Source organism: Hymenobacter wooponensis (assembly GCF_004745865.1).
In the GTDB taxonomy this organism is placed as follows: Bacteria; Bacteroidota; Bacteroidia; order Cytophagales; family Hymenobacteraceae; genus Hymenobacter; species Hymenobacter wooponensis.
In genome coordinates this window covers 227607-458292 of record NZ_SRKZ01000003.1, presented here as the reverse complement: position 1 = coordinate 458292, position 230686 = coordinate 227607, and the positions used below count along the sequence as shown (strand labels likewise).

Genomic DNA, 230686 nt, shown 5'->3' with positions numbered 1-230686 from the left:
ATTCACGAGTCGGTCAACTACTAGGCCAGTGCCCGGGCGGTAGCCATTGTTAGAGTCAATAAAGTCGCGGGCGTAGAACAGATACCACTGCCCATCAGTGTCGCGGTAGGGGTGGGCATCAATCGTGAACTTGCTGTCTGGCACGTCCAGGGGGCCTATCTGTTTGTAGGGGCCCTCGGGGGTTTTGCTAGTGGCCACGTGCAGGCGGTGGCCTACGCTGGCTCCAATGGCACCGCCCCCCTTGGAGTAATACATGTAGAAGGTGCCGTTGTGGTAAATAACTTCTGGGGCCCAGAAGTCGGCGCCTTCTGCTCCTTCGGGTGGGGTTAGAGCGCCACCTGCGGTTTTCCAGTCTACTAGATTAGTGGAAGTGAGCAGAGTGAAGATGCGTCCATCGGAGGTGCGGCCCTGGCCAGTGGTGCCAAAGGCGTAGTAGCGGCCCTGATGACGCAACACAAAGGGGTCGGGGAACTGACCAGCGTATACGGGGTTGGTGTAGGTGCGGGCTGCGGCGCGGGCAGCAGCCTGGTGCATCAGGGCAAGGGAGGCTAAGCCAGCGGCGGCCTGCTGCAAGAAATGACGGCGGGAGGGCATATACGAACAGGTAGTGAGAGAGGAGGAAGTGCTAAGGTTACTTGACTTCCAGATCATCTTTAGAAGGCAAGGATGGGAAGGGTGCGTGCGGCTCCGTTTGGTACCAATAGGCCACTGAGGCTACATCGTCCTGCAACGGGAGGTAGCGGCCATTATAGCGCCACCCCAGCGCTTGAATGGTAATGCGCAAGTCTTGAGTGAACCGGATAGGATCTGGGATATGCCAGCGGTACATACCGAAACGCTGCTGGGCGTGGTACAGCCCATCGGGCCGAATAATCTGGTGCAGCCCGGCGTATGGAGTGGAGTACTCCTGGTACTGATGCGTTTTCTTGTTTTCGAAGTTGTAGGAGCCCAGGAAGTAGTCTTCGGTGCCAGTGCCATTAATGGTAGGGAACTGCCCGTCACCATCTAAAAAGAACTTGATTTCACCCTCGCCCCACCAGTCGTTGCTATGCACACCCCAAGCGAGGTAAGTGCCCACGTATTGGCCCCGGCCCTTCACCCCATCCAAAATGGTGTAAGGTACTTTATAAGCTGTGGGATTCTGGCGCCGAAACTGGGCATGAAAATAGGCCGCATCGTTAGGAACTTCAGTGAGAGTGTAATCCACCTGATAGTACAGGTACATCTCTTTTTCATCAAGGTTCTCAAGCGTTATGCGGCACTTCTTCCGGAAGGGCATCTGCCAGTAGCAGTTAAAAGCACTGCCGGGGTTCACCGTAACTGGAATAGAGTTTAGCAAGGCGGTTTCACCCCAGCCCTGCCCGAAAAAGTCGCCAACGGGTACTTCTACTGAAGGCGTTTTCTCCTCATCCCAATACATCCGCAGAATAGCGAAGCGCCATAGGCCAGTAGGAGTAAGCCAAATGTGCTGTATTGCGCCTGGTCCATCTATTTCAGCCACTACGGCCGTCTGCCCAGGCTTTATCAGAATGCTGGGACTTACTTTCCAGCCGAGGCCTAGGTCGCGGGAGGCATTTTGACCGGTGCCGGTAGTGGCCCGCCCTCCTTGCCCTTTAGCTCCCGTGAAGTTCTCGGGGCTGATAGAGCGAGTTTTGGCATCAGAAAGGCGGTAGAGGTTGCTTAAGTCTGACCCGAGACCATTAAAAGATGCTTTTTGCGCCCAAGAAGGTAACGCAAGCAAGACTATAAAGCCAATGACTAAGTATGCTAGGCATTGCCGCATGACCTAATTTGATAAGTAGGGTGGGGGAGGATTGCGAGGCCAATATGAATAGAAAAATGCAAACGTTTGCATAAATTGTAACATAAACTTAGCTTGCACCGTCTACTTCTCGGTGTACCGTTGTGGTTGCTTACCCACGTTGGTCTTACTTGTTACTAGGCCTCTCTTACGCTTTCTGAGTAGTAGCCATGGAATAAAGCCTTATGTTGCGAGGCAAATGGTGCTTATTGGCCTAGCGCCTTTGTACTACTTATACTCACCCCTCTCTGGATTAAAGGGTAAGGTATACTCGCTTGACTAGTGTACACTCTAATACAAACGTTTGCGCTCATAGGAGATGGGTCCGAGCTCTTCTATGTGAATTAGCTAGCGTTTTGGCAGTACCGACTTTCGTTTCCCTCTGATCTGATAGTTCTTTTCCACTCTCTCAATTCCCGCACAAATGAAGAAAGCACTGCTCTGCTTATTAGTTTTAGTAGCCTCGCACGGCACCTACGCGCAAAAAACTAAGGTAAAGGTTAAGGGAGGGGCAGCTAGTGCAGTAGTAGATAGTCGGCGGTGGTCAGTGGAGAAAGCACAGGCCTGGTACAAGACACATCCCTGGATTTCGGGAGCCAATTTTACGCCCAGTACGGCCATCAACCAGCTAGAAATGTGGCAGGCCGCCACGTTCGACCCCGCCACCATTGATAAGGAACTCGGGTATGCCGAAGGAATTGGGTTCAACACCATGCGAGTGTTCCTGCATAGCCTGGCTTGGAAGCAAGACCCTAAGGGTTTTAAAGACCGAATGAACACCTATTTAAGCATCGCCGACAAGCACCACATTCAGACGATGTTTGTGTTCTTCGACGACTGCTGGAATAAGGAGCCCAAGGCTGGGGTGCAGCCGGAGCCCAAGCCTGGCATTCACAATTCAGGCTGGATGCAGGACCCCGGCGAGCCTGTATCGCGTGACTCACTGGCCTTTATTGCCTTAAAGCCCTATGTGCAGGACGTACTCAGGAGCTTCAGTACCGACAAGCGGATCCTGCTTTGGGACTTATACAATGAGCCTGGTAACAGCAACAAACTCAACACATCGCTGCCATTGGTACGCAACGTGTTTGCCTGGGCTCGCGAGGTAAACCCCGAGCAGCCCTTAAGTATTGGCTTATGGAACTGGGATTTTGGCGCCTTGAATACCTACCAGGCCACCCATTCGGATGTGGTTACTTACCACTGCTACGATGAAGCTGTATTGCACCAGCGCGTAATTGACCTGCTGCAGACCCACGACCGCCCATTGATTTGCACTGAGTATATGGCACGCACGCGCAATAGCCGCTTTGCCACCATTATGCCCATGCTCAAAAAGCGGAATGTAGGGGCTATCAACTGGGGCTTAGTGGATGGCAAAACCAACACAAAATACCAGTGGGAAACCCCATTGCCCGACGGGAGTGAGCCAGTTGAATGGTTTCATGAAGTTTTCCGGAAGGATGGTACTCCTTACCGTCAAGATGAGACGACGCTAATCCGCAACCTGAATAGCAAGTAAGTGGCCTAGGCCTACCTAACACTTAACTGTTGCCCAAAGCCAGCTACGCATGAAGCCAACTGGCTTCTTCCGCTGGTCCTCGCCCTTTTGATTTCTCTGATGCGTGTATCATTTAAGTCCTTATTGCTGGGGGCGGCTTTGCTGATCAGCTCTCTAGGCCACTCTCAGCAAAAAAAGCCTGCCCCTGCCACTACGTTCACAAACCCGTTGCTGCCCTCCGGCGCCGACCCCTGGAGTATCTACCACGATGGCTATTACTACTACACCCACACAACTGGTGTAAATATCACTCTCTGGAAAACGAATTCGCTAAGTCAACTGGATAAAGCAGAGCACCGTGTGGTATGGACGCCTCCCGCTACGGGACCAAATTCGCGCGATATCTGGGCTCCGGAACTGCATCGTATCCACGGGAAATGGTATCTGTACTACGCGGCTGATGGAGGTAAAAACGACGACCACCGGCTGTGGGTGCTGGAAAATAGCTCGGCTAATCCCTTGGAAGGAACCTGGGTTGATAAAGGGCAATTGCGTGATGTGACGAACAAGTGGGCAATTGATGGCTCTGTGTTTGAAAATGAAGGCAAACTGTACTTTGTATGGTCGGGCTGGGAGGGAGACGGCAATGGCCGACAGGATATTTACTTGGCCCGCCTCAAAAATCCCTGGACGATAGATGGGCCTCGGTTGAAAGTGTCCACACCCGTCTATGCCTGGGAGCGGAACGGCGATTTGCACGACGCCATCAACCCACCCCATGTAGATGTGAACGAAGGGCCCCAGGTATTGCGCCACGGCAAAAAGCTAGTGCTTGTTTACTCTGCCAGCGGCTGCTGGACCGATTACTACGCCCTAGGAATGCTCACTGCATCAATGGATAGTGACTTACTACAGCCCGGCTCCTGGACCAAGTCTCCTAGGCCAGTATTTCAACAGGACCCCGCCGCTGGAGTGTATGCACCAGGACATAACTCCTTTTTTAAGTCGCCAGATGGTACTCAGGACTGGTTGCTCTATCATGCCAATAATGCGCCCGATCAGGGTTGCGGGCGGTTGCGCTCACCTCGTGCACAGCCCTTCACTTGGAATGCCGACGACACTCCCAATTTCGGCCGCCCCATTCCTCCTGGTGTACCTATAGCACGGCCATCAGGCGAGAAATAAAGCAGAGCCGTTAGGTTTGATCTTAGAATCATGATTGCGTATTAAGCTCAGTCAGTGCTCCATTTAACTGTTATGACTACTGGAGTGAACATTCTTTTTGCAAAAGAATATGCAAACGTTTGCAACATTTTATTAGAAATATAGTAGTAGCAGTGTTTTGGTTATATCGCGTTTAGCAAAACGCGCTTTAGCAAGTGCCATTGGAATGCCCCAAACATTGATTCACTAAAATCGATTATCAACATTTTTATATGCATTCTTGACATTGCATAACTCTATGGTTAACATTACGTCAAATTTGGCCCCTATTTAGGCGAAATAGGATTCTGTCACCCTAGCCAGCTTTCTTTCATCAGTGCACGTAACCTCGTTACCCAAGCGAGGGTTCTTTTGCAGTGAATGCGCAAACGTTTGCATCGAGCTCAAATGTGCAAACGTTTGCAAGTTTTGTCCCACCATTTTGTTTCCCACACATCCTCTATGAAAAACACCCTACCCAAAATAGGGAGGCTAGCACTGCCAGCGGCGCTGGTTGGCCTACCTGTTGCATTCGTCGGAACACCCGCTGCTGCCACTGCAGAAGCGCTGAGTAAGCCATCTGAAACTTCCGCCCTCGTAGCAACTACCATTTCCGGTAGAGTGCTAGATGAGAAAGGGCAGGGTATGCCAGGTGTAACTGTGCTTGAAAAAGGAACCTCAAACGGTGCAACAACCGATGCTGATGGCCGCTACTCCCTTACCGTAGGCGATAACGCTACGCTCTCGTTCTCCTTTGTGGGCTACACCACGCAGGAAGTGCCAGTAAACGGCCGCACGAGCATCGATATAAACCTCGCGCCCGATAGCAAGGCCCTGAATGAGGTGGTTGTTGTTGGTTACTTAACTCAGAAACGGGAAGATGTAACAGGTTCCGTAGCTAGCGTAAGCGGCCGGGAAGCGCAGCGCGCACCAGTAGCTACTATTAGTGAGGGTGTTCAGGGACGTTTGCCCGGTGTGCAGGTAATCAATTCAGGAGTCCCAGGTCAGGCGCCTATTATCAACATTCGAGGCTTGGGCTCCGTGAACGGCGGTAGCGGACCTCTTTATATCATTGATGGGCTATGGGTCGATAATATTCGCGACTTTAACCCTCAGGATGCCGAATCAATTCAGGTGTTGAAAGATGGTGCTTCCCTGGCTCCTTACGGCTCGCGTGGTGCCAATGGTGTGATTATTATCACCACGAAGAAAGGCAAATCTGGTCCACCTGCAATCAGCTTCAATGCCTACGCAGGGGTTCAGAAAATCAATAAAACCTACGACCTGATGAACGCCCAGCAATGGTCCGTTATCAACAGGCAGGCCTACGAAAACGCAGGTCGGACGCCTCAGCCGTTTGTAGTAAATCCGCCCGGGGTGGATACCGACTGGCAGAAAGAGTTGATTAGAACGGGCTCGGTGCAGGATTACAACCTGGGCTTTTCGGGTGGCGGACCAAATTCCAACTTCCTGCTTTCCGGCGAATACTTCACTCAAAAAGGCACTGTGCAGGGGCCTAAGTTTGAGCGCTACAGTGTGCGTCTGAACTCGGGCTTCAACCGGGGGCGCCTGCGCGTAGGTGAGAGTCTGCAGCTAGCCCGCACTAACCAGACAATTCTTAATGGTCTGCCCTTCTTGGATGTGCTGCGCATGCTGCCGATCATTCCGGTGAACGATCCGGCTAACCCGGGCGGGTTTGGCTTCGGCAACAACAACGCCAGCACATTTGGTACTAACCCCATTGCGCTCCAAAAGCTGCTCAATAATACCAGCGTGAACAACCGCTTGCAGGGCAATGTGTATGGGGAGTTGACCATTTTTGACTTTCTGCGCTACCGCCTTAACCTAGGTGCCGAATACCTGGGCTATCATGACCGGGAAAAGCGCCAGTATGGCCAATGGCGCCAGAATGACCCATTGAACCCGTCTTACTACGCCGAGAACCAGGGCAACAACCTCTTCACGCTGGTAGAAAACACCCTGACGTTTGATAAGAGCTTTGGGCAGAACAACGTGACGGCAGTAGCCGGTTACACTGAGCAGCATCAGCACAACGAGTTTACGCGGGGTCGTAACAATGGCTATGGCACTGGTCCCACCTACTACTGGGCGCTTGATGCGGGTAGCAGCGCTCCTCAGGTGCAAGGTTCCTCCTTCACGTATAACAAACGTTCCTACCTAGGCCAGCTTACTTACGACTACGATCAGCGCTACCTTATAACCGGTGCTATTCGCCGGGATGGTTCTTCTCGCTTTAGCCCTAACAACCGCTACGGTACTTTCTGGGCAGCTTCAGCGGGCTGGCGCATCTCAAAGGAACAGTTCTTTGAGGGGATGAGCGATAAAGTGAGCAACTTGAAGCTGCGCGCCAGCTATGGCGTGCTTGGCAACGAACTACTAGGTGGTGAATACGGCGGAGCTTACCGTTGGCAGGGTGTCGTCAACCCTAATGTGAATTATCCCTTTGGGGGCGACAATATTCAGAACGGCAGTATCCAGACTCAATTGCCCAGCAATGATATTGCCTGGGAAGAGCGCCGCACGGCTAACTATGGTTTTGATCTAGGCCTATTAGAAGATCGATTAACGCTTTCGGCTGATTATTATAAGTCGGAAACGCGCAATGCCCTAGTTGACCCAGCCATACCGCTAGTTTTAGGTAATGCTGGAAGCAACCCATACCGTCGCGTAGGCCGCATCCAAAACCAAGGCTTTGAGCTAGTAGCAGGCTACAATGAAAACCGAAGCGCTTTCAAATACGGCATCACCGGTAACCTGACCACCATCAAAAATAAGGTAACGAGGTTGAGCAATGATGCCACTTCGCCGTTCTTCGTGTCAGGCCCTGGCGAATCAACGCGAACAGAAGTTGGTTACGAGCTAGGCTCTTTCTACCTCTATCAGTTTGACGGTATCTTCCAAACCGGCGACAACATCGCAACCAGTGCGCAACCGAATGCTCAGCCTGGTGATGTACGCTACAAGGATGTGAATGGCGACGGACAGATTTCGGCCGCCGACCGGACGCACGTAGGCCGGGTATTTCCCAAAATTCAATATGGCCTGAACTTAACGGCTGGCTTTGCTGGCTTCGATGTGGCTGCTTTCTTCCAGGGCGTGCAAGGCAACGACCTGCTGAATACGGGCCGATACTGGCTCGACCGCACCGACGACAACGGCAACTACCGCCGCGACTTCAGCCCCTGGACGCCCAGCAACCCTTCCACTACAACACCCCGTGCTATTATTGCCGGTGGCGGTGGGCAAGCTGGGGAAGCCGCTATCAACAACTCCCGCTTAAACTCAACGCGGTGGCTGGAGGATGGCTCGTACCTGCGTTTGAAAAACGTGCAGATTGGCTACACTATTCCTAAAACTCTGACGGATAAGGTGAAAGGGGTTGGTAGCCTGCGTTTCTACGTAACGGGCCAGAACCTGTTCACGATTACAGACTACTCTGGCTACGACCCAGAAATAGTAGGCCTAGGCCTGCTCACCCGCGGCGTGGATGAGGGCAGCTACCCCAACCTCCGGACGGTTTCAATTGGCGCGCAACTCGGTTTCTAGGCCTGTTGGCGCTTGTGTTCACCCTTTCCATCCGAATTCCCATGAAACAACATACTCTCCGTTTAGCCGCTTTGGCGAGCAGCTTACTGCTGACTACGGCCTGCGAAAAAGACTTCCTGAATCAGATTAACCCCAACCAACCTACTACCGAGTCATTTTGGAAAACAGAAGCAGATGCGGTGAAGGGAGTAAATGCCGCGTATAGCGGTCTGCAGCAACTGGGTACGTATCGGCGCTGGCTCAACTTTGCGTTTGATTTGCGCTCTGATGAGGGCTTCAGCCAAAGCCCCTGGGGCGAGCTAGCCGACTTCACCCGTTTCACGCAGGCCAACTACGACTTTGAGGTATCGCAGAACCTATGGCGCGACCATTATCGGGCCATTTCGCGGACCAATCAGGTACTGGCTAATGTGCCCGGCATGCAAATGAGCGAGCCGCTGAAAAAGCGGATTGTAGCGGAAGCTCGTTTTCTACGTGCGCTCTACTACTATAACCTGGTAACGCTCTACGGCAACGTGCCGTTGGCTCTCTCTCCCGCCGATCCTACCAACCTGCCGCCGCAAGGCACAGAGGCACAGGTATATGAGCAGATTATCGCGGACCTGCAAGCCGCCAAGCCCGACCTGGATGTGGCCTACACCGGCGGCAACGATACAGGTCGGGCTACCCGAGGTGCCGCTACTACACTGCTGGGTAAGGTGTACATGCAAAATCGGCAGTGGGCCCAGGCCTCATCCCAGTTTCAGGAAGTTATTGCGTCCAACCGCTACCAACTGACGGCCAACTACACGGACAACTTCCGGCACACCACCGAAAATAACTCAGAATCAATCTTTGAGGTACAATTCTCAGATGCTAAGCTTGGCGGCAATGATGGCGACGACGCTACCTCCTCGGAAGGTGGCCAACGCTCTCAGTTCTGGGGCGTGCCGGGCGCTGGTTTTGTAGATGGTGAAATACGCCCATGGGTAGTAAACGAGTTCTTGAAGGAAGGTACCACTAGCGGGGCCCGCGACCCGCGCCTAGCGGCCACCGCCTTTTATAACCGCCGCCAGTTCACCACCACACTGCCCGTGGACGCGGATACGCTCGTGTATGGTACCGGTTTCCTGCAACGGTTTAAGGGCAATGCCCGCGACTTGAGCCGCGTGTACTGGCGCAAGTACCAGACCGACTATTACCGCACCTTCGAGAACTTTGACTCGCCCATCAACCACCGGGTGATGCGCTACGCCGATGTGCTATTGCTACAGGCCGAAGCATTGAATGAGCAAAACCAAACGAGCAATGCCATTCCGCTCATCAACCAAGTGCGTACTCGCGCTGGCTTAGCGCCACTCACCGCCGGCGCCTTCACGCAGGCCACCCTGCGGACCCAGATTATGCATGAGCGCGTAACTGAGCTGGCGGGTGAAGGCCAACGCTGGTTTGACCTCAAGCGGTGGGGCTTGCTCGAGAACCAGGCAGGCCTAGACCAACTGAAAGCTCGTGACGCCGACTTCAACAGCTTCCGTCTCGACCGCTCCCGCCTGCTACCCATCCCACAGTCGGAGGTAGACTTGGCCCGCTATCAGCAGAACACTAATTGGTAGCCAGGGTGCCTACTGCATAAGTAGAGCCGTTCCGACCGTGGGCCGGGGCGGCTCTACTTTTTTGAACCTAGATTAGCAGATGCCGCTTGGCTATTAGTGTTGAGGTATCTGTCTTGTTTTTCGTTTTCCCCATTGCTATGACTTCCTTATTTCGATTACTCCCGGGTAGCTTGCTGGTTCTCACGCTGGCATGCCAGAGTTCTTCGGCTCCGCCTGCGCCTTCTCCAGCACCACCTACTCCCCCAACTACCTCCACGTTCACCAATCCGTTGCTGACCGTTGGACCCGACCCGTGGGTGTACCGCCGCGGCGACGTGTACTATTACATGAGCACCACGGGTAACAACCTGACGATTCGTAAAACGGCAAAGATGTCGGAGTTGGGCTCTGCGGTGAGTACCGTAGTCTGGACGCCTCAACAAGCTGGCGTGAACCAGCGAGAAATATGGGCGCCAGAGCTATACAACTTTGATGGCAAGTGGTACATCTACTACTCAGCAAACCCAATGTGCTGCGATGGGCACCGCATTAATGTGCTGGAAAACAGTTCCGCTGACCCTACCACCGGCACTTGGGTTGATAAAGGCCGCATTGCTGTGCTAGGCCAAGATCTATGGGCCATTGATGGTACCGTGCTGGAACAAAACGGCAAGCGGTACTTGCTGTGGTCGGGCCACGAGGTAGCCAACAGCCCAACACAGCGCCTCTACATTGCCGAAATGAGTAACCCCTGGACACTCATTGGTGCGCGGGTGGAAATTTCGCGCCCCGAGTTTAGCTGGGAACAGCAGGGTACGCCCGCCGTGAATGAAGGACCCGAAATTCTGAAGCACGGCGACAAAACCTTTGTGGTATACTCGGCCAGCCACTGCAGCACCGACGACTACGCGCTAGGCCTGCTCACGACCTCGGCCACGGCTGATCCGCTTAAGACTAGCTCCTGGACAAAAGCCAGAACGCCCGTTTTTGTGAAGAACCCCGCCGAGCAGGCCTATGGGCCGGGTCACAACGCGTTCTTCCAGTCGAAAGATGGCACGGAAGACTGGATCATCTACCACGCCAACCCCCAAAGCGGTCAAGGCTGCGGCGACAACCGGAGCCCCCGGATGCAGAAGTTTACCTGGAATGCCGATGGCTCACCTAACTTCGGCACGCCCGTCGCTTTGGGCACGGCGCTGCCTAAGCCAGCTGGCGAATAACCCCGCTTTCTTTCCATTTCCCGAGTGTAGCTTTCTTACTTCATGGCATTGAATCCCAAGACCACTCTGGCGCTAGGCCTCTCCCTGGGCCTGCTAGGCGCTTGCCAAACGGCCACTACCAGCGTCAGCACGCCTACTGCCAACACCGCCGAAACCAAGGCCGAGGCCGATGCGCCAGCCATTTCTATTGTGAACCCGGTGCTGCCCGGCGACTTTCCCGATCCGTCCATCACCAAAGTAGGCGACACGTATTGGGCCACGGCCACTTCCTCCAACTGGGGGCCGGTGTTTCCGCTCCTCAAATCCACTAACCTTACAGACTGGGATCTGGTAGGCCACGTATTCCCGAATGAGCTGCCCGCCTGGGCCGACTACTACTTCTGGGCACCCGAAATCAGCCAGGAAGGCGACAAAACCTATATCTACTACACGGCCCATAAGAAGGGTGGTAACCTGGCCGTGGGCATAGCGGTGGCCGATAACCCAGCCGGCCCGTACCGGGACCTGGGGCCGCTGGTAGGCCAGAAGGATGGCTCTATTGATGGCTTTCCTATGCGCGATGAGAAAAACGAGCTTTACCTGATCTGGAAGGAAGATGGCAACAGCGTAAACCAGCCCACACCCATTTGGGCACAGCGCCTCAATGAAGAGCACACGGCGCTGTTAGGGGAGAAGAAGGAGCTGTTCCGCAATACTGTGCCCTGGGAAGGCAACCTGGTAGAAGGCGTGAGTATGATCAAGCGCAACGAATACTTCTACGCCTTCTATGCTGGCAACGGCTGCTGCGGCCACAACTGCACGTACGGCATTGGGGTGGCCCGGGCTAAGAGTCTGCTAGGCCCCTGGGAGAAGTATGAGAAAAACCCAGTGCTTACTAAAAATGAGAAGTGGGCCTGCCCAGGTCACGGTACCGTGTTTAACCGCGGCAACCGGTGGTATATGATGCACCACGCCTACGACACCCGCAGCTTTGAGTTTGTGGGTCGGCAAGGAGTAATTAGTGAGTTTAAATGGACGGCTGACGGCTGGCCTGATTTCCGTAACGACGGAACCGTGCCCACCAAAGCGGCGCCCATTGTGCCCCGCAACCTCAACGATGAGTTTACCACTGCCACCTTGTTGCCCTCTTGGCAGTGGCCAGTAGAGGAGAGGCCTACCGTAGCCGTGCGCGATGGTAAGCTGTACGTAACGGCCCGGCCCCAACACAGCGGCGCCGTGCTAGGCCAGCATACCACCACCGCCGACTACACCGCTACTACCACGCTGCTGAACCCTGCCAAGCTTCCTGCTGGCACAGTAGCCGGTATTGCGGCGCACGGCGACCCTGAAAATACCCTGGCTCTCACGGTGGGTACTGGCAAGCTGCAACTATGGCAGCTGGAGAAGGGCAAGCAGAAAAATCTCAGCGAAGTGAAGCTGCCCGCTGCTGCCGCTGCTGCTATTACCCTGCGCCTGCAGGCCCAGCAAGGCAACCTGTTCCGGTTTAGTTGGAGTGCCGACGGCGGCAAAACCTGGCAAAGCATGCCTGGAGCTACCAGCCCAATCAACGGCACATATCTGCCGCCTTGGGACCGGGGTGTGCGCGCTGGTATTTTGGCAAAAGGCCCAACTACAGCCACTGTGGCTTTCGAAAACTTTAGCATCGAGAATGAGCTGGTAACTGCGCAGGCCGACGGCAAATAGCCCACGCAAAGTGCAGCGCTTCCTCCCTGCAAAAGCATAGATCTTCAGCCTTTCTCTTCTATCTCTCCCTCATTATGATCGAATTCTCCCGGAACGGAGCAGTAGCGGGCTTGCTCTTGCTAGCCGCTTGCAACCAGGCTACCACCGAGCAAACAGCTGGCTCGGCTAGCCCTGCTGCTGCTGACTCCACGCAAACCAGCACCTCTATGCCTACGTCCACTTCCTTCGGTAAAACCTCCGACGGGTCGGAGGCGCAGCTTTATACCCTCACCAACGCCCATGGCCTGAAGGCTACTATCACAAACTACGGCGGCACTTTGACCAGCCTGCTAGTGCCCGATAAAAATGGCAAACTCGGCGACGTAGTGCTGGGCTTCGATGATGTAAATGGTTACACCAACGCCCAGTATCTAAAGGAAGGGCCTTACTTTGGTGCTCTGATCGGGCGGTTTGGGAACCGCATTGCCAAGGGTAAGTTTACCGTTGAGGGGCAGCAATACACTCTGGCCAAAAACAACGGCGAAAACACGCTGCACGGCGGCATCAAAGGCTTCGACAAAGTACTGTGGCAGGCAGAGCCCGGCACCTCTGCCGATGGCCAAACCCTCACTCTGACTTACCGAAGCAAGGATGGGGAGGAGGGTTTCCCTGGCAACCTGACGGTGAAAGTAGTCTACACGCTTACCAGCAACGACGCCCTGCGCCTGGACTACACTGCCACCACCGACAAGGCCACGCCCATCAACCTGACCAATCACAGCTACTTCAACCTCAACCACGGCCAAGCGAAAGATGCGCTAGGCCACGTGCTGACGTTGAATGCCGACCGGTTCACGGTGGTAGATGCTAATCTAATACCGACTGGGGAGCTGCGGCCGGTGCAGGGCACGCCCATGGATTTCCGCCAGCCGCACTCCATTGGAGAGCGAATCCGGGCGGTGCCCGGCGATGCGCCCGGAGGCTACGACCACAACTGGGTGCTGGCGGATAAAATGCGAACCAGCCCCCAATTGGCAGCTACGGTGTACGAGCCGGCTTCGGGCCGTACCATGGACCTATACACCGATCAACCGGGTGTGCAATTTTATTCCGGTAATTTTCTAAAAGGAAATTTGAGCGGCAAAGGAAATACGAAGTACATTCAGAATTATGGGTTCTGCCTTGAAACACAGCACTTTCCCGACTCGCCAAACCAGCCAAAGTTCCCCTCCACGATCTTAAATCCGGGCGAAACCTTTCACTCTACTACAGAATACCGCTTTGGTGTGCGCAAATAGTCTTAAATAGTACGTCGATTTGAGTGGTGACTTCTGATGCCGCCCTTGTCCATCCACCGTATGCCCCCACTTCCCTTTCAATAAGCACACTTTTTCATTCCTTGTAGTAGCATCATGCATCAGCTTGCCACTCTAGATTACATCGTTTTCTTTATCTACTTCCTAATAGTTGCCGGGTACGGCATCTGGATCTATCGACGAAAGACGGGTCATGACGGAACGATAGAAGGGGACTCGAAGGACTACTTCCTGGCGGAAGGCTCCCTGACCTGGTGGGCCATTGGCTCGTCCCTCATCGCCTCCAACATCTCCGCCGAGCAAATGGTGGGTATGTCGGCTTCCGGCTTCAAGATAGGCTTGGCCATTGCCACCTATGAATGGATGGCTGCCCTCACGCTCATTATTGTGGCCGTGTTCTTCATTCCGGTGTATCTGAAGAACAAAATTGCCACCATGCCGCAGTTCCTGCATCAGCGCTACAATGGCACCGTGGCCATGATCATGGCCATTTTCTGGCTCATGCTGTACATCGTAGTAAACCTGACCTCGATTCTGTACCTCGGCGCCATTGCCGTAAGCAGCGTTTCGGGTCTGGGCCTAAACTTCTGCATGTACGCGCTGGCAGCGTTTGCTATCATTATCACGCTGGGTGGTATGAAAGTAATCGGCTTTACCGACGTAATTCAGGTGTTCTTCCTGATTTTGGGTGGCCTAGCAACTACGTATCTGGCGCTAAACCTGGTAGCTGAGCATTATGGCCAGTCGGGCGTGCTAAACGGCTTCAGCCTCATGACTGAGCAGGCTAACGAGCACTTCCACATGATTCTGGACCGCAAGAATGAGAACTACCTCGACTTGCCGGGCCTCACGGTACTGCTAGGCGGTATGTGGATTGTGAACCTGAACTACTGGGGCTGTAACCAATACATCACCCAGCGCGCCCTGGGCGCCGACCTGCCAACGGCTCGTAACGGTCTGCTCTTCGCGGCCTTCCTGAAGCTGTTTATGCCCGTGATTGTGGTGCTGCCTGGTATTGCCGCGTTCATCCTGTACAAGGAAAATATCTTTGGTGCTGAAATGATGCAGGACGGTGAGTTGAACCCCGACCGCGCCTACCCAGTATTGCTAAATATTCTGCCCGTTGGCCTGAAAGGCTTGTCCTTCGCCGCCCTCACGGCTGCCGTAGTAGCCTCGCTGGCTGGTAAGGCCAACTCCATTGCTACCATCTTCACCCTCGACATCTACAAGAAAGTACTGAACACCGAGGCTAGCGAAAAGCGCCTGGTGAGCGTGGGTAAGATTGCCGTAGTAGTGGCGGTGTTGCTAGGGGTGCTGATTGCTCCCTTCCTGGGTATCGACAAGAAAGGTGGCTTCCAGTTTATTCAGGAGTACACGGGCTTTGTGTCGCCGGGCATCTTCGCCATGTTTATTCTGGGCTTCTTCTGGAAGCGTGCTACGTCGGCCGCGGCGTTGTTTGCCACTATTGGCGGGTTCCTGCTGTCGATCTTCTTCAAGTTCCTGCCCAACTTCGCTGATCTTTCGGGCTTGGCTCCGTTCGGTTTTTCGGTACCGAATGCTGCCGGGGTATACGAAATTCCGTTCCTCGACCGGATGGGCTTTGTGTTCGTCATCTGCATCATCGCTATGATCCTCATCAGCGTGCTGCAAACTAGCCGCGGTGTGAAAACCAATGGCCTGGAGGTAGATGCCAGCATGTTCAAGCCAAATCGTGGTTTCGCCATCGGCTCGATGATCATCATTGTTATTCTGACTGCTCTCTACACCATTTACTGGTAAGCAGCAGTGGCCTAGCGGTAAGCACACCGCTAGGCCAGTATGTAGCAAAGAAAGAGGCCCGTTTCCATTGCTGGAAACGGGCCTCTTTCTTTGCTAGCAACGACGCTGTAAGCGGGTGCCTGAGGTTAATAAAAGTCGAAGCTGAGGATGGAGCGTAGGGGAAGAGCAATGCCCGACTTCAGGGTCAGGTATTCCTCATGCGTAGCCCATACAGTGGTGTGGACACGCTTAATAACGCCATCATCAGTGCGGAAATAAATATCCAGCTTACCATGATAGGCATTGCCCAACGTAGCCGCGCGCTCCGCATCGTGGCGGCGACGCTGAATAGCAGCCTTATCAGTCAACACATCCTCCTGCGAAAAACGCAGGTGGGGAATGGTTTCCTTCTCGATAGTTTCAACAGCTGGATCGGTGGTTTTCAGTTCAGGTAACATGACGCAAATAGGGTAAGTCGAGGTTGGAAAGCCTAGGCAACTAAGATGTCATTTGCCAAGTGAAGAACGCATGAGGCACTGCACTGGTATGAGACTGCCCGGCTATTGTCTCTTACTGTTTACGCCAGTTCTGCTAAAAAGGCCATCGTATCCACGCCATCGGCATAGTCAGCAATGCCGGGCTCCTGTGCCCGCCCGAAGGGAAAGCTGCCCGGATATAGCCCCCCGGAGGAAACCAAACATTGGGTTTGGGCGGCTACATCGGTGAGCTTATCAACTAAATCTATCTCGCTGGAATAGGTGCTATAGTGAAGTACCGAAATAGGGGAGACCAGCTGGGCGTTTTCCGTCACTAGCAGGAAGCCGGAGTCGAAGTGGGGCACGCGGTTTACCAGCAGAATGCTCTTGTTGTAGTCGTAGTTGTTCTGGTAGCGGTTGTGGTCCAGAATGTGGTGCCAGGGTGTCAGCGAGTCGAGCAGCTCCTGGAAATTGTAGCCCTCGGGCACGTACAGCTTGCTCACGTTACGGCAGCCCAGGCCGTAGTAGCGGAAAATATCGGCACCCAACAGGCCTAGATCGTGCCCCGACTCACGGCCCGTAATGATGGCCAGGCTGGTACGGTTGCGCCGGATGATGTTAGGCTTCTTGCCGAAGTAAAACTCGAAGTAGCGGGAAGTATTATCGGAGCCGGTGGCAATGAAGGCGTCGGCGGCGTTTAGGCGCTCCACAAATTGCAGGCGCTCGGTAAAGCGCGGTTCCAGGCGCAGCAGCTCACTGGAAATCCAGCGCATCAAAAACGTATCGTCTTTGCTGAGCTTGGCCAGCAGCGTGTGGCCCGAGAGCAGCACGCACAGCAAGTCATGGAAGCCCACCAGCGGAATATTGCCGGCCATGACCACGCCAATTTGCCGGGGTGTGCTAGGCTCGGGGCGGTAGCGGGCGGCCCACTGCCGAAGCGGTTCTTCCTGCAGCAGGTGCGCAATGCCTTGTATAGCGGCCGCCACGTTGGGGCGGTCGAACCAGGGGTTTTGATTACGGGTGCGGTACGCCAACTCCGTAATTTCTTCGTCGGGAAGTTGGGTGAGATGGTGGCCTAGAGCTACAAAAGCAGCTAACCGTTCGGAGTGATTCATTAGGGAGAAACAAAATCAATGCATCAAAAGTAGTCAAGAGTGTACGGCTAATTTCTAATTTTGCCCGTTCGCGCACCTTCCATCGTGCGTATATGTTTTAATTGACTCACTTTTACTCACTCCCAAACGAGATATAGGCTATGGCCATCATGATAACCGACGAGTGCATCAACTGTGGTGCCTGCGAACCGGAATGCCCCAACACCGCGATTTACGAGGGCGGTGCCCAGTGGCGCTGGGCCGATGGCACCAGCTTGAAAGAAGTGGAAATTGACGGGGGCTCGGTAGTATCGGGTGTGGCTCCGCAAACGCCCATTTCCGACGAGTACTACTACATCGTGTCGGATAAGTGCACCGAGTGCGTGGGTTTCCACGAGGAGCCCCAGTGCGCGGCCGTCTGCCCCGTAGACTGCTGCGTGGACGACCCAGATTACCGCGAAGCTCAACAGGATCTGCTCAAGAAGAAGCAGTGGTTGCACCAGGAGGCCTAGGCCACTGGCTGAACCCACGCTGCAACAGAAAGAGCCGCTCCAGGAGCGGCTCTTTTTGTTTTTCAAATACTGGGTAGCACAACGCGCCCTCGGGCATACCCGGCATGAGCTTTCCTACTGGCCTAGGCCAGTTCTACTGCATGATACCACGGCATTTCCCGCCCACCTTCGAAATGCCTACTTTTGCCACTATTCTGAACTGATTCCCTCCGACGATGTCTATCGCCAAAACCTATACCCCCGCCGACGTTGAAGCCAAATGGTATCAGCGCTGGCAGGAGCAGGGCTTCTTCAAAGCCAAAGCCAACCCCCGCAAGCAGCCGTACTCGGTGGTAATTCCGCCGCCCAACGTAACGGGCGTGCTCCACATGGGCCACATGCTGAACAATACCATTCAGGATGTGCTGGTGCGCCTGGCCCGCATGCAGGGCAAGGAAGCGTGCTGGGTACCCGGCACCGACCACGCTTCCATTGCCACGGAAGCCAAGGTAGTGGCCTTACTCAAGGAGCAGGGAATTGAGAAGAAGGATCTGACTCGTGAGCAGTTCCTTGAGCACGCGTTTGCTTGGAAGGAAAAGTACGGCGGCATCATTCTGGAGCAGCTGAAACAGCTGGGCGCATCCTGCGACTGGGACCGGACGCGCTTCACGATGGAGCCCGAACTGACCGAGGCCGTACTGCGCGTATTCGTAGATCTGCACCAGAAGGGCCTGATCTACCGCGGTATTCGGATGGTAAACTGGGACCCGCAGAGCCAAACCGCCATCAGCGACGAGGAAGTAATTCCGAAGGATGTGATGGCCAAGATGTACCATCTGCGGTATGCGGTGGTAGGCCAGGAGGGGCAGTTCCTGACCGTGGCTACCTCGCGCCCCGAAACCATCATGGCTGACGTGGCGGTGGCTGTGAACCCCAACGACCCCCGCTATACTCACCTGCACGGTGCGAAAGTGCGCATTCCGCTGCTCGACCGCGAGATTCCCGTAATTCTGGATGAGTACGTAAGTATTGACTTTGGTACGGGTGCCCTGAAAGTGACGCCCGCCCACGACCTGAACGACTACGAGCTGGGCGTAAAGCACAGCCTGCCGGTTATTGATATCCTCAACAACGATGGCTCGCTGAATGAAAAGGCGGTGCTCTACGTAGGCCAGGACCGCTTTGCCGCGCGCCGCAACATTGTGAAGGATCTGGAAGAAGCCGGCCACTTGGTGAAGGTGGAGGAGTATGCCAGCATTGTGCAGACCTCAGAGCGCACCAAGGCCGTTATCGAACCCCGCCTGAGCATGCAGTGGTTCCTGAAAATGGAACACCTGGCGAAGCCGGCCCTAGAAGTGGTGGAGAGCGACCAGGTAAAGCTGCACCCGGCCAAGTTCAAGAACACCTACCGGGTATGGATGGAGAATGTACACGACTGGTGCATCTCACGTCAGCTGTGGTGGGGCCAACAGATTCCGGCCTATTACCTGCCCGATGGCACCTATGTGGTAGCTCTCACGCCCGAAGAGGCCCTCGAACTTGCCCGCACCCAGAGCGGCAACGCTGACCTGCAACTCTCAGACCTACGGCAGGATGAGGACGTGCTGGATACGTGGTTCTCCTCGTGGCTGTGGCCCATTTCCGTGTTCGACGGGTTCAAAGACCCCGACAATGCGGATATCAACTATTTCTACCCCACCAATGATCTGGTAACGGGGCCGGATATCCTGTTTTTCTGGGTAGCCCGCATGATTATGGCTGGCCTTGAATACCGCAAGGATATTCCGTTCCGGAACGTTTACCTCACGGGTATTGTGCGCGATGCCCAGGGGCGTAAGATGAGCAAGCAGCTCGGCAACTCCCCCGATCCGCTGGACCTTATTAAGCAGTTCGGCGCCGACGGCGTACGGACGGGTATGTTGTTCTCGGCCCCGGCCGGCAACGATTTGCTGTACGATGAGAAGCTGGTGGAGCAGGGGCGCAACTTCTGCAATAAGCTCTGGAATGCGTTCCGCCTGACCCAGGGCTGGGAGGTAGATGCCGCATTGCCGTTTGCTAATAGTAAGGCGGTGGAGTGGTTTACCGCAAAGCTGCAAACCACCTTGGTGGAGCTCGATGACCACTTTGAGAAGTTCCGCATCAGCGATGCACTCATGACGGTGTACAAGCTGGTATGGGACGATTTCTGCTCGGTGTATCTGGAGATGATTAAACCGGCTTACCAAGCTCCTATTGACCCTGAGACTCTGCGCCACACTACCAGCTTCCTGGAAACGCTACTGAAGCTGCTACACCCCTTCATGCCCTTCATCACCGAGGAAATCTGGCATGAGCTGGCTGAGCGGGGACCAAAAGACTACGTATGCGTAGCTACCTGGCCCAAGCAGCAGCCCATTGCCGGTGCTCCTGAGCTGTTGGCCCGCATGGAGAAGGCTCTGGACATTGTGGCCGGTGTGCGCAACATCCGGAACCAGAAAGGCCTGGGCCCCAACAAGCACCTGACTCTGGCCGTCAAAACAGATGACGCCGACCTGCTACAGGCCTACGACGGCATTATCCGCAAGTTGGCCTCGCTCACGGAAATCAGCACTGTGGAGGCTGCCCCGGCCGCTTCCGTTGGGTTTGTATCGGGTGGCGCAGAGTTCTTCGTGCCGCTGGAAGGGCAAATTGATTTAGGAGCTGAAAAGGAACGACTCACCAAGGAACTCGAGTACGCCCAAGGATTCCGCGACTCAGTGTTGAAAAAGCTTAGCAATGAGAAGTTCGTACAAAATGCTAAAGCTGACCTAGTAGAGCGTGAGCGCCAAAAACTAGCCGACGCGGAAGCAAAAATTACAGCCCTGGAACAAAGCCTAGCTGGCCTATAGCCCTAGTTTAAGTGCAAAAAAGAGCTGAGCCAATACGGCTCAGCTCTTTTTTTATGCCTAAAAGCAAACGATACATCTTCGAGGGGCGAAAAATGCCATGTTATTAGATTTCTTTAATAAATAATTAACATTTATTGTTGAATTTATAATATAATGCATGTAGTTTGTGGCTACCTATCAGCGAATCCGCTTAGGGCAGGCTGTGGTACTCATAAAGACATAAGATGAAAGTAAGCCAGAATAAGGTGTTAGGTGCAATCCTACTCATTGTATTGCTGAGTGCAATCAATGGTGTGTTTAAGCCTTTAATGGTGAGCTCTCTTTATGTAATGCAGGCGCTAATTGTACTGTATTGCCTTCATATATTTATACCTCTGGTAATTTTTATTCTGTTTTATACTAACATTCGGGATATGTTTTATAAGCCAGCAGCACCGGCCGGACCAAATACAACAGAGTTTCTTCTGCTAATACCGGCCCATAATGAGGAAAGGCTTCTGCCTACCTTACTGTCTAGTATTCACGCACAAAATTATCCGGCTTCCTTGGTAACGCCGGTGGTAATTGCTGATAATTGCCAGGATACAACAGCCACTATTGCCCGGCAGGCAGGGGTCACATGTCTAGAGCGTTTCACGAAACCGCCTTCCGACAAAATGCAGGCATTGATGTATGCTTCGGAAAAAATGGCAATTACGTCTCAGGCAAGGGGGCGGGTGGTTTGTGTAATAGATGCTGACTGCAGACTAGAGCGCAACTTCCTGATGGAGCTAGATAACATGTTCTCTCGGCCTGAAGCCGCCGCTGCTGTTCAAACCTATCGTTACGTCAATAACACCTTTGCTTCCGATGTGACCGTGTTAGATGCTGCTGCGGAAGCCCTTCGCCAGTGGCTGCTTTCGGGCACGCGTAAGCTCTTCGGGATGGACACCTTCGTTTATGGGTTAGGATTTGCCGTACGCGACAACATATTTGGCGAGCTGATGCGTTTGCCGGAGTACTCACTGGCGGAGGATAAAGACTGGAAAGCCTACTTGGTGGAACGAGAAATCAAGGTTGATTTCTGCCCAGCCGCCCGCTTGAGCTATGAAGTAGTAGACAACAGCCAAGCGTTTCAGAAGCAGCGCAGCCGCTGGCTAGCCGGCCACTTTGAGACCCTCAAGAAACATGGCTTCCGGTTGCTAGGGCAGGGGCTGCTGCACGGAAAATTCGCTCAGATAGATTTTGCCTGCGAGCTATTACAGCCACCTCGGTCCATCTTGCTATTTAGCATCTTGTTCTTCGCTATAGCTTCGTTTTTCTTCCCCCAATATTCTCTGCTAGCGGGCTGGACATGGTGGGTGCTTGCCGTTGTGTTTGTGCTGTATGGTTTTATTGGCTTACGGCTGATACGGGCCAAAAGGCACCATTACTTACTTCTACTTTCTGGGCTGAACCTGATGCTGAATATTCTAAAATCAGTAGTAGCCATCACATTCGGTAAAAGCAGCCAAACATGGGCGGCAACGCGTACGGCGGCCAAACAAGCCTGAGCTACAGCGCAAGCATGAATTCTTCCGGAGTGCCCGTTCTCATGTATCATGCGTTAGTTGACACGTATGAGCCATATATGGCGGCCGTACATGTTGAGACGGCTGCGTTTGAATTGCAAATGGGTTGGCTGGCGGCCCATGGCTACCGTAGCATTTCGCCAATGCAGCTGCTGCAGGCCTTGGAAGAAAATCAGCCACTTCCGAACTCGGTGGTCATCACCTTTGACGATGGGTATGCCTCGCTGCTCCAAAAGGCGCTACCCATTCTGGCGCGCTATGGCTTCTCGGCCACGCTATTCCTGACGACGGAAAGTGTGGGGTGGCCTACGTACAAGAACCTGCCTGAATTTGGGGACAGTGTACCCCTCGAAGACCGTCCGCTAACCTGGGACGAGGTAAGGGTACTGCAGGCTGCCGGCTGGAGCATTGAGGCCCATAGCCGCACGCATCAAAATCACCGCAACTTAACTTCAGCTGAGCTACAACAGGAAATGGGCGGCAGCAAGGCGCAAATTGAAGCTTGCTTACACTCGGCAGTACAATTCTATGCCTTCCCCTACGGGAAATACACGGCTGGCTCCCTAGAGTTACTGGATGCGTTAAATTACAGAGCTGGCTTTTCGGTACATCCTGGGCAGGCCAACTCCAAGGATGACGTGCGTCGTTTGCCGCGGCTGGAAATTACGGCTCAATGTGGCCTAGAAGAGTTTGCTAGAAAAGTCACTACGGGGTACGATTCCTCGTCCGAAAAATACCGTTCTACAGTGCGAAATATACTTTTCCGCTCGCCTAGGCTAAAGGACTTCCTGCAAAAGGGATTGGGCCGGTACAGTAATTAGGAGGCTTGAACTATGCACGCAGCCGTACAGGCATCAACGTAGTTTCTTCCATTCCGCTGATTGCTTGAGCATCCCGTGGCCTGCCGGAAATACAGCTGTCATCTTAGCTTTTCGGCCTTGACTAGCGCGTTAGCTTCGTGTATTGGAGTTGTCAGTAGTGGTTGTGCACAAATAGGCCTAGCGGCTGAAATAGCACCTTTAGAGGAAATTTGTGTTTCTTTAGGTGTGAACAGCTTCGGTTTCATTTGTTAGTTATTCAGTTGCTGTTATTACTACAACTGTCCACTGGTTTACCGGCTCTGTTTCGCTCGTTCCGCGCAGTGGGTAGAATCAATCACAAAGTCACCTCATGCCCAAGCCACCTGTGGCGGCCACCAAGCCCCACTTACTCACTTCACCCTTCGGCACCCGCACCGATAACTATTACTGGCTAAACGAGCCAGAAAACCAAGAAGTCATCAACTACCTCAACGCTGAAAACGCCTATTTTGAGGAGCAGATGGCGCCGACTAAGGCTCTGCAGGAAAAGCTGTTTCAAGAGATTAAAGGCCGTATTAAAGAGCAGGACGAGTCGGTGCCCTACCGCCACAACGGCTACTACTATTACACGCGCTACGAAGAAGGTGGCGAATACCCCATCTACTGCCGGAAAGCTGGGAGCCTGAGCGCGCCAGAAGAAGTGCTGCTCAACGCCAACGAAATGGGGCAGGGGGAGTCGTACTTCGATATTGGCGACTTTGAAGTCAGTGACAATAACGCGTTACTGGCCTACAGCACCGATACCGTAAGCCGACGCCTCTACACGCTGCGCTTCCGCAACCTGCAAACCGGCGAGCTGTACCCCGAAGAAATTCCGAACATCAGCGGCGAGGCCGTGTGGGCCGCTGACAACCAAACGGTGTTCTACACCAAAAAAGATGTAGATACGCTGCTGCCGTTTCAGGTGTACCGCCACACCCTTGGCACCGACCCCGCCCAGGACGTGCTGGTGTACGAGGAGCTGGACAACACCTTCTACACGGGCGTTGGGCGCTCAAAGTCACGGGAGTACATCTTCCTGCACATGAGCAGCACTATGTCGTCGGAGACGCGCTACTTGCCCGCCGACAGGCCTACGGAGGAGCCGCACCTATTTCTGGCCCGCGAACAAGACCACTTATATGAGGTGGCCCACTTCGAGGATCATTTTTACATTCTCTCCAACGCCGGTGCACCAAACTTTCAGCTACTTAAAACGCCCGTAACCAACACGGCCAAGGCGGAGTGGCAAGAAGTGATTCCGCACCGGGCCGATGTGTTTCTGGAGAACATGGAGCTGTTCCGCGAGTACCTGGTGCTAGGTGAGCGGAAGGAAGGCCTGCTGCAACTGCGTATTATTCGGTGGCAGGATCAGCAGGAGCACTACCTCAATTTCGGCGAGCCAACCTATACCGCCGGCATCAGCATCAACCCCGAGTTTGATACTACGGTGCTGCGCTACGGCTATACCTCGCTTACTACGCCGCACTCAACGTTTGACTACGACATGACTTCCCGCACTAAAACGCTCCTAAAAGAGCAAGCGGTGCTGGGTGGCTTCAGTAAGGAAGACTACGTAAGTGAGCGGCTGTACGCGCCAGCCCTCGACGGTACTCGTATCCCTATTTCCATTGTATACAAGAAAGGCTTTCAGAAGGATGGGCGGGCACCGCTGCTGCAGTACGCCTACGGTTCCTATGGCCTCTCCATGGATGCCACCTTTAGTGTGGCCCGCCTGAGCTTGCTCAATCGAGGCTTTGCCTACGCTATTTGCCACATTAGGGGGGGGCAGGAGCTGGGCCGGCAGTGGTACGAAGACGGCAAGAAGCTGAAGAAGATGAACACGTTCACCGACTTCACTGACTGCTCCCGCTTCTTGATTGACCAGCACTATACTTCCCCCGAAACGCTGTTTGCCATGGGTGGCTCGGCGGGTGGCCTACTGATGGGCGCCGTAGTAAACTTGCACCCTGAGTACTATAAGGGCATAGTAGCCGCCGTGCCCTTTGTGGATGTGGTAACCACGATGCTCGACGAGAGCATTCCGCTGACCACTGGCGAATACGACGAGTGGGGCAACCCCAACCAGCAGGAGTTTTACGACTACATGCTCTCGTACTCGCCCTACGACCAAGTGAAAGCCCAGGCATACCCCAACATGCTCGTGACTACTGGCCTACACGACTCGCAAGTGCAGTATTTCGAGCCAGCCAAATGGGTAGCCAAGCTGCGGACCCTCAAAACCGACAATAATCTGTTACTCTTGCACACCGATATGGAAGCGGGGCACGGCGGCGCTTCCGGCCGCTTCAAGTCCATTCATGATACAGCTCGGCAGTACGCCTTTATGTTTCTATTGCTAGGCATAGAGGCCTAGGCCAATAGAAGAAATGCAAAAGGCCGCTCCCCATCCGGGAGCGGCCTTTTGCATAGGGGCTCAACAGTATTTCTAGAAATATTATGTCCCTCATGCCACCCCTAAGGTAAAGTTGCGTCTGTGGCTGCGGTTGCTTGGCATACTCACGAACATTCTCCGGCATCCGCAGCATAAATCGGTCAGTTGGTCGGGTTCATTCGTGGTGCGGAAATAGGGGGAGTAGTTTTGCGAGTAATCTATCAGTCAGCAGTTGACTTCGGTTTGCCGGGTGATGTTTATTCCCCTCATGTACATGAAAAAGATTCTTCTCCTTATTGTTCTGACTAGCGGTGGTCATGCCGTGTTAGCCCAGATGCCCACCGGCGAACGGCCCGCAGGTGCTGGTCGGCCCGCGGGCGGACCACCCGCGGGGCAGGCGCCGGCGCCACAGGCAGGTAATGGCCGCGTAACGGGTACTATCGTTGATGCTGCTACCAAGCAGCCTGTGCCTTACGCTACCATTGCCCTGCTCAACCCCGCCACCGGTAAGCCCGTGGATGGCACCGCCGCCGATGATAATGGCAAGTTCAGCATCCCGCGCGTGTCAGCTGGTACCTACACCATTCAGGTGAATTTTATTGGCTATAAGCTGGTTGAGAAAACGGGGGTAGTAATTACGGAGGCTGGCAATACCGTAGCCCTGGGCAATGTGGCCCTGGAGTCGTCGGCGCAGGCTCTGGGTGAGGTGAAGGTAGAAGGCCAGCGCAGCTTGGTAGAGGAGAAGGTTGACCGCACCGTGTACAACGCCGAAAAGGACGAAACCACCCGCGGCGGCGACGCCACCGACGTGCTCAAGCGCGTGCCTATGCTCTCCGTTGACCTCGATGGCAATGTGAGCTTGCGCGGCAGCCAGAACATTCGGGTGCTTATTAACAATAGGCCTAGCACCATTTCGGCCAACAGCATAGCCGACGCCCTAAAGCAAATTCCGGCTGACCAGATCAAGACGGTGGAGGTAATTACCTCGCCCTCGGCCAAGTATGACGCAGAAGGCTCCGGCGGTATTATTAACATCGTTACTAAGCAGAATAACCTGCAGGGTTTCACGCTGGATTTGCGCACTAGTGCTGGCCTGAGAGGATCTGATCTGGGCTTGAATGCTTCGTATCGGGTGGGCAAGATGGGCTTCTCGCTGGGCGGTGGCGGCCGGGCGCAATACAATACGCCGGGCAGCTTCCGTAACGACCAATCGACCTACTCAATTCCGGGCAACGACTTAGCGAACCGCCAGCGGATTAGTAATACCGTGCAGTCGGCTGATACGCGCCAGCAGAACGTATTTGGGCGCTACTCTTTCGGGTGGGATTACGATATCAATAAGTACAACTTCCTGTCAGCTTCGGTACAACTGGGGCTGCGCAACGGCACCAACTACCAGGACGACCTCGCCTCGACCACCGTTTTCTTCCGGCCCACGCTGGGCGATACGGCTACTAACCGCCTCAGCAACGTGAAGGTGCTCGATAACTCGAACACTCTGGATGCTACCCTGAATTATACGCGTACTTTTGAGACACCCCAGCGCGAGTTTAGCGTGCTTGCCCAGTACAGCCGCAACACCCGCACCAACAACTTTACCAACACCACTATTGAGGGTGACCAAGCTGGTACCTACCGTCGCAACCTCAACGACAGCTACAACCAGGAGGTCACGCTGCAGGTCGATTATCAGACGCCCCTTAGCAAAACGCAGCTGTTAGAGTTTGGGGCTAAGGATATTATGCGCCGCGTGAATAGCGACTATTCTACATTCATAAACGGGCAGCAGCAAACAGGCGTAACGCTTTCCAACGTATTCGATTACAACCAGAACATTGCAGCGGCGTACGGTTCGTACACCCTGAGCTTCCTGAAAAGCTACACGCTGAAGGCTGGGGCCCGCTACGAGTACACCACCATCAATGCCGACTTCCGGACGGAGAATGCGCCCTCTATTCCTTCCTACGGAGTACTTGTACCAAGCGTGAACCTCTCGCGGAAGTTGGCTAACGGCAACGTACTGAAGGCGGCCTACAACTACCGCATTCAGCGCCCTTCGCTTCAGTTCCTGAACCCAAACCGGCAAACCGGCAACCTGCTGCAATACACGGAGGGTAACCCCAACCTGGACCCCGAGTACACCAATAACATTGAGCTGGGCTACAGCACGTACATCAAGCAAACCTCGCTGAACTTCTCCGTTTTCTCGCGCAATACCACGGGCTCAATCCAGCCAATTCGCCAGCAGGATGGCGCAGTTATTCGCACTACCTATGGCAACATCGGTACCGAAAACGCTTATGGGGGCAGCGTCAATGCTAACGTAAACATCAACAATAAGCTCACGCTGGGCGGCGGTGCCGATGTGTATTACGCTACCCTTGACAACAACACCTCCGACGTGGTGTACGCAGCCAGCAACCAAGGGTGGGTGGCTAGTGGCCGCCTCATGGGGGGCTACAACTTCACGAAGGGGTGGGGTATTCAGGCGTTCAGCTTCTACCGGGGCCGGCAGGTACAGCTTCAGGGCTACCAGGGCGGTTTTGGGGTATACAGCCTGGGCCTGAAAAAGGACTTTGCTGAGAAGAAGGGCAGTATTGGCTTTGGCGCGGATAACTTCTTCACGCCCACCAACAAAATTCGCAATTCCATCTCTTCACCAGTGGTTGACCAGTACAGCGTGAACGTGTTGCGCCGCTCCGGCTTCCGGGTCAACCTCAGCTACCGGATTGGTAAAATGAGCATGGCGCCCACTCGCCGCAAACGCTCAGTGAACAACGACGACCTCAAAGACGGCGGCTCTGACGGCGGCAACGGCGCGGGTGCTACGCCCGCTCAGGGCGCCAGCGGCGGCCGCCCCTAGTAGAACACATGTGGCCTAGGCTAACGAAAACGCCTGCCGTTACACTACGGCAGGCGTTTTCGTTAGCCTAGGCCAGTAAACCCGGCTCAGTTCCTCGTCAAAACAACCCGACCCCTCAGGGGCTTGTATTTCATATGGAAAACCAAACAGATAGCGCAGCCCTTATGGAAGCAGCGCAAGTTTCTGCTCTGATTCGAGCGCGGCGCAGCATACAGCCAGTGCAGTTTGAGCCCGGCCGCGAAATTCCCAACCACATTGTGCGTGAAGTACTAACCGATGCTACTTGGGCTCCTACCCACAAGCGCACCGAGCCTTGGCACTTTGTAGTGTTTAGTGGCGCGGGTCGGCAGCGGCTGGCAACGTTCCAGTCGGAACTGTACCGTGAGAAAGCGGGGGAGAAGTTTCAGCAGAACAAGTTCGAAAAGATGCAAAGTAGCCCTTTGCTTAGCTCCCACGTTATTGCTATCGGGCTCAAGCGTACCCAAGAGGTGCCCGAGGTAGAAGAAGTGGCGGCCGTAGCCTGCGCCGTGCAAAACCTGCACCTTTCAGCCGTGGCCCACGGTTTGGCGGGCTTCTGGAGCAGTGGCGGCGTTACGTATTTGGAAGAAGCCAAGCCCTTCTTCGGCCTGGGTCCCTATGACCGCCTCCTGGGCTTCTTTATGCTGGGCTACCCCAAGCCGGGGGCTACTGCCCGCAGCATTCGGCGCCCTCTGGAAGAAAAAGTGACTTGGGTGTTGGAATAGCCTATTCTCTCGAAAGCCGCGGCGGAGTGGCCTAGCATTAACTTGTGTTGTGCTAGGCCACTCCGCCGCGGCTTTAGTGGTAGCCCGTTAATCCTGCACCTTCAGGCTGTCGGGTACGGGGCCGCGGGTAGCGGCTACCAATTGATTTTGCAGCTGGAAGTTTACCTGTTCGCAGTCGTGGAACCGCTTCTCCGACATTTCCAGGGCGGTTTCTGTCGTGCGGAGCCGTTGATAGAGGAACAGGATAAGACCCAGCGCAATGAGCAGGGCCACTAGGGGCAAGGTTTTGTTCATGAAGTATAAAAGCTAAAAAGAAGAGGGCTGATTGCTAGGCCAGTATCCGGCATAACAACCAACCCTCAGCAATTTTAGTCCACCATTAGATGGTAGTATTCGGGTCGAATTGCTCCAGATAGTCAGCTACCCGGCGCACGAACATTCCGCCCAACGAGCCATCTACCACGCGGTGGTCGTAGCTGTGGGAGAGGAACATGAAGTGGCGCACACCAATCAGGTCGCCCTGGAGAGTCTCAATAACGGCGGGCTTCTTCTTGATGGCACCCACGGCCATAATAGCCACCTGGGGCTGCATGATGATGGGCGTGCCCATGATGTTACCGAACGAGCCCACATTGGAAACCGTGTAGGTGCCGCCTTCCAGATCCTCGGGCTTCAACTTGTTTTGGCGGGCGCGGTTAGCCAGATCGTTCACGCGCTTGCTCAGGCCGTTTAGGTTGAGCTGATCAGCGTTGTGAATTACGGGCACAATCAGGTTGCCAGAGGGTAGCGCTACGGCTACACCCACGTTAATATCCCGCTTCTTAATGATGTAGTCGCCCTCAACGGAAACGTTGATGTTAGGGAAGTCCTGAATGGCACGCGCAATGGCCTGAATGAAGATAGGCGTGAAGGTGAGGTTTTCGCCTTCGCGCTTCTTGTACGCATCCTTGTGCTTGTTGCGCCAGTTCACGATGTCGGTAACGTCGGCCTCTACAAACGAGGTAACGTGGGGCGAAATCTTCTTCGAGTCAACCATGCGCTGGGCAATCATCTTGCGCATGCGGTCCATCTCAATCAGCTCTTGGTTGCCACTGATTGAAGGCACGGCCTTAGTTACGGGGGCAGCCGGAGCGGCCGGAGCTGCTTGCGGTGCAGGCGTTGGCTGGGCAGCTACGGGAGCAGGAGCTTGCGGAGCCGGGGCAGCGGAAGCGGCCTGAGGCTGTTCAGCGTGGGCTGCCGGAGCGGCTGGCTGGGCTAAAGGCTTTTTGCCGGCGGCAACGTAATCCAGAATGTCTTTCTTGGTAACGCGCCCTTCGCTGCCAGTGCCGGGCAAGTACTCCAGGTCGGCCATGGAAATTCCTTCCTCGCGGGCAATGCTCAGCACCAGGGGAGAATAGAAACGGCCGGGTTGGGGCTGGGCTGCCGAGGCTGCTACTGCAGCGGGAGCAGCTTCTGGCACATACGGAATATCAGCAGCGTGCTTCTCGGCTCCATTCACCGAAGGAGCGGGAGCTTGGGCAGCCGCAGCAGGAGCCGCAGTGCCTGTGCTGGCAGCATCGGTTTCAATAATGGCAATGGGGGCGCCAACGGCCACAACTTGGCCTTCTTGCACCAAAATCTCCTGCAATACGCCGGCGTGGAGGGCAGGCACTTCAGTATCAACCTTATCGGTAGCTACTTCCAGTACAGATTCGTCCTGTTCAATGGTGTCGCCTATTTGTTTGAGCCATTTCAGAACGGTGCCTTCCATGATGGATTCGCCCATCTTGGGCATCGTCATTTCCACTCGTGCCATGCGGTTGGTAGGGGGTGTTAGGGGGATGGTGGGTAGTTGAAGGTCTGGTATCTACTAATCGGGGCCGCGAAGGTGGGTGGATGTACGGCCCGAAAAGCAAGTCAAAGGTAGCTGTTGTGTCCGGAATCCTAGATATTCCGAATATTTCCGTTGGGCTCACCACCTGCTCTGACGTTAGCAAACGGAAGTAGCAAGCCGGTGCTTATTGGCTAGGCCACAGGCAAGCTCAGGCGCAGCAGATTCAGCACGGCAGTGGAAGTGTACTCTACGTTGAGTTGCCGGCCGCGGTCAAAGCTGAACTGCCGGCTCACGGTCTGATGCTTATCGGCGTAGGCGATGCAGATGGTGCCTACTGGTTTGGTCGGCGTCCCGCCATCGGGCCCGGCAATGCCGCTTGTAGCAATGGCCACATCCACCCCCAAGCGCTGGCGCAGCCCCTCCGCCATTTCGCGTACGGTAGCTTCGCTCACGGCACCGTGCTGGTCAAGGGTAGTCTGTTGTACGCCCAGTTCTTTAACCTTTACATCGTTGCTGTAGGCCACTACGCTGCCCTGAAAGTAACGGGAGCTGCCCGGTACGCTGCTGAGGCGGTAAGCTACGTAGCCCCCCGTGCAGCTTTCAGCCGTACCCACGGTGAGACCCCGCTCCAGTAATAACTGGCCTACTGCCTGCTCTAACGGTACTTCTCCCACGGCAAAAATCACCTCGCCTATTCGTTCACGCAAAGCGGGCAGCAGACCCTCCATGCGGCCGCGCAAATCGGGCTGGCCATCAGCGTAGCCGGAGAGGCGCAGTCTTACGCCGCCCAACGAGGGCAGGTACGCTAGTTTGATATTGCTAGGCAGCGCGCTTTCCCAGTCGGCAATTTTTTCGGCCAGGTACGACTCACCCAAGCCTACCGTTTGCACCACCACGTGCTCAATGGGCGGGGTCTGGAAGTGTTGTTGCAGGCGGGGCAGCACCTCGTCTTTCATCAGGCCCTTCATCTCAAATGGCACGCCTGGCATGGAGACGAAGATAGTGCCGCGGTCTTCAAACCACATACCCGGGGCGGTACCTAGGGCATTGTGCAATACAGTACAGTTGCTGGGAACCATGGCCTGCTGACGGTTTACTTCCAACATGGGCCGGTTGTAGCGGGCAAAGATGCCCTCTACGTGGCGTAGTGTGGGCTCATGCATCACCAGTTCAGCCCCAAAATACCGGGCCAGCACATGCTTCGTAAGATCGTCTTTGGTGGGGCCCAGGCCACCGGTCATTAGCACCACGTTGGCACGTTCCCGCGCTAGGTCTAGCGCCGCTACAATTTCGTCGGCAAAGTCGGATACGCTCGTTATCTGGCGGACGCGTAGGCCAAGCTTGCCTAGCTCCTGGCCCATGAAGGCGGAGTTAGTGTCGATTACCTGCCCGTAGAGCAGTTCGTCGCCAATGGTCATGATTTCAACGACGGGAGGAGTCGGCATGGGGAAAGGAGTTAGGATGGGTGCAGGATTTGGCGCAATATTGGCCTCTGGATGAATAAGACCGCCACGTAGGCCGTCAGGTTTTTCGTCTTTACTCAAATGACCACGTTTCGCACGTTTGCTTTAGGCCTGGGTCTTGCCCTCGCCACTACGCAACTGAGCCTCGCTCAGACCAAAACCACCGCTAAAAAAACTACAACCACCACTAAAAAGACCACTACGGCGAAACCGGCGGCCACTAAAACCGCCACAAAAGCCACTACTACCAAGTCAACTACTACCAAAGCTACCACGCCAGCCCCCGTGGCCGCTCCAGTAGTTGCGCCCCTCACTGCTGAGGAGGCGACGAGTGGCCTACGCGAAGCTCTGACCCAAGGCGTAGCCCGCGCCATTGATATTGCCGGCGCCGAGAATGGCTTCAACGACAACGCCGACATTCGCATACCTATGCCGCCCGATGCTCAGTTGGTAGCTACCACCTTGCGCGGGCTGCGCATGGGGGCTCTGGTGGATAACTTCGAGGTAGCCCTCAACCACAGCGCCGAGAAGGCCGCGGCCCAAGCCAAACCGATCTTTCTGAGCGCGGTGCAAAACCTCAGCTTTCAGGATGCTCTGACACTGGCCTCATCTCGCCAAAACGACATTGCCACGCAATTGCTGCGCTCTAACACCGAGGAGCAACTGAAGTCGTCGTTTCAGCCTATTATCAAGCAGTCGCTGGATCAAACCGGAGCTACCCGCCTTTACACCGAAATGGTGAACCGCTACAACAAGATTCCGCTGATGACACCCATCAGTGCCGAGCTTGTGCCCTACGCTACCCAACAAACCGTGAACGGGTTATTTACCCTCATTGCTGAGGAGGAAGGACGCATTCGTTCACGGCCTTCATCACGAAGCACAGAGCTGTTGAAAAAGGTGTTCGGCCACTAGGCCAGCACTAGTTTTCAGTTCCCTCATGTAATAAAGCCCTTGCGCTATCATTCTGAGCCGTGCAAAAATTGGTAGGAGGCCATCAGGTCATAGCTCCAGTTTATTGCTCAGCTCAGAATGATATTTTTTTGCTCGCCCGCTACTTTTACAATCGGCTTTCGTGCTGGGCTATTTACTGCGTAGTTTGGTCCGGTTTCTGCAAAAGCAGGAGAGGCCTACGGGCTGGTTCCTGCTTTGCTTTTTTGCACTCCCTATGAAAAACATACGTTTGGCAGTACTGCTAATGGCCTCCCTGGGGCTGAGCACCGCTGCTTCGGCTCAGCTAATCAAGCTCCCAAAAATTGGTGGCATTACGCTGCCCCAGCCTTCTACCAGAACCACTACTAGCACGGGAGGGGTAACCAATACTGAAGCCGCTAATGGTCTGAAGGAAGCCCTCGTGCAAGGCATTAGCAAAGGCGCCGATCAAGCCTCTAAGCAGGATGGCTTCAACCTGAACCGGCTGATTCGGATTCCTTTCCCACCCGATGCCCAACGCGTAGCCACTACGTTGCGCTCAATTGGGCTAGGCAGCCAAGTAGATAAGTTTGAGTTGACGCTGAACCGTGGAGCCGAGGATGCAGCCAAGAGCGCTAAGCCCATCTTTATCGCCGCCATCAAGAGCCTAACTTTCTCGGATGTATGGGGAATTCTGACGGGGGAGAAGGACGCCGCTACTAACTATCTCAAGCGCACTACCACTCAGCAGCTCACGGTGGCCTTCCAGCCCATTATTCAGCAGAGCCTCGATAAAGTGGGTGCTACCCGCTATTATACCGACCTGACCACGCGCTACAACAAAATCCCGCTTGTGAGGCCTGTGCAAACCGATTTGAATCAGTACGCTACTGGTAAAGCCATTGATGGCCTGTTCACGCTTATTGCCCAGGAGGAGGCTAACATCCGTGAGAACCCAGTGGCCCGCACTACCGATTTGCTTAAGCGCGTATTCGGTCGCAAATAGGTAAGGTTTAGCTCCTCAATAGTAAAGAAGCATTTATAGGCATAAAGCAAACAAAACGCCCTTCTCCAGACCGGAGAAGGGCGTTTTGTTTGCTGCGTTATTTAGGCAATGCCAGCAGTAAATTAAAAATCGTCGTCATCGAAGCTTGAGCGACGGCCACTACGGGAGCTGCCGTAGCTGTCATCGTCGTCGTCATCGTCCGAGAAGTCGTCATCGTCGTCGATGCTGCTGAAGCCACGGCCACCATCCGGGTCTTCGGCGGCCTCAGCGGCCGTAAATTCTTCTTCGGTCATGCTGGCAAGGTCCAGGGCTTCGTCGTGCGAAGAGCCGGTATCACGCCACATCAGGTAATCGGCGTACTTGGCGGAAAGCTGATCTTCTGAATTACCGCGGGTTTTGCTACCGCCGGTCTTAGCGAAGGTATCTAGCTCGTCGTCATCGTCGAGGAAATCGTCGTCGAGGTCGTCGTATTGTCTCATGGCCTTGTCAGGGCGTAAGGGTGAAAGTATTCAGTTGAAAAAGGCGTTGCTCCGGCTGCGAAGATACGTGCGCAGCTGTTTAAATGGTTACGGTTGCGCTGCGCAGAAAATCTAAAATAGTGCTTATACGACAGAATCAGGCACTTCCAATGCGTTAATATATTTCACGTTGTAACCCCAACGGCTAAATTATTACTCCCCATAACTACGCTTTACTTCTCCCGTGTTGTGACATGAATACACCCTCTGTTCGCCTCTGTGAAGCCGATAGGCCTACGCGGCACAATTAATCCATAGAGCAGGACAGAGGTAGGTAGGCAAGGCCGTATTATCGCGCGGCCTTGGCGCCAAAATCTGTAATTAACAGCTGTTGCTCACAGAAATCGTACTCCTCCGGCACGTTGCTAGAAACGAGCACCGTGCGGCCCGTTAGCGTGGCGTTTACGTGCTCAAGATACCACTCCACGCCGGTGCGGTCAAGGTTAGTGGTGGGCTCATCGAGAAGCAGGAGCGGGGCCTCGGCGTACAGAGCCAGAGACAACTTGAGGCGCTGTTTCATACCGGAAGAAAAATCCCGCACTAGCTTGTGCCGAGACTTCTCCAGATACATTAAGCTGATGAGCTTTTCTGGGGTGAAGCCCGCCCGCAACGGCTTGAACCGGATGTGGAATTGCAGTAGCTCGGCAAGCGTTAATTCCTCAATCAGCTCCAGGTACGGCGCCGCGTAGGCCAGGTAAGCTGGAATTTCCTCTACTGGTATCAGCTTGCCCTGGTGCTCATAGGCCAGAGTGCCTGTTGAAGGGAGCAACTGCCCCGACAACGTGTTGAGCAGTGTGCTTTTACCCGCACCGTTTGGACCCAGAATAGCCGTAGCAGTACCCGGCTGAAACGTGTGCGTGAGGTCTCGGAAAATCCATTCCCGGGCGAAGCGCTTACTTAGCCCGGTAGCCGTTAGCTGCATGCTGTCTGAGCGTAGAATTGCAGAACCCAGAACGAAGAGGCCTAGCCAGATAGCTATGTCCTACTGCTCCGCTCTGGGTTCTCAAGTAATAATTACTCGGCGCCGTTGTTGCCATTGCGGGAGTAGCCTTTGATAACCCCCCGCCCCGAGTTGCGAATGAAATTAACCACTTCATCACGCTCCGGTGAAGGAGAAAGTTCTAGCTCAATCTGATCCAACGCCGCGGCATTGTTCAGGCCACTCAGGAACAACAAACGGTAGAGCTGCTGAATCTCAGCAATCTTCTGGTCAGAGAAGCCCCGGCGGCGTAGGCCTATGCTGTTGATACCGGAGTAGGTCAGAGGCTCTCGGCCCGCCTTTACGAAGGGCGGTACGTCCTTCCGAATCAGAGAACCACCCGAAATCATAGCGTGGGGGCCGATGCGCACGAACTGGTGCACCGCCGATGACCCGCCCACGATGGCGTAGTCGCCTATTTCAACGTGGCCGGCTACCTGCACCGTGTTGGCCAGAATGCAGTTGTCACCAATGATACAGTCGTGGGCAATGTGCACGTAGGCCATCAGCAGGCAGTTGGCGCCCACTACGGTCTTCAAGCGGTCAACGGTACCACGGTTCACCGTCACGCACTCCCGAATCACGGTGTTGTCGCCGATATGAACAGTGGTTTTCTCGCCGGCAAACTTCAGGTCCTGGGGAGTAGCAGCAATAACGGCGCCCGGAAAAATTTTGCAGTTCCGGCCAATGCGGGCGCCGGACATGATCGTCACGTTAGGGCCAATCCAGGTGCCTTCCCCGATTTCAACGTCCTTGTCAATGGTCGTGAAGGGCTCTACTACTACGTTTTGCGCAATTTTAGCCTCGGGGTGAATGTAGGCGAGTGGCTGATTCATTCTTTTCAATTAACAATGAATAATGAGCAACGAATGATGGAGATTGTATGAGCACGCTTCACGAAAATGGAAATACCCGCTCATGCTCCTGATTCATTGTTCATTGACATTTAAGCGTCTTTCCGGATGATGCTGGCCGACATTTCGGCTTCCATCACAACTTTGCCGTTCACGTAGGCTTTACCGCTCATTTTGGCGATGCCCCGCTTCACGGGAGCCGTGAGGGTACACTTGAAAATGATGGTGTCGCCGGGGATAACCTTGCGGCGGAAGCGGCAATTTTCGATTCCCAGGAAGTAGGTCCAGTAGTTCTCGGGGTCGGGCACGGTGTTCAGTACCAAAATCCCGCCAGTTTGGGCCATAGCCTCAATTTGAATCACACCGGGCATCACCGGGTTGCCGGGGAAGTGGCCTACGAAGAAGGGCTCGTTCATCGTCACATTCTTCACACCGGTCACCGTATGGGCATCTAGGTGAATGATTTTGTCGATGAGCAGGAACGGATAGCGGTGGGGCAAGGTGGCCGCTATCTGGTTGATGTCCATCACCGGCTGCCGGGATGGGTCGTAGCTGGGGATGGGGCTGCTATCAGCCTCCATCATCTTTTTCTTAATGCGCTTTGCGAAGGCTACGTTAGCAGCATGGCCGGGCCGGGCTGCCAAGATTTGGCCTTTCAGCGGACGACCCACGAGGGCCAAGTCACCAACCAGGTCGAGGAGCTTGTGGCGGGCAGGCTCATTTTTGTGGCGCAGGTCCACGTTGTTTAGGATGCCTTCCTTCTTAACGGCTACCTTGGGCTTACCCAGCATGGTAGCAAGGTCGCTCAGTTCGCTTTCGCTCACTACGCGGTCAACCACCACAATAGCGTTGCTCAGGTCGCCGCCTTTGATGAGGTTTTGCTTGTAGAGAGCTTCTAGCTCATGCAGGAAGCAGAAAGTGCGCGAAGAGGCAATTTCACTCTCAAACTGCGAGATATCCGTCAGGGAGGCGTGCTGGGAGCCTAGTACCGGTGAGTTATAGTCTACCATCACCGTGAGGCGATAGTTGTTGAGGGGCAGGCCCGCAATTTCCACGGCCCGAGCGTTGTCCACATAGCGGATTTCGTCGGGAATCTCGAAGTAGTTACGCAGAGCGTTCTGCTCTTCTAGGCCTACTTCACTTAGGGGCTTGATGAACTCGTAGCTGGAGCCATCCATGATGGGAGGCTCAGGGCCATCCAACTGAATCAGCACGTTATCGATTTGCAAACCAACCAGCGCGGCCAGCGTGTGCTCTACCGTGTTTACGCGAGCACCATTTTGCTCAATGGTGGTACCGCGGGAGAGGTCAACCACGTTGTCAACATCGGCGTCCACGATGGGCTGGCCGGGTAAATCAACGCGCTGAAACTTATATCCGTGGCCTACGGGAGCGGGGCAGAACGTCATGGTGGCCTGCACGCCGGTGTGAAGGCCAATGCCACTCACGGTGACGGGGGCCTTTATCGTATGTTGCTTGTCGTTCATCTAATGAAGCTAGAAGCCAGAAGCTCGGAGCTAGAAGGTGCTGAAGAGAAGAGGAAAAAGAAAAGCTGGAAGCTAGAAGCCATGTGGTTGCCTTCTAGCTTCCAGCTTCTGTCTTCTAACTTCTCGTGCAAAGCTAGGACTTTTCCGGTTGAGCCTGCTTACGTGCCAATTCATCTACCCGGCGTTCCAACTCGGGCAGGCGGCGGAAGATGGCATTAGCGCGCAGACTATCACGAAGATTGAAGGCGGGAGAGCCCTGCAGCAGCACGCCTTCCTCCTTAATAGACTTGCCCACCCCTGATTGAGCCGTGACGGTAGTTCGGTTGGCCAAGGTGAGGTGACCCGCTAGGCCAGTCTGCCCTGCCAGCACGCAGAAGTCGCCGATTTTGGTGGAGCCCGAAATGCCTGATTGCGAGGCAACCACAGTGTGGCGGCCAATTTCTACGTTGTGCGCAATCTGCACCAGGTTGTCAATCTTGGCACCTTCCCGGATGATGGTTGAGCCCATGGTAGCGCAGTCGATGGTGGCGTTAGCTCCAATACTCACGTTATCTTCCAGCACCACGTTGCCAATCTGCGGGATGGTGCGGTAGGAGCCATCGGGCTGGGGCGCGAAGCCGAAGCCGTCGGAGCCAATTACGGCACCGGCGTGCACCGTGCAGCGGGCACCAATTATGGTTTCGGCGTAGATTTTAGCGCCCGCATAAATGATGGTGCCATCACCAATCTTGCACCGGTCGCCAATAAAGGCGTGGGGAAAAATCACTACATCTTGCCCAATCTCGCAGTTCTCCCCAATGTAGGAGAAGGCCCCACGGTAATGATTTTCGCCGATGCGGCTGCCGGCGCCCATATAAGCGGGCTCTTCCACGCCACGCTTGCCAGTGCGGGTAGCCTGCTGATAAAACTCTAGCAGCGTAGTAAAGCTGGTGTAGGGGTCATCCACGCGAATGAGGGCGGCCTGGGTGGGCTGCTTCAGCTCCAGCGTACGACTGACTATTACGGCGGTGGCGCCGGTAGTATAGAGGTAGTGCTCGTACTTCAGGTTCGACAGAAAGGAGAGGGAGCCGGCTTGGGCTTCTTCAATCTTTGCCAGCCGATCTACGTGCTGGGTGCTGTCACCTTCGACTGCTCCGTGCAGTACTTCTGCTATCTGGCCTACGGTAAATTCCATCGGGCAAAAGTAGGAGTTTCTTGTTTCTGGATGTTGATTTCCGATAGATGGAAGGAGCGCTTACCCTAAACTAAGCAGTATGCTTAGCCAGTTATCGTCTAGGCCTACATCTCCAACTTTCAGTAAATCAGCTGGACAGTAAAGCCGAGTTAGGTAGCATGCCCTTATGAACACTGGGAGAAACTCTCATTGCTACTCTAAAGGAGTAGCAACGAGAGTTCCTGCTTGAGCTCAGATGGAACGTAGTGGCAAGCCAGGTGCCGCCGCTAGGCCTATAACGCGCTCAGCGTTAAAGAATTTCCTTAGGGTAACAGATATAATGCTTCTCCACTCGCTGGCCTAGCGCCTTAATATTGGGCAAGTCAGAAGCCTCCGCTACGTTCACCACTTTGCCGCGCTTTGTGAGCACATCAATGGTGTCTTGTCCATCGGCGTCGTAGGCGTTGTTACTGATGCGGCCTGCAATCATCAACTGGGCCGCTTCGTCGTGGGGCAAGCGGAAATGCTCAGCAATCAGCTCAATAATTCCCAGCTTAAATTCTTCCTCAAAGGGCTCCGACTGCAGACTGATCTTGAACAAGTGGCGGTCGAGCAGGCTTTGAGCCAGGTAGTTTAGTACGGTGTCGGGGTGGTCGGCCCAGAGCTTCACGGCGCTCCACACGTCGGTGTCATCGAGACGGGTGAAGCGGCGCAAAATTTGGTCGTCCTGCTCAAACTCCTTCTGCGAAACATTCCTTGACAAAAAGAAGTGGAGCGCGGGCGAAGCTGGTACGTGATGCCCGGCGCGCACCAGGTCGCGAGCCCGCTGCATAATCCGGATAACCATCTGCTCCGCCGACGTTACCGTTTTGTGCAGGTACACCTGCCAGTACATCAGGCGGCGGCTCACCAAGAAGTTCTCAATGCTATACACCGCTTTTTCTTCTAGCACCAGTCGCTCGTTTACCACCGTGAGCATTTTGATGAGGCGGTCGGCGCCGGGGCGGCCTTCTTGTACCCCAGTGTAAAAGGAGTCGCGGTTGAGGTAATCTAGGCGGTCCATATCCAGCTGGCTGCTCACCAACTGGTGGAAGAAGGGGCGGGTATAGGTGCCCTCAAAGATCTGTATGGCCAGATCGAGCGCCCCGTGGTGTTCCGCGTTGAGCTTGCGCATGAGGTGGAGGCTCAGCTCTTCGTGGTGCACTTCATGGAAGATGCTGCGTTCCAGGGCATGGGAGAGGGGGCCGTGGCCGATATCGTGCAGCAGAATGGCCGCCATTGCGGCCTCACCTTCCTTGGCTGAAATCTTGATACCTTTGTCTTTCAGTGTCCGCAGGGCCAGCGTCATCAGGTGCATAGCCCCCAATGCGTGGTGAAAGCGCGTGTGCAGAGCCCCTGGGTAGACAAACATGGTCAGGCCCAACTGCTGAATGCGGCGTAGGCGCTGGAAGTAGGAATGCTCGATCAGGTCGAACAGCAACTCGGTAGGAATCGTGACGAAGCCGTAGACCGGGTCGTTGAAGATTTTCTTTTTATTCATCAGGGCAGGAGCGCGAAGCGTAAGCTTCGGGCCTCGAAGAACGATGGGGTTTGGTAGAAGGACTAGGCCAGTCGGGAGAGTAAAACGCGGAGTTGGTGTATAACTCAATTGCCTTTAGAAGCTGAAATCAACAATTTTCAGCTTCTTTACAGCGGAGTTAACGCCGAAATATTGGATTAGGGTAATTTTTGAAAACCAAAAACTAGGGATTGGCAGTAAAGCTACTTACGAAACCTCATTTGCAACGGGTCCAGGCATTCTGTGCTCTTTAGCCCGAACGCCCTTGGCCAGCAGTTGAGCCGTGTTTTTCCATTCCCAACCCGCCGGTAGGCCACTCTAGGCCACTACGAAGGGTTGTTTTCAAAGCGTAAACCTTTCCACTCTATATGCAACGTTACAGCATCCTCTGGGCCGACGACGAAATCGACCTCCTGAAACCCCATATTCTCTTTCTGCAGGAAAAAGGCTACGACGTAACCGGCGTAAACTCCGGGGCCGACGCCATTGAGCAGATTCAGGAGCAGACCTACGACATCGTGTTCCTGGATGAAAACATGCCGGGCCTGACGGGCCTGGAAACCCTCACTGAAATCAAAGCCACTCGGCCTACCGTGCCCGTGGTAATGATTACCAAGAGTGAGGAAGAGCACATTATGGAATCGGCCATCGGGGCCAAAATTGCCGATTATCTCATCAAGCCCGTAAACCCGAGCCAGATTCTGCTTTCGGTGAAGAAGGTGCTCGATAACAAGCGCCTGGTAAGTGAGGCCACCAACAGCGGTTACCAGCGCGATTTCCGTCAGCTGGGCATGCAGCTCTCCGACCGGCTCAGCCCCTCAGAGTGGGCCGATGTGTACAAAAAGCTGGTGTACTGGGAGCTGGAAATTGCCGAAACCGAAGGCAAGAGCATGGCCGACGTGTTCAATATGCAGAAGGACGAAGCCAACACCTACTTCGGCCGCTTCATCACGGAGAACTACGAGGACTGGATCAATGGCGACGAAGAAGCGCCGCTGATGTCGCACCAGCTGTTTAAGGAGCGCGTGTTCCCGATGCTCAAGGAAACCGGCGATACCCCCGTGTATTTCCTGCTCATCGACAACCTGCGCTACGACCAGTGGAAGGTGCTGGAGCCCATCATCGCCGAGATGTTTACAGTAGACTCTGAGGAAACCTACTACAGCATTCTGCCCACCACCACGGCCTACGCCCGCAACGCCATCTTCTCGGGCATGATGCCCGGCGAGATTCAGAAGAAGTACCCCAACCTGTGGGTGTGGGATGACGACGACGAAGGCAAGAACATGCACGAGGCGGAGTTCATGGAAATTATGTTCCAGAAAGCCGGCCAGAAACATAAGTTCAGCTACAACAAGGTGACCAACCTGCAAGCTGGCAAAGATTTGCTGGGCAAGATGGCCAACCTGCACAACAACTATAAGCTGAACGCCATCGTCTACAACTTCGTGGACATGCTCTCCCACGCCCGCACCGACATGGCCATGATTCGGGAGCTAGCCGCCGAGGAATCTGCGTACCGCAGCATTACCAAGTCGTGGTTCCTGCACTCGCCGTTGTATGAAATGCTGCAGGTAATTGCCGAGAAGAAGGGCAAGCTCATCATCACCACCGACCACGGCACCATCCGCGTGAAGCGCCCTTATAAAATTGTGGGCGACCGAAACACCAACACCAACTTACGCTACAAGCACGGCAAAAACCTCGGCTTCGACGACTCGCGCGACGTGTACACGGTGCGCAAACCGGAGCACATCTTCCTGCCCCGCGAGAACGTGAGCACGGCTTACGTATTTACTGTTGGCGACTACTTCTTCGCCTACCCCAACAATTACAACTACTACGTGAACTACTACAAGGACACGTTCCAGCACGGCGGCATTTCTTTGGAGGAATGCATCATCCCGTACGTGGTGCTCAGCCCTAAAGGGTAAAAGTCTAGGCCAGTAGTAAGCGAAAAGCACGGAGTGGGTTGCAATGCAGCTCGCTCCGTGCTTTTTGCTTACTACTGGCCTAGCAGGTCACTTCTTCAGCCTAAAACGCCTTTTCATAGTGATGATAAGAACGCCGTTTGCAGCGCGTGAACCATAGATGGCTGTGGCTTGTGCACCCTTTAAAACGTCAATCTTCTTTATTCCATTAGGATTTAACGCCGCAAACTGCTCTCGCGAAACTGGTATCCCATCTACTATATGCAGTGGTTCATTACCAACTGGCAGAGAGGATGCACAGATTATACGAATAACCTTTTGGGTCGAGTCGGGACGTGGGTCCCTTATTGCTTGGGAAGAAGTTGGCAGTTGGGCGCAGGTGGTTTGTGCAAATAGTAGCAACAGGCCTACAATAAACGGAAGTCGGAAAAGCATACAGATGAGAGCTAGAATACTGAGCAGATGTTGAGCGACAAAGACGTTAGGGCTATGTCTTTCTGGTAGATGCCGCAACTGGCTCCATTCCATACACGAGCGATTTAAGAACACAATTTCTTAATGCTATTTACTCTCGGAGACCCTGCTGAGACCTTGCTTTCGGCGCTAGCAATCAGTAACTTGTTCTATATACTCTTCAAAATGTTCTGTGCTATGAACCCAACCACTACTGCTATAATTCTTATTGAGTTTCAGAACGATTTTACTACCCAAGGCGGCTCTTTGCATGAGGCCGTGCGCACGGTGATGAAGCAAACCAATATGCTCCAGCACACCCAGGATTTGGTGCGCCAAGCACGCCTAGCTGGGGCTCTAATACTGCATGTGCCCATTAGCTTTACTGAAAACTATCGGGAACTGCGCCATCGGCCGTATGGCATCCTGAAGGGAGTTGTAGATAGCAACTCCTTCCGCCAAGGCTCTTGGGGTGCCGAAATTGTAGATGAGTTGAAGCCTCAACCCGAAGACATTGTGATTGAGGGCAAACGTGGCCTAGATGGCTTCCTGAGTACCAATCTGGATTTTGTGCTGCGTCAGAGCGGTATAACGAACGTAGCATTGGCCGGTTTCTTGACTAATTGCTGCGTGGAGTCAACAATGCGTACGGCGTATGAGTACGGATACTGCGTGTATACTCTCACCGACTGCACCGCTACTGTGAGTGAGGAAGAGCAGCGCTTAGCCTGCGAGAAGAACTTCCCAATGTTTTCGCAGCCAGTCACGCACACGGAATTTTTGGAGCAGTTGCTGGCAGGGCAGGAGGGTGAAGCAGAAGTGGCAGGCAACAACTACTATCACTAGCGCACTGGCCTACAAGACTTTTGACCCGGTTTCCTGTAGGTGACTTGCCCTAAAGAGGTGCAATAAATTAGAAGATTAAGTATAATAAAGCGGCGTTTTTGTGTGGTTGTGTACCTTTCAGGCATGAAACAACTACAAAAGCTCAGCTACCTGCTGTTTGTGCTAGCAGCGGTTACTAGTTGCGACTCTAGTAATTCATCAGATCCTACTCCCACTTCCAGCAGCGTTCATCTCACGCTAGGCAACCCAAGTGGCGCCGTAGCAGATGTGAAGCAGCCGACTAACTACCTGTTGGTTAAGCCGCAGTACGTGCTTAGCTACCACCGCGATAGAGGAATTCCGAACTGGGTCAGCTGGCACCTCGATAAGAGTTGGCGTGGTTCAGCAGCTCGGCAGGATGATTTCCGGGCCGACGAGGCATTGCCGGCGGGGTGGTACCGGGTGCAGGCCAGCAGCTACACTGGCTCCGGCTTCGACCGCGGGCATAATTGCCCGTCCGCCGACCGGACAAAAACAGCAGCTGATAACTCGGCTACGTTCCTGATGACGAATATGATGCCTCAGGCGCCGCGTAGCAATCAGCAAACGTGGGCCCGACTAGAGGAATACTGCCGCTCCCTGGTGAATGATGATAAGGAGCTCTACATCTTATGTGGAAGCTATGGGAGAGGAGGAACTGGTGCTAACGGGGGCGTAACGCAGACTATTGATGATGGGCACGTAACCGTGCCTCGCCGCTGCTGGAAGGTAATAGTGGTGCTGCCCACGGGTGATAACGATGTTGCACGTGTGAGCACCAGTACGCGGGTTATTGCCATCGACACCCCCAACGATAATAGCATCAGCAGCAATTGGGAGCAGTACCGGGTGAGTGTTGATGCTATTGAAGCAGCTACTGGCCTAGACTTATTATCGGCGGTTTCTACGTCTGTGCAGTCGAAGCTGGAGAGCACCGTTGATACCGGCCCCACCGAATAGCCCCTTAGCCTACGGCCATAGAGTGAGCAGCAGAAAACCGTCAGCAAGACAAAGAGTTGTATAAACTGCCGAGGTAGGCTTACGTAATAAAAACAGAGTCCCGCTGGTTGGCGGGCTCTGTCACTTAACTCTATACGCGTATGGCAACTACTGCATCTTCTGCCTCGGATATCTACTCCGAGTTTAAGCAGGACGTGAACATGACCGCCGGTGAGCTGGAAAAATGGCTCAAGACTGAAGAATCTAAGTCTGTAGGCCAGGATAGTGGCGACGGCACCAGCATAGGGCATAAATCGGGAGAGCATATCATCCAGATCCTGCATAAGAAGAAGGCTGACCTCACCGCCGATGATGAGGCGCACATGCACAAAGTGCACAGCTACGTGAGCCGCCACCTTGGCCAGGGCCCACATCATGAGGAAGATATAGAAACGTCGCGGTGGCGTTACTCTCTGATGAATTGGGGGCACGATCCTTTAAAGGATAAGAAGTAGCCTAGGCCTTGAGCCCGACACCCCAACGGCCGTGCAGCAAGCAGAAACAACTGGTGACAATTGTTTCCGCTTGCTGCACGGCCGTTGGGGTGTAAAGCACTATAAGCTCCTAGGCCACTACGCTTAACCGGCCCGGCGTTTTTCGTCCTCCGCGCCGCCCGTACGGCGGCGGTTAGGGCTTACCTTATCATTGCCAAAGCGGTAGGCGAAGGAGAGAGTCACTACGCGGGAGTCTTGGCGCTGATAGAAGTACTCCACGTAGTTGGCGTAGGCTGAGGTAGCTCGAACAGGGCTAGTAAAGAAGATATCAGTCATATTCAGCTTCAGCGTGCCTTTACGCTCCCACACTGATTTTTGTACGCCCACTGCTACTTGGCCTTGGGGGCGCACATCGAGGAAGCCATAAACTTCCCGCGACTGATACGAGCCGCTCAAGTCCGCTGCCCACCCCTTGCCAAATGCGAACGAGCTATTGCTAGTCAGGTTGAAGGCAGCCCGGCCCCGGTTGAGGTTTGTACCGGCTAGGTTGCCCGTAAAACGGGAGTAGTATACCACCGCGTTGTTGTAGATACTCCAGCCTTTTCTCGGTTCCAAGGGCACCGTCAGATTTAGGGCGTAGTACTCCTGAGCCTGCAGGTTTACGCTGGTAGATACTACCTGCTGCCGTCCTTCGGAGGAAGGAGCGGGCTGCACCACCTGAATGATGGGCAGGTGGGTGTTGGTATAGTTGAGGCCAGTAGTAAACTTCTGCTTGAAGGTGTGGTTCAGCTCCACGTTGTAGCTCGTTTGGGGGCGCAGGTTGGGGTTGCCAGAGCCATAGGTGGTAGCATCAATGTACACCCGGAAGGGGTTGAGCTGGTTGTAGCTAGGCCTATCGATCCGGCGGCTTAGTGAGAGCGATACCTCATGGTCTTTGCTTAGCTGGCGCTTAAGGGCCGCGCTGGGAAACAGTTGGAAGTAGTTCCGGTCGAAGCCCTCGTTGCCTACCGCCTGGCGACCAGTGGCATTCGTTTGCTCGCCGCGCAGACCGGCCGTGAGCGTAAGGCCCGGCTGTGGCGTGAAAGTCAGCGTGCCGTACGCCCCATTAATATTCTCATTATAGCGGAACCGGTTGGTTTTGCCCACATCCACTGAGTCTAGGCCACTCCGGCTGAGATTGTTGAGGAAGAGCACATCATTATCAGAATATACCTGGCTGATTTTGGCTCCGGCCTCCAAACGCAGCTGCTTGCTGAGGGTTTGCACGTAATCAGCCTTTACCGATTTTATGGAAAGCTCGCCTTCCTGGTCGCCGCGGAGCACAAAGGGCGGACGGCTGCCTTCGTACTGGGTAGTTAGGTTTTGGGTCCGGACGGTGGAGTAGCGGGCAATATCAGCATCGGCAGTTAATTCACGAGTACCACCTGAGTCGGCCGGAAAGGTATGTTTGAAGTTTAGGTTAGCGGCACCATTGGGAGAGTGGGAGGTACGCACATTGCTAGACCGATACGTTTCGAGTAGGCCACCATCGGCGTCAAAAAATTGCGTGAGATTAGTACCTCTTTGGGGTACTTGGTTGGTAAAGCCATTTACCGCTACCCCCAAAGTGGTACGCTCCGAAAGCGTATAGTCGAGGCCGGCCTTGGCGGCGTGGTTGCGGCCGTGCACCTGAATCCGGTTTTCCTGCTCACTACTGCCCGTAAACGTGCGGCTGACTTGGTTGTCACCTAAGTCCCGCACCGCAAAGAAATCGCGGCTGATGGTTAGCAGGGGCTGGTTTTGGCGGTCAGCGTATGTGTAGCTGCCGAAGATGTTCAACCCTTTACGGCGGTGATTCATCGAGAGGGTAGACGTAAACTTACCCCCAAAGAAGCTGCGCCCGTAGCTGGTGTTCACGCTGCCGTTGGTGCCCAGGCGCTGATCCTTTTTTAAGTTGATGGCAATGATGCCGGCTCCACCCTGGGCATCATACTTGGCCGGTGGGTTGGTAATCAGCTCAATGTTTTTAAGCTGCTCGGCTGGCAGAGCGCGTAAGTAATCCGCCAGTTCCGAGCCAGTCATGGGCTGCCGCTTGCCATCAATGAGCACCAGTAGGCCCTGTTTGCCGCGTAACGCCAGGTTATCATTCCCATCAACGGTTACCCCAGGCGCCCGGCGAAGTACATCAAGGGTAGTATTGCCGGCGGCGAGGGTGCTATTCTCTACATTGACGATTGTGCGGTCAGCTTCCCGTTCATAAAGCGGCTTCTGCCCAACCACTGTCACTTCCTTTAAATTGGTAGCGCCGCTGGCCTGTAGGGTGAGTGTGAGGGGAGAACTGCTGGCCGCGGGCAACTCAAAGGGTTTACTCCAGGCGCGCAAAAACCCTACCTGCGAAGCCGATAGTACATAGCGTCCCGCCACTGCCGTCTCGAATCGGAAGCTACCCTTGTCGTCGCTAAACTCTGATTTCACCACGGTTGAGTCGCTGGCCCGGTGTAGCACTACGGTGGCATACTCTATTGGAAGGCCAGCGGTGCTTTTTACGCTCCCCGTTAATCCGCCGGTAGTTTGGGCGTGAGCGTAGCTGCTGTACATAACACTTAAGAGCGTAAGAAACAGAGGCCTAGGGAGCAGCTCAAATGACAAAGTGTTCATGACAAAGGATGGGTTCGGTTAAGTGAAACCTTTAAGGTTACTGATAATAATATGTTGTATCATAAAGATGTATGCTATGTCATAATGGTTGCCTGGCTACTAAACTTTTCTTGATGTAAACTCATCTGGATAGGAACAGGCCTAGCAAAACCGGTCTGGTGACGAGAAAAACAGCAGTACCTATCAGGCAACAAAAAAGCCGCTCTGCTAGGCAGGGCGGCTTCAGGGGCGATGCTTTACGGTTACTACTGCACGTTTCCGGCGCGGCGCTTTTCATCCTCGGCACTAGTTGCACGCTTACGAGAAGGAGCCACCTTATCATTACCAAAGCGGTAGTTGAAAGCCAGAGTGGCCACGCGCGAATCTTGGCGGTTGCGGAAGGTTTCCTGCAGAGGAACGTAAGTAGCAGTGGATCGCAGGGGAGCGGTATAGAATATATCGGTCACGTTAAATCGAAGGGAGGTATGACTGCCCAGACCCTTTTGCACCCCCGCCGCAAGCTGCCCGAAAGATTTAACCCGCTCAAAAGCATACCGCTCGGGCGTGTGGTAGTTGCCATTGAGGTCGAGGGTCCAGCCTTTACCCAGCGTTACACTGGCATTGCTGCTGAAAATAGCGGCCGGACGAGCAGCAGCAGGCCTAGAACCATCGGTTAATTGCCCGTCGAAATAAATGTAGAATACCTCAGCGTTGGCGTAGAGGTTCAGCCATTTGGTGGGTTTGAGCGGAGCCGTAAACGTAAAAGCGTAGTAGTGCTGAGCGCTCAGGTTCTCAAAGGTAGCTACCACCAAACCGTCAGCATCCAATCGGCTTACCCCCACAATAGGGCGGGAGGTTCGCGTATAGCTCATACCCGTAACGAGCTTCTGTTTGAAGGTATGCGTGAGCTCGGCCACGAGGCTGGTTTGGGGCCAGAGGTTGGGGTTGCCACTCCGGTAAGAAACAGCATCGATATAGGAGCGGAACGGATTTAGCTGGGCGTTGTACGTGGGGCGGTCTATACGGCGGCTAAATGTCAAGGACAGCGTATGGGCAGGGCTGAGGGTGCGCTCAAGGCTCAGGTTAGGAAACAGCTGAAAGTAGTTTCGGGTGAAACTGGCGTTGCCTACAGTTTGCCGGCCCTCTACTGCCGTTTGTTCGCCACGTAGGCCAGCCGTAAGCGTCAGCCCTGGCCGGGTGTGCGATAAGGTGGCATACCCCGCCCGAATGTCTTCATCGTAATGAAACTGATTGGTACTCCGCGGGTCTACAACCAAGGTGCCGTCCTTGTCTTGGAGGAATAAAACATCATTATCGGAATTAACCCGACTGATCTTTACCCCGGCCTCTAAGCGCAGATGGTGGCGCAGGGGCCGGATGTAGTCGGCTTTGCCCGACCAGATGGACAGCTGGCCATTCTGGTCCCCGATGAGGCGAGTCTTCAGCACAGACGGTAGGTCATAGGACGTGAAGAGGTCAAGGTCGCGGTAGGTGCCGTAGTGGCCGTAGTCAAAATCGGCCGAAAGTTCTGGGGTACCCAGAGAATCAGGAGTGAAGCGGTGGCGTACCGAAAGGTTAGCCGTTTGGTTAGGCGTGCGTAGGTTGCGGTAGTTATCAGAAGTGAAGTGCGTCGTGGGCACCCACGCCGGGTCCAGAAATTGGCCCGTGTTAGCCCCTTGGGAAGGAACACGGCTGCTTAGGCCACTTACAGCCACTCCCAGTTGGGTATTCTTAGAAAGGGTATAGTCGAAGCCCGTGCGCCAGGTATGCGACTGTAAATGCCCCCGCGTATCATTGTACAGCAAGCTTCGGCTGCGAACTTGGCCGCCATCCTGAAAATATGTTCGGGAGAAGTTGAGCCGCTGAAAGCTCTGCCGATCGGCGTAAGAATACGTGGCAAACAGATTGATATTCTTTTGCCGATGATTAAGAGAGAAGCCCGAGGTGAACTTGCCATATTGCCCGCGCCCGTAGCTGGTGTTCACGCTGCCATTGGTGCCCAGGCGTTGATCCTTTTTTAAGTTGATGGCGATAATACCGGCTCCCCCTTGGGCATCATACTTGGCCGGCGGGTTGGTAATCAGCTCAACACTCCGGACCTGCTCGGCAGGTAATGCCCGGAGGTAGTCGGCAAGTTCAGTCCCGATAAGGGGCACCCGCTTGCCATCAACCAGGATCAGGAGCCCACTCTTTCCCCGCAATGCCAGGTTATCATTACCCCCCACCGTTACGCCTGGCGCACGGCCCAGCACATCCAACATGGTGTTACCGGCACTTAGGGGAGTGCCTTCTACATTGACCACGGTACGGTCGGGGAGGCGCTCAAATTGTTCCTTTTGAGCCGTAACGGTAACGCCTTTCAAGCTAGTGGCCGCCGTAGCTGCCAGTTCCAGAGCAGGCAGCGAAAGACCCTCAGCAGGTAGTTCAAAAGCCTGCGTCCAGGTGCGGCCATAGCCCACCAGCGCCCCAGATACTACATAACGACCGGGAGGTGCAAGTAGCAGATAGGCCCCTTGGCTATCACTGAATTCGGTTTTCACGGCCACTGAGTCGGTAGCCCGGTGCAGGGTAAGCGAAACGTATTCGAGGGGGCCGCCAGAAGCCGCGCGAACCAAGCCGCGCACCGGAGCCGACTGGCCCTGAGCAAACAAAGAAACGGGAAGCAGCACTACACTAGCTAACAGCCCCAAACGGCCCAGAGAACTGGGCAAAGCAAATGGCATAGACACGATGAGTTGGTTGTGAAGCAACATCGTGCAATAGGTTTGGAAAGGAGGGATGGCACCTAGAAGAAGTCGCTACTCCGCTACCAGAATGCAGGTCAGTTGATCGGAAAGATAGGCATATTACCCATTTTAGGAAAACTTTGACCGCCGTGTATGCCAGCCTGCTCATTTAAAATTCATATATAAGCGCAACGCCCTGCTCACATCCAGGTAGGGTGAGCAGGGCGTTGCTATAAACTGCTAGAGATGAAGCAGTAATTTACACTAGGGCGTCAAGGGCAGAGCGTAGGCGGGGCAGAGCAGCTTCAATAGATTCGAGAGAGGCACCACCTACCGACATGCGGAACCACGGCGCCGTATGCTCATTACCAAAGGCGCTGAAGGGCACCAAAGCCAGCCGAGCCTCGCTAATGAGGTAGGAGGTTAGCTCTTTGGTAGTGGCGAGCACCTGGCCGGAAGGTGTAGTCTTGCCGAGCACATCTAGCTTAGCCGTAAGGTAAATAGCGCCCATCGGTACCATCGAGTCGACGGGGTACCCCTCGTTTTTTAGCGCCTGCAAGCCCTGGTGGAGAGTTTCCAGACTGCGCTGTACCTTTTCTTTAAACGCACCTAGGAAGCCATCAACTTGGTCCGTTTGGGGCAGGTACTTAGCCGTAGCTACCTGCTCAGCCTTCGGTGCCCAGGCACCTACGTGGCCTAGGATGGCCTTCATTTTATCAATTACTACTGCTGGGCCAAATGCGTATCCAACCCGCACACCGGTGGCGGCTAAGCACTTCGAGATGCCATCAATATAGATAGTATAGTCGCGTAGCTCCGGCCGCAGGTTCACGGGGTCGTAGTGTTCCGTGTTACCGAAGGTTAGGAGCCAGTAAATTTGGTCGTAGAGCAAGTAAAGCGGCTTTTCGCCCGGCTGGCGACGCTTATTTTCTGCCACCACAAGGTCACAGATAGCCTCCAGACCTTCGCGGGTGAACACAGTGCCGGTGGGGTTGAGTGGGGAGCACAGAGCCAGCAGCGTCGCGCCTTCCAAGTGCGGGGCCAGTTCCTCGGCCGTAGGCATGAAGTTATTTTCAGCGCGGGTTTCCACCATTACGCCTTGGGCAGAGGAGAGGTGGCAATAGTGGTTGTTGTTCCAGCTTGGCACCGGGAAAACCACTTTGTCGCCGGGGTCCACAACGGCCAGGTAAGTAGCGTAAATGAGGGGGCGGGAGCCGCCCGCTACCAGAAAATCATTAGGAGAGTACTCCAGGCCCAGGCGAGTTTTAGTGAACGTAGCCGCGGCTTCGCGCAGGCCAGCCATGCCATTAGCAGGCGGATAGTTGGTATGCCCGGCTTGGTAGGCCAGGGTAATTTCCTGCTGGAGCTCTTCTGGAATTGGGAAAATAGACGGGTCAAAGTCGCCGATGGTGAGGTTGCAGATTTGCTCCCCCTTGCGAATCATGTCATTGACTTCATTGCCGATTTTGATGATTTCGGAGCCTATCAGGCTGCCGGCCATTCTCGAAACTTGCATGAGCTGTGTGTTTTGGGTCGGCCAAAGGTAACAGAGTACATGGTTTTGAAGGATTTTCTATTTCCCTTTTCAGAACAATTAGCCCGCTTAGTTATTAGTGCAGGAGTGGCCTAGGCCTCGTAAACTTGCAGCTTATTTGCCTGCTTATGTCTCTGCTAACTCTTGAAATTCCTGGTCTAGCTGCGCTGCCCGAAGCCGCTGCCCAAGTCCGTGAGGCCCTGCGGGGGCATTCTATTATCTGCTTTGAAGGGGAGATGGGGGCGGGTAAAACCACGTTCATCAAGGCCCTCTGCCAAGCCCTCGGCGTGCAGGACGAAGTGAGCAGCCCCACGTTCTCGCTGGTGAATGAGTACCGCGACGCTCAAAACCAGCCGATTTATCACTTCGATTTCTACCGGCTCGACAATCCGCGCGAAGCCGAAGGCATTGGGGCGTTGGAGTACTTCGATTCTGGCTATCTTTGCCTAATAGAGTGGCCTAGCCGTATTGAGGACCTGTTACCTCCGGATCGACTGCTTATAACGCTCACCGTCACTGGCCTAGAAACCAGGGAATTAAAAATTGAAAGTTAAAAATTAAGAGTTGAGCCATTGGGCGTCCTAAAACGTTTAATGAGCTGCTAATCAAGATTTTTGATTTTTAATTCTTGATTTTTAATCAAATAAAATGCCCGAAGCAGTACCCCCCGGATTTGAGTCGCTGGCTACGAGCCGCGCTTACTTCACCCAGGAATCCATGCTGGCCGTGGAAACACGGAAGCGCAAGCTGTTTATCGGGCTGCCCCGCGAGACTTCACTGCAAGAAAACCGCATTTGCCTCACCCCCGAGGCGGTGAAGCACTTAGTAGAAGCAGGGCACGAGGTGCTGTTGGAAAGCGGAGCCGGTGAGCCCAGCAAACACTCCGACCACGATTACTCTGAGGCGGGCGCCACCATTGCCTACTCCCAAAAGGAGGTGTTTGAGGCCGATATCATTCTGAAGGTGGCCCCGCCCACCTACGATGAAATCGAGTTCATGCGAGGCGGCCAAACCCTGATTTCGGCTCTGCAGTTTGGCTCGCTCACCAGCGAATATATCACGGCCCTCACCCGTAAGAAAATTAACGCCATCAGCTTCGAGCTGATTAAAGACCCATCTGGCGCGCGCCCCGTGGTGCGGGCCATGAGCGAAATTGCCGGTTCTACTGTGATGCTAATTGCGGCCGAGTACCTGGCCCGCTCCAACGAAGGCAAGGGCATCATTCTGGGCGGCATTACGGGCGTACCCCCATCCCAGGTGGTCATCCTCGGGGCTGGTACGGTGGCCGAATACGCCGCTCGCGCCGCCACTGGCCTAGGCGCCGAGGTGAAGGTGTTTGACAACCACCTCTACAAGTTGCGCCGGCTAAAGATGAACCTGTGCACGCCCCAGCTCTACACCAGCACCCTCGATACCTACGCCCTAAACCAGCAAATTCGCCGCGCCGACGTGGTGATTGGGGCCTTGAACGCCGAGGAAGGCCGCATTCCGTTCATGGTGTCGGAAGATGTGGTCTCGCAGATGGCACCGGGCTCCGTGATAATCGACGTAAGCATCGACCAGGGCGGCTGCTTTGAGACCAGCGAGATGACCAGCCACAGCAAGCCCGTCTTCCGCAAGTATGATGTGATTCACTACTGCGTGCCCAACATTGCCTCGCGCGTGCCCCGCACGGCTACCAATGCCCTGAGCAACATCTTCACGCCCATACTGCAGGAAATCAGTCAGCACGGCGGCATTAATGAAGTGCTGTTCACGAATGAGCATTTCCGCTCGGGCGTGTACATCTACAAAGGCTCTCTCACCAATGCCAGCATCGCTAAGAAATTTAACATGCGCTATAAGGAGCTGGCCTTGATGATTGCCGTACGGAATTAGACGCTAGTGGTACCTGGGGGTGAGTAGTTTATTATTTGCGATGTCTTGGAAAAAGACGAGCCCTGGCTAACAAATTTGAGGCAAGTAGCTTAACGAAAGTCAACGTAAAGATTCTGCGGCCAACAATAGCACCTTCCATGCTTCCAGCAGCTGTCCTTCCTCCAGAATCTTTTTGCCTAGCAACATCAGCTCCCGCTGTTGCGCTACAGTGTCACTCTTATATGTATTGAGTGTGTAGGCCACTAGCGGCTCTTGGCGGTAAGCTTCTACCTCCTCAGACATGGGCATAGACTGAGCTTCAATATTGGCGAGGCGGCCCAGGTTGTTGCCCGTCAGGATGTCGGAGGTGCGGATGTGCTCGGGCAACTGGTCCATTCCGATGCCCAGGTGGCGGTTGGGCTTAGGCACTTCGAAGAGGCTGCTGCCCGAGGCGCGGGTGTACCAGTCGCCGCCGAGGCGGGCAATGGCGTCGAGCTTAAATGGGTCAATGCCGATACCGGAGGGCAGGATAATGTCTTCGCGAAAATGAGCCAGCACTACCCGGCAGATGACCAGGTTGCCGGCGCCGTTGTTGGTGCCCAGCTCAATGATTTGCTCTACTACGCACTCAAAAGCCGCCGGCGCCTGGCCTACGCGGGGCGGCCGGATTTGCTGGCTGGCTACTTCTGTAAAGCCAGCCTTCACAAACTCGTTTATGCCCTTGGCATACTCCGTGCTGGCCAACGACATCTGCTCCACCATGGCGTAGTCGCAGATGTTGATGACCACTTCGGGTACCTCACGCAGGTTTTCCAGAGTGTGCTTCTGGGAGTTGTCGCGGACGCGGTTGGCGGGCGAAAAGGCTAGGATGGGCGGGTTGGAGCCGAAGCAGTTGAAAAAGCTGTAGGGGCTCAGGTTTACGTTGCCTTCGGCATCAATAGTGCTGGCAAATGCCACTGGCCGCGGGGCCACGGCGCCTACCATAAAGGGGTGCCACTCGCTGGGCTTGAGGTCAGAGGGAACAATAGAGCGGAACGGGGTGGGAACAGACATGTAGGGTGGGGTAGGCAAGTTGACGGGCCGAAGTTCGGGGTTGTTGCGCAAACTTAGGTCTAGGCCAGTCGAGTAAGCAGTCGAGAGCCTTTTTGTACTATGTCAGGCAACGGAACGGCTCTAGCTGCTATCTACTTAGTATACGCACCTTTCTTTTGTCATTCCAAGGTCAGTGGGAGTCTGGGCTGCGCGCTATACTGCCCACTCAAATTCCTCACTACGCTCGGATTGACAGTGTTATCAACTCTACTTAATGCTATTACCTCGCCTTATCTGTTTTCTGCTGGCTTCGCTTACCATCACAGCTGCGCTAGGCCAGTCGGCTGCGGCTGACACGGCCCGGTTGCGCCACCACCTGGTAGCGCTTACGACAACGCCTGAGGCTCGAAACTACCTACATGAAGCCAGCCTCAACCAGGCAGCCGACTACATTGGTACGGAGCTTTCCGCCGCCGGGGCCCGCCGCACCGAGCAGGCCTACACGGTGCAGGGGAGTACCTATCGGAACGTTGTAGGCAGCTTTGGGCCTGAGCAAGGGCCACGGCTCATTATCGGGGCGCACTACGACGTATGCGGGAAGCAGCCCGGTGCCGATGACAATGGCACTGGTGTGGCGGCGCTGCTGGAACTGGCGCGCTTGCTGGGCCAACAGCCTAACCTGCCCTACCACATTGAGCTAGTGGCCTACACCCTGGAGGAACCACCATTCTTCCGCACCAAATACATGGGCAGCTACGTGCACGCCCAGCAGCTGCACCAAGATAAGGTACCGGTGAAAGGGATGATAGCGCTGGAGATGCTGGGGTATTTCGATGACCGCAAAGGCAGCCAGGACTATCCCATAAGCCCACTGCAGTTTGTGTATGGCAGCCGCGGAAACTACGTAACGGTGGCCCAGAAATTCGGGAATGGGCGCTTTGGTCGGCAATTTGCGCGTTTGTATAAGCAGCGAGCCAGCTTGCCGGTGAAACGGTTCAAAGCCCCGGCATGGCTGCCCGGAATTGATTTCTCCGACCATCTCAACTACTGGCAATTTGGGTACTCGGCAGTGCTGCTCACCGATACAGCCTTCTACCGCAACAAGCACTACCACGAGCCCACTGACACCATCAACCGCCTGGATATGCGCCGGCTGGGCCTGAGTGTAGACGCCTTGCTGGCAGTGGTGCTGACTATGTGAAGTACTAGGCCACCCAGAAGCCCCCAGTACAAGCTTAGGTTGTAAGTACAAACAAGCTAACTGCTTCAACCTCTAAGGGTGCTGCTTAATGTGGGAGCCCGCAGAGGAAAGAGTAATTGCGTGCTATTCATACTTTTTAGTTTGAATGGTGTTTTTTGCTGCTGTCGGTAGGAGAGAGCTTTGTAGAGTCGATTTCATCTGGCCCAGGCGAGCTATCAGGTTCGTTTTTAGGCGCCTTATAGAGCCTGGGGCTGTGGTACTTAGTCCGATGAAAACAGACACGACTCTACTACTTAACCTACTTACACCAGTATGGCAACCCCAGAAGCACACGTAGAAAGGTATTCGGTTTCCGAACAGCCCCACGAAGTAAAATCTGAATCAGTAACACCAATCACCACAACCCCGCCGACCACTACCATGAAGGCGGTTCGACAGTACGAGTTTGGGGGACCGGAGGTACTGCGATATGAAGATGCCCCGGTTCCTAGGTTGAAACCGGGAGAGGTGCTCGTGCGGGTGCACGCGGTGGGTATCAACCCGCCCGACTGGTACCTGCGCGACGGCTATAAAATGTTGCCACCGGAGTGGCAGCCGACGGTTTCGTTTCCTCTCGTGCTTGGAACGGATGTGTCGGGGGTAGTAGTGGCCGTGGCGGACGATGTGCAAAGCTTGGCCGTTGGGGAAGAAGTATTTGGTATGGTGCGCTTTCCGAGCGTAGGAGAGAGCCAGGGATATGCTGAGTATGTGGCTGCCCCGGCGACGGATCTGGCCCGTAAACCTGCTGGCCTCGACCATGTGCAGGCCGCCGGAGCTCCCATGGCGGGGCTCACCGCGTGGCAGTATCTGATTGAGCTGGGGCATCAGGCGCCAAATCCGTTTCAGCCGGACCCGCATCGCCCGGTGCCACTCCGCGGCAAGCGGATACTCGTGAACGGGGCCGCGGGCGGCGTAGGCCACATGGCGGTGCAGCTGGCCAAATGGCAAGGAGCGTACGTTATAGTGGTGGCGTCGGGTAAACACGAGACATTCCTGCGCGAGCTGAGCGCCGATGAATTCATCGATTACACCATAACCGCTGCTGAGGATGTGGCGCAGGATGTGGACCTGGTACTGGATACGCTCGGCGGGCCTACTACGGGGCGCTTTCTGCAAGTCCTAAAGCAAGGCGGGGCGTTATTTCCAGTATTCTTGGGCTTCGATGCTGCTGAGGAGGCGGCACGACTTGGCATCACAGTCTCCATGACTCAAGTGCGCTCTAACGGTTCGCAGCTGGCGGAGCTCGGGCGCTTGCTGACCGATGGCACTATTCAAGTAGCTATTGACAGCACGTTCCCGTTGGCTGAGGCCAGTAAGGCACACGAACGAGCGGCTCACGGTCATATTCAAGGCAAAATCGTGCTTACGGTTGCCCAAAACTGCTTGCCTGAGTAATGGTCTGCCGCAGGCGGGGCGCTGAGCCCGCGCCGGGTAAAATATGCTCTGGCCAAGTAAACGCTGTGCTTATGTCCGCATCTAATAAAGCCGCCGAACGGCACCTGCTCGTTACCATCCGAAGCCAGTTCGCCCACCGCTCGCGCGTGCAGGAAATCCTGCTTGAACTCGTAGATCTGGTGCGCGCCGAACCTGGCTGCCTGTACTACCACCTCTTTCAGCAAGCCGAAGAATCAGAAGCCTTTGTGCTGGCTGCCGCCTGGGCCAATGAGGAGGCCGTGGCGGCCCACCCAACACCGGCTCAGGCTCGCCTGGTTGAGCAAATGCTGCCGCTGCTGGCCGCTCCCATGCAGGTGCTTCCTATCCGGCGGTTGAGCGAAAACCAGGCCTAGCGTTACTACCATGCCAGCCGGACTGCTGGCGCCGCGAGGCTACACCAGCCATGGCTTTACATGCGTTGCGTTTTGCTTGATTTTCGTACTTCTGGCTTTGCTTAGTGTAACAGACTGGCCTACATCAACTAGGTATTTACTAGTGGTGGCGTAGGAAGCGGCGCTCCGGTGGTCAGTTAAAGGAAGTCCGGAATTCCAGGGGCGACAGCTTCGTTTTAGTTTTAAATAGCTTGCTGAACGACTGCAAATGCTCGAAGCCTAGCTCGTAGGCAATTTCACTGACGGTTAGGTTGGTGGCCGAAAGTTTCTCTTTGGCTTTGGCAATCAGCTTATCATGGATATGCTGCTGGGTGTTTTGCCCGGTCAGCACCCGCAAGAGGGAGCTGAGATATTTGGGCGAAATATGCAGGTGGTCGGCCACGTATCGAACAGTTGGTAACCCTCTCTCGGCCAAATCAGTGCTGTTGAAGTACTCATGGAGCAGGGTCTCCAGCCGTTCGAGTATCTGGTGGTTGACTTTTTCCCGGGTAAGAAACTGGCGGTTATAAAATCGGTCGGCATAGTTCAGCAAGGTTTCAATCTGAGAGATGATGATGTGCTTGCTGAACCTATCGATTGTGGAACTGCACTCTTGCTGAATAGCCAGGATAATATTAGTGATGGTAGCTTCTTCTTTAGCAGAAAGAAACAGAGCCTCATTGAGCGAATAGTCCCAAAAATCGTAATGCTTGATGGTTTTGGCCAGCGGCGTATTCCAGATAAAATCGGGATGGATGTATACCACCCATCCCGATTTTTCTATTTCCTCCTCCTTGTTGTCAACACCAATACTGAACACTTGGCTGGGCGACATAAAGGACATGATGCCTTCATTGAAGTCAAACGAATGCTGCCCGTACCGCACACTCACGTTATGCATTCTTTTTACGGAAATGGCATAAAAGTCAAAGAGCATCGGCAGTGGCTCCTCGTTATCCAGGGGCGGAACGGCGCCCACATCTACTACACTCAGCAGCGGATGGTGCGGTTTAGGCAACTGCCTGAATGCATGGAATTCGCTTATCGTTTTAAAGTGCTTCATGCCGGTTCGCCTTCTTTTCTTACTTCTAGTATCAGTTTGCCCCGCACGTGCCAGGTTTCACTTTCGCGGTGGGCATCTGCTACCTGCTCCAGCGGATACACTTTGCTAACGAAAACCTTCACCTGACCCGCGTCAATTAACTGCGCCATTTCCGCTAGCCATTCTTGCCTAGGTTGGTTGGCCACAAGTTTACCCGTGGCTTGTTTACTGGCAAGCGCAGCCAGCACTGCCTCATCAAACGAAAAATCTACATTAACGCTTACTAGTACGCCGCCGGTCTTTAGCACCGTTACCGATTTCAAGCGCTGCGCAGTATCGCGCAGGGGCGAAGCATCAAAAACTACGTCTATGTCCTGCACCAGCTCTTCAAATGGCTGGCTTTGGTAGTCTAGTACTTCATCAGCCCCTAGCTGCTTAAGATACTCCTGGTTGCTGGCCGAAGCCACGCCAAGTACATACGCGCCTTTGGCTTTGGCAAACTGCACAGCGAGGCTTCCCACGCCGCCCGATGCCCCCAGAATTAGTATGCGTTGCCCGGGCTGCAGATTGCCTTGCTCAAACAGGGCAGTCCAGGCCGTGAGTCCGGCCAGCGGCACTCCGGCCGCTTCATTAAAGCCGAGGCTGGTGGGCTTAAGGGCAAACTGACTGGCCTTGGCCACGCAGTACTCGGCGTAGCTGCCGTCGCCGGGGAAATTAGGGATGCCATACACTGCATCTCCTTTTTGGAAGGTGGTAACCTCGGTACCGGTAGCTTCCACAATGCCGGCCGCATCCCATCCCAACGTCAGGGGCAGCTTCAGCAGGGGCCGCAGAAACTCGTTGCCGCCCTCTCTGATTACCCAATCGGCGGGGTTTACGCCGCTGGCATATACCCTAATCAACAGCTCATCGGGGGCTGGAACGGGGCGTGCTACTTCTTCTATCTGCAACACCTCTAGGCCACCAAAGGCATGAATTCTTACTGCTTTCATCATGAAAATATTTTCGGGTTAGTGATAGCACAAAGGTCACCAGCCCTTAAAAAGCAGGTTTAATCAAAATGCCTTTTGTTTAAGTCAAAAGGGCGGACTGCAACTGCCGGCGGCAAATAAGCCGGAGTCAGATCTGCTGAAAAGCCCCGAGCAGTAGTTGTGCTGGCGCACGGCGAAGCCTCCTTACGCCCGGGATAGGGTGGCCTAGGCGTGCTCCGGCAGAAAACCAGAAACAGAACGTGAGGCTGGAAGTTGCATAGTAAGCTTCGGCTAGCGTCTGCCGCCCCGGATGCACGCTAGGCCAGTAGGAAGCCGCTGCTAAAACCTGCTAGTTGCTCTAGCTTAGTGAACCCACAAGCCGCTTTTACCGCAACGCTTTATGAGTTATACCACTGTTATCTCGCCCCCTAGGCAGCAATCAAGTGCCCTGAAGCTGAAAGGATTTAAGGTGTACGCGGTTGAGCAGCCCTGCACCACGAAGCCCCACTTCGGCCGGCGCGACTACTTCAAGGTTATCCTAATGACGACCAAGGCCCGGCTGCACTATGGTCATCAGAGCTGGGACCTCGACGGCACGTACCTGCTGTTCTTTAATCCGCATATTCCCTATTCCATGGAAATGCTAGCGGATTTTCGACACGGCTACATTAGTCTCTTCACGGAAGAGTTTATCGCACCGCTCGACCGCTCGGAAAGCCTGCATCAGTCGCCGCTGTTTAAAATTGGTAGCACTCCACTAGTGCGGCTGCAGGAGGGCCAGGCCGCTTTCATGACCGGTATTTTCCAGAAGATGCTGGCCGAACAGGAGGCCGATTATCCTTTCAAAGCCGAGCTGATTCGGACGTACCTGCAGCTTGCCATCCATGAGGCGCTGCACCTGCAGCCCACCGAAGCTTTCTTTCAGCACAAAAATGCTTCCTCCCGACTAGCATCTCAGTTTCTGGAATTGCTGGAACAGCAGTTTCCGGTGGAAAGCCCCCAGCAGACGTTGCCGCTGAAAACGGCTCAGGACTTTGCCGACCGGCTGGCAGTGCACATCAACCACCTCAACAAGGCCGTGAAGGAAGTTACGGGTAAGCCCACGAGCGTGCATATCACCAACCGCATCACCGACGAGGCCAAGGCCCTGCTACAGCACACCACCTGGAGCGTGGCCGAAATTGCTTATAGTCTGGGTTTTGCCTACGCCACGTACTTCAATAACTTCTTCAAGAAGCAAACCGGCCACACTCCGCTGGCCTGCCGTAAGGCAGCGGCAAGTATCAGCTGGTCTTGAGGGATAAAAGGGACTGGCAGCCAGACTGCTCCATACAGACGTGCTAGGCCACTCCGGCTGCTGGCGCCGGGGAAGTTGGCTGCTCAACCTGGCTTTCCCGATGGTCGTACGCTAGTCACGGAGCCTGCTGCCCAATGGTTTGGGAAGCCTTACACTACTGTATCATTGATGAAAAGACTAGCAGGAAAAACGGCCATCGTAACTGGGGCTGCGCGGGGTATTGGGCGCGCCATTGCCGTGGCCTACGCCCGCGAAGGCGCCGCCGTGGTAGGCATTGACAAGGCTGCCGCAGTAAGCGAAACTACCGCCTACCCAGCGGCTACCGCCGAAGACCTAGCAGAAACTGGCCGGCAAGTGGAGCAGCAGGGAGGTCGTTTCCTGCCCGTGGAGGTGGATATTCGGGATATGGCGGCCCTACGGGCTGCCGCCGAGCACGTGCAACAGGCGCTAGGCCAGGTGCACGTAGTAGTGGCCAATGCGGGCATTCAGGTATTTGCCCCGCTGCTGGAAATGACGGATGCGCAGTGGCACGACGTTATCGACGTAAACCTTACCGGCACCGCCAACACCGTGCGGGCCTTTGCCCCACTGCTGGTGCAGCAGGGCGGAGGACGCATTATCATCACCGCCTCCGGGCAGGGCAAGAAGGGCTTCCGGCACGGCGCCAGCTACGCCGCCTCCAAGTGGGGCCTGCTAGGATTTATGAAGTCGGCGGCGCTGGATCTGGGGCCACACAACATCACGGTGAATGCGCTGGTGCCGGGACTGGTAGCCACCGACATGACCATGAACGAAACTCGCTTGACGGAGGCCTACCGCGACTACCGTCCCCAGCCCAATACGCCGCCTACTCCGGAAGAAGCCGCCAAAGTCCGGGCCGAGCATACGCCCTTCAGCCTGCCCTGGCTGCAGCCCGAAGACATGGCGCCCATGGCCGTATTCCTGGCTTCCGACGAAGCCGCCCGCATCAGCGGCGCCTCCTTCGACGTGGATGCGGGGGATAGTGCCCTGTTTACGGCGTAGGCTGTTCTGTGGCTCGGGTGGGCAACTGACCCACCCACATCCAGCCGGTTTGCACGGCTAAGTATTCGCTACCATCCTCATAGGGCCAGGAGCTGTGTGGGAGTCGCAGTGCCCAGGCTGGCCAGCCATCGGGATAGTCGTAGTCATCGAGGTAGATGTGCCAGGGCTGCGTGTGCCATATTAATCTTTCTGCGCCAGCAAGCTTTTGATACACTTCCGGTAATGAAGGGCCAGTTGGATCGGGCGCATTATACTTAGTGTGATATCGTTCAAGCTGATTCTTGATGGCTATCATCACCTCGGAGCTATGTGCAAACTCAGGCGCTACAATTCTGATTGCCATGAAGTAAGGATCGGGCAATTCAACCATTTGCGATTGCCAAGCAAAGAAAGTTATTAGTAGGTGTTGTACCGCAAGCTGGCGCACTAATGTGGGTGTCTGCCGGCGATTCCAAGAGTGAAAATGCCAAGGAGCCAGCCCAAGATTTTCGTAATAGTAGTGTTGGCTGGTGAGGCTCTGTATGCTTAAAGGTGCTGGAGTAAGGCTATCCCTTTGATGCCGCTGCAAGTGGCGCTTGCCTCTTCTTACTTTTATATGTGGTCTGTATCTTCCCATTCAATCTTTTTATCAGAACTACCGTATGATAGTTGCTAAGTTGCTATATCTTTACTAATTAGGTATAGTTAGCAAGTAACCACTTACTTACCTGCGCTATGTCTAAGCCTGCCTGCCCCAAGTGTGAATCAACGGACGCTACCAAAAGCGGTATAGTAGGGGGGAGGCAACGGTTCAAATGTAAGAATTGTGGGTACCATTTTTCTGTAGCAAAAACAGGCAAGGAGATTAATCCTTACTACGTTATTAAGGCTTTGCAGCTGTATGTGGAGGGCGTAAGCTACCGGGAAATTGAGCGCCTGTTGGGCGTAAGCCATGTAAGTGTAATGAATTGGGTGAAAAAGTACGGGATGAAAGCACCCCGGCAAACAGAATATCACCCGACCTATAAGATTCTCAACCAAAGAGAATTGGCGGAATATTTCCAGGACCCCCAGCACCTGAAAGGGGCGGGGCTGGTAGTAACGGAATTGGGCGATAAGTACATGATGATTCGGTGGGAGAGGTTTAGGCAGGCCTAGAGCTATAGATTTAGCAGAACTATAGCAAGAGGGTGATTTACATCAGGGGATTGTTCTATTTGGTGGAGCTGATCTGGGTATTGCTACCTGGTTGCGGCTGGTTCCCTTTCTCACCACCCCCTCCCCCAACCACCCTCTTCTATGCGAAACACCCGTTACGCACTAACCATTAGTGCGCTGCTGTTCTCCGCTGGCGCAATTGCCCAAGTTCAACCACCACCTGCCGGTCAGCCGCCGGCTCCCGCGCCGGCCGCGCCCGCGCCCACGCCCGCGCCCCCAGCGCCTACAAAATCGGCTCCGTATGGGGCCGGCCTGAAGGTGAACCTCTCACCGGATGGCTCTAAGTACATACGCTTCCTGACCTGGCACCAGGTATATACTCGCTACACCGAAAACAACGCGGGTACGCTCCGGGCACCCAGCAAACCGCAGAAAGGCCAGCTAGATTTTGGCCTGCGCCGCTCCCGTCTGGTGATTCTTGCCCAGCTTAATCCGCGCTTCGTTATTTACACCCACCTGGGTATCAACAACCAAAACGCTGTGGGAGGGGGCATTACCCCAACCGTAGACGGTAAGAAGCCTCAGTTCTTCATTCACGAGGCTGTGACGGAGTACAAGGTAAACAAGTACCTGAGCCTGGGAGGTGGCCTACACTACCTGAACGGTATCTCGCGGCTTACCAGCGCCAGCACCGTCAATATTCTGCCCATCGACCTGCCCCTTACCAACTTCCCGACCATTGAGGCCACCGACCAGTTTGCCCGCTGGCTAGGTATTTACGCCAAAGGCCGGATCAATAAGCTGGACTACCGCTTTTCCGTCAGTGACCCCTTCCTAACGAACTTAACCAGCACTCCGCTGAGCCTGGGCTCCAGTGCTACCGCGGCGGGAGTTACCACCAACACCGGTACGGGCGTGGCCGCCTACAACCCCCAGAATACCAGTCATGTGTATCAGGGGTATGTTAGCTACAACTTTCTGGAGCCTGAGGCCAACCTGCTGCCTTACTTTGTGGGTACCTACTTGGGCACCAAGCGTGTGTTCAGTGTAGGGGCTGGTTTCCTGTACAACAAAGACGCTATGTACTCGCGGCCTACGTCGAGCGTGGTGGCCGTGACCCCGGCCGTTTCGGCAGATCCGTTTGGGCTAGTGGGCACGAATAAGCACAGCCTGAAGATGTTCGGGGTTGATGCTTTTTACGATGTGCCCCTGGATACGGCCGCGCGTACGGCCCTGACGCTGTACGGCGTGTACTACAACTACAACATGGGCCCCAACCACGTGCGCTTCATTGGGCCCGAAAACCCCGGCTACGGGGCGGCTCCTACCCGGGGCAACGCGGTGCCACAGTCAGGTACCGGAGGCTCCTTCTACGGGCAGGCTGGTTTCCTGCTGCCGGAGAAAGTCCTTGGTCCGAAAGCGCGCTTGCAGCCTTACGTAGCGTACCTACACAGCAATTATGAGGGCTTGCACTACGCCAATGGTGACACCAAGGCTGTGAATGTGTACGACGCCGGCGTGAACGTGCTGCTGGATGGCCACAACGCCAAAGTGACTCTGAACTACCGCGCCCGCCCCGATTTTGAAGGTTACGTGCCCGCCACCGGCAACTTCAACCGCCTCGACTACAAGCCGGAAATCACGCTGCAGACGCAGATTTTCCTGTAGACAACTGGCCTAGTAGTGCCAGGGCTTCCCACAATGGCCCTGGCACTACAGCCTCCTTTCTTTCATCTCACCACAACTCCCACCAATCATGAACCAAAACCTACCGCAGCGCGATGCCTACGCAGGTGCCGCGCCCCTGGGTGGTGCAACGGCCGATGATGCCGTAGCCCACGACAACAACGCCGTCTCCACCAGCAAAATCTGGCAGGTGATTACCGCCTCTTCGGTGGGCACCGTCATTGAGTGGTACGACTTCTACATCTTCGGCTCCCTGGCCGCCATTATTGGGCCGGTGTTGTTTGGGCACGCCGGTAAAATTGAGGAAACGCTTCTCGGGGCCCTGGCAGTGTTTGGGGCGGGGTTTGTGGTGCGTCCGTTTGGCGCCATGTTCTTTGGCCGCCTCGGCGACATGATTGGCCGGAAGTACACCTTCTTAGTTACGCTGCTCATTATGGGTGGGGCTACGTTCATAACGGGTCTTATCCCGAGCTACGATACCATTGGTATTGCGGCACCGGTAGTGGTAGTGATACTGCGCTTGCTGCAGGGCCTGGCACTGGGTGGCGAGTATGGGGGAGCAACAACGTATGTAGCTGAGTATGCACCGGATAAGAAACGGGGCTATTACACCAGCTTCATTCAGATTACGGCCACGGGTGGTCTGATTCTGAGCATTTCCGTGATTTTGATTACCCGCAAGCTTCTCGGCGAAGACGCCTTCAAGGAGTGGGGCTGGCGCATCCCGTTCCTTCTGTCTGGCTTCCTGGTTATTGCTTCCTACTACATCCGCCGCAAGCTGCATGAGTCGCCGCTGTTTGCCAAAGCCAAGGCTACCGGTACTACCAGCAAAAACCCCCTGCGCGATTCCTTCGTGAACCCCGTAAACCGTCGTTTGGTACTCATCGCGCTGTTTGGCGTTACCATGGGGCAGGGCGTGATTTTCTACACCAGCCAGTTTCAGGTGTTCACCTTCATGAATGCTACTCTCAAGCTGGATATCGTTGACTCTAGCGTGATTATGGTAGTGTCAATGCTGCTGGCTACGCCGCTGTTCGTGTACTTCGGCTCGCTTTCTGACCGTATTGGCCGCAAGCGCATTATCATGACGGGCATGATTTGCGGTGCTCTGTTTACGGCACCGTTGTTCTATGGCATCAAGGCCTTTGCCGGTCCGCTATCAGAAATTACGCCGGCCACCGTTGATGCCGCCGGTAAAGCCGTGCCCGCCGTTATGAAGGCCCTCACGCCCAACGTGCCTGCTATGATTGCTCTCACCTTTTGCCTGGTAGTGTTTGTAACGATGGTGTACGGACCCATTGCTGCTTACCTGGTAGAGCTGTTCCCCACAAAAGTGCGTTACACGTCGCTTTCCGTGCCGTACCACATCGGCAACGGCATCTTTGGGGGCTTCGTGCCGCTGGTGGCTACCTCTATTGGGGTGTGGGCCGCAGCTCAGCCTGAAGGCACTTTTGCCAAGGAGCACAGCAGCCTTATTGGGTTGGTTTACCCCGTGACGGTAGCCTTGGTGTGCTTTATCATTGGCATGATCTATATGCGTGACGTGCGTAACGTGCGCCTTATGGATGATTCGGCGCAACAAAGCGCATAGATAGGCCTAGGCCACTGCCAGCCGCTTGGCACAAGAGGTTCTTTGCTCTGCTTGTATGTGAAGTCCGCCGAGCCCCCAGGTTCGGCGGACTTCCTGCTAGAGAGCCGACCATGACTGAGCAAAATCATTAAAAAAGCCAGCCTGACAGTAGGAAATACTACTGCTGCTGAAGCTGCTGGCCTTCTGCTTTTCCTTAACCTACTCCGCTATGCTACCCATGTCGCCCCAGGAGCAGCAGGAGCAACGCCGCGGGCAGCGGCTGCTCTTCGTGAGCCTGCTGTTTGCCGTGCTGCTGAATTTCCCGCTGCTCGCAGTTTTTGACCATAGCGGCCGCGTGCTGGGTATTCCGGTGCTCTACCTCTATGTACTTCTGGCCTGGGCTACACTGGTGCTGCTTACTGGCCTACTGGTAAAGAGCGGTAAGATGAGTAAGTAACAGGGCCATGACTGAACGGCCAACCGCACCCGCCCAGCACCTGGCGAAGGATCGGTTGGCATCAGCCTGAACCGCTAGGTTCTAGGCCAGTAGTTTGCCCTTGCTAAGACTCCCCGGCTCAGCTTCAGGCGCGGAATGCTCAGGGCAATGAGCTCTTGCATCTCTCCAACTCTCCAACTTCACATCTCCACATTCTCACCTCGTGAACACCCTGCTCGTCATTTGCTTCTCGTTTGGCTACCTGGCTTTGCTGTTTGGGGTGGCCTACGCGGCTGAGCGGCGCTCGGCGGCGCGGCGGAGCTTGGTGAGCAACCCCTACGTGTACGCCCTGAGCATGGCCGTATACTGCACCGCCTGGACGTACTATGGCTCCGTAGGCCGGGCTGCCTATTTTGGGTTGGAGTTCATCGGTATTTACCTGGGCCCTACGCTGATGGCGCCAGTGGCCTGGCTGGTGCTGCGCAAGATTATCCGCATCTGCCACGTGCAGCGCCTCACGTCCATTGCCGACTTCATTTCGGCCCGTTATGGCAAAAGTGCCGCGCTGGGGGCCCTGGTAACGGTGGTGTGCGTGCTGGGAGTAGTGCCCTACATCTCGCTGCAGATCAAAGCTATTGCGGCTTCCTTTGATATCCTGACCGGGGGAGGGCAGGGCTCTATGCTAGCAGAAGGCACGGTAGCCAGCAGCTCTGCCCTTATTACTACTGGGGCGCTGGCATTTTTCACCATCATCTTTGGCGTTCGGTCGGTGGAGGCCACGGAGCGCCATGAGGGCATGGTGCTGGCGGTAGCTCTAGAAAGCCTGGTGAAGCTGGTGGCGTTTCTGGCCGCGGGCCTGTTCGTGACGTTTGGCTTGTTCAAAGGCTTCGGCGACGTATTCGAGAAAGCTGCGGCAGTGCCCGACCTGAGCCGCCTGTTTACGCTGGACGGGGCTGGTACCAGTGGCCCGCAGTGGTTCACGTTGCTGGTGCTGAGCATGTCGGCCATTCTGCTGCTGCCCCGGCAATTTCAGGTGTCGGTGGTGGAAAACGTGAACGAGAATCACCTGCGGAAGGCCATGTGGCTGTTTCCGCTCTACCTCATCATCATCAACCTGTTTGTGCTGCCCCTGGCGTTTGGTGGCCGCTTGCTGGCGGGGCAGTCTATTGATGCCGATACGTTTGTGCTGGCCCTGCCCCTGCAGGCGGGCCACCCCTGGCTAGCCCTGCTGATTTACCTCGGGGGCTTGTCGGCGGCCAGCAGCATGATCATTGTGGAAACCATTGCCCTGAGCGTGATGATGAGCAACCACCTGCTCATGCCGCTGCTGGTGCGTCTGCCGCCCGCCCGCGCCGAAAGCCCTAGTTGGTTTGCCTACCTGGGCCAGGTAGCCCTGCACAGTCGGCGGTTAGCGGTGGTGGTGGTGCTGCTACTGGCCTACGGCTACTACGCGGCAGTAGGCCACCTACTGCCCCTGGTAAATATTGGGCTGGTGTCGTTTGCGGCGGTGGCGCAGTTTGTGCCGGTGGTGCTGGGTGGGCTCTATTGGAAGGGCGGCACGCGGCAGGGGGCCACGGCTGGTATTTTGGCCGGCTTCGTTGTTTGGTTTTTCACGCTGGTAGTGCCTACCATGGTGGGGCCCAACCTGCTGCCCTCCTCCATTTTAGAGCAAGGCTTGGGCGGTTGGAGTGGCCTACGACCCTTCGCACTGTTTGGGCTAACCGGCCTAGATTACCTTTCGCACGGGTTGTTCTGGAGTTGGTTTTTCAACGTTGGGCTCTACGTAGGTGTGTCGCTGCTGCGGATGCCCTCGGCCCTGGAGCAGCGGCAGGCAGTAGAGTTTGTGGATGTGTTCCATTACCGCACTGGCTTTGAAGGCCCCGCTGGTTGGCAAGCCGGGGCACCGCTGCCCGATGTGCGGGCCCTACTCACGGGCTTTCTAGGCAAGAAAAGAACCTCCCAGGCCCTGCACGCCTTCGCCGAGCGGTTTCCGGAGGTGCCCGACGCCTCCGAGAACGTGGCTACGGCCCAGGCCGACCCGCGCCTGCTGGCCTACGCCGAGAAGCTGCTGGCCGGCAGCATTGGCCCGGCTTCGGCCCGGCTGTTGCTCTCATCGTCAGTGGGGGTGGAGGACATTAGCTTCGACAATGTGGTGGGCATCCTGCGCGAAAGCCAGCAGCTGCTGGAAGCCAACCGCCAGCTCCAGAAGCAGCAGCGGCAGCTCCAGCGCCTTACGGGCCAGCTGCAGGTGGCCTACAACCAACTTCAAGAGCTGGATCAGCACAAGGATGAGTTCCTCTACACCGTCACACACGAGCTGCGCACCCCGCTCACCAGCATCCGGGCATTATCCGAAATTCTGACTGACAACCCCGATATGGAGGAGGAGGAGCGCCACCGCTTCCTGCTCACCATCACCAAAGAATCGGAAAGGCTGAGCCGGCTGATTACGCTCGTGCTGGATCTGGAAAAGTACGAGTCGGGCAGAGCTACCCTGGAGAAAAGCCTGGTAGATGTGCCCGACGTACTGCATGATGCGCTGGAGTCGGTGGGTCAGCTCCTGCGCGACAAGCAGATCCAGCTGGATGTGGTGGTGCCACCCGGCCTGCCACTGTTGCCCGGCGACCGAGACCGACTTATGCAGGTGCTGGTGAACCTGCTCTCTAACGCCGTGAAATCGTGCCGTGCCGATGGCAGTGGCCGCATCAGCGTAGTGGCCGAAGCCTCCGCGGATACGCTGCGCATTACGGTGGAAGACAACGGTAAGGGCATCGATCCGGAGTTTCACCAGCTCATCTTCGACAAGTTCTTTCAGGCCCGCAATCAAACCATGCGCAAGCCCGAAGGATCTGGCCTAGGCCTGGCCATCACCAAGAAAATAGTGGAGCTGCACGCCGGCCGCATTTGGGTAGAAAGCCAGCCCGAGCAAGGTGCCCGGTTTTCCTTTGAGCTGCCGCTGCCAGTGAATGAGCGGATGAGCGAATGAGTGAATCAACCGGCCTGCTGTATTCTCTGCCAAATCCCTAGGGTTCCTCAGCGGGAACCTGCGCAATGAAATCTCCCAAAAACAACCTTTCGTCATGCCCACGACTCCTCACATTCTCATTGTCGATGACGAGCCCAACATTGTCATGTCGCTCGAATTTCTGATGCGCAAGAACGGCTACCGCGTGAGCATTGCCCGCAACGGCACTGAGGCGCTGGAAGCCATCAAGCAAAGCCCTTTCGACGTGGTGCTGCTGGATGTGATGATGCCGGATGTAGATGGCTACGAAGTGTGTCGGCAGCTGCGCCAGCTGCCCGGCCAGAGCCACACCCGCGTTATTTTTCTGTCGGCCAAAAGCAAGGAGGCCGATATCCAGAAGGGATACGACGCCGGGGCCGACCTCTACATTCCCAAGCCCTTCAGCACCCGCCAGCTCATGACGACTATCAAAGAACTCATTGGTACTAACGTCTGACCCGACTTTCTCACACGTACACACAACTCCCTAACTCCTATAGATCATGCCTGACAATCCCACCACCAAACACGCCCGCATTCGCTCCCTCGAAGAGTACCACGAGGCCTACCGCCGCAGCGTAGAAAACCCCGAGCAGTTCTGGGCCGAGGTGGCCGAGCCCTTTACCTGGCGCCGCAAGTGGAGCAAGGTGCTGGACTCCGACATGGCCGCCGGCCGCAACGAGTGGTTCCAGGGCGCCCGCCTGAACATCACGGAAAACTGCCTGGACCGGCACCTGGCCTCGCGGGCTAATAAGCTGGCCATTATTTACGAGCCCAACGACCCCAAGACTCGCCACCTGCGCCTCACGTACCGGGAGCTGCACCAGGAGGTGTGCAAGTTTGCCAACGTGCTGCACAACAACGGCGTGGAGAAGGGCGACCGGGTGTGCATCTACATGCCCATGATTCCGCAGCTGGCCATTGCGGTGCTGGCCTGCGCCCGCATTGGGGCGGTGCACTCCGTGATTTTCGCGGGCTTCTCGGCCACCGCCATTGCCGACCGCGTGAACGATGCCCAGGCCACCGTGGTGCTCACCGCCGATGGCCTGAACCGCGGCGCCAAGCAAATTCCGGTGAAGCGCGTGGTAGATGAGGCCCTGGAAACCTGCCCCGGTGTGCGCCGCGTGATTGTGGTGGAGCACCTAGGCTGGCCCGTGCACATGCACGAGGGCCGCGACGTATGGTACCACGAGGAAGCTGAGGACGTGCCCAAAACCTGCCCCGCCGAGGAAATGGACGCCGAAGATCCGCTGTTCATCCTTTATACCTCTGGCAGCACCGGCAAGCCCAAAGGCGTGGTACACAGCACCGCCGGCTACATGGTGTGGGCTGATTACACGTTCCGCAACGTGTTCCAGATTGAGGAAAACGACATTTACTGGTGCACCGCCGATATTGGCTGGGTGACGGGCCACTCGTACTTGCTCTACGGGCCGCTGCTGGCCGGTAGCACCTCGCTCATGTTTGAGGGCATCCCCACGTACCCCGATGCCGGCCGGTTCTGGGAAGTAATTGACAAGCACTCCGTCAGCATTTTCTACACCGCGCCCACGGCCATCCGCAGCCTCATGGCTGCCCCGCTGGACAACGTGCTCAGCTACTCCCTCGACTCTCTGCGGGTGCTGGGCTCGGTAGGGGAGCCCATCAACGAAGAGGCCTGGTACTGGTACTACCAGCACGTGGGCAAGGAGCGCTGCCCCGTGGTAGACACTTGGTGGCAGACTGAAACCGGTGGCATCATGATTTCGGCCATGGCGGGCATCACGCCCAGCAAGCCCACCCACGCGGGCCTGCCCATGCCCGGCGTGCAGCCCGTGCTGCTCACTCAGGAGGGCAAAGAGATTGAGGGCAACGACGAAGAAGGCTACCTTGCCATCAAGCACAGCTGGCCCGGCATCATCCGGACAACCTACGGCGACCATGAGCGGGCCGTGCAAACCTACTTCGCGCCCTACAAGGGCTATTACTTCACCGGCGACGGTGCCCGCCGCGACGAGAACGGCCTCTACCGCATTATTGGCCGCGTAGATGACGTGATTAATGTATCCGGTCACCGCTTCGGCACCGCCGAAATTGAAAACGCCATCAACCAGAATCAGAATGTGGTAGAGTCGGCGGTGGTGGCTTTCCCGCACGATGTGAAGGGGCAAGGCATCTACGCCTACGTCATCTGCCGCCCCGCTGCTGCCACAAAAGACAAGGCCCATATTGAGGCCAGTATCATTGAAACTATCGTGGCCCAAATTGGCAAAATCGCCAAGCCAGATAAAATTCAGATTGTGAGTGGCCTACCGAAAACGCGCTCGGGCAAAATCATGCGCCGCATTCTGCGCAAAGTGGCGGAGGGCGAAATCAGCAACCTCGGCGACACTACCACGCTACTTGACCCTGCGGTGGTAGATGAGATTATTGAGGGCCGCAAGTAAGCCCGCTTGCTTTTCTTCAAACGCAACAAGCCGGTCCGCAAGAGTCGGCTTGTTGGCTTTTTAGGCGCTGCTGCCGTGCGTATGAATCAGCTGGTGAATAGCGTTGAGCTGCGAAATTGGCAGAGGGGTAAATATTGAAATTAAAGGTTTGATTGATAGGGTGTAAGATGTTATTGTTGAGATTTTTATGAATCGTTTTCGTATGTGGTTTTTATACATAGTGATGCAGTATGAAATCCGAAAACACACCATCTGCAGTACCACCCCCCAAGCCCGGGATGGCACGTGTGGTGGAACGTAATATTGAGGCGCTGCTAAAACGCCAACAAGAGCAGGAGCAGCAAAAAGGGTGGCAAGACCGTCTGGCCGATGCAGTGACGGCCTTCACCGGCAGCATCACCTTTGTGCTTATTCACCTGGTACTGTTTGGCTGCTGGATTCTGTGGAACGTGGGCTGGTTGGGACTCAAGCCGTTCGATCCGTCGTTTGTGGTGCTGGCCATGTTCGCGTCGGTGGAGGCCATCTTCCTATCCACTTTTGTGCTCATCAGTCAAAACCGAACGTCGGCGCTGGCTGAGAAACGGGCGGAGCTCAACTTGCAAGTGAGCTTGCTGGGGGAGCACGAAATCACACGGTTAGTCATACTGGTCACTGAAATGGCGCGCAAAATGAATATTGAAGCGGCCGCCGACCCTGAGATTCCCGAGCTAGCCAAGGACGTGCAGCCCGAGCATGTGCTGGATACCATTGAGAAAAAGCAGGAAAAGATGGAGCAAAAAGACGCTACCTCCTGACGTGGCGCTAAATCATTCATCATAGCAAGCAAGATGCCTGCAGCCCATTGGGTTAGCACGTTTAGCAACGCCCCGTCGTCCTGGGCACAGCAAAGGAACTGCGTACGTTAGAACGTGGCTCTAGGCCACTGGCTTACTGCTAATAAGGGCCTAGTTGTTCCTAAATTATCAAGCTGGGGAAGTCAGTCTGAGAGCAGCCGATGGCTAGGCCATTTCCCGTTCCAGTTTTCGTAGGGCCAGCAGACAGAGGGCCACCGAGCCGGAAACCCTGATCTGGCCGCTAAAGATCATCTGCTCCACGTCGGCAAGCGGAACCGTCAGGACTTCGATAGTTTCTGAAGGGTCCAGGTTTTGCTCGGCTACTTGATGCACGTTGCGAAGCAGGTAGAAGTAAATTCTATTAGTGTCCTTGGTGGGGTTGTCGCTGACCTGCAACAGCAGCTCTACTTCGGAGGAGGTGTAGCCGGTCTCTTCCAGAAGCTCCCGCTGGGCCGCAGCCGCAGGGTTGGTTTCGCCCACATCAATAACGCCGCCGGGCAGCTCAATAAGCACTTCGCCGGCTGCATGCTTGTACTGCCGCACTAGCACCACCTGATTATCGGCGGTCAGGGGGAACGTCAGCACCACATCGGGGCGTACGCTCACGAAGTAGTCGTCCAGCTCCTGCCCGCTGGGTAGCTGCACATGGTCGCGCCGCAGCCGGTACCACCGGTGGTCGAAAACCAGGGTTGAGTGCAGCGTTTTCCAGGGAGTTATTTCAGGGTTCATGGGGAGCAGTCGGGCAAAGAAAGAGTACGTGCCAACTGGCCTAGGCCAGTTGGGGGCGCAAAAGATACACTAGTGGTGGCCGTTGGCGCCGGCTACCATGTAGGTGTTCTTGCCCGTTACCTTTTCCTGCACCGCCTGCTGCCACTCCAGCCCCACCGCCGAAAGGTACTCCGACTGGTTCCAGTGCTGGTTCTGGCGCAACTGCTCGTCTACCTCGCAGAGGTACATTTCGTGGCCGGGGCGTTGTGTTATGCGCAGGCCGCAGGAGCGGAGCATGGCCTCAACGGCGGCGTGGTTGGGGGCCCACCAGTTGGTGGGGTCACCGGCCATTTTGTTTTCGATGAAGGCCATTTTGGGCCAACCTGGGGCCAGCATCTGCTGCCGGTCGTGCAGCCCAAAGTCGGAGGGAGCTTCCTGGGCTTCTTCACCGGGCATGGTCAGGGTTTGGAACACCATGAGGCGCCGGGTTTTCTGGGAAAGGATATCGAGGGAGAGCAGGGGGTAACGCAAGTGGTAGAGCACGCCCATGTACCACACCAAATCAAATTGCCGGTCGAGGCGGGCCACGTCATATACCTGCATCTGTTGGAGCTCGAGGCGGTCGGAGAGGCCTAGCTGACGGGCGGCCCATTCCGCCTGGCGCAGGTAGTGCGGGTCCACGTCGATACCCAATACGTGTGCGCCGCGCTTGGCCAGCTCCAGGGAATAGAAGCCCGCATTGCAGCCTACATCCAGCACCTGCCAGCCTGTTAGGTCTGCCGGAATGTGGCCTTGCAGCTCTTGCCACTTAAAGGCGGGAAAGTCGCCGAGGGTATGGTGAGGCGCCGTTTGCACACCATCTGGTAGATGCAGGTTGTGGAACCAGGGGCCGAGCTGCTCGATTTCGTCTTGAATGCTCATGGGAGAAGGTGTTTGGAAGGAGGAGCTAGGAGTGTATGGCCAGTGGCCTTGAGTTTGCGTTTTGCCGTGACGTTCTACCTTCTAGCCCCTGACTTCCAGCTCCTGCTTTCCGGCCAGCTCACGGGCGTAGCTTTCCAGCTCTTGGGCGCGGTGAGCGGCGGTGTGGTACGTCAGGACCTTCTGGCGGGCTCGTTCCCCCATGGCCTGGCGCTCCGCCTCGCTTAGCTCCTGCAGGTAGCTGAGCGTATCGGCGGCGGTGTAGGCCACCAGAATCTCCTCATCGAAGGCAAAGAAAGAGTCCAGCCCGTCCCAGTAGTCGGAGATGATGGGCGTGCCGCAGGCGGCGGCTTCAAACAGGCGCACGCTGGGGGAGTAGCCGGCCGCTATCATATCGGCGCGGGTGATGTTCTGGGTGAAGCGCTGGGCGTTATAAAAGGTGCGGTGTTCTGCGGGCGGCAAGTGCGGAATGTAGTGGGTGTTGCTAGGCCACTGCACCGAGGTCGGATACTGCGGCCCGGCCACCACAAACCGGCCCGTAGGCCACTGGCGGGCCGCGTCGAGCATAAGCTTTTCCAGTGGTGGCTGCCGGTCCTCGGAGTAGGTGCCTAGGTAGCCTAAGTCCCACTGCAGGGTCTGGGGCTCGGGGTAGTACAAAGCAGGGTCGAAGGAGCAGTAGAAGGGCCGGGCCATGGGCGAGCCGTACTGGCGCTCCAGGCGCTGCAGGGTGGGCCCACCGGTAAACGACAGGTACAAATCGTACTGCGGAATCAGGCGCGGGTGCAGGTACTCATAGTCATGGCGCTCCAGCTTGGCCAGGGTCACGGGCGTGTCAATGTCGTAGAAAGCCTTAATGCCCTGAGCCGTTTGCACCACCCACTCGCCCACGGCCACGCCCTCGGGCACGTAGGAGCCCACTATCACCAGGTCGGCTTCGCGCACTTGCTCCCAGAAGCGGGCCTGCAGGTCGGTTAGCGAGGAGTAAAGTGCCAGCTGGCAGAAATCGGGGTTGGGCAGGTCGCGGCTATTGGCATACCAGGGCACGTCGCGCTCCAGAAACAGCACCTGGTGGCCGTTTTTGGTTAGCTCCCTGACCAGACCCCGGAAAGTGGTGGCGTGGCCGTTGCCCCAGCTGGAAGTTATCGAGAGGCCTAGAATGACGATGTTCATGGCAAGTGGTGTGATGGTGAAGATGAAAAGATGTGCGAGGTGTCCTGGTCGTTCTGACGGGCTGCTCACTCTCAAGCTTCTGTGCTACCGAGCAGAAGCTAGGCCAGTACTGGCCGTGAAACTGCCATAGCGCTTCACCTCACTACCTCATCTTTCACCACTTCACCCTTAACAAATTCACCGTTAAGCACCTGCTCCAGCTGCTCTACGCGATGCTCGTAGGTGTGCGCGGCTAGCACTTTGCGGTAAGCGGCTTGCCCAATGGTGCGGGCCTGCTCCGGGGTCAGGGTGGCTATAATGGCGGCAAGGTCGTCACCATCTTTGGCCACCAAAATCTCCTGATCCGGCTCGAAGAACATATCAATTCCCTCCCAGTAATCGGTGATGATACAGGCCCCGGCGCCGGCCGCCTCAAACACGCGCGTGGCGGGCGAGAAGCCGTAGCGGGCCATGCTCTCGCGACTGATGTTGAGCACCGCTTTGGGGGTGCAGTTGAAGGCGTTGTGGTCGTTGGTGTACACGTGGCCTACGTACTTCACATTGGCGGGCATGGGCTTATCGGCCCAGCCGCTGCCCCCAATCAGGAAGGTTTGGGAGGGCGTGGCCGCCGCCGGGCGCAGGAAGAACTCTTCCACGCGGGCTTCGCGGTCGGGCAGGCGGTTGCCGAGGAAGGCCAGGTCGCAGGCAAAGCGCTCTTCCGGGGCTACGGGGTAATGGGTGGCAGTATCGAGGGCGTTGTAGATGGGTACGCACTGCCGGGCCCCCAGCGCCTCGTAGGCCCTGATAACCGGGTCGCCGCCCCCGTAGGTTAGCACCAAATCATAAAGCGGAATCAGGCCAAGAAACTGGTCGTTGGGGTTGGCGTGTACCCGGTCGAGGGTGGCGGGAGCATCCACATCCCAGAACACCACCAGCCGGTCATCACTCCGCAGTTTCGCCACTTCACGTTCCAGCAGCTCATCAAACACCCCCACACCGCTGGCTTTCACTATCATATCGGCTTCGGCAGCGGCCTGCGCCAGGCAGCGGTGCACGGCATCTTCGGTGGCCTCATATACCACTACAGTAGCGTACTCGGGGTCCGGAATGTCGCGGTTCTGCTGCCGGTCGTAGGCGTCGGGCTCGTAGAACGTAACGTGGTGGCCGCGGGCGTGCAGGGCCCGCACAATGCCACGGTAGTAGGTGGCCGCGCCATTCCAGTACGCTGACACCAGGCTGGAGCCAAAGAAGGCAATATGGAGTTTTGAGGTCTTCATGGGAGAGAGGATGGGTGTGGGAGGTGGAGGCAGAATGTGAGGGGAGCCTGTGGCGTATAGCCAGCGGGGGCAGCTGTAAGAACTGTTCCGCTAAAGCCCTAGGCCAGTCAAGCACCCCTAACCTCACGCTGCTCGATGCGCGGAATCATCTGGGGGAGCTTGTTTTCAGCTCTCGGCTATCGCTGCCTTTTTAAGTGCTTTTACTTTGAGGCCGAGCTCCTGGCAGATGCGTTCCAGCTCATCGACGCGATGGGCACAGGTGTGGCTACGCCGAATGGTTTCCAGGCCGTGGGCTGCCAGTTGCTGAGCCCGTGCCTCATCGGTGAGAACGGTGTGCAGGCACTGTTTCATCTCGGTGCCAGTGCGGGCTACCAAGAAATCCTGGCCGGGCGTGAACAGGTGCTCGGCATCATCCCAGGGTGAAGAAATCAGGGGGATACCGCAGGCCAGGGCTTCAAATGGGCGAATGGTGGGAATGCCAGGCAGGGCCTCCACGTAGGGGCGGCGGGGTACGTGCACCGTTACGCGGTAGCGGGCAAACTCCTCGGCGGCTTTGTAGTTGGGCAGCCAGCCGCCGTACTCAATGCCCGCATCCTGCAGCGACTTCAGCGCGTGCTCGGGGTAGCGCACCCCATAAATTTTGGCCCGCAGACCCAGCTCCTTTACCGGGTTGATGAGAAACTCGTGCAGCTCGGCGGTGCGCTCCTCGTCGCCCCAGTTGCCAATCCAGATCAGGTCGCCGTCGTAGGTGGCGGGGCGGGGGTGGGGGTAGAAAACGCTGGTGTCGGCGGCCTCGTGCCAGGTCCAGGCGCGGGTGGTCCAGCCTTGCTGCAGGTATAAGTCCCGAATCACCTGGCCAAACGCCAGCACGCCGTCGTAGTGGGTGAGGTCGTAGCGGGCCATGCTCTCGCGCTCAGTCACGGCCCGGTGGTGGGTGTCGTGGAAAAGCAGCTGGTAGCGGCTGCGGCTGCGGTGCTCCCCAATGCGCTTAACTAGGGCGTGGTCGTTCCACTCGTGCACCAGCACCAGGTCGGCGTCGTGCAGTACCGCGTCCAGATTCAGCGTGTCGGCGGTGTAGAAGTTGGTGCTGATGCCGGGGTAGTAGTGCTGCAGCTCATCCAGCTTTTCCGGCCCGTAGCCTTCCAGCAGGTTTTGCAGGCTCCAGCCGTCTTGGGGCTCAAATACCTGTACCTGGTGGCCGCGCTGCTGCAGCTCCCGCACAATGCCCCGCAGAAAGTGCGCATTGCCGTGGTTCCAGTCTGATAAAATGGAGTGATAAAAGAGGACGATGTTCATGGGCAAAAGGAAGGAATGCTGAGGCGCCAGCTGGCGCCACTCGTGTGGCTATTCAAGAGCCGCTAGGCCTAGTGTGCTACCTAGGGCAGCGAAGCGGCTCCCCGCCGCCTTTGGGCGCAACTGGTGGTACAGCCGGCCATAGGCCAAGGCCATCTGCTCGGTGGTGTAGCGGCTGGCTTGCTTCCGGGCGCGGTCAGCCATTTGCTGGCGAAGTAGGGTGTTTTCAATCAGCCCTTTGATAGTAGAGGCCAGGGCCTTGCCATCCGCGGGCAGAGCATAGCAAGCCGCTTCACCCCACACTTCGCGCAGGGTTGCAATGTCGCCGGCCACCAGCGCGCAGCCGGAGAGTGCCGCTTCCAGCAGCGTCAGGCCGAAGGGCTCATACTTGGCGGGCATCACGTAAATGGCGGCGCGGCTAAGCCAATCGGCCGCCGCGTGCGCCGAGAGCTGCCCGAGAAAATGCACGTTCGGTAGCTTAAGGTGCTGGCCAGTAGCAGGGTGCTGGGCATTGCCAGCAATGTAGACGGGCCAGGGAAGCTGTTCGGCTATTTCGGCCAGCAGCAAAATGTTCTTGGCCTCATCCCATACCCGCCCCATGCTGAATATGAAGGGTTCTTTAGAAGCCATGCGAAAGTGCTTCAAATGCAAGCCGTTATACACTGTCGCCTGCTGCCGGAAAGGCCCGTACAGTTGCTCGGCCTGGCCCAGGAGCGTGGCCGTAGGAGCTACCACCACATCGGCGGCACGTAGGCCACTTTGTACCTCGGTGCGGTAGCGGTGCCAGGAAGCGGGTGCCTCCTCACCCTTCACGGTCTGCCACCACGAGAGTACACAAGAGTGCACTACCGCCAGCGTAGGCGTACGCCAGGGGAGATTGCCGTGTACCAGGCCGTTGAGGTGCACCACGTCGGGCTGCACCTGTGCTTCGAGCTGCAACAGCCACTCGCCGGCCCGCGCTACGTCCTCCCAGGGGTCGTCCATCCACTCCAGCTTATAAGTGCTTTCGTAAACGGTAAGGGTAGGAATATCGGCCACCTGATTCCACTGCGCTTGGGTGAGCGGGGCGCCCATGGTGGCCAATGCTACCCGGGTGCCGTAGGGGGCCAGGGCTTGGCTGAGCTCCAGCGCATACGTCCACACGCCCCCCACCGTGTCGGCGGTCATCAGGATGTTGGCTGGAAAAGTCGTACGCATGGGCAGTTGAGTTGTAGGGCTGCTTGGGATGGGTATAGGGGGCGTGCTTCGCTTTTCGGACTGGAGGTTGTCGTAGGCATGCATCTCCCCACTGGCTACTCAACTGGCCTAGAGAGCCCACGACTGGCCTAGGCCTCTGCTACTAAACGGCCGAGAGAAATGGTTCGAGCACTGGCTTAATGCGCCACATCCTCGGCTGGCTAGTATGAAGCCAGTCTTCTACCGGCCGTAAATCCTATCCAGTACTTCCGCCACGCGCACCAGCTCCTCGGCATCTTCGGTGAAGGTTGCGCCCTGGGCCAGGCGCTCGGCCCATACCACGGCGGCGCGGCCCGACCAGCTATCCGGCGGCGACACCTGGCGGTCGGTGTGGGTGCCGTAGTAGCGGTCGGCCACGAAATCGTAGAAAGAGCCGTTGATGTTGCGGAACGCCACACCGCCATTGGTACCGTAGAAGGTGGCGCTGATAATGGCTTCCTGCCCGGCCGGCAGGTTCCAGGAGCAGCTAAGCTGCACGTGAGTACCGGTAGCCAGCTCAATGCTGGCCGAGGCATAGTCTTCCACATGGGTGTTGGGGTCGGTGAGGGGCTGGCCTTTGGCAAACAGGCGGCTCTGCACTTGCCGCACCGCCGGGAAGCTCAAGGCCCAGAGCGCCAGATCAACCAGGTGCACTCCCAGGTCGATGACGCAGCCCCCGCCCGAGAGCTTGGGGTCGTAAAACCAGGGCTTATCGGGGCCATAAGCGTTGTGAAATACGAGCTCCACGGCGTACACCTGGCCTAGCTCCCCCGACTGCACCACTTCATACACGCGCTGCATGGCAGCCGTGTGGCGGTAGGAGAGGTCGACGCCCAAGAGCTTATCGGCCTGCCGGGCGGCCTCCACCACGGCCCGAGCCTCAGCGGCATTGCGGCCCAGGGGCTTCTGGCAGAACACGGCTTTGCCAGCCTCCAGCGCCAGAATGCTTTGCGCGGCGTGCAGGGCGCTGGGCGTAGCAATAACCACCGCATCTAGGTCCGGCTGGCTTAGCAAATCTTCCAAGGATTCTACTGCAACGGCGGTAGGGGCGCTTTTCAGGGCATCGGTGGTGTTTTGCGGGACCGGGTCGGCTACGTAGGCCACCTCGGCGGCCGTGTGCTGAGCAATGGCTTCTAGGCGGTTACGGCCAATCCAGCCCACACCCAAAAAGCCCAGTTTGGGAGTAATGGTGGCGGATGTAGCAGCAGGAGCAGCAGTTTCCTGCAGAATAGATTCGGACATGAGAAAGGAGATTAGCGAGGAAGGGCGTGAGACCTGGCCGCAACCGGAAACAATGGCGCACGTGTTGCGGCACGATTACTAGAAGGATATCAGGGCTTTCATGAAGCCATCGGGGCGGTTGCTCAGGGCTGTGAAGGCCTCCTGCATTTCCTCCAGGGGGTAGTGGTGGGTGTAGAGGGCATCGGGGCGGAGCACGCCTTGCTCCACTGCCTCCACGGCGGCTTCTATGCCTTTGATGTACTCCCGTGGGTCGCGCTCGTGGGCATTGATGACGTCGAGGCCGCGCCAGTTCCAGAGCTGCACGTTCACCTGGCGCATGCCATCCTGATGAAAGCCGGCAATAATCAGGTGGCCTCGCTCGGCGCACAGCTCCCCAGCCAGGTTCAGCGGCCACTCCTTGCCGGTACATTCCAGCACCCGCTCGCAAAACTGGCCGTTGGTCAGCTGCTTTACTTCCTCAATAATGCGCCAGTGGTCATCCAGCTTAATGACTTCATCGGCGCCGTTTGCCCGGGCCACATCCAGGGAGAAATCGCGCTGGGAGAGGGCAATAACGTGGGCACCAGCGTGCTTCGCCAGCTGCACCAGCAGCGCCCCCAGAAACCCAATGCCAATGATGGCCACCGTCTGGCCTGCCCGGATGTCGCTACGGTGGAAGATGTTCATGGCGCAGCCCAGCGGCTCGCCGGGGAAGGGGCGGCTCGCCAGCGAGGCCGGTAGCTTCACTACGTTGGTAGCCTCGGCCACATCATACTCGGCGTAGGCGTGGTAGGAGAGGGCCGCTACCCGGTCGCCGGGCGTTAGGCCAGTCACACCTTCGCCCACAGCATCAATTACTCCCCACCCTTCGTGGCCGGGGTTGCCGGCTTCTACGGGGTAAGAAAACCACTCGCGGCCTTCCCACACCGGAATGTTGGAGGCGCACAGCCCGCAGCCTTCCAGCCGCAGGCGCACCTGCCCGGCTGCGGGCTGCGGCAGGGCCAGCTCCTGGGTTTCTACCTGGCCGGGGGCCGTTAGTACGGCGGCGAGCATAGTGGTAGCCTGGGGTTCAGCAATGGCGCTTGAATCAGATAGCAGGTCGGTTTGCATTAGGCTACGGCTACTTTTTTAACGGTTTTGGATGAAGTGCGAGCGTGTTCTTCTGCCTGCGCCGCGGGCAGGAGCACGGGTACTTCCAGGCCCCTGCTTTCGCAAAGCCACTGGTAGAGTTTGGCCACGCCGGTTTGCACGTTGTGCTTCGGGTACCAGCCCGTGGCCTGCCGGAATTTGCTGATATCGGAGACGTAGTAGTGCTGGTCGCCGGTGCGCCAGTCGCCGAAGCTGAGCGGGATTTTCTCGCCTTTGTACTGGCCTAGCATCTGCAGCAGCTCCAGCAGGCTCACGGTGTTATCAACCCCGCCCCCAATGTTGAAGGCCTGCCCGGCCAGGCGCGGCATGTGCTTGTGAGCCAGCAGAAAGGCGTCCACCAGGTCTTCCACAAACAGCACGTCGCGCACCTGCTTGCCATCACCGTAAATGCTGATGGGCTGGTTTTCAATGGCCCGAATAGCGAAGTGTGCCACCCACCCCTGGTCCTCGTTGCCGTACTGGTGTGGCCCATAGATGCAGCTCATTCGGAATACCACCGTCTGGAGGCCAAAGGAGCGCGAGTAGTCGATAACGTATTGGTCGGCGGTGCCTTTGGAGCAGCCATAGGGCGAGTGGAAATCCAGGGCGCGCTGCTCACTGATGCCGTGGGCTTGCACCTGCTTGTTGGTGGGGGAGTAGCGGGTATCGTTGGCCACAAACTGCAGGTCCTCTAGGCCACCGTATACCTTGTTGGTGGAAGTAAATACCAGGGCCGGCGGCGTTGGCTGGGCCCGAATGGCTTCCAGCACGTTGATAATGCCGCGGGCATTGATGGTGAAATCGTTGATTGGGAAGTCCAGGGAAGTAGTAACGGCCACCTGGGCGGCGAAGTGGAACACGGCCTCGGCGTTGCGCATCACGCGCTTTACCGTTTCCAGGTCCCGGATGTCGCCCACGTACACCTCCAGCCGGTCGCCGTAGGTGTCGTGCAGGAACTGCAGGTTGCGCTCCACGCCTGGCCTAGAGAGGTTATCGAACACCAGCACGCGCTTGCCCATTTCCAGCAGTCGCTTGGCCAGGTTAGTGCCCACGAAGCCGGCGCCGCCGGTTATCAGCGTGTAAGACTCAGAGGTCAGGGTTTCGTCGCCGCGCTTGATGTAGGCCAGGTCTTCCAGGCCATCGAGGCCGTGGGTGGCCCACATGCGGTAGAGGAGTTTGGGAGTACCATCAGTTCGCTTCAACCCAAAGTAATACTCGCGTTCATCTACGTGGAAGCCGCCCACCGTGGAGTGGCTCAGGTCTAAGTCGCGGGCGGCGTACCAGTACACGCGGTCTGCATCGGCCCGCAGCGCTTTCTTGAACTCCTGCAACTGCTTAAACTCATCATACTGCCAGGTAGAGAAGCCGGCTTCCGTAATCCAGAGCTCGGCGGTGGAGCTGTGCTCGCGCAGGACCTGGCGTATCGCTTCAATGTTGGCATCCCACCCGTCCCAGAGCTGGTCGAACACATCCGGAAAGCCGTGAATGCCCACGGCATCGATGTACTGCATCACACCGCGCTCAAACATTACGTGCAGCCAGTTGGGGTCGATGGGGCTCATGCCGCCCAACACGGTTTTTTTGCCGCGCTGCTTGGCCCAGTAGGCCGCGCCGCCCACCATTTCGGCAAACTTGTACCAGCCGTAGTCAAGCGTGAAATCGTACTCGGTGCGGTTGTTGGGCTCATTCCAGAGCTCTACCCATTCAAAATGCTCGCCCAGATCGGAGATAAATACATCCAGAAAATCGGCGTAGGCCTTGAGGTTGCGGGGCGGCGAGGAGGTTTTGGGCCTCACACCTAAGGAGGGCGGCGTGTACAGAAAGCAGGGGAGCACCTGCACCTGCCGGGCCAGCGTGGGGAGCAGCCATTGGTACCAGGCCTTGCCCTCGGCGGTGAAATAATCGGCCCAGGAAACGCCGGTGCGCAACTCCGTAACGCCCAGCTCCTGCAATTCGGCCAGTACCTGCTCTACCCGCTCGTACTCACCCGTCCGAAACCACTCTAGTAGGCCTATTGTGGGGCGGGCGGTGGTGGCAGAATTCTCTATGCTATTCATGTTCTTCGCTTTCAGGGTAATAGATTTCTACAGAGGCCAGCCTTACACCGTCAGGCCACGGGCTGCCAGCTCGGCGCTGGCCTCATTTACCCGGTCGTAAGCAATCTGCCCTTCCAACCAGAAGGCCAGCTCCTCTAGGCCACTGTTGAACTCCACCTGCGGATAAAAACCCAGCTTCTGCTGCGCCAGGGTCATGTCGGCGTAGCAGTGGCGGATGTCGCCGACGCGGTACTTGCCGGTTATTTGGGCGCGCAGGTGGGGCTTGCCAAGCACCGTGGCCAGGCGGTCGGCTATTTCCCGGATGGTGTAGTTGTTGCCGCTGCCCACGTTGAATACCTGCCCGTCGGCCTCGTCTTTTTCCAGCGCCAGACGGCAAGCCAAGGCCACATCCCGCACGTGCACAAAGTCGCGCTGCTGTTCGCCATCTTCGAAAATCATGGGCGCGTTGTTATTGAGCAGGCGGGAGGCAAAAATGGCCAGTACGCCCGTGTAGGGGTTGGAAAGCGCCTGCCGCGTGCCGTACACGTTAAAGAAGCGCAGGGCCACCGTCGGGATATTATAGGCCCGCCCCACCATCAGGCACAGCCGCTCCTGGTCGTACTTCGCCAGCGCATACACTGACGACAAGCAGGGGATTTTATTTTCAGTGGTAGGAACTGGCTGCAGCGGGCGGCCCTGCTCATCAAGCGGCTCCCATTGCCCGGCCTTCAGCTGCTCCAGACTGCGCTCCGCTACGTTTACCACCTCACCCTGGGCATTTTTATAGATGCCTTCGCCATAGATGCTCATGCTGCTGGCCACCACCAGCTTAGCCACCGGGTGCTTGATGAGGGCCTCCAGCAGCACGGCCGTACCGAGGTTGTTTACGTCGGTGTACTCCTTAATCTCATACATGCTCTGGCCCACGCCCACCATGGCCGCCAAATGAAACACCGCATCCACGCCCTCCAGGGCCCGAGCTACGGCCTTGGGGTCGCGCACGTCGCCCACAATCAGCTCCACCTCTTCGGCCAGATAGTCGGGGCGGGCCCGCTCCGGGCCGTGCACTTGCTCAGAAAGATTATCAAGGGCGCGCACGGCATACCCTTGGCTGAGCAGCTCGTCGGCGAGGTGGGAGCCAATAAAGCCGGCCCCGCCGGTGATTAAGACTGTCTTTTTCATATGCTTGGCTTTAAAGGGGAGAATCAGAACGGTTGAGCCGTGGGGCGAATAGTGATGTGATTGAGGGAGACTTCCGGGGGTTGGCTGAGGGCGTAGAGCACCGCGTCGGCTACTTCCTCGGCGGAGAGGGCGCCGTAGCCAATGGAGGCGGGGGTATGGAAGCCGGATACCGTATGTTGAAAAAAGGCCGTGTCCGTGACGCCGGGCGCCACTACCGTTACCCGCACGTGGGGCAGCGTTTCCTGGCGCAGGGTTTCGGCTACGGTTTCCAGGGCCGCTTTTGTGGCCGCGTACACGCCTCCGTAGGCGTAGGCCTGTCCGGCCGCTACTGAGGAAATGAATACCACGTCGCCGCGGCCGGCGGCCATCATGCCCGGCACAAAGGCCCGCACCAGGCGCAGCGCCCCCAGCAGATTGATTTCTATAATCTGACGCCACTTTTCCGGGTCGCCTTCGGTAAGCTTTTCCTGAATGCCCCGTCCCGCGCTGCACACCAGAATATCTATTTGGCCTAGCTCCGCCTGCACCCGGTCAAACAGCCGGTCTACCTCCGGCCCCGATGTAACATCGCAGGGCACCGCCACAACAGTCGCTGGTAAATTGCCAGGCTGCAGGTCGGCAACGGCGAGCGGAATACTTGCAGAAAGTTTTTCTGCTATGGCCCGCCCGATGCCCGAACCACCACCACTTATCAGCGCTTTTCGGTTGTTTATTAAATGCATTAGTTGGCGTTATTGAGAAATAGCTTTAATGCTGATTTAATTGGAAAAACGCAGTGAGTAGGAGAGGGGTTGTTGATGAAGATGATGATGAAGATGATGCCAGGAAAACTTCAACTTATAAGCTCTGCTATAAAATAGATGAGCTGATTATATTTTATTCAAGTGATGTTATAAGTTTTATCTGAGGAGCTGGTTTGTAATAATTTTTTGCAGCCAAGACTAGGATAAATAGCTTAGAAAGACACTTTTAGGGCCTATATTGCTTATGATGTACATTGGAAGTATTATAGTTAACTTGAGGTGCTCAGCAGTACTAGTGTGCACTTCTCATAAGGTTAGTTTTTGTTGATAAGTAGAAGTAAGAATAATTGAAACAAACTGATAGAATATATTTTTATTATAAACTCGTCAATAATCAAGTAAAATTATTAATGCGTCGAATACTTAATAATATTTTACGTATTTCTTCGATTGAGTTTACGTAGTTAAGTGGTGACTTATTTGCTGAATAATAACTGCTGTGATTATTTATTTTAGTTTGCTGCTGAGTTTGATTTGTGCTTGCAGCCCATTATATAATGTAGGCTAATCACTCATACCGAATGCCTCATCTCCTAGCCTCTATACCGCTTGGTGCCACGACTGAAAATGTGGGGAAGGGCAGGCGTGTGCCGCTCGTGAAACTGCTGTGCTTATGGTATGCTAGCCAGTAGGCCAGTGCTGCTGTCGGGCGCGCCTAAGCTGAAGCTGTGCCGGCCACGGGTAGATGTAGCAAACTGCCCCTACCTTCACGCCAAAATCCGCCCGCATGCCCCACTTCCATCTCCGGCCGCTCAACCAGAGCTTAGCTGCCGCTATCCAGTACAAAATCGACACGAAGACTAAGCCTCTCGGAGCTTTAGGGCAACTAGAACAGTTGGCCCGGCAGGTGGCGCTCGTGCAGCAAACCCTGACGCCGAAGTTGCAGCAGCCTCATATGCTGGTGTTTGCCGCCGACCATGGCATTGCCGCAGAAGGAGTCAGCAAATACCCCCAGGAGGTCACGTACCAAATGGTGCTGAACTTCCTGAGTGGTGGCGCGGCTATTAACGTATTCTGCCGCCAGCAAGGCATGGCATTACGCATTATTGATGCCGGCGTGAAGGGCAGTTTCGCTGACTTTCCGGCCGTGACAGATCAGAAAATTGCCGAAGGCACTCGCAGCTTCCTGCGTGAGCCAGCCATGACCGCTGCACAGTGCGAGCAGGCGCTGGAGGCTGGGGCTCAATTAGCCCGTGAAGTGGCCGCTACTGGCTGCAACGTGCTTGGCTTTGGAGAAATGGGCATTGGCAATACCTCCGCTGCTACCCTGCTCATGCACCGTCTTACGGGCCTGCCCCTGGCCGATTGCCTGGGCCGAGGTACTGGCCTAGATGATGACCAACTGGCCCACAAAGCCGCCGTACTAACTGCGGCTGCCGCTACCCACGCCGCCGTATCGGCACCGCTGGAGGTACTGGCTACCTTCGGGGGCTTTGAAATTGCGCAGATGACCGGAGCTATGCTGGCCGCCGCTGAGGCAGGGATGCTGTTGCTCATTGATGGGTTTATTGCCACCGCGGCCCTGCTGGTAACCACCAAGCTGTACCCCGCCGTGCTGGAGTACTGCGTGTTCGGGCACCAATCTGAAGAAACGGGGCACCGGCTGCTGCTAGGCCACCTCAATGCCCGGCCGCTGCTAAGCCTGGGGTTGCGGCTGGGGGAGGGCACGGGTTGCGCCCTGGCCTACCCGCTGCTGCAGGCCGCCGTAAGCTTCCTCAATGAAATGGCCTCGTTTGAAAGCGCGGGCGTTAGTCAGGCCGCGCCGCAACCTGCTTCTGCCGTATGATGCGCCGCCAGGTTGAGCTGTTTTTTACGGCCCTTATGTTCTACACCCGCGTACCTTGCCCGCGCTGGGTAGGCCACTCCGAGGAGCTGCTGAACAAATCCACCATCTATTTCCCGGTGATGGGTTGGCTGGTAGGAGGGGTTGCGGGCCTAACGTTATGGGGGCTGCAATACTTCTTCCCGCCAAATCTCGCCCTCCTTCTGAGCATGGTAGCCAGCATTCTGATGACGGGAGCCTTCCACGAAGACGGCTTTGCCGACGTCTGCGACGGGTTTGGTGGTGGCTGGACCCAGGAGCGAATTCTTGATATCATGAAGGATAGCCGCCTGGGTACTTATGGCGCGGCCGGCTTGGGGTTGATTCTGGCGCTTAAGTTTTACGCGCTGCAGACGATAAACTACCGGAGCCTGAATATCCTTCAATCCATCATACCGGTGCTCATTGTAGCGCACGCACTGAGTCGGGCTACAGCCCTTACTTTCATTTACACCCACGAGTACGCCCGCGCCAACGAGGACAGCAAGGCCAAGCCCGTGGCCAAGAAGCTCAGTCTGCCTGAGCTGGCCGTGGGGCTAGCGCTAGGCCTGTTGCCGCTGCTGGCCTACGCTATTTGGCTGCGCAGCCCCTGGCTGCTGCTGGTGCTGCTGCCGCTCTGGTTGGTGAAAGCCTACCTGGCCCGCTACTTTCAAAAGTGGATTGGTGGCTATACCGGCGACTGCCTCGGGGCTACCCAGCAGGTAGCGGAAGTGGTGGTGTACTTGTTCTTTAGCTTACGTTTTTTTGAGCGGTAATATGGATATCTACCTGATCCGGCACACCAGAGTGGCCACTGCCGCCGGCATCTGCTACGGCCGCTCCGATGTGGAAGTGGCCGCCACCTACACCGAGGACGAGGCCGCCGTACGCGCCCGCCTGGCGCCGGTGCTTGCCGCCGGCCCTGTAGTGGCCTACGCCAGCCCGTTACGCCGCTGCCGCCAACTGGCGGAGGCTTTGGTGCCAGAGGGCCTGACGCTGGATGACCGCCTCATGGAATACAACTTTGGGCAGTGGGAGCTGCAGCCTTGGGACGTGCTACCTGCCACCGAGCTAGACCCTTGGATGGCTGACTTCGTGCGGGTGCCTGCCCCCGGCGGCGAGACCTTCCAGGGCCTGCAGGACCGCGCCACGGAGTTTCTAACGGAGGTCCTGGCCGCCGCTGAGCCGAATGCCACTCTCATTATCGTAAGCCATTCGGCCGTAATCCGCAGCCTGCTCTGCCACTGCCTCGGTTTGCCGCTAAGCAATGCTTTCCGGTTGGATATTGACTACGGCTCTATTACCAAGGTGCGCTATCGCCATGGGCAGTTCAACGTGGCCTACACGAACGCCTGACGTTTAACAACCCGGTGCTAGGCCTGTCTAGTTAGGAGCAGCACAGCCCTGGTAGCCGCTTGATGCGCAAAAGGGGTACTGGAGTAGATATAGAAAAACAACCAGCCCCTGCATGCATGAAGGGGCTGGTTGTTATCGGTTCAAAAGGGGCGTAAGAGAGTGGCCTAGAGGAAAGGAGCAGGCAGCACCTTGCCAGTTACCTCCCCAAAGCCAATGCGGAGGCCTTCCCGCTCGCAGTAGCCGCGCATGGTCACGGTGTCGCCGTCCTGCAAGAACTTGCGCTCAGAGCCGTCGGCCAGGGGCACAGGCCGGGTGCCGCGCCACGCCAGCTCCAGCATGGAGCCGAGGGAGTCGGGGCTAGTGCCTGAGATGGTGCCCGAGGCGTACAGGTCGCCCACCTGCAGGTTACAGCCGTTGGAGGCGTGGTGGGTGAGCTGCTGGGCCATGCTCCAGTACATGAGGCCGAAGTTGGAGCGGGAAACGGCGGTTTCTAGGCCACCCTCGGGCTGAATTCCTACCTCCAGGTTGATGTCGAAGTTGTGCTCGTCGAGCTGGCGCAGGTAGAGCAGGGGCTCGGGCTCCTGCACCGGGCCGGCTATCCGGAAGGGCTCCAACGCATCCAGTGTCACCACCCACGGCGACACGCTGCTGCCGAAGCTCTTGCCCAGGAAGGGGCCTAGCGGCACGTATTCCCAGCTCTGAATATCGCGGGCGCTCCAGTCGTTAAACAGCACCAGCCCAAAGATGTAGTCTTCCGCATTCTGCAACGGCACGGTGTCGCCTAGCTGGGTACCGCGGCCCACCACGAAGGCCATTTCGAGCTCAAAGTCAAGCTGCTGGCTGGGGCCGAAGGAGGGGGAGGTAGCATCGGGGGCCTTGCGCTGCCCGTTGGGGCGGCGGATATCGGTGCCGCTTACTACAATGCTGCTGGCTCGGCCGTGGTAGCCAATAGGAATGTGGCGCCAGTTAGGCAGCAGGGCGTTGGTCGGGTCGCGGAACATCATGCCCACGTTGGTGGCGTGCTCAATGCTGCTGTAAAAATCGGTGTAGTTCTGGGGCTTTACGGGGCGCAGCATCCGCACCTCGCTTTGGCGCACCAAGCACTCACGCATCACCTCATCGGAACGCAGGGCTGCGTTGTCGTGCCGCAGCAGCTCCGACACGCGCTGGCGCACAGCCCGCCATACTGGTCGGCCCAGCGCAATAAACTGGTTGAGGCTGCGCCGCCGGAATATCTTCGGCATCTTGGGGCCTAGGTCCAGGTCCTCAAAGAAACCGAACTGCGACACGGCGTACAGGTCCAGCACGTACTCGCCAATGGCTACGCCCAGGCGTGGCCCCCGCTCATCGGTTTCAAACACGCCAAACGGTAAGTTTTGAATGGGAAAATCACTTTCAGGAGCAATATCAATCCAGGAGCGGAGCGCAGGGTCGTTCGGGTTAGCCATATAGGAGAGGGTGGTGGAAGGAGCGGCAAAGGTAACGGGGGCGGCGGAATGAGGCCACTTTGCCGAATATTCACCTGAGGAGGCTATAGCACGATTTGCCCTCCGCATGTACCATGTGGGCAGTAGTTGTGGTAATACGCCTGGTAATGATTCTAATGCCGAAACGGACGCTATATTGAGACTTTATTGCTCCAAATTGTACCCATTATTACTTAGCTAAGCAATCGTGTTAGATGAGATTTAGACAACCCTTTTTACTGAGCTCCTTTTTGATTTCTCGTTCCCTAGTGGCTCTCGGGCAGAATCACCAACCGGGAGGAAATACTTCAGTCAATAATGGTATTGGTCTAGGCGGGGTAATAGCAGTTGCCTTATCGTGGTCTAGAAACAAATCTATACTCTGGGCAATCATTCATGGGCTATTGGGCTGGTTGTACGTTATCTATTACTACTTCACAAAAGACCAACACCCGGAGTAGGTAATAGAAAAGGCCGGCCTCTAAGTAGAGAAGCCGGCCTTTTTGCATAAAGAATACTCGGAAATTAAAACTGTGGCGTTGGCACAGGAGCAGGAGACACCGGGTGGCCGGTTTGGCCGGCGGGCTGCTCCGCCATGGGCGTGGAGTTGATGGCTTCTACGGCCCGGATTTCGGGCACGGCCTTTTTTACCGATTCCTCTACGCCGGCTTTGAGCGTCATCGGCGACATGGGGCAGGTGCCGCAGGCGCCCAAGAGCTCCAGCTGCAGGGTCATATCGTCGGTGATGTCCAGCACGCGCACATTGCCTCCGTCGGCAGCCAGGTACGGCCGGATGGTGTCCAGGGCCTGCTCAATACGGGGCAGGAGCGGATGATTTTCTACGGCGGCGGAATGAGTCATGAATTGTGGAGTTTTGCTGAGTAACGTGATTTCGCCGCATTCGGATGAAGTTTGGCGGGCCATCAGCAGGTGGGTAGGGCAAAGATAGGGCTTTTGCTTCTCAGCAAATCAACCTTTCAACTTGCCCAGAAGTTCGCATAGCGTTAGAAGTGAATCAGGCGAGGCCGCTGACGGATTGTTACTTGGGCACAACCTGTCAGCGGAAGAGAAGAATCGGACCAATTACCGATTCATCTGGACAACATTCGTTTTGGGCGCCATTGCATTCCGGATGGAAACCTGGCGGGCTAAGTCCTCGGCCAACTGCTCAAACACGGCTGCGGCGGGTGTGCCGGTCTGCAGGATAGCGGGCGTGCCCTGGTCGCCGTTCTCGCGAATGCCCTGCACCAGCGGGATGTGGCCTAGCAGCGGCACCTCGTGCTTATCAGCCAGTTGCTGACCGCCGCCTTCCCCGAAGATGAAGTACTTGTTTTCGGGCAGCTCGGCGGGCGTAAACCAAGCCATATTCTCCACAATACCCAGCACCGGCACATTGATCTGGGGCAGGCGGAACATCTGCAGGCCTTTCTCGGCATCGGCCAGGGCCACTTTCTGCGGTGTAGTCACGATGAGCGAGCCGGTAACGGGCACCGTCTGCACCATGGTCAGGTGAATATCGGAAGTTCCGGGAGGCATGTCGAGGAGCAGGTAGTCCAGCTCGCCCCAGTCTACCTCCGTGATAAACTGCTTCAGGGCCGATGATGCCATGGGGCCGCGCCACACAATAGCCGACTCGGCCGGGGCCAGGAAGCCAATGCTCATCAGCTTCACGCCGTGCGCCTCTACCGGCTGGATGAGGTTGCGGCCCTCAGGCGTCTGGTACACGTGCGGGCGGGCTGATTCTACGCCAAACATCAAGGGCATGCTGGGGCCGGAAATATCGGCGTCAACCAGGCCTACCTTGGCGCCGGATTGGGCCAGGGCAATGGCCAAGTTAGCCGTGACGGTGCTCTTGCCCACGCCGCCCTTGCCCGAGGCAATGGCAATGATGTTTTTCACGCCGGGCAGCAGGTCGCGGTTTTCGCGCATGGTCGTCACGCGCGACGTCATCACAATCACTACCTCGGCATCTTTGTCAACCATCGTATGGATGGCCCGCTCGCAGGCATCGTGAATGAGCTGCTTGAGGGGGCAGGCTGGGGTAGTCAGCACCACGGTAAACGACACTCGGTTGCCTTCAATTGCCACGTCCTCAATCATATTGAGCGTCACGAGGTCTTTACCCAGGTCGGGCTCCTCCACGTAGCTCAAGGCCTTGAGGACGTCTTCTTTGGTGATAGTTGCCATTATAGTCAGTCGGGAAAGTGCAGATGCAAAGCGCAAAGATAACCCGGAAACGCGGGTAGAAGTTACCACTGGCCCTACAACTGCTTGCTGCGCCTTACCTCAGGGAGAGGGGGTGCGTTCCAGGAGTAGTTATCAATTAACACCAAGCTAAACTTCACTTAAGGTGTTAGCATAGGCGCTGGATCCATTGGGTTATAAGCTAAAAAGTAGAATAACAGTCCAGCAGTCAGGAAAACCAGTATAACAGCAAGAAGCAGCCCAGTAGATATAGCGCCCCATGTGGTCAATTGCCCCCGCCTCCGTAGCCGGGAAAACCACCACGCTGCGGCGACTATGTAAAGCACGAGCGGGGCTACTACATACACTGTAAAAGATAAGAAAAGGGAGTCCATAAACTCAAAGTATAGCTTGTTACTAGTGGAGTGTATTCCCCCTCTTAAGGTATTGCGCAGCACGTAGTTGAAGAGCCTGGGGTTAGGTCTATATTACAATCCAAACCGCGCCAGTAGTGCTTCTTTGTGTTGCTTGCCGATGGGCAGCTTCTCGCGTAGGTCGTAGAGTTCGGCTTCGTTGCCGCTGATGGCTTTGATGGCGTCCACCTTCACGATGTAGGACTTCTGGATGCGCGTGAACCGGTCGGCAGGAAGCTGGTTCTCGATGCGGTTCATGCGCAGGTACGTCACGATGACGCGGTTTTTGAGGATGATTTTAATGTAGTCCTTCATGCCCTCGATGTAGTAGATTTCATCGAAGAGCACGCGCTGTAAGGAGTTTCCTTCCTTCACGAACAGAAACTCCGGGGCCGGCGGGGCTGCCACAGCCGGGCGGGTGTTGAGGATGGTAAGAGCCTTGTTCACAGCCTTCAGGAAGCGCGGAAACGAGACGGGCTTCACGATGTAATCGAGGGCATCCAGCTCGAACCCTTCAATGGCATAGTTAGGGTAGGCCGTCACGAAAATCACGTAGGGCGGATTGTGCAGGGAGCGGATAAACTCAATGCCGTTGACCTGAGGCATGTTGATGTCGGAAAACACCAGATCCACTTTCTGCTGCTGCAGCACCTCCAAGGCGTCAAAGACATGCTCGCAGCTGGCCAACAGGTTCAGAGACGGGATTTTTGCAATGTAGCCTTCGAGCAGTTCGCGGGCGAACGGCTCATCATCGATAATCAAGCAGTTAATCATATAGGAAGGAGAAGCAGCAAGGTAATTACGCGTTACAGACTGACCTCGTGCTAGGGAGTTAATTGTTTGGGACGGGCAATAAGCCACAAGAACATCATGCTGAGCTGGTCGAAGCATCTCTACCGCTTCGTTGTAGTGGCCTAGGCCAGTAGATTAGTCAGAGGTAGGGATGCTTCGACCAGCTCAGCATGACGATCTTAGCTAACCATTCAGCCCCATCACTCTAGGCCAGTTAAGGAAGTAACTGAAGCGGATGCAGAAGTTCGCTTGCTCTTACGTACCGCAGGCCCGGTGTCATGTGATGGCGGGTGCAGGCGTAGGGTAAGCGTTACGCGGTACATATCAGCAGTGGAGTCAATGTGCAGTTGGTATTCCTGAGCGGGGTAATGCAGAGCCAGGCGCTTGCGTACGTTCGCGATGCCTACACCGCCAAACGCGCTTTTCGGGGAAGCTGGTGCCTGACTATTGCTCACTTCAAACTCTAGCCAGCCCTCATGCTCAGCCAGGGTTACCGCCACCCAGGAAGCCTCCAGGCTGCTATCGACGCCGTGCTTGAAGGCATTTTCCACGAAGGGAAAAAATAGCAAGGGCGTGAGCTGGTAATGCGCGGGCAGGACTGGGGCTTTCTGGTACGTGATGCTGACTTTCTGCCCGTAGCGCAGGCGCTCCAGCTCCAGGTACGACTCTAAAAAGCTCACCTCCTGGCCTAGGGGCACCAGCGCCGCATCCGACTCATACACGGTATAGTGCATGAGGTGGGAGAGGTGCTCTACCATATCGGGCGCCCGCTCATCCTGCTTCACCACCATGGTGTAGATGTTGTTGAGGGTGTTGAACAGGAAGTGCGGATTGACTTGGGCCTTCAGGAAGTTGACTTCCAGACTGAGGTTTTCCCGTTGCAGGCGCAGGCTCTGGTTGCCGCTGCTGAGCAGAAAACGGATGAAGCGTAGCAGAATGGGCGGAATTACCGTAACGGAAAAATCATTCAGGCCCATGCTCACGCTGCGCCACGAGAAGATGCCCTCCCATATGCTGCCATCCAGAAAGCGGTGCATGTAGGCATAAGCATTCTTGGAGACCAGGCCGTAGTGGTCGAATACTGAAAAGCATAAGTAGCACAGCGTAGCCCAGAAGTAGTAGATAGCCACGATGCCCAAGGTCGTGAGCAGCCAGCGCCGTTGCAGCAAAAAGCGCGGCAGCAGCACCAGGGAAAAGAAGTAGTAGCTGCAGATAGTGGCAATAGTATCCTTCAGCACAAAGCCCCAGGTGACAATGGGTTTTTCCTGCCAGTTGCTGAACACGAAGTACTCGAAGCCAACAAACAAGGCCCACCAGAACAGGTGCTGAAGCACGCTGCCTAGTGGCCTAGAGAGCAAATGTCTCATACGGGCGCCCAACTCTGTCATGGCTATTTGGGTGAATTGCGAGAGTCAGAGCCGGTGCGTTTCCGGAACGCCAGTACCCCAATACCAATGGCGGGCAGGATGATGACGAGAAGAATAAAGGCGGGGTGAGAGATACCAGTAGAATAGCCAAACAGCACAACCAACCCGAGCAGGATAATGCCCATTCTGCGCTTGTTCTGGCGGTTGCGGTACACCAGCCAGGGTACCAGGCCTAGGGCCACCACGCTGGCCACCCGCAGAAAAGTCTGAAACAGGCCTAGTGGCGCCTCCCCAGATAGCAGGAGCACAGATAGGAGATGAAAAAGCGGAGTGAAGAGAAGCATCAGAGACGGAGATGAAGCTGAACCTGAACCAGCCGGTCAGTTTCCGTGAGGTGTACGGTGTGTAGGCCAGGGTATTGCAGCGCCAGGCGGCGCAGGGCGGCCCCAATTGCGGCATCGGAACGGTAGGTAAGCGGCAGGGGCACCTCTGAGGTGCGCTCCAGATTCAGGGTCACGGCATCGGGGCTCACCACTACTTCGCTGCGGATGTTGGCCACGGCGTTCGGGGCGGCGTCAAGGCTGGCAAAGAGTCGCTCCAGAAACGGGTGTAGCAGCAACGGAGCTAGGGTCTGCTTCAGCACTGGGCCCGCAACGGTGTGCACGATGCCGACGGTTTCGGGGTGGCGCAGGCGTTCTAAGGCCAGGTAGTCTTCCAAAAATTCCAGTTCCCGGCTTAGGGGCACGCGCTCAGTGTCCGTTTCGTAGAGGGTGTAGCGCATGAGGTCGGCTAGGTGCAGCACCACGTCGCCGGCTCGTTCGTCGCGGGTGCGGGTCATGGTGTGGAGGCTGCCGAGGGTGTTGAACAGAAACTGCGGGTTGATCTGCGACTTCAGGTACCCCAGCTCCAGGTGCAGGTGGTCGCGCTCCAGGGCCAGACGGCGGCGGTCAATTACCAGTGCGTAGGCCAGGAAGCTGATGAGCACCGGAAACAGCACGATGGCCAGCATCCCAAAAAACGTATTGATTTGCTCTGCGGGGCTGAGCAAGCCTTGCCAAAACCCCGCCACGTAGAACTGCTGCAGAACACGGTGCATGACGGGGGAAAGTGGCAGGTAGGTTTGAGCGAGACGGGAGCCCACGTACATCCAGAGCTCAAAGGCATATAGCACCGCTACGCCCGCCGCCAGGGCCTGCCAGGTGCGCCCCTGGAGCAGCCAGCGCGGGATGATGAGGTACACTAAGGCGTTGAAAAGCAGCACAGAAAAGCCCATCTGTAGCACCACCAAAGGCCACACGGGTCCCTCAAAAGAGAAGTTGGGGCGGTTGTTCCAGGCGAAGTAAAATACGCCCAGCACCACCCACAGCAAGAGCTGCAGCAGTATAGTGGTGGTGCGGGAGCCTAGGTTTTTCCAGCCAAAGTCAGCTGACGGCGCGGTTTCGGGCATACGTAATGGCAGATCAACTCCTGCTTTGGTGGTGTGGGGCTGCGCTTTGGTCGAATAAACTTCCAGTCCCTAAAGCTCTGCAATTTCTTCGTGTCAGATCTTCTTCACGCCCAAAAAGAACTGCCCGATGAAACTGTCCTTCCGCTCCGCCACTACTGCTCCTACTGCCACCTTCAGCCGGTTGCGCCAGCTACTGCTCACGGCGCTGGCCGTTGGCATGCTTGTCCACCAAGCCCAGGCCCAGGATAGCACCCTGACGCGCCTGGTGCATAAGTACCAGTATGGCCTCACCCAAACCAATGGGCAGTTCTCGGGTACTGGCTGGGAGAAGCTGCAGCAGGATATCCGGCAAAGCCAGCTAGTGCTGGTGGGCGAAGACCATGGCATGGCCCAGATTCCGGTGTTTACTACGGCCGTAGCGCAGGTACTGAAGCCCGCAGTATACGTTGCCGAAATCGACAAGTACCAGGCCCAGAAAGTGAATCAGTTGGCCGCCCAGCCGGGCTTGCCCACCGCCTTCGAGCGGCAACACCCCATGGGCTTGTCCTTCTATAGCTGGGCCGAGGAGTTTGAGCTGGCCCGCTACCTCAGAACGCAAAAAGTGCCCGTTATGGGGATTGACCAGGTGAGCCTGGTCTCTACGGGTACCTTCTTTGCTGACTTAGCCGGTAAGGTGAAAAACAAGAGCGCCAAGGCCTACCTCGCAAACCAAGCCACGGCATATCAAGCCCAAGACCGCCTGGCTATGGTGCAGGGCACCAACACCTACAGCATCTACCAGCGCCCTTCGGCCCTCGACAGCCTGCAGGCCCTTGTGAGTAAAGAAAGCCCCGAAGTGCAGCAAATGGTGCGCGACTTCCGGGCCAGCAGTGAAATCTATCAACTTAATGCCACGAGCGGCCTGAAAAGCCACCAAACGCGCATCAACCTAATGAAACGCAACCTCTTACAGGGACTAGAGGCCTACCAGAAGCCCGGCCAGCCTCTGCCTAAAATGCTTTTTAAGTTTGGGGGCATCCACGTTTCGCGGGGGGTGAGCTTACTGGGTGGAGTGTATGATATGGGCAATATGGCGCTGAACCTGGCCGACGTGCACGACCAAAAATCCTTGCACATCTTCATCATCGGCAAGCAGGGGACGAAAGTGGGAGGCTTCAATCCCGATGATTTCAGCAAGAATATCAAGCAGTACACTAACAACGACGAGGCGGCGCTGCAGCCTTTCATGGCTCAAACCGCACCGGGTACCGCCTGGCAAGTGTTCGACCTGCGTCCTCTGCGCCGGGCACTGATCAACGATAAGCTGAAGGTGAGCAGCCAGGAGCTAGCCACGGTACTGCTCGGCTACGATTACGTAATCATCATCCCCAAAACCACCGCCAGCCATAATTACTAGTCATATTGGGGGCAGGCAATGTAGACGCTATTCCAACACGTCATCCTGAGCTTGCGAGTGATCTTGCCACGCGTGAACAACTGGCCTAGCACAATTACTCCAGCCTGTCATGTGGAGCTGATTGAGGTATCTCGCGCACTATCTGGTTGTGATTGCAACGTCAGCCCGCGAGATGTCTTGACCAGCTCGACATGATGTGTTGTTATAGTCTTGATGCCAGGGCTGCTACTGGCCTAGAGGATAACCCTAGGCCAGTATCCCTGCCGACTTTCATTTTAGTACCGGGAAGTCAGGTGCACTTCTGCCTACCTTTGTGGCTGTATGGCTCGCATCCCGAAGGAAACCGTTGATCAGATTATTCACCACGCCGATATTGTGGAGGTGGTGGGCGACTTTGTTTCGCTGAAGCGCAAAGGCCAGAACATGTGGGCCTGCTGCCCCTTTCACCATGAGAAGTCGCCGAGTTTCTCGGTGGCGCCGGCCAAGGGCCTATACAAGTGCTTTGGGTGTGGCAAGGCTGGTGGGGTGGTGCAGTTCATCATGGATATTGAGGGCACCAGCTACGTGGAGGCCCTGAAGTACCTCGCCAAAAAATACGGTATCGACGTTGAGGAGGAGGAAAAGACCCCTGAGCAGCAGCTGGCGCAGAACGAGAAGGACTCGCAGTTCATCGTTTCCAACTGGGCCAAGGACCACTATCACAACCTGCTGCTCAACACCGATGAGGGCCAGAGTATTGGCCTGAGCTACCTGCGCCAACGTGGCCTGAACCAGACTACCATCAAGACCTTTGAGCTGGGCTACTCCCTCGATCAGTGGGACGACCTGATGAAGACGGCCGATAAGTTGGGCTACGAGCGTAAGTACCTGGAGAAAACAGGCCTCATCATCACCCGCGAAGACGAGCAGGGCAAGGACACCGGCCGGCGCTACGACCGTTTCCGGGGCCGGGTGATGTTCCCAATCCACAACGTGTCGGGCCGCGTCATCGGATTTGGCGCGCGCACACTCAAGCCCAACGATAAAACCGCCAAGTACTTAAACTCGCCCGAGTCGGAGATTTACCACAAGTCGGATGTGCTGTACGGGCTCTACCAGGCCCGCCAAGCCATCCGGACCGAGGAGCTGTGCTACCTGGTAGAAGGCTACCTCGATGTGCTGAGCCTGCACCAGGGCGACATCAAAAACGTGGTGGCCTCGTCGGGGACTTCGCTCACCGATGGGCAGATCCGCCTCATTAAGCGCTACACCGATAACGTAACGGTACTATACGACGGCGACGCGGCCGGTATTCGGGCCTCATTGCGCGGGATTGATATGCTGCTGGAAGGCGGCCTGAACGTGCGCGTGGTGCTGTTCCCCGACGGCGACGACCCCGATAGCTACATCCGGAAAGTAGGGGACCAGCGTTTCAAGGATCACCTGGAAAACGCCAGCCAGGACTTCATTCAGTTCAAGACCGACCTAGTAGCTCGCGAAGCTGCCCAGGACCCGGTGAAGAAGGCCGAGGCCATCCGCGACGTACTGCAGAGCATCGGCAAAGTGCCCGACCCCATCAAGCGGCAAGTGTTCCTGCAGCAGACCTCGCAGGCCTTCAGCATTGATGAGCAGGTGCTGATTACGGAGTACAACAAGCTGGTACGCAATGCCACGGGTAAAGCCGCCGGCGGTACCAACAGTGGCGGCAGTGGCCTAGGCGGCGCACAAACCAGCGGCGCGGCCCCAGCCAGTGGCGCTGCTCCGCGGCCGGCTCCTAGGCCTATGAGCCCCGAGGAAGAGGCCGAAGCGCTGATGTACGGTGCCTCACCCGAGGACTTGGCAGGAGGTGGCGACACCCTCATGGCTCCCAAGGAAGACCTGGAGCCCGTGCCCGACGTGCAGGAAAGCTGCGAGCGGGAAGTGGTGCGCCTGTTGCTGCTCTACTCGCCCCAGCCGCTGGCCCCGGAGGTAAGCGTGGCCCAATACCTGCTGCAGCAGCTTGATGATACGCCCTTCAAAACTGGCATCTACGGCGACTTGCTGCACCTCTGCCGCGAGGAGCTGGAACAGGGGCGCTGGCCCGAGGTGCGCACCCTTATTCAGCACGGCCGCAGCGATATTCGGGCGCTGGTGGCGGAGTTGGCTACTGAAAAGTACGAGCTTAGCCCCAACTGGACTACCCACCAGATTTATGTGCCTCGCGAGCTGGATCAGCTACAGATTGCCTGTGACAATGCTATTCTGCGCCTCAACAAGGTAAACGTAGAGCGGGAGTTGGCCATACGCCTCGAAGCCCTCCGCCACCCCCTCGACGACGACGCCATGATGGAGCACCTGCAGACTATCCGGCTGCTAAAACAGATGGATAACCAGTTGGCGGGCATGTTGGGCACTGTGATTCCGCGCAGCGCCCAATAGGCCTAGCGGAGCGTCCACTTGTGCTAGGCCACTCCCAGCCGATGACGTCCTCTGAAAGTTGGTGCTTACCTTGACCGAAGTCTGAATGCCTGCGTTTGCAGGTCCGATTTTTATGCCTGAACCGCATTCTATTCCGCCTGGGGCGTTGCGCTACGTGCGCGACATCTGGCGTCGTTTCAACCTTAGTCGCTTTGTGGGCGCGCTGGTACTAACGGCGTGTAGCTTTGCCGTGGGTATTGGGGGCTTCATGTGGATTGAGAAGTTTTCCTTCGTGGATGCCTTCTACATGACCATGATAACCGTTTCGACGGTGGGCTTCGGGGAATTGCACCCCATGTCGCCGGCCGGGCGGTTGTTCGTGTCTTTCTATATTTTCTTTAACCTCTTGATGCTGGCCTACCTGTTGTCGGTGCTCACCACCTACATCTTCGACGGGGGCCTCCGCAACATGTTCGCTATGCTCAAAAACGACCAGCAAATCCGCAGTCTGGAAAACCATGTAATTGTGTGTGGCTTCGGGCGCAATGGCCGTAAAGCCTACCATGAGCTGCGCACCAGCGGCGCCGAGGTAGTGGTGGTAGAGCAGAACGAGGGATTGTTGAAAGATGCTGGCGACGACGAAGGCCAAACCATTGCCGCCGTCATCGGTGATGCTACCCTCGACGACACCATGCGGGCCGCTGGTATCACGCGAGCTCGGGCCCTAATTACTGCCCTACCCAAAGACGCCGACAACGTATTTGTGGCCCTGACGGCTCGCGAGCTAAACCCCAACATTGTCATCATTGCGCGAGCCAGCCTGAAAAGCAGCGAAACCAAGCTCCTGCGCGCCGGCGCCGACTCCGTGGTAATGCCCGATGAGATTGGCGGCTCCCACATGGCTAACCTGGTTATGCGGCCCGAGGTAATCCGGTTTCTGGACATGATTAGTGGCCTAGGCCCCAATAAGCTGCGCCTGGAGGAGTTGAGCACCAGCGAACTACGGGCGGAGCTGCAAGGCCTCAGCATCCGCGACCTGAACATTCGCTCTCGCACCGGCGCTACCGTTATTGGCCTAAAGCGCTTCGATGGTGAATTGGTAGTTAGCCCCTCCGCCGATATGATTCCGGGCCCCAGCGACGTGTTTCTCTTCTTGGGTACCGACGAGCAGATTACCACTCTGCTAAACCAGTTCCGGAAGTAGGCCTAGTGGAAGAACAGTAACTGGTTGGTACGTCCGGAGTGCTGACGTAGGCATGATGTTGAGACGCGTCACTTGGCTTTATTGACCTTCAGTTAGCGTTTTCGCCTTTAATGACTTGCCTACAGGAGCTATCTAAACGACCTCAGCAACGAGGAGCCGCCAAGTGTGCCGTCGCAACAGGGTTCTAGGCCAGTCTCTGGCCAGCCGGCCAATGATTACAGGACGTTCAAAGCTGATGCATACAGAAATAAGCGGCTGGAGCGTTAGGCTTTACGCTCTACCTGCGCCAGGGAACTACTGCATGTCAGTTGCTCCTGCGTAGCTTTACGCACTTTCAGCCCCGTATATCCGCTTCCGTGCACATCCTGCAGCTCTGTCCGCGCGTTCCGTATCCGCCCACCGATGGAGGTGCCATTGCCATGTATGATGTTACGGCTGGCCTGGCCCGGGCGGGGCACCGCGTTACGGTGCTGGCCCTCAATACGCCCAAACACTACCAGCCCGCCGATGTGCTCGACCACCTGGGCTCTAACGTGCGGCTGGTGCCGGTAGAGGTAGACACGCGCCTCTCACCGGTAAACGCATTACGTAATCTGCTTTTTAGCAAGCTTCCCTATAACATTGAGCGCTTCGTAAGCCCCGAGGTGGAGGCCAAGCTACAAGAGCTCCTGAGCACCGAGCAGTTTGATGCTGCTCAGATTGAAGGAAGCCTAGCTGCGTGGTACATCGAAACGCTCAAGCGCCTGGCCCCGGATCTGCCGGTGATATTTCGGGCCCATAACGTAGAGTACACCATTTGGCAGATGCTGGCTGAGCGGGAACAGAATGTGCTCAAGCGCTTCTACCTGCGCCACTTGGCTCAGCGCTTGCGTCGCTTTGAGGAGCACGTATTCCCGCAGTTTGATGCTGTAGCGGCCATTACGGAGCCCGATCAGCGCCGCTTGCGTGCCATGGGCTGCCAGGAGCCCGTGGTATTTGTGCCAGCGGGCGTTGACATGGCCCGTTTCCAGCCCAACCCAGGCATTAAGCCGAAGCCGCGCACGCTCTTTATGATTGGCTCCCTTGATTGGCTGCCCAACCAAGAGGGCCTCGACTGGTTGCTGGCTCACGTGTGGCCTACGGTGTCAAAACTCTACCCAGAGTTGGAGCTGCACATTGCCGGCAAGGAAATGCCCCTGCGTTTCCAGCAACTGAAAGTACCTGGCATTGTGGTGCATGGGTTCGTGGAATCGGCAGCGGCATTTATGCAGCAGTACGATGTAATGTTGGTTCCTTTGCTAAGCGGCGGCGGTATGCGCATCAAGATTATTGAGGGCATGGCCCTGGGCAAGTGCATCATTAGCACTCACCTCGGCTCCGAAGGCATTCACGTGCGCGACGGCTTTGATATTGTGCTGCGCGATGAGCCCGCCGCCTGGGTAGAAGCTATTGGCCGTTACTACCGCGGCGAGCTAGGCCACTATGCTATCGGTCAGGAAGCGGCCCACACCATTGCCCGCCTCTACGACAACCAGCGGGTGGTGGAAAGCTTCCAAAATCTGTACACCATTTTACTCCCTGAACGCGCCGGATGCTAGGGGTGGTGGCTGCTTTCGTGTTGTGGGGTAGCCTGTTGCTGGTAGCGCATACCTATGTGCTGTTCCCGCTGCTGCTGAGCCGCCTGGCCCGTTCGCGCCGCCAGAACCAGCAGGTGTACGCCCCCAATGCCCCCGATTTGCCCGCCGTGGACATTCTGCTGGCCGTGTATAACGAGGAGCTGGTTATTGAAGAGAAAATCCGCAGCACTTTCACAACCACCTATCCGCTCAATAAGCTTACCTTCTACATCGGTTCCGATAACTCCCAGGATGGCACCAACGCCTTGGTGCAGCGGCTAGCTCAGGAATACCCTGGCCTACAGTTTCGGCCGTTTCGGCAGCGCACCGGTAAGCCCGGCGTAATTGAGGCCCTCGGCCAGGAAGCCTCGGCCCCCATATTGTTGCTAACCGACGCCAACGTTTTTTTTGCGCCTGATACCATTTATCAGCTCGTTAAGCACTTCCGCAACCCAGCAGTAGGCCAGGTAGGGGGCAATATCATCAACCCTGAGCATCGGCGCGAGGGAATATCGGGCCAAGAAAAGGCCTATCTGGAACGCGAAAATCTGATCAAGTTTCAGGAAGGCGTGGTGTGGGGAGCCATGATTGGAGCCTTCGGGGGCTGCTTTGCCGTGCGCCGTACCTGCTACCACCCAGCCCCAGCGTCGTTCCTGGTTGATGACTTCTTCATTTCCATGGCGGTGCTGCAGGACGGCTACCACGCTATCAACGAGCTCGATGCTGTATGCTACGAGGACGTATCCGACCGGCTACCAGAGGAGTTCCGGCGCAAGGCACGTATCTCAACCGGCAACTTTCAGAACTTGTTAGCTTTCCGTCGGCTGCTATGGCAACCATGGAGGGGGGTAAGCTTCGCATTCTGGTCGCACAAGGTATTGCGCTGGCTTACGCCCCTGCTGCTGGTGTTGATGTTGCTAGCCAATGTGGTGCTGGTAGGAATGGGAGCGGGGTGGTTGTACCAACTGATGCTACTAGGCCAGGTTGGCTTGCCTTTGCTGATATTACTCGACTCGGTGTTGCGCCGTAGGGGCACCCATTCACGGTTGCTGCGCTTCATTACTCATTTCTACAGCATGAACGCCGCCTTATTCGTTGGGCTGTGGCGCTTCCTGCGGGGGGTGCGTACCACCGTGTGGGAGCCAACCCAACGGTTTCAGCAAAGCAAGTAAGAGCACTCGTTTACTTAAGCGTGAGCTCCGTGGCACTTGTCCGTGATGTCGAGCTGGTCGAGACATCGTGCTTTAACCCTTGGCTAACATCGCACCATCCATAAGCAAGATGTCCGGATATGCTCGGTGTAATGTTCCTAGTTTTTCCGGTAGCAGTTAAGTAAGTGCGTTATATTCAACAGGTTTTTGGCTAGGCCTATTGTTTGCCCTAGTACCTTGGCACTCATGGAAAACATACGCATTGCTATTCTGGGCTGCGGCAACATGGGCCTTGCCTTCGCCAAAGCTTTCCTTCAATACAACCTCATCCGCCGCGAAGACCTCCTCCTGATTGGTAAGGACGACGCCCAGTGCCAACGCCTGCACCAGGCGCAAGCCGATGTGCCCGTAGGCCTACTGACTGAAGAAATCGGTGCCTACGATATTGTGCTGGTGGCCGTAAAGCCCCAGGATTTTGGTAAAGCTGCCCTGGGCCTTCGTGCCGTACTGCGGCCGGAGCAAGCGGTATTGTCCATTATGGGCGGCATACCCATTGCGCGCTTGCAGCGGGAGCTAAATCACCGGCAAGTGCTGCGGGCCATGCCTAATACGCCCGTGCTGCTGGGTATGGGCATTACTGGATTTACGGCCGCTCCGGAGGTAGAACGCACTCTCATGCACCGCATTGAGAACCTTCTCAACGCCACAGGCCGCTCTATCTTCCTGGAAGATGAAAGTATGCTCGACGCCGTAACGGCCGTGAGTGGAAGCGGGCCAGCCTACTTTTACTACATCGTGCAGGCCATGATGCGAGCCGGGCAGGAATTGGGCTTCTCTGAGTCAGTGGCCGGCCTGCTGGTGAAGCAAACGATGATTGGGGCCTTCCACCTGCTCAACAACTCCGACCAAAGCCTCGACCAGCTTATTGCTACCGTAGCCTCCAAGGGTGGTACTACCGAGGCCGCCTTGCGGGAATTCCGGGCTGGGGGCCTGCAAGACACGCTCGTTTCCGGCATTAAAGCCGCTCAACAGCGCGCCACCGAACTGGCGAAAGAGTAGAAAAGTAAACTGGTAGAGTGAAAAAATAAATAGTAACCTCGGCCTGAACGTCATCCTGAGTTTGCAAAAGAGCTTGGCACATAGGAACGACTGGCCTAGAGCCTGAATCGCACGCTATGCATGCTCCCACCTTTACCCCATCACTTACTTCACTCATTCACTCCCATCACTCATTCACCGTTTGTGTAACTTCGCGGCGCCGTTGGTGGTTGTTCCTCCAGCTTCGCGGCCGTATGCTTTTATCCGGCGCTCAGCGAAATTATTTCACTCCTAGTTAATCAGCGAATCATGCTTGATTCCATCGAAGACGCCATTGCCGACATCCGCGCCGGAAAGGTGGTAGTGGTAGTAGACGACGAAGACCGCGAAAACGAAGGCGACTTTATTTGCGCCGCCCGCTGCGCCACTCCCGAAGTCATCAATTTTATGGCCACCCATGGGCGTGGCCTCGTGTGCGCTCCTCTCATTGAGCAGCGCTGCGAAGAGCTGGGCCTGGAGCTAATGGTAGGCCGCAATACGGCCCTCCATGCCACGCCCTTTACCGTGAGCATCGACTTGCTGAAGAACGGCGTAACCACCGGTATCTCCGCCTCCGACCGTAGCAAGACCATCCTGGCCCTCATCGACCCCGAAACTAAGCCCGAAGAGCTTGGTAAGCCCGGCCACATCTTCCCGTTGAAAGCCCGCAAAGAAGGCGTTCTGCGCCGGGCAGGCCACACTGAGGCGGCCATTGATCTGGCTCGCCTCGCAGGGTTTGAGCCTGCCGGTGTACTGGTTGAAATTCTGCGCGAAGACGGCGAAATGGCTCGCCTACCTGAGCTGCGCGAGGTTGCCACCAAGTGGAACCTCAAGTTGATTTCGGTGCAGGACCTGATCAAGTACCGCCTGAAGCAGGAAAGCTTGATTACCCGCGAAATCTCTGTGAAGCTGCCCACCGAGTTCGGCGACTTCGACCTGATTGCCTACACCCAAACGACCACTAACGCCCAACATCTGGCCTTGGTGAAAGGTGACATTTCAGGCCCCGAGCCTGTATTGGTGCGGGTGCACAGCTCCTGCGTAACCGGCGACATCTTCGGCTCCTGCCGCTGCGACTGTGGCCCTCAGCTGCACCGTGCCATGCAGCAGATTGAGCGCGAAGGTCGAGGAGTGATTGTGTACATGAACCAGGAAGGCCGTGGCATAGGCTTACTGAACAAGCTCCGTGCCTACAAGCTCCAGGAGCAAGGCCGCGATACCGTGGAGGCCAACGTAGAACTCGGCTTCGGCATTGATGAGCGCGACTATGGCGTGGGGGCCCAAATCCTGCGCGATCTTGGCATCTCGAAGATGCGTCTGCTCTCTAACAACCCTCGCAAGCGCACCGGCCTCATTGGCTACGGCCTCGAAATCGTGGATTCCGTTGCCATCGAAGTGGAGCCTAACGAGCATAATGAGCGCTACCTCACCACCAAACGTGATAAGCTAGGCCACACCATCCTGCACAAAGACCGCACCCCGCACCCCGATACAGAGGCAGCAGTATAGCAGCAAGTTGATATTCTAAGTTTAGTACTAAGCACCCCAATCCGGATAAATGTCGGGTTGGGGTGCTTTTTTACGTGTTGCTAGCCCAAATCAATGCATATAGCAGGAGTATGGGTTGATTAGCTTGGAATTTTTACATTTGCTTGTTGGTCAAATGTATGATCTGTTAAATTATACTTATTTAAGTGGCTGATGTAATTAATTTATTGCTGATTAATCACTGGCTTTACTAAAAAGCCGTTTGAAACGACTTTACAAATTAGCTCAATTTACTGGGATAGTACTTTCTCTGACTCAAAGCCCATCCGTACTTGCGCAAACGTCTGGCCGCACCTCGCCATGGCAGACGTATGGCAGAATTGAGAAAGCAGGGGTGCAGTTCTCTTACGCTGCAGTAACACTAAATGATGGAAACAGGGTGTATGGTCCGGTGGTGCTACATAGCTCCGCCGATGTACTGATTTTGTCCTCAACAAACCGTACGGTGCCTGCAGTACAAGTTCATAGCTTCGAGGTAAGGGGGCAGCTTGACCACGTTTCTGGTCTGCGCAAGTGCTATGATTTTACGCTGATGCGACAAGGGTATTATCCAGGTAACCCAAGCTTTTCCGTTACACCAGAACACCGTCGTTTCGATGAATTCAATGGTAACTTAAAGCGAGTATATGGTACCTACTATTGGAATCGGGGTAACGAGTACGACAATTACCTCGTGCCAGGATTTTTTGAGGTTCTGAGCAACGGTCCCGTTGTGCTACTCTACCGCACGTCCTTGGGAATGGTACAGAACATGTCATCATCAACATGGTCGGGACGCGCAACTCCCAATACAATGGCGGAGAGCGGTGCGTTTTACCTTGGGCTAGCAGATGGGAGAGCTGTTGCCTTGCGAAACCCCTACAGCGATATATTGAATATGTACCAGGCCCAGGCTGCGCAGCTTGCAACCTTTGTAAAAGAAAACCGGCTGAGCTGCTATGAAGGCTACGAACTGGCCTATCTGATCAACTATGCCAACTCATTAGCGCAAGCAGCATTCCATCCGCAAAAGTAAACTAGATACATACTACTTGCAGGGTAAATTCATGGAACAAGCCAAGGCACTATGCCGTTGCAAAAGTGTATATTTCTTTGGTTATGAAAGCGCCCTACTCTTTCCCGCCCACCCATCTGCTGTGTTCCTGGCTGCGTTTTTTACCAGCGCTTCTGCTGCTGTCCATCTCTGCCTACGCCCAGCGTGGGGGTGGGCAGGGCTTCACTCAGCAATTCACTCAGGCCACGGTATTGCTCAGCACCGGCGACACCATTGCCGGTCCGCTGGCCCTGCACCGCTCCGAGGATATACTGACCATGACCATGGCCGACAACACGGTGCGCACACTGCCCGCCGTGAACGTGCAGAGTTTTGCCGTACAGGGGGAGCGGTATGACCGGCAGCGGGAGCAGTACTATTACGATGACTTCTTTGCCATGCGGCAGGGGTACTACTATGGTAACCCTTACTTCAACTCCCTGCCCGTGCCCAAGCGCCGGGAGCGGCCCGATACAGCGCTGGTTCGGGTGTTTCGGGTGTACCGCTGGAACCGTGACAACGATTATAGCGACTTCCGGACCCCTGGATTCTTCGAGCAACTTAGCAGCGGACCCACAATTCTCCTGCGCCGGGAAGGGCTAGTGCAGCGTCCGGTGAACTACGGTTCGCCTTATGGCTACGGGTATGGCACGCCATATGGTATGGGGCGGCCCATGGGGTATTACACTGAGGTGAAGGATAGCTTCTTCCTGGGCCTGCCCGACGGTAACGTGTTAGCCCTGCGCAACCCAAAGAAAGACCTGCTTTCCTTCTTTCATGGCCATTCGCGCCAAATAGATCAGTATGCCAAGACCAATAAGCTAAGCTTTACTGATCCGCGTGAACTGGCCTACATCGTAAACTACGCCAATTCCTTGAGCGGTGATAAGGTGAAGCAGTAAGTAATAGATAAGATGATGGAGGAAAGAGGAGTCATTGCAAGGGAGTGAGGCATAAGCTTTCCATATCGTTAGGATAAATAAAAAGACCTTACCGCCAACTGGCAGTAAGGCCTTTTTATTTAAATGGTTTGGCGCATTATGGAGAAGAAGAGCCTGCTACTTGTGACTTGTACAGTACTGCCAGAGGCCACTACTCTCGTTTAAGCCTCACTACTTCTACTGGGAGCTTACCGCCGGTCCAGCGGACGATGGGGTAGCGCTGGTGGGTTTTCTCGTAGTTAGGTGACTGCCGATATACCCAATCAAGTTGGGCGGCTCCGCTAGCTGCGAAGGCCGGGTTTTGCTGCTTTAGTTTCTCCAGCCGTTCCCGGAGGGCCGGGTCGCGGCGAAGTAAGTCGGCAGCCACGTCTTCAAACACGTAGTCGGAGAAGTACTCTTTCTGCTGCAGAATGCTGTCGAAGAAGCCCCAGGCGAAGAAGGAGTCAGTGGCCTGGGGCTCCAGGGTTTCAACGAGGTAGCGGGCAGCCGGTTGGTTGAGCCACGCCACGTAGTCGCCGCGGTGGAAGGTGAGGGGCTGCTGCTCTGGGCGCAACTCTACCTGGGAGTGCAGGTAGTGCCCTTCATACGGTTTCTGCCCGGTTTTGTAGTCCTGAATGTAGTAGACCTCTGTGGTAATAGTTGTGTCGCGGGTGAGGCGCTGGAGCTGAGTACCTGCCCGTTGCAGATGATCTACCACCTCACCCCAGGCTTGCGGAATCAGGTAAGCCGCCGGCCGCTCTACGGTTACGGTGGGCCGGAAGGTGTTGTAGTAGTTTATCTGGCGGGAGTAGGGGGCGGTGCGGTCATAGTAGAGCCGGGGCTTGCCGCTTATGTCGCTGGGTTTCAGGCGGCCTTCGTAACCCAGAAAGGTCACTTTCTCTACGGCAGTAGTATCTAGTTTCCAGGCCAGCGGAAATGTGGTTTGGCTGGCCAGCTGGCGGTTGGCTTCGGCGCGCGCCTGGCCTAGTGCTTCCTTATCGTGGGCTACGGCCCTGATCATCAGATCTAGGAAGTCGTACTGGGCTTTTACGCGGGGCGTGTAGGCCTTCAGCATGTGGGTTTCGGTGATGAACCCAATGGTATTAAACAGTGCCGTGTAGCCGCTGGAGTAGCGGGGTGTTTCCAGAAAGCCTACTAAACCCCGGGCATCGGGCGTACGGCCCTCAAAGTCTACATACGGCGTCATGGGCTCCTGGCGTTGGCTCATGCCCTGGTATAGTTGCGGAAGCAGGCTGCCATTCAAATACTTGCTCAGGGCCGGATGTAGCTTGTTTTGCTGCGTGGCAATGAGCGTCATTACGTACTGATAGTCGGCCCCGTCGGAGGTGTGGGTGTCCACGAACACATCGGGCTGCCAGCGCGTGAGCAGCTCGGCGAAGCTGCGGGCATTCCGCGAATCCTGCTTCACATAGTCGCGGTTCAGATCGAGGTTGCGGGCGTTGCCGCGAAAGCCGTACGACTCGGGGCCGTTCTGGTTAGCGCGGGTAGTGCTATTGCGATTAAGAGAGCCATCTACATTGTAGATCGGGATGATAACCAGCGTGATGTCCTGCAGCTGTTGGCGCAACTCGGGCTTCTGCACGTAGTCGCGGGCCAGCATCATGGCCGCATCAATACCCTCCGGCTCGCCCGGGTGTATGCCGTTCTGGATGAGAATTACCCGTCGGTTTTTGCTGCGGGTCTTTACGGGGTCGAAGGTTTTATCCAGCGATACAATGACCTCGTGCAAAGGCTGTCCGCTATCGGTAGAACCAGCTACTTGCAGCTTTATTTCCGGGTAAGCTTTATCTAGCCGCTGATAGTAAGCAATGCACTCGGCGTAAGTAGTAGTGGTGTTGCCGTTGCCTTTCTCAAAGGGCGTGCGCCAATCGGTAGTAGGCTTGGGTGTAGGAGAGGTGAGCAGGAGGGCAGAGAGTAGGATGGGCAGCATAGAAAGGAGCGTCAGCAAAAACGCTCGAAACTAGGATTAAAAAGCCAGTTTCATTAACCCGACACTATGCATAGCTTTTTGCGAAGCTTGCACCGATCATAAAAAACGCCGTAGGCCTCTTAGACCTACAGCGTTCTGTCAGACTAGTTTTACGAGTGCGTTAGTAGAGGCGCCGCGGGGGCGGAAACAGCAGTTGATCAAGACTGTAGCGGCCGGGACCCGAGAAGAGGAGGCCTAGAAACAAAAAGGCCGCCTCCAGAGCATGCGAATACACCTGAAAATCATCGCCACTTCTTACGTGCTGTATGGTGGCCATAATCATGGTGCCCAGCAATAGCGCGCAGGCCAGGCGAAAGAACAAGCCAATAGCTAGTAACTGGCCACCAACTGCTTCGGCAATGGCCGCAATCAGCCCCCAAACCGTGGGCGCAAAACTAATCCCGACGATTTTCATGGTGCCGCCAATCTTTTCCCAAACCTCGGGCCCGCCAACTAGCTTTGGATAGCCATGTATGGTGAACATAATCCCGATTCCTACGCGCAGAATAAGCAGGCCTAGGTCGTGAGTTTTGTAGCGGTTTTCAAACAGGGCCATAGGCAAGAGGCGAGGGGAAAGCCGGGCGCTTGGTTTAGCGAAGCACGTTGCTGAGGGAGCGTTGCGTTGCCAAAGTACAAGTTTTATGGCGGAATGCAACCGACCTACCGTTTAGCTTACTGGTAAAGTAATACCCCTGTGATGCGCGCTGCCGGCGGAATGTCAGAAGAATTCATTTCATCGGGATGTTTTGCGGGTAATGACTTGGGGTCAATGACCCACGCCATCTGCACTTGCCCCGACACTGCCGCAAACCCAGCGGGGGTAGGGCGTACTTTCGTGAGGCCCAAATTCTGACGAGCCGCGCCGAAAGGTGAGCCCACGCCGATACCTTCGGCCGTGCGATACTGCGGGTCGTAAATTCGGATGCGGCGCAAACGAAAGCCCCCCGTTGAGTCGCCGATGAAGTGCAACACGGTAGCGGGGGCGTTGGGCTGCTGGGCATCCAGCATTTCGTAGGCCGGTAGTTCCTGGCCTTTATCCACGTAAGTGGTGCGACGCAGTTGCTGAGCAGGTACTACCTTTTTCAGCTTGGCTTCCGTCATGCCCAAGCGCAAGCGGCCCGCCCGGCCTGGACTAATCAGGTGCAGAGAGTCAGGGGTGAGGGCACCGCTCAGGGGCGGGTTGGCACTGGCCGTTTGAGCTACAGAAGAGGAGCCCGGTGAGGTAGCCGGCGACCCATCAGCGGGTACAAAGGGTGGCTCGGCGGTGCCAGTGGCCGCCCCCGCCGAACTGCCGGGCTGTTCGTTGCAACTCGCTAAAACAACGGCTAGGCCTAGCGCCGGCAACAGGTGAAGCGCAGAAAAGAAACGATTGAGCATGTTGTGCATACGAGCACTAGAGCCCCGTTGTTAATATAGATTAGGCCGTTAGGTGCGCCTTAACGTAGCACAACTATAACCACCCCATACAAGTGGCCTACGTACCTTTGAACTCCTTCCATTTCAAACCAACACATTGCCCGTGACTGCAAACACCCGCAAGCCCCTGATTCTGATATCCAACGACGATGGCATTACGGCCCCCGGCATTGCTACGCTGGTGCGCGTCATGAGTCGAATTGGGGAAGTGGTAGTGGTGGCGCCCAATTCTCCCCAGTCGGGGATGGGACACGCCATTACTATCGGCCACCCATTGCGCCTCGATGCGAGCACCATCTTTGAAGGCATAGAGGCCTACGAGTGCAGCGGTACTCCCGCCGACTGCGTGAAGCTGGCCAAGCATTTTGTGCTGCGCGACCGTACTCCCGATTTGGTAGTGTCAGGCATTAACCATGGTTCCAACTCCTCGGTAAACGTGCTGTATTCGGGCACCATGTCGGCGGCCATTGAGGCGGCTATTGAAGGCTTGCCAGCCATTGGCTTCTCGCTCTGCGAGTATGGCCACGATGCCGACTTCTCTCACACAGAAACCTGGATTGAGCACCTCACCCGGCAGGCGTTAGAGCACGGGATTCCGCAGGGTACGGCCCTGAACATCAACATCCCTAAAAACTCCGAAACGCCTATTGTAGGGGCCCGCGTGTGCCGCCAGGCCCGGGCTAAGTGGCAGGAAGACTTCGATCTACGTCATGACCCGCACCGCCGCCCGTACTACTGGCTGATTGGGGAGTTTGTGAACCTCGACAAAGGCACTGATACCGATGAGTGGGCCTTGGCTAATAACTACATCTCTATTGTACCCTGCCAGTTTGATCTGACGGCCCTGCACGCAGTAGGTGAGATGAACTCCCGCTGGGACTTATCTACCGCGAAGCCGTCTAATGCGCAACCAGCTCCTAGGGTAGGTAGTGCTACCCCTGACCCCGGCGAAACGGCCGAAGGACTGGGCTAGGCCACTCTCCTAAGCCCATTATACAAACAGCCGCACTGGTGTAGCGGCTGCGAAATCCACGCCCTGGTACAAGGCCAGTTGTGCAGTTCTCGCAGCCGCTACACCCGTACGGCTGTTCCGTTTTGGGTGTTGATTTTTACTTCTTGGTTGCGCCATGGTGATGGCCGGCGTACATGCCGGGCACGGTAGTTACGTGCTTAATAGGCGCAATATCATGCGCCGATTTACGAATGACAGGGATAGTGGCCGTGTAGATATGTGCAGGCGGCGGCCGCCGCAAGAGCAGCGCCAGCGCAATACCTACTGCCAGTAGCAAGACCGCCAGAAGCAGCTTTTTCATGGGGAAGGTGGGGGCAAGAGCAATAAAGCTAAAAGCTACACCCACCAAGGTGAAGGATGCGTGAAACCGCCCTCTAGTGAAACCGCAAACTGAACGTAGTGCCCTTCCCCACTTCGGAGGCTACCGTGAGCTGGGCCTTGTGAAACTCGGCAATGGTTTTGGCGATGGGCAGGCCTAGGCCGTAACCTTCTGGCGCCGAAGCTCCCTTCTGAAACCGGCGGAAGCGGTCGAAGAGGTGGGGCAGGTTTTCGGGAGCAATGCCGGGGCCCGTATCGGTAACTGACAGGGTATAGCCACCCTCGGGGTGCGGGCGGCCCAGTACCGTAATGCTACCACCCCAGTTGTTGTACTTAATGGCGTTGCTGATTAGGTTAAACAGCAGCGTGAACAGTAGCGTCCGGTTGGCCCGCAGTAGCACGTAGTCGGGCTGGAGGTCTTCTAGTAAATGAATTTCACGCTGAGCCAGCCGGTCTTCCAGCTCATTCGTCACCTCGGCTAGTACCGTGGCAATCGATACGGTTTCGTCCCGCAGGTACTGTTCATTTTCGATATTGGCAATGAGCAGCAGCGTCTTTACGGTATTGCGTAGGCGGTAGAGGGTTTTCTGCGAATCCACAATCTTGAGGGAGTGCGCGTGACCCAGCTCGGGGTCTTGCAGCATGTTCTCAAACCTCGACTGCAGAATGCTAACCGGCGTGAGCAGCTCATGCGACACGTTCGACATGAACTCGCGCTCCTTCTCAAACGCCGACTGAATCTTGCGCATCATCTCGTTCAGGCTCTCATCCAGCCGCTGAAAATCGGCGGTGTCCGTATCGAGCGGCGTGTAGGAAAAGGCCGACGGATGATGTACGCCGCGCAGCTTCCGCACAATCAGCTGGCGCAGGGGACGCAGCAAGTAATGGGCAAAGGCGGCGTCGGTAAAAATGGTAATCAAGGCGCCAATCACCAGTACCCATAGGGCCATGTGGCGTAAGGTATCCGTGAGGAGTTCCACGGTGGCCAGCGAAGAGCCAATTTCCAGGCGGTATTCCTTCTGATCGATATTGAAATTGTAGCTCAGAATCCGGAAGTCCTCAATTTCATTATCAACCTGCCGGGGCTCATCAAAAATGCGCGGCTTACCCGTGGGCTCCGAGGCGGCGGGCAGGGGAGTGAGGGTGATATACTCCTGCTTCAGAATGTTGTAGTCGGCGTAGGCCTCTCCCTTCACAAAGGCCGAAATACCGTTGCGCCGGATAAGCTGCATCACCTCCGCCTGCTTCTCGTGGAGGCGCTGGTCGGTGTGGCCTACTGCGACCCGGCTCACCACCGGCGGAATTACTACGGCCCCCAGTAACACCAGCAACAGCTTTGAGAGGGCATTAAACAGGGCCAGCTTAGCCTCTAAGCGCATGTGGTGAAACGGTGAAAGCGGGAATTACTAAAAACAGGTTGATTAACCAGGGCTCGTTATGGTTCATAGGCCGCAAAGAGCAGGCTTCTACGCCACCCTTGGCTGCATAGGCTGACAAATTTAGTTAGCCTCAGTTACCCGATAACCGATACCGCGCACGGTTTCCAGAAAATCGGTGGGCGCAAACTGGCTGAGCTTCTTGCGAATGTTCTTGATGTGCACATCAATGTAGTTCGAGTCGGAGTCGTCTTCCAGCACATTGCCCCATAGGTGCTCACCAAGTTGCAGGCGCGTAAGCACACGGTTTTTGTGGAGCAGCAGATAATGCAGCAAGTCAAACTCTTTTTTGGTGAGCGATACATCTTGCCCATCAAAGCGTAGGGTGCGGCCGGTGGCGTCGAGCTGGAAACCTCCTCCGAACAGCATTTCCTGCCGCTTCAGGCCAAACTTACGCCGCATGATGGCCTGCATCCGGCTCTGTAGCTCCAGCAAGGAAAACGGTTTGGGTAGGTAATCATCGGCACCCAGGTCCAGCCCTTTGATTCGGTCGTCGAGGTCACCGCGGGCCGTGAGGATAATGAAGGAGGCCTCTTGCCGGTCGTTCTGCCTGGCTTCGCGAAGCAGCTCCAAGCCATCGCCGTCGGGCAGGCCCAGGTCTAGCAGCACAAAGTCGTAACTATTCACAAAGACCTTCTCCGACGCCTCCGCGTAGGTGTACGCCGAATCGACGAGGTACTGAGACTGCAGCAAAAACTGCTGCACCTCCTGGTGCAGGCTTTTTTCGTCTTCAACAATAAGAACGTGCATGGGCGCTAGAGAAGTAGTTGATGGTGCAACTTACGCACCGCAGGGGTGAAGAGCACATGAAAATCTAGGCAAAACTCCGCGAAATAGACGATCCACTGAATCTGCTCTACTGTTAACGCGAGGTTCAACTGTATCCTGCCCCTGAAAACTACGTTACCCTCAACAGAACCTTCCTTTCAGCCTTTGAGCCACGCCCTTTACCCATCTTCTGCTGCGGCGCCGGCCTCTGTTAGTATCATCATCCCTACCTATAACGAGGCAGTTGGCATCACAAAGCTGCTAGGCCACCTGCAGGCCGCCGCAGGCCCCGATGCTAGCTTGGAGATACTAGTGGCCGATGCGGGCAGCCCCGATGGTACGGCCCACCTGGCTCGGTTGGCAGGTGCCCGCGTAATTGAATGCACCCGTAAGGGCAGGGCCGCGCAGCTCAATGCTGGCGCTGCCGCCGCCACGGGCAGTATCCTTTACTTTCTACACGCAGATACCTACCCACCGCTAGACTTCCTCGCGCTTATCCGGAGAGCCGTAGCGGCAGGGGTGAGCAGCGGCTGCTTCCGGCTTCGCTTTGATGATGCGCACTGGTTTCTGCGGGCCAACGCCTGGGTGACGCGGTTTGATATCGACCTGATCCGGTTCGGCGACCAAAGTCTATTCGTGAAAAGCACAAGCTTCAAGCAAGCAGGTGGCTTCCGGGAGGACCTGTTACTGATGGAAGACCAGGAGATTATTGGGCGCTTGCGCAAGGAGGGACAGTTCCTGGTGCTGCCCCACGCCGTAGAAACCTCAGCCCGTAAGTACCATGAAAACGGCGTTTTCCGTCTACAGGGCATCTTTACCCTTATTGCCACCTTGCACTGGCTGGGGGTTTCGCAGGCCCGACTAGTGAGCCTCTACCGCCGCTTTATTCGGCAGGGGAAAGTGTAGGAGTGTCCGCAGCAAGCCTCGTTACTTGCGCAAGAAGGCACTGAGCTCCGAAACCGAGGCAATGCCCAGCTGCTCGGCTTGCTGGCGGCGCATTAGCAGAGCATAGGTATTGTTGAAGCCCAGCGGCGCCTGCCACTCCAGCCCGTAGCGCCGCTTAAACTCCTGGTGCACGTAGGCTAGCACCGCCGCCGGCTTTCCGCCCAGGGAGTCGATAACAGCTGCCTTTGGCTGCAGCAGCACCAGCAGGCCCGTGCCGGTGTACTCGGGGTACAGGTCAATTGAGCCCGTGCGCAAAGCCTCGAAGCAAATATTGGTGCCTCCTAGGCCAGTCTTGGACTCCACCGCAAGCCCTGTATAGCCCCGGATCAGCGCCTCGTACAGTTCGGCCAGGATATACTGCTCCGCGAAGATTTTGGAGCCCAGCCGGATAATGCCACCTTGCACCGGTAGTGGGTCGTGCCACAGGCCGCGCTGACGCAGGAAGGCATGTGCCACAGCCCGAGGCGTTTCGTGCAGATAATCGACACGGTAATTGAGCTCCGTCATCATGGAATCGGAAATCTGACCTTCTAGCTTGGCCAAAACTGGCGCCAGCTCCGGGTGCTGCGCCAGCGTCTCGGCCCGCACCACCGGCGCCGCCTGGTAGGGCGGAAATGCTTGCTGGTCGTCGCGCAGCACCCGCAGGTCGTAGGCCCTGATGCGGCCATCAGTAGAGTACCCATCGATGACGTCAACATCGCCGTGGTGGGCCGCTTCATACACCAGCGCGGGGGCCAGCACCACGGAAGCCGTGCGTAGGCCGTACTTCTGCTGCAGCCCCGGCAGGCCATCGGCGCGGCCCACAAACTCGGGGCTGAAACCGGCCAGCAGGCGGCTGGTAGCGCGGGGCAGCAGGTAGAGCCCCGCCAGAATGGGCAATAGAATCAGCAACGACTGGCCTACGCGTACCAAGCGCCGCACCGGCAGGCGCTGCAGCAAGGCCAGCGCGGCATCGAAAGCCAGCGCCAAAGCCGCCGCCGGAATGGCTCCGGCCAGGATCATGGCCGGGTTGTTCAGGGCGATGCCACCAAAAATAAACTCACCCAGGCCACCCGCCGCAATGTACGCTGCCAATGTAGCCACGCCCACATTGATAACTGCCGCCGTCCGGATGCCTGCAAACAGCACGGGCAGCGCCAGCGGCAGCTCCACCCGGCGCAGCACCTGGCTATCGGTCAGGCCCAGTCCCCGGGCCGCATCTACCACGGCCGCATCTACGCCCTGAATACCCGTGACGGTGTTGCGCACAATGGGCAGGAGGGCGTACAGAAACAAGGCAAAAATGGCGGGCCCCGGACCAATGCCCAGGGCCGGAATCAGGAACCCTAGCAGGGCAATACTCGGGATAGTTTGCAGAATGCTGGCCCCGCCCAGCACCCAGGGGGCGAGCCTCGGGCGCCGCGTCACGAGCAGGCCAAGCGGCACTCCGATGAGCACGCCAAGCAAGAGGGAAGCTGCCGTCAGACCGATGTGCTGCAGCGTTTGCTGGCCTAGCTTATCTGCCTGAGCGTGCCAGAAGGCGAGGAGTTCAGTGAACGTATTCATGGGGTCTGTACCTGTTGGAGCGCCCGACCAAAAGCCGCCATCAGTTGAGGCAGCGACAGAGAAGTAAGGGCCCGATCAGCATTACTGTTGTCAGCTTCCACCCATACTACCGCCTCCTCTCCAGGGCCTTCATGCTTAGCGGAAAGAGTACTTAATAGCTCAATAGACTGTTGAATGGTTACAGTAGGTGGCAGTATGTTATATTCTGATTTATAGTGGGTTGTGATAGGCATATTGCTCTCTGTGGGGGTGTATGCCAATACGTCAGTCAGCCGCAAGGTGCGGAGCTGTAAGGATAGCTTTTCGGCTTCGAAGAAGCTGCGCACAAAGTTATTCGCGGGCCGGAACAGTAACTCCCGCGGGGTACCTAATTGCTGCACCTGTCCGGCATTCAGGAGCATGATGCGGTCAGCCAACTCGAAGGCTTCGGTTACGTCGTGGGTAACTAGTACCACGGTCTTTCGGCGGAGCTCCTCCAGCTCCCGAAACTCCCGCCGGATGCTGGCGCGGGTTATCGGGTCGAGGGCGCCGAAGGGCTCATCGAGTAAGATGATGGGTGGGTTGGCGGCTAGTGCCCGAGCCAGCCCTACGCGTTGCTGCTGCCCGCCGGAGAGTTGGTGAGGGTACTGCCCACCGTAGCGCTCGGGCGGCAGGTGTAGCCGCCGCAGGAGCTCCTCGGTGCGGGCCGCCACTTGTGACGCCTCCTGGCCTAGCAGGCGGGGTACCACGCCCACATTTTCGGCTACGGTGTAGTGGGGCAACAGGCCTACTTGCTGAATCACGTATCCAATGCCGCGCCGTAGGTCGGCAACCGGCTGGGTCCGCACGTCCTGGCCATGAATAGCCACGTACCCCGCATCGGGCTCCACCAAACGGTTGAGCATGCGCAGCAGAGTGGTTTTGCCGCAGCCGCTCGGCCCTAATAGTACCAAGGTTTCGCCGGCAGGTAGCTCAAAGGAAACGTTCTGTACTACCGTGTGGGAGCCGTAACGCTTGCTGAGCTGGTGCGCCTGAATGGCAAGAGAAGAAGAGGAAGTCACGCGGAGAGAAAGTTAACGAGCAGCGTAAGGTAGAGGGGAATACCGACATAGCACGTGGCGAGCTTGAGGTGCTGGGCTGCTTCTAGGCCACCGTTACGTGGCAGTGCGCGGGTTAAAGGGGGCATGTGTAGCTGAGGCGCCGTGTAGTATCTTGCCCACCCACAACCCATCTTCCCGCACTAGTAACATGAAAAAGTTTCTCCTCGGCCTGCTGCCCGCTCTGTGGCTGGGCCTGGCACGGCCGGCCGCCGCTCAGGTGTACACCTCCACCGATCCTTTGGCCCATACCTACTCCATTGTAGCCCGCGACCCCCAAACCGGCGACTTGGCCGTGGCCGTGCAAAGTCACTGGTTTTCAGTGGGCACCTCAGTGAGCTGGGCCGAAGCCGGAGTAGGCGCGGTAGCTACGCAGTCGTTCACCAACAAGTCCTTCGGTCCGCGCGGACTGGCGTTGTTGAAAAGCGGCAAGTCGGCCCAGGAAGCCCTTGATGAGCTACTGCGCACCGACGAAGGCCGCGACGTGCGCCAAGTAGCCATTATCGACAACCAGGGCCGTGTAGCTACTCACACCGGAGCTAAGTGCATTGATATGGCAGGCCACCGCCAGGGCAGTCAGTTTTCGGTGCAGGCGAACATGATGCTCAATAACACGGTGCCTGCCGCCATGCAGAAGGCGTACGAGCAAAACGCGAAGCTGCGCTTCGCTGAGCGAGTAGTATCGGCCCTGCAAGCTGCCCAAGCTGCCGGCGGCGACATTCGGGGCCGGCAGTCGGCCGCGCTGCTGGTGGTGCGCGCCAAAGCCACCGATGCCCCCTGGACCGACCGCCTCATTGACCTGCGCGTGGATGATGCCGCCGAACCGCTGCGGGAGCTGAGCCGCCTGCTGAGCTTGCACCGGGCGTATGAACATATGAATGCCGGCGACCTGGCCGTGGAAAAGAACGATGTGCCCGGCGCCATCCGAGAGTACGAAGCCGCCGAAAAGCTTTTCCCCCAGAATCTGGAAATGAAGTACTGGCACGCCATCAGTCTGGCTAACAAGCAGCAGGTACCAGCCGCTTTAAAAATGCTGGCCCCTATTTTCAAGCAAGACCCTAACTGGCGCACCCTTACTGAGCGCCTCCCTAAAGTTGGCTTGCTAACCGTTTCAGATGCCGAGCTGAAGCAAATCCTGGCTTTGAAATAAGTAATTGCCTGAGGTAATCTAACGTAGGGCTAGGCCACTTTCCAGAGCACCTGTTTCTCTATTAGCTTATTACTGACTCTACTTGGTAGATGAAAAATTTCCTGAACCCGCTGTGTTGGTTAGTGCTGTTAGTAACTCTGTTGAGCAGCTGCGGCAGCTCTATGCACTTGGGCACCGCGGCCGGACCCACCACGGTGTACATCGTGCGCCATGCCGAGAAAGACCCTACGCCCGGCCTAGCTGACCCCGCCCTAACCGAGGTAGGGCAAAAGCGGGCCCAGGCTCTGCGTGAGGAGTTGGTGAAAGCACCCCGACCCGTTGCCATGGTGTTCAGCACGAATACCATCCGTACCCGCACAACGGCGGTGCCATTAGCAACGCAGCTGCAGATTCCCGTGGAGGTCTACGACGCCCGGCAGCTGCCCAAGTTAGCCTCTCGCATCCGGCGCGAGTACCCTGGAAAAGCCGTGCTGGTGGTAGGCCACTCCAATACTATTTTAGAAACCGCCGAAGCCCTGGGGGCAAAGCGCCCGGTGCCTGCCGTTGGGGATAATGATTATAACTACTTGCTGGAGGTAACCGTGCCGCGAGATTCTACCAAAGCCTCCACGGCCGTAGCCCGCCGTTATGGTGCCGGTAAGTAGCGCAACAGCTATTTGTAATTGCTAAGTAGAATGTATTACAGAAAATTAACGCTGGTTGGAGCGTTTAGTTTGGCTTTGTTGGGAGCGAGCTGTCACCGTGAGGCTAAACCTGAAACAGATCCGCAACCTGCTAAAACCCCGGGCTCTCAGCTGTTACTGGGAAGCGTTACGGGTGCTTATCCAAAAACCGCTTTATTATTAACGGCTGGCCGCACTGAAAGCGACCCACTATGGGCCGTTAGCTCCTCTCGGGCTGAACGCCTGGCCTACAGTAATGAAAACAATACGGGTGTTTTCATTGCGCAACTAGATACGGCAGGAGCGGTAAATTGGGCTCGCAATTACCAAATCGGAGCAGTTTCTGACGGCATCCAGTTTGCCCGCCGTCCTGGTCAGGGCGGGTTACTTGTGGGGGCCAAGCCGCTGTTTGGTGGGGTGCTCATTGCCCGGCTGAATGAGCAAGGCATGGTAGAATGGGCTCAGGAAATGACCTACATGCCGTATCAATTAAGCTCACGTGCCATTTCACCGCCCATTGCTACCTCCGATGGCGGATTCCTGATTCCCGTAGCTGCTAGTTTCACCGGCTATGATCAGGAGTTTCGCTTGCTGAAAATTTCGGCTACTGGCACTATCCAGTGGAGCTGGCAGTATAATCTGTCTTCCATTTGTTCTTCGCCGGTAGTGGCGGAATTGCCTAAGGGAGGCTATGCCGTACTTACCGGCGACTATCAACGCCAAAGTGCATATTCCCTTTTTAAGCTGAATGAGCAGGGAGAAGTAACGTGGGCCCGTCGTATTACGGGGGCAGCCGCCCGTTTCCCGTACCCGCCCAACATTTTTCTGCACGCCCTGCCTGATGGTTCGTTACGGATGTGGTGGCCAGAGGAGCGTGGAATCATGCAGGCCCAGGTAACCTCCGATGGCGCTAGCATTAGCTCTCGCGTAGTCCAAATTAAGGCTGCTCTGGCTACCATACTTCCACGTGATGAGGGGACTGATGTAGCGGTTTTTCAGTTTTCAACCCCCGGGACGTCACAAGCTGAACGGGTACTCTACCATCTCGATGCTCAAGGTAATGCCATCCGTGTTCAGCGAATAGGCTCGTTCCCTAATGGGGTGAGCGACTATGGGCTTGCCCTGACGCGCGATGCGCGGGGCCGGTTATATGGTCTGGGTAACGTGGCCGCTTCTCAAAGCACGGTATCTAACATGGGTTGGTTTAAAGCAAGCCTCACCGACGACCGGCTGTGCCAGGAGCCAAGTATGCCATTGCCAATAACAATACCCGGCGACCTGCCCATTGCCCCACTGCCCGTTGATAATGTAGCTCCACTTACCCCGTACAGTACCTATATAACTGTCAACACAACGGTGGTTACTACCGCACCTTCGCGTGGCTGTTTGTAAGCAAGGGGCCTAGAAGTGTCAAGCGCTATTCTAGGCCATCTGCCTGCAACCTGCACGGCTTTTTCGCTTCTATTGCGCACTTTTGTTCGCGTACCTCTTCCTGTTCCTTTCTATGCGTATTCCTTCTCTTTGCCGCACTTTATTGCTAGCGGCTGTGCTGCCGGCTGCTCCGTTGGTGGCTTCGGCGCAGTCTGCGCGCATCAACACCATTGATTCGCTCAACATCCGCAAAATCTATGATGAGGCCTTGGCCCACGGACAGAGCTACAACAATCTGCGCGAGCTGACGGGCACCATTGGAGGGCGCCTGAGCGGCTCGCCGGAGGCAGAAAAAGCAGTGCAGTGGGGCAAAACCACCATGGAAAAAATGGGCCTCGACCGGGTATACCTGCAGGAGGTGATGGTGCCCCACTGGGTGCGAGGGGCCAAGGAAAAAGCGCAGGTGCGCGGCACCAAAGGCAAAGGTATTGCGCTGAATGTGTGTGCGCTGGGTGGCTCGGTGGGTACCAACGGCAAGCTCAAAGCTCAGGTGGTGGAGGTGAAGAGTATGCAGGAACTGGCTGCCCTGCCCGCCGACCAAGTGAAAGGCAAGTTCGTGTTTTTCAACCGTCCCATGAATCCGCTCTATGTTGAAACGGGTCGGGCGTACGGAGAAGCTGGCGACCAGCGTCGGAGCGGTGCCGCTGAGGCGGCTAAGCGGGGTGCGGTAGGTGCCCTCGTCCGCAGCCTTTCTCTGGCCCACGACGACTTTCCGCATACCGGCACCATGCGCTACGAAGATGGTGTAACCCAGGTGCCTGCCGCTGCTCTCAGCACCAACGGCGCCGATGAGCTCAGCCAACTACTGAAAGCCGATAAAAGCCTGACTGTGGAGCTGGAAATGAGCTGCCAGACCTTACCCGAAGTGAAAAGTTATAATGTGGTGGGGGAGATCAAGGGCTCTAAATACCCCGATGAAATCATCACCGTAGGTGGTCACCTCGATTCCTGGGACCTAGCTCAAGGTGCCCACGACGATGGCACTGGCTGCGTGCAGAGCATGGAAGTATTACGCCTGTTGAAAGCGAGTGGCCTACGCCCTGAGCGGACCGTGCGTGCCGTGCTCTTTATGAACGAAGAGAATGGTACCCGTGGTGGCAACAAGTATGCTGAGCTGGCTAAGAGCGCTGGCGAAAAGCATTTGGCCGCAATGGAGTCGGATGGCGGCGGGTTCACACCCCGTGGCTTCAACATTGAGGCTGAGCCCGCTACCGTGCGTAAAGTGCAGCAGTGGCAGCCGTTGTTCGTGCCCTATGGCAGCGGTGAGTTTGCGCCTGGCCATGCCGGTACCGACATTGGCCCCCTGAAGGGCCAAGCCAAAGCCCTGATTGGTTACGAGTGCGACTCGCAGCGCTACTTCGATATTCACCACACCGCCGCCGATACCTTTGATAAGATAAACCGGCGCGAGTTGGAGCTGGGTGGAGCTAGCATGGCCGCGTTAATTTATCTTATGAGCAAATACGGCCTCTAGGCCAATAGCACTGCTAAAAGTGCCGTAAAGAGCTGCGGCCGCCCACAAGCCTACTCCCTTGGCAAGTGGCGCGGTTGCAGCTCTTTGCATTTCACCACGTATCATTCCGGCCTCTAGAGGCGTAAGGGCAAGCAAGGCGAGCTGATTAGCGCCCAGTGGAATATGAACTTGTATTTGGTAGCCGTGTTACCCCCCGAGCCAGTGCTAGGCCAGGTGTGGGCCCTGAAACAAGAGGTGCATGTGCGCACTGGCAGCCGCAATGCGGTGCGGCTGCCTCCGCATATCACCCTTATTCCACCTACCCGCCAGCCTAATGAGTTTGAAGCAGAAGCAGCAGCTGCCCTAGAGGAGTTTGCCCGTAGCCGTTCAGCCATCACGGTTGGGCTCCGTAATTTTTCCTGGTTCGGGAAGCGGACCTTGTTTGTGCAGGTAGTAAACGCGGAGCCTTTACTGGAGCTGCATGCGGCTCTGCAAGCGTGGTGCGCGCATCGGCTCCCCACTATTCAACCCGAAAACCGGCCATTTACCCCGCATATGACTCTTGCTACCCGCGACTTACCTCCCTCGGAAGTACCCAAGCTGCAGCAGGAATTTAATCAGCGCGAATACGCGGCAACTTTTGAGATAAAGGCGCTACAATTATTCCGGCACAGTGGACAACAGTGGGAGAAAATAGGTGAGTTTACACTTAATTAAATCTGGTTGAAACAAAAAAAGGCTCGAAAAGCAAGTAGCTTTTCGGGCCTTTTTGTCAAATCTACTTAATTAATTAAGCAGGAGTTTCGCTTTTTCTTGGGCGGCCGGGGCGCTTGCCAGTAGCAGATACGGCGCGGGGCTTACGCTCTTTGCGCTCGGGCTTAAAGCCGGGCTCTAGCATAGTATTAACTTCTGCAATCAGCTCAGCCACCTTCGACATATTCTTGCGAATCTGGCTGATTACGAATTCATTTTCTTCTGCATTTGCCAGAATCTGCTGTAGCTTATTGAGGTCGGGGGCGGCCATGTCTTAGTGTAGTTAGTGTAAATGATTTTCAAAGGTGTAATAAAAACGTATGCAAGGCAACTAATGTTTGTAATAGGCTGAATAAATAATTTTTATAATCAGAATAGGCTAACATGTATGCTTTACGAAGTGCAGAACGGCTATTACGTCCGGTATCATCATGTAGAGCAAATATTGCTACTTACTAATGGCACAGTGAGAAATAAGATTTACAAGAATTTAAAATTGTGCTAATGCACGTTGAGTTACATAGTTATTTTATTTAAGATTCTGTTTTACAGGCACTTGTTAATAATATTAAGCGGTTTCGTCAGCAGCCAAGGGTGGGCCACCGAGGAGCTTTGCTAGCAATACATTGTGCTGTGTAAATTATAGAGTCATCTAACAGTAATAAGCCGACAACGGCACACATCATATAGTCGAAAAAACGTTTAGTGTAGGAGCATTAGACGTACGCAACATCTATTGGAATTGGTAAGAGCTTATCTGAGTGGTGAAATAGCTGGTTTGTATACTCAAGAATAATAGAGTTTGGGATTGAAACTCTGTTTATGCATTTCTAGATATTTCGCTGAGCTGCCACTTTCAATACTTTTTTGAAGTACTAAACAAGCGCATGTCGGCGGTAGGAATGTGTTTGGCAATAGCACTAAATACATTGCTAGAATAGTCAGCTAGGCTAAGCATAAGAACTTTCATGCCTTCAAGAAGCGCGTATTATAGCGTTAAGCTCAATAAAGGCCTTAAAAATAACGTTGTAGCAATATGCTTTGATAGCTCCGAGATATGCGTGTTACCGGGTGGTGTAATGAAAAATTATATCAGGCACTCGATGTGTAATGATAGATAGTACTCTTGTTTCATAGGTACAACGTCCCGAACTATAGCACATTTCCTTACTGTATTCAGTACAGCTTTTATGAATTGGAAATTGTCTGATCTATTTTTAATCCGATTGCCTTGAGGACTGTTGCAGTACGGGGTTGTGGGTAAAATGGCTAATAGGCTGGTTGAGCTAACTTTTGCATCGCTACCATGCATTTCCCGTACCTTGTAGGGCTTTTATCAGGTTTACACGTTGCTATTCTCGGTTCGCTTGTATCGGTCTACGCTTTCTCTTTTTCTCCGGCCAATGCTATTAGTGGGTGCACTGATGGTAGCGGGTCTTACGGTAGCTGCCCAGCCTGCTCCAGCTGCTGAAGAGCCTGGCCTAGGCCGGTTCTGGGTGGTATTCAAAGACAAGAAGGGGACGAAATTTTCTCCGGCTCAATATTTCACTCCTCAGGCGCAGGCACGGCGGGTGCGTCAGCACCTGCCCGCCGCCGATAGCACCGATTTTCCCGTACGCGCTGAGTATGTAGCGAGTGTACAGCAGCAGGTGCAGGCAGTGCTGCTAGTAAGTAGGTGGTTTAATGCCGTAGCCTGCCAGTCTACCTCTGCTCAGGTTGCGCGGTTACGCCAGCTGCCTGGGGTGCGCTCGGTAGAAGCTTTGCCGGAGGCTACGTTGTTACCGGCTGCCCGTTCGGCTGATGCATTAGGTGCTTCCATGGATCTCTCAGCCTTGGACCGCCAGCTGGCCCGCCGCCAAACAGCCAGCCTAGGGGGGCGAGACTTCCAGCAGGCTCATCTAACGGGGCAAGGTGTGCGCATTGCTATTTTTGATGTAGGCTTCAATGGGGCTGATCAGCACGTAGCCTTTGCCCACCTGCGGCGGCGGAAAGCTATTGTGGGTACGTACGATTTTCTGAAGCGTACTTCTTCTGTGTACCAGGGTGGTACGCACGGCACAGAAGTGCTTTCCTGCATTGCGGGGCGCCTGCCCGATAGCACATACCTAGGCCTAGCACCCCAAGCGGAGTTTCTGCTGGCCCGCACTGAGCAGATGTATCGGGAGCGGTATGCGGAAGAGCTGGCTTGGTTGGCAGCCGCTGAATGGGCTGACCGCAACGGCGCCGACATCATCAACTCTTCCTTGGGTTACACAACCCGGCGCTACTTCCCCGAGCAAATGAACGGCCGCACCAGCCTAGTAGCCCGGGCCGCTGAGCTAGCCGTGCGCAAAGGAATTTTAGTGGTAAATGCGGCCGGCAACGACGGCGACGATAACCAGTGGCGCACGGTGGGTACTCCTGCCGATGGTGACTCCGTGCTGGCTGTGGGCGGTATCGATCCTGACACATACCTGCACATTGATTTCAGCAGCTATGGGCCAACGGCTGATAAGCGGCTGAAGCCTAACGTATCCGCGTTTGGCACTGTGATGGCAGCAGCCCCCGGCGGCTACGTGCGCACGCAAGGAACCTCCTTTTCAAGCCCCCTGATGGCGGGCTTTGCTGCCTGTGTGCTGCAGCAGCAGCGAGACCTTCCCGTCATGACGCTGTTCCAGAAGATCCAGCAGTCAGGCAACCTCTATCCTTACTTTGATTATGCCCACGGGTACGGCATGCCCCGGGCAGCGTTCTTCACGCAGGCCACTAGTCAGGGAGCAGCAATAAAGCCTTCTTTTGATTTTGTGCGTCAGGATTCGGCGGTAGCCATCATTATTCGGCCAGAAGCGGCTCTCATTCCGGCGCGCACGCTGCCGCTCTACGCCGATTCTATTGGGGCCGTTACGCCCGACCCAGCGGAAGCGCCACCCGTAGCCAAGCTTGGCCAAGAGGTGCCCCACCAGCCATCCTCAAATACACCCGACCCCGACCCAGTGCTGGGCCCCGGCCACCCAGATTACCTGTATTGGCAAATAGTAGATGCCGCTGGGGTAGTTCGTCGGTATCAGGTGCTGGAAGTAAGCCAGCGGGCCGTATTGCGGGTGCCACTTCGGCGCCTGCGCCCGGGCGATGTCCTGCGCGTACACTACCGTGGTTTCACTCAAGTGTATTCTGCTTCATGAGATTTCTCCCTGTTGCTTTTACCACCGTGCTACTAACTGTTAGTGCGGCGCAGCAAAGCTATGCCCAACGGGTGTTGCTCCGCTCTAACACTAGCCAAGACACAGTGCGGGCTACCTACGGACCCAACCGGGCCTTTTTTCGGCATCTGTATGTAAGCTATGTGCCCATTGTAGGTTCAGCAGCCAGTGCGGGTGCGGAGCTACGGGCGTTCAAATCGGCAGAATACTCGTTGGGGGTGCGGCACAAATACCGGTTATCTAACAAGGCGGCGACGGGCTTTGATTTGCGCTATACTCGCCTCAATTACGCACTGGCCCAAACAGACGATAAGATATTGCCCTCCGCCAGTAAGCATTACAGTGAGGCTCTCATCTTGCATCAGCTGGTAGTGGAGCCCTACGTGCGTCTAAACTTTGGGCGCCGAGGCAATGTGGTAGGCCACTACCTCGATCTAACTGGCTGGGCTGGGTGGGTAGCCGGCACTGTGCATGCCTATGAGGACCGCCCAGGGGCACAAGGTGCTTCGCGCACGGTGGTGCACGAGCGGGGGCTAACCTATCTGCGGCGCTGGCCTGCTGGGGTGGGGGCTCGTGTAGGCTCTAACCGTTATGCGGCCGTTGTGAGGTACCGTTTAACCGATACCTTTACCGATGCTGCTTCAGCCATTTACCCGGAGTTACCGCGTTGGTCTGCTGGGCTGGAGCTAGGATTATTTTAGCCTTAGCGTAATTCTGCAGTGCAAAGCTTCTTGTAAGTGTATGAGAATGTGTTGAAAAGACTTTATCCAGCAGAAATGTAAAACCAGGGCTCAGTAATTAAGCGTAAAAAGCAATGAAAGGTCCTTTTGTACAGTTTGGAAGCAGTCGACCTGCACCTTGCTGAGAGCATCATTTTGCTTCGATTTACCCGGAATAACTTCTAGTAAGGTTTCACGGTACACGGTCGAACTAAACTCCTCTGGTATAATAATGGCTAGGCCACCCGACTATGTTCTTATCTGTCGGGATGATTCGTACTTTGGCGAACTGAAAGATGGTTGACGTATCACAAATGAAAAAATATATACTCCCCGTTGCCGGCGCTCTGTTACTGGTGCAAACTACCTCGTGTATCAACACAGAGCGTGAAGTGGGGACTTCCAAAAACGCCCAAAAAGTGTTTACGCCCGCGCCGGAAGGTAGCCGCTCCCGGCTGTCGGAGCGGAGCGTGTTGCGCACGGTAAATGCCGCGCACTATTTCTCTAACACCAAAACCAAGGACAGCTTCATCCTGCAATTGCGCGGAACGAAGATTGCTACGGCCCAGGCTAACTTTATCATCCTGAGCAGCAAGGGCGATACTCTGCGTAAAGAGATAATGCCTGCTTCGGCACTGATTAACGAACGGGATCTAGCCGACCCTCAGGCGGCAACAACCCGTGATAAGGAAATTGCCATTCTGCAGGGGATGAACAGCTTTTTCCGCGACGACCGTTTCGTTCAGCCTGCTATTCCGAAGACATCAGTGCAGCCTGAAAACGTTGATGTGCAATCGTGGAGCAGTGTGAAAGAGGATGCCCGCGCCGTTGGCTTCGATTATGTTGGTTCAGGTGGCCGCGAGCGTCGGCTGGCGTACTCCAAGAAGCTCAGCCGAGCGGTAGTAGTAGCCGAGTAGGATAACTTCAGAACTGTAAACACAGAAAAAGCCTGGCTACTGGTAGCCAGGCTTTTTCTGTGTTTGCACGGGGGCGCAAGGCGTGGGGCTGGGCCGAAACGGAAAACGCGGTGCAGCTCCCCTTGAGAAAAGCTACACCGCGTTGTACTCCAATCACCGGTTCAAACCTACGAGCCGCTGCATGAACGCAGCATGAAGCTTCAAAGAATGAATTGTTTTTTGTGGGAGAGGCCTAGGAAGCCGTAGGGGCCAGCCACCCCACTCGGCCATTCGTGCGGCGCACGAGGCGGTACCCCCCAAATTCGCCCAGCACAGCCACCGTGGTTTTGGCAGGAAGCAAGTCGAGTGCCTGGGCATTGGCCTGGGGCAGGGCGTACATGTCGGCGGCCGTTGCCAATGCTTCCCGCCGTAGGGGCTCAGCCTTAAGCACCGTGCGTGATGGAACATAGCCAGTACGGCCGGTAGGGAGCTGTACTCGCAGCCAATCAGAGGTTACACCCAGCACCAGCAGGGGCGTTGGCTTAGCCGTAGTGGCCACGGTGGCGCTTTTAGCTACAGGGCTACGGTGCAATTGTAGGCGCGGATCTTTGGCCCGTACCCACTGGCCTAGACGCTCGGGGGCTACCCGCGGAGCCGCCGGTAACACATCTGGGCGGCGCACGAACGGAAACGGGTCAACAGCCCCGCGGCCACTACGGTAAACACCAAAGTGCAGATGTGGGGTGGTAGTACGGGCATTGCCCGTGTTGCCCACCAGGCCTAGCGTATCGCCAATGCGCACCCGCTGGCCCGGTTGTACCAGTTGTTTGTCAAGGTGGGCATAGTATAGGTGTTGGCCGTGCTCACTATCGGCTAGCCAGACCACTAGGCCACCCAGGTTGGTTTCGTTGACTCGGGTAATAAATCCGTCGGCGGCTGCAATAGCGGGAGTGCCGCGCTTGGCAAAAATATCAATTCCCTCGTGGCGACGGGCTCCACCGTCACGGTCGGAACCCCAGAAGCTGCCCACGGCCGCATCATTCTTCCCGCGCACCGGAAAGCTTAGGCTGGGCTCCCGTTGCACGCGCAGCGTGTAGCGGCCGGCCCGGAGCAGCTCCGGCTGCACGCGTAACACGTGCTGCTGGTCGTTGTCGGCGGTGTAGCGAAACGAAAGATCAGTGGTATCGGCTGAGGCTAGTAAATTGGGCTTAGCAGTGGCGGGGCGCAACTCGAAAGCATCCAGAAACACACGAGCATCGGTGCCCGGGGCCAGCTTGAGGCTCACGTGAATCGTTTCTCCATTCCGGACTTTGTACCAATACCCCACGGCCGTAGCGCGGTCGGCGGGGAAGAAGCCGCTTTCCTGAAAGGGCAGCGTGATGGTTAGAGAGTCGTGCAGGGCCTGCTCAGCAGCGCGTAGCCAGTCGCGGCCCAAGGCGGTTTCATCTAGACGTGCCTGCCGCAGTCGGCGGGCATATTCTTCGTGAGGAGTCGATTTCTGGAAGATACCCTGCAGCGTTTGACTTTGGCTACAGGCGGTAAGAAATAGGACGAAAAAAACGGCAGGCAGGGCACGAAGGCGGTGCAGCATGGAGACGGATCAGGCAATTGTAAATAGGTAATAGGATAAACCCCAGCCGCGGCCTAGTAGTTCGGTAAGGATTGCTTCCGTCGCGTGTTATGCTACTGCCGCTGCCAAGGCTAGGCCTGTGCTTGGCTGCCGAACAGTCGGCAGGCACAGCTACCTTTACGCTCCCAATCAAGCCCCACCCCATGCTCCACCTCACCGAATGCCCGCGCGATGCCATGCAGGGCTGGCCTACCTTCATCCCCACTGCCGATAAAATTGCCTACCTCAACACGCTGTTGCGAGTGGGCTTTCAAACTCTCGACTTTGGTTCCTTCGTGTCGCCGAAGGCTATTCCGCAGCTGGCCGATACAGCCGAAGTACTCGACGGGCTTGATCTAGGCCAGTCAGGTACGCATCTGTTGGCCATTGTGGCCAATCTGCGCGGAGCTGAGACGGCCGCGCAGCACCCTCAGATTCGGTACATCGGCTTTCCCTTATCGGTTTCCGAAACCTTCCAGCAGCGGAACACCAACAAGAGCATTGCGCAAGCCCTCGACGACGTAGCCCGCATGCAGGAGCTCTGCGCGCGCACTGGTCAGGAGCAAGTGGTGTACTTAAGCATGGGTTTCGGCAACCCCTATGGCGACCCGTGGAGCCCCAACGTGCTAGGGGAGTTTACGCAGAAGCTCGGCGCCCTGGGGGTGTCTATTGTGGCCCTGTCTGATACTATTGGTGCCTCTACGCCAGCCACCATTAGCCCGGCTTTCCGGGAGCTGACGGCTGCTTTCCCCGGAATCCGTTTCGGGGCTCATCTGCATACTACCCCCGATAGCTGGCAGGAGAAAGTGCAGGCGGCCTATGAAGCTGGCTGCCGCCACTTCGACGGCGCCCTCGGCGGCTATGGCGGCTGCCCCATGGCCGCCGATCAGCTCACCGGCAACATGCCCACCGAGCGCCTGATAGAGTTTGGGGTGACGGTAGAGGAGGAGCCCATTCTCGATTTAGAGGCCCTCACGGTTGCTCTGGAGTGGAACCAGCGAATTTTTGCGGGGCATTAACCGTACTTTGTCAGTCCGACTAGCGAGACAAGTCGAGCAAGTGGCCTATAAGGCTACCACACTCCTTGCCCGCGGTCGAAGCATTTTCTTATCTGTCGCTCATGCCTGCCGTTGACCTGTTTATTCCTTGCTTCGTAGATCAGCTGTTCCCAGAAACTGCCATGAACATGGTGAAAGTGCTGGAAGCAGTGGGCTGCGAGGTTTATTACAATGCTTCTCAAACCTGCTGTGGGCAGCCCGCCTACAACGCCGGTTACAAAGAGCAGAGCCGGGAAGTGGCCTGCAAGTTCCTCGACGACTTTCCGACCCAGCAGGAGCGGTACATTGTGAGCCCCTCAGCCTCCTGCATCGGAATGGTGCGCAACACCTACGCCGAGCTGTTTGAGGGCACTTCCGAAGCTGGCCGCTACCACGGCGTGGAGCGGAGGGCATTTGAGATGACGGAATTTCTGGTAGATGTGATGGGGGTAAAGTCCATTCCACAGGCCCGCCTGCAGGGGAAGTACACCTACCACGATTCCTGCTCTGCCCTGCGGGAGTGCGGTATCCGCGAGGCGCCCCGGTTGTTGCTCGACGCCGTACCTGGCCTAGAGCGCCTGGAAATGGCCGAAACTGAAACCTGCTGCGGCTTTGGGGGCACCTTCGCCGTGAAGTTCGAAGCCATATCCGTAGCTATGGCCGAGCAGAAAGTAGAGCACGCCCTCGCCACCGGCGCTGATTACCTCATCAGCACCGACACCAGCTGCCTCATGCACCTCGATGCCTACATTCGCCGCGAGAAAAAGCCCATCAAAACCCTGCACGTAGCCGATGTGCTAGCGAGTGGGTGGTAGGCCACTAGATGCCTTGCAGCATTTTGAGTAAAGTGAAATAGCTTGTCTGGCCCATTGTGCATTCCCTTGAAAAGGTAAAAAGCCCTTACTTCTACCTGAGAAGTAAGGGCTTTTTGAGTAGATCATCAGAAGAAGAGGACCATCGAAGCAGTACTAGCGTTGGCCCTTTTCGCACAACGGTAATGGCCTACAGCAGCTTCTGAATCCGAGTTTTCAGCCCCTCTGTGGCGTCCATGAGGGGGAGGCGCACGGTGCCAGAGCACACGCCTAGGCCCTCTAGAGCTGCTTTTACGCCCACGGGGTTGCTCTCTTCGTACATCAGCGGGTTGAGTTCTACGAAGTCGAACAGTAGCTTGCTGGCCGCTTTATAGTCGCCGGTTAAGGCGTGGCGAGTCATGTCGGAGAAGCGGCGTGGGAAAGCGTTGGCCAGGACGGAAATGATACCGATAGCTCCGAAGCTGATCAAGGAGGTGGTCATCATGTCATCACCCGAAATCAGGAGGAAGTCCTCGGGCTTAGCAGCAGCAATGGCAATGCACTGCTCTAAGTTACCGCTGGCTTCCTTAATGCCAATGATGTTGGGATGGTGCGCAAGCTGCAAGGTAGTGGCGGCCGTAAGGTTGGAACTGGTGCGGCCAGGTACGTTGTAGAGCAGCACCGGAACCGGCGAAGCATCGGCAATGCGCTCATAATGCGCAATGATGCCGCGCTGGCTGGGCTTGTTGTAATAAGGGCTGGCCGAGAGCAACGCCGTAATGCCGGTAAGGTCGGTGTGCTGAATGGTACGGACCACGGCGGCCGTATCATTGCCTCCAATACCGTACACCAGCGGCACACGGTTAGCGGCTTGCTCACGCACTACGCGCAGAATTTCAGCCTTTTCTTCGGTGGTGAGGGTCGGCGACTCGGCAGTGGTGCCGTTAATAACAAGGTATTCAACACCTCCATCGATGGTAAAGTCGACGAGGCGGCGCAGGGCGTCGAAGTCGACGGCGCAATCGGTGGTAGGAGTGAAGGGAGTAACGAGGGCTACGCCAGTGCCACGGAGTTTGTCCATGCGGGAAATTAGCGGTTGATTTGTAATGGGAAGACCCGCAACGAAGGTACTATGCCGACGGCGAAGGTCAGCTCGTTTCCTTCAAAAGTTCGGCTTACCAAGGCCGGTCGTGTTAACCCAATTCATGAAGTTTACTTATTACCCGTTGCTGGCTGCTGCCACCATCGCCACGCTCAGCGGCCTGTCGGCCTGTAACGACGCCAAAACGGCCACTGCTGCCGAAAACGCAGCCTCTGCCACCGCCATTGCGGCTGATTCGGCTTCTACAGCCACTATTACCACGGCCGGCAACGCTACCGCCGCCGACATCAGTACGGGCAGCCCGGCTACTATTCCGGCCAGCAAGCGGGCCGATGCCGCCACCATCCTGGCCCGGCCCCAGGTGCCTATCCTGTGCTACCACCAGATACGCGACTGGCGCGCCAAGGACTCAAAAGGGGCTAAAGACTATATCGTGCCAGTTGAGCAGTTTAAGGCTCAGATTAAAATGCTGGCCGACTCGGGCTACCATGCTATCCTGCCCGATCAGCTGTTTGCCTACCTTACCACGGGGGCCCCGCTGCCAAGCAAGCCCATTATGCTCACCTTCGACGATACTGACCTTGACCAGTTTACTATTGCCCGGCCTACGCTGGACAAGTACGGGTACAAGGCCGTGTATTTTGTAATGACCGTGAGCCTAGGCCGCCCCAACTACATGACCAAGGCGCAGGTGAAGCAGCTTTCTGATGAAGGCAACATCATCGGCTCGCACACCTGGGACCACCACAATGTGAAGAAATATCAGGGCCAGGATTGGGTTACGCAGATTGAAAAGCCCACCAAACAGCTGGAGGAGATTACCGGCAAGAAAATCAACTACTTCGCCTACCCCTTCGGCCTCTGGAACCCCGAGGCTTTCCCCGAGCTGAAGAAGCGCGGCATGGACGCCGCCTTCGTGCTAGCCGAGAAGCGCGACCAGCAGGACCCGCTGTTCACCATCCGCCGGATTATTGCCAGCGGCTACTGGAGCCCCCGCACCCTGCACAACAGCATCGTACAAAGCTTCTAGACCAGTACTGCACGGACTTCGCGGCTCACGCTACGATATTGAATAAAAAAAGCCCCACCATCTGAGTAGATGGTGGGGCTTTTTTATTTGATCAACTCAAAGAAGTCGGGAGGTAGTTCTTGCAAGGTCAGGAGAACTTGGTCGCGGACTGCTTCGTCAGGACAGGCAAATGATAAGCTCCAGTTATCAAGGTCTAGGCTGGCCTCAACGCCTAGTAGCTCAAAGTCGGCGAAGCACCCATCTAGCGTGTGTACCAGAGGCGGCAGCTGAAACTGATAGCTATCAGCCAAATAGCACAGCACCAATTGAAACAGAATGGTTTCAACTGGTTCCATCTCAATGCTAGGCCACTGGTTACCCACCCAACGGCTGGGAAAAAACTGCACCATGCAGCTTATTCCGTCTTCAGCCCACTTTGCTGCAGCGTCTTAAAGGCACCGGCGTTGATGACGTTCTTAAAGCCTTTATCCTGGAACAACACCGCAGCCTTGCCACTTCGGTTGCCGGAGGCGCAGTACAGTACATAGGTTTTGGAGGGGTCGAGCTGGCTTACCTGAGTAGCAAAATCAGTGGCCCGGAAGTTTACATTCCGCGCATTGCTTAGGTGGCCGGCCGCAAACTCTTCCGGGGTACGCACGTCAAGTAGCACTACGCCCGGTTGTGCCAGCGCCTGCTGTACCGCGGATATGGGAGTTACCGGCACCGAAGGGGCAGTAACCGTGGAGGGCGCAGCAACTGCAGGCGTTGGGGCAGTAGCCCCAGGCTGAGTTTGGCCCTGTGCAAAGGCACAAGTGGCGGCCAAGAAGAACGCAGAGGCTATAAGAACGGAGCGAAGCATAGGGAAGACAGGTAGGCGGGAGCGGGGAAGTAGTGTGGCTGCCGCTGGCGAATGGTAACTGGTCTGTGCGGGGGAATGTTCCCGGCGTGTATGGGCTAGTCTAGCAGTAGGCCAACTAGCACACACGCCGGGATTTCCAGGGGGAGTTAAAACAGTGAGCCTTGCTGGCCTAGGCCAGTGCCGGGCTTTGACTCGGGCGTACTGCTGTCAGGAGAGTCAGGGGCTGGGAGCAAGTCGGCAGTTAAGAGGGTAGGCGTATCACTGGCCTCCTCTTCCTCGGGAGTTTTGGTGTCGGTGGGCAACATGGCCAGCAGGTCGGCTTCGGAGATGATGGGCACTTTCAGCTCAGTGGCTTTCTCGCGTTTGGCGGGGCCCATCTTGTCGCCGGCTACCAGGTAGCTAAGCTTTTTACTGATGCTGCCCGTAACCTTGCCGCCGTGCTGCTGAATCAGCTGCTGCAGGTCTTCGCGGCTGTATTGCTCAAACACACCCGAAAGCACAAACGTGAGGCCGGCCAGCCTGTCGCTGACAGCTTGGGGGGCTTCACCCGTGAGAGCCATCTGCAGGCCAGCCGCCTGTAGGCCACGAATCATGGCCTGGTTTTCAGGCTCCTGGAACCACGCCGCCGCCGACTCGGCAATAACGCCGCCTACTTCAGGTACGGCGGCCAGCTCAGTAGCACTGGCAGCGCTAAGCGCATCCATGGTCCGGTAGTGGGCAGCCAGCTTCTCCGCTACGGTTTCGCCTACGTAGCGAATGCCTAAGCCAAACAGAACCCTATCGAAGGGTACTTGCTTGCTTTGCTCTAGGCCAGTGAGGAGACGCTGCACTGATTTTTCGCCCATGCGGTCGAGCTGCGCAAGCTCAGTGGCTTTGGCGGGTAAATCGTACAGGCTGGCAGCATCCGTCACCAGGCCTAGGTCGAAGAAACGCCCAACGGTTTCGGCTCCTAGGCCATCAATGTTCATGGCCTTACGCGATACAAAGTGCTCTAGCCGCGCTTTCTGCTGAGGTGGGCAGCCCCGGTCGTTGGGGCAGCGGAAGTGCGCTTCGCCTTCCGGCCGAATTAAGGGCGTACCGCAGGCGGGGCACTCCGTGGGGTACTTTATGGGCTGGCTATCCGCTGGCCTAGCGCTCAAGTCAACCCCCGTAATCTTGGGAATAATTTCTCCTCCCTTCTCCACGAAGACCATGTCGCCGAGGCGTAAATCAAGCGCCGCAATCTGGTTGGCGTTGTGAACCGAAGCGCGCTTTACCACGGTGCCCGCCAGCGGTACCGGGTCGAGGAGGGCCACGGGCGTTACGGCACCGGTGCGGCCCACTTGGTACTGAATGCTGTTGAGGCGGGTGCGGGCGGCCTCAGCGGGGTACTTATAAGCAATTGCCCAGCGTGGGCTCTTGGCCGTGAAGCCCAGAATTTCCTGCTGCTGAAAGTCGTCTACCTTAATTACGATACCGTCGGTGGCAACGGGTAGCGTAAAGCGTTGTTTGTCCCACTCGTGCACAAAGGCCAGCACCTCCTCAAGGGAGTGACAGCGCCGCCAGGTATCGGACACGGGAAGGCCCCAGCTTTGCATGGCCTCCAGAGAGGCACTATGGGTGGGGAAGGAGCCCCGGCCAGAGGTAAGGTAGGAGTAGGCGTAGAAGCGCAGACGGCGGGCCGCTACCAGCGCCGAGTCCTGCAGCTTTAGAGCGCCGCTGGCCGCGTTACGCGGGTTGGCCAGCAGTTGCTCCCCGTTGGCCTCGCGCTCCGTGTTCAGCTCCGCGAATACGGGCAGGGGCATGAAAATCTCCCCGCGTACTTCAAACTCCTTGGGCTGATTGGTGGCCGGCCGCAAGTGCAAGGGGAGGTTTTTGATGGTACGCACATTGTTGGTCACCACGTCGCCGCGAGTGCCGTCACCACGCGTAACGCCCTGGGTGAGCTGCCCATCCTGATACGTCAGGCTCATGGCTACCCCATCAAATTTTAGCTCGCAAACATAGGTCACGTCGGCTCCCTCTAGGCCACGGCGCACCCGCTCGTCAAACTCCCGCAAATCTGCTTCTGAATAGGTATTGCCCAGGCTAAGCATGGGGTAGCGGTGCTCAGCCGTTGGGAACTGCTTGGTGATGGTGCCGCCAACGCGCTGGGTAGGTGAATTGGGGTGAGCAAACTCAGGGTGCTCCTTTTCAAGGCGCGCCAGCTCTGCCAGCATGTGGTCGAACTCCTGATCCGGCACTTCAGAAATGTCGCGCTGGTAGTATTGGTAGTTGAGGTGGTGCAGACGCTCAGTAAGGGCAGTTATCTGTTGCTGAATATCGGTCATGGAGGTACGCTTGGGTGGCTCAGAGGCTTACAACGCTGGCAGCGAAACTCCAAGGAGCAACGCCCAACAACGCTTCCGCAAGCTACGAATTGAGCGCCTGTCCGTTTCATCTAGCCTGCTTTTATCGTGGCCTAGCTGCTCTGCTTTTGACCCAATAGTGGCCTAGAGCCGTGAACTTAGTTAGCATGAAAAGCCCCCAGCTCCTCCGTTATTAGTAGGGGAACTGGGGGCTGTGGAAGGCCATGCCCATGGGTTAGTCAGCCACTAGCACGCCGTCGGCTTCAAAAGTATACTGCTGCTCAGGTGTTGTAATGGCCGCTACCTCTTGCTTGGATTTGCCGGCATCCTGTGCGTAGTGCTGCAGGTCGGAAACCGGCACAGTCTCGCGGTGCGCCCAGCCATTAACTACTACCGTTTTGCCCACAATGTCCTTCGGAACGAAGAAAGCATATTCCTTAAACCGCACCCGCATAGGCTGCCCATCTTTGGTTTTCATCGTCAGCCAGCAGCCCTTGGCCTGACAAACAGCATCGGCGGTACCAACGAGCTTCACTTGGGCTGAGTCTTTGTTCCCGAGGGCTTGCTGCAGCGTGGCAATAGGTAGGGCACCGGTAGCACTGATAGGGGCCCCGTAGGTTTTACCCGTAATAGCAGGCGTGGTAGAAGCGGCTGGTTCTTGCGTAGCGGCCGTTTCCGGCGACGACTGGCAGGCCGCCAAAGATAGCAGCACCATGGCTGAGGCAAAAACGTTACGTAACACGTTGCGGAGCATAGGCAGGGAAAAAAGGGAGGTATGATTATTTAATCTTGGTTTTAACCTTTTGTTTCAGAGGCTCAGTAACTTCTGCACTAGAGCCGTGCCGCATAATCAGGAGCCGAACGTGTTCTAACTTACCTTTCTTGTCATAATATTCCGTCTTGACTAGGCCTACTTCTGGGGAGTAGTAATCTACTACCCGTTGGCCATTACGCAGCACAAGATCGGCGCGGGCGGCGGTGCCACTTTCCCGCTCCGACTCTACTTTATAGCACTGAAAGCTACCGGCAGGGGTAGTGACCGTCTCTAGGCCACTCACCACCTTGCGGTTTTTGACGGTAGTGTACACGCGGGCAATATCTACGGCGGTGCTGCTGACCTGCACCGTGACGCCGCCCGATGGCAGAATAGAGCCTACGGTAGCGGTATTAGGCCACGCCAACGGGACGGGCTCGTAGCTAAAGCGCCGGTCTCTGAAGGAACGCAGGCTTTCTTGATCTAATTCGCTGCTGCCATCAGTAAAACACGTATCCTGCCGGCACATGTAGCGAAGGTCTTGCAGATTTACCAGCTTGTTTTTGGCATCATAAGAGCCGCTTTTCAGCAGGGCAGTAGTTGTAGTAATTGTCTGTTTCTTATTCTGCTCAGTGCCAAAGTTTACCACCCGGTTGCGGATAACCCCCAGTGGTTTGCCCTTTGCATCTTGCAGCTGATACACCACCTCCATGCGGTCAGTAAGCCCAAACGGGCGGGCACCTTCTACGGGCTGAGTGGGCTGATCTTGAGCAATAGCGGCGGGAGCAGCCAACAGTAAAACGCTGGCAAAACCTAAAAAAGAGGAGTGGAGGCTCATAAGGCAATGGTGGGGTAAAGAGTAGATACTGGCAGCATACGCAGTTTAAACTCTTTGGATTTTGTCTGGTCGGGCTTCAAGGCAGGCCAGAAAGTAAAGCTCAGAAACTGCCCCTTGCAAATGACTTGCCAATACCGCACGAGCAGGATGATTTCGTTGGCTAGTGTAACTTGCGCGCCTCCCGGCCGTTCGTGTTTACAGGCCCTGGGGGCGGGGCGGGGGAAGACCTGACTGCTACGCCTAAGTCGAGGCAACTGTCATCTTTCTAAGAAAGCCCTCATACATTCATGTCTTACCCATTTAACTACTGACGTTTATGCCTGACAACAACTCCCAACCTTCCTGGGCTGATACCGCGGCCTCCCTGCTGTCGAAGCTATCGGGTGGCGTAGAGCTTGCCCTGAACTTTGATCAGATGGAGCTGCAGATGCCCAACGCGCAAAACCCAGCAGCGCCTACCACCTGGCGCCTAAATGGTGCCCTGCGCATTCGTACCCGCGGCGAAAACCCACCCGCTGCTACGCTGCCACCCGCAACCCCTACTTCCCTTGGCTAGCGGCCTGGAGATAGACGCGCAATTGGTGGTGACTCTCGACGGCGATGATGTAAAGATTGTGGCCGTGGGTACCTATCTGATTATAAATTTCCCGAGTCAGCGGGTGTTTGACAAGATTACGAGTGGGCCCCCCAAGGACCCCAATGCGCCAAAGAAGCCCAAAGACCCTCATGCCCCAGATCCGCTGAAACAGCTCAACGACCTGGCTTTGCGCCTAGGCCTAGTGCTGGATATGCGGGTGGCAAATAAAACCCACGTAACGTTTGGGGCGGGTCAGTCTCCCAAGATTACGTTTAATGCCGTGCTTGGGAAAATTGGGTCTTTTTTCAAAGGGAATTAAGCCTAGGAAAGCCCTGAAAATGGAATAGCCTTCCGTGCGTTTTTACGTATCTTGCTGGTAGGCCCTCTGTGCCTCCGGTGCCTTCTCGGACTGGAACTAATGGGCTCTGGATTGGTTTGCATAACCACGAAGCTGCCCATTTTTCAGCCTGATGAATTCCGATAGAGAACATAGAGATAAAGTAGGAGCCGGACGTGCCGCCTCCACCTTCAAGCGAATGGAGCGGATGCCCGTTCTGCTCGTGATGCTGTACCTGGGCCTGATCGGGATTACGGTGCTGTTTGTAGTGCTAGTAGCTGCTTACGCCCGCCTGCGCTATACCAATGATGCCCCCGTGGGAGTTTATCCGTTTCCGCGGTACTTCTCCCTGAGCACCATTGTACTCCTGGTGAGCAGCTACACCATTAGTCAGGCGAAGCGGCTGTACCAGCAGGACGACATGCAGAATTTGGTGCGCTGCCTTGGGGCTACCTTGCTTCTTAGTAGCATATTTGCAGGGCTGCAATTGCTAGGCTGGCATGAGCTGCGCAATCAGGGGGTGATACTGAGTGACCCAAACTCCGCGAGCGGCACGTTCATCTACCTCATTTCGGGGCTGCATATTGTGCACTTGATGGGCGGTATGCTGTTTCTGCTGGCGCTGCTGCTGCGTACCCTGCATGCTTCCCGCGATGGAGTGCGTACGCTGGTATTCATCCGAAACCCGTACCGCCGGTTGCAACTGCACATGATTACCGTGTACTGGCACTTTATTGATGTGCTGTGGGTGGTGCTCTTTGCTGCTTTCCTATTTTTGTACTGAGGTTACCCACTAAGCAATCATTAAACCGTCCCCGGATTCCTGTAAAGAGTTCGGGGACGGTTTGCGTTTATGGCGTATGAACTGGCCTGGCGGGGAGGTAAGAGCCCCAAAAACGCGGTGTGGCTAGCTGGTGTATAGGCCGTAGGTGCTGCTGAAGGAAATGCTGGCTGTTGCCGTACCTTGCTACAACCTATTGCATCGTTCCCTATTCCTGACTTTTACTACCCCTGCCAACCCGCATATGCCCAGAACTCTACTTGCACTAGCGGCTGGCCTGCTCCTGCTAGGCCACTCTACCTTGGCTCAGCTACCAACCTATCAGGCCCGCCCTGCCGATATTGAAGGGGCTGCCGATGGGTGCGCCCAGGCCCGCATTAAAGATGCTGGCCGGGTGGCCTACGCGAGCCTAAATCACCGCCACAAAATGGCGCGCTACGATGTGAGCTTTTATAAGCTAGATATAGGCCTAGAAAACAACTCTCGTACTGTGGGAGGGGCGGTACGCATTAAAGCCCGCTCTCTGGTGGCTAATTTCGATTCTCTGGCGTTCGAGCTATACCCAACCCTGTCTATTGACTCGGTAGTGGTGGATGGCCGTAAAAGCCCAGGCTGGCGCCGGGCGGGTGGCGACGTCACGGCCGCCTTGAAGCAGCCCGTCGGGAACCAAGCTTTCTTTAATGCCCTCATTTACTACCACGGCACGGCTCCCAACGGCAACTCCGCGGCTATTGGGAATGCTCTCAATTCGGCCGTAGCCGGCACCTATGGGGTTAGCACCACGTGGAGCCTCTCTGAGCCGTACAACGCCTACGAGTGGTGGCCGTGCAAGCAAGTGCTAACAGATAAGGCCGATTCGTCGGAGGTGTGGGTAACCACTTCGGCGGTGAACAAAGTAGGCTCTAACGGTACACTGCGGGCAGTAACGCCTCAGCCCAATGGCAAGGTGCGCTACGAGTGGAAATCGAAATACCCCATTGACTACTACCTGATTTCGGTGGCCGTGGCCCCGTACGTGGAGTACGTGAACTACGCTAACCCCGTAGGTGGGCCCCGCATTCCAATTGTTAACTATGTCTACAACGAGGCAGCCCTAAATACCTTCCGTACAGAAATTGATCGTACGCCGGGCTTTATTGAGAATTACTCCCGCCTGGTAGGCCTATACCCATTTGCGCAAGAAAAATATGGGCACAGCATGGCGCCCATTGGTGGTGGTATGGAGCATCAGACCATGACCACCCAAGACGGCTTTACGTTCACGCTAACGGCCCACGAGCTGTTCCACCAGTGGTTCGGCGACAACGTAACCTGCGGCGCTTGGGAAGACATTTGGCTGAACGAAGGCTTCGCTTCCTACGGGGAATACCTCTCTCTAGGCCAGTTCTCTACGGCTCTGGCAGCGCGGCAGTGGATGGATCAGGCGCACGCCTCCGTAATGACAATTCCCAGCGGGAGCGTATTCGTGTCGGATACTAGCAGCGTGAGCCGCATTTTCAGCTCTCGCCTGAGCTATAAGAAAGGAGCCTCCCTGGTTCATATGCTGCGCTACCTGCTGAATGATGACGAGAAATTTTTCCGGGCGCTGAGAACATACCAAACTACGTATGCCGGCCGCACGGCCCGCACCCGCGACTTGCAGCGAATTTTTGAGGCCGAAGCGGGCGTGTCGCTGCAATACTTCTTTGATCAGTGGTTCCGGGGAGAGGGCTACCCAACCTTTGCTGTGCGCTGGAACCAGGTAGGCCAAACTATCTACCTGCAATCAACGGAGTCGGCTTCTATGCCCACCAGTACTCCCTTCTTCAACACCGAAGTAGACCTGAGCTTACAATTCACCGATGGTACCTCGCGTACGGTTCGCGTACGGCAAGATCAGCCCGTAACAGGCCTAGCTCTTTCTGAGGGGCGGGTGCTCAGCAACATCACCATAGATCCGGAGCAGTGGATACTCAACGGCACGGGCTCCGTAGTTCAGGACAACGGGCTGGTGTTGGCTAGCAAAAAGGCCACGGCAGGAGTGCCCCTAACGGTATATCCTAACCCCTGCCTTCACCAGTTACGGATTACTGACATGAAGGCCCCGCGGGCGCAAGCTGAAGTACGGGATGCCACGGGCCGCGTGGTGGTGCGGCAGGCTGTGGCCGGCCCTTCGCCTGTTTTAAATACGCAACTCCTAACACCCGGAATTTACCACCTGCGCCTAACCGCTCCTGATGGCAGCGTAGCACACGCGCGGTTCGTGCGGGCGGCAGAATAACCTAGGCTATAATAAACGCAACAGGCTTCCTCATCTGAGGAAGCCTGTTGCGTTTGTGGGCAAGTGAAGTGGCCTAGCGTTTAGGTGCTTACTTGTGGGCGTATTTCTTGATTAGCTTTTGCACTTCCGGGGGCGCCGGGGGCATATCGAAAATGGCGGCTAGCATCTCGTCGAAGGTGTGAGCGGGCGTGAAGATAGCATTGTCGAAGGGGTTGCTGAAGAGGCGTAGGAAGCCCGGCTGCCCGTTAATGAATACCAGATCGATGGTAATGTTGCCATACAGCTGGTTGCAGCGGCCCGTTTGGGTACAGTCGCGGGGCTGGGGCTTAAGAAAATGCTTGTAGATGGTCTCGGTGTAGGTGGGGTGGCCTACGCTGCGCTGATCGGAGATAGACAAGTTATAGCCCAGCGCCACCACCCGGTCGCGGATAAAGTCGAAGAGGTGCCGGAAGTTGCCGGGGCCGATGCTGGGGTCGTAAAAGAACAGGGCTCCTTGGCGGCCTTCCTCATGCAGGAGCTGCACCCGAAACTTAGGATTAGGCAAGCCGGCCTTCTGGTAATGATAGGCTTTAAAGTAAGGGCCCATCCAATTTAGATAGACTTGCTCCTGCACCCATTGTTGCCGAAGGCGCTCTTCGGCAGGAGAGCGTTGCAGCGGTTGCCACTCCCTGGAGGGAGCCGCTGCAGAGGAAGAAAATAGCTTTTTAAGGAAAGGTAACAAGGCGGGGGAGTTTCAGGAGTAACATAAGCACCGCTAAATAGTTTCGTAACCAGCTGCAACCTGGCCGCCAAGGCTGGGTCCCTTTTTGTCTTGCTTTATGAATACTCTATAGCTTTTGCCATGCCGACAACAAATGCTTTAACTGCTCTCAAACACCAGCTTTTAGCAGAGTGCCGCCGCATTCAGGAAGAGAAAGTGAACACTGCCCGTCAGGCCATGCTAGACGTGCAGGAAAGTGCCCTGGAGGGCGACACGGCCGAGGAGGCAATGGAATCGTTTCGGGAGGTGTGCCAGCGCCAGCGTGACCTGTTTGCCCGCCAGCTTGATGAGGCCCTTACTGGCCTACAAGTGCTACGCCGTGTGCCCGAGGCAAAGCCGTTGCCAAATCAGGCTGGCTTAGGCTCTGTGGTCATCACAGATTCTCAGCGGTTTTACGTTTCGTTAAGCCTCGGAGAAATTAAGGTAGAGGGCCAGCCGTATTTTGCGCTTTCGGCTTTCTCCCCCTTATATCAGGCTATGGCGGAAGCTCACTCCGGCGACACCTTTACGTTCCGGGGTAAGGCGTATCGGATCAAGGAGATTCTATAAGCTGGCTTAAGGAGGCCGCGAAGCAGGCTTGGTAGCACCCTAGGCCATTAGCGTAGCCGGGTCCAGTAGTGGGAGCGACCGAGCAAAGGAAACCCAATGTACCCCTTCACTTCCAACCTGTTTTTAGAGTGAAGACGCAAGTAGCAGGAATATGTGCGGCCATTGTTGGGGTCATAGATCTCGCCATCTTCCCACCGCTCATCATTGGTATTATACCGTAGGCCGCGCAAAATGCGCAAGTGGAGGAGGGGAGTCTGGCGCTTAGCCGCATCAGGGTTGTGCACATCTAGTTGAGGCTGCCGGGCGGTGGCAGTGCTATCTGAAGTAGGGCGAAGCCACACCAGCTTACCACACAGCTCTTTCTTGCCACAGCTAAAAATCTCGATATGCGTGTTCGCGGAATCATCTACCCACACCCCCACGGGCGAGCTTGACTGGCCTAGCCCCGCAACTGAGGCTAGTAACCCCAGTAGTAGTGTAAGTAGCGCCGTGCTCCATCGCGTTAGCTGTGTCATATCTTCCTGAGGTGGGCGCAAGTTTCTGAATGGCAGACTGGCCCAGCGTGGAGGTAATAAACAAAAAAAGCGACGCTTCTGAGTAGAAGCGTCGCTTATAAAATGCTGGCTTGTTAAAGCCGGATGTCTAGCGCACCCGAGTCCAGGTTTGTGACTCACCGATGAGGGAGAAGCCGATGTAGCCCTTCACCTCCATTGAGTTTTGCTTGAGCATTTTGATGTAGCAAGAGTAGGTCTTACCGTTTTGAGGCTTGTAAATTTTGCCATCATCCCACTTGTTTTCGCCCTCATACTCGAAGCTTTGCATGAACACTATGCCAACCAACGGCCGGTTTCTCAGTTTCGGATCGGGGTTCTGAGCATCCAGTTTAGGCTTACCGGTTTTAGGGTCGTTGGGCTCAGTGAGGCTAAGAATCTTGCCGCACAATTTGTCGCCACACTTGTAAATTTCGAACTGGGCTTTCTTTTCGCCATCAGTCCAAACACCCAGGGGGGAGAGTGATTGGGCCGAGGCGGCGCCAAGTACACCGAGCAATAAGGTGAGACAGAGGAGCAGGGTTTTTTTCATGGTGATGGGGTAAGAGTGGGTTTTTCGTGAAAAAGATAGAACAAAAACTGATCAGTACCACCAGGGCCATTGCAGTGATTGTGTGCAGGTATAGAGGCAAGTTTGAGGCCAGAGAAAATACTGCAACTATTTGCTGGTGGTGATGAAATTAAAGCCCCTGATCATCAAGGGTATGACCGACAAATGCGCTTGAGGCCATAAATAATGGCCTTTTTATTTTGAACCATCCTAGGGGATTTTAACTTTACTAACCGTAGCGAGTGCTACAGCCCCCGCCGAGCAGCCCTAAGGTGCTGGGAAGCGAAGCCCGGGTTATGTCGGATCTAAAGAAAGGAGGTACAAAATGTCTAGTAGTCCCAAACAAATCCTGCCAAGCCTGTCGAATGTAGTCCGCTTCACCGCCGGACGCGCTTAACAACAGCTTTCGCGCGGAACTCGCTCCTATTTGAGATGTTCCCGCATTCTGGCAAGGTCTTACTTGATAAGTGGATGATGGGGCTGTACCCCAGACTCATCGCTTGGTAAGATTTGAAGGATTAGATGCCCGGTTCGCCCAGCAGCCCTAAATGGTACTGCATAGGCGACCGGGCATCGCTTTTTTACAGCAACTAATGCGAGGAGTGAACAAGTGGTGTTTCTGGCCTTACAAGCAGAGCTAAGTACTTGTAAGGCAGCCAAGCCATGCCCGCTTAACGTGCTACGCTTACATATTTAAAAGCCCTTACCTCCTGCGTGGAAGTAAGGGCTTTTCAGCAAGTAAAGATGTGAGAGTGCTAGATGGGTAACCACCCTGGCCTAGGAGTACTTAGTTAGTCTTCCCCGTAATGAGAGTGGCCTAGCCTGCTTTACTCAGTCACCGCTAGAGCACCCGGCGTACTTGCATGAAGCGTCGCTCATAGTCGGTGCCTTCCACCTGGCTGACTTTCACGCCAGATTCGCGGCGGGCGGAGGAAGAGTGTACGAAGCGCAGAGGCTGGCCCGGATCAGAAATAACAATTCCCGCGTGCCCAGGAGAGGTGGATGTACTGGCGGTACCTGTAAACACCACAATGTCGCCCCGGCGAGCTTCTTCGCGCGCAACACCTTTGCCAATACTTATGAGGAGGGCAGTGGAGTGCGGTACCGGTACTTTATAACGGGCAAAGACGTAATTCACAAAGCCTGAGCAATCGAAGCCTGTTTCAGGAGTGCTACCAGCATAGCAGTAGTTGGTGCCCAATTGGCGCATGGCGAAGGCCACAATGCTATCGGCGCGGACGGGCACGCGCTTGTTGCTAACCACGTAGGCCACTGGCCGGGCAGGAGTGCTGGCCGGAACGGCAGCAGTAGTGCTAGCTACAGGTAAGGAAGTGGGGTGCAGGCGCACCCAGGCCAGGCGGCCTAGCAGCACGCTAGCTAAAGTCAGAAAAACAAGCCAAACGTAGCGCATACAAAAAGCGGCCGAAGCCTATATATCGTCCGTAACGGGGCCGGCACTGTTCAGGTTCCGCCGAAACTGGGACTATTACAGTACGAGTTGCGCAAATTTTGGTCCGCATTTGCAGCCTCAGGTGGTTTTCCCCGTTCTTTGGCCACCCGCAGGTGGCTGCATACGTGCCACCTGATCCATCACCTCATCTTTCAATCCTTCCCCCAAAACATGCTCCATTCCCGTACTCGCCTACTATTGGCGGCGGCACTGGTGGCACTGCTGAGCCAGTTTAACTTGGCCGCCGCGGCGTCACCCACTTTGCGCTACGTCTTGTCGATGCCGGCTCCGCAAACGCACTACTTTGAGGTAGAAACCACGCTGAGCGGCTTCAATAAGGCTTACACAGATCTGAAAATGCCCGTATGGGCACCCGGTTCCTACCTGGTGCGAGAATTCGCCAAAAATGTGGAGGGCTTCCAGGCCACCTCGGGCAGCGAAAAGCTGCGGACGGAGAAGGTGAGCAAGAATACTTGGCGCGTGTACCATAGCAAAGGCAAAGACTTTAAAGTAAACTACCGGGTCTATGCCTTTGAGCTGAGCGTACGCACCAGCTTTATTGATGCGGCTCACGGCTACCTCAATGGCAGCAGCGTGTTTATGTACCCCGCCGATGGCAAGCAGCTTGGCAGCACGCTGGAAGTACGCCCCGCCCAGGGCTGGACGCAGGTAAGCACCAGCCTTAAGCCCGCAGGTGGCACCTTCACCTACACCTCCTCCAACTACGATGAGCTGGCCGATTCACCCATTGAAATCGGTAACCAGAAGATCTACACTTTCACTGCCAATGGCACGCCCCACACGGTAGCTATGTTTGGCGACCCCAAAGTGGATGAGGCCCGCCTCACGCGCGACATGCAGCGGGTGTGCGAAGAAGCCCAGCGCGTGGTAGACCGCAACCCTCTTGACCGCTACGTATTCATTGTGCACAACATTGATCGGGGGACGGGTGGCCTAGAGCACTTATTCTCGACTACACTGTCGGTGTCGCGCAATGCCTATTCTTCGGAGGCTGGCTGGAAGGGTTTTCTAGGCCTGGTAGCGCACGAGTATTTTCACTTGTGGAATGTGAAGCGCATCCGTCCGATTGCCCTGGGGCCATTCGACTACGACAATGAGAACTACACGCACATGCTGTGGGTGAGCGAGGGTGGTACCGAGTACTTCTCGAATCTGATTGTGCAGCGTGCAGGTTTCCTGACCCCCGATGAATACCTGGGTGACCTGAGCAACGGCATTAACCGCGTAGAAAATACCCCCGGCAACAAACAGCAGTCGGCTGCCGAGTCGAGCTACGATGCCTGGATCAAGTACTATCGCCCGAACGAGAACTCGGCCAACACCGGCATCAGCTATTATGACAAAGGTGAAGTTATTGGTGCGGTGCTAGACCTGATGGTAATCAACGAAACCAAAGGCCAGAAGCGCCTCGACGACGTAATGCGTTACCTCTACGACCAGTATTACAAAAAGCTGGGCCGCGGCTTCACCGATGAGGAGTACCAAGATGCCGTGGCCAAAGTAGCCGGCCGCCGCTTCGACGATTTCTTCCGTCGCTACGTGTACGGCACTGAGACGTTGCCCTACGAAACGGCCCTGGGGTACGCCGGCCTCAAGCTCTCCGTAGCCACCGCCGCTGCTACAGATGCAGCACTGGGCGCCAGCATCAGCCCCGCCGGAGGCAAGCAAACTGTTTCTAGCGTGTTGCGGGATGGTAGCGCCTGGCAAGGTGGCCTAAGCGTAGGCGACGAAATTCTGGCCGTAGATGGCGTGCGCGTTACCGACGACCCCAACAAGCTACTCGCTGGTCGCGCAGCTGGCTCACAAGTTAAAATGCTTGTTAACCGCGACGGCCAGATCAAGGAGCTGAACTTCCCATTGTTGGCTTCATCAGCCCGTCGTTACCGCATTGAGCGTCAGGCCAACCCCACCGCTGAACAGCAAACCGTGTTCAACAAGTGGTTGCCCGTACGCTAGCAGCCACCTACCGGTACCACACAGAAACGCCCGAAGCAGTCTTGCTTCGGGCGTTTCTGTGTGGTATCATTTTTAAGTGCCTAGCAATGTGGCTGGTGACTTTGCTTTCAAATTATATAGCCCTGGCGCTGCCTCTCTTAATTGCCATCAACTTGCTGCTACGCCTAGTGGCCTCCTTACTCACGACACCTCATCCGGCCTGGCCTAACAACCAAGTGGCCTACAGCAACCCGCTTTTATAGCGGCAGGCCTCCTAACGCAGTAGCCACATTCACGCGGCCCCAGCCGAAGCTACTGCTGCGAGCGGTGCGGTTGCTGCTGGCAGCAATAAGCCGGTTCATGAGCTGGGCGCGAGTGTCGGCAGGATAGCGCGACCACACCAGAGCCGCCATGCCGGCCATGCTGCTGGTGGCCACTGAGGAGCCCCCAACCGTGCTGGGGGCGTCGCCGGTCATGGCCAGGGTAAGCGCCCGGAGGTCGTTGGTGGTGCGCTGCATTACTACCGTAAACTCTACGTCGCTGCCCACGTGGCACTCATCGCAGCGGGTCCGCAGGTCGTCTTTCATGCCGGTTACGGCTACAGCTTCGGGAAGAGAAGCGGGGAAAATTACGCCAGCCCAGCCAGCGCTCCAGTTGAAGGAGGTACCAGCAGCACACAGGATCAGCTTGCCTTTGCCATAAGCGTACCGGATGGCATCCGTCAGCTGAGAAGAGCTGGTGAGGCGGCCCATGCTCATGCTGATGATTCGCACATCGGGGCGGTTACCGGCCAAAATGTACGCGTTTGACACGCCCTGCACTTCGCGGCTAGCGTCGAGAAACACATCTTCGGCGGCGCGCACGGTAATCAGGCTGGCATTGTAGGCCACTCCCACGGAGGCCCCATCGGTGCCGCGGGGGGCGGCGCAGGCGCCAGCCATGCTGGTGCCGTGCCCGCACTCATCATTAGGTGTTTCAGCGTCGCCGTAGGGGATGCCGAAGATGGAGTTGCGTGGCAGGGTAACAAGGCGCTCAATGGTACGGCCGCTGCTCTGGCCTTGGTTGAAGGCGGCACCCAAGTTCTCCTGTGCATCTGAGGAGCCAGTATCAATAATGAGCACCTTTATGCCCTGGCCCGTGCTCTGGCTCCAACCCGCCCGGATGCCGTGGTACTGGTCTTGCTGATTCCACGACGACTTGCTGCCATCGGGCAGGACAATGTAATCGGAGCCTTCCGTCAGGCCAGCCGTAGCAATGTTGTTTCCGCAGCCGCTGCTAGTTAGGGAGGAGGAAGCGCGGTTGGCCACTTCAGCCGCAGGACGGTTGGGCTCGTAGCCCATTGGCTCGGCGTACCGCACCAGTCCTGAGCGGCGCAGCGCCTGCACAGTACTTAACTCCCGCACATGCACCGTCAGGACAGGAAGGTTATTTTCCTCGAAAACAGGTAGCTGCTCCAAGGTAAGCGTAGGATTAGTCTGGCGCTCCTGGCCTAGAATAAGCTCAAGAACCTGCTCCCGGGCCTGTTGCCACTGCGGGAGCGTGCGGGCATCGTCGGGTAGGGGGCTGGAGGCGGTAAATCCGGCGGGTTGATAGCCCACAGAGAGCACGTAGTCGGAGCGGGTGAGGGCACTCCAGACGGTGTGAGCCGAGGCCTGATTCCAGTTAAACTGGCCGGTCTCGCGCAAGCGCTTCATGATCTGTTCGTTGAGCTGCTGCACAGTTAGGGCAGTGGTGGGGTCGGGCTCGGGTTGGGGGAGAGCTTGCTCAGTTTCATGCTGGCACGAAGCCAGGGCTAGCGCCAGCAGTGTGGCCGAAAGCAGGGTAGGAGTACGCATGTATGGTGGGTTTTGGTTGGTGGGAGCTTGTTATAATAAGGACAAGAAAATAGGTGATAAAGGCAAGCTATTCAGGGGTTTTAGTTGGGCTTAGTTTGTGGTAGCTAGACGGGGTTAGCCATAAAAAAAGCTCCTCTACTGAGAAGTAGAGGAGCTTTGGTATGGAGGTACGGCAGCTGGGCCGCAAGCTTTATGGTTATTGCACACGCTTTAGTGCCACGTCGCGGACGGGCGTAATCACCAGCGGTACTTTCTCTACCTTCACGGAGCTTGTGTCGAGGCCGAAATACTTGTCTTCGGAAGCAATGAACTGCTTGATGTAGAAGTAGGCCTGCATCACCAGCTTTTCCATCAGCGGGAATTCATTCTCAACCGACAGGAACTTCTCCAGTACCACAAAGCGGAAGTCGCCGGTTACGTGCTGCTTGCTCAACGACTCGTAGCGGGAGGTGATGTCCACTTCCTTGTTGCGCACCAGGTCTTCTACCACTTTGCGGAAGTACAGGTTGATGCGCTGCTCTACCCGGAAGCCCAGGCGGAAAGTGATGCGGAACGCATCGTCGGGGGCCAGCTCCGTTACCTTATACTCCATGGTATAAGGCTCATCGGTGGTGTCTACGTGCACAAACCAGTAGATATCGGCCCGTTTAGGTCGCTTCTGAAAGATGGAGTAGATGATCTTCGACTCGATTTCAGTAGCCCGCTCGGCTGAGCTCATGAACACCAAGTGGGTAGCGTACTTAGAAACAGATTCATCATCGGAGAGCTGCTTAAGGGCCGCCATATAGGGCTCTATTTTCACGAACTCGGTGAGGCGACGCTTGATGTAGTAGGCCCGTAGCCACACGTACATCACGCCCATTAGGGTGGCCCCAATAGCTAGTGATACCCAGCCGCCGTGCGGAAACTTGATCAGGTTAGCTACCAAGAAGGAACCCTCAATGGCACCATACACCAGCACGAACAGCACAATAGCCACCATGGGCGCGCGCTTAGAGCGCAGCCACATGGTGAGCAGAAGCGTGGTCATGAGCATAGTCAGGGTAATTGCCAGACCGTAAGCTGCTTCCATGTTCTCCGACTTCTGGAAGTACAGCACCACCCCAATGCAGCCCGCTAGCAGCAGGCGGTTCATGCTGGGCACGTAAAGCTGGCCCTTCACATCGGTGGGGTAGTTGAGCTTCACCTTAGGCCACATGTTCAGCCGGATGGCTTCTGCCACCAGCGTAAATGAACCCGTAATCAGAGCCTGAGAGGCAATGATGGCGGCAATGGTTGCCACCCCAATTCCGATGAGCAGGAACCACTCGGGCATAAGCTCATAGAACGGGTTGCGCTTGCCAAGCATCTCACCCTGGTGAGTAATCAGCCAAGCTCCCTGCCCCATGTAGTTGAGTAGCAGCGTGGATTTTACAAACACCCAGCTGATACGGATGTTGCCTTTGCCGCAGTGGCCTAGGTCGGAATACAGCGCCTCGGCTCCGGTAGTGCACAGGAATACGGCGCCCAGCAGCCAGAAGCCTCCTGGGTAGTGTACCAGCAAGTCGTAGGCATAATAGGGGTTCAGGGCCTTCAAAATTTGGGGGTGCTCCGCAATCCAGACCCCGCCCAAGACGCCCAGCATGGAGAACCAGATCAGCATGATAGGCCCAAAGGCCTTGCCCACAATCTGAGTGCCGAAGCTCTGTAGCAGAAACAGGGCCATCAGAATGCCAATAACAATGGGCACCGTGGGGATGTGCGGATACACGGCTTCTAGCCCCTCAATAGCGGAAGAAACCGAAATAGGTGGGGTTATGACGCCGTCGGCCAGCAGGGCCGAGCCCCCGATGATGGCCGGTATAGTTAGCCACCCTGCCCGCCGCCGCACCAGGGCGTACAACGAAAAAATGCCCCCTTCCCCGTTGTTGTCGGCGTTGAGGGTAAGCAGCACGTACTTGATGGTGGTTTGGAGCGTAAGCGTCCAGAAAACGCAGGAAATGCCGCCATATACCAAATGCGGGTCAATTTGCCCTGGCATCACCGACTGCGACTGAATGATGGACTTCATCACGTACAGCGGGGAAGTGCCGATATCCCCGTAAATGATACCGAGGGCAATAAGCAAACCGGCCGTTGACACAGCGGTGTGCTGATGTTTTGCGTCCATGTGAGGGGTAAAAGTGAATAGTGGCTAGTGAGAAAGCGGCGCCAAAGGTAGGGCTTGCAGAGATAGTAGCCGCTGCTTTCGGCAGGACTACGCAACGAGGCAGCAAAAGTGTGCTGGTGGCCTAGAAAGAATCTGGGGTAGATGAGGAGGATGCTTCTGGCGCATGGCTGGCATTCCAAGACGATTGGAGCCAGTATTCGGCGGCGGCAGCGGCCTCATCATGGCGCAGCCGAATGCGGCGGTTTGCCTCGGCGGCCAGCTGCTGCCAGCTCCGGGCCGAGCCTGAAAGAGCAAAATACACCGCCTCTTGGCCCGGGCGGTGGAGGCGCCACCGGTTAGAGCCCCGGGTACCAAATGCCAGCAAGAGGGCACCTGCAGCCATACCGGCGGCAGCCGGAATAGTGCGTAGCCAATTCTGCAGAAAGCCCAGCATAAACCCAGCCAGGGTGAACCCACCCAGCAAAAACCAGAGCAGCCACCGTACCGGTTGCACATCAACGCCTTCCAGCTCCCGCCAACCAAAAGGCTGCCCATTGATTTCCAGGGCGTCGTTGGTGAGCGTCATCCGGCCATCTTCACTGCGCACCACGGCAAATACCTCCGGTGGCGGAGGGGGGAGCAGCTGAAAGCCGGAGTGCCAGCTGCCAGCAAGTGGCCTAGCAGTATCAATTTCTTCCGGCTCGGCAGAGGTAAGTTGTAGCTCCCCCTGGGCCAGCCGGTCCGGATCAGGAGCTTTGGAGGGCTCTTCAGCAGGATCAAGGGAAGAAGGAGGCGGAATAGACATACGAAAAGAAGCCCCGCTATCCGGCAAAGCAGCCCACAAGGGCAGCCAGTCCAGATAGCGGGGCTTGCAGCGTCAATGAATTAGTTATTGACTTTCAAGAGCTCTACGTCGAAGATGAGCGCAGAGTCTGGCCCGATGTCGCGGCCGGCGCCACGGCGTCCGTAGGCCAGGTCAGAGGGGATGTATAGGCGCCACTTCGAGCCCTCGGGCATCAACTGAAGCGCTTCTGTCCAGCCAGCAATTACCTGGTTTACACCAAACGTAGCGGGTTGGCCGCGCTGGTAGGAGCTATCAAACACGTTGCCGTTGATGAGCGTGCCGTGGTAGTGCGTGGTAACCGACGAGCTAGGGCCGGGCTTCTTGCCAGTGCCTTCGGTGAGAACTTCGTACTGCAGGCCGCTGGGCAGCGTCTGTACGCCGGGCTTGTTCTTGTTTTCAGCGAGGAAAGCTTCGCCTTCTGCTTTGTTGTTCATAGAGTTGGAGTCTTGAGATTCGTCTTCTTCCTGGCCCACGCCCATCTGCTCCTGCAGCTGCTGCATGGCGGCTTGCATTTGCTCAGGCGTGAGGCGGCTCGGCTCGCCACCCAGGGCCTCTTTCATGCTCTGGGCAAACGTATCAACATCAATGTCGAGCCCTTGTTGCGCGAAGTTGCGGGCCATGTCGCGCCCAATGATGTAGCTGATCTGCTCTTTCAGGCTGGTCAGGTTCATAAACCGTGTAGTATGCGTTTCGGTGCGTGGCTTTTTTATCCTGTGATGGGAGCCAGCTGCACCGGCTGCGGTGAGAGATACTGGCGTCCCGCGCGGGCCGCCGAACTGTGAAGTACAGTAAACTGTCGGGAATGGATGCGCTTTTTTTAATGTCGAGCCGCTAAACTCCTGATGATGAAAGCAGGATTATTACCCCAACTCCCCGCAACCGGGCAAAAAAGCAATCAACCAACTACCCGATAGCCAAAAATCTATACTTACCGGTTCCGCCGAAATCGGTGGCAAGCTGTCTGGCTCTCGGTTCCGAGAGCCACTATCTGAAAGCGAGTAAAAAGCAAAAAACTCCGCCGGGAGGGGCGGAGTTCAGGTATAAGTCGGAAGAAGGCACCACTTAGCAGAAGTGCAGCTCTTCCTCGTCGCGTAGGTCGAAAAACAGGTTCATGTCACGTACCTGAGCAGCCAGATAGCGCAATGACCCCAGGCCTCCCAGAACAAGTAGAGAAGAAACGGCAGCAGTGCTCTTTTTCATGATGCTTTATGTAGAATGATGTAAGTCAGATTATTGACTGCAAAGATACTACGCAAAAGTTAACAAAGTGTTATGCAAGCATCATTTATTTGTGTGCCTGGCTCAGGTAGCAGCCAGCAGGCAGGGCCACAGTAAAGGGCAAGCAGCCGGTCTTAAACGCAGCCTATTGAATAAGGTTGTTGCTTGGTGAAAAGGATGTCAAAAGCGTCTCTAGAACAGCTCCATAACTTTTGACAAAGTACCATTGCTACCAGTTGAGAGCCTTAGGTGGTTGTTGTACTAAGGCCTCATTTTCTATATTTGCCCTGCATACGGGGATGGATTTCCACCGCGAACCGCCAGCAGCCCCGGCTCTGCGCTGATGATTCCTATTGAACGGTAGCCCATGCAGGGCTGCTGCTTGCTTCATCGTGTTGTTCGCCCCATGCCTCTCCGTCACACTCCCGCTTCGTATTTGTTCTCGGGCCTGCGCGCCTTGAATTTGCCGGCTACGCTGTTCTTTATGCTGCGCTGGCTGGTGCTCAGCATCCTGATTGGCGTGCTGGCTGGTTCGGCTTCGGCCCTGTTTCTGGTTTCGCTGGAGTGGGTGACGAACTATCGGGAGCTCCACGAGTGGATTATTGCCCTGTTGCCGCTGGCCGGACTGGTTGTTGGGGTGGCCTACCACTACTTCGGGGATAGGGTGGTGCGCGGCAATAATCTGGTGCTGGAGGAAGTGCACGCGCCTCGCACGCTTATTCCGCTGCGGTTGGTGCCTCTGGTACTAGGGGGTACCCTTCTCACACACTTGTTTGGGGGCTCAGCGGGCCGCGAGGGTACTGCCGTACAAATGGGGGGCGCCCTCGCCGACCAGCTCACCCGGCTCTTCCGCCTGCGCCCCCGCGACCGTCGCCTGTTGCTGATTGCGGGCATGAGCGCTGGCTTTGCCTCTGTTTTCGGAACCCCGCTGGCGGGTGCTGTATTTGGGCTGGAGGTTTTTCTGTTGGGTACCATTCGCTACGATGCCGTGCTGCCCGCTTTCCTGGCCGCCGTCAGCGCCGATTTTGTAACGCGCGCCTGGGGCGTAGGCCACACTCACTACCCGCAGCTGGCTGCGTTGCCGCTCACGCCGCTGGGGCTAGGGTGCACCTTGCTGGCCGGTGCCTTATTTGGTTTGACTGCCCGCAGCTTCGCCACACTCACCCACTGGATCGGCCGGCAGTTTGCGCGAGTGGCCTACGCCCCGCTGCGGCCGGTGCTGGGCGGAGCGCTGGTAGTGGCGGCCGTGTGGACCCTGGGCACCGCCCGCTATAGTGGCCTAGGAGTGCCCGTAATTGTGGAGGCTTTTCACATGCCCTTGCCGCCCACCGATTTCATTTTGAAGCTGCTACTCACGGCCCTGACCTTGGGTTGTGGCTTCAAGGGCGGCGAGGTAACACCTCTGTTTTTCATTGGCGCCACGCTGGGCAGTGCGTTATCGGTGGTGTTGCCGCTGCCAGTGGCCTTACTGGCGGCTATGGGGTTTGTAGCCGTTTTCGCGGGTGCCGCCAATACTCCGCTCGCCTGCACACTCATGGGTCTGGAACTGTTCGGCATGCAAGGCGGAATTTACCTGGCACTGGCCTGCGTAGTGGCCTACCTGTTCTCGGGGCACCGGGGTATTTACTCGGCGCAGGTAATTGGGCAGGCCAAGCACTTGCGCCTGGGCCGCGAACAGGGCAAGCGCCTCGGCGAGCTGTAGGTGTATAAAGCTAAGACTCGCTTGTCAGCTAACTAGCTGTGATAGGAGGATTTATGGCGCTGCTATCGGCAGGGGCACCAGACGGAATTCTATAATGTTTATCCAGAATCCCGTACTGCCAATTACCCTGGTTGGCGGTTGATTTGTGAGGAGGAAAGAAGCATTCTTTCCGCTCGATGTTTTTGATATGAATCAGCAAGATGTAGTGTGTGGAATGATGGTTGACGCAGCTTCGGCCACGCATCGTTCGCACTTCGATACTAAAGAATATGTATTCTGTTCCGCGAACTGCCAGCGCAAGTTCGAGGCAGATCCGGCTCAGTATGTTCACCCTGAACTGGTAGAAGCCACCGGTGCTATGGCTGCCACCAATCGGCTAGGCCAGTCGGGAACTGCGGTGGCCTTACCCCCCGTGCAAACTCCGGCGGCTACTGCGCTGGCCACCTTGGATATTGAGGGCATGACCTGCGCTTCCTGCGCCTCCTTCGTGGAGAAGTCCTTGTCGCGCACGCCCGGCGTGCACAAGGCGCTAGTGAATTATGCTACGGAGCGGGCGACGGTGGAGTACCTACCGGGCCAGGCCTCGCCCGAAACGCTGAAGGAGGCGGTAATTAAAGCGGGCTACGGCGTAGCGGCGCCCGCCGCACCCGATACCAGCGCCGCCGACCGCCAAGCCGAGCTGGACGAGCAAAAAGCGGTGGCCTACCAGAAGCTGAAACGCCGCTTGTGGGTAGCCGTGGCATTAGCCGCCGTGGTGATGGTGCTATCGATGGTCATGCTTTGGCCGGCTCTAGCCGCCCGCATCAACATGCAGGGGCTCAACTACGTGCTATTGGCCCTGGCCTTACCTGTACTGCTCTACAGCGGCCGGGAGTTTTACACCTCAGCCTGGAATGCCTTCAAGCACCGGGCTGCCAACATGGATACGCTCATTGCCGTGGGCACTGGGGCCGCCTTCCTCTACAGTGTGGCCGCCACCGTGGCCCCGCATTTCTTTATGCAGCACGGCCTGATGCCGGAGGTTTATTATGATACCACCGCCACCATCATTGCCCTAATCTTGGTCGGAAAGGTGCTGGAGCAACGCGCCAAAACGCAAACCTCAGCGGCCATCAAGTCTTTGATGAGCCTACAGGCCAAAACCGCGCGGGTAGTACACGGGGAGCAGGAAATCGACCTCCCGATTGAGCAGGTACGGCCCGGCGATGTAGTGGTGGTGCGGCCCGGTGAGAAGGTGGCCACTGATGGGGTAGTGGTGCTAGGCCACTCAGCCGTGGATGAGGCCATGCTCACGGGCGAAAGTCTGCCAGTGGAGAAAAAGGAGGGCGATACGGTTTTTGGGGCCACCCTCAACAAAACCGGCTCCTTCCGCTTCCGCGTGACCAAAGTAGGCGCTGAAACCATGCTCTCGCAGATTGTGAAGCTGGTAGAAGATGCCCAAGGCAGCCGGGCGCCCATTCAGCGCCTCGCCGATAAGGTTAGTGCCATCTTTGTGCCCACGGTGGTGTGCATTGCCATTCTCACCTTCTTGCTCTGGTTTGATCTGGCCCCGGAAGCTACCCGGTTCCCCTTGGCGCTGGTCAACTTTGTGGCCGTCCTGATTATTGCCTGCCCGTGCGCACTAGGCCTGGCTACGCCCACCGCCATTATGGTCAGCACGGGCAAGGGTGCCGAGAACGGTGTGCTCATCCGCAACGCCGAAGCCCTGGAGAAAGCGCATCAGGTCACCACTATTCTGCTGGATAAAACCGGCACCATCACCCGCGGAGAGCCTGCTGTAACCGACTTCACCGTGGCTGCTGGCCACGAGGCCGGCCAGGTGCTGCAAGCGGTGGCGGCCGTGGAGCGCCAGTCAGAGCACCCGCTGGCGGAGGCGGTGGTGCGCTACGCTGAGGCTCAGCAAGCGCCTCGCGTGTCTGTGGAAGGCTTCCGGGCCGTGGAGGGCCGCGGCGCTACTGCTACCGTAGGCGGGGAGCAAGTGGTGATTGGAAACCAGCGCCTACTGGCGGAGGCTGGCATAGAGCTGCCCACCGAACTGTCGGCCAAGGCTACCGAGCTGCTAGGCCAGGCCAAAACGGTATTGTACGTTGCCATTGGGAGCCAGGGCGTTGCCCTGATTGGCGTGGCCGATACGGTGCGGGAAACATCCGCCGCGGCTATTCGGCGCCTGCAGGCCATGGGCCTGGAAGTGGTTATGATGACCGGTGACAACCCCCAGACGGCCGAAAAAATCGCGCAGCAGGTGGGCATCAAACGCTACTTCGCGGAAGTGCTGCCCCAGGATAAGGCCAGCAAAGTGCAGGAGCTGCAAGCCGAGGGCCGCGTGGTAGCCATGGTGGGCGACGGAATTAACGACGCCCCAGCCCTGGCCCAGGCCGACATCGGGCTGGCTATGGGCGGCGGCACTGATGTGGCCATGGAAGCCGCGGGCATCACGCTCATGCGCTCCGACCTCCAGGGCGTGGTAACCGCCATCGACCTTTCCAAGCAGACTATCCAGACCATCCGGCAGAACCTGTTTTTTGCCTTTATCTATAACGTGCTGGGCATCCCAATTGCGGCCGGGGTGCTGTATCCGCTGCTGGGCATATCACTTTCGCCTATGCTGGCGGCTGGGGCTATGGCCCTGAGCTCCGTATCGGTGCTCACTAACTCCCTGCGGTTACGCTCCTTCACTGGCGCTACCTCACAAGGCTAATTCTGCTACCTCCGATGGATACTTCTGAAATTATAGTGACCCTGGCAGGCCTAGGCCTGATTGCTTTCGTGCTGTGGTACTTCTTTTTCTCTACCCGCCAGGTGGTTAGCGCCGTTTCCTCCTCCACGGGTGTGCAGGAGGTTGACGTAACGGTAAAAGGAGGCTACTCGCCCGATGTAATTGAGGTGGAAAAGGGCAAGCCCGTGCAGCTACACTTTTACCGCGACGAGGAAGCCAGCTGCTCCGAAGAAATTCTGTTCCCTGATTTTGGCATTCGGCGGGAGCTGCCCGCTTACCAAACCACCCTCATTGAACTGCTGCCCCAGCAGGAAGGCCGATTCGAGTTTACCTGTGGCATGGGCATGTTGCGCGGCAGCCTGCTCGTGAAATAGCTAGGCCACGTGCTTGTCTGAGCAGCGTGGGCTTATTCTTCCACCAGCAAGGTGCTTTTGTTGTGGGCTTGGTGGCGGTGCAATACGCCTAGAATAGTGTTGCGCTTGTTCCGGAACCTCACCCAGCCCAGCACAACCGTTCCGAAGCCCACGGGCACCAGCAGCACGCCCACCCATACGTACAAATAGCCCCGGAAGAAGTTGATCAGGGAAAAGCCAGCCACCACCAGCGCAATACCCGTGCGCAGGTAGGCCAGTATCGTCCGCTCATTGGCCAGGCGGGTGCGCTCCAGCGCCAACCGGTCGCTGATACCCAGCACCGCATCAGGATGAGAGGAGGGAGACGAGTGAGAAATGGGAGGAGAGGATGCCAAGACACTTACAGTTAAACCGGCACTAAAGCGCTAGGCCAGGATACGTAGTGGTACGGGCGCCACCCCAATAAGAGTTGCTACTTGCAACCAGATTAGCGTCGGCTCAGTAACTCGCTGAAAATTGGGACCATTGCACCTGCCCCACAGGACGGGCTGTGGTGTAGTTGCTCACAGCCCTTAGGCTACTCGCGCTAGGTAGTCTTCTGATAGAAGTATTCCTGCTCTCTGGTAGAGCCGCCCATTTGTCGGTGTTCGGCTTCCTGAGCCCGCAGCTCTACCCGCCTGATTTTGCCACTGATGGTTTTGGGCAGCTCCGCAACGAACTCCAGAATACGCGGCATCTTGTACGGGGCCAGCTGCTCACGGCAGAAGCTGAACAGCTCGCTTGCTACTGCCGCCGAGGCCGAAGCGGCCGGGTGGAGAATAATAAAGGCTTTGATTTCGTGGCCTTTGATGGGATGCGGAGAGCCCACTACGGCAGCCTCCACCACGGCGGGGTGCTCTACCAGCGCGCTTTCCACCTCAAAGGGCCCCACCCGGTAGTCCGACGACTTTATCACGTCATCATCGCGGCCCACAAACCATAGGTACCCATCGGGCGTGCGGTAGGCTTTGTCGCCGGTGTAGTACAGGCCGTGACGGAACACGCTGGCGCCCCGTTCAGGCTCGCCGAAGTATTCTTTGAAGATGCCATTGGGCCGGCCAGTGTCCATGCGCACCGCAATGTGGCCCTCTTCGTAGTCGGCCAGCACCTGCCCAGTTTCATCTGCCACCACCACGTCATACAGAAACGACGGCAGACCCATGGAGCCTTGTTTCACCTCGCCGTTGGGCAGGTTATACACCATGGCCGTGCTTTCCGTTTGGCCGTAGCCGTCGCGGATGAGCAAGCCGGTGCCGCGCTGCCAGGCATCAATTACCTCCGGGTTGAGGGGCTCACCGGCACTCACGCACTCCCGAAAGCTGAATCGGTACTGGGTTAGGTCTTCCAGAATGAGCAGGCGCAGCACGGTCGGCGGCGCGCAAAAGGTGGTAACGCGCTGTTGTTCCACTGCCTTAAGCAGGGGCGCGGCCACAAACTTGCCGCTCTGCCGGTACACCAGTAAGGTAGCACCCACACTGAGCGGGGCAAAGAAGCTGCTCCAGGCAAACTTAGCCCACCCGGCCTGCGAGATGTTGCAATGCACATCGTGGGGTGTTAGGCCAATCCAGGCGGCGGTGCTGAGGTGGCCTACGGGGTAGGAGAAGTGGGTGTGCGTTACAATTTTGGGCATGCCCGTGGTGCCCGAGGTAAAGAACAGAAATAGCGGGTCGTCGGAGCGGGTGGGGGCGGCGAGGGCGGTGGTAGCCTCGGCGGCACAGGCAGAGAAGCTTACCCAGCCGGGTCGTTCGGCCGCGCCCACCAGCATTTTCAGCTGGATGCGCTGGCCTAGCTGCTGTTCCGCCAAATCAATCTTTTCGGCATTCTCAGCGTCGGCAATTACTACGGCCGGCAGTAGGCGCCCAAAGCGGTAGGCCAGGTCCGGCACCGACATAATCGTGGCCGTTGGAATCAGCACTTGCCCACCCTTTATGCCTGCCAGGTAAGCAAACCACAGCTCGGCCACCACCGGCACCATGAGCAGCACCGCCGCGCCGGGCTCAATTTGCTGGCGGCGCCAGTAGTTGAGCAACTGGTTGGCACGTTGGCTCAGGGTGTGGTAGCTGTAACGCTCTTCCTCGCCCTCATCACTCACCAGAATCAGCGCCTCTTTTTCTGGGTTCCTAGCCGTGTGCAAGTCCTCAAAAATCTCGGCCGTCCAGTTAAAATGCTCGGGCTTAGGTACGAGGAGCGAGGTAAGCGGGGCGTAGTTACGGCTCTCCGTTAGGCGCTGGAACTCCTGGAAATAGCTTTTCATGGGTGGGGCAGAGGGCTAAAGTCAGGGCGCTATAGTACGAAAGTGCCAGGACACTGGCCTAGCGAAAGTGCTAGGCCAGTGTCCTGGCAAATGAGAAGGGCAGAGTAAAGCTTTAGCCGGTGCCCTAAGCAAACAAAGGGTTACTGGGGAGCCAGGCCTCCGGTTAGAGGGGTGTTAGGATCAGGACGGGGTTGCTCAGAGTTATCTAGTTCCTCTAGTTGCTCGAGTTCTTCCACAATCTGGGCGGGGTTGAACAGGCCGGTGAGAGCAGCTAACTCCTCAAGAGAGGGAATACCGCTGGTGTTAGCCGACTGATCTGGTTGCTCCGGCAATTCGGGGAGAGGGGGCTGAATGGTGCTCATACCTTTGCGTACGCAAAAGGAGCTTACGCGGGTATATAATGGTGAGCCGCTTCCAGAAGGGTGTCGGCATTCATATGGTGCCCTTGCTCCACCAGCTGCTCACAGTAGCGGTGCACGCGCACTTCCTGTACCAGCCCTACGTGGGCGTGCTGCTCATGACGGGCCACAATCAGTTGTGCCAGCAAGATGGCGGCAGTGCTCATTTGCCCTTTCTGCAGGGCCGTGCGAAATGAATCTTCAGTAGGAAACATAAAGCAGAGAATAGGGTGCTGGTTGAGCTTGGCAACAAGCATACCATTCGCTGAGCTTCCGTAGGCCAAAGTGCCTTTGTATATACTTAGATGAGGGAATAAGTATTTGATAGAAAGGGTTATATGTTTCAAGGCTTGACGAGGTCAAAGAAGACCAACGCCACAATATTGTACTAAGACCTACTACCTGAGCTTAGTCGTTTCTGCGCCCGGCTTCCAGATCTAGCAGCCACTGCTTGCGCCATAAGCCACCGGCGTAGCCCGTGAGCTGCCCATTGGAGCCAATAACGCGGTGGCAGGGAATCAGGATGGCCACGCGGTTCATGCCGTTGGCGGAGGCCACCGCCCGCACGGCGCTGGGCCGCGCAAGGGCCAGGGCTTGCTGGCCATAGGAGCGGGTAATGCCGTACGGAATAGACTGCAGCTCCTGCCAAACGGCCTGCTGGAACGCAGTGCCCGGCGTGAGCAGGGGTATCGTAAACGTTTGCCTAGTGCCTGCGAAATACTCAGCTAGCTGGGTGCGCAAGAGCCCAAAATGAGGGTTTTCGCCCTGCACGATGGTAGCATTGAGGCGGCGGGCCAAGTCCTTTAGCTCTGTTTCGAGCATCCGGCGGTCTGTAAACTCAAGCAAACAAATACCAGCCTCAGTCCCGCAGGCCAGCATAGTGCCTAAAGGGGTTTCCAGCCGAGTAAGGTTGATGATCTGCTGCTCCCGGCTCTGACGAGGCGATACGCCGAAAACGGCTTTGAAAGAGTCCTGAAATCCGCTCAGCGACTCATAGCCACTATCGAAAGCGGCCACCGTCACTGACTCGCCGCGCTGGAGTTTTTTAAACGCCACATTAATGCGGTTTAGCCGCTGATATGCCTGAAAGGTGATACCGTGCTGGCGCAGAAACCACCTTCTAATGGTAGCCGGCTCCATCCCTCTTTGGCGCAGCACTGAGTCACTGATCTTTACCGTTGGGTGGTGGCCTAGCTCATTGAGCAAGGCCTGAATGTAGGCCGGGGTGGAGTCGCGCGACTCAAGCGGAATACACACTTTACAGGGCCGATAGCCGTGCAGCAGCGCTTGCTTGGTGGTAGCGAAGAACTCCACATTTTCTGGCTTAGGCTTACGAGCTGTGCAGGTGGGCCGGCAGAAAATGCCCGTAGTTTTAACCGCCGCAATAAAGCGGCCTTCATACGATGCATCCTTATTTACCAGGGCCTGGTAGCACTCAAGGGTGGAGGGAAGTAGCATGGAGTTCATAAGGTAAGCAGGCTTGCGTGGGCAGAAGCTCTTTGGGAAAAGCATAGGCAAAACAAGCCTACTCTGCTCCGGCCCGCAACCGGAAAATGAACAAGCATTTTCTTCTTCAAACACTCACCGTTGTTCGAAATGTAAAGCGTTTATCCCTGAAGCCACAAGAAAAGCTACTATACATTAGTAGAATAAATGGTAGTGTATAATAGACTGGTAAATAGCAGTATATATTATAAAGGCTGTGCTGATATTCCGTTGGTCTGCCTCCATTGTGAACATCTAAAACGGCCTCGTATACGCGAGTAGCGACAGCAGCTTGCCGGCTGCTGATACGTGATTGTCAGCTGCAGCAAGTAGCCGCAGGCAGAGGCTGTGGGCTAACAAAAAAGTGTCCCTGCAAACCTTGGCTGCAGGGACACAAAGAGGCGCCTAATTTATTCTGACTCGTTTACAGCGTTACCGTGTTGCGCTTGGGGTGGCTCATCGGTGGGGTTACGGCTGTTCATACCAATGCGCTGGCTCATGGTCTCGTCGGGCTGGTCGTAGTCGCCGCCACCGTAGCCACCTGTGAAGGCGTTTTGGTCGGCAGCGGGGTTGCGGTTGGAGAGGTCATCGCGGCCACCACTGGTGCCTAGGCCACCTCGATGCCCACTTTGGTCGTAGCCCCGGTCCTCGTCGCTATTGAAGCCGGTGCGCCCCATGCCCTGACCACGGCCTAGTGAGCGGGAGTTATCTCCGTCGCCCGCTGCTCCTTCGCGCCGTTGCTGGTCAAAGTCAGAGCCTCGCTCCATCTGCGGGCTGCCGGAGTGTCGGCCATGCTCGTCCTCAGGGGTACGGACGCCAATCTCGTCGCGATAATTGCCCGCATTGGCTAGCACCGTAGACATATCCCGTGGATCTTCTTCCGGAGAAGAGCCAGGTCCCTGATCAGCTCCTAGCTGGGCGGGGTCCATAGCGTTGTTCTGTTCATCGTTGGGTGGGAAGTTAGCTGACATAGCACGGTAGGGGTTAGGTTAGTACTCATGACTCGGAAGTCATTTCTCGTACTGCCCTGGCCTAGGAAAGTTACAGTGAGGGAAGGCGTTACATTGCGTCAAGCCATAGCATTGACTGGTGCTACTGGCATCTCAGTGAGCTATAAACGAAACCGCTCGGCCTCTTTGTGGAGCCTAGCGGTAATGGTAATTCCGAACTTGGCGGCTCCTCAACGCTTTTTTAACACCTTGTCCAGAAAATCAACCGTGTAGTTGAGGGTCGGCTCAAACCATGGGTTGAACAGGGGAAAGGGGTGAGGGGCATCCGGAAAGCTGTGTACTTCGGTGTAAATGCCCAGCTTGCTGAGCTGCTGCCTCATATCGTCGCGGCCGGCGTGCATGCGGTCAACGCTACTGTTGATGAACAGGATGGGCGGAGTTTTAGGGCTTACGTGGTTAAGCGCCGAGGCCTGCTGCCACAGTTCCGGATGTTCTGTTTTAGGGCTGCCAAACCAGTGCGTAGCGGCTGAGATGTTCTTGCGGTCGTCGCCCTCGCCCGACTCCGGGTGGATAAAGGCAAGAATCCCGTCAACGTCTACTATGGCTTGCACACTGCTGGAGTGGGTAGGGTAGCAATTGCCGGTTTCGTAAAGCGGGTCGGCATTGGTAGTGCCAATGAGGGAGGCCAGCTGTCCGCCCGCCGAAAAGCCCCATACCGCAATGCGGGCGGTATCAATGCCATACGTGCGGGCATTGGCGCGCATCCAACGAATAGCCGCCCTGAGGTCCTGCACTGCCGCCGGATAGGGCGCCTCCGTCGATAGCCGGTACTCCGCCGTTACGGCCACATAGCCCTTGGCCGCCAGCTGCTGTGCCATGGGTACATGCTGCGACCGGTCGCCGGAGCGCCACCCTCCGCCGTGCACCAGCAATACGGCGGGCCTCTCTTTCCGCCGTGAGGGTTTCGGGTAGAACACATCAAGCATAAGCGCGTGGGTGCCCTGCGTGCAGTAGGCCACATTCATTTGCTTCTGCACGCTCCGGGGCACCGTCGGGCGGGCAATACTGATGGCTGGGTTCTGCTTCTTGGCTTTTGTGTAGGCGCTGTAGGTGGTGAAGGAAGTATCACGCGGGGCCGTAGGCTGTTGGGCTACAGCTGAATGCGCAAACACTAGCAGGGCCAGCAACTGCATACCAGTTGTGGTGTGGCCTAGCAGCTTTTTCAGGGATATCATGTCGGCAGCTGTCGAGAGAAGGGAAGCGGTTTCTGCCTCTAAACTACAAGCCTAGTGCTTTAATGCGTGATGCAATGCGTTAAGGCTGATGGAAACGAGTTTAAATACTGGCAAAGGCCTGGCTGCAACCGGTGCCGCGCCAGTTATCAACTAGACTGGTTAGTGCCCCCAACTAGTTAGCAAATGATGCTATTTCCATGTCTTAGGATAAATAGGAGGTTTTAGTGACATGGTTTTAGCAACTCTTGTAATCCATTGGCCACTTTGGGCAAGAAAGAAGCGGTTACTGACTAGGATGAAGTTGGCGAATGGAATAGAGGTGCCAAGATTGGGCAACCAACTTGGAATTAAAAACCCTTATTCAAAATGACATAGTTGTAAAGTGCAAAAGCACAGTGTTTTATCATGTATTTGGCGTTATAAATACTGATTTATAAAGCTATAAGTATATTATTCGGGCATTGTAAATCCGAAATTGGGAACGGAAGCGTAGCTCAGGTTAGTAACATTTTTTCCCACCTAAATCCTAACTGTATGTTTGAGCTTTTTAAAGAGAGTTCCGCAGCCGCAGTGGCTGAGGCTGGTCCTAATGGGCCCTTGAAGCGTCGATCATTTTTGCGCTTTACCGGGGCCGGAGTGGTCCTGACTGGACTAATGCTAGCCGGTTGCGACGACAACCAGTTGGATAAGGAATTGAGTGAGGCTGCCAGTAGCGACAGTAAGAATGACAACAACCGCGTAGTGAACGTGGGCAGCGGCGACTTCGGCATCCTGAACTTTGCCTACGCGCTGGAGCAACTGGAAGCTGCGTTCTACGCCCAAGTATTGAAGGGCGGGTATTATGCCTCAGCCTCAGAAGCTGAAAAGTTGGTTTTCAAGGATATTGAAGCCCATGAGCGCATTCACCGCGACTTTTTGAAGGCTGGTATTGCCGCCAACGGTGGAACTCCCATTGAGGACTTGGAGCCTGACTTCTCCAGCATCAACTTCGGCAGCCGCAGTAGCGTGTTGGGGGCCGCTAAAGCCTTCGAGGACTTAGGAGTAGCAGCATACAATGGGGCTGGGCCGCTCATCAGCAACCCGGTGTACCTGGGGCTGGCGGGCAAAATAGTGTCGGTAGAAGCCCGCCACGCCGCCCTGATTCGGGACCTGATTCAGTTTGGTACGTTCGTGACGCCCGATGTAGTAAGCCAAAGCACTGGCCTAGAGATGTCGTTGCGGCCTTCGCAAGTGGCTTCCATGGCCAACAAGTACCTAAAGCCGGGTTCCAAAATCAACGTTAGTAAGCTGCCCCGCGAGTAGGGTAGGTAGTTCTTTCAGTTCTCATATCGTCTAAAACCCTACCCATGAATATTTTAAACCTGATTTCTGAAATCGAGCGGGTTGACCCGGAGGTGTATGAGCGCCTCGATCAGCGCCGCCAGATGTTCCGTCACTTTGCGGGCTTTGGCAAGAAGCTGGCTGTGGCGGCGGTGCCGCTGGCGTTGGGCGGCGTGCTGCAAAAGGCCTACGGGCAGTCATCGGGGCTGAGTGAGCAAATTAAGTTTGTGCTCAACTTCGCTCTCAAGCTGGAATACCTCGAGTACTACTTCTATCAAATGGGGCTGGATGCCCCTGGCCTACTATCCGGCCAACTGCGCGACTCCGTCACTATCATCCGCAACGATGAGCGCAACCACGTGAATTTCCTGCGCAGCGTGCTGGGCAGTGCTGCTATCCCCGACCCAGGCGCCGGTGCGTTTGATTTCACGGGTGCCAAAGGTGGCGCCCGGGCTCCCTTATTCCCAGATGTATTCACGAATGCCGGAACGTTCTTCGCCGTAGCCCAGGCTTTAGAAGATACCGGCGTGCGTGCCTACAAAGGCGGAGCTCCACTCCTCATCAGCAACAACACCGTGCTAGAGGCGGCTCTCAACATTCACTCCGTAGAAGCACGTCACGCTTCCCACATCCGGACGGTGCGCCGGGGTGGTCCGCAGGGCATACCAGGTCCGCTTACTTCCAAGCCCAAAAGCTGGATTTCGGGCGACGACAATGGTGGCCCAGCCCCCATGTACACGGCTCCCGTCTACGGCCCAGGCATGCCCGCCGAAGCGTATCCGAGTGAGGCCAACGTAACCCAGGCCGGCGTAAATCTGGTGTCGGTATTCGGCGTTTCGACCGCAGAGGCATCTGAAGCCTTTGACGAGCCCCTCGATCCAAACACAGTGTTGGCTATTGCCGGCAACTTTATCAAGTAAAGTTTTCGTATACAGTTCACAAGAGCGTGTTGCCTCACCTGACTGGCAGCACGCTCTTGTGCGTTTAGTGCCGCCGATAGGTGATATGAGTGCCCATTTGTATGATAGTAGCTGCACGGATGGCCTAGGAGAGTACACCACTAGCATCCAACGCAGGGCCGAGGCGCTACGTATAGGCAAGTAGTCTCTCCCGATCCAGCTTTCAACCCAACATGCTATGAACACTCCCGATAACGAATCCAACGCTTCACAATCTGGCGACCAGCGCCAGCCCGAAGGCCAATATTTCCCCGGCAGCCACGATACCGGCCTGAACGCCGATGACAACTCCGGCAGCGGCGGCACCGAAGGCGGCCAGGAAATAAAAGGGGCCCGCGTCCGGTCTGGTGCGCCTAACTACGATGCCCCCGGCAACGCCCAGGATGGCGACGTAGGTGGCAACAGCATCAGCAGCGGCACCGGCGTATCAGGCGGCGAAACCGGCAAAGTGAACCTGTAAGGTGGCATAGCTACCTTGTTTCTACGATATGCAAAGGCCCTCTTCCAGGTTCTGGAAGAGGGCCTTTTTGTGGAGCTACGGTGAGTACACGAAGCTCCCTTAGCCTTTGGCTTTGCCCAAGGCAGAACCCGCCTGCACGGTTTTGATTTTCTCGGCGACTTCCACCATAGGAGCTACCCAAATATCCTTCTCGTGGGCCTTCAGATAGCGCAGTAGCTGCCGATGGGCCTTCAGATCCACGTTCAGCCCGTGGCCACCGCCCACCCCATGGAACAGAAACACCAGCAGCGTGTGCGACTGCTGGGCCTTTTTCACCAAGTCAATCAGCTGCTCGCCGGTCTGCCCGTTGATCATGTAGCTGTCGATGTTGGTCAGGTCTACTTCCGCAGCGGTTTGTAGGCCACCCGTTACGCCGCGGGCACCCACGAAATCGTTCTTCAGCTGGTCGTAAAACTTCACGCCCCCAATCTGCAGGTCGCCGCAGGGGTAGGCAAAGGTGCGGGCGGTTTTACCGTCAATGGCGTTGAGTAGCACGTTGTTGGCCCGAATCTCACTGACGGCTCGGCTCACGGTGTACTTGCTCAGGTCGTTGTCGGGAGTTACGAAGGTGCGGCCCGGCAGGCTGCCGTCGCAGGGGTGCATGAGGGCGTGGTTGCCCAACTCGTGGCCCCGTTGGGCTGCCCGGCGCCACTCCGGCAGGCGCTTCGCCACTACCGGCGAGGAGCCAATGAGGTAGAAAGTACCCCGGAATTTCATAGAGTCAAGGGCTGGCACGGCATTGTCGAGGTCTACGTCGATGGCATCGTCGTAGGTAAGCACTACGGCGCACTGCTTGTTATTCCAGGTAGTAGCGGGTTTAGTTTGGGCGTGGCTAGGGCAGTGGCCTAGCAGGCAGTAAGCGGCGAGGGGAAGCAGGAACTTTGGGTTCATAGAAAGAAATAGTAGACAGAAAGCGCCGGAAAGCGTTGGCCTCGCTTGAAGTGGGAGGACCGCTCACAATATGCACACAGACAACGGGCTTCCGGTAACGTCATCTGCCAAAAACATTCATAGCATCTTGGTTTGCACCACTAGGAGAATATAGACCTTCCAGATGGCAAGTGGCCTACCGTCAAGCAGCTTTCCTTTTTAGACTTGTACCGAACAACCAACCGGCTTGTGGCCTAGAGCAAAGAGGCTAACTTGAATAACGACCATGTTATGGTAGAACAGGTGAAGCTACGTTCCCATAATTGATGGACCAGCCACATTGGGTGAGTTGCTTGGACAACTAATGAAATAGGGTCGTTCTGTTAGTATACTACAACCGCCACCTTAGCTGGGTATCCATTACTTCACCTCTTCCACTTCTACGCGCCGGTTGCGCGCATCGGGGGAGGCATACAGAGGGCGAGTATCACCGAAGCCGACGGTGCTAATGCGCTCGGCGGCAATGCCAGCCTTCACCAGATACGCTTTAACGGCTTCGGCCCGCTGCTCCGAGAGAGTCTGGTTTTTATCGGGCTCCCCGATCTTGTCTGTATGCCCGGCCACGCGCAGCTTCAGCAGTGGCCTAGCCTTCAACTCGCTGGCCAGCTGGTCGAGCGCCGGCAGGCCTTCGGGCAGCAACTCCGCCGTGCCCAGCTTAAACAGTACCGTAGGCAGTACCACGGGCTTTGGAGCCAGAATGGGGGCCGGGGCGCGGCGGGCAGTGTCAAGGCGGGCAGTATCTGGCCGGGTTGGCCGCACGGGTGCTGGCGGAGTGGGTTGGACTTTAGCTGGTGCCGCGCCGGTTACCTGAATGGTAATGGGCACCACGGCGCTTTGCCGGGTAGGGTAGAAGCCTTGGGTGAGGTAGAAGGTGGTGGTTTTGCTGAGCTTGGTGCGGTAGGTGTTACCCGTATTCACGGGCTGTTTCAGGGCGGCGTCAGCATACCACAGCACATTGCGGCCCGATACTCGAATGGAGCTTTCGATGCCCGCGGCCACTTTAGCCGAAGATTTTAGCTTCACGCGGTAAAACGTAAACGTGCCCACGTCGCAGTTGCCAACGGGCTCGTAGGTGGCGTGGCCGGTTAGCTTCTCCAGCTTAGGGTCGTAGGTAAAGGTGATAGAGCCCTCGCACCAGTAGGAGCCGGGCGTGCGGCCGGTTTCGTTCAGCTTCTGCTGGTGCTGCAAGCGCATCCCAGCGGTGGTAGGGGTGGCCTGCACCATAAACGTCACGGACACCCTGGGCTCGTCGCCCACTTCCTGGTAAAGCACCCCAAATAAGTTGGTGCCCTTGCCTTTCTGCAAGCGTAACTCGGCGGGCCAGGTGGCATCCGGCTCCCGCTCCCCCGTATCAGTTTCTACACCTTGCCAGATGCCCGCTAACGACTGCGCTTTTACTGGCTCGGCTAAGAGCAGCGTCAGCACAGTTAGTACATACCACATAGTGCCTTTCATCTTACCAAGTAAACTTAGTTTGACGAATAGAGTCGGGAGGTGAAGGGTAGGTTGCTTTTGCACCGCCCATTACGCCATTATTAGCCCAGATAGGCTATATCCTCCGGGCTTAAGTGGAAGGTAGCCGCCGCAAGGTTTTCCCGGAAATGAGCCAGGGAGGAAGTACCTGGAATGGGCAAAATCCAGGGCGACTTATGCAGCAGCCAGGCAATATTGATCTGAGCTTCCGTGGCGTTATGCTTCTGGGCTATTTCGGCAATTTTGTTGCCCGCTTTGGGCAGCCCGTGAATCAGCGAAAAGAAGGGAATGAGCGGAATGCCGTGCTGCTCACAGAGGTCGAGCACTTCCTCGCCGCCGGGATTGGCGCCATGGGGCAGCTGCACGGTGGTGCGCTGGGCGTAGCTGTACATGTTCTCCACGGTAGCAATAGGGCCTAACGCTAGGCCAGTCTCTAGCTCCTCGCGGGTTACATTGCTCAAGCCTACATGCAGAATTTTTCCCTCGCGCTGCATCTCAAACATGGCTCGCAGCTGCTCGTCGAGAGGTACCGGGCCGTGGCCCATCAGGCGCAGGTGCACCAGCTGGATCTGCTCCTGTCGGAGAGTGCGCAGGTTGTTGTCTATGCTCGTGCGCAGGTTTTCGGGGGTGTTGAAGGGCACCCAGCTTTTATCGGGTCGGCGGGTGGCGCCCACCTTGGTACAAATTACCAGGTCTTGCGGGTAGGGGTACAGGGCTTCGGCAATCAGGCGGTTGGTCACGTCCTCGCCATAATAATCGGCCGTATCAATGAAATTCACGCCCAACTCCACAGCTGTTCGCAGGATTTGCAGCGCCTCGGGGCGGTTGGTGGGCTCGCCCCAAATTTCAGGTCCCGTCAGGCGCATAGTGCCGTAGCCGAGACGGTTGACGGTAAGAGGATGAGCGGAGTTTTGGGCAATGGTGATGGTAGACATGAGGGGAGATGTAGGAGTAGACTTCAAGGGAAGGTGGCCTAGGCCACTCGGCTAGGCACCATACGCAAACAACTGGCTAAGCGATTTGGTGAAAAGCTACTTGCGGGCCGCCGTCTGCAGATTGAGAACAGGAGCAGCCGTGCCCTTGACATATAGGCTGGCCCGTTCCTGCTCACTGGTGTCCGATAAAGCCCACCACACCTCCGTGCCCTTCGTGCCAATGCGCACGGCTTCCTTATACTGGCCAAAGGGCCGCTCGTAGTTCATAGTGATGCCCGCAAATCCGGTTTTATCGTTCACTATCATCTCTACTGCATCCTGGTTTTGGCGGTCGAGGGCAATGACGCCGCGGCCGTTGTCGAGGAAGCTCATGCCGCCGCGCTCTTGCCCAGTTTGGTCATGAATGGTGAGACCGTAGGAAGCGGCAATGCGGGGGTAGGTCTTGCCCTGCAACACTGGGTTGGGCGCTTCACCCAAAATAACCCGATCCTGCCCCTCCGGCCCCAGCACCACTACCGAGGCCGTAGGCGCATCCTTGCGCTTGCGGCCAGTGGTTTCGGTGGGCGCTCCAATGAGGATGCGCGGCTTCCCGGCTGCATCCGTAACAGTAATACCACGCACGTGCAGATACTCTGACTTGCTCGCCGCAAAGCTGGTTAGGCCCACCGCTAGTACCAACAAGGCCCCTAGGCTTCCCATAAGGCGCTGGCGCTTCACTTGTTTTTCTAGCTGCTCAATGCGGTGCAGTAAGGTTGCTGAGTCGGTTCCGTGCGGGGTCATGGCGGTGGGGCTAGTTGCCGAAATAGGGTTGCTACTTGAAAGGCTGACTAAACAGTACGCCGCTGCTGGTAAGTAGTTTATGCTGCCCAGTACTGGCCTAGAAGCGCCCTATTTTTTGCCAGTACGCACGGGGTTAGCGGCCAGCGGCCGAACGTCATTTACCAACGTAAGCAGCAGCTTGCCGGGCTCCTCCAGCGGAATCAGGTGGGCAGAGTTTTCAAACCAAATGCTCTTTTTCAGCGGCGCTTTTACTCGAGTCAGCCAGCTCGCCGTAGGCTCCGAGGGCGTGGTATAATCATGCCGGCCCATCAGCATAAACACCGGAACCGGGAAGGATTTCACCGCCTTAAAATCTACTTGCAGAAAGGCCGGCAGCAAGCGGCTCAGGGTAAACAGACTGCCCTTATCTATTGCCTCCACATCGGCAGGTGAATACTCCGGAGAAAGCAGCGGGGCGTTGAAGTAGTACTTGAATTCTGAGCGGTTCGCCGCTAGGCCCCCGTAGTACTGCGGCCACTTTCGGGCAATGATAATTCGCTCCCGCGTGGTGGGCTGGCTGCCGGGGTAAGGCGCAATGGAGCGCAACTCTCTCAAAGCTTCCTCATTATGTTCAGCGGTGGCGCGCTTCAGAGCATACTCAAAACTCACCCGCTCGTTGTCCTGAGCATTGATGACCTGCCCAATGCCCACATAGGCATAAAATAAATCGGGGCGCTGTAGGGCCGCGTGCATGCTGACGATGGTGCCCCAACTGTGGCCTACCAGAATAACTTTCCGCTTGCCATATTTTTTCCGAATAAACTCAGCCAGGTCAATGGCATCTTGCACGTACTGATCGATGCGGATTGTGGGGCCTAGGCCAGTTGTATCGTTGGTAGCATAGGTCTTACCTGAGGCACGTTGGTCATACTGCACTACCGTGAAGTACTCTTCCAGGGGCCGCTGAAACATCCATGCAACTGGTGCCATGGGTGAGGCTGGTCCGCCATGGACAAATAGGATAATGGGGTTCTGCTTGTCTTGCCCGCGCACGTACACCCACTGCTTCACCCCGCCAATAGGCACTGCATACGACTCCTGCACACCATTTGGAGCCACTATTTTCCCTAAATCAGCAAGTATTGCTTGGCCTTTCGCATAATCATTTACAGGGAGGCTAGTTTGTCCAGACGACGGGATGGAGCACCTTAGCAAGATGAGAAAAGCAGCGCATTGGGAGAGAAAGAGACGTTTCATAGCGAAGGATCAGAAGAGCTGGGAATAACTAAGGTCTATAGGTAAGGCCTTGAGCTCTAAGATGTCCTGCTTAAGCAAAGCGTTGCCCGAGGCTTGCCACCCAGTGTATCCCACAACTATCTAATACCCATGCTGGGCTCGGTTTTGAATGCGCTTTTCCCAACGTTTGCGCTTGGGCGCGATGTAGCCGCGCAGGTGTTTTTCCATAACCATCACGGCGCAGGGCGCAGCGGCAGTGGCCCCGAAGCCACCATTTTCGAGGTACACGGCTACAGCTATCTTGGGATTATCGGCGGGAGCAAAACCAACAAAGGCGGCGTGGTCGTCGCCCTCGTCGTTTTGTACGGTGCCAGTTTTGCCCGCCACTGTGATGCCCACATCCGCCAGACTAGAAGCGTCTGCCGTGCCGCCGCGCTGCATCACGGCCACCATGCCGGGCACCAGCGCCGCAAAATGGACACTATCGATGAGGGTATGATGCTTCTCGGTGAAGCGTGCCAAAGGCCCGCCCTTGCCAACTGCGCGCACCAAATGCGGGGCATAATACCAGCCGCGGTTGGCAATGATGGCGGCCATATTGGCCATCTGTAGGCCAGTGAGGTTGATTTCGCCCTGCCCGATGCTGAGCGAGTAGATGGAGCGGTAGGTCCAGTTGCGGGTGCGGCGGGCCTTGTCGTAGTACTCGGGAGTGGGGAGGAAGCCGGGCGCCTCACGGGGCAGGTCCACGCCCAGCACCGAGTCGAGGCCAAACGAGCGGACGTAGCGCCGCCACTCGGCTAGGTTAACGTGACGGGCGGCTACGGTATCCTGCACCAAGCTATCGGGTACCGCATTGATCAGGTTCTGCATCACCTGGTAGAAATAGGGGTTGCAGCTATACTTGAGGCCCAGGGTTAGGGTATTAGCGGGCTTGTGGTGGTGCACGCAGCTCACCAATGACTGGTCGCAGGTGAAGGCGGTGGCAGGCGTAATGGCGCCCATCTGTAGGGCCACAGCGGCATTCACCAGCTTAAATACCGAGCCGGGCGGATTGGCCAGCATGGCGGGTCGGTTCAGCAGGGGCATGTTTTCGTGCTCCAGCAGTTCGGCGCGCACTCCGGCCTGATCGGGGGCAGTAATGGTGGCCGGGTCATATACCGGCGCCGAGACGTAGGCCAGTATTTCGCCGGTACGTGGGTCGAGGGCCACTAGGTAGCCTCTGCGGTTGCCCATCAGCTTTTCGGCGTAGGCCTGTAGCTTCACATCTAGGGTTAGGTGCAGGTCCTGGCCTTGCTGGAAAGTGGTATCCTTGGCCCAGGTGCCGTGCTGCTGGCCCTTAGCATCTAACAGCGGGTGCAGGTAGCCGTGACGCCCCTTGAGCAGGCCGTTGTAGTAGGCCTCTACACCGCCGTTGCGCAGGCGGTAGAAACGGCCGCGCCGGTAGCGCTGGGCCTGGCGGTAAAAGGTTTGGGCTTCGCCGCTGAGGTAGCCTAGCACGGGGGCACCGGCTGCGGTGGTATAGGTGCGCTGGTGGCGTTCCAGCAACGTCAGCCCGGGTACCGTTGTGCTACTATCGCGGCGCACGCGCTTCGCTTCGGCCGCCGTGAGGCGGAGCTGCACCGGGGTTTGGGGGCGGGCACCGGGGTAGGGCAAGGCCTCGGCAATGCGCCGCCGCACGGTAGTGGAATCCCAGCCCAGCAACTGGCCTAGCGCCAGGGTATCAAGCGGGGGGCGGCGCGGCAGCCGTACTACAAATTGCAGGCGAGTGTCCACGAGTACCGAGTCATTGCGGTCGAGGATACGGCCCCGAATAAGGGAATCAGCTATTACTACGCGGCGCCGGGTGTACGCTTCGCCGGTTTCTGGGTCTTGAGTAGGAGTAGAAGTGTTTGGGTCGGGCGACGAGCAGGCGGCCAACGCAGCCAAGGATGCCAGTAGAACCTTTTCCCAATGAATAAAAGCGGTACGCATGGGGTAAAGCTAGACAATTGCCATGCTTCGGGTCCAGGCTTCTCGGCGAACGAGCTAAGCTGCCGGGTTATCGTTAGTATCTCTACGGCGTGGCGCCAGGAGGCAGTAATAATTTACTCCTACGAAAACGCCGCCCGGATTACCCCAGGCGGCGTAGTAGGGCTAGGCCAGTAGGCGTGGCAATTATTCGTCGGAATTACTGGACGCTTGCGGGCCGCCGCCAAATATAAGGGCTAAGGTTTTCATGCCAATCTGGGTGGCGTCCTTGGCATAGTCGAGCACAGGCGCAGTGGTGCTGATTTTTAGGTCTTGGTCGGTAACGGGCTTGAGCTGCACGTTGGTAAACTCGTAGCGCAGTTGCTGCTTGCGCTCCTTATCAAAGTACACCACTAGGCGCGTAATGCCGTGGGCCTCGTTCACATACACGGGGTGAGCGAAGTTCAGACTCTGCGGAATCTGCTTGGACGTCCACACATCTAGCGCCACGGGCTTGTTGGGCAACTGGCCGGGTACGTCGGAAGGGGCCGCGTCGGCGCCGGGCTTGATGGTGTAGGTGGTCTTCTGGCTGGGGTAGCCGGCTACCAGCTCCGTTTCAGTGGTAGGGCGCAGGGTGTAGTCGGTGGTGGTGACCACAATACTTTGCCAAGTCCGCTTCACCGAGGCCGCATCGTAGGTGTAGTTCACGTTCTGAGGCGCCGACTGCGAGGCGATGCGCAGCAGGCCCTTGTTGGTAGCATTGTTGAAGTAATTCTCTAGGTGATAGGTAAGGGCATCGGTGGTGGCGCGTACTTCCTTACCCCGGCAATACAGCGTGCCTTTGCGCGGCAGCATCAGCGCCCCAATGGTCATGGCGGGGCTAAGGTTTTTGGAGGCCTCTTGAAACTGCAGTTTTTCCGCCGCGGTGAGGCTAGCGGCCAGTTGCTGCACCTGCCCCTGAATGTTTCCCTTGGTGGGATCTATCCGGTTGAGCAGCTTATCGTAGGGGTTACCCGGCAGCGACACGCGGGTAGTGATGATGCCCTGGGTGAAATCAGCCACGGCGGCTGGTGCGGGTGCAGGAGGGGTGCGGTAGCCAGCCGCAGCTAGTAGCACTGTTAGCGGAAGCAGTGACCAGGCAGAAGAACGGGAAAGGCGCATAGTAGAATGGAAGGAGAGGAAGATTTATGGCGCCAAAACTATATATAAAAAGTAGTTTGCAAGACGTGAGGCTGGCATCTAACGAAGAGCAGTAGTGCCAGCCATCCAAAACAGGATGACAGGCTAACCAGGGCAAGAAGTAGAAAAGCTGAACATGTGGGTGCCGACTGAGTTAATTGGGACAACTTTACCCTGATGAACTATTCCACTTACACCTCTGAGTTGTATAAACAGCCACCCTTGCAAACCAGCGCGGCACAGGCGTGGTCGGGGGTGCGGGTAGAGCGCTACCAGCTGGCCCCGGGAGTAATGCCAGCGCATTTTCACGGTCAGCACTTGCTGCTCATACATCAGGCAGCGCAAGCGGTCCGCACTCACCGCCCGCAGGGGAACAGGGTAGAAGAAGCCGTATTTCAGTGCGACGACGCAGGCTTGTATCCGGCTGGGGAGTATGGGCCATCTGCCTGGGATGAGCCGGCGGATATTATCAATGTGCACCTGGACCCTGAGTGGCTGGAAACCCTCGCCCGCCAGAGCCTGGACCTGGAGCAGTTCAGGTTGCGCGAGCGGTTTCAGTTCGAGGATGCCCTGCTACCCCACGTAGGGCGGCAATTGCTGGCGGCCGCTGGTAGGGAGCACGCATTGGGGCAGTTGTATGCAGAATCGCTGGTGAACACGCTGGGCTACCATCTCATCGAGTTCCATGCCAGCTATGAGCGGCGTATCGTCGGTGCTGGCTCCCGCTTATCAGCGGCGGTGCTAGCCCGCATCGATTCGTATGTGGAAGCTGCCGCGGAGCAAACCGTTTCGCTAGCAGCACTGGCCGATCTGGCCAACCTGAGCGTCTTTCACTTTGCACGTCGCTTCAAGCTGACCACCGGCCGCTCGCCCTACCAGTATGTTCTGGACTGGAAAATCAAACGGGCGCGCCAGTTGCTGCAAGCCGGCAGCCTACCTATTGCCGCCATTGGTGATGCGCTCGGGTTTGCCTCGCCCGCGCATTTTTCAGCCGCGTTCAAACGAGTAGTAGGCCAGAGCCCGCGCGAGTTTCAGCGTGGCTAGGATAAGTGGGAAAGGCGCTATTTAACTATGATTACGAGCAGAACGAAGAATCTGGGTTACTGGCCTAGAAGCTGCTCCAGATTCCTGACTTTGCTCAGAATGGAAAGAGCAAGAATCTGTAAGAAGTGAGCAGGAATTGGGCAGGGTGCCAGAGGGCTTGCGGGCAACTTTGCAGCATGCAAACAGGCAGTTGCCGTCTGCTTCATCCCTCACTTCCTTCTTTATGCACACGCTCAATTTAACAGCCAGTACCGCCGCTCCCACGGAAACCCCCGATATGTACTCCGATGCGGAGCTGGTGAAGAAGCTGCCCGGCTTCACCAATCACTACGTCAGCGTCAACGGCATTCAGCTTCACTACGTGGAAGGGGGCAGCGGCGAGCCGCTCATCTGCCTGCCCGGCTGGCCCCAAACCTGGTGGTCGTTTCACCCCGTAGCCTCCCAACTGGCTGAGCGTTACCGTGTCATCATTCTCGATATCCGGGGGATGGGCAGCTCCGAGAAGCCCACTACGGGGTATGACAAAAAGACCATGGCTCAGGATGTGTATGCCCTGTCCCAGCTGCTAGGCCTATCCAAGGTAACGGTAATGGGGCACGATATCGGCGGCATGGTGGCCCTGAGTTTTGCCTTCAATTACCCTGAGGCCACCGACAAGGTGATCCTGCTGGATGGCAGCCACCCCAGCGAAGGCATGCGGTACATGACCATGCTGCCCGTTCCCGGTACCTTCGAGGCCAAGATGGACGGTAACAACCCTTACATGTGGTGGATGGCGTTCAACCAAATCAAAGAACTGCCCGAGCAGCTGCTGGCCGGCCGCTTCCGCTACCTGCTCGACTGGCTCTTCGGGTACGTCATGATTGACGAGCGTCACATGACGGAGTTTGACAGAGAGGTGTATGCCGCCGCTTATAACCACCCCGAGAGCATCCGGGCGGCTACGGCTTGGTATCAGACCTTCAATCAGGACATAGCCGACGCCAACACGTACCCCCGCTTGACCATGCCGGTACTAGGCATTGCGAGTTACGTGGCCTACAACCACATGAACATGGGCCTACCTCACATAGCGGAAAATGTGCAGGTAATCGGCCTGCAGGATAGTGGACACTACATGTTCGAGGAGAAGCCGGACCAAGTGCTGGAGGTCGTCCTACGCTTTCTACACTAGTTGGTAGCTGCTTCGCCTGGCGTGGCTCTTGCCTTAGCAGCCTTCATGTAGCCCAACAGGAGCAATGTCCCTTGTCTATGGCTGCTTTGAGTCGAGTAGACGTCGGTGGTAGTTGATCTGGCCCAAGTGGTACGTTAGGTGAGTAGCCAGATGAACCAGCAAATACTCGGTTGACGTCTTTTCCTTGAAAACCAGGATAGGATATTCCTGAGCCAGTGCATCAGGGCTTACTTTTTCCAGCGATGCATCCACTACGCTGCTTGTTTCATCGAGCTTATCCAACAGCTCCAGTCGAGGGATGTTCTTTAGCGAAAACTCCAACTCGCGATGCCGCGTGTAGGCTATACCGCCAAGCTCAGCCCCGATGTAGGTGTTCAGGTTACCGATTAAATGCAGGCACAAATTGCCAGCCGAATTGGCTATGCCTTTTTCGATGTGCCAGATGTGTTGCTCGTCGTTGTACGCCATGAGTTCCTGCTTTACCCGATCTAGGTCGCGTAGGAAAAGTAGGCGTAGAGTAGTAGTCAGCATACAAGGAGAAATAACTGTATCTCGTTATCGGGACGACAAACGCTGCCCGGATAATCTGTACTCAAGCGGCGCAATACCGAATTGCCGCTGGCGCAGAGAGGCACTGCCTCCACGTGCACAGCTGGATACGGATTGCGCCGCCTGAAACTCGCGCCAAAGTAAGCCACTCGCTGACTACGTGCGGGCTTGCTGTCGCCGGAAATAGGCGAAGAAGGGGAGTCCCGTTAGAATGAGGCCTAGGCCTAGCAGCGACTGCGTAGGTTGAGTAATGAGCGTGTGACCCGTGAAAGTAAGGGCAAACAGGATGAGCATAATTTGCACGAACGGGTAGCCCGGCACTGGGCCCGGAATGCGCCCCTGACGCTTCATCTTTATCACCGCCACGGCCAGCAACCCATAGAATAGGAAAGTGGCAAAAATGACTAAATCAGTCAGGCGCTCGAAGGTGCCGGAAATAATCAGCAAGCTGCTCCACGTGAATGTGAAGGCTAAGGCGCGGTAGGGCGTGCGGAAGCGCGGGTGCACGGCCGCAGCCGACGCAAAGAAATACCCTTCCTGGGCCATGCGGAAGTGCACGCGGGTGTGCGAGAGCAGCACGGAGTTGAGCGTACCGAATACACTTACCAGTATCAGGACCGTAACCCCCGTTTTGCCCCACTTGCCCAGCAAGGCCTCCGCCACCACGGCCGCCCCAATTTCGTTAGGACCCACGGCTGCTAACTGGCCTAGGGGCAAGGTGCGCAGGTACACGTAATTAATCAGCACGTACAGCACAATGGCAATGCTCACCCCACCCACGATGGCGCGGGGTACATTGCGCCGTGGGTTTTTGATTTCGCCCGTGACAAAGGAAAGGTCCACCCAGCCGTCGTAGGCCCAGAACACGCTGAGCAATGCGCCAAAAAAGGCACTAGCCAGCGATACGTCTCGCGTAGGCACCACCGCCACTGAAGAGCCACTAGAATCCGGGGAAGCCAGAAACAAGCCCGCCAAGATGAGCAAAAGGATACCTCCAATCTTGGCCGCCGTAAACACGTTGCTAAGCCGTCCGCTTTCACTCACCCCGCGGTAATTCACCCAGGTGAGTGCGGCCGCAGTGCTGATGGCCAGTATCTTAATGCCGGAATCGGCAAAGGGATAAATGAGTCCGCCGAGGGAGAGGTGCGCCCAGGCCTGAGCCGGGTTAGGCAGGGGCAGCAGCACATTGACTGATTGGGCGAAGATGAAGGCCAGCGCCGCTACCGAAGCGGAGCCGATGATGGCAAAATCAGTCCAGCCAAACAGGAAGGAAGCAAAATTGCCAAACGACAGCCGTAGGTACTCATATACGCCACCCGACTCCTCGGTGAGGGAGGCCATGCCCGACAGGTTCAGGGCCCCGAAGATCGTGACCATGCCCGCCGCCACCCAGGCCGCTAGTATCCACTCTGCGCTTAGGCCACTCTGCGCCAGGGGCACGATTTTCTTGAAGACGCCCGATCCAATCACAATGCCTGCTACCAGTAACGTCCCGCTAACTACTCCAAAGGCTCGGACTAGGGTTGCGGGAGCAGGTACGGGTGACTTTTCTGGGTCTTTCATGCTAAAAGTAATAAGGTGTAGTGCTGCTGCGTACGGAAAAGGCTTGCCGCTGCCATGATAGTGGTGGGCCAACTTCTACATTCATGATAGTTGTACATAACTTATGCTGTGCTAACTGGAAGCTGAAGACTAGATACCAACAAAGTCCAGGTAGGCCAGTTGCTGCCGCAGCCTACGGCTTCGCTTCAGTGCAGTAAGGCTGCACTTGGTAGCCAACCAGTGCTCTATAACAACTTAATACCCATGTCGGGCCCGGCTCTGAATGCGGGCTTCCCAGCGCTTGCGCTTGGCGGCAATGCTGCCCCGCAGGTATTTCTCCATTGCCAATGCCGCACAGGGCGCCGCGGCGTCAGCCCCAAAGCCGCCATTCTCAATGTACACGGCTATGGCAATCGTAGGATTTTCGGCAGGAGCGAAACCTACGAAGGCGGCGTGGTCGTTGCCCTCATCGTTTTCTACAGTCCCGGTTTTGCCTGCCACCCTTATGCCTACATCTTCCAGACTAGAAGCATCGGCGGTGCCACCCTTCTGCATTACGGCTAGCATGCCAGGCAACAAGGCTGCGAAATGGACGCTATCGATGAGGGTATAGCGTTTTTCGGTGAAGCGTGGCAGCGGGCCGCTGTCCCCTATGCTGCGCACCAGGTGGGGCGGGTAGTACCAGCCGCGGTTAGCAATGATAGCGACCATGTTGGCCATTTGTAGGCCAGTCAGGTTAATTTCGCCTTGTCCGATGCTGAGCGAGTAGATGGAACGGTACCTCCAACGGGTGGTGCCCCGGGCCTTGTCGTAGTACTCGGGAGTAGGGAGGAAACCGGGAGCCTCGCGCGGTATGTCAACACCCAGCACCGAGTCGAGGCCAAACGAGCGGACGTAGCGCCGCCACTCGGCTAGGTTAGCGTGGCGAGCGGCTACGGTATCCTGCACCAGGCTATCGGGCACGTAGTTGATAACCTTTCCCATGACCTGATAGAAGTAGGGGTTGCAGCTGTACTTCAGCCCGGCTGTTAGGTTGCTGGGGGCTGGGTGCCGATGCACGCAACTGATCAACGACTGGTCGCAGCGGAACCCGGTAGTGGGGGTGATGGAGCCAAGTTGCAAGGCCACGGCAGCATTCACCAGCTTAAACACCGAGCCGGGAGGGTTGGCGCGCATGGCGGGGCGGTTAATCAGCGGCATGCCCTCTTGTTGCAGGAGCTTGGCGCGTACTGCAGCTTGGTCGGGGGCGGTAATGGTAGCGGGCTTGTATACGGGGGCCGAGACGTAGGCCAGTATTTCGCCGGTCCGTGGGTCGAGGGCCACTAGGTAGCCTCTGCGGCGCCCCAGGAGTTGTTCGGCGTAGGCCTGTAGCTTCACATCGAGCGTTAGGTACAGGTCCTGACCTTGCTGAAACGTGGTATCAGGTGCCCAACTGCCCTGCGTCTGGCCTTGCTCATCCACTAAGGGGTGCAAAACGCCCCGGCGCCCATTAAGGAGGCCATTATAATAGCCCTCCACGCCCCCGTTGCGCAACTGGTAAAAACGGCCCCGGCGGTAGCGCTTGGCTTGGTTGTAGAAGGCGTCAGCCTCGGCGCTTGAGTAGCCCAGCACGTGGGCACCTACGCTAGTGGTATAGGAACGCTGGCGGCTTTCCGTCAGGGTAAGGCTAGGCCACTCGCGACTTTTGCGCCGCACTCGCGTTGCTTCGGCCGCCGTGAGGCGAAGCTGAACCGGATAACCTGCCGGGGCTTCCTCGTAAGGCAGGGCATCCGCAATGCGCTTCCTAATGGTGGTTGGTCCCCAGCCGAGCAACTGGCCTAGCGCCAACGTATCGAGCGGCGGACGGCGCGGCAGCTTCAATAGATATTGCGGGCGGGTGGCTACTAATACTGAATCGTGACGGTCGAGAATACGGCCGCGCTGTGGCACCTCCGGCAGCACGATGCGCCGCTTGGTGTAAAGCATAGTGGTATCGGGTGCCGGGGTGGGGATGTCAGTTGGCTGCTGTTGAAGTGGGGAACAAGTGAAAAGGACCAGAAACACGGTTAGTAAACTCATTCTCCAAATCGCAAACAGGTAAAGCCAGGGGTATCTGAAGCACTTTACGCAGTTGCCGAACTCCTAGATGTGTTGCTCATTATGGTAATCCTAGATGCTAAGCTCCCAATCGACCCAGATGCGCCGCTAGGCCACTGTATCGCTTAGCTCTCACACAAAGTCCGCTACAAGACCAAGTCAATCAGGCCCTGCTAACTTATGGGAAGTCGGTTCTATAATGAGGAAGATGCACCTACAGGATATTGTCATTTTTAGCGCAGCATGAGCTATATGCTGGGCTTCATAGGTGAGTTAACAAGAACATAATACTCCTTTGCCGGCCTCACTTATAGCCCATGTGGGAGTATTACTATAAAACGATTTGCGGGTAAAATGGCTGATTGCTTATTCATAACGATTTCGTGCTGAATAAGATGTTATATTATTGATAAACAGTCGGTTGTATTGTGGCGGAAAGTTGAATAATAGTTGGAAGCGTTGTGTAACTGCTGCAATTGGATTCTGCGGGTGTTAACCGTTAAGTTTAGTCTCTTCCAGCAGTATGGTATTAACATACTGTAAGTGTAAAATATTGATAATAAGGGCTGAATGGTAAACAAACGCCCTGTTTTATAACGGACTATAGAGGTAAACAAAGCAAAACAACCCCCGTTGATATGGCTGAGCAAGTGATACTTGCTATTGATCTTTTATCCTTCTGAGCTATGAAAACCGACGATCTCAAACAACTCATCAAAGACGGCCTATCTGCCCAGCAAGCCGGCAGCCAGGTAGCAGCCAAAGCCACCGACGAAATCCTCAACGATGCTAACCATCCGGAGCTGAAAGCCGCCTTGCAGGAAGGCAATGAAACCGCCAAGAAGTGGGCCCAGCGCATTGAGGAGGCCATTGCCGAAGCAGGCGGCGCCGAAAACCAGAACAACGAAATCCTGGAGGCCCACTACCGCGTGAGCAAGGAAATCCGGGCCAAAGCTACCTCCGACACGACGCGCGACCTGGGCATCATCGCCAGCGGCCAACTGGCCCTGCACTACTGGATTGCTTCCTTCGGCACGGTAGCCTCGTATGCCGCCTCCGCCGGCCTCACCCAAACCGAGCAAAACCTGAAAGCTTGCGTGCAGGAAGCCAAACAGGCCGACGACAAGCACACCGACATCGCTCAGCGCATACTCGCCGAGCAAGGCCAGCAATAGGGGCAATTGTCATCACTGTAGCAGCCTTGCTAACCATAATACAACCGCGCCGCTTGGATAGCTCCAGGCGGCGCGGTTTTGGTTTGGTATATTATTAATGAAATGAATTTCTGATTTAAACTCCCCTTAGAGGCTGGAAATTACTCGCCCCAATCACGATGCCCATTACCAGCAACCTCTCACTAACTACACTAAAGGTTCGAACCAAGGTTACTGAGGCAGCGAAAGCTGCCTTTACGGGTACTTTTATTCCGTGAGATAGGCTGAGTTGGTGTTATGCGGTGGCAGCCTAGTATAATATTACCGATTATGCAATAATAGCTGATTAAGTTTATGTATCGGGATTAATCGAAACATGAATTAGGTTATTTGAAACCGTTAATTCCCTAGATATTTTTTAAATGATATAAAATCTTTATCAGTTAAAAATGGTCTTTTGCTATTGCTTTTAGGCTTTCCTATTCCTATGAATTCAACTTTATCTGTAGTAAATAGTAATGGTCCAAATGTACCCATTCCAAGATAAGATAATATCATAAATACATAGGGCGATGATGTGTCTGTAAATAGCTTTTCATACTCTTCCCTAGATACTATTTTGTGTGGAAGTGTGTACACTTCCTTTGCTTTGATAATCATGTCATTAGATATGTCATCCTCACAAATGATTAATATAGAATTGGTAAGCTTTGTATTCTTAAAATCAAGGGGTTTCTTTTCTATTGTTTGCTCTATCCTTTTAATACAGAATGCAATGTCGCTTGGGTGAACGATGTCATTGCAAATAGGCTCTATATGTATTGAGAAGGAGACCCTTTTAACTATTACTCTTAAGCCAAGGGAAAAGAACCCCTTAGCCATCCCAGGTGACTTCATTGTATGTGGCATTGTGGATAATGAATAATTTCTTAACTCTAATATATTAAGCTGACCTGTGTTCTCTTTTTCAATCTTAGTTAGCTCTGCATTTGTTATATATGATATGCTAGGTGATAATTTCCAATTAGTAGATACTGATTGTTGTAAAAGTTTATTCAATTCGGGTGATTCGTCATTTAATAAAACAAAGAGAGGTTTGGTCTTTATGTTCTCAACCTCTAGTTCCTCGTTTCTATTCACCTCTGCTATAGATCTAGAAAACTGTGCAAAAACAGAATTGCTTGCTAGTAATATGATAAATAAAAAGGTAAATACTGCTTTCATGTTAAGGTGTTTGATGTGCTGTGAATAGAATTTGAGAAATGTAAAAGGGTGCTACCTCAGCAAGGTAGCACCCTTTTCTATATGCATAAACAAGCCATTTACATATTCCGGCGGTACTGACCACCTACCTCAAACAAGGCATTGGTTACCTGGCCTAGGGAGCAGAACTTGACGGTTTCCATGAGCTCCTCGAAGAGGTTGCCGTTGGCTACTGCCACTTGCTGCAGCTGCTTCAGGCGCTGCTCGGTGGTGCCGGCGTTGCGAGCGTGCAGGTTCTGGAGCATCATGATTTGATACTGCTTTTCCTCCTCCGTGGCGCGGATTACCTCGGCCGGGATGACCGTGGGCGAGCCTTTCGAGGAGAGGAAAGTGTTCACGCCGATGATGGGATACTCGCCTGTGTGCTTCAGCATCTCGTAGTGCATGCTTTCCTCCTGAATCTTGCCGCGCTGGTACATGGTTTCCATGGCGCCCAGCACGCCACCGCGCTCCGTAATCCGGTCGAACTCGGCCAATACGGCTTCCTCTACCAGGTCGGTGAGCTCCTCAATGATGAAGGAGCCCTGTAGCGGATTTTCGTTTTTGGCCAGGCCTAGCTCCCGGTTGATGATGAGCTGGATAGCCATGGCCCGGCGCACCGATTCCTCAGTAGGCGTGGTAATGGCTTCATCGTAGGCGTTGGTGTGTAGGGAGTTGCAGTTGTCGTAGATGGCGTAGAGGGCCTGCAGCGTGGTGCGGATATCGTTGAAGTCGATTTCCTGGGCGTGCAGGCTCCGGCCGCTGGTCTGGATGTGGTACTTCAACATCTGCGAGCGGGCGTTGGCGCCATACTTCAGCTTCATGGCCTTAGCCCAAATGCGACGTGCCACGCGGCCAATTACCGCGTACTCCGGGTCGATGCCGTTGGAGAAGAAGAACGACAGGTTAGGAGCGAAGTCGTTCACGTCCATGCCCCGGCTCACGTAGTACTCCACGAAGGTGAAGCCGTTGCTGAGGGTGAGGGCCAGCTGGGTAATGGGGTTGGCGCCTGCCTCGGCAATGTGGTAGCCGGAAATCGACACCGAGTAGAAGTTGCGCACCTTCTCCTTGATGAAGTACTCCTGCACATCGCCCATAAGGCGCAGGGCAAACTCCGTGGAGAAGATACAGGTGTTCTGGGCCTGGTCTTCCTTCAGAATGTCGGCCTGCACGGTGCCGCGCACCTGGCTGAGCGTGCGCGCCTTGATGGTAGCGTACACATCGGCGGGCAGCACCTGGTCGCCGGTTACGCCAAGCAGCATGAGGCCTAGGCCATCGTTGCCGGCGGGCAGCTCGCCCTGGTAGTGGGGGCGTGCCAGGCCTTTCTCTTGGTAGATCTGGTTGATCTTAGCATCAACCTCCGCCTCTAGGCCATTCTCCTTAATATACAGCTCGCACTGCTGGTCGATGGCCGCGTTCATGAAGAAAGCCGCCAGCGTAGCCGCCGGACCATTAATGGTCATCGACACCGAGGTGCTGGGGTTGGCCAGGTTGAAGCCCGAGTAGAGCTTCTTGGCGTCGTCGAGGCAGGCGATGCTTACGCCGGCATTACCGATTTTGCCGTAGATGTCGGGCCGCAGATCGGGGTCCTCGCCGTAGAGCGTCACTGAGTCGAAAGCCGTGCTCAGGCGCTTGGCGGGCAGGCCCGCCGATACGTAGTGGAAGCGGCGGTTGGTGCGCTCGGGGCCGCCTTCGCCGGCAAACATACGGGTGGGGTCTTCGCCCTCGCGCTTGAAGGGGAACACGCCGGCCGTGTAAGGGAACTCGCCGGGCACGTTCTCCTGGAGCTGCCAGCGCAGCAAGTCACCCCACGCGGTGTAGCGTGGCAGTGAAACCTTCGGAATCTGCTGATTTGAGAGGCTGGTGGTGTGCGTCTGGATGCGAATTTCCTTGTCGCGCACCTTGAACACAAACTCCGGGGCCTTGTAGGCCGCTACCTTTTGCGGCCAGGTCTCCAGAAGCTTCCAGTTCTGCCCGTCCAGCCGAAGCTTGATCTCCTCGAAGGTGCTCTCCAGGCCGGCCACGAGGCCTCCGGATTCGCTTCCGTGGCGGCTGCTCCCAGCGCCAGATCCTCCAGCGGCGTTGTGCCCGAGGCTTTCGACGGCTCCAATGGCTTGCTTGATTCCGTAGAGCTGCTGAGCGGTGTCAGCTTGTTTTTGAACCCACTGGTCATACTGGCGGTTGGTTTCGGCTATTTCAGAAAGATAACGCGTGCGGTGGGGCGGAATGATATAAATCTTTTCCGAGTCCTCCTTGCTGGTTTCGAGCTGTGACGCGAACGGCACGCCCGTCTTGGCTTCTACGGTAGCCAGCACGGCGCGGTAGAGGCGGTTCATGCCGGGGTCATTGAATTGCGAGGCGATGGTGCCAAACACGGGCATTTCGTCCAGGGGCTTGTCCCAGTGGCCGTGGTTGCGCTGGTACTGCTTGCGCACGTCGCGCAGGGCGTCGAGGGCTCCGCGCTTGTCGAACTTATTGAGGGCGATGACGTCGGCGAAATCGAGCATGTCGATTTTCTCCAGCTGGGTGGCGGCGCCGTACTCAGGCGTCATCACGTAGAGGCTGGCGTCGGAGTGCTCGATGATTTCGGTGTCCGACTGGCCGATGCCCGAGGTTTCGAGGATGATCAAGTCGAAGTCGGCGGCGCGCACCACGTCCACGGCATCTTGCACATACTTGCTCAGGGCCAGGTTGCTCTGGCGAGTAGCCAGGCTGCGCATGTACACCCGCGGCGAGTTGATGGCGTTCATCCGGATCCGGTCGCCGAGCAGGGCCCCGCCGGTTTTGCGCTTGCTGGGGTCCACGGAAATGATGGCAATGGTCTTCTCCGGGAAGTCGAGCAGGAAGCGGCGCACCAGCTCATCTACCAACGACGACTTACCCGCGCCTCCCGTACCGGTGATGCCGAGGATGGGCGCTTTCTTGGTTGCAGCCGGCGTAGGGTCGATACGCTGGTCGTTGCCCGCTTCCGACTTCTGGAAGTCGGCAATCAGCTGGCCTTTCACGCGCTCAAACTCCTGGGGGAAGTTTTCGGCGGCGGAAATCAGGCGGCCGATGCTGCGGGCGTCTTTCTCCTTAATATGGCTGGCCTCACCGTTGAGGTTCTGACCGGTAGGGAAGTCCGACTTCTGGAGCAGGTCGTTGATCATGCCCTGCAGGCCCATGGCGCGGCCGTGGTCGGGGGAGTAGATGCGGGTGATGCCGTAGGCCTCCAGCTCCTCAATCTCGGAGGGCAAAATTACGCCACCGCCACCCCCGAAGATCTTCACGTGGCTGGCGCCGCGCTCCTTCAGCAGGTCGTACATGTACTTGAAGTACTCGTTGTGGCCGCCCTGGTAGGAGGTAATGGCAATGGCCTGGGCGTCTTCCTGAATGGCACAGTCCACAATTTCCTGCACCGAGCGGTTGTGGCCTAGGTGGATTACCTCGGCACCGCTGCTTTGTATGATGCGGCGCATGATATTAATGGCGGCGTCGTGCCCATCAAATAGGGCAGCCGCCGTCACGATGCGGATGTGGTTCTGAGGCTTATACGGAGCTACGGGAGCTGCTTGCATAGCGCGGGGGAATTTGGGTGGATTTTGGGGTAGCGAAGGTACGAAAAAAGCCCCGGCGGGTAGGCGCGGGGCTTTTCGGGAAATAGATACTACGATTCTTTTCTACTTTCGAGCTTCCTTCATAGATATCCATACGATGGTGGATGAAGAGTTAGGTGAAGTAATCGTCAAAAGCTTTTTTGCTCTGGTTGGTGGCTCAATACGTTGGGCATTTTTCCGTGGTCTATTAGGTATTACGAAACGCACATATCTCGATTATCTAGATGATACATTTAGCAATGTGGTCATTACGCTCGTGTTGCTATTTCTACTGTTTCTATTAGTAGGAGCTTAGTCGTTCTGGCTTACTTATAAGTTACTTCTTATTCCTTGAAACAACGCAGTAGCACGTTTAGTGAGGTTGAGCAGATTGTGAAACTTCTGGAACACCAACAGGCTTGGAGAAGCCGGGCTGGAAGCGGTACAGGGTCAATTTTTACATTGCAATTCGGCCCAGCATTATTCAACGATCATACCCAAGGAGAATTCTCTCTTATGGTCTATTGCGCCTGGCGAATTGTTGAAGGAAGCACCACTATTTGCACATGGCGTGAAGATGCTGAATCCATATTGGCGCCCATGCTCAAAGATTTAGAAGGGGCTCATGTCTCGAAAGCTAACCTCTCCGAATGGGGAGACCTAACAATCGATTTTAACATAGGCCACTCATTGCAAATCTGGAGCGAGGCACATTCAGAATATCCTGAAAACTGGTCGATAGGTTACCAAGGCAGCGGGCACTATTCTATGGAAATAGGCAAAGGATTTATTTATGAGAAGAGCGAGCCACAGGCAGCAAACGGTGACTAAACAATAAAGCCCCAGCGGGAAAGCGGAGGCTTTTTGTTACCAAGGCTCTTGTAAGTACTCTACTAAGTCTTCGAGTGTTCTTCCTACATAGGTAGTGTCCTCTGGAATATCGCCAATAAAAGGAACAGTGTAGATATCACCTGTTTCTTTTTCAATAGCGCAAGCTTCTCCCACCTCGTATGTGCCTATCAAGAAGAAATCAGAGAAAGCATCATCATCGAAATTATATTCTTCATTTATATCTACCACTTCCGCCAAAGGCCACATGTGCAGATATTTTCCCTCCTCAAACTCAAATATTTTTTCATGAGTCTGACTCATTAGTGCTACATACCACCCTGGGAGAGTAAAATCAATACTATCTAATAGCAGATAGATAGACTCGGGAGTAGGCAGTTGGTTCGGTTCGCTCATGATCTTATTACATAACCCGAAAGATTGAAAAGGCAACCAGTAAACGCAGTGTAATGAAAACTTACTCCGTCATAACAGTGAAGTACAGGCTGGGCTGCATCGCATGAGTGGTCCAGGCGGCTTCGCTGTTCTCGCGCTCCACTACTACCTGCTTGGCCTGGCGTGTAACGGGGATGGAGAAATACTTATCCCACGGGTCTTTCTTCTCGCTCTGCAGCCATTGGATAGTGACAAAGACAGGGCGAGCTTCCAACTCTAGAGCAAAGGGGCGTAGATCTACCGTTTGCCAGCCGTGTTCCTTGTTAGTGCAAATGAGTTGAACATCTCGCGTCACTAGTAGTTGGCCGGGGCGACCTTGCTCCACCGTGTACAGGTTCAGGCGGAAGCGGAGGTGTTCGTAGGTATTGGTAGCCAAGAAAACATGAAACTCCTCCAGGTAGGTACGCTTAGCTGGCTTAAGTAGGGTCCCAAATTCCCAGCCCCATTCATCATCTACCGTTTCTTTTCCGCTGGAGCCCGCCAGCCACAGAATGTCGCCCTTGGCATTGTTGCGGCCTAATAGGCTAGGGTGCATACGGCGGTGCTCCACCACTACATCGCGCAACGTTTGCTCCTGCGATGTCAGCTTAAATTCCCGTTGGCCGGCCGCCAGGGCTTTCGGCAGCACCACCTCGCGGGAAAACCCGACGCTGGAAACAATTAGCGTATCGGTCAGGCCGGCGGGCAAGCGCAATAGATAGCGGCCCTGTTCGTCGGCCACTGTACCAATGCTGCGATGCGGCACGCCCAACGTGGCAAAGGGCACTGGCTCGCCGGTTTTAGTATTGAGAATGCGCCCTTCGATAATGGTGGTTTGGGCGTGCAGGCTAAAACTGGCCAGCAAAAAGGTAACCAGGAAAGGAAGCTTGTTAAGCATGGAAGGGAACAGGCCCAGCGAGAAGACTTTGACCCAATGGCGAGCATTGGAATCAGAGCCGAGGGAACAGCTGGGATGAGGGAGAATGGAAAGCGGACCGGTACATACACAAGAAAAACACCTGGGCTGCTTGGCGGCGGCCCAGGTGTTGGGATTTTAGGCAAGAAGCAATTACTGTGCAGCTTTTTGCTCTAAAGCCTGCAGCAGCTCATCGGCGGCGTTTTCAATATCGGTATACCCTTGCTGGGCAGCGCGCTCTTTGGCGGCAATTAGGCCGTCGCGGTGCACGGTTTTGAAGTCGCCGTAGGGGAAGTGGTAGCGGCCCTTGGTGTCTTCGCCTTTGGTCATGTCTAGGCCTAGGTGCCACTGGCCATACTCCTCAATTTCGTGTTTATCCAGAAACTTGTTTTCGGCGCTGGTGTCGGGATTGTGCTGGCCCCAGTGACCCTCGTCATTCTTGAGTTTGCCTTCTTCAATGAGGCGTTTAGCAAATTGTACGGCGGTAGGATTCAGTTTGAGGCTCATGAGGGGAGAGATTTATATAAACAGAAAGGACAAAGCAGGCTAGCTGCCTCTATAGCTTACGCTTCAGGTTGCTTTCTGTTAAAGTTGAGCTAGGCCCGTGCGGTTGCACAGTGGCCTAGGCCACCCTCAATCTCGGTAGGCCTGCACGCTTAGGTTCATGCTGGGATTGACGGGGAATATCTGCCAGCCCGCCTCACTTTTGTCGCGGATGTAAGCGCGGTGAAACGCGTCGGGAAAGGCGGCAGGTACGCTTATGTATTTACCCTTGGCCCTCGGTTCGTCGTTATCGAGCCACTGCATAGCCAGGGCAATTTTCTGATTCTTTTTTAGGTGTAGATTGTAGGGGCGCAGGTTAACCTTCACCCAACCCGTTTGCTGGTCGCTGAGTACAAACTGCATATCCTGGTCGGTGAGAAGGGTTGTGGGGTGGCTGCCTTCCACAGCGTACAGCTTCAGGCGGAATCGCACAAACCGTAAGGCATTGCGCTCTATATACACGGAAAAGGCATCGACAAAGCAATTGTCAGAAGGCGTGAGGAAGGTGCCGACTTCCCACCCGCGCATTTCCTTAGGCAGACTGTCTTTGGGTGCCCAGTTACCCCAATGCGCCACGCCGCCGGTTGACTCCCGGCCCAGCACCTGCGGCCGGAGCTTGCCGTGCCGCACGGCCACCTCCTTGAGTTGAGTAGCCTGAGGCGTAAGCGTTACAGACGGGGTTTGCCTTAGTTGGGCGGCTGTTTGTTTCTGGGGTAGAAATCCCACGCAGGATACTACTATGGTGTCGGTGGGGAGGGCTTGCGCCAGGGGCTGCAGTGGGAACTGCCCGGTTTCATTGGCCACCGTGCCAAGGGGCTTGCCCTTCACCCCAACGGAAGCATAGGGCACCGGTGCCCCCGAATCGGCGCGGGTAATGGTGCCCTGTGGCGTTTGGGCCCAAGCGGCCGATGCCATGCTCATATGGATGAGGATAATCAAGCAGAAGCCAATAATCCGGCGTGAGTAATATGGCGTTAAAGCAAGAGGTGACCGGTCAGGTAGAGACTGAGCCGCACGAAGCCGATAGAAAGGCATATTTGGGACGAGCAAGGGTATAGACAATGTCCTTGCTAGAGTAAGTAGCCCTCACTAACAGTTGCATGAGCACCCGCCCCTGATCAGGACTAGGCCACTACCTATAAAAAAAGCCGTAGGCCAGGTCCGAATACAACAGACCTGGCCTACGGCTTGTCGGTGCTTGACAGCGCGGTAACTTCTTATTTAGTAGCGGTAACGGGCGTAATGGAAAACCCTTCAAACTCAACGGGGAAGCCCTTGCCATCGGGGGCGGCGCACATCAGGCCAATCTGCACCTTCTTGCCCGGCGTGGGCGGGAAGTAGGCCAGGCGCAGCATTTTGAAGTCTTTATTGTCGAAGGAGTACTGAATTTCCACATAGTCGCCCTTGCGCAGTAGGGTCAGCCACACGGCCTTCGGGCTATCCTGGCGCGGCACCACCGACCAGTCAGACACTTCCCGCGTTACCACGGCGCTGACGTTCTGTACCCCTTTCACATACTCAATGCCGGTCTTGATCCAGTTCTTCTCATCCAGCCGAATCATTAGGCCGGCCTGGTCATAGAGCTCCTTGTACTGGCCTACCACTTTCACCTTGGCCAGAAAGTCGCCCTCCTGCTCCTGATAGTAGAAGTGGCCGTTGTCGCGGATGAAGCCGTAGTGGGTCACACGCCAGAAGTCGGTGCCGCCTTCTACCTGCACTTGCAGTTTAGATGCCGAAATGGTGGTTTTGGCCGGGGCGTTTTGCCAGCGTAGGCCAGTAAGGGATTGAGCCATTGCGGTAGAGGCCGTGAGGAAAAGCGCGGCGGAACAGAAGAGTAGTTTCATAGAATGGAAGGCAGGCTGCGTATCGGGTAGCAAGGAAGTCAGAAAAAACTACTGCTCTGCTTCGATGCAGTCTTTTCCCACTGTTGCCAGTTAGTCCATCTACCTCAACGCTGCGACTGAGCCCCCGGCGGTACGTTGCCGATGCTGAACAGGTCCTCGCCTTTACTGATAGGAGGGGCACTGCTCATGTACAATATCACCCCATCAACCGACGATACTACGTCGGCCAGGTGATTACCGAACAGGTCCGTCAGGTGGCCTAGCGTGCGGCCTTTATATACATACTCGCCGGCCTTCACCTGGGGGTAGAAAAAGCCCGTATGCTCGCTGCTGATGGTGGTACGCCGGGCAATTAGCAGGGGCTGGGTGGTGGCGGGCTTGTCTGTCGTGAGGCCGAGGTGGCCTAGCAGCCGGTAAAGAGCCTGCTTGATCTGAGCCACGTTCTCGGCCTCGGGTAGGCCCAGGCGGCCGCACTCAATATCGGCGGCCGGAATGCCCCGCTTGGTGGCTTCGCGTGAACAGTAAATGGACTCTTCCTTCAGGGTGGGCTCGTTGCCGAACTGCACCACGTAGGGAAAGCCCATGGCCACGGCCATATGTCGGGCTTTCTCCGATACCTCGGGCTGGTCGAAGTAATTATAATAGCCCGAGTACGGGCGCAGGTCTTCGGGGGCGTCGCCGGCGTGCACGTCCACGAAGTAGTTGCAGCGGCCTATGATGTCGTTGCTCAGCACCCAGGCCATCCGCTCAGTGATGGTGCCGTCGGCCTTGCCCGGAAATACCCGGTTCAGGTTCTTGTTGTCCAGGGGGTTCACGTCGGTGCGGTGCCCTAGGAACCCCGGTACATTGGCCAGGTGCACCAGAATAATGGTGCCGCTGAGCTGGACCGGGTCCAGGGCTTGCGCAAACTGCTGGGCCGCCACAATGGGCGGATACTCGTAGCCGTGCACGCCGGCCGTGATGCCCAGCACCGGCCCCTTTTTGGCGCCATGAAATACGGTTACGGGAATCACGGTGCTGTCTCGCCCCGCTACTACCGGCAGTAGGAAAGAGCGTTTCGTGCCGGCTTTAATGGTTTCGTTGCGGAAAGAAAAAGGCTTAACGGCCGCGTAGCTCAGGCTTTGCCAAGCGCAGAGCAGCACGGTAAGAAGAACTCGGAAAGGCATAATAGAAAGGAATTGGTACGGAAACGGCCTGCCAGCAGCGGCTGGCTAGGCCACCTAGCGTGGGTTTACGGGTCGCGCCCGGAACAACAGCAGACCAGCCCCGAACACCACGCCCGCACTAATCAGCAGCTTGCCTAGGCCACTGGCAGCCGTGGCGGGTTCGGAGGTGCTGGTGAAGGTGTGCGTAGGCTCCTTGGCAAAGTCAGCGTGGGTGAAGGCTACTTTGTGGAAGAGGTAGGGGTAGTAAAAGGCTCGCAGCGCATAGTGGTAGCGGGAGGCACTGCCCAGGAAAGCCAGATGGGCGGGCAGGTCTGAGCCGGCGAGGGCGTTGAGGCTGGTCTGGGCCGCGACTGCCGGTGAAAGCCAGCTGAGGCGGTTCACCAGGTCGTAGCGCTGACGCAGGCCATTGGTGTAGGCCACCGTCAGCGGCTGCACCGACTGGTCGCCGAGGTGCTGGAAGGCGTAGTACCAGCGCCACACGAAGCGCTCCTTGATGGTGGCGGTGTCGCGGAACTGCGGGTAGAGGGCAAAGAAGCGGTTCATGGTTTCGGTTTTGGGCTTGTCCCAGCCGCCGTGAATCTCTTCGCGTTGCTTGATGGTCAGCTCCAGGTCCTGAGGCACCGGCCGGGCGGCACTCACAAACACGTTCAGCAGGCCCGGCACCAGCACCACCAGCACCAGCCACACGCCCACCAGCGCCACGGCGTTGAAAGCCGAGTTGCGCTGCCAGCTAGTAATCAAAAAGGCCACGCCAAACCAAAACAGGCAGTACACCAGCGCCAGGGCCAGCCATAGGCCTACGCGGCCATCGGGCGGTACCTGTGCCCAGAGCATGGCCACCACAGACAGCACCAAAACGAGCCCCAGCACCAGCGCCAACCGAAACGCCAGCTTAGCCCCTACAAGGGTGGCGGCACTCACCGGCTGAGCCAGCAGGAGCGTCAGAATGCCTTGCTCTTTTTCGCTGGAAAGTAGGTTGAAGCACAGGGCAATAATCAGAAGCGGAAATAGGTACACTAGCACGAAGGCCAGATCAAAATTGCCGCTGAGCGCCTTGGTTGGGTTTACGTTCTCGGAGGCGTAGAGCTGGCCCTGCAGGCCTAGCAGGCGCAGCTTCACGTAGTAGGGGTTCACGTCGCGCTGACCCAGGGAGAGGCTGGCCCAGGGCGTGGGGTGGTGCACGGCGAACGTGGTGTGGTAGTAGCCGATTTCGCCGGCATCGGCCTCGCCGGGGAATTTCACTTTCAGCTCATCCACGTTGTGGCGGGCCAGGGCGGGAAGCTCAGCCAGGTGTTGGCGCTGGCGGTTTATTTCGGAGGTGCCGTAGTAGATGCCATACAAGCCTACCAGCAGGACCAGGCTGGTGAGCAGCACCAGGCCTTTGGCGGCTTTGAAGTGGCGCCACTCGGCGGCAAACAATATCCAGAATGTCCTCATCAGCTTACGCAACTCTTGTGTTATCAATCACCTTCAGCCCCAACCAGCTCAGGCCCACGGCCCACAGCAGTAGGGCCAGTGCGGGCACCAGCAGGTAGCCGAGGGCCCAACGGAGGGGGGGAGCCTGGTAGGCGAAAGTGGGAATGGCCTGCCAGGTAGCGGCATCCAGCTTGCGCTCTTTATCGCCGTAGCCCATGCCGGCCTGCAGCGTATTGAGGCGCTGCACCAGTTGGTAGCGGTAGGCCTCGGCGGCCTGCTGGAAGTGCACGTAGTGGGCGAAATCGGAGCCAGCCAGGCTCATGGAAAGCGGCCGGATGGCCTGGTAGGGGTTTAGCAGGCCTGCCAAGGTAGATAGGGCGTTTTGGCGCTCGTAGGTGCGGGTGAGGTCAGTGAAATGCTGCTGATATACTTTGCTGGTGTAGGCCTCACTTTCAGCCATCACCAGTCCCGGCACGCTCACGGGCAGGTCTTTCTCTGAGGTCACCCCGTACTGCATGAGCAGGTCTTCCTTAAGCGCCGCCGTGCGCTGGTCCTGTGGGTCGTGGCCGTTGATGCCTTTCTGGGCCTGCTCATGCACTTCGGCGTCCATCTGCGCTTTGGTGATAGTGGGATAGAGGTGGGCGCCCACGTTGGCCGTGGCTTTGGGCAGAATGATGGTACCCAGCATCCAGCAGCCCAGCAGCGTCACGAGGGCCGTGCGGGCGTGGTCCTGCCACGCCGATACCACCACCGAGCCCACAATCCAGAGGAAGTAGTACACCGCATAGCTCAGCACGAAGAGGCATAGCCGGGCCCAGAGGTCGGGGTTGCCGGCCACTTCTTCTTGCCCAAACAGCAGCCAGGCCGCCAAGGCCAGGGCCGGCGCTACCACCAGGGCCACCGCCCAGCCATAGCCCGCAATCTTGCCCCAAGCCACTTGCCGCAGCGACACGCCCTGGCTCAGGAGCAGCTTCAGGGTGCCGGTTTCGCGTTCCTCCGTGAAGGCACTGAAGCACAGAAATACAATGAGCAGGGGGACTAGCAGCTGGAGCACAAAGGCCACCGTCAGCTCCCCAAACCGAATCAGGGAGCCCGACTGTTGGGCCTGACTGAAGTTAACGCTGTTCTGCTGGTGAGCCTCCAGAAACACCGAAGCCCCGGTAAACGAGTCCAGTCCTGAGTCGAGCAGGCTCAGGGCCGACTTGGGCCGGAAGGCGAAGGAGCCGTAGTGGGCCACCCGGTGGGGATGGCGGTTGGGCTGATGATGAAACTGGTCATTCACGGTTTGCTGAGCCAGAGTGCGCTCCTGCTGCAGAGTGCTGTAGCTGGCCCGCCCTACCAGCGTGGCGGCCAGCAGCAGGCCTAGCACCAGCACGCTCAGCACCACGAAGCGCCGGTCGCGGAGGGTGCTCACAAACTCTTTTTGGGCTATGCTCTGGATCATGGGCTAGTGCGTGTAGTGGAGGTAAAGTTGCTCCAGCTCGTTGGCGTTGAGGAAGGAGGTGGGACGCACGTCCACCAACTCGCCCTCGCGCATAATGCCCACCCGCGTGCCTACTTCCCGGGCCCGGAAAAGGTCGTGGGTGGCCATGAACACGGCCGTGCCCTGCCCGCTGAGCTTGCCCAGCAGCTCCGAAAACTCGTTGCTGGCTTTGGGGTCGAGGCCCGAGGTGGGCTCATCCAGCAGCAGCACCTTGGCGTGCTTAGCCACGGCTATAGCAATGCCCACTTTCTGGCGCATGCCCTTGGAGTAGGTGCCTACCCGGCGCTGCACGGCCTCCGGGGGCAGCCCGGCCTGCTCCAGGTAGTCCCGTAACTCACTTTCGGCGTAGGCAAAGCCCGCCAGCTGGCTGAACAGGCCTAGGTTTTCCAGGCCCGTCAGATGAGGGTAGAGCATCACATTCTCCGGGATGTAGGCCAGGTGGCGCTTGATTTCCAGCGGGTTCTTGGCCACTTCCAGCCCATTGATATAAGCTGCACCCGATGTAGGCTGCACAAACCCCAGAAACAGATTGATGGTGGTAGACTTGCCTGCGCCGTTCTGCCCGAGCAGGCAGAATACTTCCCCGGCTTCAATTTGCAGGTTCAGCCCCTGCAAGGCCAGCTTATCCGGGTACTGCTTGCGCAGGTCCTTGGCTTCTAAAATGTAGGTCATTCGCTGTGTGGTTGATTGCTATGCGTGGTGCTAGAGCTAGTCTAGTTCCTCTCCTCAGTTGAGGAGGGGCTAGGGGTGGTTGAGTGGCCTAGAACGATTACATCAGTCCGTCATGTCGAGCGCAGTCGAGACATCTCGCGTGCTGACGTTGCAAGAGTAGCCGTCATGCTGAGCTTGTCGAAGCATCTCTCCCGCTTCTCTAGGCCTCTTGGTTAGTCAGAGGTAGAGATGCTTCGACAAGCTCAGCATGACGTTCCCAGTAAACAACGATCATCAACCGCCCCTAACCCCTCCTCAGCTGAGGAGGGGAACTAGCTGCTAGCTCTAGTCTGTAGCTTTTCATGTGCTAAGCCTAATCCTTAAAAGGAGTAACCCAGGGTAGCCATGAAATTGCGGGGCGCGCCGGGGCTGGCGCGGAAGAAATCGTAGCCGCCGACGAAGTAATACTTGTCGAACACGTTATTGAGGTTGGCGTGGAAGTTGAAGCGCCCGACGTTGTAGAACAGGGCTACATCGGCCACGGTGTAGCTGGGCCACTTGCCCCAGTACAGCTCGCCGGTACCTACCGCGCGAATCTGGTTTTCGGTGCGGCGGCTGCTTACGTGGTTGCCGCCCACGGCAATGCCTAGGCCACGGAGGGCTGGCGTGGTGAAGGTGTACTTGGCCCACAGGCCACCCGAGTTTTTGGGGGCGTTGGCGAGCTGCTGCCCGTTTTCGGCCGGTAGGTCAGCCTGCAGTACCTCGCTGTGGTTGAAGGCGTAGGCGGCGTTCAGGCTCAGGTTGGGTAGCACATTGCCCGTTACTTCTACCTCCATACCCCGCGAGCGGGCCTGCCCGTTCTGGCGGTACACGGGCGCTCCATCTGGCGTGAGCGAGCCGGTGCTTACCAGTTGGTTGCGCTTCACAATCTGATAGGCGGCCACCGTTCCGAACAGGGCTTTCTCAAAGAACTCGCCCTTTAGGCCGGTTTCCACCTGGTAGCTAGTTTCGGGGCTAAAGGCCGAGCTGCGGCCGTAGCGCTCGGGGAAGCGGATGTACTCTGGCTTCAGCGGCCGGAAGCCCGAGCTGTAGCTGGCGAAGTAGTTTAGGTTATCGAGGAGGGCAAACGTGAGGCCGGCTCGGGGCAGGAATTTACGCTGCGGAATAGTAGAGGAACCGTCGCCGTAGTCGCGCTCATCGGCAAACAGCTCGTAGCGCAAGCTCAGCAATAGGCCTAGGCGCGGCGTCACTTCCACTTGGTCCTGGGCGTAGAGGCCTACCGTGTGGTACACAGAGTTGATGTAGTCAACGAAGAACTGGGGCAGGGGGCGGCGCACGTACTTCGTCGGGTCCTGGATTTCGTAGAGCGGGCTCTTCAGGTCGAAGGTCAGGGGCGTGGCTACGCCGTTCACCAGCTTCTGCCGCGCCTCAAACATGGTGCTTTGCTTGTCGGTGTTGAAGCGGATATAGTCGGCGCCAGCCACTACTTTGTGCGCGATGGAGCCGGTGTTGCGGCTCAGGGAGAAGTAGCCCGACAGGTTCTTGGTATACTCTTCGGCCCGGCGGTCGAAGTAGCGCAGGTTCATCACCGTATTGGCGGGTGCGTCGGCGTAACTGTTGAGGGTGCGGTGCTCGCTCAGGTTCTCGTTGTAAGTGAAGTCGAGGTAAGAGGCATTGAACGAGAGCCAGTTGGTGAATTTGTGCGTGAGTGAGGCGTTGAGGTAGGTGGTGTTGGTGCGGAAAAAGTCGCTGGGCTGGCTCAGGGTGAAAGAGCGGGGCACGGCGTACAGGTCGTTGCCTTTGATGGGCAGACCTCGGTCGAGGTAGCCATCAATGTGCGTGTACACCAACTCGGCGTTGAGCGTAGTTTTGGGTGATACCAGGAACGTCACGGTAGGCGCAATCATCAGCGACTTGGTGTCGTTCACGTCGCGGAAGGTGTTAGACTTCTCGTAGCCCGCGTTGAAGCGGTACAGCAGGTTCTTCTGCTCGTTGAGGGGGCCGGTGAAGTCGGCGGTGGTGCGCATGGTGTTGAAGCTGCCGGTGGAAAAGGTCACGGCCTTGCGGTCCACGTCGAGGGGCTTCTTGGTCACCATGTTGATGGTGCCGCCGGGGTTAATGTCGCCGAACAAGGCTGCGCCGGGGCCTTTCAGCACCTCCACGCGCTCCAGGTTCACGGTAAGAGGCGCCTGAGTAAACGAGTTGCCGTAGCTAAAGCCGGAGCGCAGACCATTCAGAAGGCGGAAGCCGCTCTCGTACCCATTGCGAAACCCGCGAATCGTGAAGTCGTCGTAGTGCGAGTATTGGGTCACGCCGGCTACGTTTTTCACTACCTCCGTAAGGCGCAGGGCCTGGCGGTCTTCCATCAGCTCCTTGGTAACGGTGGAAATGGACTGCGGCACGTCGATTAGATCGGTGGCTGTGCGGGTGCCCACGAAGCTGTAGTCGCTCTTATAGCTGGTTTCCTTGCGGCCCAGCACCTCCACTTCCTGCAGGGCATTGGTGCTGCTCTGCAAGGTAAAGTCAACGCTGATGTTCGGCGCATCGGGGCTCAGCACCACAGTGCGGCGCTGCTCCTGGTGGCCTAGGCTGCGGGTAATGAGCGTGTACTCGGCCAGGGGCAGCTGATCAAGGGAATACTTACCATCGGCTCCCGTCAGGGATATAAAACGGCCGGTTTGCTCCACTACGGTAACCCCATCCAGCCCCTGACCGGCCGGGTTGGTCACGCGACCCGTGATGCGCCCCAAGCTTTGGGCAGACGCCAGTAGGGGAAAGAACAAAAGCAGAAGGACTAGAAATCGGGACATAAAAAAATGGTATGCCAGCCCAGAGAGCTACTGTGGCTCCTGGCAAGCAAGGTTGAACGAGGTAGGGGAGATGGACACGGACGCGGGCCAGCAAGGGAATAGCCAGCCGCGCGACGGGCGCTGCCGTCGGGGTATGCCTCCGCCAGTAGCGGTGCGGAGCACCAGCCAGCGGGAGGCCTGTTTTAGAAAAAAAGGGGGGAGTTGCAGACCTAGAATGAAGGCCGCAACGGGGCGCACGGGCCCGCTATGCGCAACGCATCAGCTAGGCCACTCTCAGAATGAGGTAGCGCAAAAAAGCCCTGAAAAGGGGATTAGGCGCGGGAGGGAGGGCCGCGCAAAGAGGCTCCGTCGAGCAGGTGCAGCGTAGGGGCTTCCGATACCGGTGCCTGGTACTGAGCATATAATGCTTGCTGAAGTAACTCTGGTAGGAGTACTGCCTCCGCCGGCTGAAATGGCGCGTTGTACAGTTGCTCTGTATGGCAGTGGAGGTGTTGATCAGTGAGCATGTGCTTTTTCGCGGCCTGACCTAGCAGGGGAATAGCAACCTCCTTAGTGGTGTGCTGGTGAGCATGTAAGCGCAACAATGTAGCCTCCGGGGTCAGCACCCGCGCCAGCAGCAGCAATAGCCACCATGCTACTATGTTTCGTTGCTTAAGCACTTCTTACACCAAACAGATGAAGAGCAAATGTAGGCATTGCTTTTTCTTTTGCAGCATTGATGCAAAAGAAAAAGCAATGCCTACTGGTAATCTTCTTGATGAATGAGCGCTTACTCGGTGCTAGGCTAGGCCTATACAAACTGGTGGCCGCCTAGGGTGCCGTTGTGCCGCGCATCCAGGTCGCGGTTGAGCTGGAAGGCGGTGCTAATAAGCGCTAAGTGGGTGAAGGCCTGTGGGTAATTGCCAATTTGCTCGCCCTGGGGGCCAATTTGCTCAGAGTAAAGGCCTAGAGGGCTGGCAAACCCCAACAGCTTTTCAAACAGCAGGCGCGCCTTATCCAACTCGCCACCTCTAGAGAGATTTTCAATGTACCAGAAGGAGCACATGGTAAACGTGCCTTCCTCGCCCGTGAGGCCGTCGGTGGCCCCGCCATCAGTATGGTAACGGAACATCAAAGAGTCCAGCAGCAGCTCTTTCTCAATGGCCCGCATAGTAGACTGCCAGCGCGGCTCAGCCGGACTGAACATGCGCATCAGGGGCAGCAGCAACACGGAGGCATCAATAACCTGGCTGCCCTTATGCTGCACAAACGACTGCTTCTCCTCACTCCAGAAGTTGTTGTATACTTCCTCGTAAATCTCATCGCGCACCTGGAGCCACTCCACCAACGGGGCCGGGAACGACCGATCCCGGGCAATGCGGATGGCACGGTCGAGGGCCACCCAGCACATCATCTTGCCCGAAAGAAACTCCCGCTCTTGGTCGCGCACCTCCCAAATGCCGTGGTCGGGACGCCGCCAGTTTTCCACCACGTAGCCAGCCAGGCGGCATACCTGCTGCCAGAAGTCGTAGGTGATACCGCCGCCGTACTTATTATAGAGGTAGATGGTATCCATCAGCTCCCCGTATATGTCGAGTTGAAACTGCTTGGCTGCCCCATTACCAATGCGCACCGGCTGGGAGTTGCGGTACCCGCTGAGGTGGCCTAGTTCCCGCTCGGGCAGGTCGGCGGTGCCATCCACGGCGTACATGAGCTGCAAGTCGCCGGCATCCGTAAGCTCTTGGCAGCGTTGCATAATCCACCGCAAGAAGGCCTTGGATTCCAGGGTGAAGCCCAGCCGCAGGAAAGCGTACATGGTAAAAGCCGCGTCCCGGATCCAAGTGTAGCGGTAGTCCCAGTTCCGTTCTCCTCCAATACTTTCGGGCAGCCCAAACGTAGCAGCGGCCACCGTGGAGCCGTGCTGAATGGAGGTCAGCAGCTTTAAGGTGATGGCTGAGCGGAGCACAGTTTCGCGCCAGCGGCCGGTGTAGGTGCTGCTTTCAATCCACTCCCTCCAGAAGCTAAGTGTATCCTCGAAAGCTGCCTCGGTATAATGGTCCAAGTCGCGGGCAATGAAGGTAGGGTCACCGACAGGAGTTGCTTCTATAACGAAGCTGGCCGTTTCGCCGGCCTGCAGGGTCCAGCGGCCGGAAGCATCGGTTTGATCAGCCAACTTAAAAGGGTGGTTACCCAGCAGCCGGAACTGGAAGCCATCGGGGCCGCTGCTCTTGAATAAAAAACTACCATCCTCCTGCGGGTAGGTTTCGTGCGGAGTGCGGGCGTAATCGAAGCGCGGGCAGCAGTGCATCTGAAACCCCATAGTACCCTTTATGACGCGCACGGTGCGCACCACGGCGCAGTTCTGCGCTTGGCGTTTCACAGGCATAAAGTCGGTGAGTTCCGCAATGCCTTCATGGGTAAAGAAGCGGGTGAGGAGCACACCCGTATCGGGTAGGTAAAGCTGCTTGCTCCGGACCTCATCGCCAGTTGGCCGGAGCAACCACGAGCCACCTTTTTCCGAATCCAGCAGGGCCGCGAAAATGGTGGGGGAGTCGAAGCGCGTGAAGGGCAGATAATCCAGAGAGCCCGTCTTGGATACCAGCGCCACGGTGTGCAGGTTGCCAATCAGGCCATAATCTTCCAGCGGGAGATAGTCGGGCATGTAAAATCGAGCTGAGGTATAGTAGAGTACTGGATAACGGATAAGCCACCTGAAATGCCGAGCTGGGCCAAGATTTTCTACTGATACGGGGCCGCAAAACCTCTTGCTGAACAGGTGTAGTAAAACTCCATCCTATCCTGTCGAGCTGGCCGAGACATCGCGGGCATTCACGTGTAGTTACTCTCTCAGCCCACCCATACGTCATCCTGAGCGGAACCAAGGTGTCATCCCAAGCCAAACGCAAAACAGCCGGACTGCCTTGTGGCAATCCGGCTGGTAGGCCTGCAGCAAGTGGCCTAGGACTTGGAGCTATTGGTTCTCCACGGCATGAACGCCAGCTTCAGCCACAGCGTGGTCATTTTCCACGGTGCTGCCTGAAACACCGATTGCGCCTACCACTCTGCCATTGGCATCGAGAATAGGAATCCCGCCGGGGAAGGTGATGAGGCCACCGTTGGAGTGCTCAATATTGTAAAGGGAGCCGCCGGGCTGGGAGGCTTTGCCCAAATCGCCGGTGGGCATATCAAAGAAGCGCGCCGTTTTAGCCTTCCGGATAGCAATGTCAATGGAGCCCAGCCACGCATCATCCATCCGGATGAAAGCGGTGAGGTTGGCGCCCGCATCCACGACGGCAATGTTCATTTTCACGCCTAAGTCGAGGGCCTTTTGGTGGGCGGCATGGACGGCTTGTTGTGCTAGTTCGAGGGAAATGCCCATAAAATGATAGATGAGAGGAGAAAACATGAAAATCTTTTGCCTTCAACGGCATTTTGCGCGCTTCGGCTAACAATCGTGTCTGCTTCAGCAACAGGTAATACCGTTGAGCTCTGTAGTTTGATTTGATACAGCTGTTCCTAGGCCACCAGAAATGACTGGCACCGGCCCCAACTCACAAGCCAGAAGCAACGACTTGGCTAGGCCACTATCCGGTAGAATTGGGCGAAAACAGCGGCGGGTGGCCCGCTTCAGTTAGCTTTTACGGGGCGGTTTTCGTACCTTCGCCCTTGGAAAAAACTGCCTCTAGTGAAGAACATCCGCAATTTCTGCATCATCGCTCACATCGACCACGGCAAGAGCACCCTGGCCGACCGTCTGCTGGAATTTACCAGCACCGTATCGAAGCGCGATATGCAAGCTCAGCTGCTCGACAATATGGATCTGGAGCGGGAGCGGGGCATTACCATTAAGAGCCACGCCATCCAGATGCAGTACCCCTACAAAGGGGAGATATATACGCTTAACCTGATCGACACCCCTGGCCACGTCGATTTCAGCTACGAGGTGTCTCGTTCCATTGCCGCCTGCGAAGGCGCACTGCTGATCGTGGACTCCTCCCAGGGTATCGAAGCCCAGACGATTTCGAACCTGTACCTGGCTATCGGCTCCGACCTGACCATTATCCCGGTTCTCAACAAAATCGACCTGCCGCACTCCATGCCGGAGGAGGTGTCCGACGAGATTGTGGACCTCATTGGTTGCGACCGGGACGAAATTATTCCTGCTTCGGGTAAGTCGGGCATTGGTATCGAAGCCATCCTGAACGCCATCTGCGAGCGGATTCCCGCGCCCCAAGGCGACCCGGAAGCGCCTCTGCAGGCTCTTATCTTCGACTCGGTATTCAACTCCTACCGGGGTATTGAAGTACTGTTCCGCATCAAGAACGGTACCATGCGCAAGGGCGACAAGCTCCGCTTTATGGCTACCGGCAAAGAATACGGCGCCGACGAAATCGGTATCCTAGGCCTCAACCAAGAGCCCCGCCCTGAAATTTCGGCCGGCAACGTAGGATACCTCATTTCGGGCATCAAAGAAGCCCGCGAGGTGAAAGTAGGCGACACCATCACGCACGTTGCTAGGCCTACGACCGAAGCCATTCAGGGCTTCGCCGACGTGAAGCCGATGGTATTCGCCGGTATTTATCCCGTTGATACCACGGAGTACGAAGAGCTGCGTTCCTGCATGGAAAAGCTACAGCTCAATGATGCTTCCCTGGTATGGGAGCCCGAGACGTCGGTGGCCCTTGGCTTCGGCTTCCGTTGCGGCTTCCTGGGCATGCTGCACATGGAAATTGTGCAGGAGCGTCTGGAGCGTGAGTTCAACATGACCGTGATTACCACGGTGCCTTCCGTACAGTTCCACGCTACTGGTACCAAGGATCAGCTCCTGACCATCAATGCGCCTTCGGAAATGCCGGAGCCGAACTCCATCAAGCTGATTGAGGAGCCCTTCATCAAGGCCCAGATCATTACGGCCGCTGATTACGTGGGACCCATCATTACGCTCTGCATGGAGAAGCGCGGTATCATCAAGGGCCAGAGCTACCTGACCAGCGAGCGGGTAGAACTGTCGTTTGAGCTGCCGCTTTCGGAAATCGTATTCGACTTCTTCGACAAGCTGAAAACTATATCCCGTGGGTACGCCTCGCTCGACTACGAGCTGATTGGCTTCCGCGAGTCGGACATGGTGAAGCTCGACATCATGCTGAACGGAGAGAAGGTCGATGCGCTGTCGGCTATTGTGCACCGCAGCAAGTCCTACGAGTGGGGCCGCCGCCTCTGCGAAAAGCTCCGTGAGCTGCTCCCGCGCCAGATGTTCGAAATTGCCATCCAGGCCAGCATCGGGCAGAAGATCATTGCCCGCGAAACTGTGAAAGCTCTCCGCAAAAACGTACTGGCCAAGTGCTACGGCGGCGACATCAGCCGGAAGCGCAAACTGCTTGAAAAGCAGAAGGAAGGTAAGAAGCGGATGCGTCAAGTGGGCTCCGTAGAAATACCCCAAGAGGCCTTCCTGGCAGTTCTTAAAATCGACTAATGTACAAAAGCGCGGCTCCCAAAGAGCCGCGCTTTTTGTTTGCGCCTACTCCATATTTTTCACTTCATACACTTCTTAGCACGGCGTGGTATGACTACTTAAAACAAATGCCCAATAGCCTGACCAAGAACTGTACGAGCCCGGAACAGCTGGAGAAGATTCGCAAAGGACAAGAACACAAGTTCCGCTGGCGCGACGATTGGCCCGAGATGGAGAAGGCCCTGTTAGCGGCCGGAACTGCCGCCATCGCCGCCCACGCAGCCCAGAAAAACCCAGACCAAGTATAATCGCAACACCGCATGACCACTGCCCCTGACGCCACTACCTACCGCCTTATCGACGGCAAGCATACCGCCGAGGCTATCAAAGAAGAAATTGCTGCTGAAGTAAGTCAGCGTAAAGCCGCCGGCCAGAAGGTTCCGCACTTGGCCGCCATTCTGGTAGGCCACGATGGTGGCTCCGAAACCTACGTGCGCAACAAAGTGCTGGCCTGCGAGCGGGTAGGTTTTGAGAGCACCCTGCTACGCTACGAAGACACTATCACTGAAGCCGAGCTGCTGGCGAAAGTGGAGGAGCTAAACCAGGATGAAAGCATTGACGGCTTCATTGTGCAGCTCCCGCTGCCGCGCCACATCGATACCAACAAGGTAATTGAGGCAGTGCGGCCCGAGAAAGACGTGGATGGTTTCCACCCCATGAATATTGGGCGTATGGTAGCTGGCCTACCAGCCTTGCTGCCCGCAACACCCTCGGGTATTGTGGAGCTGCTGCGCCGCTATGAGCTGCCTACCGATGGCAAGCATTGCGTGGTAATTGGTCGGTCTAATATTGTGGGTACGCCGGTTAGTATATTGCTAGCTAAGAACTTAGAGCCAGGTAATTGCACCGTAACTTTATGCCACTCCCGCACTCAGAACCTAGCTGAAATTACCCGCACCGCCGATATTTTGGTAGTAGCCCTAGGCCGCCCCGAGTTCGTGACGGCCGATATGGTGAAGCCCGGCGCCGTGGTAATTGATGTGGGCACCACCCGCGTAGAAGACAGCGCTAAGAAAACGGGCTGGGCTTTGAAGGGCGATGTAAACTTTGCTGAAGTTGCTCCCTTGAGCTCCTACATCACGCCCGTTCCTGGTGGCGTGGGCCCCATGACCATTGCCATGCTGCTGCTGAACACCTTACGCGCTGCAAAAGGTGAGGTGTACCCTAAATAGATGAACTGCGCCCTGTGTCAGGCAACTCTCAAAGCTGCCAAGCGTAAAAATTAGGGTAAGTTGAACCGTTACTTCGCCTCGCAAAATCCAATCAAAGCTGCTTCAGGCTTTTAGATTTCGTGGAGTTGTACTACTTTTAAAGTCGGGCCGTTAGAAAAGAGGGTTGGAGCTCCAGTGTTCCTGCCAGTCTGACGGCCCGGCTTACCGTTTTTAGAATACCCCGTTTTGCTGCACGTACTTCCTATTGCGTCGGTAGCCCCGACAGGTGGGGCTCCGGCACCTGCACTGCCCCTGATGGAGCAGTTTTACACTATCCAGGGCGAAGGCTTCAATACCGGCCGGGCCGCCTATTTCGTTCGCCTTGGCGGCTGCGATGTGGGATGCGTATGGTGCGATGTGAAAGAGTCGTGGGATGCGGATGCTCATCCCAAAGTGAGTATTCCCGCCATTGTGGCCTCTGCCACGGCCCACGCCGGGCGCAACGTTGTAATTACCGGCGGTGAGCCGCTCATGTACAACCTAGGCCCCCTCACGGCGGCCTTGCACGCGGCAGGCTGCCAAAACTGGATTGAAACTTCCGGAGCCTACCCACTCAGTGGCGAGTGGGACTGGATCTGTGTTTCGCCGAAGAAGTTTAAAGCCCCTCTGCCAGAGGTACTGGCTGCTGCCCACGAGCTGAAAATCATCGTGTTCAACAAATCTGACTTTGCTTGGGCAGAGCAGCACGCGGCATTGGTAAGCCCAGGCTGCCGGCTGTACCTGCAGCCCGAATGGAGCAAAGCCCCGCAGATGATGCCACTCATCGTTGACTATGTGAAGGAGAACCCGAAGTGGCAGGTGTCGTTACAGACCCATAAGTTTCTCGATATCCCGTAGCATCCTTCTGCTTATTTATGCGCCGTCTGCTTACTGCTCCCTTGTTTGTGCTATTGTTGGCCGGCGGTTTACTGCCCACGAGTGCCGTCGCGCAGGCCCAGTTGGCCACCACGAATACTAAAGCCAAAAACCTGTGGGACAAGGCGCAAAGCCAGGCCAAGGACCGGGACTTTACTAAAGCGCTGGAAACGCTCACGCAGCTAAACGAGAAGTTTCCGTCGCTGGGAGAGCCGTACCTGATGAAGGGCTCCCTGCTCAAAGCTATGGGCGAGAACAGCCTGGCGTTTGAGGCCTATCGGGATGGAGTGAGCAAAGTGCCGCTCAACCCTGGCCGTGCCAACGATTACTATACGTTGGGCGAGCTAGCCATGAGCTTTGGGGAATATAAAACGGCTGCCGACAGCTACCAGAAGTATCTCAAATCGGGTGCTAAGAACTTGCGCAATACGCCTCGCGTGCAGCGTCAGTTGCAAAACTGCGAGTTTGCCCAAAAGGCCATGGCTGCACCTACCGGGCCGCAGCCCGAACGCCTGGGGCAACCCCTCAACAACTTCCGCTTCCAGTATTTCCCGGCATTAACGGCTGATAGCCGCTTTCTGCTCTTCACGGGCCGGCCTGCAGCCGACAGCGGGGAAGATCTGTTCGTGAGCCGTTTCACTAAGGAGGGTACCATCGGGGAGCCAACCTCTATTTCACCGGCCATCAACACGCCTTACAACGAGGGAGCGGGTACCATTTCTGGGGATGGAAAGACATTGGTATTTGCCTCCTGCGACAGGCCCAATTCTGTAGGCAACTGCGACTTGTACATTTCGCGCCGAACTGGTAATACCTGGAGTAAGCCCCAGAACCTAGGCCGTAGCGTGAATTCGCCGGAGTGGGACTCGCAGCCTACGCTGTCTGCCGACGGCCGCACGCTCTACTTCACCAGCACCCGGCGCGGTGGCAAGGGGCAGGAAGACATTTACGTGACCACCCTTGACGCCCAGGGAAATTGGACGGCCGCTCGCAACCTGGGAGAGCCAGTAAATACCGCTGGCAAAGACATGGCGCCGTTTATTCATGCCAGCGGTACCACGCTGTACTACGTTACCGATGGCCTGGTGGGCATGGGTGGCCTAGACATCTACCGTTGTGAGCTGCAGGCTCCTAATAAGTGGGGAATGCCCGCTAACCTGGGGTATCCGCTCAACACGTTCGAGAACGAAGCTTCCCTATTCATTAGCTCGGATAATCGCCGGGGTTTCTGCTCCCGCTCTCGTGCCGCTGAGCCAGGCGTAAAGCAGGAGCGCGACCGGCCGGTGGAGTTGTTCGGCTTTGAGGTGCCTGAGATAATCCGGGCCCGCGAAACGAGCACGTACACCCAGGGGCGCGTATTTGACGCCGTCACTAAAAAGCCCATTCAGGCCGACGTGCAGCTCTACGACCTCAACACCGATGAGTTGGTGCAGTATGTTGGCTCAGATGCCGAGAATGGTGAATATACGGTGGTCCTGAACGAAGGCCGCCAGTACGCCATGTACGCCGCCGCCGACAAGTACCTAATGAAGAGTCTGAGCTTCGACTACAGCGACAAGCGGGCGTTCGACCCACTAACGCTGGATATCTATCTGGAGCCTGTGCGGGCAGGGCGGAGCATTGTGCTAAACAACTTGTTTTTCGACACCAAGGAGTACGAGCTAAAGCCCAAGTCCCGGACTGAGCTCAACCGCCTTATCGCCTTCATGAAGCAGTACCCTGATATACAGGTGGAAATTTCAGGGCACACGGATGATGTAGGCTCCGATGACGACAACCTTTCCTTGTCGCAGAACCGGGCTAAATCCGTGTACACGTACCTAGTCGGGCAGGGCGTCAAAGCCGATCGGTTACGATTTAAGGGCTATGGGGAAACGAAGCCTCTGATGCCCAACGACTCTGACCTCCACCGCCAACAAAACCGTCGTATTGAGCTTAGGATCCTCTAGCAGGCCTAGCACCCTAAAGACTCTTACTCCTACACCCATCGGCCCCGGCCGATGGGTTTTTTTCGTTTGTAGTTTTCCTTGCTGCCTTATCCATTAAGCGACTGAGAATGTGTTTTGTACTATAAACGCGTGAAAGTGATAGAATAGAATAGTGATAAAAAATCATTTTTTTATTAAATAGCGATTTGTATATTTGGATATCGACGTTGCTGAAACATTAGGGGCTGATATAAGGCTCAGCTGTTGTTTTCGGCTTGTTGAATTGCACTCTGTCATTCATCACTTTTCTTTCTTCTTTTTCTCTACTATGAAAAAAGCCTACTTTTTCGCTTGTCTATTAGTTGGAATGCAGGTTGTAGCCTTGGCATTGCCCAAATCTGAGGGTGATGGTACTACAAGCATAAAAGCGCGGGCCACTGCTCTCACGCGCACTATTGCTGAGAAGGCCCGTCTTGATGAAGGCCAGTACCTGCGTGTGAAGCAGCTAAACACCCAAATGCTGACGGAGATGGACGATCTAAAGTCTCGTCTGGCCGGCGACCCAGCTGCTCTTGATCAGCGTATGGCTGACGCCCAGGCTAAGTATGAATCAGACCTAATGTCGCTGCTGCGCCCTAACCAGATTGCCATGTATCAGCAGGCCCGCACTAGCATGACGGCCTTAGGCGAGAGTCACTAATACTGTACCATCCGCCTGCCCGCACTGGTGGGCAGGCGGGTGGGTGTTGCCTTTGCCAGGAGGATGTTACTGGCAATCCATCATTCCATTAACCCCATAACCAACTCTACCCATCATGAAAAACTTCGCTACTATTCTGCTGCTTTGCTCTATGTGCTATGTTGGAAGTGCTCAGCCAGCAGCTCCCGCTGATGGATCACGTATGACCGACCGAGCTAAGGCTATGACTCGTCAGATGGCCGAGAAGCTTCCCTTAAGTGAAGGTCAGTACGTTAAAGTACGCCAGCTAAACTTACGGTTGCTAACTGAAACGGCTGATGTGCGCAAGCAGTTTGCAGATGATGCCACTGCTCTAGATGAAGCTCTGGCCAACGTGCAGATGCGCTATGAATGGGACTTGGCCACAATCCTGCGTCCACGTCAAATGGCGCTCTACGATCAAAGCAAAATGAGCATGACGGCCGTGAACCTGCAATAGGCGGTTATAAGCCTTTAGAACGCAAAAAAGCCCGCTAGCAGCGGGCTTTTTTGTTGTTAGGAAGTAGAGCGAACTAATTACGGTCCTGAATAGACACGTAGTCACGCACAGTTTCGCCGGTATAAATCTGACGCGGGCGGCCGATAGGCTCTTTGTTCTCGCGCATCTCTTTCCACTGGGCAATCCAGCCGGGGAGACGACCCAGGGCAAACATAACTGTGAACATCTCGGTGGGGATGCCAAGTGCTTTGTAGATGATGCCGGAGTAGAAGTCAACGTTAGGATAAAGCTTGCGCTGAACGAAGTACTCGTCGGTGAGGGCAGCTTGCTCCAGCTCCTTTGCAATCTTCAGCAGGGGGCTGTTTTCTAGGCCTAGGGCGGTCAGTACTTCGTCGGCAGCCTTCTTGATGATGGTAGCGCGCGGATCGAAGTTCTTGTATACGCGGTGACCGAAGCCCATCAGACGGAACGAGTCGTTTTTGTCTTTAGCCTTAGCAATGAACTTGCTGGTGTCGCCACCATCACGCTCAATGGCTTCCAGCATCTCAACCACCTCTTGGTTGGCACCACCGTGCAACGGGCCCCACAGCGCATTGATACCAGCCGATACCGAGCCGTAAAGCGAAGCATTAGCCGAGCCTACCAGGCGAACGGTAGAGGTAGAGCAGTTCTGCTCGTGGTCGGCGTGCAGAATCAGCAGCTTGTTGAGGGCACTAACAACTACTGGGTTCAGTTCGTACTTCTCAGTGGGGAAGCTGAACATCATGTGCAGGAAGTTAGAGCAATAGTCCATGTCGTTCCGCGGATAGTTCAGCGGGTGACCCATCTGGTTCTTGTAGGTCCAGGCTGCAATGGTGGGCAGCTTAGCCATCAAGCGAATCACGTTCAGGTCAATTTCTTCCTTATTCAGGTCCGGCGATACGCTTTCGGGATAGAAGGCGGTCAAAGCACAGATCAGGCTGCTCAGAATAGCCATGGGGTGAGCGGCCGAGGGGAAGCCGTCGAAAATCTTCCGAACGTCTTCGTGCACTAGGGTGTGCTTGGTAATCTGGTTGCTGAAGTCTTCGAGCTCCGGCTGCGTGGGCAGCTTGCCGTAGATCAACAGGTAGGCCACCTCAATAAAGGTAGATTTTTCAGCCAGCTGCTCAATGGGATACCCGCGGTAACGCAGGATGCCTTCCTCACCATCGAGGAAAGTGATAGCGCTCTTGGTAGCGCCTGTGTTCTTGTAGCCTGAATCCAGGGTGACGTAGCCTGTCTGGTCACGCAGCTTGCCGATATCGAATGCTTTTTCGTGCTCGGTGCCTTCAATGACGGGGAGAGAGATGGATTTCCCGTCGAGGATAAGTTCAGCAGATTCTGCCATAAGCGTGGGTTAGAGGGTGGGTTGTGGGGCAAGATTGTGGCGTACCAGTAATCAATATCCCCATGAGCAGTTGGCGTCTATACTACAAAACCCGCCCGGTTGTTGTTTGCCGTTGAGGTGAAGCCACAAAGAAAAGGACCACTTGGGAAATATGTGGTATGGATACTGTTTTTTTGATGAAGGAATATAACTAGGGTGGGCTAACTGCCTTTGCCTGGGCACCTTGACCGTTAAAACTTTACTGTTGCGCGGTCATATAACCGTGTTGAGCTCTAAAGTCGTACTACACCTGGCCTAGGCTGCGTGAGCTCATAAAATTATCCCGTATGAAGTACAACTCTCTTGGAAAAACGGCTATTCAGATCAGTGAGGTCGGATTTGGCTGTATGTCACTTAGCACAGACCAAGGCTCAGCTTCGGCATTACTACACCAAGCCCTCGACCACGGCATTACTTTCTTTGATACGGCTGATTTATACCAGAAAGGCGAAAATGAAGCGGTAGTGGGCAAGGCGCTAAAAGGCCAGCGCGCCCAGGTAGTGCTAGCTACCAAGGTAGGGAACCAGTGGCGTCCTGATGGCAGTGGCTGGGACTGGAACCCCACCAAAAGCTACATTCTACAGGCCGTGGAGCAGAGCTTGCGGCGCCTTCAAACCGACTACCTTGACCTTTACCAGCTGCACGGCGGCACCCTTGAAGACCCAGTTGACGAGATTATTGAAGCCTTCGAGCTTCTAGTGCAGCAGGGCAAGATTCGGAGCTACGGCATCTCGTCCATTCGGCCGAACGTGATTCGGGAGTACGTCAGTCGCTCCCGGATTGCCAGCGTAATGATGCAATACAGCCTGCTGGATCGGCGTCCCGAAGAAAGCTGCCTAAGCCTGTTGCAAGAGCACCAGATTGGGGTGTTAGCCCGGGGCAGTTTAGCGCAAGGATTGCTGGTGAACAAGCCCGCTACCGCCTATGTGCAGCACCCTGTTGAGCATGTAACCCGGGCTCCTGCCGCAATTCGGCAGGTAGCCGACGTCACCCGTACCCCGGCGGAAGTAGCGGCCCGCTTTGTAATGGCGCAACCAGCCGTTTCAGCGGCAGTGCTGGGCATCCGAACCCCCGAGCAGCTACAACAGGCAATCAGAATTGCCGATAGCCAGAATTTGACCTCTACCGAGCTAAATGAGCTGCGGGAGGCTGTGCCGGCTATTTTCTACGAGCAGCACCGATAAACCCAGCTTAGCAAATGGCCTAGGCCACCGGATTACTTGCCAATACAGAATTGGGTGAAGATGCTGGTCAGCAGGTCATCATTGCTGATTTCGCCGGTAATCTGCCCTAGGTCAGAGAGGGCGTGGCGGAGGTCGGCGGCTAGGAGTTCCGTGCCGCGGCCGGTGGCTAGGCCAGTCAAGACAGCGTCGAGGTGATGGGCGGCCTGCTCGAGGCTGCGGGCATGGCGCACGTTGGTAACGATGGTGCTGCTGCCGGTCCGGTCGAGGCCTTCGCCACGTACCAGATTGAGCAGAGTATTTCGTAGCTCATCGAGTCCGTCGCCACGAGAAGCGGCAATTAGTACAGTACCGGAGCGAGAGCGAAATGCAGCAATTTCAGCATCAGAAGCTACATCAAGCTTGTTGCCCACGGCTAGCACAGGCACGGCTGCGGGTAGCTGCAGTGCTTCAATCTCTGCTTCAAGCTGATGAGGGGTAGTGGCCGTAATATCAAATAGATATACCACCAAAGCGGCTTGCTGCACCCGCTTCTTGGTACGCTCTACCCCGATGGATTCTACTACGTCGGTAGTGTCGCGCAGCCCGGCGGTATCCACGAAGCGGAAGCGGATTCCGTCGAGGCTGACCTCGTCCTCAATCAGGTCGCGGGTGGTACCGGCTACTTCCGAAACAATGGCGCGTTCCTCGTTGAGTAGGGCATTCAGCAGGGTACTCTTGCCAGCATTGGGTCGCCCGGCAATAACGGTAGTTACGCCGTGCTTGATGACGTTGCCGAGCTCAAAGGAGCGAAGCAGTCGGCGAACTAGTGCCTGCACTTCCTGGAGTAGTTGTACTAGGCCAGTGCGGTCAGCAAACTCAACATCTTCTTCACCGAAGTCTAGCTCCAGCTCCAGCAGAGCCGCAAACTGCACCAGCCGTGCGCGCAGGTCGCGCAACTCCTGAGAGAAGCCACCGCGCATCTGCTGCATGGCCACTTGGTGCGACAGTGCCGAGTCGGCGGCAATCAGGTCGGCTACGGCTTCGGCCTGAGCCAAGTCAAAGGCCCCGTGCAGGAAGGCCCGTTTGGTGAACTCGCCGGCTTCGGCCAGGCGGGCGCCGCGGCGTACCAGCAGGGCTAGCAACTCCTGCACAATGAAGTCGGAGCCGTGGGCGCTAATTTCTACCACGTCTTCCTTGGTGTAGGAATTAGGCCCTCGGAAAAGGGATATCACTACCTCATCAATGATCCGGCTGCCATCCCGAATGGTGCCGAAGTGGAGAGTGTGCCCCGCCTGGTCGCGCAGCCGCTTACCGCCAAACACCTCGTCCGTGATGCTGATGGCTTGTGGGCCTGAAAGTCGCACAAGCGCAATGGCACCCGAGCCCGGCGGGGTAGACAGTGCAACAATGGTATCGGTAAGCGAAACGGGAAGTGGTAAGGCCAAGGGAACTGAATGAGTGATGCAGCCGCAAAGGTACACGGTAGTAGCCTAGGCCACTAGCAACTACTGCGGGGTAGGGCTACGCGGGGTAGAAGGATACGTGATGGATGTTAAAGCTTAGCTCTGATTTTAAGGCGTCATTTCAAAGCTTTTCTAGTGAGCACTAAGCCTCAATCTGTCACGTACAGATTACGGCTTACCTCCGAGGATATTAAGTATTTGTCAGTGTTATTAATCCTAATTTCTAGTGAGTTATCAAATAAAATCTTATCCAGTACTTCAAGCTTGGTGCCGAGGTTGAGACCAACTTTATCCAAATACTGCAGGAATGGGACGGAGGTGTTTTTAACGGCTACTACCGTTCCCCGGTCGCCGGGTATTAAGTCGGCTACGAGGCGGTGCTGGGGGCGTAGGATGGAGCCTTCAGCGGTAGGGATTGGGTCGCCGTGCGGGTCGAGTTGGGGGAAGCCCAGGAACTCATCGAGGCGCTGAATGAGCAGGTCGGAGTCGATGTGTTCCATCTGCTCGGCTACGTCGTGCACCTCATCCCAGCTGAAGTTGAGCTGCTGCACTAGAAACACTTCCCACAGCCGGTGCTTGCGGATAGTGAGCAGCGCCAGGCGCCGGCCTTCCTCTGTTAGTGAAACGCCCCGGTAGCGGGTATAGTGCAGAAGGCCCTTCTCCCCAAGTCGGCGCAGCATATCCGTGACGGAAGCCGCGCGCGTCTGCAGCACCTCCGCAACCCGGTTGGTGCTGACCTCGACGCCAGGTTGGGCTTCGGCCAGTTTGTAGATGGCTTTTAAGTAGTTCTCCTCGGTGTAGCTGGGCACGGGGCAATGAGCGGTTAAGAATGCGTAATGAGCAATGAAACTGCTGGAATGGCCTTCCGTCAGCTTCATTGCTCATCATGCAGTGGTCATGGGTACTGGATTTAGACTACCACTTTATCAGGGCCGACGCCCAAGTAAAGCCGGAGCCGAAGGCAGCCAAACACACCAGGTCGCCGCGCTTAATGCGACCTTCCTGGTAGGCCTCGCTTAGCGCGATGGGCACGGATGCGGCCGTGGTGTTGCCGTAGCGCTGAATATTGCTGTAGATCTTGTCGTCGGTCAGCCCCATTTTCTGCTGCACATACTGCGTGATGCGCAGGTTGGCCTGGTGCGGAATCAGCATGTCGATATCCTGAGGCTGGTAGCCGTTCTGGTCAAGGGCTTCCTTGATCACCTGCGGGAAACGGACCACAGCATGCTTGAACACGTTCTGCCCGTTCATGAAGGGGTACATGTCGAGCTCATTGTCTACCACGTACTGCACCCGGTTGTTGCGGTTGGAGCCGGGCTCCTTCACAATCAGCTCCTCGGCGTGCTCGCCCTGGGAGTGGAGGTGGGTGCTCAGGATGCCGTGGCCTTCCTCGGTGCTCGGGCGCAGCACTACCGCGCCAGCGCCATCCCCGAAAATAACCGACACGGCCCGGCCCCGGGTGCTAATGTCGAGTCCCGAGGAGTGAATCTCGGAGCCCACTACCAGCACGGTGTCGTACATGCCTGTCTTGATGAACTGATCGGCCATCGAGAGCGAGTACACGAAGCCCGAGCACTGGTTACGCACGTCGAACGCCGGGATGGGCGCCTTGATGCCCAACTCGCGCTGCAATAGCACGCCGGAGCCGGGGAAGAAGTAGTCGGGCGACAACGTGGCGAAGACAATCATCTGCACGTCGTCGGGGGTGAGGCCGGCCATTTCCAGGGCCCTGCGAGCCGCGTTGGCGGCCATGCTGGCGGTGGTGTCCTTGCCTTCCTCAAACCAGCGGCGCTCTTTAATGCCGGTGCGCTCCTGAATCCACTCGTCGGTGGTTTCCATCAGGGTGGTAATGTCGGCGTTGGTTACAACACGGTCGGGCACGTAGTGGCCTACACCGGCAATTTCAGAAAATCGTAGGGTGTTATTCATCAGGTGGGAGTTGCGAGGTACAGGACGAAAAGGGAGCCGAATGTAAAGAAAATCGGATTCCAACCTCGTAAACGGGCCGCAAAGGTCGGCAGTTACTTTATAGAATTCATCAGGGCGTGTAATTTTTCCGCCTCAGTGGCCCAAAAAGCCTCCCCAGGGACCCCGGCCGGGTAAAAAGGTTGCCGCAACAGCGCCGCTAAAGTTAAGCTTGGGGGCGATGAGTGGCCTAGAGCCTGAAAATCGATACAGACTCCGGCTTGGTAAGGTTCCACGATGCCCCTCCAGAGCGGGTTAGGCGGCAGTACCATGGGCAGGCCGTGAGCGAGGTACTCAAATAGCTTAGTAGGAATGCAACGGGCGGTACTTGGGTGGGGCCGGTAGGGCAAGAGGCCTAGGTGGCTGCGCCCGATTGCAGCTACAATCTGGGCGTGTGGTACCAGTGTATTGCCACCTATTAGGGTTACCCCAGCGCCAGCCTCGGCCACAGCGGCACGCAGGCGCTCCAGCTGGGCCGGTTGCTGACAAAAGCCGATGATAGTCAGGTGAGCCAAGGGCCATACCTCGCGGAGTTTTCTCCAGAAGGTTATTGCCTCAAATACACCGTTCAGCTCTGAAATGGTGCCAGAGTACAGTAGGTGCAAGGGCTCAGAAGTAGCCGGGAGGTGGCCTAGAGTCAATGGCTCATGGACGGTGGAGTACGGCTGATACTTGTTTTCGATGACCATAGTATGCTCCGGTTGCAGAAAGGGCAGCTCCTCGGCGTAGCTCCGCTCGGCTAACAGCACGGCCGTGGCCCGCCGGGCCGCTAGTTCTTCCAGTCGCCGGACCAACCCCGCCAGCAGCCCGCGCGCCCAGGCCGGATACACCTGCTGGGTCTGGATGTTGAGCGCGTAGTTCTCCCGGACATCATACACAAAGCGCCGACCCTGGCCTAGCGCCTGCCAGAGCACTGTAAGAGGTAACAATTCTGGGGCGTGCACAAATACCATAGTGGGCTGCAGCTCCTGCAACAGCTGCCAGTAGCACCACTGCGCCCGCAGGCGGGACCAGCTCAGGCGCGTGCCATCGAGTAAGGCATGTGTATGCACGTTATCGGGCAGACCCGCCGGGGTGGAGGCAAGGCGGCCAGCTACGTGGACCTCCGTGTTCGGGCGCTGGGCCAGCGTGCGGGCAAATTTGCCCAACATGCGGGTATCATCCAGCGGCTTGAGCACGGAGGCGAGTAAAATGGTAACGAGACGCGGCATATTGGCCGTGAAGATGGTAAGTTTGCTTGTGAGTTGTCGGGTGTTGGCCAGCGGTTGTCAGTCTGCCCGCCCGTACCGATGGCTTATTACGCGAAACTGACCTCCATTTACTGACACCCTCATTTTTCATGTCCGACCTCCAACACACCATCGAAGCCGCCTGGAACGACCGTAGCTTGCTGCAGCAGGCCGCTACCACTGAGGCTATTCACCACATCATTGAAGAACTTGACAAGGGCCGCTTGCGCGTAGCCCAGCCCGGCGCTACCGAAGGTGCCGATTGGCAGGTGAATGACTGGGTGAAGAAGGCTGTTATCATGTACTTCCCCATCCGGCAGATGGAAACCATTGAGGTGGGCCCCTTCGAGTTCCGCGACAAAATGCGCCTAAAGAGCAACTATGAGCAGCAGGGCGTGCGCGTAGTGCCCCCGGCCGTAGCGCGCTACGGTGCTTACCTGGCTCCCGGCGTAATCATGATGCCGAGCTACGTGAACATTGGCGCATGGGTTGGCGAGGGTACCATGGTAGATACCTGGGCTACGGTGGGCTCTTGCGCCCAAATTGGCGCGGGCGTGCACCTGAGCGGTGGAGTAGGCATTGGGGGCGTACTTGAGCCCGTGCAGGCAGCTCCGGTTATCGTAGAAGATGGCGCCTTCGTAGGCTCGCGCAGCATTCTGGTAGAAGGCTGCTTCGTGGGTAAGGAAGCTGTTATCGGGGCAGGCGTAACGATTACGGGCAGCACCCGCATCATCGACGTAACGGGCGCTGAGCCTAAAGAATACCGCGGTTATGTGCCGGCCCGCTCGGTAGTAATTCCGGGCTCATTGCCCAAGCAGTTCCCGGCCGGTGAGTACCACGTACCCTGCGCCCTCATCATTGGTCAGCGCAAGCCCAGCACCGACCTGAAGACCTCCCTCAACGACGCTCTGCGCGAGCACAACGTTGCTGTTTAACGCGCTCCATTACCTTCTTTCATGAGCAAACACCCACAAGTTGTTTCCGCGGCACAGGCCCGCGATGAAGTGCGCGAATACGTAGCCCAAGAGCTCGGAATCGAGCCAGAATCCATTCAGATGCGGGTTGCCTTCAACCGGGAGCTGCCCTGGGTAGATGGCAAAAGCCGTCCGTGCTTTCTGGTGGAGTGGGCCGAGCCCAACGGCCGCGACGGCGTAGCCATTGCTGGCCCTTATACCTACAATTTCTTCGAACTGACCCGGCAGGAGGCCTACGAGCTGGGTCCGGTGAATGCCTGGCGCCAGCACCTGATCAACCTCTACGCTGGCTGCGAACTGGCCGTGCACGCCCGTCTCACCCAGCCGCTCTCCGATGCGCCCGACCCCGTGCGCCTCTCGGTCATCCAGAACGCCCTACAGGAGCGCACTAACTGGCGCATCGGCGTGAATATTCAGCTGCGGGAGTTCCTGCGCCTGGGTACTGAGGAGTACTACATCTTCGACGGTCACTGGCTCTGGAACCCTAACTACCGCTACTCCTCGGTGAAAGGCTTCATCCCAATTGGCGACAAAACCTTGTTCGAGCTGCCGAAACTGGCCTATATTCCGGTTACTAACGTGTCGCCGTTTGAGCCTATCCCGGCGGTGGGTGAGGATGGCGCTTATCCCGGACAGCTAACCGGTTTCATTGCCGTGAAGGACAACCAGATTCTGGAGATAAACGAGCCGCAACCCTACATTCGGTTGCTATACAACAAGCTGGCCTTGTACTACGTGCTGGGCCGCGAGCATGGGCCTTTCCAGATTGAGCAAGGCGTGACACGCTAGGCCAGTCAGGCCTATTGCAAAACCACAAAAAAGGCCGCCCCGACACTGTCGGGGCGGCCTTTTACTTTAGTATAGTGGCCTAGCAGATGAGTTAAACGCCTGCCGCTGACTTGAGCTTATGCCCAAATACCTGGCGCACTTTGTCCACTTTGGGCTTCACCACAAACTGGCAGTAAGGCTGCTGACCGTTCTGGTTGAAATAATCCTGGTGGTAGTTCTCGGCCACGTAGAAGGTAGGCAGTGGCACAATTTCCGTCACGATGGGATTGGGAAACGCGTGCGCCTCATTAAGCTTTTGCTTGTAGGCCTCTGCCAGTTGCCGCTGCTCCTCGTTATGGTAGAAGATAGCTGAGCGGTACTGAGTGCCGGTATCGGCGCCTTGGCGGTTGAGCGTGGTAGGATCGTGGGTTTTCCAGAAAATTTCCAGCAATTCCTCGAAGGTGATTTTGCTGGGGTCGTACGTAATCTGAATAACCTCCGCATGACCCGTGAGGCCGCTGCAAACTTCCTTATAAGTAGGGTTGGCAATTTTGCCGCCCGTGTAGCCAGACACTACTTTCTCTACGCCATTGAGGTTCTGAAAAACTGCTTCTACGCACCAAAAGCAGCCAGCACCAAACGTTGCCTGTTCCATGTATTTCTAGATTCTGAGGTGATACTGATGAGCTTAGCCCGTAGACCAGGCAGCCAAGTCGCTGCCGCCGGCAAAGGGAGCCACGGCAGCTCAACGGTCATACGCTAATAAGGAAATTGGGGGTGAAAAAGTTTATCATGGCCCCATACCTATAAAGCCACAGAGGCCTCCCGATAGCTATCGGAAGGCCTTTGTAGTACTAAGTGGGAAGCTTACTTGCGGAACCGCTCAGCTAGCACGAGGTCCTTGGAGCCGTTCCCCCAGGAGTAGAACCCTTCGCCAGACTTCACGCCTAAGCGGCCAGCCGTCACCATATTTACTAGCAGCGGGCAGGGGGCGTACTTCTGGTTGCCTAAGCCTTCATGCAGCACGCGCAGAATAGCTAGGCACACGTCCAACCCAATAAAGTCGGCGAGTTGGAGCGGGCCCATAGGGTGCGCCATGCCTAGCTTCATTACCGTGTCAATCTCTTCTACGCCGGCCACGCCCTCATATAGAGAGTAGATAGCCTCGTTGATCATCGGCATCAGGATGCGGTTGGCTACGAAGCCGGGGTAGTCATTTACCTCAGTAGGTGTTTTGCCCAGTTGCCGTGAGAGCTCCATCACGCGCTGCGTTACTTCATCAGAAGTAGCGTAGCCCCTAATTACCTCTACCAGCTTCATTACCGGCACGGGGTTCATGAAGTGCATGCCAATCACCTGGCTCGGCCGCTGGGTGACGGCAGCAATCTTCGTGATAGAGATAGAGGAGGTATTGGAAGCGAGAATGGCTTGGGCAGGGGCGTGCTGGTCAAGCTCCCGAAATATATTCAGCTTTAGCTCTACGTTCTCGGTGGCGGCTTCTACTACCAAGTCAGCACTTTTTACGCCTTCGGCCACACTAGTGTAGGTAGTGAGCCTGCCCAAGGTGTCGGTTTTCTCTGCGTCAGAGAGAGTGCCTTTCGCTATCTGCCGATCTAGGTTTTTGCCTATGGTAGCTAGCGCTTTGTCAAGCGCCGCTTGGTTGATGTCAATAAGGGCAACAGAAAAACCATGTTGAGCAAAGACGTGCGCAATGCCATTGCCCATGGTGCCGGAACCGATTACGGCTACATTCATCATAAAGGGGTGGTAATGGGGTGGGAGAAAGTAGGGGGGTAAGCCTACTAGAAGAGGTTAAAGCTACAGCAAAACTAGCCAGTGAAATGTTGCCTGTTGCTTCCAGAAGCGCCTATAGTAAGTTTTTTTTCATGATGGGAAAATGTGAAAAGGGGCTTTTTTGCAGCGTTGAGATGGTTTTTAGTACCATTTCTAGATATTTTTTTCATCGAATAATATCCTTTTCTATATACCAGCGTACAAATCCGCAAATGGCCTTCCTTTCCAAACCCAGTCTCCGGATTGATTTATAAAGAGGTCACTGAATACCCAACATTCTCTCTCTCCAACCACACATTACAATCATCATGGGAAATCTCCTGTATATCATCGCTGTCATTCTCATTCTCATCTGGGCTCTTGGTTTCTTCGGTGTTTTAGGAACCGGCATCCAAGGTAATGGCCTGATCCACATTCTGTTGGTGATTGCTATTATCGCCATTCTACTACGAGTTATTCGTGGTGGGCGAGTAGCCTAACCAATTAAACCTCCTGGTAGTAGATTGATTGCCAGATCCGATAAAACACAAAAAAGCCTTCCTCAATTTGAGGAAGGCTTTTTTGTGTTTAAGGTAGGCCTAGTGGCCGAACCGGTACAGGAAGTTGAAGCGAATCTCAGGCTGTCCGTAGGGTGAAGTACGGTTGCCGTAGTTATCAATGCCGTTGTTGAAATTATACAGGAGCAAAATGTCGGCGGCCACTCGTTCACCCAATTGCTGACGGTAACCTACACCCGCCAATGGGGTGTAATAGGTCTGCTTAACCTTTATCAGCTCTACTTGCTGCGGCCCAATGGCGCGTTCCGCTAAAGCCTGGGCATTGGTTACTTCGTATTCAGCGTGGATGAAGAACTGATCAATCACCCGATACTGCGCAAACGCCTTCAACCCGAAGCTGTTCAGGCCTAAGCTAGAGGGATACCCAAACTGCCGAAGTGAATTTGGAAAGGAGTAGTTGCTATAGATATAGCTGAACCCCGGTCCGAAAGCAAACCGATCAGTAACCTGATAGCCCACTGCTGGCGCAATGCTAGCATTGAATACGCCGTAACCGTAGGAGCTGGTGTAGCCCAAGCCAAAGTTGGAGTAGATAAAGTACTTGCGTACCGGTGGCGGTGGCGCCGCTACCCCAGGCCGGTTGGGGAAGTCTAGGCCTGATGGCCGGTTAGGGTCGTACTGCTGGTTGGAAGGCGGTGGAGCCTCTACTGGCGGGGGGACCGGAACCGTGGGTTGAGGAGTAGTATATACCGGCTGCGCCGGACGCGGGGCAGAGCCCGGCGGTGCGGTATTAAGTTGAGGCTTTACACCCGTGCTATCGGTGCGCTGAGCCTGGGCGGCAGGAGCCAGCAATAAGCCAGCTCCGCCAAAGCTAAGAAGTAACAGAAGTCGTTTCATATCCCCGCTAAAACGTGTCTATGACACAAGTTGGTACATGCGCTGCCGCTGCGCTTTAATGTTCTCGTCGGCTAGGTATTCTTCGTAGCTCATCCGGCGGTCGATGATGCCGTCCGGGGTCAGCTCAATGATGCGGTTGGCTACGCTCTGGATAACCTGCAAGTCGTGCGAAGCAAACAGCAGCGTGCCGTTGAAGTCGCGCAGGGAGTTATCCAGCGCCGTAATGCTTTCTAGGTCCAAGTGGTTAGTCGGGTCGTCGAGGACGAGGACGTTGCCGCTTTCCATCATCATCTTGGAGAGCATGCAGCGCACTTTCTCGCCCCCGCTGAGCACGTTCGATTTTTTCTGCGACTCTTCGCCCGAGAACAGCATCCGACCCAGGAACCCCCGGATGAACGATTCATCTTTCTCCGTGCTGTACTGACGCAGCCAGTCAACTAGGTTGAGGTCTGTGTTAAAGAACTCCGTATTCTCTTTAGGGAAATAGCTAGGGGTGATAGTGGTGCCCCACTTAAAATCACCGGAGTCAGCTTTGGTCTCGTTGAAGAGAATGTCGAAGAGGAGGGAGGCCGCCCGGTCGTCGCGGCCAATGATGGCCACCTTGTCTTTCTTGTCGAGAGAGAAGGACACGTTGCGGAACACCACTTGCCCATCAACCGATTTGCTCAGATTTTCTACTGACAGGAGCTGATTGCCGGCCTCACGCTCGGGTTTGAACGCGATGTAGGGGTATTTGCGCGAGCTAGGCTTGATTTCTTCCAGCGTGAGCTTCTGAAGCAGCTTCTGACGAGAAGTAGCCTGCTTGCTTTTCGAGGCGTTAGCAGAGAAGCGGCGCACAAACTCTTCCAGTTCTTTGCGCTTGTCCTCGGTCTTCTTGTTTACCTCCTGGCGCTGACGCAGGGCCAGCTGCGACGACTCGTACCAGAACGAGTAGTTACCAGGGTACATGGTAATTTTCGAGAAGTCGAGGTCGGCCATGTAGTTACACACCGCATCCAAGAAGTGGCGGTCGTGGCTTACCACGATAACAGTGTTCTGGAAGGAGTCGAGGAAGTTCTCCAGCCACAGGACGGTTTCGGCATCGAGGCCGTTGGTTGGTTCGTCAAGCAGCAGCACATCGGGGTTGCCGAATAGCGCCTGTGCCAGCAGAACCCGTACTTTATCGGAAGTACCTAAGTCACCCATCAGGGTATGGTGCTTGTCTTCGGAGATGCCTAGGCCAGAGAGGAGTTCAGCGGCTTCGTACTCCGCATTCCAACCTTCCAGATCAGCAAACTCGCCTTCCAGCTCTGCGGCCCGCTCACCATCGGCATCTGTGAAATCAGCTTTGGCATAGATAGCATCCTTCTCTTCCATTACCTGCCACAGGCGGGTGTGGCCCATGATAACCGTCTGGAGAACTGGAAAAGCATCGGCCGCAAACTGATCCTGCTTAAGAACAGAGAGGCGTGCACCCTTAGGCATATCCACTGAGCCCGTGTTTGGCTCAATCTCACCGGAAAGGATCTTCAGAAAAGTTGATTTGCCAGCTCCGTTGGCCCCGATGAGGCCATACACGTTGCCGGGCATAAACTTGATGGTAACGTCTTCGAACAATACGCGCTTTCCGTAGCGCAGACTTACGTTGGAGGTGCTGATCATATCAAAAAGATGCGGAGAAACTCTTAAGTGGAGCTTTTATCAAGGCCTGGGCCTTGGTATTGCGGCGCGCAAAAGTACGCAAAATGCTCCGGCCATATCGCGCTAGGCCTATAAATGCCAACAAATGAGACCGTAAACTCAGAAAAAATGCTTTCAGAATACAACCCCTTGCTCGCCAATACGGTATAGATAAAAGGAGTTGGCTAAGCCACTGTCGCCGTTGGGAAAGCAACATTTTCTTATGGGGCGGTAGTTCCGTTATAGCTGTCCCTTCTTCTCATTAATCACCTTCACAATTGTCTTCAACCTATGGCTGACGCTCGTCTTACGCCCGAAACTAACGGCATTCGTTATGGCCTGTTTACCGCCGTTGGTATGGTCATCTACTTTATAGTAGCTTCTTTACTTAACCTCACCGACCGGATCGAATTCAGCTTTCTCAACGCAGTAATTCTCGCCATTGGGGTATGTGTGGCTATTGCCAACTACAAACGCTACCGCCAAGACCGTATGCCTTACCTGCATGGGTTTGGTACAGGCATCATTACCGCTATGGTTGCCTCGCTGGCTTTTGCCTTCTTCTTTATTCTGTATGCTGGTGTGCTAAACAAGCATATCATGGATGGCATTCGGGCCAAGGATTTGTTTGGCTTTGATCTTTCAGTGACCATTGCCTTCCTAGCTATTCTCCTGCAAGGTTCATTGGCTGGGGTCATCATTTCCCTAGTAGCCATGCAGTATTATAAGAGCCCTGATCATAAGCCTATTACTGGTATTGAGTAAAAGCTCCAGTCTTAGTTGTAAAGCCACACCTCAATTGAGGAGTGGCTTTTTCTTTTGCCGAACTATCGAAAAGATGAATATTTCCATAAAAACATATAATATTTCTGTTCGGCATCTTGCTTATATACTTTATTGCATATAATTTTGAATTAAATACGGCAGCTCAACAATGGAATCTTCTGTTACTTCTACTTGTTAACGCCAATAACCCACTTTTTACCTCTTTGGCTCCTTCTGCTTCTGATATGAAATTTCTACTCGCTACTCTATTCATGGTTGCAACTCTGGCTACTTCTGCCAACGCACAGATGAAGGAGCGTCATGCGGAGCTGCCAGGCTCCGACGCTCCCTCAGCTACTCGCGTTGATGAAGTGACTCGCCAAATCAGCAACCAGCTGCGCTTGAATGAAGGCCAGTACATCCGGCTGCGCGCCATCAACAAAATCAAGCTGGCTCGCCTCGAAGAGATTCAGTGGCAGTACAAGGATGATGCTGCCATGCGCGATGCTAAGCTGATTGAGTTGGAGTCGCAGTTTGAGGCTGAGTGCAGCCGTATTCTGACTCCGTCACAGCTGAGCATCTACCATGCTGACCGCAAGCAAGACGAAACTCCTGAAACTCCGGTTAATAATGAAGGCGGAATAGGATAACCTTCCCGCTATACCAACGCACAGAAAAGCCGCTCCAGATTATCCGGAGCGGCTTTTCTGTGCGTTAGCCTGTGGTCAGAGAAGTTAGGCTCTACCGAGGGGTTACAATGGGAAACAGCGCCTCGGTAAGGGCACCGGTGGCACCAAACCGCAAAATGAGGCGAGGACCATTTGCCCGCGGGTGCCCCGTTACACACTGGGGCCCTTTGGTGATGTAATACAAGTACACCTTTTCACTTTGCTCACTGAGTTCTTCTTCATCGGGGTGGCCTAGCAGATCATCAATGGCACTTATGCGCGCGCCAAATAGCTCATCACGGTGCTTTTCTAAGATGGGAAGCAGGGCTTGGCGTTTGTTTTCGCAGCCATAGGGGTCATGCCGCCACGTGTTACTATCGAAATCTGGAAAGTCAGGTAGAGAGTGGCCGCAGCCACTCAGCAGTAGGCCAGTTAGCAGAACGAGAAGGGCAGAACGAGTAATCATAAGCTGAAGAATAGACCAACGTTCTTGTCAAGTGGTTGAAAAGAACATGGTTAGTTGGGGCGAAAGTACTATTTTTGACAACGTGCCGTTATGGCCGAATCTGACGGGTACTGTTTTTCGCTTGCATAGAGAAGTTTAAAGATGACTTACGCGCCGACTGCTACTGCCGGACTACTGCTGACCTTCTTCACCTTATTTTCCTCGGCTGGGGCTGCTCCGGCGCCTCACTCGCGCGCTAATGTAGGCCCAAAGCCAGTACTCAATGAGGTGCTTCGAACGACTTATACTGCTGCTTTTGAACAGCACGTTACGCGCACTTACGTGCAAGCAGGCCTCGTAAATACCGGTTTGTCAGTACCTGTATACCGTAAAGCGCTGATTGGCTACTATAATCTACAGCAGCGCGGAGCTCTCAAAACTACGGAGCCGTTGCTGACAATTATTGACTTCAGCCGTGCCAGCAGTCAGAAGCGCCTGTGGGTGATCAACGTAGCCCAATCGAGAGTAGTGTTTCATACGCTGGTGGCGCATGGCAAGAATACGGGTGAGCAGTGGGCGAAAAGCTTTTCCAACCAAGAAGGCTCCGAAAAAAGTAGCCTGGGCTTTTATCTGACTGGCAATACATACCAGGGCAAACACGGCCTGTCCTTAAAGCTAAACGGGGTAGATGCGGGCTATAACACTAACGCCGCCAGCCGAGCAGTAGTGGTGCACGGCGCCGACTATGTAAGCGAGGAGTTTGTTCGCCAGCACGGCCGCCTTGGGCGAAGCCAAGGGTGTCCGGCGCTTCCCATGGCCCAGAGCAGTGCCATCATCAAGGTTATCAAATCAGGCTCAGTGGTATTCGCTAACGGACCAGCCAGTGTGGCCTACCAGTCGGAGTGGCTGCAGCTTGATCCGGCCTTGCTGGCTTTTGCGCGTAGCAAGAGCTTGCCGGGTTTGCCCGGCTAGTGGCCTAGCTTAAAAAATAACCGCACAGCAAAATGCCCG

Annotated in this window: 198 protein-coding genes, 1 pseudogene and 1 riboswitch (1 of these 200 running past the window's edge); of the genes and pseudogenes, 93 read left to right on the top strand and 106 right to left on the bottom strand. The window is 56.1% G+C overall.

Annotated features, from left to right (window positions below; translation table 11 throughout):
* Positions 1 to 594, bottom strand: partial view of a glycoside hydrolase family 43 protein gene (locus EU557_RS12240; RefSeq protein ID WP_210116033.1) — the 5' portion only. It extends 480 nt beyond the left edge of the window; the window shows 594 of its 1074 coding nt (coding positions 1–594); it begins with the start codon at positions 592 to 594; its stop codon lies beyond the left edge, outside the window.
* 37 nt (positions 595 to 631) lie between these two features.
* On the bottom strand, positions 632 to 1741 hold the full coding sequence (locus EU557_RS12235) for a glycoside hydrolase family 172 protein (RefSeq protein WP_210116032.1): 1110 nt from the start codon (positions 1739 to 1741) through the stop codon (positions 632 to 634).
* Between the two features lie 484 nt (positions 1742 to 2225).
* Here EU557_RS12235 and EU557_RS12230 point away from each other — a divergent pair, with 484 nt between their 5' ends.
* From EU557_RS12230 to EU557_RS12195, 8 genes are all read left to right on the top strand, one after another.
* Positions 2226 to 3323, top strand: coding sequence for a glycoside hydrolase 5 family protein (locus EU557_RS12230; protein WP_135530732.1), 1098 nt, complete (start codon positions 2226 to 2228; stop codon positions 3321 to 3323).
* A gap of 99 nt (positions 3324 to 3422) precedes the next feature.
* A complete protein-coding gene (locus EU557_RS12225) occupies positions 3423 to 4487 on the top strand; it encodes a glycoside hydrolase family 43 protein (protein WP_135530731.1) in 1065 nt (354 codons plus the stop codon).
* 480 nt (positions 4488 to 4967) lie between these two features.
* Positions 4968 to 8072, top strand: a complete 3105-nt coding sequence (locus EU557_RS12220) for a SusC/RagA family TonB-linked outer membrane protein (RefSeq protein WP_167855183.1) — start codon at positions 4968 to 4970, stop codon at positions 8070 to 8072.
* Positions 8073 to 8113: 41 nt separating this feature from the next.
* Positions 8114 to 9664 carry a RagB/SusD family nutrient uptake outer membrane protein gene (locus EU557_RS12215; RefSeq protein ID WP_135530729.1) on the top strand — a complete coding sequence of 517 codons (1551 nt, stop codon included), beginning with the start codon at positions 8114 to 8116 and terminating at the stop codon, positions 9662 to 9664.
* A 137-nt stretch (positions 9665 to 9801) separates the two neighbouring features.
* Positions 9802 to 10863: a glycoside hydrolase family 43 protein gene (locus EU557_RS12210; RefSeq protein WP_135530728.1), complete on the top strand. Its 1062-nt coding sequence runs from the start codon at positions 9802 to 9804 to the stop codon at positions 10861 to 10863.
* Positions 10864 to 10905: 42 nt separating this feature from the next.
* A complete protein-coding gene (locus tag EU557_RS12205) occupies positions 10906 to 12546 on the top strand; it encodes a glycoside hydrolase family 43 protein (RefSeq protein WP_245326247.1) in 1641 nt (546 codons plus the stop codon).
* A gap of 74 nt (positions 12547 to 12620) precedes the next feature.
* Positions 12621 to 13823 (top strand): aldose epimerase family protein, encoded by a 1203-nt coding sequence (locus EU557_RS12200; RefSeq protein ID WP_135530727.1) that lies wholly within the window; start codon positions 12621 to 12623, stop codon positions 13821 to 13823.
* 114 nt (positions 13824 to 13937) lie between these two features.
* On the top strand, positions 13938 to 15620 hold the full coding sequence (locus EU557_RS12195; RefSeq protein WP_135530726.1) for a sodium:solute symporter family transporter: 1683 nt from the start codon (positions 13938 to 13940) through the stop codon (positions 15618 to 15620).
* 125 nt (positions 15621 to 15745) lie between these two features.
* Here the strand turns inward: EU557_RS12195 and EU557_RS12190 are convergent, their stop codons facing one another.
* Positions 15746 to 16057 (bottom strand): hypothetical protein, encoded by a 312-nt coding sequence (locus EU557_RS12190; RefSeq protein ID WP_135530725.1) that lies wholly within the window; start codon positions 16055 to 16057, stop codon positions 15746 to 15748.
* Between the two features lie 119 nt (positions 16058 to 16176).
* On the bottom strand, positions 16177 to 17190 hold the full coding sequence (locus EU557_RS12185) for an acyl-CoA reductase (RefSeq protein WP_135530724.1): 1014 nt from the start codon (positions 17188 to 17190) through the stop codon (positions 16177 to 16179).
* 140 nt (positions 17191 to 17330) lie between these two features.
* On the opposite strand from EU557_RS12185, the gene EU557_RS12180 reads away from it, so the two are divergent.
* The 7 genes from EU557_RS12180 (at position 17331) to EU557_RS12150 (ending at position 28917) form a co-directional block, all read left to right on the top strand.
* Positions 17331 to 17681, top strand: coding sequence for a 4Fe-4S dicluster domain-containing protein (locus EU557_RS12180; RefSeq protein ID WP_088842318.1), 351 nt, complete (start codon positions 17331 to 17333; stop codon positions 17679 to 17681).
* Positions 17682 to 17896: 215 nt separating this feature from the next.
* Positions 17897 to 20527 (top strand): valine--tRNA ligase, encoded by a 2631-nt coding sequence (locus tag EU557_RS12175; protein WP_135530723.1) that lies wholly within the window; start codon positions 17897 to 17899, stop codon positions 20525 to 20527.
* A 224-nt stretch (positions 20528 to 20751) separates the two neighbouring features.
* Positions 20752 to 22059 (top strand): glycosyltransferase family 2 protein, encoded by a 1308-nt coding sequence (locus EU557_RS12170; protein ID WP_135530722.1) that lies wholly within the window; start codon positions 20752 to 20754, stop codon positions 22057 to 22059.
* A 14-nt stretch (positions 22060 to 22073) separates the two neighbouring features.
* Positions 22074 to 22898, top strand: a complete 825-nt coding sequence (locus EU557_RS12165) for a polysaccharide deacetylase family protein (protein ID WP_167855182.1) — start codon at positions 22074 to 22076, stop codon at positions 22896 to 22898.
* 349 nt (positions 22899 to 23247) lie between these two features.
* Positions 23248 to 25293: a S9 family peptidase gene (locus EU557_RS12160; RefSeq protein ID WP_135530720.1), complete on the top strand. Its 2046-nt coding sequence runs from the start codon at positions 23248 to 23250 to the stop codon at positions 25291 to 25293.
* A 292-nt stretch (positions 25294 to 25585) separates the two neighbouring features.
* A complete protein-coding gene (locus tag EU557_RS12155) occupies positions 25586 to 28174 on the top strand; it encodes a TonB-dependent receptor (protein WP_135530719.1) in 2589 nt (862 codons plus the stop codon).
* A gap of 134 nt (positions 28175 to 28308) precedes the next feature.
* Positions 28309 to 28917: a nitroreductase family protein gene (locus EU557_RS12150; protein ID WP_245326246.1), complete on the top strand. Its 609-nt coding sequence runs from the start codon at positions 28309 to 28311 to the stop codon at positions 28915 to 28917.
* 87 nt (positions 28918 to 29004) lie between these two features.
* On the opposite strand, the gene EU557_RS12145 is transcribed toward EU557_RS12150, so the two are convergent.
* The 3 genes from EU557_RS12145 to EU557_RS12135 all read right to left on the bottom strand — a co-directional run bounded on the left by EU557_RS12145 (position 29005) and on the right by EU557_RS12135 (position 32175).
* Positions 29005 to 29211, bottom strand: a complete 207-nt coding sequence (locus EU557_RS12145; protein ID WP_135530718.1) for a hypothetical protein — start codon at positions 29209 to 29211, stop codon at positions 29005 to 29007.
* Positions 29212 to 29296: 85 nt separating this feature from the next.
* Entirely contained in the window at positions 29297 to 30712 is a 1416-nt protein-coding gene (locus tag EU557_RS12140; RefSeq protein ID WP_135530717.1) for a dihydrolipoamide acetyltransferase family protein, read from the bottom strand.
* A 209-nt stretch (positions 30713 to 30921) separates the two neighbouring features.
* A complete protein-coding gene (locus EU557_RS12135; RefSeq protein ID WP_135530716.1) occupies positions 30922 to 32175 on the bottom strand; it encodes a competence/damage-inducible protein A in 1254 nt (417 codons plus the stop codon).
* 99 nt (positions 32176 to 32274) lie between these two features.
* Between EU557_RS12135 and EU557_RS12130 the strand changes: the two genes are divergently transcribed.
* Positions 32275 to 33108, top strand: coding sequence for a DUF4197 domain-containing protein (locus EU557_RS12130; RefSeq protein WP_135530715.1), 834 nt, complete (start codon positions 32275 to 32277; stop codon positions 33106 to 33108).
* A gap of 253 nt (positions 33109 to 33361) precedes the next feature.
* A complete protein-coding gene (locus EU557_RS12125) occupies positions 33362 to 34111 on the top strand; it encodes a DUF4197 domain-containing protein (protein ID WP_135530714.1) in 750 nt (249 codons plus the stop codon).
* Positions 34112 to 34233: 122 nt separating this feature from the next.
* On the opposite strand, the gene EU557_RS12120 is transcribed toward EU557_RS12125, so the two are convergent.
* The 6 genes from EU557_RS12120 to EU557_RS12095 form a co-directional block, all read right to left on the bottom strand.
* A complete protein-coding gene (locus EU557_RS12120; RefSeq protein ID WP_135530713.1) occupies positions 34234 to 34590 on the bottom strand; it encodes a hypothetical protein in 357 nt (118 codons plus the stop codon).
* Positions 34591 to 34918: 328 nt separating this feature from the next.
* Positions 34919 to 35551, bottom strand: a complete 633-nt coding sequence (locus tag EU557_RS12115) for an ABC transporter ATP-binding protein (protein ID WP_135530712.1) — start codon at positions 35549 to 35551, stop codon at positions 34919 to 34921.
* A gap of 92 nt (positions 35552 to 35643) precedes the next feature.
* Entirely contained in the window at positions 35644 to 36444 is an 801-nt protein-coding gene (gene lpxA / locus EU557_RS12110; RefSeq protein ID WP_135436638.1) for an acyl-ACP--UDP-N-acetylglucosamine O-acyltransferase, read from the bottom strand.
* Positions 36445 to 36554: 110 nt separating this feature from the next.
* A complete protein-coding gene (locus EU557_RS12105) occupies positions 36555 to 37949 on the bottom strand; it encodes a bifunctional UDP-3-O-[3-hydroxymyristoyl] N-acetylglucosamine deacetylase/3-hydroxyacyl-ACP dehydratase (RefSeq protein ID WP_135530711.1) in 1395 nt (464 codons plus the stop codon).
* A 133-nt stretch (positions 37950 to 38082) separates the two neighbouring features.
* Positions 38083 to 39123 carry a UDP-3-O-(3-hydroxymyristoyl)glucosamine N-acyltransferase gene (gene lpxD / locus EU557_RS12100; protein ID WP_135530710.1) on the bottom strand — a complete coding sequence of 347 codons (1041 nt, stop codon included), beginning with the start codon at positions 39121 to 39123 and terminating at the stop codon, positions 38083 to 38085.
* Between the two features lie 289 nt (positions 39124 to 39412).
* A complete protein-coding gene (locus tag EU557_RS12095; protein WP_135530709.1) occupies positions 39413 to 40642 on the bottom strand; it encodes an HD domain-containing protein in 1230 nt (409 codons plus the stop codon).
* Between the two features lie 386 nt (positions 40643 to 41028).
* Between EU557_RS12095 and porX the strand changes: the two genes are divergently transcribed.
* Positions 41029 to 42594 (top strand): T9SS response regulator signal transducer PorX, encoded by a 1566-nt coding sequence (gene porX, locus EU557_RS12090; RefSeq protein ID WP_135436642.1) that lies wholly within the window; start codon positions 41029 to 41031, stop codon positions 42592 to 42594.
* Positions 42595 to 42681: 87 nt separating this feature from the next.
* Here porX and EU557_RS12085 read toward each other — a convergent pair whose 3' ends face one another.
* Positions 42682 to 43026 (bottom strand): TonB-dependent receptor plug domain-containing protein, encoded by a 345-nt coding sequence (locus EU557_RS12085; RefSeq protein WP_245326245.1) that lies wholly within the window; start codon positions 43024 to 43026, stop codon positions 42682 to 42684.
* Between the two features lie 216 nt (positions 43027 to 43242).
* On the opposite strand from EU557_RS12085, the gene EU557_RS12080 reads away from it, so the two are divergent.
* The 3 genes from EU557_RS12080 to EU557_RS12070 all read left to right on the top strand — a co-directional run bounded on the left by EU557_RS12080 (position 43243) and on the right by EU557_RS12070 (position 45362).
* Entirely contained in the window at positions 43243 to 43890 is a 648-nt protein-coding gene (locus EU557_RS12080; protein ID WP_135530707.1) for a cysteine hydrolase family protein, read from the top strand.
* 123 nt (positions 43891 to 44013) lie between these two features.
* A complete protein-coding gene (locus tag EU557_RS12075) occupies positions 44014 to 44868 on the top strand; it encodes a DNA/RNA non-specific endonuclease (protein ID WP_135530706.1) in 855 nt (284 codons plus the stop codon).
* A 140-nt stretch (positions 44869 to 45008) separates the two neighbouring features.
* A complete protein-coding gene (locus EU557_RS12070) occupies positions 45009 to 45362 on the top strand; it encodes a DUF3140 domain-containing protein (RefSeq protein ID WP_135530705.1) in 354 nt (117 codons plus the stop codon).
* 123 nt (positions 45363 to 45485) lie between these two features.
* On the opposite strand, the gene EU557_RS12065 is transcribed toward EU557_RS12070, so the two are convergent.
* The 3 genes from EU557_RS12065 to EU557_RS12055 form a co-directional block, all read right to left on the bottom strand.
* A complete protein-coding gene (locus tag EU557_RS12065; RefSeq protein WP_135530704.1) occupies positions 45486 to 47978 on the bottom strand; it encodes a TonB-dependent receptor domain-containing protein in 2493 nt (830 codons plus the stop codon).
* A 245-nt stretch (positions 47979 to 48223) separates the two neighbouring features.
* On the bottom strand, positions 48224 to 50710 hold the full coding sequence (locus tag EU557_RS12060; RefSeq protein WP_245326244.1) for a TonB-dependent receptor: 2487 nt from the start codon (positions 50708 to 50710) through the stop codon (positions 48224 to 48226).
* Positions 50711 to 50942: 232 nt separating this feature from the next.
* A complete protein-coding gene (locus tag EU557_RS12055; protein WP_135530703.1) occupies positions 50943 to 52199 on the bottom strand; it encodes a pyridoxal phosphate-dependent aminotransferase in 1257 nt (418 codons plus the stop codon).
* A gap of 146 nt (positions 52200 to 52345) precedes the next feature.
* Between EU557_RS12055 and tsaE the strand changes: the two genes are divergently transcribed.
* Positions 52346 to 52771 carry a tRNA (adenosine(37)-N6)-threonylcarbamoyltransferase complex ATPase subunit type 1 TsaE gene (gene tsaE / locus EU557_RS12050; RefSeq protein WP_135530702.1) on the top strand — a complete coding sequence of 142 codons (426 nt, stop codon included), beginning with the start codon at positions 52346 to 52348 and terminating at the stop codon, positions 52769 to 52771.
* Between the two features lie 94 nt (positions 52772 to 52865).
* Entirely contained in the window at positions 52866 to 54095 is a 1230-nt protein-coding gene (locus EU557_RS12045; protein ID WP_135530701.1) for an alanine dehydrogenase, read from the top strand.
* Between the two features lie 99 nt (positions 54096 to 54194).
* On the opposite strand, the gene EU557_RS12040 is transcribed toward EU557_RS12045, so the two are convergent.
* Complete coding sequence (locus EU557_RS12040; protein ID WP_135530700.1) at positions 54195 to 55127, bottom strand: flavin reductase family protein; 933 nt, start codon at positions 55125 to 55127, stop codon at positions 54195 to 54197.
* A gap of 253 nt (positions 55128 to 55380) precedes the next feature.
* Here EU557_RS12040 and EU557_RS12035 point away from each other — a divergent pair, with 253 nt between their 5' ends.
* The 3 genes from EU557_RS12035 to EU557_RS12025 all read left to right on the top strand — a co-directional run bounded on the left by EU557_RS12035 (position 55381) and on the right by EU557_RS12025 (position 58133).
* Positions 55381 to 56307, top strand: a complete 927-nt coding sequence (locus EU557_RS12035) for a M28 family peptidase (RefSeq protein WP_135530699.1) — start codon at positions 55381 to 55383, stop codon at positions 56305 to 56307.
* Positions 56308 to 56727: 420 nt separating this feature from the next.
* Positions 56728 to 57741, top strand: coding sequence for an NADP-dependent oxidoreductase (locus EU557_RS12030; protein ID WP_210116031.1), 1014 nt, complete (start codon positions 56728 to 56730; stop codon positions 57739 to 57741).
* Positions 57742 to 57812: 71 nt separating this feature from the next.
* Positions 57813 to 58133 carry a putative quinol monooxygenase gene (locus EU557_RS12025; protein ID WP_167855181.1) on the top strand — a complete coding sequence of 107 codons (321 nt, stop codon included), beginning with the start codon at positions 57813 to 57815 and terminating at the stop codon, positions 58131 to 58133.
* 172 nt (positions 58134 to 58305) lie between these two features.
* Here EU557_RS12025 and EU557_RS12020 read toward each other — a convergent pair whose 3' ends face one another.
* On the bottom strand, positions 58306 to 59214 hold the full coding sequence (locus EU557_RS12020; RefSeq protein ID WP_135530696.1) for a helix-turn-helix domain-containing protein: 909 nt from the start codon (positions 59212 to 59214) through the stop codon (positions 58306 to 58308).
* Positions 59211 to 60188, bottom strand: a complete 978-nt coding sequence (locus EU557_RS12015) for an NADP-dependent oxidoreductase (RefSeq protein WP_245326243.1) — start codon at positions 60186 to 60188, stop codon at positions 59211 to 59213. The genes EU557_RS12020 and EU557_RS12015 overlap by 4 nt, the downstream gene beginning before the upstream one ends.
* Positions 60189 to 60564: 376 nt before the next feature.
* On the opposite strand from EU557_RS12015, the gene EU557_RS12010 reads away from it, so the two are divergent.
* Positions 60565 to 61461: a helix-turn-helix domain-containing protein gene (locus tag EU557_RS12010; RefSeq protein ID WP_135530695.1), complete on the top strand. Its 897-nt coding sequence runs from the start codon at positions 60565 to 60567 to the stop codon at positions 61459 to 61461.
* 168 nt (positions 61462 to 61629) lie between these two features.
* The gene (locus EU557_RS12005) at positions 61630 to 62484 is read left to right on the top strand and encodes an SDR family NAD(P)-dependent oxidoreductase (protein WP_210116030.1); all 855 of its coding nucleotides are present in this window, start codon (positions 61630 to 61632) and stop codon (positions 62482 to 62484) included.
* Here the strand turns inward: EU557_RS12005 and EU557_RS12000 are convergent.
* On the bottom strand, positions 62474 to 62827 hold the full coding sequence (locus EU557_RS12000) for a hypothetical protein (RefSeq protein ID WP_135530694.1): 354 nt from the start codon (positions 62825 to 62827) through the stop codon (positions 62474 to 62476). The two genes, EU557_RS12005 and EU557_RS12000, sit on opposite strands and share 11 nt — an antisense overlap.
* 371 nt (positions 62828 to 63198) lie before the next feature.
* Here EU557_RS12000 and EU557_RS26095 point away from each other — a divergent pair.
* The 9 genes and pseudogenes from EU557_RS26095 to EU557_RS11960 form a co-directional block, all read left to right on the top strand.
* A pseudogene (locus EU557_RS26095) lies at positions 63199 to 63294 on the top strand (transposase-like zinc-binding domain-containing protein); the annotation flags it as partial.
* A 60-nt stretch (positions 63295 to 63354) separates the two neighbouring features.
* A complete protein-coding gene (locus EU557_RS25485; RefSeq protein ID WP_167855180.1) occupies positions 63355 to 63621 on the top strand; it encodes a helix-turn-helix domain-containing protein in 267 nt (88 codons plus the stop codon).
* A 141-nt stretch (positions 63622 to 63762) separates the two neighbouring features.
* Positions 63763 to 65289 (top strand): hypothetical protein, encoded by a 1527-nt coding sequence (locus EU557_RS11990; protein ID WP_135530692.1) that lies wholly within the window; start codon positions 63763 to 63765, stop codon positions 65287 to 65289.
* Between the two features lie 88 nt (positions 65290 to 65377).
* Positions 65378 to 66898 (top strand): MFS transporter, encoded by a 1521-nt coding sequence (locus tag EU557_RS11985; protein ID WP_135530691.1) that lies wholly within the window; start codon positions 65378 to 65380, stop codon positions 66896 to 66898.
* 208 nt (positions 66899 to 67106) lie between these two features.
* Positions 67107 to 67334, top strand: coding sequence for a hypothetical protein (locus EU557_RS11980; RefSeq protein WP_245326242.1), 228 nt, complete (start codon positions 67107 to 67109; stop codon positions 67332 to 67334).
* Between the two features lie 202 nt (positions 67335 to 67536).
* Positions 67537 to 70299 carry a sensor histidine kinase gene (locus EU557_RS11975; RefSeq protein WP_135530690.1) on the top strand — a complete coding sequence of 921 codons (2763 nt, stop codon included), beginning with the start codon at positions 67537 to 67539 and terminating at the stop codon, positions 70297 to 70299.
* A 94-nt stretch (positions 70300 to 70393) separates the two neighbouring features.
* Complete coding sequence (locus EU557_RS11970; protein ID WP_135530689.1) at positions 70394 to 70774, top strand: response regulator transcription factor; 381 nt, start codon at positions 70394 to 70396, stop codon at positions 70772 to 70774.
* Between the two features lie 46 nt (positions 70775 to 70820).
* Positions 70821 to 72743, top strand: coding sequence for an acetate--CoA ligase (gene acs, locus EU557_RS11965; protein WP_135530688.1), 1923 nt, complete (start codon positions 70821 to 70823; stop codon positions 72741 to 72743).
* A 230-nt stretch (positions 72744 to 72973) separates the two neighbouring features.
* Positions 72974 to 73537 (top strand): DUF1003 domain-containing protein, encoded by a 564-nt coding sequence (locus EU557_RS11960; RefSeq protein WP_135530687.1) that lies wholly within the window; start codon positions 72974 to 72976, stop codon positions 73535 to 73537.
* Between the two features lie 204 nt (positions 73538 to 73741).
* Here EU557_RS11960 and EU557_RS11955 read toward each other — a convergent pair whose 3' ends face one another.
* The 11 genes from EU557_RS11955 to EU557_RS11905 form a co-directional block, all read right to left on the bottom strand.
* Positions 73742 to 74305, bottom strand: coding sequence for an NUDIX hydrolase (locus tag EU557_RS11955; RefSeq protein WP_135530686.1), 564 nt, complete (start codon positions 74303 to 74305; stop codon positions 73742 to 73744).
* Positions 74306 to 74374: 69 nt separating this feature from the next.
* Positions 74375 to 75205 (bottom strand): TIGR04290 family methyltransferase, encoded by an 831-nt coding sequence (locus EU557_RS11950; RefSeq protein ID WP_135530685.1) that lies wholly within the window; start codon positions 75203 to 75205, stop codon positions 74375 to 74377.
* 81 nt (positions 75206 to 75286) lie between these two features.
* Positions 75287 to 76372 carry a CgeB family protein gene (locus tag EU557_RS11945; RefSeq protein WP_135530684.1) on the bottom strand — a complete coding sequence of 362 codons (1086 nt, stop codon included), beginning with the start codon at positions 76370 to 76372 and terminating at the stop codon, positions 75287 to 75289.
* A gap of 134 nt (positions 76373 to 76506) precedes the next feature.
* On the bottom strand, positions 76507 to 77628 hold the full coding sequence (locus EU557_RS11940) for a CgeB family protein (protein WP_135530683.1): 1122 nt from the start codon (positions 77626 to 77628) through the stop codon (positions 76507 to 76509).
* 165 nt (positions 77629 to 77793) lie between these two features.
* Positions 77794 to 78924, bottom strand: coding sequence for a CgeB family protein (locus EU557_RS11935; RefSeq protein ID WP_135530682.1), 1131 nt, complete (start codon positions 78922 to 78924; stop codon positions 77794 to 77796).
* Positions 78925 to 78972: 48 nt separating this feature from the next.
* Positions 78973 to 80118, bottom strand: a complete 1146-nt coding sequence (locus EU557_RS11930) for a glycosyltransferase family 4 protein (RefSeq protein ID WP_135530681.1) — start codon at positions 80116 to 80118, stop codon at positions 78973 to 78975.
* A gap of 219 nt (positions 80119 to 80337) precedes the next feature.
* Positions 80338 to 81378, bottom strand: a complete 1041-nt coding sequence (locus EU557_RS11925) for a Gfo/Idh/MocA family protein (protein WP_135530680.1) — start codon at positions 81376 to 81378, stop codon at positions 80338 to 80340.
* Positions 81379 to 81456: 78 nt separating this feature from the next.
* Positions 81457 to 82467 carry an MDR/zinc-dependent alcohol dehydrogenase-like family protein gene (locus tag EU557_RS11920; RefSeq protein WP_210116029.1) on the bottom strand — a complete coding sequence of 337 codons (1011 nt, stop codon included), beginning with the start codon at positions 82465 to 82467 and terminating at the stop codon, positions 81457 to 81459.
* Positions 82467 to 84542, bottom strand: a complete 2076-nt coding sequence (locus EU557_RS11915) for an NAD-dependent epimerase/dehydratase family protein (protein WP_135530679.1) — start codon at positions 84540 to 84542, stop codon at positions 82467 to 82469. The genes EU557_RS11920 and EU557_RS11915 overlap by 1 nt, the downstream gene beginning before the upstream one ends.
* A 42-nt stretch (positions 84543 to 84584) precedes the next feature.
* Positions 84585 to 85703: an NAD-dependent epimerase/dehydratase family protein gene (locus EU557_RS11910; protein WP_135530678.1), complete on the bottom strand. Its 1119-nt coding sequence runs from the start codon at positions 85701 to 85703 to the stop codon at positions 84585 to 84587.
* 23 nt (positions 85704 to 85726) lie between these two features.
* Complete coding sequence (locus EU557_RS11905; RefSeq protein WP_135530677.1) at positions 85727 to 86425, bottom strand: SDR family oxidoreductase; 699 nt, start codon at positions 86423 to 86425, stop codon at positions 85727 to 85729.
* An 808-nt stretch (positions 86426 to 87233) separates the two neighbouring features.
* Between EU557_RS11905 and cobT the strand changes: the two genes are divergently transcribed.
* Genes cobT through cobC form a run of 3 tightly spaced genes read left to right on the top strand, consistent with a single transcriptional unit; the run spans position 87234 to position 89663 of the window.
* Positions 87234 to 88292: a nicotinate-nucleotide--dimethylbenzimidazole phosphoribosyltransferase gene (cobT, locus tag EU557_RS11900; RefSeq protein WP_135530676.1), complete on the top strand. Its 1059-nt coding sequence runs from the start codon at positions 87234 to 87236 to the stop codon at positions 88290 to 88292.
* A complete protein-coding gene (locus tag EU557_RS11895) occupies positions 88289 to 89083 on the top strand; it encodes an adenosylcobinamide-GDP ribazoletransferase (RefSeq protein WP_342588239.1) in 795 nt (264 codons plus the stop codon). Before cobT ends, EU557_RS11895 begins: the two co-directional genes overlap by 4 nt.
* Before the next feature lies 1 nt (position 89084).
* On the top strand, positions 89085 to 89663 hold the full coding sequence (gene cobC / locus EU557_RS11890) for an alpha-ribazole phosphatase family protein (RefSeq protein ID WP_135530675.1): 579 nt from the start codon (positions 89085 to 89087) through the stop codon (positions 89661 to 89663).
* 164 nt (positions 89664 to 89827) lie between these two features.
* Here the strand turns inward: cobC and fahA are convergent, their stop codons facing one another.
* From fahA to EU557_RS11850, 7 genes are all read right to left on the bottom strand, one after another.
* Positions 89828 to 91111, bottom strand: coding sequence for a fumarylacetoacetase (gene fahA / locus EU557_RS11885; protein WP_135530674.1), 1284 nt, complete (start codon positions 91109 to 91111; stop codon positions 89828 to 89830).
* A 543-nt stretch (positions 91112 to 91654) separates the two neighbouring features.
* A complete protein-coding gene (locus tag EU557_RS11875; protein ID WP_135436665.1) occupies positions 91655 to 91990 on the bottom strand; it encodes a NifU family protein in 336 nt (111 codons plus the stop codon).
* A gap of 222 nt (positions 91991 to 92212) precedes the next feature.
* Positions 92213 to 93316, bottom strand: a complete 1104-nt coding sequence (locus EU557_RS11870; RefSeq protein ID WP_135530672.1) for an Mrp/NBP35 family ATP-binding protein — start codon at positions 93314 to 93316, stop codon at positions 92213 to 92215.
* Positions 93317 to 93801: 485 nt separating this feature from the next.
* The gene (locus tag EU557_RS11865) at positions 93802 to 94500 is read right to left on the bottom strand and encodes a LytR/AlgR family response regulator transcription factor (RefSeq protein WP_167855179.1); all 699 of its coding nucleotides are present in this window, start codon (positions 94498 to 94500) and stop codon (positions 93802 to 93804) included.
* 218 nt (positions 94501 to 94718) lie between these two features.
* On the bottom strand, positions 94719 to 95885 hold the full coding sequence (locus tag EU557_RS11860; protein WP_167855178.1) for a sensor histidine kinase: 1167 nt from the start codon (positions 95883 to 95885) through the stop codon (positions 94719 to 94721).
* Positions 95886 to 95908: 23 nt separating this feature from the next.
* Positions 95909 to 96193: a hypothetical protein gene (locus tag EU557_RS11855; protein WP_135530669.1), complete on the bottom strand. Its 285-nt coding sequence runs from the start codon at positions 96191 to 96193 to the stop codon at positions 95909 to 95911.
* Between the two features lie 35 nt (positions 96194 to 96228).
* The gene (locus EU557_RS11850) at positions 96229 to 97332 is read right to left on the bottom strand and encodes a sensor histidine kinase (RefSeq protein ID WP_135530668.1); all 1104 of its coding nucleotides are present in this window, start codon (positions 97330 to 97332) and stop codon (positions 96229 to 96231) included.
* A 127-nt stretch (positions 97333 to 97459) separates the two neighbouring features.
* Between EU557_RS11850 and EU557_RS11845 the strand changes: the two genes are divergently transcribed.
* From EU557_RS11845 to EU557_RS11805, 9 genes are all read left to right on the top strand, one after another.
* Positions 97460 to 98728 (top strand): hypothetical protein, encoded by a 1269-nt coding sequence (locus tag EU557_RS11845; RefSeq protein WP_135530667.1) that lies wholly within the window; start codon positions 97460 to 97462, stop codon positions 98726 to 98728.
* Between the two features lie 321 nt (positions 98729 to 99049).
* Positions 99050 to 101125, top strand: coding sequence for a DNA primase (gene dnaG, locus EU557_RS11840; RefSeq protein ID WP_135530666.1), 2076 nt, complete (start codon positions 99050 to 99052; stop codon positions 101123 to 101125).
* 112 nt (positions 101126 to 101237) lie between these two features.
* The gene (locus tag EU557_RS11835) at positions 101238 to 102308 is read left to right on the top strand and encodes a potassium channel family protein (RefSeq protein ID WP_167855177.1); all 1071 of its coding nucleotides are present in this window, start codon (positions 101238 to 101240) and stop codon (positions 102306 to 102308) included.
* Between the two features lie 356 nt (positions 102309 to 102664).
* Positions 102665 to 103885 carry a glycosyltransferase family 4 protein gene (locus tag EU557_RS11830; RefSeq protein ID WP_135530664.1) on the top strand — a complete coding sequence of 407 codons (1221 nt, stop codon included), beginning with the start codon at positions 102665 to 102667 and terminating at the stop codon, positions 103883 to 103885.
* A complete protein-coding gene (locus EU557_RS11825) occupies positions 103879 to 105075 on the top strand; it encodes a glycosyltransferase (protein ID WP_135530663.1) in 1197 nt (398 codons plus the stop codon). The genes EU557_RS11830 and EU557_RS11825 overlap by 7 nt, the downstream gene beginning before the upstream one ends.
* Positions 105076 to 105309: 234 nt before the next feature.
* Positions 105310 to 106113 (top strand): pyrroline-5-carboxylate reductase, encoded by an 804-nt coding sequence (proC, locus tag EU557_RS11820; RefSeq protein WP_135531016.1) that lies wholly within the window; start codon positions 105310 to 105312, stop codon positions 106111 to 106113.
* Positions 106114 to 106401: 288 nt separating this feature from the next.
* Positions 106402 to 107640: a bifunctional 3,4-dihydroxy-2-butanone-4-phosphate synthase/GTP cyclohydrolase II gene (locus tag EU557_RS11815; RefSeq protein ID WP_135530662.1), complete on the top strand. Its 1239-nt coding sequence runs from the start codon at positions 106402 to 106404 to the stop codon at positions 107638 to 107640.
* 241 nt (positions 107641 to 107881) lie between these two features.
* A complete protein-coding gene (locus EU557_RS11810) occupies positions 107882 to 108694 on the top strand; it encodes a hypothetical protein (RefSeq protein WP_135530661.1) in 813 nt (270 codons plus the stop codon).
* 83 nt (positions 108695 to 108777) lie between these two features.
* Positions 108778 to 109614 (top strand): hypothetical protein, encoded by an 837-nt coding sequence (locus tag EU557_RS11805; RefSeq protein ID WP_135530660.1) that lies wholly within the window; start codon positions 108778 to 108780, stop codon positions 109612 to 109614.
* Between the two features lie 190 nt (positions 109615 to 109804).
* On the opposite strand, the gene EU557_RS11800 is transcribed toward EU557_RS11805, so the two are convergent.
* The 3 genes from EU557_RS11800 to EU557_RS11790 all read right to left on the bottom strand — a co-directional run bounded on the left by EU557_RS11800 (position 109805) and on the right by EU557_RS11790 (position 113008).
* Positions 109805 to 111583, bottom strand: coding sequence for a M14 family zinc carboxypeptidase (locus EU557_RS11800; protein WP_135530659.1), 1779 nt, complete (start codon positions 111581 to 111583; stop codon positions 109805 to 109807).
* A 160-nt stretch (positions 111584 to 111743) separates the two neighbouring features.
* A complete protein-coding gene (locus tag EU557_RS11795; protein WP_135530658.1) occupies positions 111744 to 112178 on the bottom strand; it encodes a DoxX family protein in 435 nt (144 codons plus the stop codon).
* 116 nt (positions 112179 to 112294) lie between these two features.
* On the bottom strand, positions 112295 to 113008 hold the full coding sequence (locus EU557_RS11790; RefSeq protein ID WP_210116028.1) for a hypothetical protein: 714 nt from the start codon (positions 113006 to 113008) through the stop codon (positions 112295 to 112297).
* A gap of 133 nt (positions 113009 to 113141) precedes the next feature.
* Here EU557_RS11790 and surE point away from each other — a divergent pair, with 133 nt between their 5' ends.
* Positions 113142 to 114011 (top strand): 5'/3'-nucleotidase SurE, encoded by an 870-nt coding sequence (gene surE, locus EU557_RS11785; protein WP_135530656.1) that lies wholly within the window; start codon positions 113142 to 113144, stop codon positions 114009 to 114011.
* A gap of 136 nt (positions 114012 to 114147) precedes the next feature.
* On the opposite strand, the gene EU557_RS11780 is transcribed toward surE, so the two are convergent.
* The 3 genes from EU557_RS11780 to EU557_RS11770 form a co-directional block, all read right to left on the bottom strand.
* Positions 114148 to 114351: a hypothetical protein gene (locus EU557_RS11780; RefSeq protein ID WP_135530655.1), complete on the bottom strand. Its 204-nt coding sequence runs from the start codon at positions 114349 to 114351 to the stop codon at positions 114148 to 114150.
* Positions 114352 to 114424: 73 nt separating this feature from the next.
* The gene (locus EU557_RS11775) at positions 114425 to 115747 is read right to left on the bottom strand and encodes a sensor histidine kinase (RefSeq protein ID WP_135530654.1); all 1323 of its coding nucleotides are present in this window, start codon (positions 115745 to 115747) and stop codon (positions 114425 to 114427) included.
* A 120-nt stretch (positions 115748 to 115867) separates the two neighbouring features.
* Complete coding sequence (locus EU557_RS11770) at positions 115868 to 116554, bottom strand: response regulator transcription factor (protein WP_135530653.1); 687 nt, start codon at positions 116552 to 116554, stop codon at positions 115868 to 115870.
* 183 nt (positions 116555 to 116737) lie between these two features.
* Between EU557_RS11770 and EU557_RS11765 the strand changes: the two genes are divergently transcribed.
* Complete coding sequence (locus EU557_RS11765) at positions 116738 to 117478, top strand: TIGR04283 family arsenosugar biosynthesis glycosyltransferase (RefSeq protein ID WP_135530652.1); 741 nt, start codon at positions 116738 to 116740, stop codon at positions 117476 to 117478.
* Between the two features lie 21 nt (positions 117479 to 117499).
* Here EU557_RS11765 and EU557_RS11760 read toward each other — a convergent pair whose 3' ends face one another.
* On the bottom strand, positions 117500 to 119062 hold the full coding sequence (locus tag EU557_RS11760; RefSeq protein ID WP_135530651.1) for an ABC transporter permease/substrate-binding protein: 1563 nt from the start codon (positions 119060 to 119062) through the stop codon (positions 117500 to 117502).
* A complete protein-coding gene (locus tag EU557_RS11755; protein WP_135530650.1) occupies positions 119059 to 120102 on the bottom strand; it encodes an ABC transporter ATP-binding protein in 1044 nt (347 codons plus the stop codon). The genes EU557_RS11760 and EU557_RS11755 overlap by 4 nt, the downstream gene beginning before the upstream one ends.
* Before the next feature lie 187 nt (positions 120103 to 120289).
* On the opposite strand from EU557_RS11755, the gene EU557_RS11750 reads away from it, so the two are divergent.
* The 5 genes from EU557_RS11750 (at position 120290) to EU557_RS11730 (ending at position 125551) form a co-directional block, all read left to right on the top strand.
* The gene (locus tag EU557_RS11750; RefSeq protein WP_135530649.1) at positions 120290 to 121288 is read left to right on the top strand and encodes a DUF1028 domain-containing protein; all 999 of its coding nucleotides are present in this window, start codon (positions 120290 to 120292) and stop codon (positions 121286 to 121288) included.
* An 89-nt stretch (positions 121289 to 121377) separates the two neighbouring features.
* Positions 121378 to 121932, top strand: a complete 555-nt coding sequence (locus EU557_RS11745; protein ID WP_135530648.1) for a histidine phosphatase family protein — start codon at positions 121378 to 121380, stop codon at positions 121930 to 121932.
* A gap of 30 nt (positions 121933 to 121962) precedes the next feature.
* Positions 121963 to 123342: a hypothetical protein gene (locus EU557_RS11740; RefSeq protein ID WP_135530647.1), complete on the top strand. Its 1380-nt coding sequence runs from the start codon at positions 121963 to 121965 to the stop codon at positions 123340 to 123342.
* Between the two features lie 112 nt (positions 123343 to 123454).
* Positions 123455 to 124855, top strand: a complete 1401-nt coding sequence (locus EU557_RS11735; RefSeq protein WP_135530646.1) for a M20/M25/M40 family metallo-hydrolase — start codon at positions 123455 to 123457, stop codon at positions 124853 to 124855.
* Between the two features lie 162 nt (positions 124856 to 125017).
* Positions 125018 to 125551 carry a 2'-5' RNA ligase family protein gene (locus EU557_RS11730; RefSeq protein WP_135530645.1) on the top strand — a complete coding sequence of 178 codons (534 nt, stop codon included), beginning with the start codon at positions 125018 to 125020 and terminating at the stop codon, positions 125549 to 125551.
* 73 nt (positions 125552 to 125624) lie between these two features.
* Here EU557_RS11730 and EU557_RS11725 read toward each other — a convergent pair whose 3' ends face one another.
* The gene (locus EU557_RS11725; protein WP_135436693.1) at positions 125625 to 125858 is read right to left on the bottom strand and encodes a hypothetical protein; all 234 of its coding nucleotides are present in this window, start codon (positions 125856 to 125858) and stop codon (positions 125625 to 125627) included.
* 1132 nt (positions 125859 to 126990) lie between these two features.
* Between EU557_RS11725 and EU557_RS11720 the strand changes: the two genes are divergently transcribed.
* The 3 genes from EU557_RS11720 (at position 126991) to EU557_RS11710 (ending at position 130402) form a co-directional block, all read left to right on the top strand.
* Positions 126991 to 128748 (top strand): S8 family serine peptidase, encoded by a 1758-nt coding sequence (locus EU557_RS11720; protein WP_135530644.1) that lies wholly within the window; start codon positions 126991 to 126993, stop codon positions 128746 to 128748.
* On the top strand, positions 128745 to 129467 hold the full coding sequence (locus EU557_RS11715; protein WP_135530643.1) for a hypothetical protein: 723 nt from the start codon (positions 128745 to 128747) through the stop codon (positions 129465 to 129467). The genes EU557_RS11720 and EU557_RS11715 overlap by 4 nt, the downstream gene beginning before the upstream one ends.
* 332 nt (positions 129468 to 129799) lie before the next feature.
* On the top strand, positions 129800 to 130402 hold the full coding sequence (locus EU557_RS11710; protein ID WP_135530642.1) for a hypothetical protein: 603 nt from the start codon (positions 129800 to 129802) through the stop codon (positions 130400 to 130402).
* Between the two features lie 232 nt (positions 130403 to 130634).
* On the opposite strand, the gene EU557_RS11705 is transcribed toward EU557_RS11710, so the two are convergent.
* Positions 130635 to 131972 (bottom strand): M23 family metallopeptidase, encoded by a 1338-nt coding sequence (locus tag EU557_RS11705; protein ID WP_135530641.1) that lies wholly within the window; start codon positions 131970 to 131972, stop codon positions 130635 to 130637.
* A gap of 182 nt (positions 131973 to 132154) precedes the next feature.
* Between EU557_RS11705 and EU557_RS11700 the strand changes: the two genes are divergently transcribed.
* Positions 132155 to 133009, top strand: a complete 855-nt coding sequence (locus tag EU557_RS11700; protein ID WP_135530640.1) for a hydroxymethylglutaryl-CoA lyase — start codon at positions 132155 to 132157, stop codon at positions 133007 to 133009.
* 101 nt (positions 133010 to 133110) lie between these two features.
* Complete coding sequence (locus EU557_RS11695; protein ID WP_135530639.1) at positions 133111 to 133842, top strand: (Fe-S)-binding protein; 732 nt, start codon at positions 133111 to 133113, stop codon at positions 133840 to 133842.
* A 187-nt stretch (positions 133843 to 134029) separates the two neighbouring features.
* Here the strand turns inward: EU557_RS11695 and dapA are convergent, their stop codons facing one another.
* Complete coding sequence (gene dapA / locus EU557_RS11690; RefSeq protein WP_135530638.1) at positions 134030 to 134899, bottom strand: 4-hydroxy-tetrahydrodipicolinate synthase; 870 nt, start codon at positions 134897 to 134899, stop codon at positions 134030 to 134032.
* A gap of 124 nt (positions 134900 to 135023) precedes the next feature.
* Here dapA and EU557_RS11685 point away from each other — a divergent pair, with 124 nt between their 5' ends.
* A complete protein-coding gene (locus EU557_RS11685; RefSeq protein WP_135530637.1) occupies positions 135024 to 135950 on the top strand; it encodes a polysaccharide deacetylase family protein in 927 nt (308 codons plus the stop codon).
* A gap of 83 nt (positions 135951 to 136033) precedes the next feature.
* On the opposite strand, the gene EU557_RS11680 is transcribed toward EU557_RS11685, so the two are convergent.
* The 5 genes from EU557_RS11680 to EU557_RS11660 all read right to left on the bottom strand — a co-directional run bounded on the left by EU557_RS11680 (position 136034) and on the right by EU557_RS11660 (position 140707).
* Positions 136034 to 136339 carry a hypothetical protein gene (locus tag EU557_RS11680; RefSeq protein WP_135530636.1) on the bottom strand — a complete coding sequence of 102 codons (306 nt, stop codon included), beginning with the start codon at positions 136337 to 136339 and terminating at the stop codon, positions 136034 to 136036.
* A 5-nt stretch (positions 136340 to 136344) separates the two neighbouring features.
* Positions 136345 to 136788, bottom strand: a complete 444-nt coding sequence (locus tag EU557_RS11675; RefSeq protein WP_135530635.1) for a rhodanese-like domain-containing protein — start codon at positions 136786 to 136788, stop codon at positions 136345 to 136347.
* A gap of 146 nt (positions 136789 to 136934) precedes the next feature.
* Complete coding sequence (gene ligA, locus EU557_RS11670) at positions 136935 to 139097, bottom strand: NAD-dependent DNA ligase LigA (protein ID WP_135530634.1); 2163 nt, start codon at positions 139095 to 139097, stop codon at positions 136935 to 136937.
* Between the two features lie 253 nt (positions 139098 to 139350).
* Positions 139351 to 139869 carry a DUF4920 domain-containing protein gene (locus EU557_RS11665; RefSeq protein ID WP_245326241.1) on the bottom strand — a complete coding sequence of 173 codons (519 nt, stop codon included), beginning with the start codon at positions 139867 to 139869 and terminating at the stop codon, positions 139351 to 139353.
* 25 nt (positions 139870 to 139894) lie between these two features.
* Positions 139895 to 140707, bottom strand: a complete 813-nt coding sequence (locus EU557_RS11660) for a TapB family protein (protein WP_135530633.1) — start codon at positions 140705 to 140707, stop codon at positions 139895 to 139897.
* Between the two features lie 316 nt (positions 140708 to 141023).
* On the opposite strand from EU557_RS11660, the gene EU557_RS11655 reads away from it, so the two are divergent.
* The 4 genes from EU557_RS11655 to EU557_RS11640 all read left to right on the top strand — a co-directional run bounded on the left by EU557_RS11655 (position 141024) and on the right by EU557_RS11640 (position 144662).
* The gene (locus EU557_RS11655; RefSeq protein ID WP_135530632.1) at positions 141024 to 141263 is read left to right on the top strand and encodes a hypothetical protein; all 240 of its coding nucleotides are present in this window, start codon (positions 141024 to 141026) and stop codon (positions 141261 to 141263) included.
* Entirely contained in the window at positions 141256 to 141603 is a 348-nt protein-coding gene (locus tag EU557_RS11650; protein ID WP_135530631.1) for a hypothetical protein, read from the top strand. The genes EU557_RS11655 and EU557_RS11650 overlap by 8 nt, the downstream gene beginning before the upstream one ends.
* A 151-nt stretch (positions 141604 to 141754) precedes the next feature.
* Complete coding sequence (locus EU557_RS11645) at positions 141755 to 142405, top strand: cytochrome c oxidase subunit 3 (protein ID WP_135530630.1); 651 nt, start codon at positions 141755 to 141757, stop codon at positions 142403 to 142405.
* 241 nt (positions 142406 to 142646) lie between these two features.
* Positions 142647 to 144662, top strand: a complete 2016-nt coding sequence (locus EU557_RS11640) for a M1 family metallopeptidase (RefSeq protein ID WP_167855176.1) — start codon at positions 142647 to 142649, stop codon at positions 144660 to 144662.
* 88 nt (positions 144663 to 144750) lie between these two features.
* On the opposite strand, the gene EU557_RS11635 is transcribed toward EU557_RS11640, so the two are convergent.
* Positions 144751 to 145383 (bottom strand): hypothetical protein, encoded by a 633-nt coding sequence (locus tag EU557_RS11635; RefSeq protein ID WP_135530628.1) that lies wholly within the window; start codon positions 145381 to 145383, stop codon positions 144751 to 144753.
* Between the two features lie 120 nt (positions 145384 to 145503).
* Between EU557_RS11635 and EU557_RS11630 the strand changes: the two genes are divergently transcribed.
* On the top strand, positions 145504 to 145971 hold the full coding sequence (locus EU557_RS11630) for a hypothetical protein (protein ID WP_135530627.1): 468 nt from the start codon (positions 145504 to 145506) through the stop codon (positions 145969 to 145971).
* Positions 145972 to 146018: 47 nt separating this feature from the next.
* Here the strand turns inward: EU557_RS11630 and EU557_RS11625 are convergent, their stop codons facing one another.
* From EU557_RS11625 to EU557_RS11615, 3 genes are all read right to left on the bottom strand, one after another.
* A complete protein-coding gene (locus EU557_RS11625; protein ID WP_135530626.1) occupies positions 146019 to 146486 on the bottom strand; it encodes a DUF2147 domain-containing protein in 468 nt (155 codons plus the stop codon).
* Positions 146487 to 146613: 127 nt separating this feature from the next.
* Positions 146614 to 147054, bottom strand: a complete 441-nt coding sequence (locus EU557_RS11620) for a DUF2147 domain-containing protein (protein ID WP_135530625.1) — start codon at positions 147052 to 147054, stop codon at positions 146614 to 146616.
* 859 nt (positions 147055 to 147913) lie between these two features.
* Complete coding sequence (locus EU557_RS11615) at positions 147914 to 148483, bottom strand: C40 family peptidase (RefSeq protein ID WP_135530624.1); 570 nt, start codon at positions 148481 to 148483, stop codon at positions 147914 to 147916.
* 210 nt (positions 148484 to 148693) lie between these two features.
* Between EU557_RS11615 and EU557_RS11610 the strand changes: the two genes are divergently transcribed.
* Entirely contained in the window at positions 148694 to 150499 is a 1806-nt protein-coding gene (locus EU557_RS11610; RefSeq protein WP_135530623.1) for a M61 family metallopeptidase, read from the top strand.
* Between the two features lie 95 nt (positions 150500 to 150594).
* Positions 150595 to 150741, top strand: a complete 147-nt coding sequence (locus EU557_RS25480; protein WP_210116027.1) for a hypothetical protein — start codon at positions 150595 to 150597, stop codon at positions 150739 to 150741.
* Here EU557_RS25480 and EU557_RS11605 read toward each other — a convergent pair.
* The 5 genes from EU557_RS11605 to EU557_RS25475 form a co-directional block, all read right to left on the bottom strand.
* Positions 150736 to 152313: a S8 family peptidase gene (locus tag EU557_RS11605; RefSeq protein WP_135530622.1), complete on the bottom strand. Its 1578-nt coding sequence runs from the start codon at positions 152311 to 152313 to the stop codon at positions 150736 to 150738. The two genes, EU557_RS25480 and EU557_RS11605, sit on opposite strands and share 6 nt — an antisense overlap.
* A 196-nt stretch (positions 152314 to 152509) precedes the next feature.
* Positions 152510 to 154462, bottom strand: a complete 1953-nt coding sequence (locus EU557_RS11600) for a KUP/HAK/KT family potassium transporter (protein WP_135530621.1) — start codon at positions 154460 to 154462, stop codon at positions 152510 to 152512.
* A gap of 121 nt (positions 154463 to 154583) precedes the next feature.
* Positions 154584 to 155246: a hypothetical protein gene (locus tag EU557_RS11595; protein WP_135530620.1), complete on the bottom strand. Its 663-nt coding sequence runs from the start codon at positions 155244 to 155246 to the stop codon at positions 154584 to 154586.
* Positions 155247 to 155326: 80 nt separating this feature from the next.
* Complete coding sequence (gene bamJ, locus EU557_RS11590; RefSeq protein WP_135530619.1) at positions 155327 to 155956, bottom strand: BamJ family beta-barrel-assembly machinery protein; 630 nt, start codon at positions 155954 to 155956, stop codon at positions 155327 to 155329.
* 391 nt (positions 155957 to 156347) lie between these two features.
* The gene (locus EU557_RS25475; protein WP_167855174.1) at positions 156348 to 156485 is read right to left on the bottom strand and encodes a hypothetical protein; all 138 of its coding nucleotides are present in this window, start codon (positions 156483 to 156485) and stop codon (positions 156348 to 156350) included.
* Between the two features lie 304 nt (positions 156486 to 156789).
* Positions 156790 to 156863, top strand: a riboswitch (Fluoride riboswitch).
* Between the two features lie 46 nt (positions 156864 to 156909).
* Between EU557_RS25475 and EU557_RS11585 the strand changes: the two genes are divergently transcribed.
* The 3 genes from EU557_RS11585 (at position 156910) to EU557_RS11575 (ending at position 161295) form a co-directional block, all read left to right on the top strand.
* Positions 156910 to 158205 carry a chloride channel protein gene (locus EU557_RS11585; protein ID WP_210116026.1) on the top strand — a complete coding sequence of 432 codons (1296 nt, stop codon included), beginning with the start codon at positions 156910 to 156912 and terminating at the stop codon, positions 158203 to 158205.
* Positions 158206 to 158392: 187 nt separating this feature from the next.
* On the top strand, positions 158393 to 160903 hold the full coding sequence (locus EU557_RS11580) for a heavy metal translocating P-type ATPase (RefSeq protein ID WP_135530618.1): 2511 nt from the start codon (positions 158393 to 158395) through the stop codon (positions 160901 to 160903).
* 14 nt (positions 160904 to 160917) lie between these two features.
* Positions 160918 to 161295, top strand: coding sequence for a cupredoxin domain-containing protein (locus tag EU557_RS11575; protein ID WP_135530617.1), 378 nt, complete (start codon positions 160918 to 160920; stop codon positions 161293 to 161295).
* A 32-nt stretch (positions 161296 to 161327) separates the two neighbouring features.
* On the opposite strand, the gene EU557_RS11570 is transcribed toward EU557_RS11575, so the two are convergent.
* The 7 genes from EU557_RS11570 to EU557_RS11540 form a co-directional block, all read right to left on the bottom strand.
* Positions 161328 to 161669, bottom strand: coding sequence for a DUF202 domain-containing protein (locus EU557_RS11570; RefSeq protein WP_167855173.1), 342 nt, complete (start codon positions 161667 to 161669; stop codon positions 161328 to 161330).
* Positions 161670 to 161860: 191 nt separating this feature from the next.
* The gene (locus EU557_RS11565) at positions 161861 to 163567 is read right to left on the bottom strand and encodes an acetate--CoA ligase (RefSeq protein WP_135530616.1); all 1707 of its coding nucleotides are present in this window, start codon (positions 163565 to 163567) and stop codon (positions 161861 to 161863) included.
* A gap of 140 nt (positions 163568 to 163707) precedes the next feature.
* The gene (locus tag EU557_RS11560) at positions 163708 to 163929 is read right to left on the bottom strand and encodes a hypothetical protein (protein ID WP_135530615.1); all 222 of its coding nucleotides are present in this window, start codon (positions 163927 to 163929) and stop codon (positions 163708 to 163710) included.
* A 23-nt stretch (positions 163930 to 163952) separates the two neighbouring features.
* Complete coding sequence (locus EU557_RS11555; protein WP_135530614.1) at positions 163953 to 164180, bottom strand: hypothetical protein; 228 nt, start codon at positions 164178 to 164180, stop codon at positions 163953 to 163955.
* A gap of 193 nt (positions 164181 to 164373) precedes the next feature.
* On the bottom strand, positions 164374 to 165432 hold the full coding sequence (locus tag EU557_RS11550) for a bifunctional transcriptional activator/DNA repair enzyme AdaA (RefSeq protein WP_281062604.1): 1059 nt from the start codon (positions 165430 to 165432) through the stop codon (positions 164374 to 164376).
* Positions 165433 to 165860: 428 nt separating this feature from the next.
* Positions 165861 to 166421: a hypothetical protein gene (locus EU557_RS11545; protein WP_135530613.1), complete on the bottom strand. Its 561-nt coding sequence runs from the start codon at positions 166419 to 166421 to the stop codon at positions 165861 to 165863.
* Between the two features lie 209 nt (positions 166422 to 166630).
* Positions 166631 to 167635, bottom strand: a complete 1005-nt coding sequence (locus EU557_RS11540) for an alpha/beta hydrolase (RefSeq protein ID WP_245326240.1) — start codon at positions 167633 to 167635, stop codon at positions 166631 to 166633.
* 534 nt (positions 167636 to 168169) lie between these two features.
* Between EU557_RS11540 and EU557_RS11535 the strand changes: the two genes are divergently transcribed.
* The 3 genes from EU557_RS11535 to EU557_RS11525 all read left to right on the top strand — a co-directional run bounded on the left by EU557_RS11535 (position 168170) and on the right by EU557_RS11525 (position 170374).
* Positions 168170 to 168937, top strand: coding sequence for a ferritin-like domain-containing protein (locus EU557_RS11535; protein ID WP_135530612.1), 768 nt, complete (start codon positions 168170 to 168172; stop codon positions 168935 to 168937).
* 44 nt (positions 168938 to 168981) lie between these two features.
* Entirely contained in the window at positions 168982 to 169875 is an 894-nt protein-coding gene (locus EU557_RS11530) for a ferritin-like domain-containing protein (protein ID WP_135530611.1), read from the top strand.
* 217 nt (positions 169876 to 170092) lie between these two features.
* Positions 170093 to 170374, top strand: a complete 282-nt coding sequence (locus tag EU557_RS11525) for a hypothetical protein (RefSeq protein WP_135530610.1) — start codon at positions 170093 to 170095, stop codon at positions 170372 to 170374.
* A gap of 99 nt (positions 170375 to 170473) precedes the next feature.
* Here the strand turns inward: EU557_RS11525 and EU557_RS11520 are convergent, their stop codons facing one another.
* From EU557_RS11520 to EU557_RS11490, 7 genes are all read right to left on the bottom strand, one after another.
* Complete coding sequence (locus EU557_RS11520) at positions 170474 to 171304, bottom strand: polysaccharide deacetylase family protein (protein WP_135530609.1); 831 nt, start codon at positions 171302 to 171304, stop codon at positions 170474 to 170476.
* Between the two features lie 399 nt (positions 171305 to 171703).
* Entirely contained in the window at positions 171704 to 172798 is a 1095-nt protein-coding gene (locus EU557_RS11515; RefSeq protein ID WP_135530608.1) for an OmpA family protein, read from the bottom strand.
* An 80-nt stretch (positions 172799 to 172878) separates the two neighbouring features.
* Positions 172879 to 173751: an aldo/keto reductase gene (locus tag EU557_RS11510; protein ID WP_167855172.1), complete on the bottom strand. Its 873-nt coding sequence runs from the start codon at positions 173749 to 173751 to the stop codon at positions 172879 to 172881.
* A 96-nt stretch (positions 173752 to 173847) separates the two neighbouring features.
* The gene (locus EU557_RS11505) at positions 173848 to 174531 is read right to left on the bottom strand and encodes a hypothetical protein (protein WP_135530606.1); all 684 of its coding nucleotides are present in this window, start codon (positions 174529 to 174531) and stop codon (positions 173848 to 173850) included.
* Between the two features lie 108 nt (positions 174532 to 174639).
* Positions 174640 to 175767 carry an alpha/beta fold hydrolase gene (locus EU557_RS11500; RefSeq protein WP_135530605.1) on the bottom strand — a complete coding sequence of 376 codons (1128 nt, stop codon included), beginning with the start codon at positions 175765 to 175767 and terminating at the stop codon, positions 174640 to 174642.
* A 120-nt stretch (positions 175768 to 175887) separates the two neighbouring features.
* Entirely contained in the window at positions 175888 to 177717 is a 1830-nt protein-coding gene (locus tag EU557_RS11495; protein ID WP_135530604.1) for a peptidoglycan D,D-transpeptidase FtsI family protein, read from the bottom strand.
* Between the two features lie 183 nt (positions 177718 to 177900).
* The gene (locus tag EU557_RS11490; protein ID WP_135530603.1) at positions 177901 to 178854 is read right to left on the bottom strand and encodes a hypothetical protein; all 954 of its coding nucleotides are present in this window, start codon (positions 178852 to 178854) and stop codon (positions 177901 to 177903) included.
* A 195-nt stretch (positions 178855 to 179049) separates the two neighbouring features.
* Here EU557_RS11490 and EU557_RS11485 point away from each other — a divergent pair, with 195 nt between their 5' ends.
* Both EU557_RS11485 and EU557_RS11480 read left to right on the top strand, forming a co-directional pair.
* Positions 179050 to 179916, top strand: coding sequence for a helix-turn-helix transcriptional regulator (locus tag EU557_RS11485; RefSeq protein ID WP_135530602.1), 867 nt, complete (start codon positions 179050 to 179052; stop codon positions 179914 to 179916).
* Between the two features lie 223 nt (positions 179917 to 180139).
* On the top strand, positions 180140 to 181090 hold the full coding sequence (locus EU557_RS11480; RefSeq protein ID WP_210116025.1) for an alpha/beta fold hydrolase: 951 nt from the start codon (positions 180140 to 180142) through the stop codon (positions 181088 to 181090).
* 75 nt (positions 181091 to 181165) lie between these two features.
* Here EU557_RS11480 and EU557_RS11475 read toward each other — a convergent pair whose 3' ends face one another.
* The 3 genes from EU557_RS11475 to EU557_RS11465 all read right to left on the bottom strand — a co-directional run bounded on the left by EU557_RS11475 (position 181166) and on the right by EU557_RS11465 (position 185146).
* Entirely contained in the window at positions 181166 to 181621 is a 456-nt protein-coding gene (locus tag EU557_RS11475) for a DUF1572 family protein (RefSeq protein ID WP_135530601.1), read from the bottom strand.
* Between the two features lie 174 nt (positions 181622 to 181795).
* The gene (locus EU557_RS11470) at positions 181796 to 183202 is read right to left on the bottom strand and encodes an APC family permease (protein WP_135530600.1); all 1407 of its coding nucleotides are present in this window, start codon (positions 183200 to 183202) and stop codon (positions 181796 to 181798) included.
* A 234-nt stretch (positions 183203 to 183436) separates the two neighbouring features.
* Positions 183437 to 185146 (bottom strand): peptidoglycan D,D-transpeptidase FtsI family protein, encoded by a 1710-nt coding sequence (locus tag EU557_RS11465; protein ID WP_167855171.1) that lies wholly within the window; start codon positions 185144 to 185146, stop codon positions 183437 to 183439.
* A gap of 797 nt (positions 185147 to 185943) precedes the next feature.
* Here EU557_RS11465 and EU557_RS11460 point away from each other — a divergent pair.
* Positions 185944 to 186432 carry a YciE/YciF ferroxidase family protein gene (locus tag EU557_RS11460; RefSeq protein WP_135530598.1) on the top strand — a complete coding sequence of 163 codons (489 nt, stop codon included), beginning with the start codon at positions 185944 to 185946 and terminating at the stop codon, positions 186430 to 186432.
* A gap of 378 nt (positions 186433 to 186810) precedes the next feature.
* Here EU557_RS11460 and EU557_RS11455 read toward each other — a convergent pair whose 3' ends face one another.
* On the bottom strand, positions 186811 to 187635 hold the full coding sequence (locus tag EU557_RS11455; RefSeq protein ID WP_135530597.1) for a hypothetical protein: 825 nt from the start codon (positions 187633 to 187635) through the stop codon (positions 186811 to 186813).
* 98 nt (positions 187636 to 187733) lie between these two features.
* Entirely contained in the window at positions 187734 to 191210 is a 3477-nt protein-coding gene (locus tag EU557_RS11450; protein ID WP_135530596.1) for a methylmalonyl-CoA mutase family protein, read from the bottom strand.
* A gap of 369 nt (positions 191211 to 191579) precedes the next feature.
* Here EU557_RS11450 and EU557_RS11445 point away from each other — a divergent pair, with 369 nt between their 5' ends.
* Complete coding sequence (locus EU557_RS11445; protein WP_135530595.1) at positions 191580 to 192059, top strand: hypothetical protein; 480 nt, start codon at positions 191580 to 191582, stop codon at positions 192057 to 192059.
* Between the two features lie 36 nt (positions 192060 to 192095).
* Here EU557_RS11445 and EU557_RS11440 read toward each other — a convergent pair whose 3' ends face one another.
* From EU557_RS11440 to EU557_RS11380, 13 genes are all read right to left on the bottom strand, one after another.
* Complete coding sequence (locus EU557_RS11440; protein ID WP_135530594.1) at positions 192096 to 192473, bottom strand: hypothetical protein; 378 nt, start codon at positions 192471 to 192473, stop codon at positions 192096 to 192098.
* Positions 192474 to 192534: 61 nt separating this feature from the next.
* Complete coding sequence (locus EU557_RS11435; protein WP_135530593.1) at positions 192535 to 193389, bottom strand: carboxypeptidase-like regulatory domain-containing protein; 855 nt, start codon at positions 193387 to 193389, stop codon at positions 192535 to 192537.
* Positions 193390 to 193560: 171 nt separating this feature from the next.
* Positions 193561 to 193914: a hypothetical protein gene (locus EU557_RS11430; protein WP_135530592.1), complete on the bottom strand. Its 354-nt coding sequence runs from the start codon at positions 193912 to 193914 to the stop codon at positions 193561 to 193563.
* A 126-nt stretch (positions 193915 to 194040) separates the two neighbouring features.
* Complete coding sequence (locus EU557_RS11425) at positions 194041 to 194871, bottom strand: carboxypeptidase-like regulatory domain-containing protein (RefSeq protein WP_167855170.1); 831 nt, start codon at positions 194869 to 194871, stop codon at positions 194041 to 194043.
* A gap of 296 nt (positions 194872 to 195167) precedes the next feature.
* On the bottom strand, positions 195168 to 195743 hold the full coding sequence (locus EU557_RS11420) for a DUF1349 domain-containing protein (protein WP_210116024.1): 576 nt from the start codon (positions 195741 to 195743) through the stop codon (positions 195168 to 195170).
* A gap of 155 nt (positions 195744 to 195898) precedes the next feature.
* Positions 195899 to 196960, bottom strand: a complete 1062-nt coding sequence (locus EU557_RS11415) for a M14 family metallopeptidase (protein WP_135530589.1) — start codon at positions 196958 to 196960, stop codon at positions 195899 to 195901.
* Between the two features lie 54 nt (positions 196961 to 197014).
* The gene (locus tag EU557_RS11410) at positions 197015 to 198397 is read right to left on the bottom strand and encodes an ABC transporter permease (protein ID WP_135530588.1); all 1383 of its coding nucleotides are present in this window, start codon (positions 198395 to 198397) and stop codon (positions 197015 to 197017) included.
* Between the two features lie 4 nt (positions 198398 to 198401).
* Complete coding sequence (locus EU557_RS11405; protein WP_135530587.1) at positions 198402 to 199820, bottom strand: ABC transporter permease; 1419 nt, start codon at positions 199818 to 199820, stop codon at positions 198402 to 198404.
* 3 nt (positions 199821 to 199823) lie between these two features.
* Positions 199824 to 200531 carry an ABC transporter ATP-binding protein gene (locus EU557_RS11400; RefSeq protein WP_342588237.1) on the bottom strand — a complete coding sequence of 236 codons (708 nt, stop codon included), beginning with the start codon at positions 200529 to 200531 and terminating at the stop codon, positions 199824 to 199826.
* A gap of 359 nt (positions 200532 to 200890) precedes the next feature.
* Positions 200891 to 203293, bottom strand: coding sequence for a TonB-dependent receptor (locus tag EU557_RS11395; RefSeq protein ID WP_167855169.1), 2403 nt, complete (start codon positions 203291 to 203293; stop codon positions 200891 to 200893).
* A gap of 338 nt (positions 203294 to 203631) precedes the next feature.
* The gene (locus tag EU557_RS11390) at positions 203632 to 203979 is read right to left on the bottom strand and encodes a hypothetical protein (RefSeq protein WP_135530585.1); all 348 of its coding nucleotides are present in this window, start codon (positions 203977 to 203979) and stop codon (positions 203632 to 203634) included.
* Between the two features lie 131 nt (positions 203980 to 204110).
* Positions 204111 to 205961 carry a glycoside hydrolase family 15 protein gene (locus EU557_RS11385; RefSeq protein WP_135530584.1) on the bottom strand — a complete coding sequence of 617 codons (1851 nt, stop codon included), beginning with the start codon at positions 205959 to 205961 and terminating at the stop codon, positions 204111 to 204113.
* 309 nt (positions 205962 to 206270) lie between these two features.
* Positions 206271 to 206678, bottom strand: coding sequence for a GlcG/HbpS family heme-binding protein (locus EU557_RS11380; protein WP_135530583.1), 408 nt, complete (start codon positions 206676 to 206678; stop codon positions 206271 to 206273).
* Between the two features lie 306 nt (positions 206679 to 206984).
* On the opposite strand from EU557_RS11380, the gene lepA reads away from it, so the two are divergent.
* From lepA to EU557_RS11345, 7 genes are all read left to right on the top strand, one after another.
* Positions 206985 to 208772: a translation elongation factor 4 gene (gene lepA, locus EU557_RS11375; RefSeq protein WP_135530582.1), complete on the top strand. Its 1788-nt coding sequence runs from the start codon at positions 206985 to 206987 to the stop codon at positions 208770 to 208772.
* A gap of 107 nt (positions 208773 to 208879) precedes the next feature.
* Positions 208880 to 209059: a hypothetical protein gene (locus tag EU557_RS11370; protein ID WP_135530581.1), complete on the top strand. Its 180-nt coding sequence runs from the start codon at positions 208880 to 208882 to the stop codon at positions 209057 to 209059.
* A 12-nt stretch (positions 209060 to 209071) separates the two neighbouring features.
* On the top strand, positions 209072 to 209983 hold the full coding sequence (locus EU557_RS11365; protein WP_135530580.1) for a bifunctional 5,10-methylenetetrahydrofolate dehydrogenase/5,10-methenyltetrahydrofolate cyclohydrolase: 912 nt from the start codon (positions 209072 to 209074) through the stop codon (positions 209981 to 209983).
* A 294-nt stretch (positions 209984 to 210277) separates the two neighbouring features.
* Positions 210278 to 210859 carry a 7-carboxy-7-deazaguanine synthase QueE gene (locus EU557_RS11360; RefSeq protein ID WP_135531008.1) on the top strand — a complete coding sequence of 194 codons (582 nt, stop codon included), beginning with the start codon at positions 210278 to 210280 and terminating at the stop codon, positions 210857 to 210859.
* A gap of 17 nt (positions 210860 to 210876) precedes the next feature.
* Entirely contained in the window at positions 210877 to 212826 is a 1950-nt protein-coding gene (locus tag EU557_RS11355) for an OmpA family protein (RefSeq protein ID WP_135530579.1), read from the top strand.
* A gap of 307 nt (positions 212827 to 213133) precedes the next feature.
* On the top strand, positions 213134 to 213505 hold the full coding sequence (locus EU557_RS11350) for a hypothetical protein (RefSeq protein WP_135530578.1): 372 nt from the start codon (positions 213134 to 213136) through the stop codon (positions 213503 to 213505).
* A gap of 115 nt (positions 213506 to 213620) precedes the next feature.
* A complete protein-coding gene (locus tag EU557_RS11345; protein WP_135530577.1) occupies positions 213621 to 213983 on the top strand; it encodes a hypothetical protein in 363 nt (120 codons plus the stop codon).
* Positions 213984 to 214056: 73 nt separating this feature from the next.
* Here EU557_RS11345 and EU557_RS11340 read toward each other — a convergent pair whose 3' ends face one another.
* Positions 214057 to 215349 carry a citrate synthase gene (locus tag EU557_RS11340; protein ID WP_135530576.1) on the bottom strand — a complete coding sequence of 431 codons (1293 nt, stop codon included), beginning with the start codon at positions 215347 to 215349 and terminating at the stop codon, positions 214057 to 214059.
* A 326-nt stretch (positions 215350 to 215675) separates the two neighbouring features.
* Here EU557_RS11340 and EU557_RS11335 point away from each other — a divergent pair, with 326 nt between their 5' ends.
* Positions 215676 to 216572, top strand: coding sequence for an aldo/keto reductase (locus EU557_RS11335; protein ID WP_135530575.1), 897 nt, complete (start codon positions 215676 to 215678; stop codon positions 216570 to 216572).
* A gap of 32 nt (positions 216573 to 216604) precedes the next feature.
* Here the strand turns inward: EU557_RS11335 and mnmE are convergent, their stop codons facing one another.
* The 4 genes from mnmE to EU557_RS11315 form a co-directional block, all read right to left on the bottom strand.
* Positions 216605 to 217996 carry a tRNA uridine-5-carboxymethylaminomethyl(34) synthesis GTPase MnmE gene (gene mnmE, locus EU557_RS11330; protein WP_135530574.1) on the bottom strand — a complete coding sequence of 464 codons (1392 nt, stop codon included), beginning with the start codon at positions 217994 to 217996 and terminating at the stop codon, positions 216605 to 216607.
* A 167-nt stretch (positions 217997 to 218163) separates the two neighbouring features.
* Positions 218164 to 218823, bottom strand: coding sequence for a metal-dependent transcriptional regulator (locus tag EU557_RS11325; RefSeq protein WP_135530573.1), 660 nt, complete (start codon positions 218821 to 218823; stop codon positions 218164 to 218166).
* A gap of 106 nt (positions 218824 to 218929) precedes the next feature.
* Positions 218930 to 219943 carry a 3-oxoacyl-ACP synthase III family protein gene (locus tag EU557_RS11320; RefSeq protein ID WP_135530572.1) on the bottom strand — a complete coding sequence of 338 codons (1014 nt, stop codon included), beginning with the start codon at positions 219941 to 219943 and terminating at the stop codon, positions 218930 to 218932.
* A gap of 92 nt (positions 219944 to 220035) precedes the next feature.
* On the bottom strand, positions 220036 to 221190 hold the full coding sequence (locus tag EU557_RS11315; RefSeq protein ID WP_135530571.1) for a glycosyltransferase family protein: 1155 nt from the start codon (positions 221188 to 221190) through the stop codon (positions 220036 to 220038).
* Positions 221191 to 221318: 128 nt separating this feature from the next.
* Here EU557_RS11315 and EU557_RS11310 point away from each other — a divergent pair, with 128 nt between their 5' ends.
* Positions 221319 to 222143: a 2,3,4,5-tetrahydropyridine-2,6-dicarboxylate N-succinyltransferase gene (locus EU557_RS11310; protein ID WP_135530570.1), complete on the top strand. Its 825-nt coding sequence runs from the start codon at positions 221319 to 221321 to the stop codon at positions 222141 to 222143.
* A gap of 21 nt (positions 222144 to 222164) precedes the next feature.
* Positions 222165 to 222971, top strand: a complete 807-nt coding sequence (locus tag EU557_RS11305) for a hypothetical protein (protein WP_135530569.1) — start codon at positions 222165 to 222167, stop codon at positions 222969 to 222971.
* Between the two features lie 91 nt (positions 222972 to 223062).
* On the opposite strand, the gene msrA is transcribed toward EU557_RS11305, so the two are convergent.
* Together msrA and EU557_RS11295 are read right to left on the bottom strand one after the other, a co-directional pair.
* A complete protein-coding gene (gene msrA, locus EU557_RS11300; protein WP_135530568.1) occupies positions 223063 to 223605 on the bottom strand; it encodes a peptide-methionine (S)-S-oxide reductase MsrA in 543 nt (180 codons plus the stop codon).
* Between the two features lie 212 nt (positions 223606 to 223817).
* Complete coding sequence (locus EU557_RS11295; RefSeq protein WP_135530567.1) at positions 223818 to 224708, bottom strand: 3-hydroxyacyl-CoA dehydrogenase family protein; 891 nt, start codon at positions 224706 to 224708, stop codon at positions 223818 to 223820.
* A 344-nt stretch (positions 224709 to 225052) separates the two neighbouring features.
* Between EU557_RS11295 and EU557_RS11290 the strand changes: the two genes are divergently transcribed.
* Positions 225053 to 225223, top strand: a complete 171-nt coding sequence (locus tag EU557_RS11290; RefSeq protein WP_135436006.1) for a lmo0937 family membrane protein — start codon at positions 225053 to 225055, stop codon at positions 225221 to 225223.
* A 99-nt stretch (positions 225224 to 225322) separates the two neighbouring features.
* On the opposite strand, the gene EU557_RS11285 is transcribed toward EU557_RS11290, so the two are convergent.
* Positions 225323 to 226138 carry a hypothetical protein gene (locus EU557_RS11285; protein WP_135530566.1) on the bottom strand — a complete coding sequence of 272 codons (816 nt, stop codon included), beginning with the start codon at positions 226136 to 226138 and terminating at the stop codon, positions 225323 to 225325.
* 18 nt (positions 226139 to 226156) lie between these two features.
* Positions 226157 to 227779: an ABC-F family ATP-binding cassette domain-containing protein gene (locus EU557_RS11280; RefSeq protein WP_135530565.1), complete on the bottom strand. Its 1623-nt coding sequence runs from the start codon at positions 227777 to 227779 to the stop codon at positions 226157 to 226159.
* Positions 227780 to 228088: 309 nt separating this feature from the next.
* Here EU557_RS11280 and EU557_RS11275 point away from each other — a divergent pair, with 309 nt between their 5' ends.
* Both EU557_RS11275 and EU557_RS11270 read left to right on the top strand, forming a co-directional pair.
* A complete protein-coding gene (locus EU557_RS11275; RefSeq protein ID WP_135530564.1) occupies positions 228089 to 228562 on the top strand; it encodes a DUF4199 domain-containing protein in 474 nt (157 codons plus the stop codon).
* A gap of 245 nt (positions 228563 to 228807) precedes the next feature.
* Positions 228808 to 229212, top strand: coding sequence for a hypothetical protein (locus EU557_RS11270; protein ID WP_135530563.1), 405 nt, complete (start codon positions 228808 to 228810; stop codon positions 229210 to 229212).
* Between the two features lie 91 nt (positions 229213 to 229303).
* Here the strand turns inward: EU557_RS11270 and EU557_RS11265 are convergent, their stop codons facing one another.
* Positions 229304 to 229696 (bottom strand): hypothetical protein, encoded by a 393-nt coding sequence (locus EU557_RS11265; RefSeq protein ID WP_135530562.1) that lies wholly within the window; start codon positions 229694 to 229696, stop codon positions 229304 to 229306.
* A gap of 141 nt (positions 229697 to 229837) precedes the next feature.
* Between EU557_RS11265 and EU557_RS11260 the strand changes: the two genes are divergently transcribed.
* The gene (locus tag EU557_RS11260; RefSeq protein ID WP_135530561.1) at positions 229838 to 230647 is read left to right on the top strand and encodes a murein L,D-transpeptidase catalytic domain family protein; all 810 of its coding nucleotides are present in this window, start codon (positions 229838 to 229840) and stop codon (positions 230645 to 230647) included.
* The last annotated feature ends 39 nt before the right edge of the window (positions 230648 to 230686 follow it).

Coding starts and splice junctions, on each gene's coding strand:
- EU557_RS11960 (WP_135530687.1), top strand. CDS start 72,974: ATGAAATCCGAAAACACACCATCTGCAGTACCACCCCCCAAGCCCGGG.
- EU557_RS11460 (WP_135530598.1), top strand. CDS start 185,944: ATGAAAACCGACGATCTCAAACAACTCATCAAAGACGGCCTATCTGCC.
- lpxA (WP_135436638.1), bottom strand. CDS start 36,444: ATGAATCAGCCACTCGCCTACATTCACCCCGAGGCTAAAATTGCGCAA.
- EU557_RS11730 (WP_135530645.1), top strand. CDS start 125,018: ATGAACTTGTATTTGGTAGCCGTGTTACCCCCCGAGCCAGTGCTAGGC.
- EU557_RS11435 (WP_135530593.1), bottom strand. CDS start 193,389: ATGCTTAACAAGCTTCCTTTCCTGGTTACCTTTTTGCTGGCCAGTTTT.
- EU557_RS11935 (WP_135530682.1), bottom strand. CDS start 78,924: ATGAACATCGTCCTCTTTTATCACTCCATTTTATCAGACTGGAACCAC.
- acs (WP_135530688.1), top strand. CDS start 70,821: ATGCCTGACAATCCCACCACCAAACACGCCCGCATTCGCTCCCTCGAA.
- EU557_RS11490 (WP_135530603.1), bottom strand. CDS start 178,854: ATGCGCCTTTCCCGTTCTTCTGCCTGGTCACTGCTTCCGCTAACAGTG.
- EU557_RS11465 (WP_167855171.1), bottom strand. CDS start 185,146: ATGCTTTACACCAAGCGGCGCATCGTGCTGCCGGAGGTGCCACAGCGC.
- EU557_RS11990 (WP_135530692.1), top strand. CDS start 63,763: ATGCGAAACACCCGTTACGCACTAACCATTAGTGCGCTGCTGTTCTCC.
- EU557_RS11875 (WP_135436665.1), bottom strand. CDS start 91,990: ATGACTCATTCCGCCGCCGTAGAAAATCATCCGCTCCTGCCCCGTATT.
- EU557_RS11530 (WP_135530611.1), top strand. CDS start 168,982: ATGAATATTTTAAACCTGATTTCTGAAATCGAGCGGGTTGACCCGGAG.
- EU557_RS11905 (WP_135530677.1), bottom strand. CDS start 86,425: ATGCATTTAATAAACAACCGAAAAGCGCTGATAAGTGGTGGTGGTTCG.
- EU557_RS11320 (WP_135530572.1), bottom strand. CDS start 219,943: ATGAATAACACCCTACGATTTTCTGAAATTGCCGGTGTAGGCCACTAC.
- EU557_RS11495 (WP_135530604.1), bottom strand. CDS start 177,717: ATGCGTACCGCTTTTATTCATTGGGAAAAGGTTCTACTGGCATCCTTG.
- EU557_RS11940 (WP_135530683.1), bottom strand. CDS start 77,628: ATGAAGACCTCAAAACTCCATATTGCCTTCTTTGGCTCCAGCCTGGTG.
- EU557_RS11910 (WP_135530678.1), bottom strand. CDS start 85,703: ATGAAAAAGACAGTCTTAATCACCGGCGGGGCCGGCTTTATTGGCTCC.
- tsaE (WP_135530702.1), top strand. CDS start 52,346: ATGTCTCTGCTAACTCTTGAAATTCCTGGTCTAGCTGCGCTGCCCGAA.
- EU557_RS12075 (WP_135530706.1), top strand. CDS start 44,014: ATGAAACAACTACAAAAGCTCAGCTACCTGCTGTTTGTGCTAGCAGCG.
- EU557_RS25475 (WP_167855174.1), bottom strand. CDS start 156,485: ATGAAAAAGAGCACTGCTGCCGTTTCTTCTCTACTTGTTCTGGGAGGC.
- EU557_RS11625 (WP_135530626.1), bottom strand. CDS start 146,486: ATGACACAGCTAACGCGATGGAGCACGGCGCTACTTACACTACTACTG.
- EU557_RS11455 (WP_135530597.1), bottom strand. CDS start 187,635: ATGAAAGCAGTATTTACCTTTTTATTTATCATATTACTAGCAAGCAAT.
- EU557_RS12185 (WP_135530724.1), bottom strand. CDS start 17,190: ATGAATCACTCCGAACGGTTAGCTGCTTTTGTAGCTCTAGGCCACCAT.
- lpxD (WP_135530710.1), bottom strand. CDS start 39,123: ATGGAATTTACCGTAGGCCAGATAGCAGAAGTACTGCACGGAGCAGTC.
- EU557_RS11400 (WP_342588237.1), bottom strand. CDS start 200,531: ATGACCTACATTTTAGAAGCCAAGGACCTGCGCAAGCAGTACCCGGAT.
- EU557_RS11955 (WP_135530686.1), bottom strand. CDS start 74,305: ATGAACCCTGAAATAACTCCCTGGAAAACGCTGCACTCAACCCTGGTT.
- EU557_RS11700 (WP_135530640.1), top strand. CDS start 132,155: ATGCTCCACCTCACCGAATGCCCGCGCGATGCCATGCAGGGCTGGCCT.
- EU557_RS11915 (WP_135530679.1), bottom strand. CDS start 84,542: ATGAATAGCATAGAGAATTCTGCCACCACCGCCCGCCCCACAATAGGC.
- EU557_RS11950 (WP_135530685.1), bottom strand. CDS start 75,205: ATGAGCATTCAAGACGAAATCGAGCAGCTCGGCCCCTGGTTCCACAAC.
- EU557_RS11505 (WP_135530606.1), bottom strand. CDS start 174,531: ATGACCCCGCACGGAACCGACTCAGCAACCTTACTGCACCGCATTGAG.
- EU557_RS12155 (WP_135530719.1), top strand. CDS start 25,586: ATGAAAAAGATTCTTCTCCTTATTGTTCTGACTAGCGGTGGTCATGCC.
- EU557_RS12210 (WP_135530728.1), top strand. CDS start 9,802: ATGACTTCCTTATTTCGATTACTCCCGGGTAGCTTGCTGGTTCTCACG.
- EU557_RS11555 (WP_135530614.1), bottom strand. CDS start 164,180: ATGTTTCCTACTGAAGATTCATTTCGCACGGCCCTGCAGAAAGGGCAA.
- EU557_RS12120 (WP_135530713.1), bottom strand. CDS start 34,590: ATGAGACAATACGACGACCTCGACGACGATTTCCTCGACGATGACGAC.
- EU557_RS12140 (WP_135530717.1), bottom strand. CDS start 30,712: ATGGCACGAGTGGAAATGACGATGCCCAAGATGGGCGAATCCATCATG.
- ligA (WP_135530634.1), bottom strand. CDS start 139,097: ATGACCGATATTCAGCAACAGATAACTGCCCTTACTGAGCGTCTGCAC.
- EU557_RS12060 (WP_245326244.1), bottom strand. CDS start 50,710: ATGTTGCTTCACAACCAACTCATCGTGTCTATGCCATTTGCTTTGCCC.
- EU557_RS11815 (WP_135530662.1), top strand. CDS start 106,402: ATGCTTGATTCCATCGAAGACGCCATTGCCGACATCCGCGCCGGAAAG.
- EU557_RS11655 (WP_135530632.1), top strand. CDS start 141,024: ATGCCTGACAACAACTCCCAACCTTCCTGGGCTGATACCGCGGCCTCC.
- cobT (WP_135530676.1), top strand. CDS start 87,234: ATGCCCCACTTCCATCTCCGGCCGCTCAACCAGAGCTTAGCTGCCGCT.
- EU557_RS12125 (WP_135530714.1), top strand. CDS start 33,362: ATGAAAAACATACGTTTGGCAGTACTGCTAATGGCCTCCCTGGGGCTG.
- EU557_RS12190 (WP_135530725.1), bottom strand. CDS start 16,057: ATGTTACCTGAACTGAAAACCACCGATCCAGCTGTTGAAACTATCGAG.
- EU557_RS11580 (WP_135530618.1), top strand. CDS start 158,393: ATGAATCAGCAAGATGTAGTGTGTGGAATGATGGTTGACGCAGCTTCG.
- EU557_RS12165 (WP_167855182.1), top strand. CDS start 22,074: ATGAATTCTTCCGGAGTGCCCGTTCTCATGTATCATGCGTTAGTTGAC.
- cobC (WP_135530675.1), top strand. CDS start 89,085: ATGGATATCTACCTGATCCGGCACACCAGAGTGGCCACTGCCGCCGGC.
- EU557_RS11620 (WP_135530625.1), bottom strand. CDS start 147,054: ATGAAAAAAACCCTGCTCCTCTGTCTCACCTTATTGCTCGGTGTACTT.
- EU557_RS11440 (WP_135530594.1), bottom strand. CDS start 192,473: ATGAGCGAACCGAACCAACTGCCTACTCCCGAGTCTATCTATCTGCTA.
- EU557_RS11510 (WP_167855172.1), bottom strand. CDS start 173,751: ATGTCTACCATCACCATTGCCCAAAACTCCGCTCATCCTCTTACCGTC.
- EU557_RS11715 (WP_135530643.1), top strand. CDS start 128,745: ATGAGATTTCTCCCTGTTGCTTTTACCACCGTGCTACTAACTGTTAGT.
- porX (WP_135436642.1), top strand. CDS start 41,029: ATGCAACGTTACAGCATCCTCTGGGCCGACGACGAAATCGACCTCCTG.
- EU557_RS11515 (WP_135530608.1), bottom strand. CDS start 172,798: ATGAAAGGCACTATGTGGTATGTACTAACTGTGCTGACGCTGCTCTTA.
- EU557_RS11605 (WP_135530622.1), bottom strand. CDS start 152,313: ATGCGTACTCCTACCCTGCTTTCGGCCACACTGCTGGCGCTAGCCCTG.
- EU557_RS11710 (WP_135530642.1), top strand. CDS start 129,800: ATGAAAAAATATATACTCCCCGTTGCCGGCGCTCTGTTACTGGTGCAA.
- EU557_RS11525 (WP_135530610.1), top strand. CDS start 170,093: ATGAACACTCCCGATAACGAATCCAACGCTTCACAATCTGGCGACCAG.
- EU557_RS11845 (WP_135530667.1), top strand. CDS start 97,460: ATGAAACTGTCCTTCCGCTCCGCCACTACTGCTCCTACTGCCACCTTC.
- EU557_RS12230 (WP_135530732.1), top strand. CDS start 2,226: ATGAAGAAAGCACTGCTCTGCTTATTAGTTTTAGTAGCCTCGCACGGC.
- dnaG (WP_135530666.1), top strand. CDS start 99,050: ATGGCTCGCATCCCGAAGGAAACCGTTGATCAGATTATTCACCACGCC.
- EU557_RS11615 (WP_135530624.1), bottom strand. CDS start 148,483: ATGCGCTACGTTTGGCTTGTTTTTCTGACTTTAGCTAGCGTGCTGCTA.
- EU557_RS12025 (WP_167855181.1), top strand. CDS start 57,813: ATGTCCGCATCTAATAAAGCCGCCGAACGGCACCTGCTCGTTACCATC.
- EU557_RS11660 (WP_135530633.1), bottom strand. CDS start 140,707: ATGAGCCTCCACTCCTCTTTTTTAGGTTTTGCCAGCGTTTTACTGTTG.
- EU557_RS11585 (WP_210116026.1), top strand. CDS start 156,910: ATGCCTCTCCGTCACACTCCCGCTTCGTATTTGTTCTCGGGCCTGCGC.
- EU557_RS12160 (WP_135530720.1), top strand. CDS start 23,248: ATGCCCAAGCCACCTGTGGCGGCCACCAAGCCCCACTTACTCACTTCA.
- EU557_RS11475 (WP_135530601.1), bottom strand. CDS start 181,621: ATGCTGACTACTACTCTACGCCTACTTTTCCTACGCGACCTAGATCGG.
- EU557_RS11560 (WP_135530615.1), bottom strand. CDS start 163,929: ATGAGCACCATTCAGCCCCCTCTCCCCGAATTGCCGGAGCAACCAGAT.
- EU557_RS12055 (WP_135530703.1), bottom strand. CDS start 52,199: ATGCAAGTTTCGAGAATGGCCGGCAGCCTGATAGGCTCCGAAATCATC.
- EU557_RS11305 (WP_135530569.1), top strand. CDS start 222,165: ATGAGCAAACACCCACAAGTTGTTTCCGCGGCACAGGCCCGCGATGAA.
- EU557_RS11895 (WP_342588239.1), top strand. CDS start 88,289: ATGATGCGCCGCCAGGTTGAGCTGTTTTTTACGGCCCTTATGTTCTAC.
- EU557_RS11520 (WP_135530609.1), bottom strand. CDS start 171,304: ATGAACCCAAAGTTCCTGCTTCCCCTCGCCGCTTACTGCCTGCTAGGC.
- EU557_RS11805 (WP_135530660.1), top strand. CDS start 108,778: ATGAAAGCGCCCTACTCTTTCCCGCCCACCCATCTGCTGTGTTCCTGG.
- EU557_RS12200 (WP_135530727.1), top strand. CDS start 12,621: ATGATCGAATTCTCCCGGAACGGAGCAGTAGCGGGCTTGCTCTTGCTA.
- EU557_RS12170 (WP_135530722.1), top strand. CDS start 20,752: ATGAAAGTAAGCCAGAATAAGGTGTTAGGTGCAATCCTACTCATTGTA.
- EU557_RS12040 (WP_135530700.1), bottom strand. CDS start 55,127: ATGTCTGTTCCCACCCCGTTCCGCTCTATTGTTCCCTCTGACCTCAAG.
- EU557_RS12065 (WP_135530704.1), bottom strand. CDS start 47,978: ATGAACACTTTGTCATTTGAGCTGCTCCCTAGGCCTCTGTTTCTTACG.
- EU557_RS12225 (WP_135530731.1), top strand. CDS start 3,423: ATGCGTGTATCATTTAAGTCCTTATTGCTGGGGGCGGCTTTGCTGATC.
- EU557_RS11565 (WP_135530616.1), bottom strand. CDS start 163,567: ATGAAAAGCTATTTCCAGGAGTTCCAGCGCCTAACGGAGAGCCGTAAC.
- EU557_RS12080 (WP_135530707.1), top strand. CDS start 43,243: ATGAACCCAACCACTACTGCTATAATTCTTATTGAGTTTCAGAACGAT.
- EU557_RS11535 (WP_135530612.1), top strand. CDS start 168,170: ATGTTTGAGCTTTTTAAAGAGAGTTCCGCAGCCGCAGTGGCTGAGGCT.
- EU557_RS11310 (WP_135530570.1), top strand. CDS start 221,319: ATGTCCGACCTCCAACACACCATCGAAGCCGCCTGGAACGACCGTAGC.
- EU557_RS11420 (WP_210116024.1), bottom strand. CDS start 195,743: ATGGCTCAATCCCTTACTGGCCTACGCTGGCAAAACGCCCCGGCCAAA.
- EU557_RS11365 (WP_135530580.1), top strand. CDS start 209,072: ATGACCACTGCCCCTGACGCCACTACCTACCGCCTTATCGACGGCAAG.
- EU557_RS12010 (WP_135530695.1), top strand. CDS start 60,565: ATGAGTTATACCACTGTTATCTCGCCCCCTAGGCAGCAATCAAGTGCC.
- EU557_RS11970 (WP_135530689.1), top strand. CDS start 70,394: ATGCCCACGACTCCTCACATTCTCATTGTCGATGACGAGCCCAACATT.
- EU557_RS11720 (WP_135530644.1), top strand. CDS start 126,991: ATGCTATTAGTGGGTGCACTGATGGTAGCGGGTCTTACGGTAGCTGCC.
- EU557_RS12115 (WP_135530712.1), bottom strand. CDS start 35,551: ATGCAGCTAACGGCTACCGGGCTAAGTAAGCGCTTCGCCCGGGAATGG.
- EU557_RS12145 (WP_135530718.1), bottom strand. CDS start 29,211: ATGAACAAAACCTTGCCCCTAGTGGCCCTGCTCATTGCGCTGGGTCTT.
- EU557_RS11280 (WP_135530565.1), bottom strand. CDS start 227,779: ATGATCAGCACCTCCAACGTAAGTCTGCGCTACGGAAAGCGCGTATTG.
- EU557_RS12015 (WP_245326243.1), bottom strand. CDS start 60,188: ATGATGAAAGCAGTAAGAATTCATGCCTTTGGTGGCCTAGAGGTGTTG.
- EU557_RS12135 (WP_135530716.1), bottom strand. CDS start 32,175: ATGCCGACTCCTCCCGTCGTTGAAATCATGACCATTGGCGACGAACTG.
- EU557_RS11415 (WP_135530589.1), bottom strand. CDS start 196,960: ATGCCTTTCCGAGTTCTTCTTACCGTGCTGCTCTGCGCTTGGCAAAGC.
- EU557_RS11945 (WP_135530684.1), bottom strand. CDS start 76,372: ATGAACATCGTCATTCTAGGCCTCTCGATAACTTCCAGCTGGGGCAAC.
- EU557_RS12215 (WP_135530729.1), top strand. CDS start 8,114: ATGAAACAACATACTCTCCGTTTAGCCGCTTTGGCGAGCAGCTTACTG.
- EU557_RS12175 (WP_135530723.1), top strand. CDS start 17,897: ATGTCTATCGCCAAAACCTATACCCCCGCCGACGTTGAAGCCAAATGG.
- EU557_RS12205 (WP_245326247.1), top strand. CDS start 10,906: ATGGCATTGAATCCCAAGACCACTCTGGCGCTAGGCCTCTCCCTGGGC.
- EU557_RS11275 (WP_135530564.1), top strand. CDS start 228,089: ATGGCTGACGCTCGTCTTACGCCCGAAACTAACGGCATTCGTTATGGC.
- EU557_RS12020 (WP_135530696.1), bottom strand. CDS start 59,214: ATGAAGCACTTTAAAACGATAAGCGAATTCCATGCATTCAGGCAGTTG.
- EU557_RS11985 (WP_135530691.1), top strand. CDS start 65,378: ATGAACCAAAACCTACCGCAGCGCGATGCCTACGCAGGTGCCGCGCCC.
- EU557_RS11645 (WP_135530630.1), top strand. CDS start 141,755: ATGAATTCCGATAGAGAACATAGAGATAAAGTAGGAGCCGGACGTGCC.
- EU557_RS12030 (WP_210116031.1), top strand. CDS start 56,728: ATGAAGGCGGTTCGACAGTACGAGTTTGGGGGACCGGAGGTACTGCGA.
- EU557_RS11480 (WP_210116025.1), top strand. CDS start 180,140: ATGCACACGCTCAATTTAACAGCCAGTACCGCCGCTCCCACGGAAACC.
- EU557_RS11610 (WP_135530623.1), top strand. CDS start 148,694: ATGCTCCATTCCCGTACTCGCCTACTATTGGCGGCGGCACTGGTGGCA.
- EU557_RS12005 (WP_210116030.1), top strand. CDS start 61,630: ATGAAAAGACTAGCAGGAAAAACGGCCATCGTAACTGGGGCTGCGCGG.
- EU557_RS11370 (WP_135530581.1), top strand. CDS start 208,880: ATGCCCAATAGCCTGACCAAGAACTGTACGAGCCCGGAACAGCTGGAG.
- EU557_RS11740 (WP_135530647.1), top strand. CDS start 121,963: ATGTATTACAGAAAATTAACGCTGGTTGGAGCGTTTAGTTTGGCTTTG.
- EU557_RS11630 (WP_135530627.1), top strand. CDS start 145,504: ATGCCGACAACAAATGCTTTAACTGCTCTCAAACACCAGCTTTTAGCA.
- EU557_RS11735 (WP_135530646.1), top strand. CDS start 123,455: ATGCGTATTCCTTCTCTTTGCCGCACTTTATTGCTAGCGGCTGTGCTG.
- msrA (WP_135530568.1), bottom strand. CDS start 223,605: ATGGAACAGGCAACGTTTGGTGCTGGCTGCTTTTGGTGCGTAGAAGCA.
- EU557_RS11760 (WP_135530651.1), bottom strand. CDS start 119,062: ATGAATACGTTCACTGAACTCCTCGCCTTCTGGCACGCTCAGGCAGAT.
- EU557_RS11750 (WP_135530649.1), top strand. CDS start 120,290: ATGAAAAAGTTTCTCCTCGGCCTGCTGCCCGCTCTGTGGCTGGGCCTG.
- EU557_RS11550 (WP_281062604.1), bottom strand. CDS start 165,432: ATGAACTCCATGCTACTTCCCTCCACCCTTGAGTGCTACCAGGCCCTG.
- EU557_RS11685 (WP_135530637.1), top strand. CDS start 135,024: ATGAAGTTTACTTATTACCCGTTGCTGGCTGCTGCCACCATCGCCACG.
- EU557_RS11295 (WP_135530567.1), bottom strand. CDS start 224,708: ATGATGAATGTAGCCGTAATCGGTTCCGGCACCATGGGCAATGGCATT.
- EU557_RS11705 (WP_135530641.1), bottom strand. CDS start 131,972: ATGCTGCACCGCCTTCGTGCCCTGCCTGCCGTTTTTTTCGTCCTATTT.
- EU557_RS11695 (WP_135530639.1), top strand. CDS start 133,111: ATGCCTGCCGTTGACCTGTTTATTCCTTGCTTCGTAGATCAGCTGTTC.
- EU557_RS12180 (WP_088842318.1), top strand. CDS start 17,331: ATGGCCATCATGATAACCGACGAGTGCATCAACTGTGGTGCCTGCGAA.
- EU557_RS11775 (WP_135530654.1), bottom strand. CDS start 115,747: ATGCGCTTAGAGGCTAAGCTGGCCCTGTTTAATGCCCTCTCAAAGCTG.
- EU557_RS11315 (WP_135530571.1), bottom strand. CDS start 221,190: ATGCCGCGTCTCGTTACCATTTTACTCGCCTCCGTGCTCAAGCCGCTG.
- EU557_RS12070 (WP_135530705.1), top strand. CDS start 45,009: ATGGCAACTACTGCATCTTCTGCCTCGGATATCTACTCCGAGTTTAAG.
- EU557_RS11345 (WP_135530577.1), top strand. CDS start 213,621: ATGAAAAACTTCGCTACTATTCTGCTGCTTTGCTCTATGTGCTATGTT.
- EU557_RS11980 (WP_245326242.1), top strand. CDS start 67,107: ATGCTACCCATGTCGCCCCAGGAGCAGCAGGAGCAACGCCGCGGGCAG.
- EU557_RS12105 (WP_135530711.1), bottom strand. CDS start 37,949: ATGAACGACAAGCAACATACGATAAAGGCCCCCGTCACCGTGAGTGGC.
- EU557_RS11425 (WP_167855170.1), bottom strand. CDS start 194,871: ATGAGCATGGCATCGGCCGCTTGGGCCCAAACGCCACAGGGCACCATT.
- EU557_RS11340 (WP_135530576.1), bottom strand. CDS start 215,349: ATGGCAGAATCTGCTGAACTTATCCTCGACGGGAAATCCATCTCTCTC.
- bamJ (WP_135530619.1), bottom strand. CDS start 155,956: ATGAACCTGACCAGCCTGAAAGAGCAGATCAGCTACATCATTGGGCGC.
- EU557_RS11745 (WP_135530648.1), top strand. CDS start 121,378: ATGAAAAATTTCCTGAACCCGCTGTGTTGGTTAGTGCTGTTAGTAACT.
- EU557_RS11865 (WP_167855179.1), bottom strand. CDS start 94,500: ATGATTAACTGCTTGATTATCGATGATGAGCCGTTCGCCCGCGAACTG.
- EU557_RS11920 (WP_210116029.1), bottom strand. CDS start 82,467: ATGCAAACCGACCTGCTATCTGATTCAAGCGCCATTGCTGAACCCCAG.
- dapA (WP_135530638.1), bottom strand. CDS start 134,899: ATGGACAAACTCCGTGGCACTGGCGTAGCCCTCGTTACTCCCTTCACT.
- EU557_RS12035 (WP_135530699.1), top strand. CDS start 55,381: ATGCTATTACCTCGCCTTATCTGTTTTCTGCTGGCTTCGCTTACCATC.
- EU557_RS11500 (WP_135530605.1), bottom strand. CDS start 175,767: ATGAAACGTCTCTTTCTCTCCCAATGCGCTGCTTTTCTCATCTTGCTA.
- EU557_RS12195 (WP_135530726.1), top strand. CDS start 13,938: ATGCATCAGCTTGCCACTCTAGATTACATCGTTTTCTTTATCTACTTC.
- EU557_RS12095 (WP_135530709.1), bottom strand. CDS start 40,642: ATGAATAAAAAGAAAATCTTCAACGACCCGGTCTACGGCTTCGTCACG.
- EU557_RS11835 (WP_167855177.1), top strand. CDS start 101,238: ATGCCTGAACCGCATTCTATTCCGCCTGGGGCGTTGCGCTACGTGCGC.
- EU557_RS11680 (WP_135530636.1), bottom strand. CDS start 136,339: ATGGTGCAGTTTTTTCCCAGCCGTTGGGTGGGTAACCAGTGGCCTAGC.
- EU557_RS11795 (WP_135530658.1), bottom strand. CDS start 112,178: ATGGCCCTGTTTGAAAACCGCTACAAAACTCACGACCTAGGCCTGCTT.
- EU557_RS11640 (WP_167855176.1), top strand. CDS start 142,647: ATGCCCAGAACTCTACTTGCACTAGCGGCTGGCCTGCTCCTGCTAGGC.
- EU557_RS12220 (WP_167855183.1), top strand. CDS start 4,968: ATGAAAAACACCCTACCCAAAATAGGGAGGCTAGCACTGCCAGCGGCG.
- EU557_RS11470 (WP_135530600.1), bottom strand. CDS start 183,202: ATGAAAGACCCAGAAAAGTCACCCGTACCTGCTCCCGCAACCCTAGTC.
- EU557_RS11860 (WP_167855178.1), bottom strand. CDS start 95,885: ATGAGACATTTGCTCTCTAGGCCACTAGGCAGCGTGCTTCAGCACCTG.
- EU557_RS11825 (WP_135530663.1), top strand. CDS start 103,879: ATGCTAGGGGTGGTGGCTGCTTTCGTGTTGTGGGGTAGCCTGTTGCTG.
- EU557_RS11290 (WP_135436006.1), top strand. CDS start 225,053: ATGGGAAATCTCCTGTATATCATCGCTGTCATTCTCATTCTCATCTGG.
- EU557_RS11540 (WP_245326240.1), bottom strand. CDS start 167,635: ATGATATCCCTGAAAAAGCTGCTAGGCCACACCACAACTGGTATGCAG.
- EU557_RS11385 (WP_135530584.1), bottom strand. CDS start 205,961: ATGCCCGACTATCTCCCGCTGGAAGATTATGGCCTGATTGGCAACCTG.
- EU557_RS11360 (WP_135531008.1), top strand. CDS start 210,278: ATGGAGCAGTTTTACACTATCCAGGGCGAAGGCTTCAATACCGGCCGG.
- EU557_RS12045 (WP_135530701.1), top strand. CDS start 52,866: ATGCCCGAAGCAGTACCCCCCGGATTTGAGTCGCTGGCTACGAGCCGC.
- EU557_RS11930 (WP_135530681.1), bottom strand. CDS start 80,118: ATGCGTACGACTTTTCCAGCCAACATCCTGATGACCGCCGACACGGTG.
- EU557_RS11350 (WP_135530578.1), top strand. CDS start 213,134: ATGAAAAAAGCCTACTTTTTCGCTTGTCTATTAGTTGGAATGCAGGTT.
- EU557_RS11405 (WP_135530587.1), bottom strand. CDS start 199,820: ATGATCCAGAGCATAGCCCAAAAAGAGTTTGTGAGCACCCTCCGCGAC.
- EU557_RS11380 (WP_135530583.1), bottom strand. CDS start 206,678: ATGGGCATTTCCCTCGAACTAGCACAACAAGCCGTCCATGCCGCCCAC.
- EU557_RS11410 (WP_135530588.1), bottom strand. CDS start 198,397: ATGAGGACATTCTGGATATTGTTTGCCGCCGAGTGGCGCCACTTCAAA.
- EU557_RS11270 (WP_135530563.1), top strand. CDS start 228,808: ATGAAATTTCTACTCGCTACTCTATTCATGGTTGCAACTCTGGCTACT.
- EU557_RS11450 (WP_135530596.1), bottom strand. CDS start 191,210: ATGCAAGCAGCTCCCGTAGCTCCGTATAAGCCTCAGAACCACATCCGC.
- EU557_RS11355 (WP_135530579.1), top strand. CDS start 210,877: ATGCGCCGTCTGCTTACTGCTCCCTTGTTTGTGCTATTGTTGGCCGGC.
- EU557_RS11430 (WP_135530592.1), bottom strand. CDS start 193,914: ATGAGCCTCAAACTGAATCCTACCGCCGTACAATTTGCTAAACGCCTC.
- EU557_RS11925 (WP_135530680.1), bottom strand. CDS start 81,378: ATGTCCGAATCTATTCTGCAGGAAACTGCTGCTCCTGCTGCTACATCC.
- EU557_RS12150 (WP_245326246.1), top strand. CDS start 28,309: ATGGAAAACCAAACAGATAGCGCAGCCCTTATGGAAGCAGCGCAAGTT.
- EU557_RS12000 (WP_135530694.1), bottom strand. CDS start 62,827: ATGGCAATCAGAATTGTAGCGCCTGAGTTTGCACATAGCTCCGAGGTG.
- EU557_RS11575 (WP_135530617.1), top strand. CDS start 160,918: ATGGATACTTCTGAAATTATAGTGACCCTGGCAGGCCTAGGCCTGATT.
- EU557_RS11790 (WP_210116028.1), bottom strand. CDS start 113,008: ATGCACAACATGCTCAATCGTTTCTTTTCTGCGCTTCACCTGTTGCCG.
- EU557_RS11545 (WP_135530613.1), bottom strand. CDS start 166,421: ATGTCAGCTAACTTCCCACCCAACGATGAACAGAACAACGCTATGGAC.
- EU557_RS11780 (WP_135530655.1), bottom strand. CDS start 114,351: ATGAAAAAGCTGCTTCTGGCGGTCTTGCTACTGGCAGTAGGTATTGCG.
- EU557_RS11260 (WP_135530561.1), top strand. CDS start 229,838: ATGACTTACGCGCCGACTGCTACTGCCGGACTACTGCTGACCTTCTTC.
- EU557_RS12085 (WP_245326245.1), bottom strand. CDS start 43,026: ATGCTTTTCCGACTTCCGTTTATTGTAGGCCTGTTGCTACTATTTGCA.
- fahA (WP_135530674.1), bottom strand. CDS start 91,111: ATGGCTAACCCGAACGACCCTGCGCTCCGCTCCTGGATTGATATTGCT.
- EU557_RS11770 (WP_135530653.1), bottom strand. CDS start 116,554: ATGCACGTTCTTATTGTTGAAGACGAAAAAAGCCTGCACCAGGAGGTG.
- EU557_RS11285 (WP_135530566.1), bottom strand. CDS start 226,138: ATGAAACGACTTCTGTTACTTCTTAGCTTTGGCGGAGCTGGCTTATTG.
- EU557_RS11265 (WP_135530562.1), bottom strand. CDS start 229,696: ATGATTACTCGTTCTGCCCTTCTCGTTCTGCTAACTGGCCTACTGCTG.
- EU557_RS11870 (WP_135530672.1), bottom strand. CDS start 93,316: ATGGCAACTATCACCAAAGAAGACGTCCTCAAGGCCTTGAGCTACGTG.
- EU557_RS12130 (WP_135530715.1), top strand. CDS start 32,275: ATGACCACGTTTCGCACGTTTGCTTTAGGCCTGGGTCTTGCCCTCGCC.
- EU557_RS11485 (WP_135530602.1), top strand. CDS start 179,050: ATGAACTATTCCACTTACACCTCTGAGTTGTATAAACAGCCACCCTTG.
- EU557_RS11800 (WP_135530659.1), bottom strand. CDS start 111,583: ATGCTGCCCATCCTACTCTCTGCCCTCCTGCTCACCTCTCCTACACCC.
- EU557_RS11850 (WP_135530668.1), bottom strand. CDS start 97,332: ATGCCCGAAACCGCGCCGTCAGCTGACTTTGGCTGGAAAAACCTAGGC.
- EU557_RS11675 (WP_135530635.1), bottom strand. CDS start 136,788: ATGCTTCGCTCCGTTCTTATAGCCTCTGCGTTCTTCTTGGCCGCCACT.
- EU557_RS11595 (WP_135530620.1), bottom strand. CDS start 155,246: ATGTCTATTCCGCCTCCTTCTTCCCTTGATCCTGCTGAAGAGCCCTCC.
- EU557_RS11335 (WP_135530575.1), top strand. CDS start 215,676: ATGAAGTACAACTCTCTTGGAAAAACGGCTATTCAGATCAGTGAGGTC.
- EU557_RS11600 (WP_135530621.1), bottom strand. CDS start 154,462: ATGGACGCAAAACATCAGCACACCGCTGTGTCAACGGCCGGTTTGCTT.
- EU557_RS11725 (WP_135436693.1), bottom strand. CDS start 125,858: ATGGCCGCCCCCGACCTCAATAAGCTACAGCAGATTCTGGCAAATGCA.
- EU557_RS11665 (WP_245326241.1), bottom strand. CDS start 139,869: ATGCTCCGCAACGTGTTACGTAACGTTTTTGCCTCAGCCATGGTGCTG.